Source organism: Morganella sp. BCCO 40_0007, from assembly GCF_032989665.1.
Lineage (GTDB): Bacteria > Pseudomonadota > Gammaproteobacteria > Enterobacterales > Enterobacteriaceae > Morganella > Morganella sibonii.
Window position 1 is genome coordinate 230,686 of record NZ_JAVBIN010000001.1, and the last position, 230,686, is coordinate 461,371.

Sequence of the window (230,686 nt, forward strand, 5' to 3'; positions counted from 1 at the left end):
GCGGTGTGCCGCAGTGTGTCACAGGCGATGGCGCTGTTACAGCAGGAAACTTTACCGTTGCAGGGCTCGGCGGAGCGTAATCACTGGCGTCTGACTCCGGCCGGGCAGTGGCGGATGAGCTGGCTGACACCGGATGTGGTGCCGGTACTGACCGAAAAAATGACGGAAAACTGGCAGCCGGCCGCCGTTGTAGGCATCACCGGATTTCTTGATTTTCAGGCGGAAATGGCCGCCGCTGCGCTTACCCGTCAGGGGTATCCGGCACAGGCGTATACCCTGCATTTACCGTGTCTGGATAAGTTACGCAATAACCCGAGTGAGTTCCGTTCCGTCAATATTGCCCGTGTTCTGGATTTACCGCAAAACCGGCAGGAACTGGCGGATGAACTGGCACAGTGCGGGCTCACGCAACAGATCCTGATTTTACCGGCCTGCTTCGGGGCGGAAAACAGTGACGGAGTGACTTTTTTACAGCAGCAGCTGAATAAAACAGTTTATCAGTTACCGACGCTGCCGCCGTCACTGCTGGGAATGCGTCTTCATCAGGCTCTGCTGGGCCGCTTCCGCCGGGCGGGCGGATTTGTCATGCCGGGGGACAGTGTCATTTCTGTCCGTCGTGACGGTCAGCGAATTACGCATCTGTTTACCCGCAATCACGGTGATATTCCGGTACAGGCAGAGCAGTTTGTGCTGGCCACCGGCAGCTTCTTCAGTAACGGACTGGCGAGCGATATTGACCATATCTATGAGCCGCTGCTCAATCTGCAACTGACAGAAACGCTGCCGCGCCGGGAGTGGACATCTGCGGATCTGTTTGCCCGTCAGCGTTATCTGGAAGCCGGGGTGGCAACAGATGCGCATCTGCATCCGGCGGATGCGCAGGGCGCCATCACCAATCTCCGTGCTGTCGGTGCGGTGCTGGGCGGGTATAACCCGTTACAGGAGGGTTGCGGTGCGGGTGTTTCCCTTGTCACCGCGATGTATGCGGCTGAACAGATTCTGGCGCAGATTGGCGCGGCGGTAACGGAGGAACAGGTATGAGTATGGGACAAACTCAGTTCGAGAATTGTATCAAATGCACTGTCTGCACAACGTATTGTCCGGTGGCAAAAGTGAATCCGGATTATCCGGGGCCGAAACAGGCGGGGCCGGACGGTGAACGGCTGCGCCTGAAAGACGCCATGCTGTATGATGACGCACTCACGCTCTGCACCAACTGTAAGCGCTGTGAAGTGGCGTGTCCGTCAGATGTCCGCATCGGGGATATTATTGCCCGTGCCAAACTGACGTATCACCCGTCACGGCCGAAGATCCGCGATGCGATCCTGAGCCATACTGATCTGATGGGATCACTTTCCTCGCCGTTTGCACCGGTGGTCAATACTATCACCGGTCTGAAACCGGTACGTAAACTGCTGGATACCGCCCTGAAAATTGATCACCGTCGTGAGCTGCCGAAATACTCTTTCGGCACATTCCGCCGCTGGTATAAAAAACAGCAGGAAAAACAGGCGGATTTCGGCGAACAGGTCGCGTATTTTCATGGTTGTTATGTGAATTATAACCATCCTCAGCTCGGCAAAGATGTGATTAAGGTGTTTAACAGCATGGGGATCGGGGTGCAGCTGCTGGAACGGGAAAAATGCTGCGGTGTGGCGCTGATCGCCAACGGTTTTGCAAAGCAGGCGAAAAAACAGGCCGCAGTGAATGTGGAGTCCCTCACCAAAGCCATTGTTGAACAGAAGATGCCGGTGATTGCGACATCCTCCACCTGTACCTTTACCCTGCGGGATGAATATCCGCATATTCTGGATGTGGATACCGCACCGCTGCGCGATAACATTGAGCTGGTGACGCGCTATCTTTACCGGCTGATGCAGGACGGGCGCAAACCGGCGCTGAAGCATACGCCGCTGAAAGTCGGTTATCACACGCCGTGTCATATGGAAAAAATGGGCTGGACGGCGTATTCCCTTGAACTTATCCGCGCCATTCCCGGAGTGGAGCTGATTGTGCTCGATTCACAGTGCTGCGGTATCGCCGGGACTTACGGATTTAAAAAGGAAAATTACGAAACATCACAGGCGATTGGTTCCCCGCTGTTCCGTCAGATAGAAGAAAGCGGGATTGATCTGGTGATCAGTGACTGCGAAACCTGCAAATGGCAGATTGAGATGTCGACCAGCAAAAAATGCGAGCATCCGATATCTCTGCTGGCACGGGCGCTTGCGTAAAATAAGGTATTACAGCAACCGGCTCCGGCCGGTTTTTTTATATACAGAATACAGGATACAAACCGCATTTTCTATTCAGTCTCCTCTTCTGCCCGGTGCTAGCATTGCGGCGGATTTTAAAGAATTATTAACATGTTGAGAGAAGAATGAATAATTTCGTATCACATTCAGTCACTAACTATATTATTGCTGTATCAATGGTATTCCTGCTTTCTGCCTGTTCAAGCCGTCTGCCGGATACGACCGAGCAATCCGATTTTCTGAGTGACTATCAGCGTCTGACAGAAACCGACACTGCTTCCGGTCAGATCATTAAATCCTGGATATCTGACGATTTCACCGCAGAAAGCCCGAAAACAAAGCTGATTTTCACACCGGTTGTTTTTAAACCGCTGCATGAAGATAACAAAATGGGCAAACAGTTTATGACGGTTCTGCTCAGTTACACCAATCAGCAGATTAAACGTGAACTGGCAAAACGGTATCAGCTGACGGAAACCTCGGCACCGGGTGTGCTGCGTTTTGAGGGCGTGGTGACCGCGGTTAAAGTGACCAATGAAGATTTCAAACCGTATGAAGTATTACCGGTGATGCTGATTGTTGCCGGAACACAACTGGCTATCGGTAACCGGGACGCGGATACTTCTGTCTATTTTGAATGGAAAATAACAGATTCAGTATCGAAAAAACCGTATTTTGAAGCGATCCGGAAAAATAAAGGTGAGCAGATGAGCAATAAAGACCAGGCAATCACACTGGAAGAACTGAAAGCTGCGGTTGATACCATCGCCGCCGAAGTGCTTCCGGCGGCATAATAAGCACCGGCGGGGGACTACAGACAGTAACGCCCGGTTATCCCGGGCGTTACAGAACGCATACTAAGCAGATTAATACAGCCAGTCACGACCCATACGGTCAGCAGCCATAATCGCGGCATAGACCTGGTCGGAATCAACTTCAAACGGCATGTTGTAGATGGTTTCGTTGTCCGCGCAGCTCAGTTCGGCAACCGCCATGACTTTCTCTTCCAGCTCGGTGCCGATGCTGTCCACACCCAGTTCTTCCAGGGTGATTGGCAGACCGACCTGAGCACAGAACTCCAGCACGGTTTCCAGCTCTTCTGCCGGGGCATTTTCCAGCACTAACTGTACGAGGGTACCGAACGCCACTTTTTCACCGTGGTACATGTGGTGGCACTCTTCCAGGGCGGTAAAGCCGTTGTGGATAGCATGTGCAGCCGCAAGTCCGGCACTTTCAAAGCCCAGCCCGCTGAGCAGGGTGTTGGCTTCAATGATATTTTCCACGGCTTTGGTACTGACCCCGGCTTCCACGGCCAGTTTGGCTTTGATGCCGTCACTGAGCAGTGTATCAAAGCAGAGGTTAGCCAGCGCCAGCGCCGCCAGTGTGGTGCTGCCGCCTGCCATGGTGGCTTTTCCGGCTGCGCTGCATGCACGCGCCTCAAAGTAAGTGGCCAGCGCATCACCCATACCGGCCACCAGCAGACGTGCCGGTGCGCGGGCGATGATATTGGTATCCATCACCACCACATTCGGGTTCTGCGGATAGAACAGGTAGCTGTCAAATGCGCCGAGTTCATTATAGATAACGGACAGTGCGCTGGTCGGCGCATCCGTTGATGCGATAGTCGGGGCAATGATCACCGGCAGTTTGGCAAAGTGCGCCACGGCTTTGGCGGTATCCAGTGTTTTTCCGCCGCCGACGCCCAGTACTGCCTGGCATTTATGGTTTTTCACCAGTTTGGTCAGACGGTCGATCTCTTCATGAGTACATTCGCCGCCGAAGGTTTCAAAGACACCGCTGACTTCGTATTCGCTCAGGCTGTCATTCACAATATCGCCCACCAGCTCGCGGACAAATTTATCAGCAATCACCAACGTTTTTTCCGCTAATGGTCTGATGTATTTACCCACATGGTAAAGCGCGTCCGGACCCTGAATGTATTTGGCCGGGGATTGGATCACTTTTAACATACTCAAACTCCTGAATGCATTCGCGTTATGGTGTCAGTGAGGGATAGTATTCCGTCTGAATCAGACTAACAGTTACAGTAACGGATATGTGAGAGCTGACGCACTGTACGGGCCGGGAACACGGGGGCAGATCGGGAAAATGTGATACAGACGACAGCGCAGAGGCAGGATAGCGCCTCTGCATGTCAGAAAAATGAACAATCAGTGATGTGCGGGCAGGGAGCCGTCAGCGCGTTGCGCAAAAAAAGAGCGCAGGATCAGATTGAGCAGCACACCGTAAGCCGGCAGGAAGAACAGCATGCAGATGATGACTTTGAAACTGTAATCCACCAGCGCAATTTCCACCCAGTTTGCCGCCATAAACGGATCGGTACTGCGCCAGAAAGCGATAAAGAAGAAGGCGAGGGTATCGATCAGATTACCGACAAACATAGCGGCAGCCGGTGCCACATACCAGCGGCGGTTCTGACGCAGACGGTTAAAGACACTCACATCCAGAATCTGCCCGAGGGCATATGCCATAAAACTGGCGGCTGCTATCCGCGCCACAAACAGGTTGAAATGCGAAAGTGCTTCAACACCGGCCCATGCCCCCTGAAAGAACAGGGCGGAAACCACATAGGAAATGGCCAGTGCCGGGATCATGACTGACGTGATAATCCGCCGTGCCAGTGGCGCGCCGTAAATACGGACGGTCAGATCGGTTGCCAGAAAAATAAACGGAAACGTGAATGCCCCCCAGGTGGTATGGAAGCCGAAAATCGTGATCGGCAACTGCACCAGGTAGTTACTGGAGGTAATGATCAGAATGTGAAAAAGTGATAACCAGACAAGCGCGGTGCGCCGCTGGCGGGCAGATAAATCAAACATATTGTACCTTTTTGGTGGTTGGGGTGAGGGAACCCAATAATCTCGGGCGCAATAATACGTCGTTTGCGCAACAAAAGCAAAGGACTCTCTCCGCGGTATACCGGGGAGAGTCTCCGGTTACCGCAGCGGATAATGCGGCACCGCTTCATCACCGGGTAAGGCGAACCTGAACGGCTCGGCTTCCCGGAAATACGGTGTCACACTGCCGCTGAACAGATGCTGCTGGTTATTCCCTAAGTTCAGCTTCCTGACCGTTCCTGTTTGCGCTGAAAAATCGATATTACTGAAATCCGCCCAAATCACCGCAGATGCCATCACGGCATCAAAGAAGTAGCGCTTGTTCCGGTGATCTGCCACTGTACGCCAGCGGGTGGAAGAGAGAGGATCAACCTCACCGCTGACAACCGCATTCCGGGTTTGTGCTGACCGGTAAGGCGCGGAGGTATAGCGGATCACACTGAGTACGGCGGCAAGCGCCTCATCGCGGGATAAATTTTCCGGAATACGGCTGTTATAAAATCTTGCGCTGACAAACCGATCTTCCGAACGGCGTGAGCCGGGCAGTACTTTCAGACCATCTGCGGCTTCCCAGTAGCGGCCGAGAGCAAGCTGGTCACTGAATACCGGGGAATTGGTCATCACATCGGTATCATCACCCTGATAAATCACCAGTTTCCCGTCAGTATACTCAATAACCGCGCTGTCACCGGTGGCATCAGAAACCGATAAATGCAGTAATACCTGCCGGTCTCTGCCCGGCTCTTTATCGGTAACAACAATAAATTCTTCTCTTCTTAACGCCTCAGCAGCCTCTTTCACGGTGGCAAAGTTATCGAGGATATACTGAGCCCAGATTGAAACCGGCATGATTTTTGTGTTCACGTGGTTCGGCGGGTAACGGGTTTCTTCCAGCCAGAGCAGATTGGCGGATAAACCTTTTTCATTCATTCCGTCGACTGTTGCCATGTCATAAGCGGTTGCGATCACACTGCCGTAACGGGATGTCCATGATATGCCCTGATTGCCGGGGACACTTTCTCTGTGCATGCCGCGCGGGAAGATCCACAGATTGGTACCTGCAGGTTTTGACCAGTCCATTGAGCGGGCTGTCATATGCAGATCATTTTTGCCGTGATAAACAAAACGGGTGCAGGCATCCGCCGTATGCGGAATGACCAGAACAGAGGCCAGCATTGCGGTCAGTAATAGAGATTTCAATGGTTTTTTCATCGGTTATTTCCTTTAGTGACGGGGCTTTGAGCCTGCCGGAGAGTCACCGCGGGATAAATATCAATTTTTAACAGGCGGAAGCAAAAACACAGAAACGGGCGTCAGATTTTTATTTCCGGTATAATTCGCAGATTCGTTACTTAACAGGACAATCATGATGTCTGATACTTTTTCCTGTGCCGATAAAACACTCGACACACTCGGACTGCGCTGCCCGGAGCCGGTGATGCTGGTGCGTAAAACCATCCGCGGGATGAATACCGGTGACATTTTGCTGGTGGTGGCGGATGACCCGGCAACCACACGCGACATCCCGGGATTCTGCCGTTTTATGGAGCATGAGCTGATGGCTCAGGATGCTGAAACCGCGCCGTACCGCTACCTGATCCGCAAAAAAGAGAGCGCGCTGTAATCCTTCCTTCAGGGACTGAACCATGCTTGACCGCTTTGATACCTTTCTGCTGGCACAGAAACACGCTTCTCTGACCGGCTGGCGCCGGTTTGTTCTTGAATTCTGGTTTTTCGGCCTGAAAGAGGCGCGGGCGTGTCTGTTTGCGGCGTTCTTCTTTCTTGCTCTTTTTCTGGTACCGGCCGCCGGTGTGGCCGGAATTCCCCGCTATGATTTTCTGCTGATCCTGGCGGTACTGTTTCAGGCTGTGATGGTGTGGAAAAAACTGGAAACCACGGATGAACTGAAAGCCATCTGTATTTTCCATGTGGTGGGGTTTGTCATGGAGTTGTTTAAAACCTCATCCGCTATCGGTTCATGGAGTTATCCTGATGAGGCGTATACCAAATTATGGAATGTACCGCTGTTCACCGGATTTATGTATGCGGCTGTCGGCAGCTATGTTATCCAGGCGTGGCGTTTTCTGAAGGTCAGGATCGAAAATTTCCCGCCGTACTGGCTGGCCACGCTGATTGCGCTGGCAATTTATGTCAATTTCTTTGCCCATCACTTTATCGGTGATTACCGCTGGTATCTCACCGCTTTTATTCTCGGCTTGTATGCGCGGACTATGGTGTATTTCACGCCATATGATAAAGAGCGCAAAATGCCGCTGTTGCTGAGTTTTGTGCTGATCGGCTTTTTTATCTGGCTGGCGGAAAATTTCGGTACTTTTTTCGGCGTCTGGCAGTACCCGAATCAGATTGGCGCATGGGCGACAGTACATGCCGGGAAATGGGCATCCTGGTCGCTGCTGGTCATTGTCACTTTCACGATTGTGGCCTATCTCAAACATATCAAAGCCACGATTCTGGTGGTGAGATAAAAAAAAGGGATGCCGCAGCATCCCTTTTCAGTCAGTAACCAGTTAGTAACCCATGGTTATTTTTTCATAACCCGCAGCAGGCGGACGGCGTTGGCGGTGACCAGCGCGGTTGCACCGGAGTCAGCCAGAACCGCAACCCACAGACCGGTCAGTCCCATCAGGGTGGTGACCAGGAATATCGCTTTCAGACCCAGTGAGATAATGATGTTCTCACGGATAACCTTACGGGTAGCCCGCGACAGCGTAATCACCTCGGCAATACCGGTCAGGCGGTTGTGAGTCAGTGCGGCATCGGCGGTTTCCAGCGCCACATCGGTCCCGCTGCCCATGGCAACCCCGATACTGGCGGCTTTCATTGCCGGGGCATCATTGATACCGTCACCGACCATCATGGTGTGGTGCTCATTATTCAGCGCCATCACCGCTTTGACTTTATCTTCCGGCATCAGCCCGGCGCGGAAATCCATACCGATGGTACCGGCGATAGCAGCGGCTGCACGCGGGTTATCCCCGGTCAGCATCACGGCGCTGACACCCATCGCTTTCAGTTGTCCGATAGCCTCCACCGCATCACTGCGCAGGGTATCCTGCATGGCGATAAGTCCGGTCAGCTGGTTACCTGCAACGACGGCAACGACCGTTTTTCCTTCATTTTCCAGCCGGGTGACATCTGCCGCAGCGGCATCCGTCAGCAGGCCGTCAGCCAGTTTACCCGGTGCACTGACCAGGATGGTCACACCGTTGAGCTCCCCGTCAACCCCTTTACCGGCGTGGGCTTTGCGGTTTTCCGCTTCGGTGATGGTCAGACCCTGAGCTTCGGTACGCTCCAGAATCGCTTTGGCTAACGGGTGATGTGACCCGCTTTCCACGGCGGAGGCATACGTCAGCACATCCGCATCGCTGTGATTATTCAGTGCCACAATATCAGTGACCTGAGGTTTACCTTCTGTCAGCGTACCGGTTTTATCCAGCGCGACAGTCGTTACCGTACCCAGCTGCTCCAGTGCGGCACCGCCTTTAATCAGCGCACCACGGCGGGTGGCGGCGGCCAGCGCGGAGGTAATCGCAGCCGGAGTGGAGATAACCAGGGCACACGGACAACCAATCAGCAGCAGTGTCAGACCACGGTAGATCCACGGATACCATTCCTGACCCATAAACAGCGGTGGTATGACAATCACCAGGGCGGAGAACAGCATAATCATCGGCGTATAGTAGCGGCTGAAGCGGTCGATAAAGCGCTCGATTGGTGCACGGCGCTCTTCGGCTTCCTCAATCAGTGTCAGAATACGGTCGATGGCGTTCTGACCCTGCTCGGAGATGACTTTCATCTGCACTGCGCGATCGACAGACAGTGAACCTGCCGCTACTTTTTCACCTGACGTCCGCTCAACCGGTACGGATTCCCCGGTCAGGGCACTTTCGTCAAAGCTGGCAAACTCACTGAGCAGCTCAGCATCTGTCGGCAGACGACCGCCCGGTGCGATTTCAATAATGTCGCCGGGACGCAGCTGTGCAACCGGGACAGACACTTTTTTCCCGTCTTTAATCACCACCGCATCTTCAGGCACCAGTGCCATCAGCGCACTGACTCCCCGCCGTGCGCGGCCTGCCGCATAGGATTCCAGCATTTCGCCCAGCAGGAACAGCAGGATCACCATGGCGGCTTCTTCGGTGGCACCGATAACAATCGCGCCGACTGCCGCGACCGTCATCAGCGTTTCAATCGCAAACGGTGTGCCGGAGCGGATAAGACGCAGCGAGCTTTTGGCGATCGGGTACAGACCGATCAGGGTTGATGCGATAAAGGCGTATTTGCCCAGTACCGGATTTACAAACTCCAGGGCATAGCTGAGAGCAATCAGTACAGCCAGGATCAGCATCGGTGACGCCTGTTTCAGCAGACTCTGCTCTTCTTTCTTCTTCGGCGCGGCAGTGCTGCCGTTCAGATCCCAGAGCGTAAACCCGGCCTGCTGTACGGCACTGGTCACGTCTGCGCGGACGTCCCCGGCGGCATCCACCACCAGTTTTTCCGTGGCAAACAACACTTTTGCCTGGGTAACTGCCGCAATTTTCAGAACGGCGGTTTCAATTTTGCGCGCACAGCTCGGGCAGTCCATTCCTTCCACCTGCCAGTTCCAGCGCTGGCTGCCGCTTAATTCAGGCAGAGCGGTATCATCCGCGGCGGCGCTGTCGTGTGAACAGCAACTGCCGTGTGCGTGTTCATGACCGGCGTGGTCATGGTCGTGTTCAGAATGCGCATGATCGTGCGGGGCATGACCATGCGCACGGGACTCATCGTCGTCGTGTTCCGGATGCTCATGCTCACTGTGATCGTGTGCGGTATGGTCGTGTGGCTGATGAGCCTGTGACTCACTTTTTCCGCCGGTGGTGCAGGCAGATTTGCTGCTGCAGCAATTGCTGTTATGAGTGTGCTCATGAAGTTCTTTGTTCGGGTGCATAAACACCTCCCTGTTCAACGGTGAGTTGATGTTAATTTTTCTCATTAACAGGAAGTGTACACATTGGAGCCTACTCCAGAGTCAACAACAGGGGCGCATAATTATTGGCAAATTGTGCGCTCCTGTTGCGGGGAGCAGAATTACATCAGCGTGATGGCACGGACAATCAGGAAATGTCCGAGGAAATAGAAGGTGGAGTAAATCGCTTTGGCCAGTTTAAACGTAAACAGGAAGCGGTTAATCATCCACAGGATCAGGTTCAGCACCAGACAGAATGCCCCGATCATCAGGGAGAAATTGTAATCGGTTCCCAGCCCGAAGAACTGTTCTCCGGCCAGCCAGGCCATGACCAGTGCACTGAGCAGCGCCGTCATCACCGGCACTTTGTGATCGCCGAGTTTGTACCAGAGCAGCGCGAGCACCGCAACGGCAATCACCGGTACCGCAATCATCAGCGGAATATAGAAGGTGAAGTTATTGAGCAGGGCGAAACTCAGGGCGTAGAGCAGATAAAACACGGCGCTGGTATACAGCGACAGGTCGATTTTATTATCAGCAACCAGACGGATGGTATCGGACACAATGGCCACTAACAGCCCGACACACACCAGATACCCGGAGATATCCAGCCCGTAATCCCCGCTCCACGCCCACAGCAGTAACAGCAGCAGGGTGACGGGACGGAAAACCCAGCGCTGCCAGTTTGGTCCCCGGTAGGCGGCGTCGATATAGAGCCAGCCGGAAAAAAGTACAGCAATAAATGGCCAATTCATAGGGTGTCCTTGAGGTATGTTGATGGCGATTAACACCTGAATATCTGATAATATCCCGTATTTACAGAACACGATCAACCAGATTGCAGGAAAACAACCTTACCCATGAATAAATTTGGTTTGTTAGGTTTTATTGTGGCCGCTCTGATCATTGTGCTGGCGACCCGGCGCTTCTTCGAACAGCGCAAACAAAATGAGGTAAATGATCACGCTGCGGTGGCGACATATCAGGTCACCGTGACAGAGAAAAAAGATTATCCGTACCCGAATATGCGCTCCCGTGAGCGGGATGTGGTCTTCCCGGAAACTTTCCGTTATGAAGTGCATTTCACGCCACTGTCGGGGAAAACTATCGTGGTGTACATCAAAGAGGATGAGTATAAGGAGATAGCCCTGCATTCACGCGGAACGCTGTCAATGCAGGGGACACGGTTTATCCGTTATGAACCGCTGCGCTGATCAGGATTTATCCTGATTATCATCCGCCGGTTTGTTTTTCAGTTCTGCCTGCTGGCGGCGCAGCAGGACGAGCAGCTCAAAGACGCCGAATAAAAAGACACGCACTTTACCGGCGGCGGTCAGTTTCCTGTCCTGCGGCTGACCGGCGTTAAACAGCGACATCAGCAGGCCGTGCATCACCACCATGAAAAAAGTGGCGATATGCATAAAGATATTCAGCGGTTTCGGGAACGGATGCACCAGGCTGAAAATCAGAAAACCCCAGACGGCCAGCATCAGTACCCGGCCAATATTAATCAGGAACATACGGACTCCTGTTCAGTCGTCTGCGTCTGACGCAGATAAAGACGATACGCAACCTGACCGGCCACCTTTTCCCGGTGGCACACCCAGTTACCCGGAACAACCAGTGTGTCTGATTCAGACTCGGCTTCAATGTAGATCATTGCATCCGGACTGAGCCAGTTGTTTGTCTCCAGTAAATCAACGGTTTCCTGAAGCAGACCTTTACGGAACGGCGGATCGAGAAACACGACATCAAACGGGGTTCCCGGTTGCGCCAGAAATTGCAGGGCGCTCTGGTTGACGACCGTGGCCTGTTCACATTTGAGCAGACGGGCATTGGCGCTGAGCTGAGCGGCAACGGTGCGGTTGAGCTCGGTAAATGTCACGGCGGCGGCATAGCGGGAAAGCGCCTCAAAACCGAGTGCACCGCTGCCCGCGAACGCATCAAGACAGCGCGCGCCGTTAATCACCGGCATCAGCCAGTTAAACAGCGTTTCGCGCACGCGATCAGTGGTCGGGCGCAGGCCGTCATGTGTCAGAACCGGCAGTTTTCGTCCGCGCCAGAGACCGGCGATAATGCGGATCTGCCCTTGTGGTGCGGTTTGAGCTTTTTTAACCATAACCTTCGCAACTTATTAATTCTGAAATTATTAATTCAAAAATATGAATAACAGACGGGAAAACAGCGCAATATTATACGCAGGTTTTGTAAAAATTCGTTTAAATTTAATATGAAATTACGGAAAGCCGATGCGCAACCATCCTGTGAAATGATAGACTGCGTCTGATTCGCAATTATTGATGATAAAGACGCCATATCTGCTCAGGATTTTCCGGACATACCGTGCCGGGAGGTGACGGGCGGCAGTATGCAAGGAGTATAGTGGCTGTGGCAAAAGAAAAGAAAAAAGGTTTTTTTTCCTGGCTGGGTTTTGGCCGTAAAGATGATGAACAGGCGCAGCAGGAACAGGCGGCTCAGGAAGAACAGGCGCGTTTAGCGGAAGAGCAGGCACAGGCGGCTGAAGAAGCCCGTCAGGCGGAAGAACAGGCCCGCCGTGATGAAGAAGCGGCTGAACAGATCCGTCTGGCAGAAGAGCAGGCCTGCCGTGATGCACAAGCGGCTGAAGAAGCCCGTCAGGCAGAAGAGCAGGCCCGCCGTGATGCACAAGCAGCGGAAGAAGCCCGTCAGGCAGAAGAACAGGCCCGCCGTGATGCCGAAGCGGCTGAACAGATCCGTCTGGCGGAAGAACAGGCTCGTCGTAATGCTGAAGCCGCAGAACAACAGCGCTTTGCACAGGAGCAGGCACGCCGTAACGCTGAAATTACAGAGCAGCAGCGTCTGGCGGAAGAAAAACGGCTGGCGGAAGCGCAGGCAGCAGATCAGCAGCGTGCGGAAGAAGAACAGCGCCGGCTGAAAGAACAGGCTGTCCGCGATGCGGAAGCCGTTAAACAGCAGCGCATTGCGGAAGAAAAACGTCTGGCGGAAGCGCAGGCGGCAGAGCAGCAGCGTGCGGAAGAAGAGCAGCGCCGGATAAAAGAGCAGGCACTGCGTGATGCGGAAACCGCAAAACAGCAGCGCATTGCGGAAGATAAACGTCAGGCCGAATTACAGGCAGCGGAGCAGCAGCGCGCGGAAGAAGAACAGCGCCGTGCGGAAGAGCAGGCACTGCGTGCTGCGGAAGAAGCTAAACAGCAGCGCATTGCGGAAGAAAAACGTCAGGCGGAAGCACTGGCGGCTGAACAGCACCGTGCAGCCGAAGAACGGCGCCGGGCTGAAGAGCAGGCACTGCGTGATGCGGAAGCCGCAAAACAGCAGCGTATCGCGGAAGATAAGCGCCGTGCGGAAGAAGAAGCCGCAGAACAGCAGCGTTTAGCGGAAGAACAGAAACAGCGTGAGGCTGAAGCGGCTGAACAGGCACGCCTGGCAGAAGAACAGCGCCTTGTGCAAGAGGAAGAAGCACGCCGTCTTGCGGAAGCGGAAGCAGAAGCGCAGGATGCTGAGCTGATTGAACATGAATCGCCTGCACCGGCGGATACGCAGGAAAGACCGGCAAAAGAAGGGTTCTTTGCCCGTCTGAAACGCAGTCTGGTGCGTACCCGTGAGAATATCGGTTCCGGTTTCTTCGGGATCTTCCGCGGCAAAAAGATCGATGATGATCTGTTTGAAGAACTGGAAGAACAACTGCTGGTGGCGGATGTCGGCGTGGAAACCACCCGCAAAATTATCACCAGTCTGACTCAGCATGCCAGCCGCCGTGATCTGAAAGACGCGGAAGCGTTATTTGTTAAGCTGCGCGAGGAAATGGGTGAGATCCTGGCGACAGTGGACAAACCGCTGGAGATTGAAGATAAAAAACCGTATGTGATCCTGATGGTCGGCGTCAACGGCGTCGGTAAAACCACCACTATCGGTAAAATGGCGCGTCAGTATCAGGCACAGGGTAAATCTGTCATGCTGGCTGCCGGGGATACCTTCCGTGCGGCGGCAGTGGAACAGCTTCAGGTCTGGGGTGATCGTAATAATATTCCGGTCGTGGCACAGCACACCGGTGCGGACCCGGCCTCGGTTATTTTTGATGCCATTCAGTCCGCAAAAGCCAAAGGGGTTGATGTGCTGATTGCTGACACCGCAGGGCGTCTGCAAAATAAAGCACACCTGATGGAAGAACTGAAGAAAATCGTGCGGGTAATGAAGAAACTTGATGAAGATGCCCCGCATGAGATTATGCTGACATTAGATGCCAGCACCGGACAGAATGCCGTCAGCCAGGCACGTCTCTTTAATGAAGCGGTCGGGCTGACCGGGCTGACTCTGACCAAACTTGACGGAACGGCGAAAGGCGGTGTGATCTTTGCCATTGCTGACCAGTTCGGTATTCCTATCCGGTATATCGGGGTGGGTGAAGGTATCGAAGATCTGCGTCCTTTCAAAGCCGGTGATTTTATTGAGGCACTTTTTGCCCGGGAGGATTAATCATCCATGATTCGCTTTGAACACGTCAGTAAAGCCTATTTAGGCGGCCGCCAGGCGCTCCAGGGGGTGGATTTTCATGTCCGCCCGGGGGAGATGGTATTCCTGACCGGCCATTCCGGCGCAGGGAAGAGTACCCTGCTGAAACTGATTTGTGGGATTGAGCGACCCAGTGACGGCACCATTTTATTTGACGGCCACAATATCAGCCGTCTGAAAAACCGTGAAGTGCCTTTCCTGCGCCGCCAAATCGGCATGATTTTTCAGGATCACCATCTGCTGCTGGATCGTACGGTATATGACAATGTGGCGATGCCGCTGATCATCGCCGGTGCCAGTCAGGAAGATATCCGGCGGCGCGTCAGTGCCGCACTGGATAAAGTCGGACTGCTGGATAAGGCCCGTAACTTCCCGGTACAGCTTTCCGGCGGTGAACAGCAGCGCGTGGGGATCGCCCGTGCGGTGGTCAACAAACCGATGGTACTGCTGGCGGATGAACCGACCGGTAACCTGGACAGCGAGCTGTCAGAGGGTATTTTACGGCTGTTTGAAGAGTTTAACCGGGTGGGTGTCACCGTTCTGATGGCGACGCACGATATCATGCTGATTGAACGGCGTAATTACCGCGTTCTGACGCTGAGTCAGGGACGTATGGCGGGAGGTCATCATGGCTAAACAACCGCGTAAACCGGCAAAAAAAATGCCGTCCAAAGCCAAAGCGCTGAAAGGCGGCTGGCGGGAACAGTGGCGGCACGCATGGGTTAACACGCTGGGCGATATGCTGCGCCAGCCGCTGTCAACACTGCTGACCGTCATGGTGATTGCCATTTCCCTGACACTGCCGAGTGTATTTTATATTGTCTGGAAAAACGTCAGTCATGCAGCGGAACAATGGTATCCGACCCCGCAGCTGACTGTTTATCTGGACAAAGGGCTGGATGAACAGGGCGGACAAAAACTGGCGGATGAGCTGAAAGCGCTCGACGGCGTGGAGAGTGTCAATTATCTCTCCCGCGACCAGGCGATAACAGAATTCCGGGCCTGGTCCGGCTTCAGCACCGCGCTGGATATGCTGGAAGAGAACCCGCTGCCGGCGGTGGCGATTGTCACACCGAAAGTGGATATGCAGAGCAGTGAAACACTCTCTACCCTGCGTGATCGTGTCACCGCCCTGTCCGGGATTGATGAGGTGCGCATGGATGACAGCTGGTTTGCGCGGCTGGCGGCACTGACCGGCCTGGTCGGGCAGATAGCTTCCCTGATCGGGATACTGATGGTTGTGGCGCTGTTCCTGGTGATCGGCAACAGTGTGCGGCTCAATATTTTCAGCCGCCGCGAAACCATCAATGTGATGAAACTGATCGGCGCGACAGACGGCTTTATTCTGCGTCCGTTCCTTAACGGCGGGATGCTGCTCGGGGCGTTTGGTGCAGTGCTGTCCCTGGTGCTGTCGTCATTACTTGTCTGGAAATTGGGCGATGTGGTGACTGATGTCTCCAAAATTTTTGGCACAACATTTACACTGACCGGTCTGGACTGGGATGAAGCACTGCTGATTGTACTGGTTTCAGGTATGATTGGCTGGATCGCCGCCTGGCTGGCAACTGTCCGCCATTTGCGCAATTTTATGCCGCAGTAACCCTGTCATTATCCGGCGGGGAAATGACCCGCCGGATATCCCGCATCACCGGTTTATACTCAACCAAATGACAACGCCGGCACTAAGTGATAGGCGTAACTCTGTCCTGTGTTGTACACTATTTACCATTACCGTCTGCCGACGTCATTTTTATTTGTACTGAGGACTGAATGACTAAAGATACGCAATTCCCTGTTTTAGTTCCGCAAGGGAGCATTGAGGCCTATATCCGGGCAGCTAACCAGTATCCGATGCTGACAGCCGAAGAAGAAAAAGAGCTGGCTGAGCGTCTGTATTACGACGGCGACCTTGAGGCCGCGAAAAAGCTGATCATGTCGCACCTGCGGTTTGTTATCCATGTTGCCCGCAGCTATTCAGGTTATGGCCTGCCTCAGGCGGATCTTATCCAGGAAGGCAATATCGGGCTGATGAAAGCCGTGCGCCGCTTTAACCCGGAAATGGGTGTGCGTCTGGTATCGTTTGCGGTTCACTGGATCAAAGCTGAAATTCACGAATATGTGCTGCGCAACTGGCGCATCGTCAAAATTGCCACCACCAAAGCACAGCGCAAACTGTTTTTTAACCTGCGCAAATCCAAAAAACGTCTGGGCTGGTTTAACCAGGACGAAGTGGAAATGGTGGCGAAAGAGCTGGGGGTAACCAGCAAAGATGTGCTGGAAATGGAATCCCGCATGGCGGCACAGGACATGGCATTTGATATGTCCGACGACGATGACGGCGACCATCCGGTTGTGGCCCCCGCGCTGTTCCTGGAAGATAAATCCTCTGATTTCGCCGATGAAATTGAGGAAGATAACTGGGACAGCCATGCCACGGATAAACTCACCCTGGCGATTGATTCACTGGACGAGCGCAGCCGCGATATTATCCGTGCCCGCTGGCTGGATGATGATAACAAAACAACGCTTCAGGAACTGGCGGATAAATACGGCGTTTCCGCAGAGCGCGTCCGTCAGCTGGAAAAGAATGCCATGAAAAAACTGCGTGAGGCGATTGAGGGCTGATAACAATGCTCCCGTTTCCGCCGCAATCTGCTATGGTAGCCATATTATTTTCTGATAATTACTGACGGAGATATTATGGCTTTTTCGCCTGAAGACAAAGCAGTGCTGCTGGCGGTCAAAGGTGTGGGCAGCAAAGTGATTGAACGCCTGGAACAAATGGGTTTTTCCGATCTGAATCAGCTTGCCGCCGCCGATGCGCAATCCCTGCTGAGTGCCGGTGCCGCACTTACCGGCTCCACCTGCTGGCGCAACAGTCCGCTGGCAAAAAAAGCCATTGAATCCGCGATTGCGGCCGCACAACAGGCACAGAATCAATCCTGATATGACACCGGTTCAGCTCGATCAGCGAACCGCCCGGCTGATTGTTCAGCGGGCGATGCAAATCCTCAGTTACTCCGTCAATGTGATGAACGCGCAGGGGGTGATTATTGCCTCCGGTGATCCGCAGCGGGTGAATCAGCGCCACGAAGGTGCGGTGCTGGCGCTGACGGAAAACCGTATCGTGGAAATTGATGAGGCGACGGCCGCCACGCTGAAAGGCGTGAAACCGGGAATAAACCTGCCGGTGATTTTCCGCGATACCATGGTCGGTGTGGTCGGGATTTCCGGTAAACCGGATGAGGTGCGCAACTACGCCGAGCTGGTGCGCATGGCGGCGGAACTGGTGCTGGAGCAGGCGGATTTGCTGGAAAAATCCCAGTGGGATCGCCGTTACCGTGATGAGCTGGTCAGCCAGCTGATAAGTCCGGAGCAGCAGCCGCAGTCCGTAAAATCCATCGCAGCCTATCTCGGGATCTCCCCCGATAAACCCCGCATTGCCCTGATCCTCGCATTGCCCGCGCCGGATCATGAACAGTTTCACCGTCTGGTGGAATATATTGATAATCTGAAAATGGATCTGCTGGTCAGTATCCGGGGGATCAATTCCCTGGTGGTACTGAAGCCGGTGGCCTGCGATGCGGATTTTCAGCCGCTCTCCCCGGTACAGAAGCAGTTGCAGGTACTGCGGCGTCAGCTGCCGGATTTGCTGATGTACGTCGGCGGTTTTTTTCACGGGCACAACGGCCTGCACCGCTCCTGGCAGAGCGCCTGTGCCGTGCAGCAACTGGGGCAGACACCGGCTTACAGTCGTCAGAAAACCATTTTTTACGATGAAGTCAAATTACCTGCATTATTACAGGGGTTTCAGGAGAGCTGGCAGGCGGCTGAACTGGCTTCTGCCTGGCAGAAACTGAAAGCTGAAGACACCCGCCGTGTGCTGTGCCATACCCTGAAGACGTATTTTGATCAGAATTGTGATCTGTCTCAAACCACAAAAATGCTGCATATTCACACAAATACCCTCCGTTACCGCCTTCAGCGTGTTGAATCGATTACTGGCTTAAATATCAACAGATTAGAAACGGTAATTCAGCTTTATTTCGGTATTCTGACGGATCTTTGATTTGTGGGTTTTCACAAAATACGCAATTTCAGTCCGTTCTTTTTTGTCGGAACCTCTCAAGCTTAACTCACCGGCAGCCGCCATAATGCATCCTGTTCTGTTCAAATAATCATAATTACAGCAGGAGTCTGCACATGGTGACGGTTTCAGCTTTGGGCGCAATGGTTGCGCTGGTCGTGGCGATAGGATTAATACTGAAAAAAGTACCGCCGGTATACGGGATGATGGCGGGGGCGCTGGCCGGAGGATTGGTCGGCGGGGCAGATCTGGTGCAGACGGTGACACTGATGGTCACCGGGGCTCAGGGGATCACTAACGCGGTGCTGCGTATTCTGGCAGCCGGTGTGCTGGCCGGGGTACTGATTGAATCCGGCGCGGCAAATACCATTGCGGAAACCATTGTCCGCAAAGTGGGTGAAAAACGGGCGCTGCTGGCGCTGGCTGTGGCGACCCTGTTACTGACGGCGGTCGGTGTGTTTATCGACGTGGCTGTTATCACCGTTTCACCGATTGCACTGGCGATTGCGCACCGCGCGGATCTGTCCAAAATGGCGATTCTGCTGGCAATGATCGGCGGCGGTAAAGCGGGTAACGTGATGTCACCGAACCCGAATACCATTGCGGCGGCAGATAACTTTAACGTACCGCTGACATCGCTGATGGCGGCGGGGATTATCCCGGGAATTTTCGGGCTGATCGTGGCGTACTTCCTGGCGAAACGCCTGGTTCACCGTGGCTCGAAAGTGACACAGGAAGAGCTGATTGCGGCGCATCATGACGGCAAATTGCCGGGATTCTGGGCGGCAATGAGTGCACCGCTGGTGGCTATTTTCCTGCTGTCACTGCGTCCGGTGGCCGGTATCAGCATTGATCCGCTGATTGCCCTGCCGGTGGGCGGTCTGGCCGGTGCGCTGATCATGGGACGCTTCCGTCAGTCCAATCATTTTATTACCTCCGGACTGAGCCGGATGGCACCGGTGGCGATTATGCTGCTGGGGACCGGGACACTGGCGGGAATTATCGCTAACTCGGGTCTGAAAGATGTATTAATTAACGGTCTGACTGCATCCGGGCTGCCATCCTATCTGCTGGCACCGATTTCCGGGGCTCTGATGTCCATGGCAACTGCATCCACCACAGCGGGTACGGCAGTGGCGTCTGCGGTATTCAGCTCAACACTGCTTGATCTGGGCGTGAGTGCGCTGGCAGGGGCGGCGATGATCCACGCCGGTGCGGTTGTGCTCGATCAGATGCCGCACGGCAGCTTCTTCCATGCAACCGGCGGCAGTGTCAATATGCAGGTTCATGAGCGTCTGAAATTACTGCCTTACGAAACGATGGTGGGTCTGGTGATTGCGATTGTATCCACTCTGATTTTTGGTGTATTCGGGTTTGGCGGGTAAAAGGAATTAAGTATGAAAATAGTGATTGCACCGGATTCATTCAAAGAAAGTCTGACCGCCCTTCAGGTTGCGGATGCCGCTGAAGCGGGTTTCAGAACTGTTTTTCCGGATGCGCAGTACATCAAACTGCCGATGGCAGACGGCGGTGAGGGGACGGTTGTCTCCATTATTGAAGCCACACAGGGAAAATTAAAAGAAACAGATGTCACAGCCCCGCTGGGGAATAAAGTGACCGGGTTTTACGGGCTGTCCGGCGACGGAAAAACAGCCATTATTGAAATGGCGGCGGCATCCGGATTACATCTGGTGCCGCCTGCACTGCGCGATCCGCGTGTAACCACGACGTTCGGTACCGGGGAGCTTATCCTCGCGGCGCTGGATGACGGTGCGGAAAAAATTATCCTCGGAATCGGCGGCAGCGCCACCAATGATGGTGGTGCCGGTATGATGCAGGCGCTGGGGGTGGTATTCCGTGACAAACAGGGAAATTCACTGCCGTTCGGCGGCAGTGCGCTGGCAAAACTGGCTTCCGTGGATTTAGCGGGGCTGGACCCGCGTCTGGCGAAAACGGAATTTGTGGTGGCCTGTGATGTGAATAATCCGCTGTGCGGACCGAAAGGCGCATCCGCCACTTTCGGACCACAGAAAGGCGCAACTCCGGCGATGGTCAGCGAACTGGATGAGGCTCTGCGTCACTACGGGGAGGTCATTGAATCCCTCACCGGAAAATCACTGAGTGGTATCGCCGGTGCCGGTGCGGCAGGCGGAATGGGGGTTCCGCTGATGGCGTGGCTTGATGCCCGGATGCAGCCCGGTATTGAGATGGTGATAGAAACACTGGATCTGCACAATGTGGTGAAAGATGCCGATCTGGTGATCACCGGGGAAGGGCGGATGGACAGCCAGACGATTCAGGGGAAAACCCCGGCAGGTGTGGCGAAAGCCGCAAAAGCCCGCGGAATTCCGGTGATCGCGCTGGTTGGCGGGATGAGCGACGACTACGCCGTTGTTCATGAACACGGTATTGATGCCGTATTCTCTGTGATCCCGCGGATCTGTACTCTGGATGAGGCTCTGGCACAGGCGGCGGTTAATATTGAAGTCACTGCCCGTAATATTGCTGCGGTACTGGCGATGAAAATCGCATAAAAAAAGAAAACGACTGAGAAAAATAACAGCCGGGGCTTTGCCCCGGTGATATTGCAGACAAAGCAGGATAAAACGTGGTTTTTCCTGCTTTGTGTTATCAGCCGAAAATCAATAAATTGATTTTCCTGGTTTATTTTTACAACCTCTGGCGGTCGTCGCCAATCCCTGCGGGGTTGTCAACGGCCTGACCGTCGCTTCGCTCCGGTTTTTTATCAGTAATATTCGTAACGGGATTCCAGCGTGATCCCGCTGCTCTGAATAGCAGAAGAACCTTCTAATTGGATCGCTTTGATCATCGTCTGTAATTCACAGTTTCCGTACTGATCCCATTTATAGCAGGTGTAGGAATAGGCACTTTTCCCCCAGAACGTCGGCAGCTTCTGAGTGACACCGGCGACCTGGTTATATTCGTTATAGGTATATTGCTGCGTCATTACGTTCGGCTGGTCGATATCGGTCAGCAGCCCGTTATTGTCATAATGATAAACCTTGATCCGCGTTTCACCGTTTTCAGTCTCTTTCTCTGAAACCAGCTGGTTATTCTGATAACGGTAGCGGGTTTCTGTCTGCCAGGATTGATTGTCCGGTGCGGTTTTATAGGATTCAGTCAGGCTGACGATCCGGTTTTCGTCATTCCGGGTGTATTGCTGATCAATCTGCGTACTCAGTATGCTGCCGCCCGGGATCACATTACTGATGATGACAGTGGCCTGATCCGGTTTTTCCGGGACGATTTGCGTGGTCTGGGTAATCGGCACCTGGCTTTCTTCCATCGCCATTTCCCGGTATTCATAATCATACCGGGTCAGCGCACCGCAGGCATTGAAGTGCAGTTTTTCTTTCACCCACAGGATAAGTCCCATCGAGCGGTAAGAGGTGATAGTGATTGATTTTACCGGCCCGTTATATTTTGTGCCGGTAATAATAAATGTATTTTGCTGGTTAATTTCCCGGGCTGCATCATTGCACCGGCCGGGCGTTGCAGCTGTGCCGGTCAGCGGAAACGCAAAAATGAGCAGAAACATGCCTGTTAGTTTATTCATGGCGCGGACCATTCCATCAGTCATAGTGAACAGAAAACCCGTATCCGGAGAAATCAATCAGTAAACTGAATCAGATAACAGGTTAATACTTCGCCGGTTGAATCTAATAATAAAGGGAGATAATTACTATCGGAATAGTGGGGAAAACTATTTTTCCGGTGATGAATTTCCGCATTAAGTAATACTTAACGAATCATTAACCAGTTTATAACACTGTTTTTTGCCGAAAAAACACCCGATCACAACCAGATATTATCCTGTTAATGATGCAATAATCTCCTTTTCTGATTTGCTTTCCAGAATAAAAATCCTGTTTAATGGTATGAAAATAAAGCATTAATTAATGTAATGCGACTCATTATACGGTAACTGCAAAAAAATACCGCGCAAGCTGACCGTCCGGTCACTGCAATGCTAACCGATGGGGATTTTCCGATGAAGACAAAAATGAAAATGGCAATGATCGCCGGGGCTGTATCCTGTGCATTAAGCGCAGCGGCTTACGCTGAAGATATTAAAGTTGCGGTGGTGGGGGCAATGTCCGGGCCGGTCGCACAATACGGTGATATGGAATTTACCGGTGCCCGTCAGGCGGTTGAGGATATCAACGCCAAAGGCGGCATTAACGGCAACAAACTGGTGATCACCGAATACGATGATGCCTGTGATCCGAAACAGGCGGTAGCGGTGGCCAACAAAGTCATCAATGACGGCATGCGCTATGTTATCGGCCATCTCTGCTCCTCCTCCACACAACCCGCGTCAGATATTTATGAAGACGAAGGGATTCTGATGATCACCCCGGCGGCAACCAATGCGGATTTAACCACGCGCGGTTACAGCCTGATTATGCGCACCACCGGCCTGGATTCTGACCAGGGGCCGACCGCGGCAAAATATATCCTCGAAAAAGTGAAACCGCAGCGCATTGCCGTGGTGCACGACAAACAGCAGTACGGTGAAGGTCTGGCGCGTTCAGTGAAAGACAATCTGAACAAGGCCGGGGTGAAAGAAGTGCTGTTTGAAGGGGTGACAGCGGGTGATAAAGATTTCTCCGCGCTGGTGGCGCGTCTGAAGAAAGAGAATGTGGATTTTGTCTATTTCGGCGGTTACTACCCGGAAATGGGACAGATTTTACGCCAGGCAAAACAGGCGGGGCTGAATATCCGCTTTATGGGGCCGGAAGGCGTGGGTAACTCCTCACTCTCCAATATTGCCGGTGACGCTTCCGAAGGCATGCTGGTGACGCTGCCGAAACGCTATGATCAGGTTCCTGCCAACAAACCGGTGGTGGATGCTCTGGCCGCGAAAAAACTGGATGCGACCGGGCCGTTCGTCTGGACAACCTATGCCGCATTACAGTCTCTGACCACCGCTATGCAGCGCAGCGGCAGCATGGAACCGGCTGATCTGGCCGCCGACCTGAAAGGCAAGCCGGTTGAAACCGTCATGGGCGAACTGAGCTGGACACCAAACGGGGATCTGAAAGGTTTCGAGTTCGGCGTATTTGAATGGCACAAAGACGGAACTTCATCACCGCTGAACTGATCCGCAGCGGTGACTGATGCGGGCAGTGTGTTTCAGGGGAGTGCGCTATGTCAGAACAATTATTATATTTTACGCAGCAATTGCTGAACGGATTAACGCTGGGAAGCACCTATGCCCTGATCGCCATCGGTTACACCATGGTGTACGGCATTATCGGCATGATTAACTTTGCCCACGGCGAAGTGTATATGATCGGCAGTTACGTTTCGTTTATTGTGATTGCCGGGCTGATGATGCTGGGGATTGATGTCGGCTGGCTGTTAATTACCGCTGCATTTATTACAGCGATAATTATTGCCAGTGCCTATGGCTGGAGTATCGAACGGGTCGCCTACCGGCCCGTCCGTCACTCAAAACGGCTGATTGCCCTGATTTCGGCGATCGGGATGTCCATTTTTCTGCAAAACTTTGTCAGTCTTTCCCAGGGCTCCCGCGATCTCGCACTGCCCGGGCTGATTAACGGCCGCTGGACCATCGGGGAGAGCGGCGGTTTTTCTGCCACAGTTTCCGCTATGCAGATCACCATCTGGGTGGTGACGGTGCTGGCGATGCTGGCGCTGACGCTCTTTATCCGGTATTCGCGGATGGGGCGTGCCTGCCGTGCCTGTGCGGAAGATCTGAAAATGGCCGGCTTACTCGGGATCAACACCGATCGCGTGATTGCACTGACTTTTGTGATCGGTGCGGCGATGGCGGCGGTGGCCGGGGTGCTGCTGGGGCAGTTCTACGGCGTGATCAACCCGTATATCGGCTTTATGGCCGGGATGAAAGCCTTTACCGCAGCGGTTCTCGGCGGGATCGGCAGTATTCCGGGGGCGATGATCGGCGGGGTGATCCTCGGCGTATCAGAAGCCATGACCTCTGCCTATTTCAGTACGGAATATAAAGATGTGGTGTCATTCGGCTTGCTTATTCTTGTGCTGCTGGTGATGCCGACCGGTATTCTCGGGCGTCCGGAGGTTGAAAAGGTATGACGAAATCTCACTGGATCAACGCCGTTATCGCCACGATAACCCTGTTTGTGCTGTCATCTGTGATGATGGGGCTGCAATTGTCCCTCGACGGCACCCGTCTGATTGTCCGCAATGCAGATACGGTCCGCTGGGAGTGGATCGGCACCGGTTGTGTGATTGTCTTTGTTTTTCAGCTGGTGCGGCCGTCACTGAAAAAGCTGACGGCGCGTCTGCCGAAAAGCAGCGCGTCACTGCCGGGTTTTGACGGCTCTACTAATACACAGAAAATTATTGCCGGGCTGATTATTGTCGCTGCCATTATCTGGCCGTTTATGGTGTCACGCGGCAGTGTGGATATCGCTACCTTAACCCTTATCTATGTGATGCTCGGCCTCGGGCTGAATGTGGTCGTCGGGCTGTCCGGCCTGCTGGTTCTGGGCTACGCCGGGTTTTATGCCATCGGGGCATACACCTACGGACTGATGAACCACTATTTCGGCTGGGGGTTCTGGCAGAGCCTGCCGCTGGCCGGGATTGTCGCGGCGCTGTCCGGTCTGCTGCTCGGCTTTCCGGTGCTGCGGCTGCGGGGGGATTATCTGGCGATTGTGACGCTCGGCTTCGGGGAAATTGTCCGTATTCTGCTGCTGAATAATACAGAATTTACCGGCGGGCCGAACGGTATCAGCCAGATCCCGAAACCGACGCTGTTCGGACTGGAATTCAGCCGGACCGCCAAAGAGGGTGGCTGGGATACCTTCCATAATTTCTTCGGTCTGGCGTATGACCCGGGTGATCGCATTATCTTCCTGTATCTGGTCGCGCTGCTGCTGGTACTGGTAACGCTGTTTATTATCAGCCGGTTACTGAGAATGCCTTTGGGCCGGGCCTGGGAAGCACTGCGTGAGGATGAAATCGCCTGCCGCTCGCTGGGACTCAGCCCTACGCGCATCAAACTGACGGCATTTACTATCAGTGCGGCGTTTGCCGGGGTGGCTGGCACGCTGTTTGCCGCCCGTCAGGGCTTTATCAGTCCGGAATCCTTTACCTTCACGGAGTCTGCATTTGTGCTGGCGGTGGTGGTACTGGGCGGTATGGGATCACAAACCTCGGTGATTCTGGCGGCGATCATTCTGGTGGTTTCCCGTGAAATGATGCGCGATCTGAATGCCTACAGCATGCTCCTCCTCGGGGCGCTGATGGTGCTGATGATGGTCTGGCGGCCGCAGGGATTACTGCCGGTATCGCGCCCGCATCTGAAAATCGGCACGGCGGATGCGGAAAAAACCGGAGGTGCACAATGACAGATACGTTATTGCAGGTCTCCGGCCTGACCATGCGTTTCGGCGGCTTGCTGGCGGTGAATAATGTGTCGCTGGAGCTGAACCGGGGCGAGATTGTCTCGCTGATCGGCCCCAATGGTGCGGGAAAAACCACGATCTTCAACTGCCTGACCGGTTTCTACAAACCGGCGGACGGGCAGATCCTGCTGCGCGGAAAACCGGTACAGGGATTATCCGGACAGGCGATCGCCCGTCTCGGTATGATCCGCACCTTCCAGCACGTCCGTTTATTCCGGGAAATGACCGTGATTGAAAACCTGCTGGTGGCGCAGCATCAGCATCATAAAAGCGGCCTTCTGGCCGGGCTGCTGACGCTGCCGTCTTTCCGGCGCGATCAGCGCGAAGCCACGGAACGTGCGGTGATGTGGCTGGACAGAATCGGGCTGACGGCGCTGGCGAACCGCCAGGCCGGTAACCTGGCGTATGGTCAGCAGCGGCGGCTGGAAATCGCCCGCTGTATGGTGACCCGGCCGGATATTCTGATGCTGGATGAACCGGCGGCCGGGCTGAATCCGAAAGAAACAGACGATCTGGATGCACTGATCGCGGAACTGCGGGCGGAACACGGTGTGTCTGTTCTGCTGATCGAACATGATATGAAACTGGTGATGGGGATTTCAGACCGGATTTATGTGGTGAATCAGGGAACGCCGCTGGCAAACGGTACGCCGGCAGCGATCCGCAACCATCCGGATGTGATCCGTGCGTATTTAGGGGAGGCATACTGATGCTGGAATTTAATCATGTCTCCGCGCAGTACGGCAAAATTCAGGCACTGCATGAAGTCAGCCTGTCGGTGCGCAAAGGGGAAATCGTCACCCTGATCGGCGCGAACGGCGCGGGAAAAACCACGCTGCTCAGCACACTGTGCGGGGAGCCGCGGGCGACCACCGGTGAAATACGCTATCTCGGGGAGAACATCACCGCACTGCCGACGGCGCAGATCATGCGCAAAGACATTGCACTGGTGCCGGAGGGACGGCGGGTATTCGGGCGGATGACGGTGGAAGAGAATCTGGCCATGGGCGGCTTTTTTGCGTCCAAAACGCAGTATCAGACGCGGATTGCACAGGTATATGAACTCTTTCCGCGGCTTCAGGAGCGGCGTAATCAGCGGGCGGGAACCATGTCCGGCGGCGAGCAGCAGATGCTGGCTATCGGCCGCGCTCTGATGAGCAATCCTCAGCTGTTATTACTGGATGAACCGTCTCTCGGGCTGGCACCGATTATCATCATGCAGATTTTCGACACTATCCGCGAACTGCGTGATGCCGGCATGACAATCTTCCTTGTCGAGCAGAATGCCAACCAGGCGCTGAAACTGGCAGACAGAGGTTATGTGCTTGAAAACGGACGTGTGGTGCTGGAAGATACCGGTCAGGCACTGCTGGCGAATGAAGCGGTCAGAAGTGCCTATCTGGGGGGCTGATTTCTGTTTGCTGACATAAGGTGTGTTTATGGCCGGGCATGATTTTGTAATAAAAGCGGATGATTTATCCTCTCCGCAAACAGGGGCGCTGATTGCCCTGCATTTACAGGGAATGGCGCAAAATACGCCGCAGGAGCATGTTTATGCCCTGGATCAAAGTGGTCTGCGGGCGGATAACATCCGTGTCTGGAGTGTGTGGGACGGTGACCGTATCGTGGCAGCCGGGGCGCTGAAACAGCTTTCTGACACGCAGGGCGAAATAAAATCGATGCGGGCCCATCCTGATTTTCGCGGCAAAGGCGCGGGTAAATTACTGCTGCTGCACATTATTGCACAGGCAAAACAGGATGGTATGACGCGTCTGAGCCTTGAAACCGGCTGCCATCCGGATTTTGAACCGGCGCTGACACTTTACCGCCGCTGCGGCTTTCAGCCCGGGGCGGCATTTGGTGATTATCATGCCGGTGAGCATAATCAGTTTTTTCATCTGAACTTATAATAAACGGGCGCGCCGCGCCTGAGATTGCAGACAAAGCAGGATAAAACGTGGTTTTTCCTGCTTTGTGTTATCAGCCGAAAATCAATAAATTGATTTTCCTGGTTTATTTTTACAACCTCTGCCGGTCGTCGCCAACCCCTGCGGGTTTGTCAACGGCCTGAGGCGCGCAGCGCCTGTATTTTTCCCTCCGCGGGTTGTTATAAACCCGCATTTTTATACTATTTTTATACCTTTCCCGCCGAATTTTGCGACATCTTTGCACCCGCTTTTCTAGACTCCGTAATGAATACCTCACACATGTAAGGACAAGTTATGAGTCTGGCTCTTATTGCAGGCATCGCCGGTACATTACTGCTGCTGGCATACCTTCTTTATGCCCTGATTAAGGCGGAGAAATTCTGATGGCCGCGAATGCTTTTTTACTTATCGCCGGTTTTCTGATCGTTTTGCTGATTGCGGCAAAACTGCTCAGTAACCTGCTGGTCTGCTTTATTGACGGCACACCGCTGCCGGTTTTACGCCGCGTGGAAGGTATACTGTGGCGCTTTGCGGGAATTGGCCGCGACGAGATGCGCTGGCAGGGATATCTGACCTCATTACTGCTGTTTAATGCGCTGGGGCTGATTTTTCTGACGGCGATCCTGATGTTACAGGCGGATTTACCGCTCAATCCGCGTCATTTTCCCGGAATGTCATGGGATCTGGCACTGAACACGGCAGTCAGTTTTGTCACCAATACCAACTGGCAGTCTTACAGCGGGGAATCCTCAGTCAGCTACTTCAGCCAGATGGCCGGACTGACGGTGCAGAATTTCCTGTCTGCGGCTACCGGCATTGCTGTGGCGTTTGCGCTGATCCGCGCTCTGTGCCGCCGCTCTGTGCAGACACTCGGAAACGCATGGGTTGACCTCACCCGTATCACGCTGTGGCTGCTGCTGCCGCTCTCGGTGATTATTGCGCTGTTCTTTATCTCGCAGGGGGTTATTCAGAACTTCCATGATTATCAAACTATTATCACGCCGGAAGGTGTGCAGCAGGTATTGCCGATGGGGCCGGTTGCGTCTCAGGAAGCCATTAAACTGCTTGGTACCAACGGCGGCGGCTTCTTCGGTGCCAACTCGGCGCATCCGTTTGAAAACCCGACCGCACTGACTAACTTTGTGCAGATGCTGGCGATTTTCCTGATCCCCGCATCGCTCTGTTTTGCGTTCGGACGCTGTGCCGGGAATCCGGGACAGGGACGGGCACTGCTGGCGGCGATGACGATTGTCTTTGTCGCTGCCGCAGCCGCTGTGATGTGGAGCGAAACTCACGGTAACCCGGCATTTGCGGGAATGGGAATCGACAGTACGTTCAATATGGAAGGGAAAGAGAGCCGCTTCGGTATTCTTGCCACCGGGCTGTTTGTGGCCGTGACCACCGCCGCATCCTGCGGTGCGGTAAACAGCATGCATGACTCCCTGACACCGCTGGGCGGCCTGGTGCCGCTGTGGCTGATGCAGATCGGTGAAGTGATCTTCGGCGGTGTGGGTGCCGGTTTCTACGGCATGATGCTGTTTGTTTTCCTTGCCGTTTTTATCGCCGGACTGATGATTGGCCGCACGCCGGAATACCTCAGCAAAAAAATTGAGGTGCGGGAGATGAAACTGACCGCACTGGCAATTCTGGTCACACCGGCACTGGTTCTGGGCGGCACCGCCCTGGCGATGATGACGGAAGCCGGACGCAGCGCCATGCTTAACCCGGGCGCACACGGCTTCAGTGAAGTGCTGTACGCACTCTCATCGGCGTCCAACAACAACGGCAGTGCCTTTGCCGGACTGAGCACCAACACCCCGTTCTGGAACCTGCTGCTGGCATTCTGCATGCTCGCGGGCCGTTTCGTGGTGATTGCGCTGGTGATGATGCTGGCGGGTTCACTGGTCAGCAAAACCATCCGGACCGCTGGTGCCGGGACATTACCGACAACCGGGCCGCTGTTTACCGGCCTGCTGATTGCGGCGGTATTGCTGATCGGCGCACTGACCTTTGTTCCTGCACTGGCACTGGGGCCGGTTGCGGAATTTCTTGATTTACTTAAGTGATTGACGGGAGAACATCATGAGTCGTCAGACACAGCGATTATTTGAACCTGCGCTTGTGCGCAGGGCCCTGCCGGATGCATTCAGCAAGCTTTCGCCGGTGGTGCAGTGGCAGAATCCGGTGATGTTTATTGTCTGGTGCGGCAGCCTGCTGACCACGCTGCTGGCCACCGGGATGTTAAGCGGATTTATCAGCGGTAACGGCGGGTTTACCCTCACCATCGCCCTGTGGTTGTGGTTTACCGTGCTGTTTGCCAACTTTGCCGAAGCACTGGCGGAGGGGCGCAGCAAAGCGCAGGCCGACAGCCTGAAAGGAATGAAAAAAACCAGCCGCGCACGTCGTCTGCATGCGGCACAGCGCGACAGCGGTTTCGATATGGTTTCTGCTGACACGCTGCGCAAAGGGGATGTGGTGCTGGCTGAAGCGGGGGATCTGATCCCGTGCGACGGTACGGTGCTGGAGGGTGGCGCTTCCGTGGATGAGAGCGCGATTACCGGGGAATCTGCTCCGGTGATCCGCGAATCCGGTGGTGATTTTGCCTCTGTGACAGGCGGTACCCGCATTCTGTCCGACTGGCTGATTATTGAGTGCAGTGCAAACCCGGGCGACAGTTTCCTCGATCGCATGATCAGCATGGTCGAGGGCGCAAAACGCAGCAAAACGCCGAACGAGATTGCCCTGACTATCCTGCTGGCTGCGCTGAGTATCGTATTCCTGCTGGCGGTGGCGACACTCTGGCCGTTTACCGCCTATACCGGTCATCCGGTTACTCTGACGGTCATGATTGCCCTGCTGGTTTGTCTGATCCCGACCACTATCAGCGGCCTGCTCTCCGCCATCGGTGTGGCAGGGATGAGCCGTATGCTGGCCGCTAATGTGATCGCCACCAGCGGGCGGGCGGTGGAAGCCGCCGGGGATGTGGACGTGCTGCTGCTGGACAAAACCGGCACCATTACCCTCGGTAACCGCCAGGCCTCAGCATTTCTGGCCGCACCCGGCACGGATGAAAGAACGCTGGCTGATGCGGCACAACTGTCATCCCTGGCGGATGAAACCCCGGAGGGGCGCAGTATCGTGGTGCTGGCAAAACAGCGTTTCAGCCTGCGGGCACGGGATCTGGAAAGCCTGAATGCAACCTTTATTCCGTTTACCGCACAGACCCGCATGAGCGGCATCAATGTGGACGGGCGCACTATCCGCAAGGGATCTGTCGATGCTATCCGCCGCTATATTGAGGCCAACCACGGCCATTTCCCGGCACAGGTCGACAAACTGGTGGAAGATGTCGCCCGCAGCGGCGGTACACCGCTGGTGGTGGCGGAAGAGCACCGGGTACTCGGGGTTATCGCGCTGAAAGATATTGTGAAAGGCGGCATCCGCGAACGCTTTGCACAACTGCGCCAGATGGGGATCAAAACCGTGATGATCACGGGGGATAACCGGCTGACCGCCGCAGCGATTGCCGCAGAGGCAGGTGTGGATGATTTCCTGGCGGAAGCGACACCGGAAGCCAAACTGGCGCTGATCCGTCAGTATCAGAAAGAGGGGCGTCTGGTGGCGATGACCGGTGACGGCACCAATGATGCACCTGCACTGGCACAGGCCGATGTTGCGGTTGCCATGAACTCGGGCACCCAGGCGGCGAAAGAGGCGGGAAATATGGTCGATCTGGACTCCAACCCGACCAAGCTGATTGAGGTGGTGCATATCGGTAAACAGATGCTGATGACACGCGGCTCGCTGACCACATTCAGTATCTCCAATGATATCGCCAAATATTTCGCGATTATCCCGGCGGCGTTTGCGGTGACCTATCCACAGCTGGATGCACTCAATATTATGCGCCTGCATTCACCGGATTCAGCCATGTTAAGTGCGGTGATCTTTAACGCCCTGATTATTGTCTTTCTGATCCCGCTGGCGCTGAAAGGCGTACCGTATCACGCCCTGAGTGCCGCGCAGATGTTACGCCGTAATCTGTGGATCTACGGACTGGGCGGCCTGGTTGTGCCGTTTATCGGTATTAAATTGATAGATATGTTACTGACCCTGACAGGGTTAGTATAAGGATAAACAATGAGTCAGATACGTCCCGCAATTATAATATTTCTGGTTCTGGCGCTGGTCACAGGGGTATTTTACCCTCTGCTGACCACCTCGCTCGGGGAGTGGTGGTTTGCCCGTCAGGCCAGCGGATCGCTGATTGAAGTGAATAATGAAGTGAAAGGATCGGCTCTTATCGGTCAGCAGTTCACACAGCCCGGCTATTTTCACGGACGCCCGTCAGAGACAGCAGAGCATCCGTATAACGTACTCAGTTCCGGCGGCAGCAACCTGAGTACCGGTAACCCGGAACTGTTACAGCGGGTGGCGCAGCGGGCGGAGACATTAAGAGCGGAAAATCCGGATGCGTCCCGTATGGTGCCGGTTGACCTGGTTACTGCCTCTGCCAGCGGGCTGGACCCGGATATCTCTCCGGAAGCTGCTTACTGGCAGGCACCGCGTGTCGCCAAAGCGCGTAATATGACACGGGCTGAGGTGGAACAACTGATCGGTCAGAATATCACCACGCCGGTGCCGGCTTTTACCGGTGTGCCGGTCGTGAATGTGCTGACACTGAACCTGGCGCTGGATGCATATACCGCAGACAAAACCAGCCTGAACTAACGGAAGGACAGCATTATGTATGATGAGCCACTGCGCCCCGATCCTGACCAGTTACTGGCACAGGTCACAGAGCGCCCGCGCGGAAAACTGAAGATTTTCTTCGGTGCCTGTGCGGGTGTCGGGAAAACCTATGCCATGCTGAAGGAGGCGCAGCGGCTGCATGAACAGGGCATTGATGTGCTGGCCGGGGTGGTGGAAACCCACGGCCGCAGTGAAACCGCCGCCCTGCTGGAGGGATTGCGCATCCTGCCGCTGAAAAAGCATAACTACCGGGGACGCCAGGTTATGGGGTTCGATCTGGATCGTGCGCTGGCGATACATCCGGCGGTGATCTTAATGGATGAACTGGCGCACACTAACATCCCCGGCGCCCGTCACCCGAAACGCTGGCAGGATGTGGAAGAACTGCTCAATGCCGGGATCGATGTGCTCACCACCATCAATGTGCAGCATCTGGAAAGCCTGAATGATATCGTCGGCGGTGTAACAGGGGTTCGTGTGCGCGAAACGGTGCCGGACCCGGTATTTGATGCCGCCGATGAAATTGTGCTGGTGGACTTAACTCCCGACGATCTGCTCGGCAGGCTGCGTGAGGGGAAAGTGTATCTGCCTGCCCAGGCAGAGCGGGCGATCGAACACTTTTTCCGCAAAGGTAATCTGCTGGCGCTGCGTGAACTGGCGCTGCGGCGGACGACGGATCGGGTCGATGAACAAATGCGCGCCTGGCGGGAGCGGAAAGGGCAGGAGAAAGTCTGGCACACCCGGGATGCCATTCTGGTCTGCCTGCGTCCTGACGGCGGCAATGAAAAACTGGTTCGCGCTGCGGCACGGCTGGCGGCAAGGCTCGGCAGTGACTGGCATGCGATTTTTGTTGAAACTCCCGCGCGCCATAAATTACCGTCACCACAGCGGCGTACCATCCTCACCACACTATCGCTGGCACAGCAGCTGGGTGCGACCACCGCAACACTGGCGGAGCCGGAAGAGAGCCGCGCGGTTATCCGTTATGCGCGGGAGAACAACCTCGGCAAAATTATGATTGCCCGCCATGAACGGACATCCTGGTGGCGGCGTGACAAATTACAGGAACAGCTCAGCCGCAGTGCTGCTGATCTGGACGTGGTGATGATCGCCCCGCAGGACAGACAGCCGGAGAGCCGGGAAAAATTCAGTGACAACCGTCCGTTTCTGGATAAACACAAAACGGATTTGCAGGGCTGTGCTGTCGCGGCACTGATTTGTGCGGCCACCACCCTGATGGCGCATCACTGGCTGATGGCTTTTGATAACGCTAACCTGGTGATGCTCTACATCCTGGGTGTGGTGGTGGTGGCGCGGTTTTACGGGCGCTGGCCCTCTGTGTTTGCCACGATTATTAACGTCATCAGCTTCGACCTCTTCCTTATCAACCCGAAAGGGACGCTGGCTGTCTCGGATATGCAGTATCTGCTCACCTTTGCTGTGATGATGACCGTCGGGCTGGTGATCGGCAGCCTGACCGCCGGTGTCCGCTATCAGGCGCGGGTGGCACGTTACCGCGAGCAGCGCACCTGGCATCTCTATGAAATGTCAAAAGCGCTGGCGGTGGCGCGGGAGTCTGACGATATTGCCTCAGTCAGCTGTCACTTTATCAGCCACAGTCTGCATGCCCGTTGTGAAATGCTGTTGCCGGATGAGCAGGGGAATCTGATCCCGGCCGGCGGCAGTACGGAGGATAACGGCCGCGATGATGCGATCATCCGCTGGAGTTACGACAAAGGCCAGCCCGCCGGGTTTGGCACCGGCACGCTGCCGGGCGTGCCGTATCAGATCCTGCCGGTCTGCACGACAGAAAAAGTCTACGGTGTGGTGATTGTGGAACCGTATAACCGTCGTCAGCTGCTGATCCCCGAACAGCAGCGGTTGCTGGAAACCCTGATCCTGCTGGCAGCCGGTGCGCTGGAACGCCGCACGCTGACAGAACGCGAGGCACAATCACGGCTGGTCAGTGAACGTGAACAGGTCCGTAACTCGCTGCTGGCGGCACTGTCTCATGATCTGCGCACTCCGCTGACGGTATTGTTTGGTCAGGCGGAGATCCTCACGCTGGATCTGACCAGTGAAGGCTCGCCGTATGCCGCACAGGCTAACGAGATCCGCCAGCACATCCTCAGTACTACGCGGCTGGTCAATAACCTGCTGGATATGGCGCGGATTCAGTCCGGCGGCTTTAATCTCAATAAAGAGTGGCTGCCGCTGGAAGAAGTGATCGGCAGCGCACTGCAAATGCTGAAACCGCGTTTTGACACGGATGCGGTACAGATTGACCTCAATGATCCGATGCAGCTTATCTGTGCGGATGGTCCTCTGTTTGAGCGGGTGTTGATCAATTTGCTGGAGAATGCGATAAAATACGCCGGTCCGCAGGCACAGATGGGTATCCGCTCACGGCTGTCGGACAATATGATTGATATTGAAGTGTGGGATAACGGCCCGGGTATCCCGTCCGGGCAGGAAGCGCAGATATTTGAGAAATTCTCGCGCGGACAGAAAGAATCCGCCATCCCGGGCATCGGCCTCGGGCTGGCTATCTGCCGGGCTATTGCGGAAGTGCACGGCGGCACTATTTTGGCCGGAAACCGCGACGGGGGTGGCGCAAGCTTCCATATCCGTCTACCCTGTGAAAATCCGCCTGTGATTGATGAAGATGACAACCCGTTGTGACCACTGTACTGATTATTGAAGATGAAAAAGGTATCCGCCGCCTTCTGCGCACTGCGCTGGAGGGGGATTCCCTGCGCGTGTTTGAGGCTGAAGACCTCGCCCGCGGCCTGGTGGAAGCAGCGACCCGCAAACCGGATCTGGTTATTCTCGATCTGGGATTACCGGACGGTGACGGTATCACCTTCGTGCAGGAATTTCGTCAGTGGAGTTCTGTACCGGTGCTGGTGCTTTCCGCCCGCGACAGTGAACACGATAAAATTGCCGCCCTGGATGCCGGGGCGGATGACTATATGACCAAACCCTTTGGTGTCGGTGAATTACAGGCGCGGTTGCGGGTACTGCTGCGCCGCTATCCCGGAAATGAGAAGAATGATCCGGTGTATGAGTTCGGCGATATCCGTGTGGATATTGCCGGGCGGCAGGTCAGTAAAGCCGGGGAGGAAGTGCATCTCACGCCGATAGAGTTCCGCCTGCTGACTATTCTGATCGGTCACAGCGGCAAAGTACTGACTCAGCGGCAGCTGCTTAATGAAGTATGGGGACCGAACGCCGTCGAACATGCCCATTATCTGCGTATTTATATGGGTCATTTACGCCAGAAACTTGAAACCGATCCGGCACGTCCGCAGCATTTCATTACTGAAACCGGTATTGGTTATCGCTTTGTGGTGTAAATAGTCGTCATCATTTCCAGGGAACACATAACGATTTTTCTTATGACCGATGGCGATGATGGTAATCGTGATATCTGCCTCTTTTCTGTTTTTCAAATCTGCTTATTCATATCATTATATGCGATAAATACCGCTATTAAATAACGTTGGTATTTAACCTGATACTCTTAAATATCAAATATTAATGCGTGATTGTTATTTGCTGGTCATAAATAGTGTTTTTTTAATTTAAAATTCCATGTGTTTAAAATGGTATTTTATTGTTTTTTAGTTTGGTGAGTTTAAAATGAAATGTTCATGGTGAGAGTAAAGTGTCATTCTTATAGTTGTGCAAGTTAATAATGTAAAATAAAATGAACAAACCCATCTTATGTGTTAATGTATATATACTTCTTGTGTTTTTCAATAAATATCTTTTTAAAATAAAAGGATAAGTAAACACGCATTCCATCAGATTATGTTAACCGGAATAATATCAATTGGTATTTAAATCAACGTCATGTTGGTTTTAATTACGCGCGCATTGAAACCTGACTGTCATTTTTTTGAAAATTAAATGATAACAATCGCACATCTTGTGTCATAGGATATTACATGAGTACCTTACATATGGATAAATACATAAATTCGTCCGGAATCCTTACTTCTGCCAGAAAGGGATTTAAATTAAAAGAACCTTCTCTTATTAAAATAGCCATAGTCACATTCTTCTCATCTCTGCCAATGCTGTCTTTTGCGGTAGCAAGTGATTTAACAATTGATGTCGATAAAGCCGAGTATAAGATTCGTGTATATGATAAGGAATTATATAAAACGTATTTTTCGGGTTCAGTTTGGCATTCTGATGGTGATAACCTGATATTTCCTGAGTTAATGGCTATCGGGTTTCAGGCAAAATTAGCCAGTTCTCCGACAGATTCCGCCAAAGACACTGTAGGTGGCTCAATGGTCATCGGTACCAAGGCAGAAGTCTATGGTTTTGGCAGTACAGGAATCGGATCAGGAACCTATGCCAAAGATGGCAGTACTGCATTGGGGGCAACGGCGATTGCTAATAACTTTAGTACCAGTATCGGACGATTTGCTGTTGCTGAAAATAACGGGGTTGCACTGGGAAAAAATGCCATCTCAACAACCGCAGCAAAGGGTGGGGTAGCGATTGGTAATGATAGTAAGGTCACTGCAGAGCGTGCTATTGCTTTAGGTGATGGTTCGCAAGCAACAACTGCAAATGAAGTGTCATTCGGTAATGAGTTATTAAAACGTAAGCTGACCAATATTTCTGCCGGCTCTTCTGATAATGATGCTGTCAATTTTAAACAGTTATCAGCCACTAATGAAATTGTCGCTAAAAATACAGGTGATATTGCCGGTCACACCACAGCAATCACCACCATCAACAATAGTCTGACAGAGGGTACACTGGGTCTGGTGCAACTGAGTGCAGACGGCAAGAAAATCGTGCTCAGTGATAAAGTCAAAGATGCCACCGAATTTGTCTTTGGCGGTAAAAAACTCAGCGGTATCAGCAATGCTGCACTGGCAGCGGATTCCACCGAGGCGGTGAACGGCAGTCAGCTGTTTGCCACTAATGAGCAGGTAAAGGCGAATACAGCCGATATCACCCAACATACTGCTGATATTGCGGGCAATAAGGCTGATATCACCCAACATACTGCTGATATCGCTAAAAATACTACGGATATTGTAGGCAATAAAACCGCCATCACTCAGAACACCACAGATATTACGAAAAATACGTCTGATATTGCAGGCAACACGGCAGCAATTAATCAGAACACCACGGATATCGCAGGTAATAAAACGGTTATTACTCAGAACACCGCCGATATTGCAGGCAATAAGGCTGATATCACCAAAAATACTGCGGATATTGCGGGCAATAAAACCGCCATCACTCAGAACACCACCGATATTACGAAAAATACGTCTGATATTGCAGGCAACACGGCAGCAATTAATCAGAACACCACGGATATCACAGGCAATAAAACAGCGATCACTCAAAACACCACAAATATTACGAAAAATACGTCTGATATTGCAGGTAATAAGGCCGATATCACCAAAAATACCACGGATATTGCGAAGAACACCGGTGATATCACCACCATCAATAATAATCTGGCGGCGGGCACTCTGGGTCTGGTGCAACTGAGTGCGGACGGCAAAAAAGTTGTGCTCAGTGATAAAGTCAAAGATGCGACAGTATTTGAATTCGGCGGTAAAAAACTCAGCGGTGTCAGTGATGGCGCACTGGCAGCGGATTCCACTGAGGCGGTGAACGGCAGTCAGCTGTTTGCCACCAATGAACAGGTAAAGGTGAATACAGACGGGATCACCCAACATACTGCTGATATCACCAAAAATACTACGGATATTGCGGGCAATAAAACCGCCATCACTCAGAACACCACAGATATTACCAAAAATACGTCTGATATTGCAGGCAACACGGCAGCAATTAATCAGAACACCACGGATATCACAGGCAATAAAACAGCGATCACTCAAAACACCACAAATATTACGAAAAATACGTCTGATATTGCAGGTAATAAGGCCGATATCACCAAAAATACCACGGATATTGCGAAGAACACCGGTGATATCACCACCATCAATAATAATCTGGCGGCGGGCACTCTGGGTCTGGTGCAACTGAGTGCGGACGGCAAGAAAATCGTGCTCAGTGATAAAGTCAAAGATGCGACAGTATTTGAATTCGGCGGTAAAAAACTCAGCGGTGTCAGCAATGCTGCGCTGGCAGCGGATTCCACCGAGGCGGTGAACGGCAGCCAGCTGTTTGCCACTAATGAGCAGGTAAAGGCGAATACAGACGGGATCAGCCAGCATACTGCCGATATTGCGGGCAATAAAGCCGATATCACCCAGCATACTGCCGATATTGCAGGCAATAAGGCCGATATCACAAAAAATACCACCGATATTGCGGGCAATAAGGCCGATATCACCAAAAATACTGCCGATATCGCAGGCAATAAAGCCGATATCACCAAAAATACCACGGATATTGCGAAGAATACCGGTGATATCACTACCATCAATAACAATCTGGCGGCGGGAACACTGGGTCTGGTGCAACTGAGTGCGGACGGTAAGAAAGTTGTGCTCAGTGACAAAGCTAAAGACGCGACAGTATTTGAGTTCGGCGGCAAAAAACTCAGCGGTGTCAGCAATGCCGCACTGGCAGCGGATTCCACCGAGGCGGTGAACGGCAGTCAGTTATTCGCCACCAATAAGCAGGTGACAGATAACACTAGCGCTATTGCCCAAAATACGACTGATATTACGAAGAACACCAATGAAATCACTGCCATCAGCAAAAACCTGGATTCAGGTTCACTGGGCCTGGTACAGCTGAATGCTGACGGCAAAAGAATTGTTCTCAGTGATAAAGCGGATGGCGCGCGTGTATTTGATTTCAATAACAGAACATTGAGTGGTGTTTCGGCGGGGCGGGTAGCAGCGGACTCATCAGAAGCTGTGAATGGCAGCCAGTTACATGCAACGAATCAGAATGTTGAAAAAAATACCCAGAGCATTAAATCGAATACGGATAAGTTAGCCGTTCATGAAAGCAGTATTACTCAGAATACAAATGATATTCAGGCAAATACAAATAAACTGGCTGAGCATGACGCAGCAATTACAAAAAACACGAATGATATTAAGGAAAATACTAACCGTCTGAATAATCACGACAAAGATATTGCACAGAATAAGCAGGATATCAAAACGAACACTGAAACGCTGAACAGGCATGATGTCATTATCAGCAAAAATACCAGTGATATTGAAAAAAACACCAGCACGATTGAAAAGCAGGGGGGAGATATTGCACGGCTTTCCTCTGAGATGGGAAATGCCGGTGTGGTAAAAATCAGTAATGATGGCAAACAGGTCGAATTAAGTGATAAAGCCAAAACAGCAACCTCATTTAATATCGGCAATAAGCGGGTATCAGGTGTTGCAGATGCGAAAAATGATAATGATGCGATCAATTACGCTCAGATGAAACGCAGTAATGAAACTACGCTGAAATCTGCAAATACCTATACAGACAAAAGAATTAGTCAGTTAGGTGAATACACGACCAACGGACTTAACCGGCTGAATGACAGAGTGGATGACCTGGATAACAAAGTGAACAAAGGTTTTGCGACCAATGCCGCTTTATCCGGACTCTTCCAGCCGTACGGGGTCGGAAAGATGAACCTGACTGCCGGTGTCGGTGGTTATAAGGATGAGTCTGCTGTCGCTGTCGGGGTGGGTTATCGCTTCAATGACAGTGTGGCTGTGAAAGGCGGGGTGGCGACATCCGCCGGTAACGGTTCATCCACGATGTATAACGCATCGGTTAACTTCGAATGGTAATTACCTGCAGATAAATAAAGAGGGGGATTATGTTTTCATAATCCCCCTCTTTTTTGTACCCCGTCACTGTTATAGAAAAACTGTTTTATTTTCCGGCAATTTTTATCGTTTACATCAAAAAATTGTTATTTTGTGCGCTTTATAGTGAGGCCAGGTGATACAGACCCACGAATTTTTAAGTACCTAAAAGGAGTTAGTTATGGATTTTGTTATCCAGCTTGTCGTGGTATTGATCTGTTTATTTTACGGGGCGCGGAAAGGGGGCATTGCCCTGGGGTTACTGGGCGGTATTGGCCTGGTACTGCTGGTTTTTGTTTTCCATCTGAAGCCGGGAAAACCGCCGGTGGATGTTATGCTGGTGATTATTGCGGTCGTGGCGGCATCAGCGACCCTGCAGGCATCCGGAGGACTGGATGTGATGCTGCAGATAGCAGAGCGTCTGCTGCGGCGTAACCCGAAATATGTCTCGATAGTGGCACCGTTTGTAACCTGTCTGCTGACTATCCTGTGCGGTACAGGGCATGTCGTCTATACCATCTTACCTATCATTTATGATGTTGCGATTAAAAATAATATCCGTCCTGAAAGGCCGATGGCGGCCAGTACAATAGGCTCCCAGATGGGGATAATTGCCAGCCCGGTGTCTGTTGCGGTGGTCTCCCTGGTCGCGATGCTGGGGGATGTGACTTTAAACGGTAAGCACCTGGGATTTGTTGACCTGCTGGCGATCACCATTCCGTCCACCCTGATCGGGATACTGTGTATCGGGATATTCAGCTGGTATCGCGGAAAAGATCTGGATAAGGATACGGAGTTTCAGTCGTTTATCTCAAAACCGGAAAACCGCGAATATGTCTACGGCGATACAGCCACGCTGCTTAATAAAAAATTACCCGCCAGTAACTGGCTGGCGATGTGGATTTTTCTGGCTTCGATTGCGGTTGTGGCATCTCTGGGAGCATTTCCGTGGCTGCGGCCGGTCTTTGACGGAAAACCGCTGTCGATGGTTTTGGTGATTCAGATCTTTATGCTGCTGGCCGGTGCGCTGATTATCATCTTTACGGATACCAAACCTGCATCTATTTCGAAAAATGAAGTGTTTCGCTCGGGTATGATTGCGATAGTGGCGGTTTATGGTATCGCGTGGATGGCGGAAACGATGTTCGGTGCTCACCTTGAGCAGATTGAGAGTGTGCTGGGATCACTGGTCAAAGAGTATCCGTGGGCTTATGCCGTGGTTCTGCTGCTGGTGTCCAAATTTGTCAACTCTCAGGCCGCCGCTCTGGCGGCAGTGGTTCCGCTGGCGCTGGCTATCGGGGTGAATCCGGCTTATATCGTGGCATCAGCACCGGCCTGTTACGGGTATTACATTCTGCCGACCTATCCGAGTGATCTGGCTGCGATCCAGTTTGACCGTTCAGGTACCACCAAAATCGGCCGTTTTGTGATTAACCACAGTTTTATTGCACCGGGACTGATTGGGGTCGGGGTTTCCTGCGTATTTGGCTGGGTTTTTTCCGCCATGTACGGTTTTCTCTGATATTACCGGACAGTACAGCGATAACGGGCAATTTTGCCCGTTATCTGCCGTATCCTGATGATGATCAGGAAGCAGGGCTGCCGGTCAGCTGAAAGACGCCGACCATTTCATTCAGTGTGCCGGCCTGCTCATTCAGAGAGGATGCCGCAGCAACAGATTGTTCCACCAGCGTGGCATTCTGCTGGGTGGCGGAATCAATCAGTCCGATAGCGCTGTTTATCTGAGTGATGCCGTCAGTCTGCTCATGGCTGGCATGGCCGATTTCATGCAGTAAATCATCCATCTGGCTGACATTGCTGATAATACCGCGCAGTGATTCAGCGGCTTCCTCCACCAGCTGTAACCCCTCGCGGGTCTGACCGGCAGAGTTTTCAATCAGTGTGCGGATCTCACTGGCAGAATCGGCACTGCGCTGTGCCAGCAGACGGACTTCACCGGCGACCACGGCAAAACCGCGCCCGTGCTCTCCGGCTCTGGCCGCTTCCACGGCGGCATTCAGTGCCAGAATGTTAGTCTGGAATGCGATTGAGTCAATCAGATTGATAATATCTGACATCCGGGTGGCTGTGGTGTTGATAGTGCGGATCTTATCAGTCACCTGCTCCATCATGTCACCATTATGTTTTACCACCCCGGCAGTATCTGCCGACAGCGTGGTTGCTTTGAGGGTGTTCGCCGCCGTATTTTTCACTGTCGCAGTGATCTGCTCCATTGAGGCGGCGGTTTCTTCCACTGATGCGGCCTGTTCTTCCGTACGGGCAGCCAGGTTCTGGTTACCGGCAACAATCTGTTCTGCGGTGGCAGACAGGCTTACCGCGCCGTTTTTCACCTCTGTCACGATATCCTGCAAATGCACCTGCATTTCGGCCAGCGCATTAAGCAGTACCCCGGTTTCATCATGATGCGTGATATTTATCTTCTGTGTCAGATCACCCTGTGCAATGGCGCGGGCAATGCTGACGGCTTTATCCAGCGGACGGGTAATACTGAGCACAATAATCCGTGCCAGTACGGCACTGACGATAGCACTGATGATGGTCAGGGTGATGAGCAGGAGGCGGTTGGTTTCAAAATTACTTTCCACCTGATGTCCCGCTTCTTTCATATGCTCATCCTGGATGGCGATCAGTTTCATCACATTGTCGCGGTAAGCGCGCTGAATACCGGAAGTGGTATTCACCATCTCATTGATTGCAGAGGCTTCATCACCATTTTGAGAAAACTGTACCATGCGGCGCTGTGAGGTGAGGTACTGCTGACGGACAGAACGGATCTCTTTCAGGATCGTCTGAGACGCATCATCTGTCAGCGTTTCATTAAATTCATCCAGAATGAGGGTGATTTTTTTGCTGGTTTCAGAGGCACCGGCGGCCATCTGACGAAGTTGCGGATTTTTGTCGTCCAGCAGAAGGAGCTGTTGAATACCGACAAAATCATGAAAATAATCAATCAGTAAGTTTGCTTTGACTGTAACGGGATAATCGTTGTCAAGGATATCGCGGATACCGTCATCAGCTTTGTTCAGACTGATAACAGACAGTGTGGCGCTGATAATCATCAGTAGAATAGAAAAGCTAAAAGCCATGAAGAGTTTCGTACTGATTTTAATGCTGCGCAGAAACATCATTCCTCCGGATACTCAGTAAATGACTGGTTATCGGAAATGATATGGAAAACTTTATCAATAAATGAAATTAATTTATTGGTATTGAATGATAACAGTATAAATAACAGTAGGTTATTATAATTTTTTCTGCCTTAGTATTCTTTAATCATGATTCTTACGGTGCTTAAGACCTTTATTTTGTGTGTTATTGATGTTTTGTGCTGATTTTTTGTTTGATGAAGACATAAAAAGTGAGTGAAAAACGTATGAGTTTCTCATTTTTTCTCTGTCATAAATCATAGGATATTTTGCTGAAAAATAAGAATTATTTTCTTTTTTATGTCACCACAGAGAATTAATGTACTCCCGCCACGGAAAATAACATGAATATTATGCTGCCTATTTACTGGTTGATTTTATAATCAGATTGTAATGTACTGTTCAGTACATTTTAAAAATCAACCAGAGAGGCCAGAATGGAAAATAATAAAAAAATTATTCGTGGCGGCACAATCATCACTATGGATGAGGCCACCGGCGATATTATCAACGGCGCGATACTGATCGAGGGCAACCGGATCAGCGCAATCAGCGCGGATATACAGGCATTTGATCATTATACCGATGCGCAGGTTATTGATGCACAAGGAGCTATTGTTACTCCCGGTATGATCGATGCTCACCGCCATAACTGGATGGCACTGTTCCGCGGTGTTTCTGCGGAAGAGTCGTTACCGGCATTTCTTATCAATACGTTCCATGCATTCGGCGCAATGATGACAGCAGATAACATGTATGCCGCTGTCCTGAACGGTAATATCAGTGCTCTGAATGCCGGTACAACCACCGTTTATGAGGTGAATGACTGTGTCAATTCACCGGAACATGCCGCCAATGCGGTTGCCGCTATGAAAGCCAGCGGTATCCGTGGCGTCTACGGTTACGGTATGCAGGTGTATGATTTTAAACCTGCCGGATTTGCGTCCATGGATGAACGGCGTGATTGTGCCCGCGAGATTTCAGAAACCCTGTTCCGCGATCAGGATCGTCTGTCTGCCGGTATGCTGATTTCCGATCCCGGTACGGTACCGTTTGCCGAATCGGCAAAACAAATCCGTCTGGCGGATAAACTCGGCCTGAAGCACGCCTCCCATACAGGTGCAGCCAAAACCTCTATTCTGCTGCGCGGCCTGTGTGAACTGGACGATCACGGATTATTACTGCCGGGACATATCCATGCTCACAGTAACGGACTGACCGGCGAAGACTGGAAATTGATCGCCAAAAGCGGCGGTCATGTGGCCAGCACGCCGTCCAGTGAGTTGCAGATGGGGATGGGTTTCCTGCCTTATCAGCCGTGTGCGGAGTTTGGTATTCCGTTTGCGCTGGGTACAGATTTCATCGGTGTGACAACGGATGACCTGTTCACTCAGATGAATATGGCACTGCAAATCGAGCGGGCACTGGCGAATGAGAAAGTACACCAGTGCGATACCATGCCGTTTGAAATTACCCCGACAATCCGTGAAGCCCTGCACTGGGCAACGCTTGGTGCGGCACAGGTACTGGGGCTGGAAAACGAGATTGGCTCCCTGGTTGCCGGGAAAAAAGCAGACATTATTATTATCCGCCACCGGGATGGCTTTGTGGCACCGGTGCATGCAGCAGGCAGCGTGGTACAGATGACGCATGCCGGTGATGTTGATACCGTGCTGGCCGATGGCGTGATCCGCAAACAAAACGGTGTCTTAACCGGATTTGATCTTCATGAGGTGACCCGCTTATCCCATAACGCCCTGGCTGAGCTGGAAACCCGTATCCGTGACCGGAAAATCCTGAATGCACAGGAAGTGGAAGCCTTCTTCCGTCTGGCTGAGCGGATGGCATCCTTCCATTTCGCACAGGCGTACAGTGATGAATTTTTTGTACAGGCAATGAAACAGTCCTGATACGCAGTACGCTGCGGCGGGCAGCGGTCTCTCTTAGTGATCCCGCCTTTTCGGGGATTCCGGTGTCATACGGAATCCCCTTTTTTATGCCTGTTACCAGTGAAGCGTCAGTGTGGTGGTTATCTGACGATCATTGCCCCAACTGCATGCCGCATCGGTAAAGCAGGCGGAAACATAATGCTTATTGAACAGATTATTGATATTCAGCGCGATTTCCGCATCTTCAAGTGCCGGAAGATTATTAAGACGGTAGCTCAGCATCATATCCGCCACGGTATAAGCCGGAACGGTAAAGCTGTTGGCGTCATCCCCTTGTGTTTTACCGTTATAGCGCACACCGCCGCCAATAGTCAGGCCGCTGAGCGGGGTACTGTCAAAGGTATAATCTGTCCATAATGAAGCGGTGTGCGCCGGTACCATCGCGGGGTGATGATTGGCATTCTCCTGTTGCTGACGGAAACGGGTATCGGTATAGGCGTATCCGGCAATCAGGTTCCAGTTGTAGGTCAGTGCCGCTTTGGTTTCCAGCTCAATCCCCCGCGAACGGATTTTCCCGCCCTGAACACTGAAAAACGGATTCAGAGGATCACGGTGCAGGTTATTGTCTTTGGTCAGCTCATACACGGCGAGTGTGGCAGACAGCGCAGAATTGTCCGGTAAGTATTTCAGTCCGGCCTCATATTGTTTTCCGCGTGACGGTGACAGCGGTTTTCCGCTGACAGTAGCCGCAGTGCTCGGCTCAAAGGATTCGCTGTAGCTGAAATACGGGGAGAAACCATAAGGCAGCTGATAGTTCACACCACTGCGCCAGGTGAATTCCCTGTCTGTCTGGTGATGCGTGCTGTCTGTGCCGCTGAGGTTATCGTGGCTGCGGGATTTACTGGTATTTTCGTCATAACGGCCACCGAGTGTGAATGTCCAGTCATCCAGGAAAAGCTGATCCTGGGCATAAATCCCGGTCTGATGATTTTTATTCACTGTGCCGCTGTTTGCCAGCGGTAATACGGTCAGATTGCCGTATTGCGGGGAACGCAGATCCAGCGGTGCGGCAATTCCCATTTCATTGGTCATCCGGTTGCGCAGCTGTGAGTAATCAACACCTGCCATCAGGGTATTATGCCAGCCGTGGCCGCCGGTATTGTGAATGACATGGGTGTCGGTCACCAGGCCGGACAGACGTTCGTCATTACGGATATGGCTGCGGGCAAGGGAAGAGGAGAGATTTTGCGGTGATACGCCGTAACAGGCCGCCGGATTACTGCTGCATAATCCGCTGCCGTAAATGGTGCGCCAGTTAGTGCTGATGTGCTGATAACGTAATCCCTGATGCAGCGACCAGTTATCATTGAATGTATGATCAAACTGCCAGCCGACCAGCCGCTGCTGCCGTTCGAAGCGGTTATAGCCCGGCTCACCTTCATTAAAACCAACGGGTAATTTCCCGGTGGTGCCGCCGTCAACCGTCCCCTCACGCGGCAGCCAGCCGTAATAGCCGTTGCGCGGGGCATTCATGGCCTGAGCGGTAAGCAGCAGGGATGTTGCTTCGTCCGGCTGCCAGAGATAAGAACCCTGCAAGGCATAATACCGTTCCCGCTCCCCCTGTTGCTGCTGATGCTGATCATGCAGTGTCCCGGTCAGGCGGTACGCCTGCGTTTCCTCATCATTCAGGGCATCGCTGAGATCAAACCCGGTCTGCCACAGATGGTGATTCCCTCCCTGTAAGCGGATTTCCCGCAGCGGGGTTATCTGCGGGCGTTTCGATGTCATGGTAACGACGCCGCCGGGATTGGATTGTCCGTAAAGTACTGACGCCGGGCCTTTCAGCACATCAATCCGCTGCATAAATTCCGGCAGCATCCGGCTCTCTGCATACATATCCCCCTGAACTTTCAGGCCATCAAGGTAAATATTCTGGCTGACATTATGGAAGCCGCGCATCATCACACTGTCGAAAACGGACGAATTGCCGGACGTACCGGTCACCACGCCGGGGGTATATCCCAGCGCCTGTTTCAGCGTGGCGGGATTACGGGCGGTGATTTCCTCCTCACTGATCACGGAAACCGAGGAGGGAACTTTGTTCAGCGGTGTGGCGGTTTTGGTGGCGCTGTCGCTGTGTGTGGCGCGGTATGTTCCGTTACTGTCCAGCGGGCTGACGGCAGGCGGCGCGGCGGTGACCACGATTTCATCTTCAGCGGCGTGGCAGACACCGGCAACCAGTAAAGCGGCAAGAGAGAGCTTAAACAGGGAAGTACGGTAATGTGCAGTCATAAATCAATATCTCATTGAATGATAATTATTACCGTCATGAATGACATGTGTGCGGATGACGGCAGTTATAAACAGGGATAAATAGTGATAAATAATGAAAAAGGCTGCCGGAGCAGCCATCAGAATGAGTTCAGGTGATTACATCGCATCATGGTGCGGATACGGTTTTTTCAGGAAGAAGGCGAAAACCAGTGATAACAGGCCGAGCAGAAGGATAAACCAGAACACAGCGTGGATACCGGAGGCCAGTGCAGCGGTTGCGGTCTGCTGCGTTAGTGCCGCATCACGGTAAAAAGACATCAGGGTAATGGCTGACGCTGTGCCGACCGCTCCCGCCACCTGATAAAAGGTATTCCAGACCGCTGAGCCGTCGGCATACAGCCGGGCGGGCAGGGCGCTCATTGCGGTGGTTTGTGCGGGCATAATCACACAGGTAACACCCAGGCAAAGGAGCATAAAGGCGGCGACAATCTGCCATACCGGTGCATTTTCACCGACAGAATACAGAAACAGCGCGGCACTCATCAGCATAAACAGGGAGCCGCAGACCACAAACGGACGCGAATCAAACCGGTTATACAGAAAGCCGATCAGCGGTGAGAACACCACATTGATAATATTGCCCGGCAACAGCAGAACCCCGGCCATTGCGGCACTCAGCATCAGCACATCTTTCAGGAAGACCGGCAGGATAATCGCAGCAGACAGCACACTCATCATGCTCAGGATCATCATGAGCAGACCAATAATAAAGAGCGGATTACGGAAAACATCCGGATGGATCATCGGCATGGACATGTGTGTCTGGCGTCGGGCGAAAAGACCCAGGCAGATCACTCCGGCCAGCAGGGAGCCCCAGACGGCGGGATCGCTCAGGCTGTGTTCAGCCAGGATCGCCAGCCCGTAGATGATACCGCTGAATCCGGCGGATGAGAGCAGGAGAGATGTAATATCAATCCGCGGCCGTGTGATTTCACCAATAGGCGCAATAGATTTCAGGGCGAGCAAAATAATTGCCGCGTAGGCCAGCGCACTGAGCCAGAAAATGGCATGCCAGCTGAACAGGGTGATAATAAAGCCGGAAATGGTCGGCCCCAGTGCGGGTGCCAGCGTGATCGCGATACCCACCATCCCCATCACCATCCCGCGCTGATAGACAGGGAAAATGAGTAATGCTGCACTCATCATCACGGGCAATATCACACCGGTACCGACAGCCTGGATAACCCGTCCGAGCAGTAACACCACAAAACCGGGTGACAGTGCGGCAATCAGGCAACCGGCGAGTGAAACGCACAGCGCCGTGAGGATCAGCACCCTGGTATTAAACCAGCGCACCAGAAACGCCGACACCGGCACAAATACCGCCAGTGTCAGCAGATAACCGGTCACCAGCCATTGCGCCTGACCGGCGGAGAGAGAGAATTGGCTCATCAGATTGGTGAGCGCCATATTTAATGCGGTTTCCCCGAACAGACCGGTAAATGTCCCGGCCATCAGTACGCTCAGCATCATTTTCGGGTGGCGTACCTGTATTGTTGCCTCTTTTGTCACAGTCTTATCCTATATTTCATCAACCAGGTTGACGATGTGGAAAGTAACGTACTTTGCGACAATGGTCAACTAAGTTGACGATCTGTTTTTGGTATACTGCACAAAAAGGAAAGAGGTGATCACGTGAAAATTGCATTGAACGACCTTGATTTTATTGACCTTATCAGTGAGCGGCACACACTGCTCCGCGAGCGGATTGATGCACTCTGGAATGTCCGGAGCGAAATTCACATGAGTAATTCAGAGTGGTACATTTTATCGAGGGTGTATGACCAGCCGGTATCCGTGGCTGATATTTCCGCCACGGTGACCATCTCCCGCCAGGCGATTCATAAATTCATCCGGCAGATGGAAGAGAAAGGGCTGATCACCATTTTTGATGTTCAGGGCAGCAAAAAACTCAAGGGTGTGAAAATGACGCCGCTCGGACAGCAATGCTACGACGCTTATGAAGCGATCAAAACCGGATTGTGTGATGAAGTTGCGGCCGCTGTCGGGCAGGAAAATCTTGCATTGATAGTCCGGTTATTTCAGCAGCCCTGGTTCGATGAAAAGCAGTAGATCATGAGAACAAACAGAATACTCTGCTTGTTGCAGTTTGATCGTTTAGTTATAACAAACATCTGGCTGCCGGCTGTTTTTGTATGCCGTGCGCGACCCGGAAATTGACTGAAAAGGAAGCAATAAATGTCCGGTTTTATCGTAAATTATGGTTGTGGTGAGGATAAACACCTAGGCGGAAATGTCCTGGAAGGTGATCCGCAGACCTATTCGCCGACAGTATGGGATTATCTGATCAAACGCTTTGCACTGCATTCGGTGCTGGATATTGGTTCTGGTATGGGTTATGCGGCAGATTATTTTCACCGTGCAGGTTTGCAGACGCTGGCAGTGGAAGGGCTGGAATCCAATGTTGAAAACTCACTGTACCCGTCTCTGAAGGTTGATTTGACCCGTTCTTCAGTTCAGTGTCGTGTGGATCTGGTTCATTGTCAGGAAGTCGTTGAACATATTGAAGAGATGTTTATTGATCATATCCTGAACTCGTTTGCCTGCGGGCGAATCCTGGTTATGACCCATGCGTTACCGGGACAGGGCGGATATCACCATGTGAATTTGCAGCCACCGGAATATTGGATTGAACATCTGAAAAGATACAATTTTGAATTTCTGTCAATCGACACCAACCGGATACGTCAAATGGCAGAACAGGACGGCGCCATTTATATGGCACAAAGCGGGATGGTGTTTGTGAACCGGAATCGTCTGCCGTTATAACCTGTGCCGGACCCGGTAACTATCCGTAACTAACGCCTTTGCTGCTACTCAGAAAAGGCATTTTTATTCAGGTATGGCTGGTGGCAGAGATACGGGTGAAGAGCCAGCGGAGCACCTCATCTGTCAGCAGCCCGTCATCTGCGGGCGCTGCACTCTCCCGGAAACGCTGCCATAAAATACCGTTTTGTGCAGGGATTTGCCGGTGCAGACGCTGCAATATTGTCAGCTTAAGGCTGATATCCTGCGGATCAGGAAAACGTGGCAGCGCCTTTCCGTACAGATATTGCAGGTCTGCCTGCAATTGCGGAATTTGTGACGGCGCAAAATTGAGTAATTGTCCGCTTTGCGTCAGTGACGGGGAATTGTCTGTCTGAACGGTCTGTAATGACCGGTATAATACCTGTTGCAGTGTGTCCATTTCATTTTCCTGATAATCCGGGTGGTTGTGGCGGAGATATTAGCGGACAGAAAAATCAATGCTTCGCTGTCCGGCGAAATATCCGCAGCTATCATGGAAGAGGAAATAAAACGGAACACTCCGGTTATTGCTTTTTAATGATGTCCGGCGGCGGAACCGGACACGATAAATCAATGCGTATCAGTGAGATATTTAATACCTTTCGCCAATGCTGTTTTTGTAAAAAATCCCGTTCTCAGTTTCGCGGCGTAATGACCGACGTTTTTAACCATTTCGCTGTAGTCCTGTTCAGTCAGATTATCCAGCAGTTCATCTATATCGTTAATATCATCAATAATTAATCCCAGATTATCGCTTTTTATCTGTTCTGCATGAGGTGAATGGCTATCCACAATGACCGGAATACCGGCCGCCAGATAAAGTGATAATTTCAGCGGGTTGTTATAATGACCATAGCGTTCCGCGCCATTGAAGAATCTTTTTTCGGCCACATTATTTTTATTCTGATAAGACATCAGACCAAACCCGCCATTCAGTATTCCGGGCAGCAGATTATTATCATATGAACCGATTGCATTCAGATTTTCTTTTGCTTTTTCTGTTTCTGTCAGCCCTTCCGGATCACCGATAAGTGTGATAATCGTTTTTCCGTCATAGGATGAGAAATCTGTTTTACGTAAATTACCGATAAAAGTCACTTCCCTGCGGTATTCTTTATCCGGATTTATTGTTCCTTCAATCTGATAATCCCACAGCCCCAGGCTGATAAGCGGTGTTGTCACTCCGCCGTCTTCTCTCAGCCGTGCAGACATTTTTTCATTCGGAGAAAAAATAAGATCACACTGGTTCATCAGCAAAAATTCTTCGTCGTGTGTAAAATCCCGGTCCCGGTCATCCCACAGCCAGATTAAAACATCCCAGAGAACCAGCGCAACTTTCACATCGGGCATCGCCAGCAATTCCGTAATAAATAAGTGCTCAAAATCGCGGTTTACCCAGGTGGGATATTGAATAATAACGATGTCTCCGGCAGAAACAGGAGCACACAACGTGTTTATTTTCTCCCGTGTGATAATGTCAGAAGTATTATCTGTATTATCAAACGTATAATAAAGCGGGGAAACACCGTCCTGTGACGCGAAAAAAGACATATCTCTGTTGGCTATCAGGCCGCTGTTTTGGTTGTAGCATACAGCAGGGCAATCTGCGGTAGTGATCCATACTGTCATATGACATCCTGTTTTTTTTATTCACCGGGGTTATATTCTGTTATACCCTGATAATATTAAACAGACAAACAGGGTACGGAATAAATGAGTAAGTATCTGATATCTCGTTTTAATCTGAAAAATAATCCAATTAATAACGTATTCATAAATAAGAAAATATTTCTTTGAATAAAAATGCCGCTATTATTTTTATGTTGTATCCGGATTGATAATAATATCAGAAATCTTTTAAATACAGTGTGTTGGTATTTTTGCGGTGTATTACAGATTAATCTGTATAAACCGATAATGAAATGAATGATAAAAACGGCGGGCTGACAGGGTGCTGATATTAACAAAAAAGCCCTTTCAGTTATCCTGAAAGAGCTTTTCGGTTCAATGCATTGTACGGTACTACTTAGTTCATGCCGTATTTTTTCAGTTTTTTACGCAGTGTACCGCGGTTGATACCCATCATCAGGGCAGCGCGGGTTTGGTTACCACGGGTGTATTGCATAACCATGTCCAACAGTGGCTGTTCAACTTCAGCCAGTACCAGCTCATACAGTTCATTAACATCCTGACCGTTTAATTGAGCAAAATAGTTCTTCAGTGCCTGCTTAACTGAATCACGTAACGGTTTCTGTGTTACCTGATCTTGTGAATTTACAGTAGCGACGGTTAGTACGTCAGAATTTACGCGTTGTTCGAACATAGTTCTGTCAGCTCTTTTCTTTATTTACGCAAAAAATTTTCAAAATATGCTTCCAACGCCTCCAGCTGTTCGCCGGCATCCTCAATGGCGTTGAATGAGCGCCGAAACTGAACATCAGGCGCATGTTCCTGCATGTACCAGGAAACATGCTTGCGGGCTATGCGGGCTCCCTTGCCTTGACCATAAAAGTCATGCAATTCCCGCACATGCTCGCACATTATGCGTTGTACCTCTGCACCGGGCAGCGGCGGCAACAGTTTACCTGTGTCCAGATAGTGCTGGATTTCCCGGAAGATCCAGGGTCTTCCCTGGGCAGCACGACCGATCATCAGCGCGTCTGCGCCGGTGTAGTCCAGTACTGCCCTGGCTTTAAGCGGGTCAGTAATGTCGCCATTGGCAATAACCGGGATGGCAACAGTCTGCTTAACTGTCCGGATGTTGTCGTATTCGGCTTCACCATTAAACAGACAGGCACGGGTCCTGCCATGAATTGTAAGAGCCTGAATACCGCAACGCTCGGCCAATTGGGCAATCGTGACACAGTTCCGTTCTTCCGGTGACCAGCCGGTGCGAATTTTCAGTGTGACGGGCACGTCCACTGCATTAACCACGGCTTTAAGAATCTCTTCCACCAGCGCCGGATAACGCAGCAGGGCGGAGCCTGCCAGCTTACGGTTCACTTTTTTGGCAGGACACCCCATATTAATATCGATGACCTGCGCACCACCGGCAACATTAATCTTTGCCGCGGCCGCCATTTCACCGGGATCATTACCGGCTATCTGCACAGAACGGATACCTGGCTCATCACTGTGTACCATGCGTAATCTCGATTTGTCCGTCTTCCAGACCTGCGGATTGGAAGAGAGCATCTCTGAGACGGCCATACCCGCACCCATTTCATAACACAACGACCGGAAAGGCCGATCGGTGATGCCTGCCATAGGGGCCGCGATAAGGCGGTTTTTCAACTGGTATTGTCCGATACGCATAGACGAAGAAGTGTGGCCATACTGTGACTGCAAGGGCGCGTATATTACGCATTTTTTCAAAGATATGAAAGGACAAACTTTGAGCAAATCGACCTTTCAGGCGAAATTTTTTTTATTGCTTTTTTCGGATTTTATTAATTAATGTTTTGTAACAATAAGTTAGCGTAAAATAGCATACTGTGCGGTTTTCTGATTTAATTTTCAGAATAAAATGCGTTTGCGTGAAACTGCTTAAAATATATTCACTGAATCACGCAAACGCACGATTTATATACCAAAAAGTAAGATTATCAGCCGCGTTTTGTTGCGGTGATCCGGCACCATTCTTCTTTTTCGGCAATCTCATCAATCTCAAAGACGTCACGGTAAGCGTCTGCCACACCTTCTGCCTGGGTTGCGAGCACACCGGATAATCCGAGTAATCCGCCTGCCTGCGGCAGTGCACCGATCACCGGTGCCAGTTCGCGCAGCGGACCGGCCAGAATATTTGCCACCACAACGTCCGCAGAGAGCGTCTGCGGCTTTTTATCAGAGAGATAAAGGGTCAGCCTGTCTGATACGCCGTTGCGCTCAGCGTTGTCCCTGCTGGCCTGAATAGCCTGCGGGTCAATATCGATACCGATAGCTTCTTTCGCGCCCAGTTTCAGGGCGGCGATTGCCAGGATACCGGAACCACAGCCGAAATCGATCACCGTTTTGCCGTTCAGATCGAGGCCGTCGAGCCATTCCAGGCACAGAGATGTCGTCGGGTGAGTACCGGTACCGAATGCAAGACCGGGATCGAGCATCACATTGACCGCATCCGGGTCGGGGATCTCACGCCAGCTCGGGCAGATCCACAGGCGCTGACCGAAACGCATCGGGTGGAAATTATCCATCCATTCGCGTTCCCAGTCTTTGTCTTCGATCTGTTCGATCTTATGGATAAAGTTTTCACCCAGTAGCGGATGCTGCTGTAATTGCGCAACAACCACCTTCATATCCGTTTCGGCGTCATACAGGCCGATAACGTCGGTATCACCCCACAGGCGGGTTTCCCCCGGCAGCGGTTCAAAAATCGGGGTGTCGTGGCTGTCCTGAAAGGTGACGGAAACGGCACCGGTTTCAGTCAGTTCATCACCGATAGCTTCAGCATCAGCACCGGTGGAATTTAAGCGTATTTGGATCCAGGGCATAGCATACTCTTTATAAAAAACGCGCTATAAAAAAGCCCCTGTATGACAGGGGCCTGAGAAAGAAAAGCGACAGAAAATCAGACCTCGTGCAGGCCGAGTTTCTTCTCCAGATAATGGATGTTGGTGCCGCCTTTGCAGAAGTTCTCATCATTCATAATCAGCTGGTGCAGCTCGATATTGGTTTTAATACCGTCGATAATCAGTTCCGCCAGCGCATTTTTCATACGGGCGATAGCAATTTCGCGGGTTTCACCATACGTGATGAGCTTACCGATCATGGAATCATAATACGGCGGAACAGTATAACCGGCGTAAATATGAGATTCCCAGCGGACACCGAAACCACCCGGAGAGTGGAAACGGGTAATTTTGCCCGGGCTCGGTAAGAAGGTGTGCGGATCTTCGGCGTTGATACGGCATTCGATCGCATGACCTTTTACTTTAATATCTTCCTGTTTTACAGAGAGCGGCAGGCCGGATGCGACACGCAGCTGCTCTTTGATCAGGTCAACACCGGTGATCATTTCAGTGACCGGGTGTTCGACCTGAATACGGGTGTTCATTTCGATGAAATAGAACTCGCCGTTTTCAAACAGGAATTCAAACGTACCGGCACCACGGTAGCCGATATCGATACAGGCTTTGGCACAACGCTCGCCGATGCTTTTGCGCAGCGCCGGGGTGATACCCGGTGCCGGGGCTTCTTCCACCACTTTCTGGTGACGGCGCTGCATGGAGCAGTCACGTTCTGCCAGATAAACAGCATGACCCTGGCCATCCGCCATCACCTGGATTTCAACGTGACGCGGGTTTTCAAGGAATTTCTCCATGTAAACCATGTCGTTGTTGAACGCCGCTTTGGCTTCAGCTTTGGTCATTGCAATCGCTTCTTCCAGATCTTCATCATTGCGGACGACACGCATACCGCGTCCGCCGCCGCCGCCGGAGGCTTTGATGATGACCGGGAAACCGATACGTTTGGCGATAGTGTGGTTCAGCGGCATATCGTCGCTGAGCGGGCCGTCAGAACCCGGTACACACGGAACGCCGGTTTCTTTCATCGCACGGATAGCAGAAACTTTATCGCCCATCAGGCGGATAGTGTCTGCTTTCGGGCCGATAAATGTGAAGCCGGAGCGTTCAACCTGCTCGGCAAAATCAGCGTTTTCAGATAAGAATCCGTATCCCGGATGGATTGCCTGTGCGCCGGAAATTTCAGCAGCAGAGATAATGGCAGGGATATTCAGATAACTTTTCGCAGAGGCTGCCGGACCGATACAGATGGTCTCGTCAGCCAGCAGAACGTGTTTTAAATCACGATCCGCGGAAGAGTGAACAGCAACCGCTTTGATTCCGAGCTCTTTACAGGCCCGCAGAATCCGCAGTGCAATTTCACCCCGGTTGGCAATAAGGATTTTTTCCAGCATGATTCGCCCCGTTATTCGATGACGACCAGTGGCTCGTCAAATTCGACAGCATCGCCGTCTTTTAACAGAATTGCTTTAACCACACCGGCTTTGTCAGCTTCGATCTGGTTCATCATTTTCATGGCTTCGACGATGCACAGGGTGTCACCGACATTGACCTGTTTACCGACTTCAATAAAGGCTTTTGCATCCGGGCTTGGTGAACGGTAGAACGTACCGACCATCGGAGAGCGGACAACATGACCGGCAATTTCTTTTTCCGGTACGGGATCAACCAGGCCTGCAGATGGCGCAACGGCGTTTGCTAACGCGGGTTGCTGTGCCTGCGGCATAAATTGCTGAGGTGCAGCGAAAGTCTGTACCGGTAAGGCGCGGCTGATGCGCACTGACTCTTCGCCTTCAGAAATTTCCAGCTCAGAAATACCGGACTCTTCGACCAGCTCGATCAGTTTTTTTATTTTACGAATATCCATGAGATGATTCCGTACTCTTAGTGTTGAGTTTATTTAGTGTTGAGTTGATTGTGACAGACGGTGAACCGCTGCCTGTAAAGCATAACGGTAGCCTTCCGCACCCAGCCCGCAGATAACGCCGGTGGCGATATCAGAGAGATAAGAGTGATGACGGAACGGCTCCCGTGCGTGTACATTCGACAGATGGATCTCGATAAACGGGATGCTGACGGCCAGCAGGGCATCACGCAGAGCCACACTGGTGTGAGTGAATGCGGCCGGGTTTATCAGAATAAAATCGGTGTTGCCCCGTGCAGCATGGATTCTGTCGATAAGTTCGTGCTCGGCGTTGGATTGCAGATGGCTCAGTGTTACACCGCACTGACCGGCATCGCGGGTCAGCGTTGTCACGATATCCGCGAGAGTGAGCGTCCCGTATTTGTCGGGTTCCCGCGTGCCCAGCAGGTTAAGGTTCGGGCCGTTCAGTAACAATATATGATAACTTTCGGTCATCCTGCTGCTATCTCCTGCAATCTAACGTAAACGCACAAGATAACGCGATGTTAATGCGTTGTCACCTTTTTCTCACTGCCGGCAATATTAATTTTTACAGAAGAAGGGCGACATTATAAACATTTCATCGCAGTTCGCAGCAAAATACTGGTCTGAACAGGACAGAACCGCGACAAGGCAGACCAGTTCATCATCTGTATTACCGGAATAATTTGCCGGATATTCCCCGCAAATGTTATCCGTTTGCTGATAGTAGTCTGCCGGCACGTCTTTTAACAGGTACGCCGGAATGCCGGGGTGTGTTTCTGCCGGTTTGCTCACATAACCGCTGCTCAGGGAGCGGATTTTACGTAAAGTACACAACAGATACCGGGCGGCAGTATGTATTTACCGGTTACTGCGGAGCGTTATAGTGCCTCTGTACCGCCTGATTGACAAGTCCCGTCACTATTCCGGCGATCAATACAGGCAGGACGCGGTATAGCGTATCTGTATCGGGTTAACAAATATTTATATCTGTGTTTATTTTGAGACTATTCTGAGTAAAGGATGCTGCTGATTCATCATAATCCGGTGAATAACCCGGTATTTTTACCGTCTTATCGGTGATTAAGCAGATTGTTTTAATGCGAGGATAGAGATAACGGGCGTCAGGCTGATTGTAAGATTGCGTATATTATATAGAATCCGGTTGAACTTGATGCATAGTTACAGGTCAACTATCCGGAAGTCTGCGGAGATTAATGAAAAAATACGGGCAACAGCCGGATTTTTTACATTAATTTTAATCTGCCTGTGCGTAATTCATCAATTATGTGAAAAAGTCTGCGTTTTTATGCAGCTTTATACTGCGCAGTATATAAAAATTATCTAGAATAGACCGCTCCCTGATGTGATGTGGACACGCTGTTGGCAAGGTGCAATCTGTGGCTTGTCGCAAAGAAACGTGGTTGGTAAAGTAGACGGGTTTTCCCGTCCCCGGCTTGCAGGATTATCCTTTTGTATGTTTAAAAAAATTCGTGGCATGTTTTCCAACGACTTGTCGATTGACCTGGGTACAGCCAATACCCTTATTTATGTCAAAGGACAAGGCATTGTTCTGGATGAACCGTCTGTCGTGGCTATCCGCCAGGATCGTCCGGGTTCAACCAAAAGTGTTGCTGCTGTTGGTCATGAGGCCAAACGTATGCTGGGTCGTACCCCCGGCAATATCGCAGCAATCCGTCCGATGAAAGACGGTGTTATCGCCGACTTTTTTGTGACCGAAAAAATGCTCCAGCATTTTATCAAACAGGTTCACAGTAACAGTTTTATGCGCCCGAGCCCGCGTGTTCTGGTGTGTGTGCCGGTGGGAGCAACCCAGGTTGAACGCCGTGCCATCCGTGAATCCGCGCTCAGCGCCGGTGCACGTGAAGTTTATCTGATCGAAGAGCCGGTTTCAGCGGCTATCGGCGCAGGTTTACCGGTATCAGAAGCGACCGGTTCCATGGTGGTGGATATCGGCGGCGGTACCACTGAAGTGGCCGTTATCTCCCTGAACGGCGTGGTTTATTCTTCCTCTGTCCGCATCGGTGGCGACCGTTTCGACGAAGCTATCATTAACTATGTGCGCCGTAACTATGGCTCACTGATTGGTGAAGCAACCGCAGAACGCATCAAACACGAGATCGGTTCGGCTTATCCGACAGACGAAGTGCTTGAGATTGAAGTCCGCGGCCGTAACCTGGCAGAAGGGGTTCCGCGCGGTTTCACCCTGAACTCCAACGAAATTCTGGAAGCCCTCCAGGAACCGCTGACCGGTATTGTCAGTGCAGTGATGCTGGCGCTGGAGCAGTGCCCGCCGGAGCTGGCATCTGATATCTCCGAACGCGGAATGGTACTGACCGGTGGCGGCGCACTGCTGCGTAACCTGGATCGCCTGCTGATGGAAGAAACCGGTATTCCGGTGATCGTTGCGGAAGATCCGCTGACGTGTGTCGCCCGCGGCGGCGGCAAAGCTCTTGAGATGATCGATATGCACGGCAGCGATCTTCTCAGTGAAGAATAAGCGGACTCCCGTCCGTTCAATACTGCAGGCCGGGGGAGTCCGCTCCCCCTGTCCGCCGGATTCACACTCTGTCTTCCCGGACGGAATTACTGTAGTGCCTGATATCGCATCTTATGAAGCCGATTTTTAGCCGGGGACCTTCCCTTCAGATTCGCATTATTATTGCGGTTATTTTTGCCATCGGACTGATTGTGGTTGATAACCGGATTGATGCTTTTACCAAGATCCGTAACTATCTGGATACGGCGGTCAGCCCGTTCTATTTTTTAGCCAACGGTCCGCGCCAGTTACTGGACGGTATTTCTGATAACTTCGCGACCCGTGAACAGCTGGAATTTGAAAACCGCGCTCTGCGGCAGGAACTGCTGGTAAAAAACAGTCAGAATCAGTTGCTTGAACAGTTTAAGCAGGAAAATGCCCGCCTGCGTGAACTGCTCGGTTCGCCGTTGCGTCAGGATGAGCACATGATGGTCACGCAGGTGATGTCGGGTGCCAACACCCCGTATCGTGACCAGGTCGTGATAGACAAAGGCAGCCGTGACGGTGTGTATGACGGCCAGCCGGTGATCAGCGATAAAGGCGTGGTGGGGCAGGTGATCGCTGTGTCCCAGTTAACCAGCCGCGTTTTGCTGATCTGCGATACCACTCACGCACTGCCGATCCAGGTGCTGCGTAACGATATTCGTGTCATTGCATCCGGTACCGGATGTACTGACGATTTACAGCTTGAACCTCTGCCGAATAATATTGATATCCGCGTGGGGGATGTGCTGGTCACATCCGGCCTCGGCGGCCGCTTCCCGGAAGGTTACCCTGTCGGGATTGTGTCTGCGGTGAAAGTCGATAGTCAGCGCGCTTATACCATTATCAGTGCCAAACCGACGGCAGATCTTCAGCGTCTGCGTTATCTGCTCTTATTGTGGGGCGGAGACAGTAACCCGCGTGATCCTTCCGGTCCGTCTGAAGTGTACCGGGCAGCGAATGAACGCATCATGCAGGTTATGCCTCAGGTGATCCCGTCCGTTCCGGCACCGGAAACCGATCCTGCCGCTGTTCCGTCTGTTGCCCCGGCACAGCCATCTGCCCCGGTGCTGCCGAAACCGGCACAGCCAAAACCTGCACAGCCAAAACCAGCAAACAATCCGGCAAGCAATCCGGCCGCCGCGCAGGGTGCGCAGGAACCGGCTGCTGAAACCGCACCGGCCCGGCCGCTGAGGATGAGGCCGCAGCAATGAATACCTACCGGGGACAAAACCGGATTATTGTCTGGCTCTCTTTTCTGATAGCTCTGGTACTGCAAATTATGCCCTGGCCGGAGCAGCTTCAGTTTTACCGGCCGTCATGGGCGATGCTGTTCCTGATCTACTGGGTGATGGCGCTGCCGCACCGGGTCAGTGTCGGTTCGGCTTTCTTCCTCGGCATGATCATTGATTTGATTGAAGGCTCCACGCTCGGCGTGCATGCCCTGAGCCTCTCTATTGTCACGTATCTGGTATCATTCCGGCATCAGCTGCTGCGCAATATGGCGCTGTGGCAGCAGTCGCTGGTTATCATTGTGTTGTCAGCGCTGATGCAGTTCTTTGTTTTCTGGTCAGAATTTTTATTGTCCGATATTGTGTTTCATCCGGAAGTCTTCTGGAACAGTCTGGTCAATGGTATCTTATGGCCATGGATTTTCTTATTACTGCGTAAGACCCGCCGCCATTTTTCTGTTCATTAGTCAGGGGACGGCGGCGTGATACGTTAACAAAACGTCAGGACGTCTGAATGCTGCCGATTTACCTTGCTTCAACCTCTCCCCGCCGCCGGGAACTTATCCGGCTGCTGAATGTTCAGTGTGAAACACTCTCCCCCTGTATCGATGAAATCCGCCGTGACGATGAGCCTGCCGCGGACTATGTGGTGCGTCTGGCGCGGGAGAAAGCACAGGCCGGGGTGGCGCTGGCAGCGGAAGAACGGCCGGTTATCGGCTCTGATACCATTGTGGTGCTCGGCGGGGATATCCTGGAAAAGCCCCGGGACGCGGCGCATGCTTTTGCTATGCTCAGCGCATTATCCGGTTCCACACACCAGGTGATGACAGCAGTCGCGGTTTCTGACCGTTTACGGACACTCAGTACACTGATTGTGACGGATGTGACATTCCGCCGGTTATCAGACGACGAAATAAACGAGTATATTCAGACAGGTGAGCCGATGGATAAAGCCGGTGCGTACGGCATCCAGGGCCTTGGCGGGCGTTATGTCCGCAAAATTAACGGTAGCTATCATGCTGTGGTGGGATTACCGTTAGTGGAGACAGAAGAATTAATCAAACGGTACACGGATACCCTGAGCGGGGTTGTACCGGCACACATTGATGGGAAAGAAATACCATGACAGCCGAGCTTTTGGTCAACGTGACTCCGTCTGAAACACGCGTGGCTTATATTACTGGCGGGATACTTCAGGAAATTCATATTGAGCGCGAGGCTAAACGCGGTATCGTCGGCAATATCTATAAAGGGCGTGTGAGCCGGGTACTGCCCGGTATGCAGGCGGCCTTTATCGATATTGGCCTGGATAAAGCAGCCTTTCTGCATGCCTCGGATATCATTCCGCATACGGAATGTATCTCCGGGGATGAAAAAGAGAAATTCCGCACCCGGGATATTTCGGAACTGGTGCATCAGGGGCAGGATATTATTGTGCAGGTGGTCAAAGATCCGCTGGGTACCAAAGGTGCGCGGCTGACCACGGATATCACACTGCCTTCCCGCTATCTGGTGTTTATGCCGGGCGCATCTCACGTAGGGGTTTCCCAGCGTATTGAGAGTGAAGAAGAGCGCGAACGCCTGAAAAATCTGGTGGCGGGCTATTGTGATGAGGATGGCGGTTTTATTATCCGCACGGCGGCAGAAGGCGTCGGGGAAGAAGAACTGACATCGGATGCCGCGTTTTTGCGCCGGTTGTGGACCAAGGTTATCCAGCGTAAAAAGCGTAATACCACCCGCACCAAAATCTACGGCGAACTGGCACTGGCACACCGCATTCTGCGGGATTTTGCCGGTGAGTCACTCGACCGCATCCGGATTGACTCCCGCCTGAGCTTTAAAGAGTTACAGGAATTTGTGGATGATTACATCCCGGAAATGACCGCCAAACTTGAACTGTACCAGGGCAGTCAGCCGATTTTTGATCTCTACGATACTGAAAATGAAATCCAGCGGGCGATGGAGCGCAAGGTCGAAATGAAATCAGGCGGCTATCTGATTATCGACCAGACCGAAGCGATGACCACCATCGACATCAACACCGGTGCGTTTGTCGGGCACCGTAATCTGGAAGAAACCATTTTCAATACCAATATCGAAGCGACTCAGGCTATCGCGCGACAGTTACGTCTGCGCAACCTCGGTGGTATCATCATCATTGATTTCATTGATATGACCGATGAAGATCACCGCCGCCGGGTGCTGAGCTCCCTGGAACTGGCGTTGGCGAAAGATCGCGTGAAGACCACGATTAACGGTTTTTCACAGCTCGGGCTGGTGGAGATGACCCGCAAACGCACGCGGGAGAGTCTGGAGCATGTGTTATGCGAGAAATGCCCGACCTGTCAGGGGCGCGGCAGTGTCCGTTCAGTGGAAACGGTCTGCTATGAGATCCTGCGCGAGATTGTCCGCGTGCACCGCCTGCTGGATGTTGATCGCTTCCTGGTCTATGCGTCACCGGCGGTGACCGAGGCATTACAGGGGGATGAATCTCATGCACTGGCAGAGGTGGAGATTTTTGTCGGCAAACAGGTTCAGGTTCGTGCCGAACCGCTCTACAGTCAGGAACATTTTGATGTCGTAATGATGTAATTCATTGGCGGTACACTGCCGTATATAAACGGATATACGGTTCCGCCAGCCTTGACAGCTGCAGGAGAAGGAGAGCCGGTGAGGCGACTGCCCGGGATTTTACTGACATGTGTGATTGTAATCGTGATTGCTGCGGCACTGGTGCTCGGCGGTTTGCGCTACCTGCTGCCTCAGATAAATGAGTACCGTCCTCAGATCGAACAAAAGCTCTCGCAGCTGACCGGTGCCACGGTCAGAATTGGTGAAATCAGCGGCCGCTGGCAGGGATTCGGTCCGGCGCTGACACTCCGCGACCTGAGTGTTACCGCCCCGGATGCGGATATCTCAGCCGAAAAAATCGACCTCTCCCTCGATATCTGGCGGACATTATTCCGTTTTCAGGTCAGTTTCCGTGATCTGACTTTCTGGCACATGAAGCTGGATTACAAACAGCCGCTGAGCAGCGACGGCAGCAGTATTGAAACAGATGATGCCCTGTCCGGGCTCTGGCTGGAGCGTTTTGATAATTTTGATCTGCGCGACAGCGAAATCCGTTTTCTCACACCGTCCGGCGATCCCGCCACCTTACTGGTTTCCCGTCTGTCATGGCTCAATCAGAGCAAACGTCACCGTGCCCAGGGGGAAATCAGTCTCTCCTCGGTGAATAACCCGCGCGGCTGGTTACAGGTGCGGCTGGATCTGCGCGATGTAAATGGCCTGCTGGATGAGGGAACGGTCTACCTCCAGGCTGATGAAATTGATATGACCCCGTGGTTCAGCCGCTGGCTGCGTGATAATACCGGACTGAATAAAGCCGGTTTCAGCCTGGACGGGTGGATGACGGTGGAAAAGGGTGCAATAACCCGCGGTCTGGTCAGACTGAACTCCGGTGAGGCGGACTGGCTGACCGGTAAAGAGAAACACACACTGGAAGTTCAGGATCTGATGGTACAGATGCGCCGTCAGGGGGAAGGATGGCTGTTTAATATTCCGGATCTGTTCAACCTGAAAACAGACGGTCAGCAGTGGCCGGAAGGCAGTCTGTCGCTGCTTTATATCCCGCCGTCGGCCAAATACGGCGGGAATACTCATCTGCGCGTCCGGGCAAATGATATTGAACTGGCGCGCCTGAGCAGTATTGTGCCGACCTTCTCTTTCCTCACCAATGATATTGTCAAAGCCTGGCAGCAGCGCGACCCGTCAGGTCTTATCCGTGATTTTGCCCTCGATATCACTCCGGCTGCGCCGGAAAACCTTGAGCTGGATGTTTCCTGGCAGGATGTCAGCTGGAAAGCGCTGGACGAATTACCGTCGGTATCCCGTTTCAGCGGTGTATTGCGGGGCGGACAGGCGCGCGGCATTCTGCGTTTTACCCTCGATGACAGTGTGCTGGACTACCGTCCGATGTTTACCGCACCGCTGGCGGTGGCAGAAAGCCGCGGACAAATTCAGTGGACGAATACAGACGGCAATCTGAATCTCTGGAGTGATAATTTAGATCTGCAATCCGGTGCGCTGCGGGCGAACGGCAATTTCCGCTATCAGCATGATAAAGACAGGCCGCCGTCACTCGGAATACTCGGCGGTGTGACGCTGACCGATGCCGGAGAAGCGTGGCGCTATTTTCCGGTTCCGCTGATGGGGGAGTTCCTGAGTGAATATCTCACACAGGCACTGATTGCCGGACAGGCAGAAAATGCCACGGTGATATTTCAGGGCAACCCGGCCGATTTCCCGTTCCGCAAAAACGAAGGACAATTTCAGATTTGGGTACCGCTGCGTGATGCCACCTTTAAATATGATCCGGAATGGCCTGCCCTGATGGGTATGAATGCCGATCTGAATTTCCATAATCAGGGGCTGTGGATCAGTGCGGAGCAGGCAAAACTGGGGGAAGCCACCGCCCGCAATCTGAAAGCGGATATCCCGGATTTTACGGTTGAGCGTCTGTATATTCAGTCTGACATTGAAGGCAACGGTGAATCACTCGGTAAGTATTTTGATCAGACGCCGATGAAAAGCTCTATCGGGAATACCCTGGAGCAGCTGAAAATCGGCGGTAAGGTTAACGGTGATCTTAAACTGGAAATCCCGCTTAATTTTGATGAGATGGTGCGGGCAACCGGTCACGTTAATCTGAAAAATAATGATATTGATGTGGTGCCGATCGGCAGCACACTCAAAAATGTCAGCGGACAGTTCCGGTTTGATAACGGTGACCTGGAAAGTGACCGTATCACAGCTTCCTGGTTCGGACAGCCGCTGAATATCCGCTTTACCACCAAAGAGAATCCGTCAGATTTTGCCGTGAATATCGATCTGGATGGTAACTGGCAGATGAAAGGTATCGACGGTGTACCGGCCGTGGTCAAACAGCATGTAACCGGTTCGTTCCCGTGGACGGGGGATGTGAAAATTACCCTGCCGCAAAAAGGAGAGATGAGTTACACCGTTGATCTGGACGGTCAGACCGGAAAACTGACCAGCAGCACTTTGCCGGCAGTCCGGCGCTGGGCTGCGGAAAGCGGCACACTGAATGTGCATGCTGCCGGGACAGAACACACCCTGAAAGCGGGCGGAACTCTCGGCAAATCGTTCAGTTTCCTGACGGACTGGCGTCTTGGCGATATTCTGACACTCAATGGCGCAACAATCCGCCCGGGCATAAAAGTGCCGGAAAAAATCACACCGGATGTTATCAGTATCGCACTGCCGCCGGTCAGCGGTGAAGAGTGGGTCGGCGCTCTGGCAGTGGCAGGGCAGAGCCATCAGCAGCCGGCCTCACTGAAACTGCCGGGGAATATTGATCTCTCCGTGCCGTATGCGGATTTTGCCGGACAGCGCTGGAATCAGGTAAAACTGCGTATTCATCCGCAGGAAAACGGCTGGTTGCTCAGTGCAGACGGACAGGAGCTGCGCGGTGATATCCGTATCCCGTCCTCCGGACCGTGGCAGGCAAGTATTGATTATCTCTACTATAATCCGGAGTCTATTCAGAATGCCCTGCCGGAATCGCAGCGTAATGAAACCACCAAAACCGATTACCGGGTCAGCAGCTGGCCTGCTGTCACGCTGCGCTGCGAAGCCTGCTGGGTGGGCGGCCTGAATATCGGTACGGTGAACGCAAAAGTCTGGCCGGAAAATAATACGCTGGTGCTGGATGCGGCAACGGTCAAAAACAGTGCCAGTGAACTGACACTCAGCGGCCGCTGGGATGCCGGCCGTTCCCCGCTGTCGCACTTTAAAGGTCAGTTTAAGGGGCCGGTCTTTGATAATATGGCCGCGTATTTCGGGGTACTGGTACCTATCACCGGCTCTCCGTTTACCGTGGATTTTGACCTGAACTGGCGGGACGTTCCCTGGTCGCCGGATGTGGCGACGCTGAACGGTATTATCAGCACTTCGCTCGGCAAAGGGGCGATTGAGCGGATGGGCGGCGGTAATGCCGGTAAACTGCTGCGGCTGGTCAGTTTTGATGCATTATTGCGCAAGTTGCAGCTCGATTTCACGGATACCTTCAGTAATGATTTCGTTTTTGACAGCATACGCGGTAAAGGCGTGATAAAAGATGGTATTTTAAAGACTACGGATACCCGCGTGGACGGATTAATGGCGGATATCAGCTTTAGCGGTTCAATTTATCTTGTGGAGCGTCGTATTGATATGTCGGTGGTTGTCACACCGGAACTCTCTGCGACGGTCGGGGTGGCGACAGCCTTTGTTGTGAACCCGATAGCCGGAGCGGCTGTCTTTGTGGCCAGTAAGGTGCTCGGCCCGCTCTGGAGTAAAATTTCGGTGATACGGTATCACCTGAGCGGTAGTTTAGAAGAGCCGAAGGTAGATGAAGTTTTGCGTCAGTTAAAGGAGACCCGGGAATGAAAAACGCAAATGTGGCACTATTGCAGCTGTGCAGCGGCACAAATATCAAACACAATTTGGCGCAAATCGAACAACAGATCAAACAACTGCCTGATAATATCAAACTGGTGATGACACCGGAAAATGCGCTGATTTTTGCATCAGGCAATACCTATCAGAAGTATGCGGAAGTGCAGGGCGAAGGCCCGCTGCAATCAGCGGTGGCTGATATGGCACGCCGTTACGGCGTGTGGATTCTGGTCGGCTCTATGCCGATGATCAGCCGCGAAGACCCGGCGCGCATCACCAGCAGCAGCCTGCTGTTTGATGATAAAGGGGAAATTAAAGCCCGTTATGACAAAATTCACATGTTTGACGTGAATATTGATGATGAGCAGGGTTCATACAATGAATCTAAAATCTTCCAGCGCGGCGAGCATATCACCGTGGTTGATACCCCGGTGGGTCGTCTCGGTATGACCATCTGTTATGATCTGCGTTTCCCGGGCCTGTTCCAGGCACTGCGTGAGCAGGGCGCGGAGATTATCTCTGTTCCGGCGGCCTTTACCCGGCTGACCGGCAAATCCCACTGGGAACCGCTGCTGCGCGCCCGTGCGATTGAAAACCAGTGCATTATCCTTGCCCCTGCACAGGTCGGCGTGCACGGCACCCGCCGCACATGGGGACACACTATGGCGGTTGACGGCTGGGGCAAAGTGATGAAGAAAAATACGGATGCGGTGGCCGCCATCGGCGTTGATATCCGTCCGGACAGCTTAACCTCAATGCGTGAGCAGATCCGCGTGGTGAAACATAACCGTTTCCGCCCGCAACTGACCTCACTGATTGAGAAAAACACTACAGGTAAAGAGTAATTATGAGTTTTTCAACTGTCAGCAATCATCTGCTGACCGCCCATGATCTTGATGAACAGGATCTCTTTTCTGTCCTCACACAGTTAGCGGATCGCCATATTGATTATGGCGATCTGTACTTCCAGAGCAGTTTTCATGAAGCCTGGGTGCTGGAAGATAAAATTATCAAAAACGGCTCTTACAATATCGATCAGGGTGTCGGTATCCGTGCGGTCAGCGGTGAGAAAACCGGTTTTGCTTACGCGGATCAGATAAGCCTGACCGCATTACAGCAGAGCGCATCTGCGGCGCGCAGTATTGTGCGTGAGCAGGGTAACGGACAGGTACAGAGCCTTCATCGTGTTAATAACACGGCGCTGTATGCCGCACTCGATCCGCTGCGTGCAATGCCGCGTGAGGAAAAAATTGCGCTGCTGCATCGTCTTGACCGTGTGGCACGGGCTGAAGATCCGCGTGTGCAGGAAGTAAATGCCAGCCTGACCGGTGTGTATGAAGAAGTCCTGGTTGCCGCCACTGACGGCACGCTGGCGACGGATATCCGCCCGCTGGTGCGTCTGTCTGTCAGTGTGCTGGTGGAAGAGGACGGCAAACGGGAACACGGCGGCAGCGGCGGCGGCGGTCGTTTCGGCTATGAATATTTCCTGGGTACAGAAGACGGTGAGATCCGCGCTGATCATTTCGCCCGTGAAGCGGTGCGCATGGCGCTGGTGAATCTCTCTGCCGTTGCGGCACCGGCCGGTTCAATGCCGGTTGTGCTGGGTGCGGGCTGGCCGGGCGTGTTGCTGCATGAAGCGGTCGGGCATGGCCTGGAAGGAGATTTCAACCGTCGTGGTGCATCTGTATTCAGCGGAAAAATCGGTCAGCAGGTCACATCATCACTCTGTACCATTGTTGATGACGGTACTATCGGCGATCGCCGCGGTTCACTGGCGATTGATGACGAAGGCGTGCCGGGGCAATATAACGTCCTGATCGAAAACGGTATTCTGAAAGGTTATATGCAGGATAAACTCAATGCCCGTCTGATGGGGGTTGACCCGACCGGTAACGGCCGCCGTGAATCCTATGCTCATCTGCCGATGCCGCGCATGACCAACACCTATATGCTGGCGGGGGAATCATCGCCGGAAGAGATTATCGCCAGTGTGAAAAACGGCCTGTATGCCCCGAATTTCGGCGGCGGTCAGGTGGATATCACCTCCGGTAAGTTTGTGTTCTCGACATCCGAGGCCTATCTCATTGAAAACGGTAAGATTACCAAACCGGTAAAAGGCGCGACACTGATTGGCTCCGGTATTGAAGCCATGCAGCAGGTGTCGATGGTCGGTAATGACCTGAAACTGGATAAAGGCGTCGGTGTGTGCGGTAAAGAAGGCCAGAGCGTGCCGGTGGGTGTCGGTCAGCCGACCCTGAAACTGGACAGCATTACAGTCGGCGGAACGGCCTGATGATGCAGAAATACGGCACACTGGTGATCGTTCTGATTGTGGCGGTCTCCGCCTGGCTGGCAGGGTTGCCGGGGAAGTTTATCGAAACCCGTCCGTCAGAGCCGGTGCCGCAGCAGACAGAACAGCCGCAGAGCATTGATGCGCTGACAGCACAGTCACGGGTGGTCAGCTACGTGCAGCAGCACCAGCGCCTGCCGGATTACTATGTGACGAAAAAAGCCGCCCGTAATGCGGGCTGGCAGCCGTCAAAAGGCAACCTCTGTGATGTGATGCCGGGTAAGGCTATCGGCGGTGATCGTTTCGGCAACCGGGAAAAAAGGCTGCCGGATGCACCGTCGCGTCAGTGGTTTGAAGCGGATATCAACTATAACTGCGGTCACCGCGGCAGTGATCGTCTGCTTTACTCCGGGGACGGACTGATTTATGTCACCACTGATCATTACCGTTCATTTCAGCAGGTAAATTAACCCATGACACCCGAAATCAGCATTGTGCATTTTGATTTCCGCACCATCCGGACAACGGACGATTTTTATCAGCAATTCAGTGATAAATTTCAGCTGACCTGCTTCGGCCGTAATACGGATGCGTTATGGGATATGCTGACAGGCGGGATTGATCTGCCGGTGATACTGGCGTTTGAACATATTACCGCACGGCAGCGGCGGCTGTTTTCAGCCATTATCAGTACCTGCCGGGATGCGGAGGAAGAGTGGCCGGGGGATATTCAGCTGGTGCTGGCCCCCTGACCATGACGGCGGATTAAGCGCTTTCTGCCAGTTCTTTCAGATACTGGAACAGCTGGCGGTAAGCTTTTGGTGGTTTATTGCCTTCGCGCTCTTTTTTCGCATTGCGGATAAGTGCGCGCAGCTGCTGACGATCAAGGTGCGGGAACAGTGCAACCGCTTCTTCCGCTACCGCGTCATCGCCGGTAACCAGGCGTTCGCGCAGATCTTCGAGTTTATGCAGCAGGACAACCTGCTGATTATGGCGGTTTTTCAGTTTGTCGAGTGCCGTGGTAATCGGCTCCGGGTCACGGGCCCGCAGCATTTTACCGATGAGCTGTAACTGACGGCGCAGGCCTTCACGCTTGATTTTTTGTGCAAGCAGGATGGCGTCGAGCAGCTGTTCATCCAGCGGAATACGTTCCAGCTGGGTCTTGCTCAGTGCAACCAGTTCAGCGCCGAGTTTTTTCAGGGCTTCCGCATCGCGTTTAATTTCGCTTTTGCTGACCCAGATTATCTCGTCATCCTCTTCCTCCTGAGGAAGTGCATCGGGTTCTTCAAACCAGTCTTCAGGCTGCTTTGCCATAATAGTATTTCCTGTGGCGAAACACAGAGCGGCGGGTGCCGGATGATCTCTGTGTTTGTGAGTGTTAACATTTGATTATTGCGTATTGTAACCGGGGAAAAGGCCGGATAACACCTATTCAGCTGTCTGATTAGCTGACGGCCCCTTAATTTATTGAATTGGAACCTGATTGATGAATATCACTTCTCAGATTATGGCGCAGCGTACGCGCCTGGAACAAGCGGTTTCGCAGGCACTGAGTATTGCACAGAAAGGGTGTGACAGCGCCGAAGTTGCTGTCAGCCGGACCACCGGGATGAGTGTGAGCACCCGGATGGGTGAGGTGGAGAACGTTGAGTTTAACAGTGACGGTGCGCTGGGGATCACGGTGTATCATAACCAGCGCAAAGGCAGCGCATCTTCCACTGATTTAAGCGACGAGGCGATTGCCCGTACCGTACAGGCCGCGATCGACATTGCGAAATATACATCTGAAGATCCGTGTTCCGGCCCGGCAGATCGCGATTTGCTGGCCTTTGAGGCACCGGATCTGCAACTGTTTTATCCGTCTGAAGTGAGCGCAGACCAGGCGATCGACTACGCCGCCAATGCGGAAAAAGCGGCACTGAGCGCCGATACGCGTATCACCAATACGGAAGGCGGCAGCTTTAACAGCCATTACGGCATCCGTGTCTTCGGTAACACACTCGGTATGCTGCAAAGCTACTGCAGCAGCCGTCACTCGATGTCCGCCTGTGTGATCGCGGAAGAAAACGGCGATATGGAGCGTGACTACGCGTATACCATCGCACGTAAGCTGGATGACCTGAAATCTGCACAGTGGGTGGGTGAAGAGTGTGCCCGCCGGACATTGTCCCGCCTCGCACCGCGAAAACTGGCGACACAGAAAGCGCCGGTAATTTTTGCGCCGGAAGTGGCAACCGGTTTGTTCGGGCATCTGGTCGGCGCGATCAGCGGCACGTCCGTATACCGCAAATCCACTTTCCTGCTCGACAGCCTCGGCAAACAGATCCTGCCGGACTGGCTGACTATCCGCGAACTGCCGCATGTGATCGGCGGCCTGGCCTCGACGCCGTTTGACAGTGAGGGCGTCCGCACAGAGGATCGCCTGATTATCGAAAACGGCGTCCTGAATAACTGGCTGATGACCACCTATGCCGCCCGCAAACTGGGCCTGAAAAGCACCGGTCACGCAGGCGGTATTCACAACTGGCACATTGCCGGTCAGGGACTGGGTTTTGACGACATGCTCAGAGAGATGGGCACCGGTCTGGTGGTTACAGAACTGATGGGACAGGGTGTCAGCGGTATTACCGGCGATTACTCACGCGGCGCTTCCGGTTTCTGGGTGGAAAACGGCGAGATTCAGTATCCGGTCAGTGAAATCACGATTGCCGGCAACCTGAAAGACATGTGGGCCAATATAATCGCCACCGGCGACGATATTGAAACCCGCAGCAATATTCAGTGCGGCTCTGTCTGGCTGCCGGAAATGAGTATTGCGGGGCAGTAATCGTTTTTCTGCATGAAAAACCCTGACTTTTATGCCGGGGTTTTTTTATGCCGGAAAGAAACACAGCACTACATCATCAGCATTATCAGGCCCTTTGTGAGCATAAATAACTGATTTTCGAAATTAAGCACCATCGGCAGCGGGGAGTCAGTTAACGGGGAAAAGGCAAGAATGTGCAGCAGACTGAATGTTGACATAGTGGCTCCGGAAAGAGAAAAGATAAGCCATCATGCAGAAAAAGAAGGGAAAATGGAAGCTGCGCCCGCAGATTACCTGAAACGGACGCAGAGCAGGCTTAAAGCGGATTAACGGTGTAATTCACCGGCAGCTTCAGGCTGATAGATAATTTCTGATACTTTTACGCGCGTTGCTTCACCGTTCGGCAGTTCCCATGAAATCTCATCGCCGACGGAAAGCCCGAGTAACGCAGCTCCCAGCGGTGCCATCACAGACAACTGCTCTGCGCTGTCTTTCAGTGACGCCGGGTACACCAGGGTACGGATACTCTCTTTCCCGCTTGATAAATCCTCAAAGCGGATGCGGCTGTTCATCGTGACGACCGTGGCAGGCATTTCTGCCGGCGGCAGGATTTCAGCGCGATCTAACTCGTCATTCAGGGCTTCGGCAACCGGACTGTCAGCATAAGCCGGCTGTTCCAGCAGCATATCCAGACGCTCTGCGTCCAGTTCATTAATAATTATATTGGGCTTTTTCATACCACACTCCAAATCATTTCCAATACAAAAGAACACCCCCACACCAGAAGGAGGGGGGTGCTCATTTTGATAATTAATCTGATAGTAGGCTGTTCTCCTCCGAAAGGAAAGAGATCAGGATCACGAACCGCCGGGCTGCGTGAACGAAACAGCGTATCAGTTTTCTTTAAGTAAAATATTTCGTTTAGTATAACTAATCTTCATCAAAACCTGAATCAAAAAGGGAAATAATTGCCTCAATGGCGGTATTTTCATCAGGCCCTGTTGCTTCTACTTCAATAAAACTGCCCTGTTCGGAATCCAGCATCAGCATCGCAAGCACACTGTCTGCCCGGGCTTCTTCATTCTGCTTATTACGAAATACCACTGTTGACCGGAAGGTCTGGATCAGTTCAAACAGTTTCATCGCCGGCCGGGCATGCAGCCCGAGCCGGTTTTTGATTTCTACCTGACAACGGATTGTCATGGGTTATTTCCGTTTTTCCAGCGTCCGGTGACGTGACTGCACGTTTTTACCGCGTGAACGGAAGTAATCCGCCAGCTGTTCCGCCACATAGACAGAACGGTGTTTCCCGCCGGTACAGCCGATAGCGACTGTCAGGTAGCTGCGGTTGTTGGTTTCCAGCATCGGCAGCCACAGTTCCAGATAACTGCGGGTCTGGTAAATAAAGTTATGCACTTCGGTATGACGATCAAGGAACGCGGCCACCGGCTTATCCAGACCGGTCATCGGACGCAGTTTCGGATCCCAGTGCGGGTTCGGCAGGAAACGGACATCAAAGACATAATCCGCATCAATAGGAATACCGTGTTTAAACCCGAAAGACTCGAATACCATGGTCAGTTCGCGTTCGCGTTTACCGAGCAGACGGGTTCTCAGCATTTCGGCCAGTTCGTGCACCGACATTTCAGAGGTATCGATGATCAGATCAGCGCGGGAACGCAGGGGTTCCAGCAGATCGCTCTCCTCGTCAATGGCGCTTTCCAGTGAGAGATTTTTGCTGGAAAGGGGGTGCAGACGGCGGGTATCACTGTAACGGCGGATCAGGGTGTTGCGATCCGCATCCAGGAACAGCAGTTGCGGCGAGAAACCGGCCGGTAATCTGCTCAGGGCGTCTTCAAAGACCTCCGGGGACTCCGGCATATTCCGGACGTCAATACTCACTGCGGCAGAGATATCGCGTGTTGCCAGCGTGGCAGCAAGCTCCGGCAGAAGAGTGACCGGCAGGTTATCAACGCAGTAGAAACCCATATCTTCCAGCGCCCGCAGGGCAACAGATTTACCCGAACCAGAGCGGCCGCTGACTATCATCAGCACCATGAGGGGACTCCCTATCGTTTCTCTTTCAATGGCAATACGCCATTATCCGTTGTCGTCAGCCGGTTATTATCATCATTCAGTGATGATACTGTACAGCTCTTCATCGCTTTGCGCCTGACGCAACCGGCGGCAGAGCGCTTTGTCAGCCAGTTTTTTGGCCACTAACGACAGTGTGTGTAAATGCGTCTGACACTGATCAGACGGAACAAATAACGCAAACAGAATATCCACATTCTGATTGTCGATCGCATCGAACGCGATAGGTTGTTCCAGATGTAAAAATACACCGCAGGCGGTTTGCGCCTCATTTTTGTCCAGTTTTCCGTGGGGGATGGCAATCCCGCCACCGATACCGGTTGTCCCGACTTTTTCCCGTGTAAGGAGTGCCTCAAACAACGTGTTTTCCGGCAGCGCCAGCGCGGTGGCAGCCAGTTCACTGATAATCTCCAGCGCGCGCTTCTTGCTGGTACAGTGAATATTATTGCGTGTACAGCTGATACTCAGTACATCGCTCAGGGACAAATTTGCTTCGTTATTCATTTCATTGTTCACTTAGGATCAGAATCCCGGCAACCACCATGGTAACCGGGATCAGAGCACTTCTTTTTCCTGAGAAAATTCAGACTGTTAATTCAGTCATGCACCCGGGTGCAGAAAATTACCGGTTTCTCAGTTTTTCTTTGTGTTTGGACAGCTGGCGGCCGAGTCTTTCTGCCATCTCATCAATTGCCGCGTACATATCCTCTTTTTCCGCTGAGGCGTGAAGATCCGCACCATTTACCTGAGCCGTTGCCTCCGCAATTTTACTGACTTTCTCAACCTTAAGGATCACCTGAACGCTGTTGATTTTATCGAAAAACTGCTCCAGTTTTTTACACCTGGCTGTCACAGTCTCACGTAAAGCATCTGTAATTTCAACGTTGTGGCCGGTAATTTGTAATTCCATAGTGTCTTCCTTCTCAATGTGTATCAAATCAGCTGTTTACGCTGATTTGAGGGCGGGATGGATAACGACTCGCGATATTTTGCGACAGTGCGTCTGGCCACCTGAATGCCCTGTTCGGCAAGCATGTCAGTCAGTTTACTGTCGCTGAGCGGTTTCGCCGGATTCTCGGCGGCAACCAGTTTTTTCACCAGTGCACGGATAGCGGTAGAGGACGCTTCGCCCCCGCTGTCGGTACTGACGTGGCTGGAGAAAAAGTACTTCAGTTCAAAGATCCCCCGCGGACTGTGCAGGAATTTCTGCGTCGTAACACGGGAAATCGTTGATTCATGCATCTCAACCCGCAGTGCGATATCAGCCAGCACCATGGGCTTCATATATTCTTCGCCCTGTTCAAAGAAGGCCTGCTGTTCTTCCACAATACAGGTCGCGACTCTGAGCAGCGTATCGTTCCGGCTTTCCAGACTTTTAATGAGCCACTTTGCTTCCTGCAAATTATTGCGGATAAACTGACTGTCGCTCTCACTGCGGGTCCGCGATCCCATCGCGGCATAGTGATTATTGACCCGCAGGCGGGGAATGCTGTCGGAATTAAGTTCCACTGTCCAGCGTTCGCCGTGTTTTCTCACGAGGACGTCAGGAATAACATACTCTGATTCTCCGGTGTTGACTACCAGGCCCGGACGCGGTTCCAGCGACTGAATCAGATCAATGGCGGATTTCAGCGCCTCTTCTTTCAGTTTGGTTACCCGTCCCAGCGTACGGAAATCCCGGTTCCCCAACAATGCCAGATGCTGATCGGCGATAGCAAGGGCTTCTTTCAGACTAGGGGTTTCCGGCGGCAGAATTTTCAGCTGCACCATCAGACATTCCCGCAGGTCACGGGCGCCCACACCCACCGGATCAAAACGCTGAATACGCTTGAGGACCGCTTCGACATCTTCGGTGGTGACTTCATCGTCACCGATACTGAGACGGATATCATCAATGGAAACGGTCAGATAGCCTGTTTCATCAATCGCATCAATGATTGAGAAGGCAATCGCGGCATCGGTTTCAGTAAAGGGGGTCAGGCGGGCCTGCCAGATCAGATAATCCTGCAAGGTTTCAGTGGTTTCGCCCTGATAGAGCGGCAGTTCATCGTCGCCGTAATCATTGCCGGTGCCGGATGGTGTACCGGCGGTGTAGATTTCTTCCCACTGTGCATCCAGCGGCAGATCATCCGGCATGGCAGTCTGTTCGAGAGCCTCGGCGCTGTCCATCTCTTTCTGTGTTTCAGATTCAGCAGGTGTGTCAATTTCCTGATGGTTATCATCAAGTTCCAGCAACGGGTTAGATTCCAGCGCTTCGCGGATCTCCTGCTGGAGTTCCAGCGTGGAAAGCTGCAACAAACGGATAGCCTGCTGAAGTTGTGGCGTCATCGCCAGTTGCTGGCTGAGTTTAAGCTGCAGACTCTGCTTCATTACGGACACGGGCTCCTTACGGCTTTACAGGCGGAAACCTTCGCCTAAATAAACACGTTTAACCTGCTCATTATTCAGAATCGATTCCGGGCTGCCGTGGGCGATCATATGACCTTGGCTGACAATGTAAGCCCGTTCACAGACATCCAGTGTTTCGCGGACGTTGTGGTCAGTGATCAGGACGCCGAGCCCGTAATCACGGAGGTGCTGAATAATCTTTTTAATATCAATAACGGAAATCGGGTCAACACCGGCAAACGGTTCATCCAGCAGGATGAATTTCGGGTTGGCGGCCAGTGCGCGGGCAATTTCCACACGGCGGCGTTCCCCGCCGGACAGTGACTGGCCCAGGTTATCGCGCAGATGACTGATATGGAACTCTTCCATCAGCTCTTCTGCCCTGTCCCGGCGTTCGTCATTGTTCAGATCTTTACGGATTTCAAGCACCGCCATCAGGTTCTGCCATACCGTCAGACGACGGAAAATGGAGGCTTCCTGCGGCAGATAGCCAATCCCCTTGCGGGCACGTTCGTGCAGTGGCAGCAGAGAAATATCTTCATCATCAATGCTGATCGCACCAGCATCACGGGGAACAATACCCACCACCATATAGAACGTCGTGGTTTTCCCGGCACCGTTCGGACCGAGCAGCCCGACGATTTCGCCGGAACTGACTTCAAGTGTCACATCTTCGACGACTTTGCGGCCTTTGTAGGCTTTGGCTAATTTGCTTGCAATTAATTTTGCCATAAATCGTTACTTACCTTTCTGGCCGGTTGCCGCCGGGCCTTTTTCCTGAATCTGTGACGGCAGCAGTACGGTAGTCACCTGTTTGCCTTTGTCACTGAATGCCTGCATCTGCTGTGTCGGCACCACATAGGTAATTTTGTCACCGGTGATATTGCTGTCCAGCTGTTCCAGATAGGCATTACCGGTCAGCGTGACCAGCTCATTGGCCATTTCATAACGCAGTTTGCTGCCGCGTCCTTTGATTGGCTTACCGTTATCCTGCATCTGGTAGAAGGTCACCGGATTACCGAATGCTTCGATCACCATTTTGCCGGAATCGCCGCCCGGACGGGTGACAACCACTTTATCAGCGCGGACATCAATCGTTCCCTGTTTTACCACAACATTATCCGTAAATGTGGTGATATTTTTTTCTAAATCAAGGGCTTGTTTTAATGATGTTACCGTCACCGGCTGCTGTGTATCTTCTTTTAACGCCAAAGCAGGGACACTGACGGCCAGAATGGCCGTTGCAATCAGAGTATTAAGGATGTTTGCTTTCATTTGGGATCTCATAGTAAGTCTGCACATCTTTGATCAGTTCCGCATTACGATTGCGAAAATTACCCCGCATCTGCAATCCGACGGAACGCAGTCCTGTTCCCAGAATGGTGACTTTATCGTCAGAACTCACATCCTGGGTTATCAGATTGACTTCGGCGTTATCCGTGGTGATCTGCCTGAGCTGCGTATCGGTGGTCAGGCTGTCAACCTGCACATCACCATATAAATATAACATTCTGTCATTGGTTAATTTGGCCCGCTTTGAACGAATCGTCCAGGTGGCGGTTTTATCAGGGTCGTAGGTGGTCAGCACCGGATTAGTAAACCATGTTACTTTTTCCTGAGCAAAGTTCTGCACATCATCCGCATTCAGCTTATACGTCAGCAGCCCTGTCGGCTCGTAGGCCAGGGTTGAGGACGTTTTAGTTTTATACGTCGGCGTACCGTCTTCCACGATCCTGCCGTCGGTGTCACCTGAACGGGAGACCGACAGGTTCCAGCCGAGCAGACCGAGGGCGATAAGCGCCAGGATAATGATCAGCCAAAGCTTAAATTTACTCATGAGATCCCTGATAAAGCCACTATAACCAATGAAATTCTTTTCAGACGGACAGGCCTTTTGCCTCATCCAGCTTATCTTGTGCCAGCAGAATCAGATCGCACAATTCGCGGACCGCCCCCCGGCCGCCTGCAATTTGTGTAACATAATCCGCTTTGGGTAACAATAACGGGTGGGCATCCGCTACTGCGGCGGATAAACCGACCTCTGCCATAACCGGCCAGTCAATCAGATCATCGCCGATATAGGCGACGTCGCCGGGGTGAACTGCCAGTTTATCTAATAGTTCGCGATACGCCAAAAGCTTATCGCTCTGTCCCTGGTAAAGATGTGTAATTCCGAGTGTATTGGCACGATCTTCCAGTAATTTCGCTTTACGACCGGTAATTATCGCCACCTCAATCCCCGAGGTCAGCAGGCAGCGGATTCCGTAGCCGTCACGGACATTGAATGCCTTCAGCTCTTCGCCGCTGTTGCCCTGATAAATCAGGCCGTCAGACATCACGCCGTCCACATCACAGATAAGAAGCCGTATTTTAGCGGCTTTTTCCATAACTGTTTGCGCTATCGGGCCATAGCAGGTGTCAATGGTGGTAATTTGTGTCATCGTCAGTCCTTATACCACCCCGGCCTGGAGCAGATCATGCATATGCAGTACGCCCAGCAGTTTATCACCTTCTGTGACTAATAAAGAGGTGATATGCCGTGACTGCATTAAATTCAGTGCCTCAACCGCCAGAGTATTGGCTTTGATACGAATTCCGCCCGGCGTCATCACATCGGCAATCTGACAGTTATTGAGATCAGTACCCGCATCGAAAATCCGGCGCAAATCACCGTCGGTGAAGATCCCCTGAATGATCATGTTGTCATCACAGATAACCGTCATTCCCAGTTTTTTACGGGTGATTTCAACCAGAGCCTCGCGCAGTGATGCTGTTTTCGGCACGCGCGGAATATCATCACCGGTATTCATCAGGTCAGAAACCAGTAACAGCAGTTTCCGGCCGAGTGCACCGCCCGGATGAGAGAGGGCAAAATCTTCTGCGGTAAAACCGCGGGCCTGTAATAACGCGATTGCCAGCGCATCACCCATCACCAGCGTGGCGGTGGTGCTGGTGGTCGGTGCAAGGCCGAGCGGACAGGCTTCCTGCGGGACTTTAATACACAGATGGATATCCGCCGCTTTCCCCATGGTACTGTCCGGGTTACCGGTCATGCAGATAAGCGGGATGTTCTGACGTTTGATAACAGGAATAAGTGCCTGGATTTCAGAGGATTCACCGGAGTTTGAAATCGCGATCACCACATCTTTCTTTGTGACCATTCCCAGGTCGCCGTGTGCGGCTTCACCCGGATGCACAAAGAAAGACGGGGTGCCGGTGCTGGCAAATGTTGCAGCCATTTTGTGACCGATATGACCGGATTTTCCCATCCCCATAATGATCACTTTGCCTTCACAGCGGAATATCAGCTCACAGGCTTTGTCGAAATCATCATTAATATACTGTTCGAGTGACGCCAGGCCTTCACGTTCAATCCGGAGGACTTGTTTACCTGTTAGTTGAAAATCAGTTCGGGACATCTGTTTGTTCTCACTTTCAGTGTATGTCTGTGTATTAATGGCTGACATTTATCAGCCGGTAAAAAGACTTATCAGCCAGGCGGTGAATGCACTGAGCAGAATTATGCCTTTCAGCCGGTTCAGCCGCTGGTTCCGGCCGGCCGCAAAGAAAATAAATAACACACCGGACGCGATCATGACGGCAAAATCGGTCATAAAACGGTCTGCTGCCATCGGGGAGGCGGCTAACAGCGCCGGGATACCCGCAACGACAGTGGTATTAAACAGTGTTGCGCCGATAAGATTACCCAGCGCGATATCTTTTTCACCTTTGATAGCTGCCGCAATCGTGGTGCAGAGCTCCGGCAGACTGGTGCCGACAGCCAGAATCGTCAGCCCGGTGATACGCCCGCTGATGTCCGCATAGCCGGTGAATGCAGAGGCATTATCAATCACAATCCGGACCGCCACCGGCATAATCAGTAATCCGGCGACCAGCCACAATAAAGCAACCGGCAAATTATTTTCCTGCGGCAGTTCATGATTTTGTTCAGTTGTGAAGCCGTCATACTGATCCCGCCGGGCCATTGCGGCAATTTTTACCACCAGCCAGAGACTGGCCAGTCCCGCGAATACCAGAAATCCGCCCTGGAGCCGGGTGATACCGCCGGACCAGATAAACAGTCCGAACAGTGCCATCATGGCCAGCATCAGCGGAAGCTCACGGCGCAGCACCGCAGACTGTACACTCAGCGGGCGGATAAGGGCGGCAAGCCCGGCGATCAGCAGTAAATTGGTAATATTGGAGCCGATAATGGTGCCGAGCGCCAGATCCGGCTGCCCTTCAAGCACCGCACCGGCCGAGGTCAGCAGTTCCGGCAGCGATGTGCCGGGGCCGGCCACCAGAATACCGGTAATAAACGGGGAGATGCCGAGCGCACGGGAAAAAACAGCCGCACCGTACACAATACGGTCAGACGCATAAACCAGCAGAATCAACCCGGTAAGTAAAAGGATGCTGGTGAGTAACATGGCTCTCCTCCGGGCTGCAAAAACAGTCAGAAATAATGAGGTACGGGAAGTTGAAGGTTATTGTACGGGCTGAGGCGCAAAAGTAAAACAGCTGTGTTAGCTTCATTAAGGCTGCGGGTAATATACTGGCGCATGTTCCCGGAATATCCTCAATTTTCTGCCGGTAGTACGTTTTATGCCCGGCGGAGGCGTTAATGTTATATGCTGATATACTGGTGTATCGCCGTATTTATGCCCTGTTACTCAGAGGGGATAAATAATTCAGACAGCAGCACCCGCATTTAAAGGCGAAAACCGCCGGATTTTTTTATATTATGATGGGTCAGTCCTGTATGTGTTGTAATAACACGAAAAACATAACGTTAAGGTTGTGAGGTCATGAACCGACAGACGGAAAATATTATTGAGATCCGGAACATGTGCTTCCGGCGCGGTTCGCGCATGCTGTTTAATGATATCAGCCTGGATGTGCCGCGCGGTAAAGTGACCGCGATTATGGGGCCGTCCGGGATCGGGAAAACCACGCTGTTACGCCTGATCGGCGGACAGCTGCGGCCGGACAGCGGTGAGATCTGGTTTGACGGTGACAATATCCCGGCACTCTCCCGCAGCAAACTGTATCAGTCCCGCCGTAAAATGAGCATGTTGTTTCAGTCCGGTGCGTTGTTTACCGATATGACCGTGTACGACAACGTCGCCTTTCCGCTGCGTGAACATACCCGGCTGCCGGAATCCCTGATCCGGACAACGGTGATGATGAAGCTGGAAGCGGTTGGTTTACGCGGTGCGGCAAACCTGATGCCGTCGGAACTCTCCGGCGGGATGGCCCGCCGTGCGGCACTGGCACGTGCAATTGCACTGGACCCGGATCTTATCCTGTTTGATGAACCGTTTGTCGGACAGGACCCGATCACCATGGGGGTGCTGGTAAAGCTGATTGATGAACTCAATCAGGCGCTGGGCGTGACCTGCATCGTGGTATCTCACGACGTGCCGGAAGTGCTCAGTATTGCGGATAAAGCCTATATCGTCGCGGAGCAGTCCGTGATTGCGCAGGGAACGGCAGAAGAGTTGCAGGAAAACACCGAACCGCGTGTGCGCCAGTTCCTGGATGGTATCGCTGACGGACCGGTTCCTTTCCGCTATCCGGCGGGTGACTACCAATCAGATTTATTAGGATAAACGAGACATGTTGACACAGGTACTTGCTGCTTTGGGACGCCGCGCGTTAGCGACATGCGCGTCTTTCGGGCGGTCAGGATATATGCTGTTCCGTGCGCTGTTCGGTAAACCGCAGTTTGCCCGGCAGTGGCCGCTGCTGCGCAAGCAGCTGTACAGCGTCGGTGTGCAGTCCCTGCTGATTATTTCAGTATCCGGGCTGTTTATCGGGATGGTTCTGGCTTTACAGGGATATCTGGTTCTGAAAACCTTCAGTGCGGAAGCCAGCCTCGGCATGATGGTGGCGTTGTCGCTGCTGCGTGAACTGGGGCCGGTGGTCACCGCTCTGCTGTTTGCCGGCCGTGCCGGTTCGGCACTGACGGCGGAAATCGGTCTGATGAAAGCGACCGAGCAGCTATCCAGTCTGGAAATGATGGCGGTCGATCCGCTGCGTCGCGTGGTTGCACCGCGCTTCTGGGCTGGTTTTATCAGTATGCCGTTGTTATCCATGATTTTTGTTGCCGTCGGCATTCTGGGCGGGGTCATGGTCGGGGTGGACTGGAAAGGGATCGATGAAGGCTTCTACTGGGCATCCATGCAGGGCAATGTGGACTGGCAGAAAGATGTCATGAACTGCATTTACAAGAGTGTGGTTTTCGCCTTCACCGTTACCTGGATTGCCCTGTACAACGGGTATGACGCTATTCCGACGTCTGAAGGGATTAGTCGGGCAACAACACGCACGGTCGTTCATTCATCGCTTGCCGTGTTAGGGTTAGATTTTGTGCTTACGGCACTGATGTTCGGGAATTAAACAATGCAAAGCAAGAAAAATGAAGTTTGGGTCGGGCTTTTCGTCTTAATTGCCATTGCGGCGATTATCTTCCTGGCACTGAAAGTAGCGGATATCCGCTCTGTCGGCAGCGAAAAAACCTACCGTGTGTCTGCCACCTTTGATGATATCGGCGGCCTCCAGGCCCGTTCACCGGTAAAAATCGGCGGGGTGGTGATAGGGCGTGTTAATGATATCCGTCTGGATAAAAGCTATAAACCGGAAGTAACGCTGGATATCTACAGCCAGTATGATCAGATCCCGGACACCAGTTCATTATCAATCCGCACATCCGGTCTGCTGGGTGAGCAGTATCTCGCGCTCAGTAAAGGGTTTGAGAATACAACTGACCCGGATCTGCCGATGACGGAAATGCTGAAAGACGGCAGCCGTATTCAGGACACCAAACCGGCAATGGTACTGGAAGATTTAATCGGTCAGTTCCTGTATAAGAGCGGTGACGGCGAAGGCGAAAAAACGCCGGCCGCGGCACCTGCTGCACAGAACTGATACGAAAAGTAATGTAAAAGCAGATGTTTTTGCCCGCAGGGGCGGACATCCTGCATAATACTGTTTACAGAATGACACCTTCACGGCGGAAAGTGCCGGTGATAAATCAGGAGTTGATTATGTTTAAGCGTTTACTGATAGCGGCGATGCTGGTGGTGATTGCCCCGTTTGCCGGAGCCGTTGACCAGACGAACCCGTATACACTGATGAATGATGCGGCGGCAAAAACCTTCAGCCGTCTGAAATCAGAACAGGCACAGATCCGGCAGAATCCGGACTATCTGCGTACCGTGGTTAAAGAAGAATTACTGCCGTATGTACAGATAAAATACGCCGGTGCGCTGGTATTAGGCTCTTACTACAAAGATGCCACCCCGGCGCAGCGTGATGCCTATTTCAAAGCCTTTGAAGCGTATCTGGCGCAGGCTTACGGCCAGGCTCTGGCCATGTACACTAACCAGACTTACCAGATTGATCCGGCTCAGCCGCTGGGTGATAAAAACATCGTGGCTATCCGCGTGACACTGACCGAACCGGCAGGGCGTCCGCCAATCCGTCTGGATTTTCAGTGGCGTAAAAATACCAAAACCGGTAACTGGCAGGCATATGACATGATTGCCGAAGGCGTGAGTATGATCACCACCAAACAAAATGAGTGGGCATCCATTCTGCGTCAGAAAGGTGTTGATGGTCTGACTGCTGAGCTGGAACGCAGCGCGAAAACCCCGATTACCCTGGATCAGAAATAATGACGGCTGCGCTGACGTGGGAAAAACAGGGTGAAACCCTCGCCCTGAAAGGGGAACTGGATCGCGATACACTGCTGTCGTTCTGGAATGCACGTCAGCAGCAGATGAACGCCGTACAGACGGTGGACGTCGCCGGGCTCAGTCATGTGGATTCCGCTGGGCTGGCCATGCTGGTTCGTCTGCGGGGTGAGCGTCCGGATGCACCGTTTGTGTTATCCGGAGTGAGCGCTAACTTGCAGATGCTGATGTCACTCTACGGTGTTGAGTTCGAATTCAGTCAGAACGCGTGAATTAAAAATAATGTAAATAACGGCAGGACAGATACTTATTTGCCGTTATTTTCCGTAAGGTAACTGCCTCCGGTTGTGTCACTCAGGTGACCGCACAGCCGGAGGCATTTTTAATGGTTTAAGAGCGGGGCATATTCGATTACGATAGTGCCTATAACACACAATCTGATAACCAATTTGAGAAATTATGGATACGAATGAAATCAAACAGGTGCTGATGGATAAGTTAGCACTTACTGACGCAATTGTGACCGGTGACGGCAGCCACTTTCAGGTAATCGCTGTCGGTGACCTTTTTGACGGTATGAGCCGTGTTAAACAGCAGCAGGCCGTGTATGCGCCACTGATGGAATATATTGCGGATAACCGTATCCACGCGTTGTCAATCAAAGCCTATACCCCGGCTCAGTGGGAACGGGATCGCAAACTGAGCGGGCTGTAACAGCGGCGGGTAACAATGCGGTGACAAGTCACGCGGCAGCAATTAATGATAATGAGAGTGTCTACAGATGGATAAATTTCGGGTAAAAGGTCCTTCCGTTCTTCAGGGCGAAGTGACTATCTCAGGGGCAAAAAATGCGGCATTGCCTATTCTGTTCGCGGCAATTCTGGCGGAAGAGCCGGTTGAATTACACAATGTGCCGGAACTGCGGGATATCGACACCTCTGTGAAGCTGTTAACGCGGCTGGGTGCCAAAATTGAGCGTAAAGGAACCACTCTGCGTGTGGATTCCTCGGAAATTAACGAATATTGTGCACCTTATGATCTGGTCAAAACCATGCGCGCCTCTATCTGGGCGCTGGGGCCGCTGGTGGCCCGTTTTGGTCACGGTCAGGTTTCCCTGCCGGGCGGCTGTGCTATCGGTGCCCGTCCGGTTGATTTGCATATCACCGGATTAGAGCAGTTAGGGGCAAAAATCACCCTGGATGAGGGGTATGTCAAAGCGGAAGTCGACGGTCGTCTGACCGGCAATACTATCGTGATGGACAAAGTCAGTGTGGGCGCCACGATCACGATTATGTGTGCGGCGGCACTGGCAAAAGGCAAAACGGTTATCGAAAACGCCGCCCGTGAACCGGAAATTGAAGATACCGCCGTATTCCTGAATGCGCTGGGTGCCAAAATTACCGGCGCAGGGACTGACCATGTGGTGATTGAAGGTGTTGAACGCCTCGGCGGCGGTTCTCACACCGTTGTACCGGATCGTATTGAAACCGGGACATTCCTGATCGCCGCGGCGGTTTCACGCGGTAAAATTCTGTGCCGCAATGCCAAGCCGGATACGCTGGATGCCGTGCTGGCCAAGCTGCGCGAAGCCGGAGCAGAAATTGAAACCGGAGATGACTGGATAAGCCTGGATATGAAAGGGCAGCGTGCGAAAGCCGTCACATTCCGTACCGCACCACATCCGGGTTTTCCGACAGATATGCAGGCGCAGTTCAGTCTGCTGAATCTGGTGGCGGAAGGCTCCGGGATGATCACGGAAACTATCTTTGAAAACCGCTTTATGCACATTCCGGAACTGATCCGTATGGGCGCACATGCGGAAATCGAGAGCAATTCTGTGCTGTGTCACGGCGTGGAAAAACTGTCCGGTGCTCAGGTAATGGCGACCGATCTGCGTGCATCCGCAAGCCTGGTACTGGCGGGTTGTATCGCGGAAGGGACAACGATTGTTGACCGTATTTATCATATCGATCGCGGTTATGAGCATATCGAAGAGAAACTGCGTGCTCTGGGTGCGGATATTGAGCGCATTCACTCAGCAGAGTAATTCACGGCGATAAGCGCGATAAACAGTATGCTGTAAACAGAAAGAGCGGATATCCGCTCTTTTTTTACACCTTATTTTTACACCTTATTCCTGCCCGCCGGGGGATGGCGTGAATTCTTCGATGGTCACATCGGCAGAAAGCATCTGGCCATTACGCAGCAGGGTGACCGGTACAACACTGCCCGGACTCAGCTCCGCGACCTGATCCATCATTTCCAGTGGTGATGTGCTTGGCTTGTTATTGACGCTGGTAATGATATCCCCGACCTGAATCCCGCCTTTATCCGCCGGACTGCCGCGTTCAACCTGAAAGACCCGCAGGCCGGTTATCTGATTAATATCGCTGTTGTTGGTCCGGATCGGTGGTAATTCTTTGGAGGTGATGCCGATATAACCCCGGATCACACGGCCGTCTTTTATCAGTTTATTCATAATCCGCAGGGCAAGCTCTGCGGGGATCGCCAGCCCGATGCTGTCACTCATCCGTGACGGATCATTGCTGTCGTAAGACATGGTATTGATACCGACCAGCTCGCCCTCAGTATTGACGAGGGCACCGCCGGAGTTACCGGCCATAATGGAGGCATCTGTCTGGAGGAAGTTCTGACGGCGGGTCGGACTCAGCCCGACACGGCCCATTGCGCTGATAATACCCTGATTGACGGTCTGCCCGACATTAAACGGGTTACCGATTGCCAGCACCACATCACCCACATGTGACTGCCGCTTCGGGTTGATCGGGATCACCGGCAGTTTGTCGGTGGTATTGATTTTCAGTACCGCCAGATCGGTCAGATCATCCGCACCAATCAGCATTCCCTCATACAGGCGGCCGTAATTACCGTATTGCAGCGCGATCAGGATCTGATCGGCGTTTTTAATCACATGCTGATTCGTCAGGATATAACCCTGATCATTCATGATCACACCGGAGCCGAGCGAGGTCATTTCGGGACCCTGCTGGGAGAGACTGCCCATATTGCTGCTGTAAACATTCACCACTGCAGGCGCGGCGCGGCGTACCGCCTTGTTATAACTGACCGGTTCATCATTATTGAACAGATGTGTAAACCATTGGGTCACAAATTGCGGACGAATAGACGGGACACTGACCAGAAGAAGGGCAGCCACGATAAGTCCCATAAAGACGGAGCGCAATAATTTAAACCACATAGTCCTTAACCGGTGTTGTGAGTACGGGAAGCAGATACTTCCGGCAGAATAGCATAATCCGGGTGAATTATATGTGTGTAATTGCGGTATTTTATGACGGGGTACAAATAAACAGGTGTGGTATCAGTCGTTTATTTATGACTTCCGGCCATGACGCGCCGGGCCGCCGGCAGCGTCATGTTATACAGGCGTTTAAACCGGCTTATCACCGATCACGGTTGCTCTGTGCATAATGCGGTGAAAATCACCATAATCAAAGCTGGCGAGATGCTGGGTACAGCGGTTATCCCAGACTGCCACATCGCCGTTTTGCCAGTGCCAGCGGACAAAATATTTCGGCTGCGTACTGTGTTTAAATAAAAATGACAGCAGCGCATCACTCTCTTCCGTACTTAATTCACTGATACGGCTGGTGAAACCCTCGGTCACAAACAACCCTTTCTTCCCGGTGACCGGATGAGTTCTGACTAACGGGTGACGTATCGGCGGGAAATCACGGCGGGCTTTTTCCAGCGCGTCTTTTGCTTCACCGGTCTGCGCAAAGCGGCTGTCCGGAAACGATCGGCTGATATCATGCTCTGCCGTCAGCCCGGATAAAAAATCCTGTAAAGGCGGTGATAAGTCATCATAAGCACGGGTCAGGCTGGCCCACAGAGTATCGCCGCCGAAAGGGGGAACCTGCACGGCAGATAACACACATCCCATGGCCGGTTTTTCGAGAAATGTCACGTCGGTGTGCCACAATTCGTTATCTTTCAGATCCAGAAGATGGCTGTCGAGCACAATCAGTTCCCGCACGTCTTTATGGGAAGGAAAAACCGGATGGATATGCAGCTCACCCAGCGCGGCGGCAAAGTCCCGCTGGGCTTCCGGCTCAATGTACTGCTGACGGAAAAACAGCACCTGATGTTCCAGTAACGCATCCTGTAATGCAGCCAGTGTGGCGGCATCCGGTGTTTTATTCAGGTTAATCCCTCCGATCTGTGCGCCGATAGCGGGTGTTAACTGTTGGATTTCCATATGCATGACCTCTCTGTCGGTTAAGATTCTTTGCCGTACCACGGCACTAATACCTGCTGTAAATGGCGTAATGCCAGTTCAATGGTGAGTGCCACCACGGCAATCACCGCGATACCGGTGATGACGATACCGGTGTTGAGAAACTGTGCCGCGGACTGCACCATAAACCCCAGCCCCTGTTGTGCCGCCACCAGTTCAGCCGCCACCAGAGTGGACCAGCCTACGCCGAGACCAATCCGGATGCCGGTCAGCATTTGCGGCAGCGCTGACGGCAGAATCACATATCTCAGTACCTGATACCGGTTCGCGCCAAGCGACTGCACTGCGCGGACCCGGTTTCCCGGCGCGGCCATAATGCCCTGCATCGTCGAAATCAGAACCGGGGCAAGAATTGCCAGCCAGATCAGGAGGATTTTGGTGGTTTCCCCGATCCCGAACCAGATAACAATCAGCGGCAGATAGGCGAGCGGGGGAACCGGCCGGTACAATTCAACCACCGGGTCCAGTATTCCGCGTATCCGTGCACTTAGTCCCATCAGCACACCCAGCGGTATCCCGGTGATAACAGCCAGAAACAGTGCTTTGAGCATACGGTCAAGACTGGCGGCCAGGTGCTGCCACAGGGTGGCATTCATATAGCCGGATTCAGACAGCGCCAGAAATTGCTGTCCTATCTGAGCCGGGGCGGGTAAATAGAGCGGATTCACCCACTGTAATGCGGTGATCAGCCACCAGCCGGCTATCAGTACGGATAAACTGACAATACTGAGAAATAAACGGCTGTAGCGGGTCTGCTTATTTATAGTGATCATTTGAGGTGACTCCGTATCTGATAATTAACCGTGCTGGTACGCCATTATTTTGTCTGACAGTAAATCGCGGTGATGAATAAATGCCGGGTCTGATTTAATCTGCCGGATTGGCCGGCCCTCTGACCACTGTTTATAAAACGGGGGTTCTTCTTCCGATATTATCCGTCCGGGAGACGGCGCCATTAATATCAGCTTCGTAGCCATTAACAGCGCTTCTTCAATGTCATGCGTGATAATAAAAAAAGCACTCTGCTGCTTTTGCCATAAGGTCAGAATTAAGGTTTGCATCTGCTCCCGGTTGGCGGCATCAAGTGCGCCGAAAGGTTCGTCCATCAGGATAAAATCAGATTTTACGGCCAGCGCGCGGGCAATACCGACCCGCTGACGCATGCCGCCGGACAGCGACCAGATATCATCGGTAATAGCATGAAGTAATCCGACTTTTTGCAGATTTTCTTCGACAATCCGGGTTTCTTCCTGCTTGCCGAGTTTTTTTATTTTCAGTCCCAGCGCGACATTTTCATAGACATTCAGCCAGGGCATCAGCGCGTCATTCTGAAATACCACGGCTCTGTCTGAATCAGGATGCAGAACAGGATTTCCGCCCCGGGTTATCTGCCCGCCGGAGGGCGTTAAAAAACCGGCGACAATATTCAGCAGTGATGTTTTTCCGCAGCCGGATGCACCGAGAATAACGGTAATGCCATTATCAGGGATCGTTAAATTAATACCGGATAACGTTATTTGCGGCTGGCCGTGATAATGCAGGCCGATATTTTCCAGCGCGATATCTGCCATTATTATTTCCCCGCTGCCGCGGTGACGGCTTTCGTATTAATATTTCCGGCATACGAATCCTTAACAGTATCAATACTGCCCTGCTGCTGTAAGAACAGAGCGGTATTACGGAGATCGTCCGCCAGGGTTGTTGTCAGAATCTGAACCTGCTCCGCCGATGCGGGATAATCATTGCCCGCCATCACACCGGCCACATCTTCCGGACGGGCACCGGTCAGGTGCGCAATTTTGCCCGTGATGTCAGGAAAGTCCGCGATATTATTTTTATTCTGCTGATACCACAAAACCTCACGGTCAGTCACCGCGGCAAATTGTGCGAGCACATCAGGATGCTGCGCGGCAAAGGTGCTGTCCGCAACCCACAGATCATATGTCGGTTTTCCCCATGACCGCACATCACGGCCGGAAACCCGGATTTGCCCGTTTGCTTTCAGCTGACTCAGCGCAGGCTCCCAGACATAGGCGGCGTCAATATCGCCTCTTTCCCATGCCGCGACAATTTCCGCAGGCCGCAGATTAACCAGCTGTACCGATTTTTCATCAATCTTCAGATGTTCCAGTGTCGCAAGCAGGCTGTAGTGGGCGGTGGATGTAAAAGGCACCGCAATTTTCTTACCGGCCAGGCCGCCGGACGGATTACGGTCATTGCGGACAATCAGGGCTTCGGCTGTATCCGGAATACCGGAAATATAGAAAACCTCCACCGGCAGTCCGCGGCTGGCTGCAACCGTAAAAGGTGCGGAACCCATATTGGCGATATCGGCTTCACCGGCGGCGAGCGCGGTCAGGACATCCGCACCGCTGTCAAATTTCTTCCAGATGATCGGCTTACCGGTGGCAGTCTCATAGGCATGATTTGCCTGTGCAATTTTGCCGGGATCGATAATTGCCTGATAGGCGATAACCACCGGTTTTTCTGTTGTTGTCTGTGGTGATGGTGTTTTCTGGCTGTAAATAAATCCGCTGATAATGACCAGCACTGCCAGCAGCAACACAATCACTTTTAATTTATTTTGTTTCTGAGGCTGATATAACGACATTGTTCTCTTCCGTTGTAAAGTCACGAATAGTTATCTATTTAGTGACAGGGAATATATTCCGGGAAAGAATTACTTTTTATATTTAAATGCTTTTTTGTTATACATGAATAATATTGGTGATAATAACGGGGTTTTAATAAAAAAGAAGCGTGTGAACCGGTGTTTTTTTACGTGTAATTCATTGTTTATCTGAGTTTAGATTCGGGGGATATACGGTTTGTGAATAATCATCATGATGTATCAGATTATTTTGTTATGAGTTATGGCTTTATTTTCTTATTCTCAATACACCGTAATACGATAACCTGGCAAATAACGGAATAATAATCACAATGAGCAATGCGGGAGTAACAGAACTATGGCAACACAGGAGTCGCCGGAGCCGGTATTTCCGGTTTCTGCGGAACAGCTTGCGGCTTTGCAGTCAGTAACAGCAGGTTTTACCTCTCAGCAACTGGCCTGGTTATCCGGTTATTTATGGGGACGGGGAAATACCGCTGCGCAGACTGCTATTTCCCCCGCAGTAAACACAACCGAACGCGATATTATTACGATTATTTCTGCCTCGCAAACCGGTAATGCACGACGTTTATGTGAAGAATTAAAAACACGGTTTCTCAGTGAGAAATTCTCTGTGAATTTAGTTAATGCCGGAGAATATAAATATAAACACCTTTCCCGGGAGAAGATTGTCATTATTGTGACATCCACTCAGGGTGATGGTGAACCGCCGGAAGAAGCGGTGGCATTTTATAAATATCTGCATTCGGCAAAACGGCCGGATCTCAGCGGAACGGCCTATGCGGTTTTTTCTCTGGGGGATTCGTCGTATGAAAAATTCTGTCAGGCGGGAATTGATTTTGATGCTCAGCTGACAAAGGCGGGCGCGACAGCACTTCTGCCAAGGGCGGATGCGGATGTTGATTATCAGTCTGCGGCAGCGGCGTGGACAGAATCACTGACGCAGGTACTGAAAACCAGAGGCATTGCCGCGGGAGCGCCGCCGCAAACCGTTGTTCAGACGGTCACGGCGGCAGAAAACCGCTACAGCAAAACGTCACCGCTGACGGCCTCTCTTTCTGTTAATCAGAAAATTACCGGCCGTAACTCCCTGAAAGATGTACGGCATATTGAAATTTCCATGGAGGATTCCGGTCTGCGTTATCAGCCGGGTGATTCTCTCGGCGTCTGGTTTGAAAATGATCCTGCGCTGGCTGATGAGATTATCGGCCTGCTGCATGCGGATACGGCAACGGAGATCACGGTATCCGGCAAAACATACACATTGCGTGAGGCGCTGATCCGGCATCTGGAGCTCACACAAAATAACGGGGTGACGGTCAGCAAATACGCGCAGTTATCTCAGCATGAAGCCTTATCCGCACTGATCAGCGATAAACAGGCGGCGCTGCATTACGCACAAACCACACCTGTCGCGGAAATGCTGCGTCAGGCACCTTCCCGGCCGGATACTCAGGCTTTCGCTGATATTCTCCGCCCGCTGACCCCGAGGCTGTATTCCGTCTCATCATCACAAGCGGAAGCGGAGGATGAAATCCATCTGACGGTCGGCGTGGTGCGTTATGACACGGATGGCCGGGCCCGGACCGGCGGAGCTTCCGGGTTTCTCGCCGACCACATAAAGGAGGGCGGGGATGTGCGGGTTTTCATTGAACACAATGATAACTTCCGGCTGCCCGCCGACCCGGATGTGCCTGTGATTATGATTGGTGCAGGGACCGGTATCGCGCCGTTCCGCGCCTTTATGCAGCAGCGGGAAAATGACGGTGCATCCGGTAAAAACTGGCTTTTTTACGGTAATCAGCATTTTACCGAAGATTTTCTGTATCAGACCGAATGGCAGCGTTATGCCCGCGAAGGTGTGCTGACCAATATCTCGCTGGCCTGGTCGCGGGATAAACCGGTGAAAGCCTATGTGCAGGACAAACTGCGGGAGCAGGGCGCGGAAGTGTGGCGCTGGATTGAGGACGGGGCACATATTTATGTTTGCGGGAATGCGGGTCTGATGGCCCGTGACACTGAAGATGCATTACTGGAGATCATCGGCCGGTACGGTAACCGGGATCATGAGTCGGCGGATGAGTTTTTAAGTGAGCTGCGCACAGCGCGCCGTTATCAGAGGGATGTCTATTAATGAGCAATCAATACAACGGGCCTTTAATTGTGGAAGGTAAGCTGAGCGACAGCGAAAGAATGAAGCGCGACAGCAACTATCTGCGCGGAACCATCAAAGAGGATCTGAGCAACGGCCTGACCGGCGGATTTGAGGGGGATAACTTCCTGCTGATCCGCTTTCACGGCATGTATCAGCAGGACGACCGCGATATCCGGTCAGAACGCTCAGAGCAGAAACTGGAACCGCGTCATGCCATGATGCTGCGCTGCCGCCTGCCGGGTGGTGTGATCACACCGGAGCAGTGGCTGAAAATAGATAAATTCGCCGCAGAGCAGACGCTGTACGGCAGTATCCGGATCACCAACCGGCAAACGTTTCAGTTTCACGGCATTCTGAAAGGGGATGTTAAACCGGCACATCAGATGCTGCATGAAGCGGGGCTGGATTCACTGGCGACCGCCAATGATGTGAACCGTAATGTACTCTGCACCTCGAATCCGGTTCAGTCCGGTCTTCACCGGGAAGCGTATGAGTGGGCGAAAAAAATTTCCGAGCACCTGCTGCCCCGTACCCGCGCGTATGCCGAAATCTGGCTGGATAAAGAAAAAGTGGCGGCAACCGATGAAGAGCCGATCTTAGGCGAAACCTATCTGCCGCGTAAGTTCAAAACCTCCGTGGTGATCCCGCCGCTGAATGATGTCGATTTGCATGCTAATGATATGAATTTTGTGGCGATTGAGGAAAACGGCAAACTGATTGGTTTTAATGTGCTGGTGGGCGGCGGTCTGGCGATGACTCACGGTGATACGGCGACGTTTCCCCGTCTCGCCAGTGAATTCGGTTTTATTGCGCTGAAAGATACGCTGGCGGTGGCAGAAGCGATAGTCACTACCCAGCGCGACTGGGGCAACCGGACCGAGCGCAAAAATGCCAAAACCAAATACACGCTGGAACGGGTGGGCGTTGACCGGTTCAGACAGGAAACCGAGCGGCGCGCCGGTGTCATTTTTTCTCCGGTCCGGCCTTATGAATTTACCCTGCGCGGTGATCAGATCGGCTGGTTAAAAGGGATTGATGATCACTGGCATCTGACGTTGTTTGTTGAAAACGGGCGTCTGATCGATTTACCGGGTAAGCCGTTAAAAACCGGGGTGGCGGAAATCGCCAAAATCCATCGCGGGGACTTCCGCTTAACCGCCAATCAGAACCTGATTATCGCCGGTATTCCGGAGGCGGAAAAATCCCGTATTGAATCCATTGCGCGGGCACACGGTCTTATCAGCGATAATGTCACGCCGCTGCGGGAAAATTCCATGGCCTGTGTGTCGTTCCCGACCTGTCCGCTGGCGATGGCGGAAGCAGAGCGCTTTCTGCCGGAATTTGTCACTGAGGTTGAGAAGATTATGTCTTCACACGGTGTGGGGAATGAAGAGATTGTCCTGCGGGTCACCGGCTGCCCGAACGGCTGCGGACGCGCAATGTTGTCGGAAGTGGGGTTAGTGGGCAAAGCGCCGGATCGCTATAACCTGCATCTCGGCGGCAACCGTACCGGCACCCGTATTCCGCGGATGTATCGCGAAAATATCAGTTCAGCGGTGATTTTATCGGTACTTGATGAGCTTATCGGCCGCTGGTCACAGGAGCGGACAGCGGGGGAGGACTTTGGTGATTATCTGATCCGCGCCGGTGTGGTGAAGCCGGTACTGAATTCTGCGGTGGATTTTTATGAGGCAGGTGCTGCCTGAAATAAAACACCGCGCCGTTTTACGCGGCGCGGTGTTTATATTTACGGCGGAAATGTATCAGCGGCCGGCATTATTCAGCAGCAGATAGATATTGTCATCGCCGCGTAAAATATTCAGCGCCAGTACGCTTGGCTTGCTGTCGATAATTTTGCGCAGTTCAACAATGGTCATTACGCGCTGGTTATTGACACCGATAATCAGGTCGCCCGGCTGAAGTCCTGACATGGCTGCCGGAGAATCTTTCTGTACCGCATCAATATTCACGCCTTTATTACCCTCTTTATTGCTGCCGTTGCTCAGGGTTGCGCCCTGCAGCAGGGTAGTCAGGTTTTCGGCTTTGGTGGTCTGGCCTTCGCTGTCATCCAGGATCACGCTGACTTCCAGCGGTTTACCCTTGCGCAGCAGACCGATTTTCACTTCTTTACCCGGTGCGGTGGTACCGATTTTGGCTCTCAGTTCAGCAAAGCTGCTGACGCGTTTACCGTCAACGGATACCAGAACGTCACCGGATTTAATCCCCGCTTTGGCGGCGGCGGATTTCGGAATCACTTCGCTGACAAATGCCCCGCGCTGGGCTTCCACACTCATCGCTTTGGCGATATCTGCGTTCATTTCTGTACCACGGATACCGAGAGAGCCGCGTTTGACTTCGCCGGTGGCAATCAGTTGCGAGGTCAGGTCTTTGGCCATATTACTCGGGATAGCAAAGCCGATCCCGATATTGCCGCCGCCCGGTGCCAGAATCGCGGTGTTGATACCGATCAGTTCACCGTTGAGGTTGACCAGTGCACCACCGGAGTTCCCCCGGTTGATGGAGGCATCGGTCTGGATAAAGTTTTCCAGCCCTTCCACATTCAGGCCGCTGCGGCCTAATGCTGATATAATTCCGGATGTTGCGGTCTGACCCAGACCAAACGGGTTACCGACAGCCACGGTGAAATCACCGACTCGCAGTTTATCGGAATCCGCCAGCGTGATAGCTGTCAGATTCGGGGCATTTTTTACCTGTAACAGCGCAATATCAGTTTGCGGATCGCGGCCGATTAAGGTCGCGTCATATTTGCGTCCGTCGTTGAGCTGGATCTGAATTTTGTCCGCATTCTGGATAACGTGGTTGTTGGTCAGAATATAGCCTTTCTGTGCATCAATAATCACACCGGAACCCTGTCCCTGGAACGGACGGACACTTTCCTGCTGTGACGGCATATTCGGGCCGAAGAAGAATTTGAACTCTTCCGGCACCTGCTGACGGGCAACCGCAGTACCGGAGACTTCCACGCTGACCACGGCCGGCAGCACTTTTTCCAGCATCGGTGCCAGGCTCGGCAGAGATTCACCGGTGGCCATTTTGGCCGGTAAAGCCGCATTTGATACCGCAGGCAGCGCCGCGAGGGATAACCCGAGGCTGATGGCAACAGCACTGAGCAGGTTTTTTTTCTTTTTATTCATCATTCGTTTTGTGTCTCATCAATTAATAAGCAGAACCCGCGGCAGGTCAGCCGCAGCATACGCAGATACTCATATGACGTTATATCGGTGCAAAAGTTCCGCATTCAACGGAAATAAAACAACCTTTACAAGGCTTTACGTGAATTTAAGATTAGTGCGGGGAATGGTTCGGAAGACCGTATTAAGCGGCTGAATTCAGGCAAAAAAAAACCGCGGGAAACCGCGGTTTTGTACAGATTAGTTTTCTTTTGTTTCGACGGGACGGAACAGGCCGGATGAGCCGTCTGAATAATCACGCGGCGGCATTTTTACCGGTGCCTGATCATTATCGGCCTCTGCTTCCGTCAGGCGGTAGCTGAACGGATTATCCTGTGCGGACAGTTCCGGCATCAGCTCTGAGGAACTTTTCGCCATGTGCTGATATAACTGGCGGTAATCTTTTGCCATATTATCCAGCAGTTCTGCACTGCGGGCAAAGTGACTGACCAGCTCTTTGCGGTACTCTTCCAGTTCGGCCTTGTTCTTTTCCAGGTCACGTTTCATTGCTTCCTGCTCTCTGAACTTAGAACTGCCCAGACGAACGGCCAGCGCACCAATGATTAAACCAACTGCTAATCCGATGAGTGCATATACCCAAATCATGGCTACTCCTTTATGTGCATCATGCGCGTTAGAATCTGTTGTCACTATAACCGGATTTGCCGTCCGGGGGGAATAGTGAAGGTAAGGCTTTCCGGCATTATCCCGGATTTCCGGGTATAATACCTGCCGCTATATCATAAAAATCTCAATAAAAACCTCTGTTAATATTAAGGGATTACTGTTTATGAGCACAACACCGCGTGAGTTGTATCAGCAGGCACTGAACGGCAGCGGATTTGCGCCGGACGAGGTGCAGCGGCGTACTGTTAACCGGCTGACTGAGATGCATCAGGCGCTCCTGATGCGCGTTCCCTGTCTTCCTGAGCCGGAAAAAGGGCTGCGCGGCACCCTGAGCCGCTGGCTGAAAAAAGCGCCTGAACCGGTGAGTTGTCCGCCGGTACAGGGCATTTATATGTGGGGCGGGGTCGGGCGCGGCAAAACCTGGCTGATGGATCTGTTTTATGACAGTCTTCCCGGACCACGTAAACTGCGGCTGCATTTCCACCGCTTTATGCTGCGGGTGCATGAGGAGCTGACGGCGCTTCAGGGACATGAAAATCCGCTGGAGAGTATCGCTGACGGCTTTGCACAGGAAACCGATGTGCTTTGTTTTGATGAGTTTTTTGTCTCCGATATCACCGACGCCATGATCCTCGGCACCCTGCTGGAAGCGCTGTTCCGCCGGGGTATCGCGCTGGTGGCGACCTCCAACATTCCGCCGGATGATCTGTACCGCAACGGGCTGCAGCGTGCCCGTTTCCTGCCGGCGATTGAGCAGATCAAAAAATATTGTGATGTGCTGAATGTGGATGCGGGGATCGATTACCGTCTGCGTACCCTGACACAGGCGCATCTGTGGCTGACGCCTGCGGATGCGGAAACGTCAGCGGCAATGGACAGCATGTTCTCCCGCCTGACCGGCGGGCAGAAAGCCGGACAGGCGGCACTGACCATCAATCATCGTCCGCTGGCGGTCGTCCGGGAAACGGACGGTGTGCTGGCGGTGACATTCCGGACACTGTGTGAGGATGCGCGCAGTCAGCTTGACTATATCGCGCTGTCAAAAATCTATCACACTGTACTTTTATATGATGTTCCGGTGCTGACCACGGAAAATGAGAATGCCGCACGGCGTTTTCTGGCGCTGGTTGATGAGTTTTATGAGCGGAAAGTAAAACTGGTTATTCAGGCGCAGAACGCGATGGATTCTCTCTATCAGGGACAATTATTGTCCTTTGAGTTCGCCAGATGTCTCTCCCGGCTGCAGGAAATGCAAAGTGAGGAGTACCTGAAACTGCCGCATCTGGTATAATGCGCGCCCCTGAAAAGGGTTTCGGGGAATTATTTTTAATTTGGGGTCGATTTTTTGCAGGGACTTCTCTATAATCTTGCGACCCCACGTTACAGCGGTTTTCTTTATTTCCCAAAGAAGACTGCAACTAGCGCCAGATGATTCTGCTCGAAGGGGTAGGTTTACTGGACAAGCGTCGTGTGAGCCTCAGTTTCTGAACATTGGTTCACCAACATGTAACTTATTTATTGGGTAAGCTTTAATGAAAACTTTTACAGCTAAACCAGAAAGCGTACAACGCGACTGGTTCGTTGTTGATGCAACCGGCAAAACTTTAGGCCGTCTTGCAACTGAATTAGCCCGCCGTCTGCGCGGTAAGCACAAAGCGGAATATACTCCTCACGTTGACACTGGTGATTACATCATTGTTCTGAACGCAGAAAAAGTTGCTGTAACCGGCAACAAGCGTACAGACAAAGTGTACTATCGCCATACTGGCTACGTTGGTGGTATTAAGCAAGCGACCTTCGAAGAGATGATCGCACGCCATCCTGAGCGCGTTATTGAAATCGCTGTGAAAGGCATGTTGCCGAAAGGCCCTCTGGGTCGTGCAATGTACCGTAAACTGAAAGTTTACGCAGGTAACGAGCACAATCACGCGGCACAGCAACCGCAAGTTCTGGACATTTAATCGGGATTATAGGCAATGGCTGAAAATCAATACTACGGCACTGGTCGCCGCAAAAGTTCATCCGCTCGTGTCTTTATTAAGCCGGGTAGTGGTAACATCGTCATCAACCAACGCAGCCTCGAAAACTATTTCGGCCGCGAAACAGCACGCATGGTAGTTCGCCAGCCGCTGGAACTGGTTGAAATGTTAGAAAAACTGGATCTGTACATCACTGTTAAAGGTGGTGGTATTTCTGGTCAGGCAGGCGCAATCCGTCACGGTATCACCCGTGCTCTGATGGCGTACGACGAATCTCTGCGTTCTGAGCTGCGTAAAGCAGGCTTCGTAACGCGTGATGCACGTGAAGTTGAACGTAAAAAAGTGGGTCTGCGCAAAGCACGTCGCCGTCCACAGTTCTCCAAACGTTAATCACTGGTTTCGTTGGAATACAAAAAACCCGCCACGGCGGGTTTTTTTATAACTGCATAACTGCCGTCAATTATCCCGTCATAACCTGTAATTTCGTATTTATTTTACGAATCTCTCCCGATTAAACTTCATTTTTAGTGTTTTTGAATGATTTTTTGTCCGGACTCACCCTAAGTTGAGCAAAATCTGGTAAACTGGCACAAACATTTTCTCGCCCCTGAACACACAGCCGCGCGCCCGGATTGGTTCGCTGTGGTTTTCTTTCCCGGATTCAGTGAGAGATTACAGGTAGGAATGGCGTATTGCGCTGTTCATTCCTTTATTTTGATAAACTTGGAGGTTTTCATGGCTGTCGCTGCCAACAAACGTTCGGTAATGACTCTGTTCTCCGGCCCGACCGATATTTTCAGCCATCAGGTACGGATTGTACTGGCGGAAAAAGGGGTAAGTTTTGAAATTGAGCATGTCGAAGCAGGCAACCTGCCACAAGACCTGATCGATCTGAACCCATACCAGACGGTACCGACACTCGTGGATCGCGAGCTGACCTTATATGATTCACGTATTATCATGGAATACCTTGATGAGCGTTTCCCGCATCCGCCACTGATGCCTGTTTATCCGGTGATGCGTGCGCAGAGCCGTGTGATGATGCACCGCATCGAGCAGGACTGGTACTCGCTGATGAATAAAATTGAAAAGGGTTCAGCCCAGGAAGCGAATCAGGCCCGCAAACAGTTAACTGAAGAGCTGGTTGCTGTATCGCCGGTATTCAAAGAATATGCGTATTTCATGAATGAAGAATTCAGCCTGGTGGACTGCTATCTGTCCCCGCTGTTATGGCGTCTGCCGGTACTGGGTATCGACCTGTCCGCACGTCCGTCTTCTGATACCAAACACCTGCAGTTCTATATGCAGCGTGTGTTTGAACGTGACTCTTTCCTGGCTTCACTGACAGAAGCTGAGCGTGAGATGCGTTTACAGTCACGGGGTTAATCACGGATGGATATTCAGGAATTAACACCACGCCGGCCTTATCTGTTACGGGCACACTATGAGTGGTTACTGGATAATGAACTGACACCTCATCTGGTGGTGGATGTGAATATCCCCGGTGTGAATGTACCGATGGAGTATGCTCAGGATGGTCAGATTGTCCTGAATATTGCGCCACGTGCTGTGGGTAATCTGGAAATGACCAACGAGTGGGTCGGCTTTAATGCCCGTTTCGGTGGTGTTCCGCGTCAGGTGGATGTACCGATGGCCGCAATCATTGCTGTCTACGCCCGTGAAAACGGGGCAGGCATGATGTTTGAGCCGGAAGCCGCGTATGAAGCCACGGAAGAAGACGAAATTCTGACACCGGCGGCGGATAACATCACCCTGATCCACGACGAACCGGAAAAACCGGCGGAAGAAGGCACTGACGGGGATGACCCGGAACCGCCGAAACCACCGCGGGGCCGTCCGAACCTGCGTGTCGTGAAGTAACAGACCGATAAATAAAAAGACCGCGAAAGCGGTCTTTTTGCATTTAAAGCAGGGAGTTCAGAGGATTGTCATATTCACACATGCAGATAATCCAGAATACTTTCTGCCGCCCTGCGGCCTTCGGCAATGGCCGTAACCACCAGATCCGAGCCGCGAACCACATCCCCCCCGGCAAAAATGCCGCTGACAGATGTTTCAAACGGATAAGTTGCCTGTGCCGGGGCGCTGATCCGGCCTTGCTGATCACGTGTGATACTGAGGGCATCCAGCCACGGCATGGCGTGCGGCCGGAAACCGAAAGCGATAATGACCGCATCAGCATCAATAACAAAAGCGGAATCATCATCCGTTTCAATCTGACGGCGCCCGCTGCTGTCCGCATCACCTAACCGTGTGGTGAATACCCGGACGCCACATGCAGTGCCGGATGTATCGGTTTCAATGGCGGATGGCTGACAGTTAAAACGGAAATTCACACCTTCCTCTTTCGCGTTTTTTACTTCACGGCGTGAGCCCGGCATGTTTTCCTCATCACGGCGGTACACACAGGTCACTTCCGAAGCGCCCTGGCGAACAGCGGTCCGCAGACAGTCCATTGCGGTATCCCCGCCGCCGAGCACTACAACGCGTTTATTCTTCAGGTCAATAAACGGGGCTGAACCATCATCGGGCAGTTCCATGACCTTGCGGGTATTACCGATCAGATACGGCAGGGCGCTGTATACGCCCGCAGCGTCTTCATTTTTCAGTCCGCCGCTCATCGGCTGATAAGTGCCCGCACCGATAAATATGGCGTCATATTGCTGCTGTAATTCACTGAGGGTGATATTTTTCCCGACCTCGGTATTCAGCTGAAATTCCACGCCCATTTCGGTGAACAGTTCGCGGCGGCGCTGCATAATGGATTTTTCCAGTTTGAACGACGGAATGCCGAACGTGAGAAGCCCGCCGATTTCCGGATGCTTATCAAACACCACCGGGGTTACGCCGTTACGGATCAGAACATCCGCACAGGCCAGACCGGCAGGACCGGCACCGATCACGGCTACTTTTTTTCCTGTCGGGCGGACAGCAGAGAGATCCGGTCTCCAGCCCATTTCAAAGGCTTTATCCGTGATGTAACGCTCAATATTGCCGATCGTGACGGCGCCGAACTCATCATGCAGCGTACAGGCGCCCTCACATAACCGGTCCTGCGGGCATACCCGGCCGCACACTTCCGGCAGGCTGTTGGTCTGGTGTGACAGCTCTGCGGCCTCAATAATCCGGCCTTCCTCCGCCAGCCGAAGCCAGTTGGGAATATAGTTATGTACCGGACATTTCCATTCACAGTACGGATTACCGCAGCCGAGACAGCGGGTGGCCTGCTCTTTCACCTGCGGAGGCGAAAAAGGCTCATAAATCTCAATAAATTCGGTTTTACGGAGTGCCAGCGGCAGCTTTTTCGGATCTGTACGTTGTAATTCAATAAACTGATAAACATTGCGGCTCATCTTGATTCCCCTTACTGTGCCCGGACCCGTAATTCACTGTCTGACCGGTTGTTTATCCCGGCAAGTGCATGAATATCCGCAGATTTAGGCTTGACGAGGATAAACCGCCCGGCCTGTTCTGTCCATTCTCTGAGAAGTGTGTCTGCTCTGGCGGAACCGGTCAGGCGGCGGTGATCTTCCAGCATGCCGCGCAGATGTTCCTGCAGAACCGGCAGCCCGCTGATATCACGGGTTTCCGCCATTTCCGGATTAACACGTCCGGCGGCGGTACCATCCTCATCATAGAGATAAGCAAATCCGCCGGTCATCCCGGCCGCGAAGTTAATCCCGGTTTTGCCGAGCACACAGACAATCCCGCCGGTCATATATTCACAGCCGTTATCACCGACACCTTCGACAACGGCCAGTGCACCTGAGTTACGGACAGCAAAGCGCTCTCCGGCGCGGCCTGCGGCATAGAATTTACCACCGGTGGCACCATACAGGCAGGTATTGCCCGCAATCGTGGTGTCGTGAGCAGCAAACGCAGAACCCGGGTGCGGATGCAGAACAATCTGCCCGCCCGCCATACCTTTACCAACATAGTCATTGGCATCTCCGGTCAGGGTCAGTTCAATCCCGGCGGCATTCCAGACGCCGAAGCTCTGCCCGGCGGTACCGGTGAAATGCAGTTTCAGCGGAGAAGCGGCGATCCCGCTGTTGCCGTACAGTTCCGCCACAAACCCTGACAGAGCGGCACCCACCGAACGGTCGGTATTGCGGATATCATAATAAAATGCGCGGGATTGCTGTGTCTGCACGCAGGTGCGGGTATCATCCAGAATGCGGCGGTTCAGTTCCCCCTTATCAAACGGCGGGTTGGTTTGAGAGCAGAACAGCGCAGCACCTTCATGCGGCACCGGTGATACCAGAAGATCGGACAAATCCAGTTTCTGCTGTCGTGCGGTAGTGCCTTCAATTCTGACCAGTAAATCCGTGCGGCCGATAAGATCGGTCAGTTTCCGCACCCCGAGCTGTGCCATCAGCTCACGCGTTTCCTGCGCAATAAAGCGAAAATAGTTCATTACCCGCTCCGGCAGGCCGTGATAGTGATCGCGGCGCAGCGTTTCATCCTGGGTTGCCACGCCGGTGGCACAGTTATTCAGGTGGCAGATACGCAGATATTTACAGCCGAGCGCGACCATCGGTCCGGTGCCGAAACCAAAGCTTTCCGCCCCGAGGATAGCGGCTTTAATGATATCCAGCCCGGTTTTCAGCCCGCCGTCTGTCTGCAAGCGGATTTTATGGCGCAGACCATTGCTGACCAGTGCCTGCTGGGCTTCCGCCAGCCCCAGCTCCCACGGAGTACCAGCATATTTGACCGAGGTAAGCGGACTGGCACCGGTGCCGCCGTCATACCCCGAAATAGTGATGAAATCAGCGTAGGCCTTGGCCACCCCGGTGGCAATCGTGCCGACGCCCGGTTCAGAAACCAGTTTGACGGAAATCAGTGCGTCCGGATTCACCTGTTTGAGATCGAAAATCAGCTGAGCCAGATCTTCGATAGAGTAAATATCATGGTGCGGCGGCGGGGAAATCAGGGTGACGCCGGGCACGGAATAGCGCAGTGAGGCGATATACGGCGTGACTTTATCACCCGGTAACTGACCGCCTTCGCCGGGTTTCGCGCCTTGTGCCACTTTGATCTGGATAACCCGCGCACTGCGCAGATAACCCGGCGTGACACCAAAACGCCCGGAGGCGACCTGTTTGATTTTGGAGTTTTTTTCTGTGCCGAAGCGTGCCGGATCTTCGCCGCCTTCGCCGGAATTAGAACTGCCGCCGAGCCGGTTCATGGCGATGGCCAGTGCTTCATGGGCTTCCGGGCTGAGCGCGCCGATCGACATGGCGGCGGTATCAAAGCGGGTAAACAGGGATTCAGCAGATTCTGTCTCATCAATACTGATGGCTTGTGTATCTGTGCGCAGGGCCAGCAAATCGCGCAGCATGGCGGCCGGGCGGCCGTTTACCAGCGCAGCATAGTGCTGATAATCCGCATAATTACCGCTGTGAACTGCTTTCTGCAATGTGGCGATCACATCCGGGTTATAGGCGTGATATTCACTGTTATGAATGTATTTCAGCAGACCGCCCGCATCGAGTGGTTTGCGCGGCAGCCAGGCGAGACGGGACAGGTTATGCAGATCCTGCTGGAAATCACTGAAATCCGCACCGCCGATCCGGTTCGGCACACCCCGGAAACAGAGTTCCGCCACTGCATCACTCAGGCCGACAGCTTCAAACAGCTTGGCGCAACGGTATGAGGAGACAGCAGAAATCCCCATTTTGGACATGATTTTATACAGTCCCTTGTTGATGCCGTTGCGATAGTTGAGTAACACCTGTGCCGGTGAATGGGTGAGGACGTTATCGCTGCACAGTTTCAGCAGGGATTCACAGGCGAGATAAGGATAGATGGCGGTAGCACCGAACCCGAGCAGCACGGCAAAATGGTGCGGATCACGGGCACCGGCGGTTTCAGCAATAATATTGGCGTCGCAGCGCAGGCTGCGGCTGACCAGCCGCTGCTGGACTGCACCCACCGCCATCGGCGCCGGGATCGGCAGGGTGTCCGGGGCAATCTGCCGGTCACTCAGTACCACCAGAACCGCGCCGCCGCGGACGGCAGCTTCCGCGTTATCGCACAGGGTGCGGATCGCCTGCTCCAGCGTGGTTTCCCGCGGATCAAAACAGAGTGACAGATGTTCCGCACGGTAATAATCCGGATCGCGGCTCAGCAGTTGTTCAAAATCCGTGTGCATCAGTACCGGGGAAGCCATACTCAGCCGGTGCGCCTGACCTTCCGCTTCGCAGAAGACATTCATTTCCCGGCCGATACTGGTGGCGAGTGACATGACATGGGCTTCACGCAGCGGATCGACAGGCGGATTGGTTACCTGGGCAAACTGCTGACGGAAATAATCATAAATCAGACGCGGGCGGGCGGAGAGTACCGCAAACGGGGTATCATCTCCCATCGACCCCACCGCTTCCTGGCCGTTTTCTCCCAGCACCCGCAATACCTGCTCCAGCTCTTCGAGGGTATAACCAAATTGTTTCTGATAAACAGCCAGCGTTGCATCATCCAGCGCACGCTGCGGCGGAGCTTCATTCATCAGATCCTGATACGGAGTGAGCCGCACAACATTTTTTTCCAGCCAGGCTTTATAGGGATGACGGGTTTTGAGATCGTTATCTGTCTCGCGGGTATGAAGAATGCGGCCTTCCTGTGTATCAATCACCAGCAGCTCACCCGGGCCGACACGGCCTTTTTCTGTGACCTCATCCGGCTGATAATCCCAGATACCGATTTCGGAGGCACAGGTGATCAGTTTATCCGTGGTGATCACATAGCGGGCGGGGCGCAGGCCGTTACGGTCAAGGTTACAGGCGGCATAGCGGCCGTCAGAGATAACAATCCCGGCCGGACCGTCCCACGGCTCCATATGCATAGAGTTAAAATCAAAAAAGGCGCGCAGATCGTCATCCATATCCGGATGATTCTGCCAGGCAGGCGGCACCAGCAGACGCATGGCACGCACCAGATCCATCCCGCCGTTGAGAAACAGTTCCAGCATATTATCCAGCGAACTGGAGTCAGAGCCGGTTTCATTAACAAACGGGGCGGCGGTGATAAGATCCGGGATCAGCGGCGTGCGGAATTTATAAGCGCGTGCACGTGCCCATTCGCGGTTACCGGTGATGGTATTGATTTCGCCGTTGTGGGCGAGATAGCGGAACGGCTGTGCCAGCGGCCAGCGCGGAACGGTATTGGTGGAAAAGCGCTGATGGAACAGACAGATGGCGGATTCCATTCTTAAATCGGCCAGATCCGGATAAAAGCGCGGCAGATCGGCGGCCATACACAGACCTTTATAAATCGTCACCAGGTTGGACAGGCTGCAGACATAAAAATCCGGGTCGCTGATGCGCTTTTCAATGCGGCGGCGTGCCATAAACAGACGGCGTTCCAGATCCCGTGCCCGCCACCCGGCCGGTGCATTGATAAAAACCTGTTCAATCTGCGGCATTCCGGCGAGGGCGATTTCGCCGAGGATTTCCGGTCTGACCGGCACTTTGCGCCATCCGGCGATAAACAGGGTTTCGTCAGCCAGCTCTTCTTCGATGATAGCGCGGCAGCTTTGTGCAATTGCCGGGTCCTGGCTGAGAAACAGCATGCCGACCGCATAATTGCGCGCAAGCCGCCATTCATTCTCTTCAGCAATCATCTGAAAGAAACGATCGGGTTTTTGTAATAATAAACCGCAGCCGTCGCCGGTTTTGCCGTCGGCGAGAATCGCACCGCGATGCTGCATCCGCGCCAGCCCGCTGATAGCGGTACGCACGACTTTATGGCTGGGTTGTCCTTCGAGGTGGGCAATCAGGCCGAAACCGCAGTTGTCCTTATCCTGTGACGGGTTATAAAGCATATATGGCCCCTTTTGCATGTCTCACATTACGCCGCATTCCTGCGGCAAAGCTGTTTCCGGGCCTCAGTCAGCCCTGCTGACGACAGATATCTCAGCAAAGGGTATTGTGATGTGTGTTTGTGCCGCGACCGGCGAGCGTATAATTATTATATCGGTGCTGACCACAGGTGATCCGGAACGTCATTTTTCAACTTACCGGGAAATACTGTGGCGGTCAAATATCAGGGATTGGCAGTGTGCGGACGGGTTTTTTGCGATAATTTAATGAAAAAAAACTATTTTCAGGATTTTAAACCGCTGTTTGCGCAGCGGGACAGCCAATTTTTTGTGTGATGCACATCACTGTTTTTTGCGGGTTATTACCGCGCAGTGCGGGCATTTTTATTTATAACCTGATTTTATCTGCTTTGTTTCTGCTAATTTGCAGATAAATGTCGTGTTTTAAATTTTATTCAGATAAAAAAACAGCAACGGGGTGTTATCCGGCCATATTATCCGGCGGAGGATACACATAGCTCCGGTTAATTTGATTTTTTAATTAATCCGCTATGATGAGTGCAGGAAACAATCATCGCCGGAAACGCGGTGATCCGCCAAATTTACGTTATGATACTAACCCTTATTCAGCGGGTGGAGCAGGTATGAAATTGCTACGCGGTTTAGCACAATATTATGTTGATTTACTGATGAAACTGGGACTGGTCCGGTTTTCGTTATTACTGGCATCGGGACTGGTGGTGCTGGCGATGGTGGTACAGATTGCTGTCACCATGCTGCTTCAGGGGGAAGTGCAGAGTATCGACCTGGTCCGTTCCGTTTTCTTCGGTCTGCTGATCACGCCGTGGGCGGTCTATTTTATGTCTGTTGTGGTTGAGCAGCTGGAAGAATCCCGCCAGCGTCTGTCCGGACTGGTCAGTAAACTGGAAGTGATGCGTAAACGGGACCTGGAGCTCAACGAACAGCTGAAAGAGAATATTACCCAGCTGAATCAGGAAATCAGTGAGCGCGAGAAAGTGGAGGATGAGCAGGTCATTCTGCTGGAAAAGCTGAAGAAAGAGATCAGCCGCCGCGAACAAACCCAGCTTGAATTTGAGCAGCAATCAGTCCTGCTGCGCTCCTTCCTCGACGCATCACCGGATCTGGTCTATTACCGCAATGAAAAAAATGAATTTTCCGGTTGTAATCGCGCGATGGAGCTGCTCACCGGCCGCAGTGAGAAACTGCTGCGCGGCCTGACCCCGCGTGATATTTATGAGCCGGAAATCGCCGATAAGGTAATGGAAACTGACGAAAAAGTATTCCGCCATAATGTCTCTCTCACCTATGAGCAGTGGCTGGTGTATCCGGACGGGCGCAAAGCCTGCTTTGAACTGCGTAAAGTGCCGTTTTATGACAGTGTCGGCAAACGTCACGGTCTGATGGGCTTCGGCAGGGATATCACCGAGCGTAAGCGCTATCAGGAGGCGATTGAAAACGCCAGCCGTGAGAAAACCACCTTTATCTCCACCATCAGCCATGAGCTGCGCACACCGCTGAACGGGATTGTCGGACTGAGCCGTATTCTGCTGGATACCGATCTCAATCCGGAACAGGAAAATTACCTGAAAACCATTCACGTCAGCGCCGTAACGCTCGGCAATATCTTTAACGACGTGATTGAGATGGACAAACTGGAGCGGCGCAATGTCCGCCTCGATACCCAGCCGGTTAATTTCACCGAATTTATCTCTGATCTGGAAAACCTGTCCGGCCTGCTGGTACAGCCGAAGGGGCTGCAATTTACCCTTGATCTGATCCAGCCGGTACCGTCGGTGATTATGACTGACGGCACCCGCCTGCGTCAGATTCTGTGGAATCTTATCGGCAACGGCGTGAAATTTACCCGTGAGGGCGGCATTACGGTGAAAGTGTGGCGTGAAGCCAACGATATGCTCTGCTTTGAGGTACGGGACTCCGGTATCGGAATTCCGAAAGATGAGCTGGAGAAAATCTTTGCCATGTATTACCAGGTGACGGACAGTGCGGGCGGGCGCCCGGCCACCGGCACCGGTATCGGTCTGGCGGTCTCCCGCCGTCTGGCGCAGGCGATGGGCGGTGATATCGTTGTCACCAGTGAGCCGGGCAAAGGCTCCTGCTTTACGCTGTCGGTCTGCGCGCCTGCGCAGGATGCACCGGAAGAGGAAGAGGATGACGGCCTGCTGCTGCCTGCCCTGAATATCCTGCTGGTGGAGGATATTGAGCTGAATGTGGTGGTGGCGCGTTCTGTTCTGGAAAAACTGGGTAATACGGTGGATGTCGCGATGAACGGCCGTGATGCGCTTGCGATGTTCTCGCCGGAAGAATATGACCTTGTGCTGCTGGATATCCAACTGCCGGATATGAGCGGGCTGGATATCGCCCGTGAACTGCATCAGCGCTACCAGCCGGATGATTTGCCGCCGCTGGTGGCACTGACCGCCAACGTGCTGAAGGATAAAAAAGAGTATCTGGACGCCGGTATGAACGATGTGCTGAGCAAACCGCTCGCTGTGGGCGCTCTGACGCAGATGATAGCGAAATTCTGGGGTGATGGCAGTGAGTCATTACCTGCGGAGGAAAACAGCACAGCGGCGTCTGAGGACGTGTATACGCAGTCACTGGATCTGGAGATGCTGAATCAGTATATCGAACTGGTGGGACCGAAACTGATTGAAGACAGCCTGGATGTGTTTGAAAAAATGATGCCGGGCTATCTGGCGATCCTGAATTCCAATATGGTGGCAAAAGATCGCAAAGGCATCGCGGAAGAAGGACACAAAATCAAAGGTGCGGCCGGGTCTGTCGGGCTTATCCATCTGCGGCAGGTTGCGCAGCAGATTCAGTCACCGGATTTACCGGCATGGGATGACAACGTGCAGGAATGGGTCGATGAACTGAATCACGATTGGGAAAGTCAGGTGGGGATTTTAAGAAACTGGCTGGCAAACCGCAGGTAAAAAATAACCCCAACCGAGGTTGGGGTGCGCGAATACTGCGCCAACACCAGGGAAACTGGTTCACCCGCGACAACTATTTATCGTTATTTAGGCGAGTGATGAAATAGGCTCTTACATCATACAGGCTTCAACATAGCAAAGATAAGTATTTTTGTTACAAGATTCATTAAAAACTGTGATGAAGATTGGTGTTTGCACCTCTAAAGGGTTAAGCATTAACCTACTACAAAAGGAGTCAGATATGAAATCTGTTGGTATCGTTTTAAGCGGATGCGGTGTTTTCGACGGCAGTGAAATCCATGAATCCGTTCTTTCGCTGCTCAGTTTAACCCAATCCGGTGCACAGGTGTATTTTTTTGCACCTGATGAACCTCAACGCACTGTTATCAATCACCTTTCCGGTGAGGAAAAATCAGAGAAACGCAATATGCTGGAAGAGTCGGCGCGGATTTCCCGCGGGCAAATCCGTCCGCTGTCAGAAGCAGATGCGTCACAGCTGGATGCGCTGATTGTTCCGGGCGGTTTTGGTGCGGCAAAAAATCTGTGTGATTTTGCAGAGAAAGGTGCTGCTTGTGAGATCAATAAGTATTTTTTATCATTATCACGTGAAATGTTGTCTCAGGGTAAACCAATGGGATTTATATGCATTGCACCGGTAATGATCCCGAAAATCGTTAATTCATCAGTTCAGCTTACGATTGGTAATGATTCTGATACGGCGGCAGCAATTGCGGAAATGGGCGGGGTGCATGTCAACTGCACAGTGGATAATATCGTCGTAGATGAAACGCATAAAATCGTGACGACCCCTGCTTATATGCTGGCTGAGAATATTGCACAGGCGCAGATCGGAATTGATAAACTGGTGAAGAAAGTACTTGAAATGGCCTGATAAAGAATGAGGGAAATGATGGGGAGGATATTGCGATTTCTGCGGAAAATAGTTGTTTTTGTTATGTTGTTATGGGTAACAATGATAATTTTGTTCGCATTCCTCCCTGTTCCTTATTCCATGGTAATGCTGGAAAGACAGCTTTCGGCATGGTCAACATTCAATTTTTCTTATGTCGCCCGCAGCACATGGGTCAGCGGAGACGATATTTCACCGCGGATGAAGCTGGCGGTGATTGCGTCCGAGGATCAGAATTTCCCTGTTCATCATGGTTTTGATTTCGGCGCTATCTCCGATGCGCTCTCAAAAAGCAGTAAAAAAGGCCGTACCGCACGCGGGGCATCCACACTGACCCAGCAGACGGTTAAGAATTTGTTCCTGTGGGACGGGCGCAGCTGGGTGCGTAAAGGGCTGGAAACGCTGCTGACGCCCGGTGTTGAGCTGGTCTGGTCAAAGTCACGTATTCTGACGGTCTATCTTAATATTGCGGAATTCGGGCCGGGCATTTTCGGCGCGGAAGCGGCGGCACAGCACTTTTTCGGTAAAAGTGCGAAAAATCTGACGGCTGCGGAAGCTGCATTACTGGCTGCTGTGCTGCCGAATCCTCACCGCCTGCATGCGGATAAACCCTCGGCGTATCTTCGTCAGCGCCAGCAATGGATACTGCATCAGATGCAGTTACTGGGGGGGACAGAGTTCCTGAAGAAAAATAACCTGGATGATAATTAATCCGAGTATAATGAATTTATCTTATTGATTTGTTTTTATAAAAATCATAAGTAATTATGATTATGAGTATCAACCGTGTTTTTCGCTATATTATTCTGATGATTTGTTATTTATTGATATATACTGAATTTTATCCGTCATCCGGGCGGATGTGCGGATACCGGGCAGCCCGAAAGGTCATAAAAAAACCTGACATTAAGTCAGGTTTCTTATCGGTTTCCGAAAGCGGGCGGAATTAATTCAGCCAGGTAAAGGCTGTGGTGACTTTTTTGGCACCATCCGTTTCACTGGCAACTTTTGCTGCTGCCGCCCCTTCCTGGCGGGTAACCACCCCTAACAGGAAAATCTCGCCGTTTTCAGTGATCACTTTGATATTGGCAGATTTTACCGCATCACTCGTCAGCAGTTTGGAACGGACTTTGGTGGTGATCCAGGCATCTTTCGATGCGGTACCCAAATCAATAGGCTCGCCCTGACGTACTTCGTTATACACCAGTTCAGTACCATCCACTTTAGCGGCAATCTCTTTTGCCCGCCGTGCCAGAGAGAGATCCGCTGACTGACCAATCAGCAGAACTTTTCCCTGATAAGCCACCGGAACAATCCGCTGCTGTTTGATATCTTTATCCTTATTGAGCTGGCCGCTGACACGTGCTTCGAGTGTACCGTCATCGACCTGTGTGCCGACAGAACGGGGGTCTGTGGCGGCTTTGGTTGCCACAGCCGCAGACCCGACAAGTGCTGCACCGATACATCCCTGTAACAGTAGTGCGCTGCAGATAAGTGCTGCCACTGGCACAATTCTCATAATATCTCCTTAGTCTTCCTGGTGGGGGAAAAGGGTATTGTCGATTAAATCACATAAACAATTCACCGTCAGCATATGTACTTCCTGTATGCGGACACTGTGCTGTGACGGTACGCGGATTTCCGCATCACGCGGACCCAGCAGACCGGCCAGCTCCCCGCCGTCGTAGCCGGTCAGGGCCACAATGGTCATATCGCGGGTTACCGCTGCCTCAACCGCTTTGATGATATTGCGGCTGTTGCCGTGGGTGGATATTGCCAGCAGCACATCACCGGTCTGGCCGATGGCGCGGACCTGTTTGGCATAAATTTCATCCTGCTGCCGGTTGGCGGCGATAGCGGTCATCACCACATTATCAGTATTCAGTGCCAGTGCCGGCAGGCTCGGGCGTTCGGTTTCAAACCGGTGGATCATACTGGTGGCGAAGCGCGAGGCTGTTGCCGCTGATCCTCCGTTCCCGCAGCAGAGGATTTTATTGCCGTTAAGTAACGACTGAACCATCATCAGAGCTGCCCGGGAAATGGCATCCGGCAGTGCTTCTGCGGCTGCAATCTGCGTCTGAATACTTTCAGTAAAACACTGTTTAATTCTGTCTAACACGTTAAGTCCTGCTATCAGCAACGGATGGCTGTATTAACAAAAATCGGTGTGACCAAAGGCATTTTTCAGCCAGTCGATATGGTCACCGGTTATTGCACAAATGTCAAAACGGCAGTCACAGGTCAGCATACTCAGTTGCTGCTGAGATAACCAGCAGGAAGCCGCATAAAGTAAGCGGCGCTGCTTGGCTCTGGTGACGCTTTCTGCTGCGCTGCCATAGTGTGCATTACGGCGGTAACGGACTTCGGTAAATACCCAGGTACCGTGATCCCGCATAATTAAATCGATTTCGCCCCGGCGGAAACGGACATTCTGTGCAACAAATGTCAGTCCCTGCTGTTCCAGCCAGCGCCGGGCAAACTGTTCATGACGGCGGCCTGTCAGCCATGTAAGCATAAATACATGTCCCTGTATGTTAATTATGCCAAAGGAAACAAAGGTGACATCCTGTCACCTTTAAAAATCAGACAAAGCTTAGTTCGCGGCACTCAGCGGGGTGAGATTACCCTGCTTAAAGACCAGCCACGGCAGATGGCGGTAAACGGTGCAGTTATCAGTGACAGTGATATCACCGCTGGCACCATTCATGCGCAGAGTATGCCGCTGCATATCGCCGAACTGATTCGCCAGACGCCATGCATCCATCCCCATCGCATAGAGGCGGACACGGGTATAGTCATTGCCGAATTTTCCGGCGGCCTGATTCAGTAACTGCGGATTTCCGCCCGCAATCAGCGGAATGTCCGTCAGTTTCAGTCCTTCCATCTCAAACTGAAAATCTTTGCCTGTGCCTGCCTTATTGCTGCGTGAGCTGGCATAAAACGCCGGGCGTCCGCGGGCACTGGTGGCAAATTCCAGCGTCGGTTTGATATAAATCAGCTGATCAGAGGTCGCGATAATATAGACGGAATCCACACCGCCGCTGACAGGCTGCGGCTGCGTTACAGAACCTTCCGGCTGTATCAGCGCGTCTTCAGGCTGCGATACCTGCGGAGAGGATGGCTGCACCGGTACGCCGGTCAGTGAAAGTGAGCTGCCGGGATTGCCGGAGAAAGTCTGGTGAAGCACCACACCACCGCCGTTTTTCTGCCACTCATCGGCAAAGCTTTGTGCGATCCGGCGGCCGAAGTTGTTGTCCGGTGTCAGTACCAGCGGCGCGGTTTTATTATCCTGGCGGATAAACTGCGCGGCGTTGCGGGCTTCATCTTCCGGTGAAAGCGAGAAGTAGCACACATTAGGGCGGGCAATTGGTGTGTCTAATTCATTGAGCGCCAGAATGTTCAGCGGTGTATTGGCAGCGGCCAGTGTCGCCACATCCCCTTTGAGCAGCGGTCCGACAATCAGATCCATACCGTCAGCCTGTGCCTGTGCCAGCAGTGTTGCCAGCGGCTTGCTGTCGGTATCGTAGACTTTCACATCGGTGACCGTGCGGGATTCAGCGCTGTACGGCCGTGCCTGCGGTGCTGTGACCGGGCTTGCGGCGGTCATGCCGTCAGTGCTGCTGTCATTTGACGGTGCGCCGTTGACTGTATCCGGGGTGGTGATGTCTTTATTTGGATCTGCCGGGCTTAGGGTGGTCTGTACCGGAACCGGGCCGGTATCGTCCTGCGGTGAGGCGGAAATATCAGCCGCCGGGTAACCGGAGCTGTATACCGCGCCGTTCTGTGCATCGGTAAAGCCCTGGCGGATAGCATCACCCATCAGTTTCGCCTGACCACTCAGCGGCAGGAACAGCGCCACACGGGCGTTTTTACCGGTCTGACCATAGGTACTGCTCAGGGTCTGGACAAGATCCTGCGGCAGGGATTTGGCCGCCGGGTTATCCGGATAGCGGATTTGCCAGTCGCCGAGGGCGGCGGAAAGTGCTTTCAGATCCTGCAGGTTGTTCTGATACAGAATCAGCAGGTCAATCCAGCCCTGTAATACGCTCTCATCAGCGTTAACCTGAATGTTATTGCGCTCTTCAGGGGTAAAACGTGTTAGCATCAGCCAGGTTTCATCAATATTCTGCTGATGTGCATCCGGATCAGAGAGCAGCGGCTCCTGAGCGATGTAAGCACGGATAGCGTCGGTGGACGGTTTTCCGGCGGCCGCATCAATCACCTTCTGATATTGCTGAACCAGTGTTTCCGGCTGGCCTTTGCCGGCTGTGCCCGCATGCTGATTATTGAGTGTACACCCTGAGATCATCAGTGCGGAAAAGAGTGCGGCACAAAGTAATTGTCTGCGGTAACGCGATAAAGTTAAGGAAAACATACTGTACCCGGTTATAGTTTTCTGAAAGCTCAATTCTAATGTGATCATCTGGACGAAACAATGAATCAACCTAATCAAGCTGTGGTTGCGGCAGCGACACTTTATGTTGTGCCGACACCGATCGGTAATCTGAATGACATCACAGCACGCGCTCTCGACGTGCTGACGAATGTCGATCTGATTGCAGCGGAAGATACCCGGCATACCGGCTTGTTACTTTCTCACTTCGGTATTAATAACCGGCTGTTTGCGCTGCATGATCATAATGAACAGTATAAAGCAGATCAATTAATTACCAAATTACAGTCCGGGGTCAGTATCGCATTAGTGTCCGATGCAGGTACACCTTTAATTAACGATCCCGGTTACCATCTGGTCCGGCGTGCCCGTGATGCGGGGATTACCGTGATCCCGCTGCCCGGTGCCTGTGCCGCCGTCACGGCACTCAGTGCGGCCGGTCTGCCGTCTGACCGTTTTTGTTACGAAGGGTTTCTGCCGGCCAAAAGCAAAAGCCGTCAGGATACACTGCGGGCGCTGGCCGATGAGCCGCGGACCCTGATTTTCTATGAATCCACGCACCGTGTTCTGGATACACTGGCTGATATGGTCACCGTCTGGGGTGAAGATCGCTATGTGGTTCTGGCGCGGGAACTGACCAAAACCTGGGAGTCGATTCAGGGGAAACCGGTCGGAGAACTGCTGGCCTGGGTTCTGGAAGACGAAAACCGCCGCAAAGGGGAGATGGTGCTGATTGCGGAGGGGGCAAAACCGGTTCAGGATGAGGAATTCAGCCCGGAAATTCTGCGTGCGCTGGCGATTGTGCAGAAAGAACTGCCGCCGAAAAAAGCGGCTGCGGTGGTGGCCGAGTTATACGGCGTGAAGAAAAACGCCCTTTACCGTTACACTCTGGACGGGAATTCCGCCGCGGAGTGATGCATTTCCCGCCATCCGGTTTCCCGGGGCGGAGTTATTCTGTACATCCGCGGGAAAGCTGCTTATAATCCGCAGCGGAGTCAGCCAGGCAATCGCTGCTTTATCGTTGTCCCTTCGGGAGACGGATAAAGGGGAGGAAAGTCCGGGCTCCGCAGGGCAGGGTGCCAGATAACGTCTGGGAGGCGCGAGCCTACGACCAGTGCAACAGAGAGCAAACCGCCGATGGCCCGCAAGGGCACAGGTAAGGGTGAAAGGGTGCGGTAAGAGCGCACCGCGCGGCTGGTAACAGTCCGTGGCACGGTAAACTCCACCCGGAGCAAGGCCAAATAGGGGTTCACATGGTGCGGCCCGCACTGAACCCGGGTAGGCTGCTTGAGCCAGTGCGTGAGTGCTGGCCCAGAGGAATGATTGTCCACGACAGAACCCGGCTTAACGGCTGACTCCTCACTATCACAACCCCGCGTCTGACGCGGGGTTGTTTCATTTCAGAGCGGTATATCAGGTCAGAATATCGATAAGCAGTGCCCGGCACGGTGTTTTCGCCTGAAAGGTGACTTCCCGGCTTTCCTGAATAAACGCGCCGTCCCCGCACTCAATTACCCCCTGTTTTTGCCCGTCATCCGCCGCCACGGAGCCGTGAACCGACTGATAAAAAGCCCGCTTGCCGTACAGCGGCAGTGTCAGGGATTCTCCGGCGGAGAGCATCAGATGAGAAATTCTCACGCCCTGCTGCAAATCAATACTGCCGTTTTCACCGTCCGGTGAGGCGATCAGCTGCGCCGGTTGTTGTGTCAGTACCAGTTTTTGTGAACTGCCGCGCAGGCTGCCGCGTGCGGCTTTCAGCCAGATCTGAATCCGGGTCAGCGGTGACTGCTCACAGGGATTGGTTTCCGTATAGCTGATATCTTTACGCGGCGAGAAAAACAGACATTCATCCTGTCTGCTCTCCAGATAAAGTCCGTCATTGTCATGAATATCGTGCTTCCCTCTGAGGATCAGGTTTACAATATCCACATCGGGATAGGATTTGGGCTGGAAACCGGCACCGGGAGCCAGCACTTCCTGATTCAGTGCTTTCAGCGGGCCGTACCCCAGAAATGCAGGGTCAAAATAATGCCCGAAAGAGAATGCGTATTTCGCCTGTAACCAGCCATAGTCGGCGGACCCGGCCTGTCCGGCGGTTCTGTGTATAATCATAATGGTCTGCCTGTTGTTAAACATAGTGAAATAATAAAGGGCTGGACGCTGAATTGTTAGCCAGTTAATCTGGTGGCGACATTCAAAATTTCTGACTGAGATAATGATGAGTAAAGACAAAGCGTTAACGCTGGAATCATTGCGCGTGATGGATGCCATCGACCGCCGCGGGAGCTTCGCGGCGGCGGCGGAAGAGCTGGGACGTGTACCGTCCGCCCTGAGCTATACCATGCAGAAACTGGAAGAAGAGCTGGATGTTGTTCTGTTTGACCGCTCTGGTCACCGGACAAAATTCACCAATGTCGGGCGGATGCTGCTGGAACGCGGCCGCCTGCTGCTGGAGGCAGCGGATAAACTGACCAGTGATGCGGAAGCTCTGGCAAGAGGCTGGGAGCCGCATCTGACGATTGTCTGTGAAGCGCTTATCCCGACGGCCTCTCTGTTCCCGCTGGTGGATAAACTGGCACAGAAATCCACCACTCAGCTGACACTGGCCACTGAAGTGCTTGCCGGTGCCTGGGAACGGCTGGAAACCGGACGTGCTGATATTGTGATTGCCCCGGATATGCACTTCCGTACCTCCTCTGAAATCAACTCCCGCCCGCTTTATTCCGTGGTGAACGTATACGTGGCAGCGCCTGATCACCCGATCCATAAAGAGCCTGAACCACTATCCGATACCACCCGTGTGAAATACCGCGGAATTGCCGTGGCGGATACCGCCCGTGAACGGCCGGTACTCACGGTATTACTGCTGGATAAACAGCAGCGCCTGACGGTCAGTTCCATTGATGATAAACGCCGTGCTCTGCTGGCCGGACTGGGAGTGGCGAGTATGCCGTACCCGCTGGTTGAAAAAGATATCCTGGAAGGCCGCCTGAAAGTGATCGGCTCTGAATACAGTCACGAAACCAATGTTATTATGGCGTGGCGCCGCGACAGCATGGGGGAAGCCAAAGCCTGGTGTCTGCGGGAAATTCCGAAATTATTCAGCGGAAAATAAAACGCTGATATCCCTGAGTTATTATCTGATACCCGCCCTGTTATCTGTGGCGGGTATTTTTTTGTGCCGGAGGCTTGTTGCGGTATTTGCCGTAAAATACGTATATTGATAATAGGAACAACAGCGATTGACGGAAACTATTCATCAGTTACCCTTTCGTGAATAACCGGTAGTCGAAAAAAATATTTTATCAGTGTATTTGCAGGAGGCAATGTGGATCTGAATCGGTTTATGTCGGGCGAGGATTTTGCATTTAATCATGATTTCTTTGAAAAAGTTATTTATATTAATTTGGCGTCCCGTCCGGATCGTAATGAAGATATTCTGGATGAACTGAAAAATATCGAAATTCCGCACGATAAAATTATCCGTTTTGATGCAATTGAAAAAAATCCCGGGTTTTTGGGATGTACACTTTCTCATGCTGCGGTCATGAAAATGATTATTGAAAATAATTGGGGACCTGTACTGGTTGTTGAGGATGATAATGGTTTTTATCATGATGATGAACATATCCGGCAGGCGAATCTCTTTTTATCGGCGCTTCAGACAAGAGAATGGGATGTTGCATTACTGGGCGGTAATTATTACAAGGCTTTTGAATATGAACCGGAAGTCTGCTTACTGGAAATGAAACATTCATACTGTACAAATGCATATATTGTGAACCGGGGTTATGCAGAAACACTGTATCAGACCTTTAATGACTCCGCAGATCGGATTACAGCGGGTGATAAACCGGATGAATCGCAAAGTCTTGATGTTATCTGGAACGAGTTGATGGAAAAAGATAACTGGTTTGGTTTGTATCCGTGTATTGCTTATCAGGCAAGAGGATTTTCCGATATTCGTGGCGGGTCAATGAACTATGAATTTTTATTTAATAAACCGCTGTCAAAACTGACATTTTTTACCCGTGACGGCAGGATGAAACCCAAAGTAACAGAACAGGAAACTGAAAAAGAAACATCCGCCGGAGCGGATGTTTAATAATATATTATTATATTGCTGTGTGGCTTTGCCTGAATGACATTACCATTTCTTTTTCAGTAAATAATCGATACTGAATTTACCCGGGCCGGTTACAGCCAGCAGCAGATAACCGCCTGCAATGGTAAAGTTTTTCATAAACATTAACTGGTTGGCACCTTCCGCAAAATTACTGTGGAACAGCAGGGCGGTCAGTACGGTAAAACCAAAGGTGAAAATTGCGGTTGTCCGGGTTAAGAAACCGAACAGGACAGCCAGACCGCCACCCAGTTCCAGCAGAATGGTCAACGGCAGTAATGCCCCCGGAACACCCATTGCCAGCATATATTGCTGAGTGCCTGCATAAGCATCCCCCAGTTTGCCGTATCCGGCCACAATAAATAAGACAGGCATCATGATACGTGCGACTAAAATAGCGTAGTTGTTCATTGTGAGATCCTTATTAGCTCAACAATACTGAGTAGTAAATATGAAGACCGCGTCACATATTCTTTTGTCTGAATGGCACGATATGCCAATCTGTTTCGTTGAGATAATAGTAAAGGCGAATGAGAAAGATTGTTAGCAAGAATTCTTCATAAACAACGTCAAAAATTTTGAATCCGGGTACCCGGCGGGATTAATGCTGCTTATTACGGGGAAAACTGTTCTGAAGTGTGCGGAAAACGCCCCACAGCCCAAGGGCACGCTGTCCCCAGCGTACGAGCTTTTTCGGGTGACGGACAGATAAAACAGAAATCAGGCTGACGCCGGCAACAACCAGCGGACGCAGCTGTGATAATGTCTGCCATGTGCGATCGAACGATTCGGTTTTTTTCAGCCACTGATCAGCGGCCTGTGATAAATCGCTGCGCTGGGCAGCGATGGTGTCAATCAGCGCCTGTTTGTTGCGGGCGCGCTCAGCACGGCGGTGTTTATTCATGATCCTGTTCCTGCTTTTTTCTTTCCAGCAGCTGCCTGTCGATAGCCAGCTGTTCGCGGGTCGCCCCGAGCAGAGATGAACGGCGGGCTTTACGGACGGCCCACAGCGCAAAAATCAGCGCTCCGCCGAGCAGAACAGAGGTCATGATAATCATCGCAGTCAGACGGTACACAGGATCAACCGCCCACATGACCAGAATCATCAGGCTCATCAGCCCGAACGCGGTCAGCAGAAGGGCCGTACCGGCCAGCAAAATCAATTGGATCAGAGTAGACTTCTCTTCTTCCAGCTCGGTGGCAACGAGCCTGAGCCGGGTTTCAGCCATACTGATCACAATGGCGGCGATACGTGTCAGTGTATCGAGGAGCCCTTTACCGGGCCCCTGCGGACGCTCCTGATCTGCCATAACTCAGCGGCGGGCCAGTAAAACGCCTAACACCACACCGACAGCCGCACCGATACCGATACCGGTCCACGGATTTTCCCGTACATAATTATCGGCTTTTCCGGCGATTTCTTTTGTCTGCTGCACAACCTGCTCTTTACCTTCCGCCAGGCGGGAACGGGAGTTTTCCAGCGCGGCCTGTGCTTTTTTCTTCAGCGAATCCACTTCTTCTTTGGATTTGCTTTCTGCTGTGTTCAGCACAGATTCCAGGGTGTCAGCTAATGATTTCAGTTCTGCACGTAAATCTTCATTTGTATGATGTGACATAGGAACTCCTCGTGGTGGTTATACCGTAACAAGTTAAAGTAACTGCTTTTTACCGGTGATTAAAGGTAAATTATAGTTTATTTTCCGGTATCTTTCTGCACATTACGGGTGCAGGTGACGGAATTCAGAGGAAATGACGCTGAAACGGCGGGCAGGAAGAGAAAGTGTCCCGGCCGGCTGCTGTAATTGCACCGGCCGGAAAAATAGTCTGATAAGTTATTGAGCGTGAGTATCGTCAGCCGGTTTTGTCCGCTTGCGTTTCCACACCACCCACAGGCTGGCGATCAGACCGCAGACCAGCAGAACGACCGGGATAAGCATCAGAATATTCATCAGATGATGCTCATATTTGCGGAAAATCGGGCTGATGCCGAGGCAGTAACCAAGAGAGGTTAAAATACCGACCCACAGGAAGCCGCTCAGCCAGTTGAAAAACTGAAAACGGCGGGAATTCAGACCGGCTATCCCTGCCAGCATCGGCAGCAGAGTGCGGACAAAGGCCAGAAAACGACCGACTAACAGTGCCGCAAGGCCGTGGCGGTGAAATAAACTGTGCGCCCGCTGATGATAATGTGGCGGCAGATGAGACAGCCAGCCCTTTACAACTTTGGTATTACTGAGCCAGCGCCCCTGAAGATATCCCACCCAGCAGCCGAGACTGGCACCGGCGGTGAGAACAATCAGGGTTGTCGGGAAATCCAGTGTATCTTTGGCAATCAGAACCCCGACAAGAATCAGGAGACTGTCACCGGGTAAAAACGCAGCAGGAAGCAGGCCGTTTTCCAGGAAGAGAATGGCAAACAGCATAATGTAAATCGCCCACAGCAGGGACGGGTTTGACAGGGTTTCATAGTCCTGGTGCCAGAGGGCAAAAAAGAGTTGCTGCATTGTTTCCATCAATTATTCCCGGATCTGAAGTAAGCTTATTTCATGTTATGGGGCATTTTTGCGGATATAGCCGGAACCCCTGATATATACATCGGTAAATCCGGCCACTTTAGCAAATTAGAGGTAGCGGAGACAGTGAATTTTTTCCGGTTCCCTGAAACAATATTAAGATTAAATTCAGTCTTTTGCAGATTATATTTTACGGAAAATCAATAAGTTCTGTAATGAAATGTCAATTGCCGGTCAAACCTGCTGTAAATGAACGACTTTTCTTAAATAATATGATGTTGAACATCTGTTTTATTTTCTGTCTGCGGCAGTTGCAGGCGTTCACTGACACGTTGTGCCACATCATCCAGTAACTGATAACGGCGGCGGTATTCGGCGCGTTTTTTACTGGCTATTTCATCAACAGGTTTACGCGGCAGAGTCAGCGGTAATATATATTCCTGCTGCGGATTGGCGGTGCCGCCGACAGATTCCCAGAACGCATTATAATCGGCCACCCATTGTGTCAGTTTTTTATGGCGGTAGCGGCGGCTGCGGTAAATATGCGTCTCGTTGCTGGAAGCAATAATCTGCTGACACTGAAACAGTGACGCGATAAGACACATTACTTCCGTCAGAATACGTTTGGGGAATACGCCGTGGCAGTTTTTGGTGGCCGCGCGGATAGCACCGTGAGCCTGCTCACTGACACCGCCCTGGAGTGCGCCGATAAACAGCGTCCGCTTTTCATCCAGATTCAGCAGGGTAAATGCACTGCGGGCCAGGATCTCACCGGCGTCATCCCGCATCTCCAGCGTCAGTTCACCCTCTTTGTTAAAAGCATCCTGCACATCCAGCCAGAGGTGGCAAAGACCCTCTTTTCCTTCCACCGGGCAGAGATAAAAACGCTCATTACTGTAGATTTGGCTGAATATTTCCGGCGGCAGAACGGCTTTGGTGATCCGGTAGTGGTCACAAATCGCTGCGGATTTGTTTTTCCGGTGAAAATTAATACTCAGATACGGACGCTGTAATTTGGTCGGCAGCAGCGGCTGCTTTTTCAGAATCGCGTCACAGCAGGCAGTATCTGTCAGGCCGGACAGGTATTTCACGGTGGACAGCGGCATAAACAGACTGCGTGCCGCGAATTTAAAGCGGTTACGGGCGGAATCCCAGTGCATACCGGGACAACATTCTTTGGTGAGTAGTTGTTTAAATAATTGGAGGCCGGACATAGTGGTGCCTTTGATGAATGAAATTATTACACATTGAAACAATCCACTCATTTTAACGGCAGAATAAAGATAAAAATTAAAGAAAGCTTATCACCTGACTGCGGGCTTAGCTGAATATAAGGATTTCAGGGCGAAAACCAGCAGTTACAAAATAACAACAACAGGATAAATAATAACCTGTTAATTATGTGAATGTAATATTAATATTTAAAATCAATATGTTATATGTGTATTTCATGCCATGGACTGAAAACCGTTCGTCAGCATTCATTAGTTATATTCAGGGTGTTTTTATTATCCGGCAGTATTTTATTTGGCAGGAGAAGTGAACGACTACGGAAAACGCAAAAAACAGCAAAATAACCGTGATTTTTCAGCAGACGAAAAATAACAGCAGAAGATGGTTAAGTAATAAAATTAAACAATAAGTCATTGGTCATTGTCTTGGTGTTGTTAATAAATTGTATTTTGCATTATTTTTTGGAATAAAAAACTGGGTATTTGCTTGTTGTGTAAATTTAAAATCTGGTTTTTATTTGTTTTGTAGTGTAAAAATTTGTGATCGTGGCGTCATTTTTCAAAAAAATTAAGTGATTCAAAAAGGATGGTTATTCTTATAATCAATTGATTTTATTTATTTTATTCTGTATTTGTTACTGTGATTTATAGTTAGGCAATCATTTAAATGGCAATGATTTTAGCGCAAAATAATGACATTACCTCAGTGTAATTTACTATTTTGGAGCTCATTGTGAATCAGTCAGAACTTATCACGCTCGCGTCCGCGAATGCGTTAAATAAAGATTTCGACGTTAAATACCAAAACGTCATCAGTGATTTCTTCAGCCGGGACCCCGGTAAATGGCCGATTTTTAATCACCCGCAAATTCAGGTGATTACTCAGTTTCGTCAGACTACCGAAGCCGATATGCAGCAGATAAACCGCTACCCGCAGGGTAAGGATCTTTTTGCTCAGCTGGCCGGTGAATCTCATGTGCGTCAGAACGTGATCCGTCCGGGGGAAGGGCAGGATGATTTACTGGTGTTTGCTTCCGCGCTGTGTAAAAACTGGGAAAACCCGCTGGCGGTGGAAAACGTTATCGCCATGCCGTCAGATCCGGCGGTTTATGGTTCGATGCTGGGATTACTGGGTAACCCGAATATGGTGTACTGCGAGTACTCCGGCGTGGCGGATAACATGGAAAAAACCGTTATCCGGAAAGTCGCCAATCTGATTGGTTATGATGCGGACAAAGCCTCAGGTCTGTTTACCCAGGGCGGGACAATGTGCAACCTGTACGGCTATCTGTTCGGGATACGAAAATCACTGAAGCAGTCAAAACACCTTGGTATGTCCGTTGATCAGGATTTCCGGATCATCAACTCGCAGGGCGGTCACTACTCCAACATGACTAACCTGTCTCTGTTAGGGGTGGATATTACCAATAAAACAATCCGTATCCGTGTTGCATCGGATAATACTATTGATCTTGCGGATCTGGAGCAGCAAATCCGCGCCTGCTATACCGTTCACTGTAAGATTCCGGTGATCCTGCTGACTGCAGGGACAACAGATACCTTTGGTGTGGATGAAATCAAACAGGTTTATGATCTGCGCAACCGTCTGTGTGAAGAATTTGAAATTACCGAAAAACCGCATATTCACGTGGATGCGGCGGTCGGCTGGCCGATTATTTTCTTTATTGATTATGATTTTGCCTCTAACCCGCTGGCGATTAACGATGCCACTCTGGCCGGTCTGCGCCATAATGTGGCTAAATTCAAACAGCTGAAATATGCGGATTCCATTACTATCGATTTCCACAAATGGGGTTATGTACCGTATACCTCCAGCCTTGTGATGGTACGTGACGGTGATGATTTCAAAGCACTGGAAAATGACCCTGAAAACTTCACCTATTTTGAGCATGCGCTGGAAGGGCAGACTCACCTGCAATCCACCATTGAATGCAGCCGCAGCGGTGTCGGTGTATTCGGTGCGTATGCAGGGTTACATTATCTGGGGATTGAAGGCTATCAGACCATCATTGCGCACTGTCTGCAAAATGCGAACTACATGCGTAACCAGCTGTTGTCCATGGGAAATGCCTGTGTGATGGCGCCGGAAAATCAGGGGCCGAGTGTCGGTTTCCGTCTCTATTCACCGAAACTGGTGAATGATCCGCAGGCCATGTTTGAGCATGAGCTGACCTGTGCCGGGGATAAAACAGCCTATGACATGATGGTGCGTAACAGCCGCTGGCACCGCGAATTATTCCTGAAACGCGGCAAAGCGGGTCTGTTTACCAACTGGGTGGACTCTATCGCCTGCTCGGCCTATGCAGAACATAACCGGTTTGCCTATATCCCCGGGGAAAAGGCGGTCTTTATGAACCCGGTTACGCAGCGTCACCACATCGATGCATTTGCAAAAATGCTTAAAACCATGAGTGCAGAATAAAAAAGGATGTTTTTTTCTTTTCTGTTTGTGGTATAAGAGAAAAAGAGCGTCACGGCAGTGTCTTGTACCGGCACTGTCTGTGAGGCAAAAATTAACGATTTTCAGAGAAGAGTAAACCGATGAACTGCATGATGAACCGTCAGCTAAGCCTAAACCTACTACTCAGTTAGGTGGCTTCGTTTATCTGTTTTTCTTCATAAGCCACCAGTAAGGTGGCTTTTTTGTGTGTATAAACCTGCTGGTGGAACTGTTTTATTTTCGGGAGAGTTCCTATGATGTCAGGTTTTACCGCAAGGATTAATATCAGCGTAATTTCACGATCGGTCTGTTGTTCTGCCGCCGCTTCTGTCTCTCAGATGACACAGCAGGAGGCCGTATGAGTCAGCAATGGACATCCCGCTTTGGTCATATCCTGGCAGCAGCCGGATCGGCTATCGGTATCGGTGCTATCTGGAAATTTTCGTATGTTGCCGCCAATAACGGCGGTGGTGCCTTCCTGGTCGTTTTCCTTTTATTCAGCTTTATTATCGGTCTCGCGGTATTACTGGCTGAAAATATCCTCGGCAGCAGCACCCGTTCCGAAGCCGTCAGTGCCTTCAAAAAAATGATGGGACGTCACTGGGCGTGGATCGGGGTGATCGGCGTGTTCAGTTCCTGGTGTATTTACAGTTTCTACAGCGTGGTCGGCGGCTGGACTATCGGTTATACGGTGATGGCCGCCGCCGGTGAGCTGAATATTACCGACAGCAGCCAGCTGACCGGTATTTTCACCCGCTTTATCAGTAACCCGTGGTGGCCGGTGATTGCTCATCTGGTGTTTGCCGGGATAACCTGTTTTGTGGTCCTGGCCGGGGTGCAGCGCGGGCTGGAAAAATCCGTGAAAGTGATGATGCCGTTACTGTTTATTATTATGATCGTGCTGATTATCGTCGGGATAAGTTTGCCGGGATCATCAGCGGGACTGAAAATGTTCCTGTATCCGGATTTCAGTAAACTGACCGGCAAAGGCGTGCTGGATGCACTGGGTCTGGCGTTCTTCTCCCTCTCTATCGGGCTGGGTATCCACATTACGTACAGTGCGTATTTAACCGATAATAAAAGTATTGCCAATTCCAGCATGTGGGTGGTGATCCTCTCCTGTATGGTGTGTGTACTGGCCGGTCTGATGATTTTCCCGGCATTATCGGCAGCGGGTCTGGAAGCGAATGCGGGTCCGGGTCTGACCTTTATGACCATGCCGGTGTACTTCGCCCATTTGCCGGGCGGCGCGGTGCTGGCAGTGACGTTCTTTGTGCTGTTGCTGATGGCGGCTCTGACATCCGCTATCTCCCTGCTGGAGCATATTGTGGCTTATGTTCAGATGCGTTTTCAGTGGACACGCCGCAGGGCGGGTCTGGTGGTGACCGCGTCAATTATGCTGATGGGTATTCCGGTATCCTTATCTTTCGGGCCGTTAAGTGATGTGACGTTCGGCGGAAAAACGATTTTTGATATCCTCGATTACCTGACATCCAATATCCTGATGCCGTTGTTCGGTATTGCGGTCTGCCTGATTTTCGGCTGGTCGCGCAAAGCGAACGCCCTGATCCCGGAAAACATTACCGGACTGAAGCGTCAGAGTTTATTGCTGGTCTGGCGTTATGTGGGACCTGTCTGTATCGGTGTGATTCTGGTACACGGGCTGATCAGTTAATAACAGATAAAAAAACCGGCCTGCATATGCAGGCCGGTTTGCTTTCCGTCTTATCAGAACCGGTAATTCACACCCAGGAAGCCGCTGTACGGTGTTTCCTGTTTACTGCCGTTGGCGTAGTTGAATTCGCCGTAGACAGCCCAGTTATTATTCAGTTTTGCATCAACACCAATACCGTACTTCCCGGTCGTGCCGGACATATCGTTGGTCCGTTTTCCCTGCTTGTTCAGCTCCACATCCCCGTTTTTCAGGAATTCATGATTCACTGCCACACGGAGATACGGTTTGACTTGCGTACCGTTTTCCAGCACGAAGTTTTTACCGAAAGTGGCACCCAGCTCACCGCTGAATGACCGGGCGGCATCGGCTTTAATGCTAATCTCATTACTGTAGCGGTAATCCGCACCCTGGCCGCGGAAGGCGGCGACCATGGCATACGGCTCAATAAAGTAATTCTCTTTTTCGAAGTACTTACCGGTTTCAACCGAGAAGCCGATACCGTTGGTGTTACTGTTGGCGGAGGTTTTGCCATCATTAAACTGCGCGTCATAATCACTGCGGAAATGGTTGGCTTTCACCACGCCATCCACATAGATCCCGGATTTGTGCTGCCAGGTGGTGTAAACCCCGAGGCTGTAGCTGTTGACCGTACCGTCGTTTTTATCCATCTTCAGCGAAGAATGAGAATATCCCGCGACAATCCCGCTCCAGAGATCGCCATTTTCCAGTTCTGTCATTTTATCGCCGCCGGCAACAATCCCGCTGATATCATGACGGTAAGCGACTTCATTGTTACTGATATTGTGACGTCCGCCGGTGACTTTTGACCAGACACCGAGATTCACCTGCGGGTTATTGCGCAGTTCACCGAGACGGGCGCGCAGTGTGCTCAGTTCACTCCGCCAGATCTGCGGCAGGGCGTTGGCAATCATCATTGCGGTTTTACTGGTTTCTGAAATATCCGGCTTCGGTTCAGGTTCTGGTTCAGGTTTTGGCTCAGGGTCTACCGGCGGAATTTCTTTGGTAGGTGACAGATACCATTCATCAGCTGAATCTTTATCCTGCACCAGATAATATTTATAGGCCCCGAGATCCACACCCTTATTGGTCATGGTAAAGGTATCGTTCTGACTGCCTGCGGCGTGGATCAGATGATAGCGATCCGGATCGGTGGTATTACTGACCAGCGCTTTACCGGAATCCATCACACGGACACCAAACTTACCGTCTGTTTTATCCGAGACACTGAGGAAATCCCCGCTGCCGTCCGCCAGGCTGGTATTCATCACAAACAGGCCGTTACCGGAGAGTTCTTTGATGCTGAGCTGACTGTTACGGCCGGTATTGCTGCTGCCGGGCTCACCGAAGACGGCGACACCGTTGTTCACCAGGTTATCGATAGTGACAACGGATTCAGCGGTATCACCGTTATGGCGGATATAGAGATAGGCGTTATCACCGGCCAGATTCACCTTCTGAGCATACGAGCCTTTGCCGAAGTTGCCGAGCCACGGATGCTGATCCCCGCCTTCCATCACCAGAGAGCCGTCTTCCACATCCAGGTTATAGAAGGAGTAAGCACCGTAATCGAGGATGGTTTGTCCGCCGTTGCGGATGGTGGTGCCTTCTGTGCCGCCGTAAGCCAGAACATGCTGGATACCGCCGTCAACCAGGGTGGTGGCCGCTTCCGCATATTTGCCGACAAGCTGAAGCCCGTCTTTATAAATCGTGGTATCAGAGGCTTTACCGTTCAGTCCGACATTCTGAATACCGCCTGCCATAACCTGTGTATTAACAGCTGTCGGATCATCACCCCATTTTGCATCAGGATTGCTGTTCTCAACCCACTGACCGTTTTCCCAGCCCCCGCTGTGGTTTGTCACCAGTTGCTGACCATACACCACGGTATCCTCAACCGTCCCGGAGCGTACCCGCTGTGTACCGCCTGCATAGATTGTGGTGTTTTTGGCGCCGGTACGGTCATTGACATAGACAGACTGATAGCCGCCGTCATAGATATAGTTATTCAGTGCCAGCCCGGAAACCGCGTGATAGCTTCCTGCACCGGTAATGTAGTTATTGGTGGCAGTGCCGCTGTCCTGTGTATAGGTACCGCCATTCTGAATAATGGTATTTTGGGTTTCTGCATCCGGATTACTGACAGGAATGTACAGCTCACCGCCATCGATCAGGCTATTTTCAGCATAAGCGTTATAGCCGACAGTCAGCTTACCGTCTTTATTTACACGGGTATTATAAGCGGATACCCGCTGTTTGGTGTCAGAGGCAGTGCGCAACTCCATCACACCGAAAGCATCCACGGTAGTGTTATAGGAAGTTGTACCGTTAGACATTTGCAGGTTAGCGACGTGTTTCGCATCAATGCCTTTCAGCGTAATACCGATAACACTGCTGTTATCAAAGGGAGTTTGTCTGAATGAATCGCCCAGATGGGTCGTTGAGTGCCCGATGGTTGTGCCGATCAGGTGGGTGTCATCCTTAAATATAACATTCGGCTTTTGAGCTGCAGAGTAATTGATATCTATTCCGGTCAGGTATTTATAACCTGCAACCGTGAATCCTTTTTCTGCACTGACATCCGCCAGTACATCAGCATCCGCATTGGTATAGTTACCGCTTTTTTTAATGTCATTAATACGCGTTGATTCATCGCTGAAGGTAAATTCAGGAATCGGCTCAGGTGTTACAGCATAACCGGCAGAGGCATACGATATCCCCATTGCGGAAAGTATCAGAAAGGAGAGTTTATTGAGTTTCATTTTTTTGCCCGTGGTGATTTTGTAATAAGACGTCAAAATTCGTGTTATTTATTTAATAAATAAAAGAAAAAAATTTATGCGGGGGCGGAAAGAGAATAACGTGATCCTAGGATTTTAGATAAGGTGAGTCAATGCAGGGGATTTCGGGAAATTTAAGAATGTCTGTGATGCTGCTTTTTTGCACAAAAAAGAGTAAGAAGGATGAAAATGAAATGATTGTTTCAGGTGATCGTCACTATTAAAACGAATAATAAACAGAATATAAATTGTCCGCCTACGTATAAATAGTTGACTATTTTACAGGGATAATCGTCTTATTATGAATTTTATGGTCTTATCCACTATTTTTACTCTTTTATATAGTGATAGTGGCTGATTCATTAGGTTTGATTTATTTCAGAAGAAAAATAAGAAATTTAATATTAATTGATTTAAATCAAAATAAATAATTCGCCATATTATGGTAATTGATTTTTATGTGAAAAATAGCCTTGGTATTTTATTAAAAACGGTATTTATTTGTGCTTAACCGATTAAATAATACCGGATGAGAATGTATTTCATTTTTGTTTTTAACAACAAGGTGGTGTGAGATTTATTATTTCTGTTGGCTCAGTTAATTCTGAAAACACCCGGGGTTGTATCTGATAAGCCAGTAAAATGCAGATGGTAAATGTTGTCTTTTTTTCTGTCCGCAGTGGAAAGTTCCGGTATTCTTATTGCAGGTTGCCGGTGAGTTATATTTTAAATTGATATAAATTAATAAAACCGATAAATAGATTAAATGTTAAAAATAGAAAAAATTCTCATTATCTGTAAAATAATATTTTTGTTATTATCCTTTTGTTTATTAATTATGTTCCGTGTCTCAGTAATTTAATAATAACCGTATTATGTTAATATTAAATTAACACAACGGAATTACAGAAAATGATCGACGATAATACGTTAATTACTTCTGATATGACTTCTGAGGGTATTGACCGGCGAAGCTTTCTGAAACTCTGCGCGGCCTTAGCGGCCACCATGGGTCTCAGTGCAAATGCATCTGCCGAAATCGCGGCGTCCGTCAGCCGTAAGGATTGTCCCCCCGTTATCTGGATATCTGCACAGGAGTGTACCGGTTGCACTGAGTCCCTGCTCCGGGCGACGCACCCGACCATCGAAAATCTCATCCTTGATATGATCTCACTGGAGTACCACGAGGTACTCTCGGCGGCATTCGGTCATCAGGCGGAAGCCAACAAGCACAATGCGATTGAGAAATACAAAGGCAAATATGTGCTGGTGGTGGACGGCTCCGTACCGCTGAAGGATGACGGTATTTACTGCATGATCGCCGGTGAGCCGATTGCGGATCATATCCGTCGTGCGGCGGAGGGTGCTGCCGCGATTATTGCTATCGGTTCCTGCGCTGCCTGGGGCGGAGTGGCTGCCGCCGGTGATAACCCGACCGGAGCGGCGTCGCTGGAAACGGTTCTGCCGGGTAAAACCGTGATTAATATTCCGGGCTGCCCGCCTAACCCGCATAACTTCCTGGCCACCGTGGCGCATATCATTACTTACGGCAAAGCGCCGGGACTGGATAACAAAAACCGGCCGCTGTTTGCGTACGGTCGTCTGATCCACGAACACTGTGAACGCCGCGCTCACTTTGACGCAGGACGTTTTGCCAAAGCGTTTGGTGATCACGGACACCGTGAGGGCTGGTGCCTCTATCATCTTGGCTGCAAAGGGCCGGAAACGTACGGTAACTGCTCCACATTGCAGTTCTGCGATGTCGGCGGTGTGTGGCCGGTGGCGATCGGGCATCCGTGTTACGGCTGTAATGAGGCCGGTGTCGGCTTTCATAAAGGCATTCATCAGCTTGCGGGCGTACAGAACCAGACACCGCGTGCTGAAAAACCGGATGTGGATCTGAAAGAGGGCGGTTCGGTATCGGGCGGCGCTATCGGTCTGCTTGGCGGTGTGGTTGGTCTGGTGGCCGGTGTCAGTGTGATGGCTGTCCGTGAGCTGGGGCGTCAGCAGAAGAAAAACCGGAACGGCGATCCGCGGGGAGAGTAACTGTGAACAGGCGTGACTTTATTAAAGCGGCGTCCGGCGGGGCGCTGCTGTTAGGCAATATATCTGTGAGCCGGGCGGCGGCGGAAAACCGTCCGCCGATCCCCGGTGCATCGGGCATGCTGTATGACTCCACTCTGTGTATCGGCTGTCAGGCGTGCGTGACCAAATGTCAGGATATCAATTTCCCCGGCCGTAATCCGGACGGAGCGCAGACGTGGTCCAACAATGACAAGCTGTCTCCGTACACCAATAACATTATCCAGGTGTGGACGAGCGGCAGCGGTGAACACAAAGATCAGGAAAAAGACGGCTACGCCTATATCAAAAAGCAATGCATGCATTGTGTTGATCCGAACTGTGTCTCTGTCTGCCCGGTCGGCGCGCTGAAAAAGCATCCGGTGACCGGTATTGTGCATTATGACAAAGATATCTGTACCGGCTGTCGTTACTGCATGGTGGGCTGCCCGTATGACGTGCCGAAATATGACTATAACAATCCGTTCGGCGCGATCAGCAAGTGTGAATTGTGTAACCAGAAAGGTGTTGAACTGCTCGATAAAGGCGGTCTGCCCGGCTGTGTGGAGGTCTGTCCGACCGGCGCTATCATTTTCGGCTCCCGTGAAGATTTGATGAGTGAGGCAAAAAAACGCCTCGGACTGACAGCCGGAGATGAATACGCCTATCCGCGCCAGACGCTGAAAACCGGCGATAACTACAACCATCCCGTACCGTCCTATTACCCGCATCTGTATGGTGAAAAAGAGGGCGGCGGAACGCAGGTGATGGTGCTGACCGGCGTGCCGTACCAAAATCTGCAACTGCCGGAACTGGCTGAACTCTCCACCGGAGCACGCTCCGAAAACATCCAGCACACCCTGTACAAAGGGATGATCCTGCCGCTGGCGGTACTGGCCGGGCTTACCGTACTGGTGCGCCGCAACAGTAAAAATGACACTCACGACGGAGGTGATGATCATGAATCATGATCCCAAACCCCTCGGCGGAAAATTATTCAGTAAGCCGATCATCATTTTCGGACCGCTTGTTATCCTCTGTGTGCTGCTTATCGTCAAACGTCTGATTTTCGGGCTGGGGTCTGTCTCTGATCTGAACGGCGGCTACCCCTGGGGGATCTGGATTGCCTTTGACCTGCTGATCGGCACCGGTTTTGCCTGCGGCGGCTGGGCGCTGGCGTGGGCGGTGTATGTATTTAACAAAGGGGAATACCACCCGCTGGTACGTCCGGCACTGCTGGCGAGCCTGCTGGGGTATTCACTGGGCGGATTATCTATCACCATCGACCTCGGCCGTTACTGGAATATGCCGAACTTCTTTATTCCGGGGATTTTTAACGTCAACTCTGTTCTGCTGGAAACAGCGGTCTGTATGACGATTTATATCGGCGTGATGGCGCTGGAACTGGCACCGGCATTCTGCGAGCGTATGGGCTGGAAAGTCTCCCTTAAACGGCTGAACAAAATCATGTTTTTTGTGATAGCGCTCGGTGCGCTGTTACCGGCGATGCATCAGTCCTCGATGGGATCACTAATGATTGCAGCCGGTCACAAGGTCTATCCGCTGTGGCAAAGCTATGAAATGCTGCCGCTGTTCTCCCTGCTCACCGCCTTTATTATGGGATTCTCCATTGTGGTCTTTGAGGGCTCGCTGGTGCAGAGCGGCCTGAAAGGCAACGGCCCGGATGAAAAACGCCTGTTCGGTAAGCTGGCACTGACTGTCAGTGTGCTGATGGCGCTGTTTCTTATCCTGCGCTTCGGGGAACTGATTTACCGCGGCAAGCTCGGGCTTGCTTTCGCCGGGGATTACTACGCCGTCCTGTTCTGGTGTGAGATCCTGCTGATGGTGTTTGCACTGGCGGTCTTCAGTATCCCTGCGTTCCGCCGCGATTCCCGTCTGCTCTACACCGGTGCGGTGAGTATGCTGCTCGGCTGTGCGGCCTGGCGTCTCGCCTATTCATTGCTGGCGTTTGATCCCGGCAATGGCTATCACTACTTTCCGTCAGCGGAAGAACTGTTAATTTCCATTGGTTTCGTGGCTGTTGAGATCTGCGCTTACCTTTTCCTGATCCGCCTGTTACCGATACTCCCCGCAGTAAAAAAACCAGCAGCTCCCCCTTATCATGAGGCAAGCAAGTCATGAGCCAGAGAATTACGATTGATCCGGTTACCCGTATCGAAGGACATTTACGCATCGACTGTGAAATTGATGATGGTGTGGTGACCAAAGCCTGGGCGTCAGGCACGATGTGGCGCGGAATGGAAAAAATTGTCAAAGGTAAGGACCCGCGCGATGCGTGGATGATCCTCCAGCGTATCTGCGGCGTCTGTACCACCACACATGCCCTGGCATCGGTACGCGCTGTGGAAAACGCCCTGAATCTGGATGTGCCGGTGAATGCGCAGTATATCCGTAATATCATTCTGGCGGCGCACACCACCCATGACCATATCGTCCATTTTTATCAGCTTTCCGCGCTGGACTGGGTGGATATTACCTCCGCACTGAACGCGGACCCTGCAAAAGCTTCTGCCATGCTGAACGGCGTGTCTGACTGGCCGCTGAACAGCACGCAGGAATTCATCAAAGTACAGGATAAAATCAAAGCCCTGGTGGAGAGCGGCCAGCTGGGGATTTTTGCCAACGGCTACTGGGGACATCCGGCGATGCAGTTGCCGCCGGAAGTGAACCTGATTGCGGTCGCGCACTATTTACAGGCACTGGAATGCCAGCGCGATGCTAACCGTATCGTGGCGCTGCTGGGCGGAAAAACGCCGCATATCCAGAACCTGGCGGTCGGCGGGGTCGCGAACCCGATTAACCTTGACGGCATTGGTGTGCTGAATCTGGAACGCCTGATGTATATCAAATCATTTATCGACAAGCTGAATGATTTTGTTGAACAGGTTTATAAGATTGATACTGCGGTGATTGCTGCGTTTTACCCGCAATGGTTTGAAACCGGGCAGGGCGCGGTGAACTACCTGAGCACCCCGGAATTCCCGACGGACGGCAAAAACGGCAGTTTCCTGTTCCCGGGCGGCTACATTGAGGATTCCGATTTAACGACGTTCCGCCCGATAGATTCTCAGACCGATCCTTTCCTGCTGGACGGTATTCAGGAAAGCTCGCCGCACTCCTGGTATCAGGATGAAGCGCCGCAGAAACCGTGGGAAGGCACAACCGAGCCGAAATACACCGGCTGGGATGCGGACGGCAAATACTCGTGGGTGAAATCGCCGACCCTGTACGGCAAAACTGTCGAAGTCGGTCCGCTGGCCAATATGTTCTGCAAACTGGCGGCGAAACACCCCGGTACAGAAGAAAAACTGAATGAAATTATTGCGGTTTATCAGACCCTGACCGGCAACACGCTGGAAGTAAAACAACTGCACTCCACACTCGGGCGGATTATCGGCCGTACGGTGCACTGCTGTGAATTACAGGCGGTATTACAGCATCAGTATGCCGCGCTGATCGCCAATATCGGCACCGGCGATCATATCACGTATGTGAAGCCGGAATTCCCGGCCTCCGGTGTGATAAAAGGCGTGGGTTTCCTTGAAGCACCGCGCGGTATGTTATCGCACTGGGTGGTTATCAAAGACGGTGTGATTGAAAACTATCAGGCAGTGGTGCCGTCCACCTGGAACTGCGGGCCGCGCAATCACGATAATGTGGCGGGGCCGTATGAGCAGTCGCTGGTCGGGCTGAAAATTGCCGATCCGGAAAAACCGCTGGAAGTGGTGCGCACTATCCATTCATTCGACCCGTGTATGGCATGTGCGGTTCATATTGTTGATATTGATGGCCGTGAAACGGTATCAGTGAAGGTGCTGTGATGCGGATACTGGTATTAGGTACCGGCAATATTCTGCTGACTGACGAAGCCATCGGCGTGCATATCGCACAAGCGCTGGCGGATCGCTATATCCTGCCGGACTATGTGGATGTGATGGACGGCGGCACGGCGGGGATGGAACTGCTCGGCAGCATGGCCGGGCGTGATCATCTGATTATCACCGATGCGATTGTGACAACGAAAAGTGCGCCGGGCACGATCCGGATTCTGCGGGATGAAGAGGTTCCGGCGCTGTTCACCAATAAAATCTCCCCGCATCAGCTGGGATTGTCTGATGTCCTGTCCGCACTGCGTTTTACCGGGGAATTTCCCGCTAAACTGACGCTGGTGGGCGTGGTTCCGGCATCACTGGAGCCGGGTATCGGCATGACCCCGCTGCTGGAAGCAGTGGTTGAACCGGCATTACAGCAGGTGCTGGCGATACTCCGCGAATCGGGGGTTAAGGCCGTGAAAAAGGAGGCCGCGCATGTCTGAGGAGATTCAGGGATTTATGCACAGCCCGGCAGAGCAGATCCGCGCAGCGTTTGAACGGATTGCCGCAGATACCATGCACGACCTTCCTTTCCTGCATCCGTCGGTGCCGGTGTATGTGACGGAACTGACGTTGTTTGAAGGGCAGTGGACGGGCTGTGTGATCACGCCGTGGATGTGCAGTGCGGTGATTTTTCCGGGGCCGGAACAGCTCTGGCCGCTGCGTAAAGTCAGTGAAAAAATCGGCCTGCGCCTGCCGTACGGCACCATGACATTCACTGTCGGTGAACTGGAGGGCGTATCTCAGTATCTGGCGTGCTCGCTGTTGTCGCCGCTGCCGCATACGCTCTCACCGCAGGAGGGACTACGGCTGGCGGATGACTGCGCGCGGATGCTGCTCTCGCTGCCGGTCACGGACCCGGATGTACCGGCGATGGCCGGGCGGAGAGCGCTGTTCACCGGTAAACGGGTGCCCCGGTATGCATGAGTTGTCCCTGTGTATGAGTGCGGCGGATATTATCCGCGAACAGGCCGCGCGGCACGGTATCACGCGGGTGACGGATGTCTGGCTGGAAGTCGGTGCTCTGGCGGATGTGGAAGAGAGCGCACTGCATTTCAGTTTTGATATCGCCTGCCGCGATACCGTGGCTCAGGGCTGCACACTGCATATTGATGTTATCCCGGCGCAGGCCTGGTGCTGGGATTGCAGCCGTGAGGCCGAAATCATGCAGCACGCCGGGTGCTGCCCGCACTGCGGCAGCGAACGGCTGCGTATCAGTGAGGGGGACTCTCTGCGGGTAAAAAGCCTGGAAGGAGAGTGAGTATCACTCTGCCGCAGTATTCAGCAGCCAGCGGGAAAACTGCTGCATGGCCGGGGTTTCCGTGCGGGACTGTAACCGGGTCAGCCAGTAGCCGCCGAGGGTGATCTCCGCAGTAAACGGCTGAATCAGCGCGCCCGACTGCAACAGGCGGCTGAACATGCTTACCGGCGCAATCGCGATCCCGACCCCCAGTTGCGCGGCTTCCGCCATCGCCAGTGAGGTATCAAACACCATCACCGGTTGTGACGGGGAGGGCGGAGTACCGCCCGCACAGGTCAGCCAGCGGCTCCATTCATCCCGGCGGAACGAGCGCAGCAGCGTAAAACGATGGACATCATCCTGCTGCTGTAACTGTTCTGCCACAGCCGGTGAGCACACCGGAGAGTGCGGTGCACTGAAAATCAGTTCCGCATCCGATTCATGCCACGCGCCGTTACCGAAACGGATAGTATAGTCATGCCCCTCGGCTGCCGGGTCCACATGGTTATTATGTGTGGAGATATGCAGATCAATATGCGGATGGCTGTCATAAAACCCGGCCAGACGCGGCAGCAGCCAGCCTGCGGCAAATGTCCCGACCACGCCCACGTTTACCCGTTCACGGAACTGCCCGTGAGAGAAACACTCCAGGGTATCCGCTATCCGGTCAAATGCCTCATTGAGCACCGGCAGTAATCCCTCGCCCTCATGAGTCAGCACCAGCCCGCGGGATACGCGGGTAAACAGTGCGCAACCCAGCTGCTCCTCCAGCACTTTAACCTGCTGGCTGACCGCGGCATGGGTGACGTTCAGCTCAATGGCCGCACGGGTAAAGCTGAGATGACGGGCGGCGGCCTCAAAGGCACGCAGCGGGTTAAGAGGGAGATAGCGTCTGACCATAATTCACCTGTAAGTTTTTCTTTAGGCTCTTGTTATAATTAACCGTTTGTTCTGCTCCGCGAATCTGACGATACTTGCCGCCGTTACCCACACACGGAAGGTTAATTCTGATGACAAAATCTTTATCTGCAACACTGGTTTCCGCCCTGCTGGCCTTTTCTGCCCCGGGGTTTTCTGCCGCTGATAATGTCGCGGCAGTCGTCGACAGCACCATTAAACCGCTGATGGCACAGCAGGATATCCCCGGGATGGCGGTTGCTGTCTCCGTAAAGGGAAAACCGTATTACTTCAACTATGGTTTTGCGGATGTGCAGGCAAAACAGCCGGTCACTGAAAATACACTATTTGAACTCGGATCTGTAAGTAAAACTTTCACAGGTGTGCTGGGTGCGGTTTCCGTGGCGAAAAAAGAGACGTCGCTGAATGACCCGGCAGTCAAATACCAGCCTGAACTGACACAGCCGCAGTGGAAAGGGATCACCTTACTGGATCTGGCCACCTATACCGCAGGCGGGCTGCCGTTACAGGTGCCGGAAGCGGTGAAAAGCAGTGAGGATCTGCTGCATTTCTATCAGCAGTGGCAGCCGTCATGGCAACCGGGAAAGATGCGTCTGTATGCGAACAGCAGTATCGGCCTGTTCGGCGCGCTGACCGCGACAGCGGCGGGAATGCCTTATGAGCAGTTACTGACCACACGTATTCTGGCGCCGCTGGGGTTATCACATACCTTTATTACTGTACCGGAAAGTGCGCAAAGTCAGTATGCATACGGTTATAAAAACAATCAGCCGGTACGGGTGACGGGGGGACCGCTCGATGCGGAATCTTACGGGGTAAAATCCGCCTCAAAAGATATGCTGCGCTGGGCAGAAATCAATATGTCGCCGTCACGGGCGGGCAATGCGGATCTGGAAATGGCGATGTATCTCGCACAGACCCGTTACTATAAAACGGCGGCAATCAACCAGGGACTGGGCTGGGAGATGTATGACTGGCCGCAGCAGAAAGATATGATCATTAACGGCGTGACCAATGAAGTGGCATTGCAGCCGCATCCGGTAACGGATAATCAGGTTCAGCGGTATAACCGCGCTTCCTGGGTACATAAAACAGGGGCAACAACCGGTTTCGGTGCTTATGTGGCCTTTATTCCGGAAAAACAGGTGGCGATTGTGATTCTGGCAAATAAAAACTACCCGAATACCGAAAGAGTCAAAGCCGCACAGGCTATTTTGAGTGCGCTGGAATAATTTTTCCGGTGCTGCGGCCTCAGCGGACACGCCGGGGCCGTACTTTAAGATTATTCCTTATGCAATAATTTGCTTTATGGGCTGTTTTATGGAGGATGAGAGTATCGGGCACTGACAGCTTCCGGCTGAACCGGATTTCACTGTGTGCTGCGTCAAACTGATGTCAGGTTCAACACACAGAGGAAAATGTTGTCATGGACGTTTTGCGTTTTATCCTCCGCTTACCTTTTATCGTGCTGCGTCTGGCGGCACGTGTTCTTGTTTCTCTCTTTACACTGCTGGGTTTTCTGCTGCGCCCGTTTACCGGACGTATCCGCTGGGCGGTGCCGGGCTGGGTGACATTTGCAGGGAATCAGCTTACCCGGCTGGAGCAGGAGGCAAACCGCTATCCGAAAACCATTTTTGCTTTATTGCTGCTGATCGCCGCAGCGGCGGCCGGCAGCTATTACACATGGCACTGGTATCAGAATAAGCCAAAGCCGGTGGATGTCGCACCGCTGGTGGTACAGGATATTTCCGCTTCGGTGACACGCCCTTCGGCGGTAAATTATAACCGTGATGATAATTCACCGCAGATTGTGACGGTGAGATTCTCCCGCTCTGCCGCGCCGGTAACGCTGATCGGCAAGCCGGTGACGACGGGGATTACCCTCACGCCGGCAATGGACGGAGAATGGCGCTGGCGCAATGATCGCACTCTGGTATTCACGGCGAAAAAAATCTTCCCGATGGGCAAAACCTACACCGTCGATATGGATACCAAAACCCTGCTGGCACCACAGGTGGCGTTAACAGAGAAACAAAAAACCTTTACCACACCTGAATTCTATTATCGCGGCGGTCAGGCGGAATTTTATCAGGATCCGCAGGATCCGATGAAAAAACACGCCATTATCGGCCTGACATTTAATGCGCCGGCAGATGTCAAAAATATGGAATCGCGCCTGTCCCTGACCCGTGACGGAAAGCCGGTGCCATACACCGTCAGTTATGATGATAAAAAACTCAAAGCCTGGATTCACTCCGGGCAGCTGGCTCTCAATGATACTGACAGTGAAGTGCTGCTGACCGTCAGAGCCGGTGTTGGTGCGGCGGTTCCGGCCAATACCACGGCGAAAGATGAAACTTTCCGGGTGATCGTACCAAACCGCTACAGCCTGGATGTCACCGGTATTGAAAGTCAGCTGGCGGAGTCAGAGGACGGAAAAGATCGCCGTGTTCTGATTGTGTCATTCTCTGACCCGGTGAATGAAAAACAGGCCGGAAAAGCGGTCCGTGCCCGGTTGCTGCCGGAAAAACACCCGGATTATCATTCTGAGGGGATTTACGACGACTGGAAATCAGATGATATCAGCGACAAAGTCCTGGCATTATCACAGCCGGTGTCACTGATCCCGGATGATAATGAGCAGGAAAACCAGGCGGCATTCAGCTTCAGTTATCAGGCACCGGCCAACCGCTGGCTTCTGGTTGAAATCACCGGCGGCATGAGTTCGGCAGGCGGCTATTACCTGAAAACATCACGTTATCTGCCGGTGCGTGTCCCGGATTACCCGAAAACACTGCGTTTTATGTCAGACGGGGCGCTGTTGTCGATGAAAGGTGAAAAACAGATCACCGTCGCGGCACGTAACTTCCCGGGCCTGCAACTGGATGTGAAGCGGGTGATCCCCGGTCAGTTACAGCATATCGTCTCTTTCAAAGATAAAAACTTTACCTCAACGGATTTTAACCGCCTGAGTGATGAATATTTCACGGAGCACTTTACTTATCAGACAGCGCTGTCTGCCGCCGCTCCCGGCGATATTCAGTACAAAGGTATCGATCTGAGCAAATACCTCTCTGCTGATCCGTCCGCAAAACGCGGTATATTCCTGCTGAGCCTGCGGGCGTGGGACCCAGCTAAACCGGCGGAAGCCCCGGAAGCGGAAAGCTATGACGAAGGGGATGAAGAGTACGAAGGGGATGTGGTTCTCGACTCGCGCTTTGTGGTGGTCACCGATATGGGGATTATCGCGAAATCTTCTCTCGACGGCTCGCGTGATGTCTTTGTGCAGTCCGTGTATACCGGCGAACCGGTGAGCGGAGCGAAAATCTCGGTGGTGGCCAAAAACGGCACCACACTGCTGAGCCGTGTCACCGGCAGTGACGGTCACGCTGCGTTTCCACCGCTGCATGATTTTCGTAATGAGCAGATGGCGGTAATGTTCCTGGCTGAAAAAGAGGGGGATGTCTCCTTCCTGCCGGTCAATGCCTGGTATGACCGCCAGCCGGACTTCTCGCGCTTTGATGTGTACGGTGATGAAACACCGGAAGATCCGCGCACCCTCAGCAGCTATCTCTTCTCAGATCGCGGTATTTACCGGCCGGGAGAAACCTTTCATGCCGGGCTTATCACCCGCACCTATGACTGGAAAACCCCGCTGACCGGCATCCCGCTGCGGGCGGAGATCCGCGACCCGCGCGACACGCTGATGCACTCACAGAAGATCACGCTGGATACCACCGGTTTCAGTGAACTGAGCTATACCACACCGGAAAACGCCCCGACCGGTGACTGGAATATCTATCTCTACCTGGAGGGCAAAGATGAAAATGATCTGAGCCTGCTCGGCACCACGACAGTCGTGGTGAAAGAGTTTGAACCGGACACCATGAAAGTGGCACTGAAACTGACACCGGATCGTCAGCACGGCTGGGTAAAACCGGATGAATTGCAGGCAGCGGTTGATGTGCAGAACCTGTTCGGCACTCCGGCACAGAACCGCCGTATCGCCACAAAAATGACCATGCGGCCGGTTTATCCGTCTTTCACGCAGTATCCGGATTACCGCTTTTATGAAGACAGCCGCAGTACGGATAACTTCGAAACGCAGCTTGAAGAGCGTACCAGCGATGAAAATGGTGCCGCACCGCTGGCATTAGGGCTGGAAAACTACGCGGAAGCGACCTATCAGTTGCAGTTGTTCACTGAAGCCTTTGAACCGGGCAGCGGCCGTTCGGTCACCGCAGCGGCGCGGGTGCTGGTTTCTCCGCATGATTCACTGGTGGGCGTCAAAGCGGATGGTGATACCGGTTACATCAGTAAGGATGCACTCCGGATGCTGAACCTGATTGCGGTGGACCCGTCACTGACCCGGATTGAGAAAACCAATCTGAAACAGGTGCTTCTGGAGCGGAAGTACATTTCGGTGCTGATGCGCCAGCCGTCAGGTATCTTTAAATATCAGTCAAAACTGAAAGAGACCCGGATTGATGAGCAGCCGCTGACTATCAGCAGTACCGGAACGGATCTCACGCTGAATACCTCGAAACCCGGTCATTTTATCTTACAGGTGGAAGACGCGGACGGTGTTGTGCTGAACAGAACAGACTATACCGTGGCAGGTAACGCAAATATTACCCGCTCGCTGGATCGCAATGCAGAATTGCAGCTGACGCTGGATAAAGAAGAATACAACCCGGGCGAAGAGATTGAAATCGCCGTCAGTGCGCCGTACACCGGCAGCGGTATTATCACCATTGAACGCGACAAAGTATATCAGTGGACGTGGTTCCGTGCGGATACCACCAACTCGGTGCAGAAAATCCGCGTACCGGCAGAACTGACCGGCAACGGCTATGTGAATGTGCAGTTTGTCCGTGATATCAACTCCGATGAAATCTTTATGAGCCCGCTGAGCTTCGGCGTGCAGCCGTTCCGTGTCAGCCATGAGGCGTTTAACGCGGGGATTTCACTGATATCACCGGATATCATGAAACCGGGTGAAAACCTGGCGGTTCATGTGAAAACCACCTCGCCGCAGAATGTGGTGGTCTTTGCTGTCGATGAGGGTATCTTGCAGGTGGCACGTTACCGCCTGAAAGATCCGCTCGACTATTTCTTCCGCAAGCGGGCGCTGGAAGTGAAAAGCACGCAGATCCTCGATCTGATCCTGCCGGAATTCAGCAAGATGATGGCGCTGACCGCCGCACCGGGCGGGGATGCCGGAGAGGGCATCGATCTGCATCTTAATCCGTTCAAACGCAAGCGGGATGAGCCGGTGGCGTACTGGTCGGGGATCACCGCCGTTGATGGTGATGCGGTCTTTAATTATCAGGTGCCGGATTACTTTAACGGTAAGATCCGTGTAATGGCGGTATCAGTTTCACCTGACCGCATCGGTCACACGCAGAGCAGCACAACCGTGCGGGATGACTTTGTACTGACACCGAATATTCCGGCTATGGTTTCGCCGGGGGATGAGTTTGATGTCTCACTCGGTATCGCCAATAACCTGACCGGACTGAACGGTGAAGCGATGCCGCTGGATGTCACTGTCAGCGCCGGTCCGGCACTGGAAATCACCGGCAGCAACCGTGAGCAGATTACGCTTGGTGAGAAGAAAGAGACGGTGTTGTCGTTCCGTCTGAAAGCCAATGCGCTGCCGGGTACGGCGGATATCACTTTCCGTGTCACCTCGGGGGATAAATCGGCGGTCCGCACGCAAAATCTGTCTGTCCGCCCGGCCTCAGCTTATCGTACCCGCTCGTCTCTCGGACGGATGGACGGTAAACAGCAGCGTGTAACTGCCCTGCGGCAGATGTTTGATAACTATGCCAAACGGGATGCCCGTGTCTCTTACTCACCGATGGTGATGAGTGACGCACTGTCGCAGTATCTGGATAACTATCCGTACAACTGCTCGGAACAGATCACCAGCCGCGCCGTTCCGCTGCTGTTCCGCCAGCGCCATCCGGAACTCAGCACATTGCAGTCACAGGCGGAGATCCGTCAGCAACTGCAACAAACTATGACCACACTGCTGACACGGCAGAACGGGCAGGGTGGCATCGGTGCATGGCAGGCCGGGCCGGAAACCGACCCGTTTGTCACGCTGTATGTGGTGCAGTTCCTGCTGGAAGCACAGGAGGCTGGTTATCCGGTACAGGAATCACTGCTCGCATCTGCCAATATTTACCTGAAAAAACTGGCGGTAAACCCGATGCTGAATACGCAGGATGATCTGCGTATGCGTGCCTTTGCTGTCTACCTGCTGACCCGTCAGGGAGAAGTCACCACCGGGCTGCTGGCTGAAGTACAGACACGGATGCAGAGCAGTTATCTGGATTCCTGGCAGGATGACCCGGGAGCGTTATATCTCGCGGCATCCTACAAAATGCTGAAGATGGATAAACAGGCGGATATGATGCTGGCGCCAACATGGAAAGCCCTGAACTCGGCTTACAACAAAGCATGGTGGACACGGAGCTATCTCGATCCGCTGGTGCAGGACAGCACACGGCTCTACCTGATTGTCCGTCATTTCCCGGAAAAAGTGTCTGCTATCCCGCCGCAGCTGTTGGAAAATATGGTGCTGCGTTTTAAAGAGGAACGTTACACCACCTATTCAGCGGCGATGAGCATTCTGGCGATGGAACATTACAGCCGCTATATGCAGCAAAGCGGGGCGGATGCCGGTGAGCTTTCTGTCAGTGCTCTGAAAGGCACAGAGCCGCCGGAAGTGATTTCGGTGATGAAAGATGCCACTGCCACCGGAAAATTCAGTGACGGTGTCAGTGAAATCCGCTTTGATAATCCGTCGGATAACCCGGCCTGGTATGTGGTGACAGAATCCGGTTTTGACCGCACACCGCCGGAAGCCGCGGTGGCGAAAGGGCTGGAAATCAGCCGCGATTACCTGAATGAAAAAGGTGAGGTGATAAACAGTGCTGCACAGGGCGAAAAAGTCTATGTCCGCCTGCATATCCGCGCCAATGCAAAACAGGGACTGAATAATATTGTGGTGGCGGATTTGCTGCCGGGCGGGTTTGAGGTGGTGCGTCAGGACCCGGAAGCGACGGACAGCCTGCAACTGTCACAACTTCCGTTCAGTACCGGCCGCCGCTGGGCGCCGGACTTCAGTGATGCCCGCGAGGACAGAGTGCTGATCTACGGCAGTGCTGCTGCGGATAGTCAGGAGTTTATCTATCAGATAAAACCGGTGAATACAGGACGCTTTATCATTCCGCCGGCTTTTGGCGAAGCTATGTACGACCGGGAGATTCAGGCGCAGTCTGCTGCAGCCGGGGTATTTACGGTTCTGCCGCCGGCCGGTGATAAACCCTGAATGCACAGGCGGTACAGGTCAGAATGAGCGGTATCCGGCGTGTTATACAGAACCTGGCGGCAGTGGTTATCCTGCTGGCACTGTTTCTTATCGGATTCCGCCTCTGGCCGCATCCGCCGCTCTCGGAGGGACTGCCGTTGTCGGTCGCTTATTATGACCGCAACGGCACACTGCTGCGCCTGACACTGGCAAATGACGACCGTTACCGGTTGTGGACGCCGCTGGAAGAGATGTCACCGCTGCTGACACAAGGCACGCTGCGTTATGAGGATCGCTGGTTTTATCTGCATCCGGGGTTTAATCCGTACAGTCTCACGCGCGGTTTTTTTGTCAGCTATATCAGCGGGGAGCGGCTTCAGGGCGGTTCGACCATCACCATGCAACTGGCGCGGATGCGCTGGCATCTCAACACCCGCACCCTGCGGGGGAAAACAGAACAGATCCTGCGGGCGGTACAGCTGGAACTGAGCTACTCCAAACACGATATCCTGGAAGCCTATCTCAACTATGCCCCCTATGGCCGGAATATTGAAAGTGCCGGGGCGGCCTCGCTTATCTATTTTAATAAAAAACCGGCGGATTTAACGCTGCCGGAAGCACTCACGCTGGCGGTACTGCCGCAATCGCCGGGATATCGTGTGACACCCGGAGCGGCGGATATCAGCCAGCCGCTGATGCAGGCGCGTAACCGGCTCTGGCAGCGCTGGCGGGAAGAACATCCTGATGATGAGAACATGGCCGCGCTGTTTGAACTGCCGCTGATGCTGCGCCAGCCGGAGCAGATGCCTTACATCGCTCCGCATCTGATTGAACAGATCGCGCGGCAGAACCGGTTCAGTGCTGAAAAATCACAGACAGTGGTCACCACACTGGATCTTAATCTTCAGCGTATTGCCGAAAAACAGGTCGCTGCATTTATTGCCCGCTGTCAGCAGGCAGGATTACATAATGCGGCAGTGCTCCTCGTCGATACCCGTGATATGGGTGTGCGGGCGCTGGTGGGATCGGCGGATTATTACAACACCGGTATTCACGGACAGGTGAACGGCACCAACGCCAAACGCTCTCCCGGCTCGGCGCTGAAACCCTTTATTTACGCGCTCGGGCTGGAACAGGGCGTGCTGCATCCGCTGACCATTCTTAAAGATGTCCCGTCCTCGTTCGGCAGCTATGCGCCGGAGAACTTCGATCTGCGTTTTATGGGGCCGCTGCCGGCGACACAGGCACTGAATTACAGCCGTAATATTCCGGCTGTGGATATCGCGGCAAAACTCAGCAAACCGAATCTCTATCAGTTTCTCCGTCTGGCCGGGCTTTCCGGGATGGCGGGGGAAAAACACTACGGGCTGTCGCTGGTTCTGGGCGGCGGTGAAGTGACGGCGCAGGAGCTGGCAAAACTCTATGCGATCCTCGCAAACCGGGGCGTTTTACGTCCGCTGCGGATGACCGAATCCGAACAGCCCGCCGCACCGGTCCGCCTGCTGAGTGATGAAGCTGCGTTTATCACCCTGGATATGCTGGGGCAGCACCGTCGTCCCGGCAACACCCTCGCACAAAAACCGATGACACTGCCGGTGTACTGGAAAACCGGCACGTCCTGGGGATTTCGTGATGCGTGGAGCAGCGGCATTACCGGGCCGTATGTGCTGGTGGTCTGGCTCGGCAATTTTGACGGTACGGGGAACAGTGCGCTGATTGGTGCGGAAGCTGCCGCACCGCTGTTTTTTAATATTATCGATAATATTATGGCGGAGTACCCGGCGCTGCGGGAGCCGGACTTTCCGCTGCCGGAAAATCTCCGTCAGGTGGAAGTTTGTCTGGCCAGCGGTAACCTGCCGACGCAGTGGTGCCAGCGGCGGGGCAAAACCTGGTTTATCCCCGGTAAATCCCCGATTGCGGTTGATACCATTTACCGGCCGGTGGCGACGGATAAAATCACCGGTGAGGTAGTCTGTCCGCCTTATGATCCCGCGCAGGTCAACATTGATATCTATGAATACTGGCCGTCTGATCTGGCCCGGGTATTTGCCATGGCCGGGCTGCCGAAGAAAACTCCGCCGTCTGCCGCGCACTGCAAGGGCGGCAACAGCCTGATCGGCGGCACACCACCGCGCATTACCGCACCGCTGCGCAACACCACCTACACCCTGCGGCGGACGGAAAACCAGTCCTCCTCCCTGTTTTTCACCGCCACTGCCGATAATGACAGCAGTGTGATTTACTGGTTTGCCGGTGATGTTTATCTTGGCAACAGTACCAGCCGCCGTCAGCTGGAATGGAAACCGGAAGCCGCAGGGCGTTACCGCATCCGCGCAGTGGATGACCACGGCCGAGCAGATTCACGGATGATTCAGGTGGATATTCTGGGGGTGAGGGAGAAGTGATATATTAAAATTCAGTTTTACTTTATTTAATAAAAGAGTAATGAGAAATATTTTATTTTTTAATTTTATTATTTTTACTTTAATTATATATACTCTCTATATATTTATTTTAGTTATTTGTCTTTATTTTACATTTTAATTTTATATGTGCGAATGTTATTTCAATCTCATTTTTGATTGTTTTTGCATCTTGGTGTTGACAATCAAGATAAATTTAAAATACTAGGCTGTTGTTAATATCATGAAGTCATGACTTTAATTCACTGATGTATTATTACGGTTTAAATAGCCACTTAACGAGGTGTTTTATGGAAAATGAAGTCATTTTTACCGATCTTGAAGAGCGCGTTTCATCAATTAGCGAGGAGATCGCTATGTATACAGAAGAACAACTCATTGAGTTAGAGTAATAAAAAAATAAAAGCCACCTGTAATGGTGGCTTTTATTATTACACCAGGAAGGAATAATATGGTTATGATAAAGCCTCTGATTAAGCGTTCCCATCATGTTATTTTATCAGATGATGGTGATATTTGTATTGGTGAATTACCCGGAAATGCCAAGATAATAAAGAAACCTCCGGAATGGGTTAAGGTTGTATTATCAAAACTTGATGGGTTGCATACTATACCGAGAATTCTTAAATCAGTATCCCTGAAAGGGTATGATATTAATGATAGCGATATTATATGGTTAATTAATAAACTTAAAAATCATGGACTTATTGATGATAATGCCTGCTATTCCGATATGTTAACATCTGAAGAAATAGAATTATATGATCGTCAGTTACTCCAGTTTTCTGTTGTGGATAAAAATAATTATAATGCAATTAAATACCAGGAAAAATTAAAAAAAAGTCGTGTATTGATATTGGGAATGGGAGGCTGGGGAACCTGGTGTTCTCTTCAGTTAGCTGTATCCGGTGTCGGGATACTGAGAATTGTTGACGGAGATGATGTTGAGTTATCCAATTTAAACCGCCAGATATTATATACACCGGATGATATCGGCAGAAAAAAGACAGATGCAGCATCAGATTCATTAAAGCAGCATAATAAATACGTGATAGTTGAGAAGTATCCTGTTTTTGCCACAACTGATGAAAATCAGCTTTCAGAATTATTAGATGGCGTTAGTCTTGTCTTATTGGCCTGGGCTAGTCTTGGCTATTACAGAAAAAATACAGTGGAAGAAAGTATTCACCGTTTAGCCCACATAAATAACATTCCGGTCGTTGAGCTTGGTGGTGATCCATTTGATATTTCTGTCGGGCCTGTTTATCTGAATAATGGTAATGGCGTTAATTATTCTGAAGTAAAAAAACAAGCCGGTCGACATTTTTATGGTAACAATGCTGATATAAAAAAATTTCGTAAAGCACGTATGAAGCAGCAATTTCTTAATGGTAACAGAGTGGTAAATGCCTGGCAAAGTGCGCCATCATTAGCAGCAATGTCAGGACTGATTACCGACCAGGTTGTAAAAATTCTTACGGGTTATGATGCTCCGGCCCTGGAAGGTAAAAAATGGCATTTGAACCTTCGTGATTTTAGTGTCAGAGAGGAAAATATATATAATGAAATCTGATAAATTATTTACAATATTTCAGAAGCAAGGTTATGTATCATTTGATATAGCAAGTTTTTTCCCTGAACTTACGATGTGTTCTAAAGAATTTTATGAGATTGATGAAGAATACTGGTCATGGATTATTAAAAACAAGAATGGTGAGCATGATTTTTATTTAAAAAAACATCCAAAGAATTTAATAGAAAATGAAAAAGTATCAGCGTTATCAGATTATGAGTCAGGGCGGTTTTCCTTCTCGTTCAGAAGAATAGTCTATGATGATATTGGGAAATCGGTGGATTGTTTTAATAAAGTTAAATCTATTGTTAATAGTATGCGTTTTTTTAAGTTTTTGGAACATGTCACAGGAAGAGAATTAAAGAAAAATACAGTGATTTATCTTAATAGATTTGATTGTGGTGATTTTTTAACGGTACACAGTGACCCGGGGCAAAGTGTCGGATTGGTAATTAATTTTACACTAAACTGGAATATGACTCATGGTGGTCTTACGATGATATTAGATCAGGCAGGTAAAAAAATCATTGATACTTTGATACCGAATAATATGACAGCTTTAATATTTGATACAGGTAAAAAAAATATTCCACATTTTGTTTCAATGGTAACAGCAAAAACACAGAATAAACGTATTGCCTTAGTTGCCCGCTATGACTGAAAAAAAGGTACTGCTGTGTATGGCATTAGTCATTGCCCTGATATGGGGAAGTAATTTCCCTGTATCTAAAGCCGCAATTGAACAAATAGGTGCGTGGCCATTCAGGTTTTATTGTAATGCTATTTCTGTTGTTATCTTACTAGTTGTTGTTTTATTCTTATTCCGGAAGGAAATAGCGTTCAAAGATATTCTGCTATGTATCCCTCTGGGGATATTTAATCTATTTTTGGTTCCGTTACTGAACAATATTTCTCTGTTTTATACTGATGCGGTAAAATCATCAGTGCTGATTTATACCATGCCGATTTTTACGTCATTAATTTATATGGCTATCAACAGAAGTATAAATATAAAATATGTGATGACAGCGATTTTGGGCATGATAGGTGTACTGATTTTTATTTCCGCGGATAAAATCGGAACAGGTGAGTTAATTATATTAATCAGTGCATTTTGCTGGGCAACAGGAACGTGTTTATCAGAAAAAATACCGGTTAAATCAAATTTATTGCTCAGAGTTTTCTATCAGAACTGTGTTTCACTGCTGCTGATCGTACTGACGATGCAATTTATGTCTGATGATATCCGGTTACCATTATCTGTGTTCAGTCAGCCTCATGTGTTATTACCGGTCTTGTATACAGGAATAACCGGTGGTGTCTTTGTTTATATTTTATGGTTTTATATGATTGAGAAGGGCGGAGCAGAACTGACATCCTGTGCCATTTTGCTGTCACCGGTTATCAGCGTTTTTATTTCTTATTTTTTTCTGGGTGAATCTGTCACGCTGAGTATGCTGGCTGGTATGTTGTTTATTATTTCCGGCCTTTTTATTGCGTTCCGGAAGGAAAAATCATCCGGCAGGTAATACAATCGCCCTCCCGGAACAGGTCACATTCCGGGAGGGCGCTGATAATAAAACCGCTTATTTATTTTTTATCGCTGATACGTGAGAAATCCCATTCTTTTAACGCTTTCGTGGCATCTTTATTACCGTATTTTTCTGAGAGAATCAGGTTGTCACGCGCTTTGCGCAGATCATCATCACTGCCGGTGCCGGCCAGTTTGTGATAATAAATCCAGGCAACTTTGTATTTCGCCAGTTCATGATGACTGCCCTGTTCGAGGGAGGTCATCTCATAATAACGGGCTGCCTGCGGGTAATCTTTTTCCAGCCCGGCCTGACCGAAATAGAGCATATCACCGGCGAGATGAGCGGTATTACTGTCCCCCAGTTTTGCACCCGCATCAAAATAGGCGAGGGCTTTTTTGCCGTCCACCGGAATACCGCGCTCATTTGGTCTGCGGTGGAGATTACCCAGTACGTTATACGCTCTGGCGTAGCCGTTTTTACCGGCCAGTTCATAGTAATAGAGCATTTTTTCTGTATCTTCCGGAACGCGTTCACCACGGGCATAATTGACGCCCAGTGAGAATGCGGCCAGCGCATCGCCACTTTCCGCTTTCTGCCGGTTTGCTTCCATTTCCTGTTCATAGCGGCCGTATTGTTCATACTCCTGCTTTTTCTTAATCCGCTGCAATACCGCTTCACGTTCTGCATCCGTCAGTGTCCCGGTCAGTTTGTCACCCTCATGGGTGCTGGTACCGGCAAGCGAGCCGTAGTAATAAACTTCTGCGGCATCTTTTTTTCTGATATAAGCGTTATACATTCCTTTCAGGGCGTGAGTGTCGTTATATTCCAGCGAACGGGTATACCACGCGATGGCTTTATCGGGGTCCGGTGCTTTGTTACAAAAGCCTTCAAGCCACGCATCACCCATGTCTTTGGTCCCGGCTTCCGGCAGCATCACTGTGTGGTTGTTTGTATTTTCCGGGAGTGCCGATTTTTGCAGCCATTCGTTCAGATACTGTTCCGCTTTAGCGGGGTCCGCATCGTCACGACGGCAGTATTCTGACGATATATAATATCCGGCGAGTATTTCTGTAGCGGAAAAATCACCGCTGTCATGTGCTTTTTGCAGATAAGACAGGGCCTTATCCATGTCATTATTTTGCCGGTAATAATAGAACAGTGCTCTCTGCGCATCAGCCCGTTTCTCTGCTGCCGGTTCCGCTAACGCGAGATATTTTTTGTTATCCGCGTGATACCGGTAGTGACCTTCGTTATCACGGAGCGTGCCGTTATACAGATCAGCCAGTGTGGCAAAGGCGATACCGGAAACGGCAGTGTCGCTGTTGTCCAGCCCGTTTTCCAGCCGGGTGATAATGCCGGACCACTCTGGTGAATCAGGTATCAGGCTGCTCTCTCTGAGCTGCATGACAGCCAGCTGTATATCTGAACAACTGTCACCTTTTTCAGCTCCGCGGCGTAATACAGCCATTTTATCGCCGGGGGTGTCCGTTATATCGGCCAGAACACAGAATGCGGGCAGGTGGCCGCTCTCCGCGCTTTTTGCAAACCAGTAGCGGGCAGTATCATAATTACCGCGATTTTTATAGTGCATACCGGTGGCAAGCATGGCCTGACTGTCCCCGGCCTGTGCCGGTTTTATCGTTTCTTCGTAGAATGCGATATCATCAGATACATCACGCCGCCCTTTGTAGGCCCGCATCGGAATAATGGCTTTATCCCAGTCTGGTTCGATAATCCAGCGCTGTGTATTTTTATCGAATTCACCTTTGGCATACGTATCTGCCAGCAGGATAGTGGCACGTTCATGGCCGGTATCTGACGCTTTTTGCAGATATAAAATTGCTTTTTGCGGATCTGCCCGGGTACCGTTGCCGTACAAATAGGCATAACCGGTTTCATAGGCCGCATTCGGGCTTTCATCCGTCAGTTTCACGTTCATTTCAAACTTATCCATCGCCTTCAGCTCATTTTCAGCGTAATCACCGGCTTTGGTAAAGTATTCACGGGCTTTCTGACGATCCGGACTGACCAGTCTGCTGCCTTCCAGGTACTGTGTACCCAGGTTGCGCAGATAGCTGTTATTACCGGTTCCCGGGAGTTTGTCATACAGCGACAGAAGTCGTTTTTTATCTTCCGGACTGAGCGGGTCAGCGTTTTTGTAGTCATCAATCAGTGTGGTAATTGCGTTGCCATTACCACCATCGGCTGCGATTTTCAGATAATAGCGCCATTTTTCACGGTCCTGTACCAGGCCGTAATCGCCGCTCTTCCATGCGTAAGCTAATTCGTAAGCGGCGTCAGCATCCCCTTTCTGTACAAGGGCGTTCAGATCAATAAGCGTTTTTTTGCTTTTTTCCGCTTTTTTCAGGCGTGATTCTGTAAAACGGTAATCGCGATCGGGGATCTTTTTATACCAGGCAATGGAGGTATCCATATTGGCTTTTTCGCCATATTTACCTTCGTAATAGATCTCACCCAGTTCATACATACAGGCCTGGCTTCCGGTGTCAGCACATTGCTTCAGGCGCGGTACTATATCGCGCTCCGTCAGTCCGGTGATCCGCAAAAAGGCCTGATTCCGGTTGCTCTGCGTTCCGGAACCCGCTGCGCTCTGTAAGCGGTTCACGATGTATTCACCGGCGTGCTGATTACCCGCTTCCGCCGCTTTCTGCATCAGTTCAATATCCGGGCGCAGCATATCATCAGTGAAATCCGGTTTTTTCTCTGTTTCTTCCATTTTCAGCAGCGCGTAGTAATAGGTAACATCCGGGTCGTGACCAATCAGCGGCTCAATCTGTTTTTGCGCCTCAGCATTATTATCATGCAATGCGAACTGCACCCAATACTGTCTGGCAAGGACGTTTTCTTTTCCGGTCGTGAGTAAAACCTGCATCACATCATTCCACTCTTCCGGCGAAAGCTGAGTACGGGGATCGCTGTTTTTCAGCATATCCATCATCAGCTTCAGTGCCAGCTGATTATCGCCGCTGTTAAGGGAAATAAGTGTTTTGGCCAGATGAACATCGGAACTCAGGGTATATTCGCGGGCCTTTTTATACAGTGCCATTGCCTGTTCACGATTTTTTACCGGATCTTCCCGCAGCAGATAACCGGCGTAAAAATGTGCCTGACGGTAGTTTTCATTCTCTTCAATGTCTTTTTTCAGGAATGCGATAATCTCTTTTTCATCAATTTCACCGCCGGTATCAAAAGAAAAATAGAGAGCGGTTAACCGGCGGTAAACCTGATCCTGATAAGCGGTATTTTTCAGCAGAGATTTATAGATCCCGACAGCCTTTTTCATATCCTGCTCAACACCAAATCCCATGGCGTATTTATAAGCCAGTTCATCCCGGTAATCTGCCAGCGGTGATAACTCCGCCGCTTTTTTATTTAACTCAAAGGCACGAACCGGATCATAAATATTCCCGTCCTTGTCACTGTAACGCTGTGAAGCCAGCATCAGCACGTCGGCATCATTCGGATATTTTTCCAGTAATACCGCTAAATAAGTGGATACTATCGCGTTAGTTTCATTATCCGAAAATTGGTAACTATTTGTAATATTGCGGATTATGTTGATTAATGCATCCCGGTGACCGGCATCCGCTGCCCGTTTCAGGTATTCATCCGAGAGATCCCGGTCATAATTGAATGCATCGTCATAACGGATATTGCGGTGGATTTGATAAAGCAGATAAAGCGCATCAGGATATCCGGCTTCAGCAGAAGCTTTCAGATAATCCGGCTCTGTTTTGGTATCAAGATACCAGGTGTAAAGGGCTTTCGGATCTTTTTTATCAATCAGCGGCAGCAAATAGGAGAGGGCTTTTTCTTTATTTTTGATGACTCCTATACCCTGCATATAGACATCATAGAGAGCGTAACGGGCATGAATATTGCCGTTTTCTGCCATTTTTTCCAGTTTTGCCAGACGGGCAGTTATTTTATCCGGCGTTTCCGAGCCGTAGAGTGATAACGCTTTTGGCATAAAATCCTCTTCACTGAGCGAGCTTATTTGTGAAAAGGCCATATAGCGGTATTTTTTTGCCTGTCCGGGGTCAGCTTCTATTCCGTAACCGCCGGTCTCATATATCCGGGAAAGCAGCATAGCCGGGAAGATAAATTGCTCACTGAGTAACGGCGTCAGGATACTGACAGCTTTTTTATAATCTTTATCATATTCGTAAGCGATATAACCCAGGGCAAATTTTGCAAAAAACGATCCCTGGTCTGCGGCAGCCGTCATATATTTCCGTGCCTGTTCTGCATCTGACGGCGTATTTTCATATTTATCGAGCATATAAATACTGCCCAGTAATTCCTGAGCCTCACGCACACCGGCCTGTGCCGCCGCTTTCAGTGACGTAATACCATGCGGATCCTGTCCGGTATAAGGCGCCATACCGTGATAGCGGTAATAACCGAGGTTATACAGGGCATTTTTATTACCGGCTTTTGCGGCACGTTCCAGCCACTGATAACCCAGCAACGCATTTGCCGGAACACCATTGCCGTTGAGATACATCACGGACAGCGCATAGGCCGCCTGCGGATCTTTTTCTGCTTCTGCAGAAAAATAGCGGAATGCCCCGTCAGTATCCCCGGACAAATACAGCTCATAGCCCTTATCTGCCGGAGTGCTGCCGGATGTTACTGAATAGGTCAGCCAGGCCCCGCCGGACAGTGCAACAGAAATAAGCAGAGCAATCCTTAGTTTACGTTGCTTTGTCATATCATCCCTTATACGGATTAATCTTAAATAAGAACATAAAAAATAAAAATTTGACTTAGTGTAACGGATTAAAAACGTAATTCAATGTGATCAGACAGGCAAAAAAACAAATAAAAACATTATGTTATTTTAGGCGGATATGCGGAGTAATCTTTTTTCTGACGCGGAAAAATCGGTATCTGAATAACAAGCGGGAGATAATACAGAGAAGTGAAGTTTGGGCAGGAAATTAACCTGCGAAAGCAGATTTAATATTTTACAGTCGCTTCCGGGAGATATTCAGAATAGTAATGTTCCTGAAATCTATAAATATCATTAGTAAGGTTTACAGAGATATTTACACTTACGGATGGTAAGCTATTTTTGTCCACAGAAACCTCCGTATGCCCGGCTATTCAATCATTTTTGTTCAGGTGGCCAAATTAACGTTGTAACTCAGTTTGGAGTAACGCTTTATAATAAATCTATAATTCTTTCTCCAAGTATTTTAGCCTCAGCTTCCGATTTTATATTTGTGAAGCACAATAACAAACCAGATCTATGTTCTGAAAAAATTGACCAGCGAGACAATGCATCAGCAAAAATCCCTTGATTTACTAATTTATCTGACAGCAGCCTATCCACTTGATTTCCTTCGGTGTTTATTAATAAATGCATTCCCCCGGGTTGGGGGGCGATAGATAATTTATGATTGAAGGCTTCGGTTAATCCAGCCACAGTCATTGTACGACGCTCTGCGTAAAGTCGTCTCATACGCTGAATGTGGCGGGCAAAATGCCCCTCATGCATAAAAGTACTCATTATTGACTGTGTTACATGAGGTATACCATTACCTAAAACACGGTTAACCTCTTCAAAACGGCTCAATTGGGTTTCCGGGACGACAAGGTAGGCGAGCCGGATACCCGGAAACATCACTTTACTGAATGTTCCCATATAGATGACTCTATTATGGAGATCAAGACTTTTTAAGGCAGATAACGGTCGGCTGACATATCGGTATTCTCCGTCATAGTCGTCCTCAATAATCCAGCGTTGGTTACGGGTTGCCCATTCTAATAATTCCTGGCGCCGGCTCAAGGACAGGGTCACACTAAGCGGGCTTTGGTGGGCTGGTGTCACTATTGCCGCCGATGCTTCCGGAGCTTGTGTAATGCCCTGAGTGACATTAATACCATCTGAATCAACCGGGATTGGGGTATAACTTAATCCTGAATGGACTAATATCTCCCGTGTTAACGGGTAACAAGGATCTTCAATCCAGATATTGCTATTTGGCTGAAGTAACGTTTGAATAACTAAGTTTAAACTTTCCCGGTAACCTGAAGTGATAAATATCTGTGATGGTTCACAGCGTACCCCCCTTGCTACCTGTAAATAGGCTGCAATAGCACTGCGTAATTCAGGTAACCCGTTATTTGCGGGGTATGATAAATCAGCTACATCCATACTACGCAGATGCTTTGCTCCCAGCCTTGCCCACAATTTTCGCGGAAAAGCATCTAATGCAGGCAATCCCATTTGAAATGGCATAATTTCAGGCGATGCTTGTAAGTTAGTTTGCTTTCTGCCGGTTATCGATGGTGATGTATTGCCTGCTGCCCAAACATGTAAGTTTGGTGTCACGATAGTACCAGCCTGGCCTTTGGGTTGTATGTAGCCCTCAGCTGCCAGTAATGAATAGGCCATTTCAATCGTGCCACGAGCGACCCCTAACTCACTCGCTAAAGCACGCACCGATGGGATTCGTGAACCGGGGACAAGTGTTCCTTTAATAATAGCGGCACGAAATGTTTCATATATTTTCCGATAAATAGGCTCATTACCTGAACCGGGTGGTAATGCAATATCTTCGGTTTTTTTAAACATGGCCTGGTTCTAAAGTCATTTTATGTACCTTTAAGTGTAGCAAGATTTTGTCATAATAATCTATATCAAATAAGGAGCATTGAAAGGATATAAGATGTGTTGTGATGACATTCGCCATGCTGAAACGACAGAAGAGTTACGGGCCTGCTTTACTGTTATGCAGCAATTAAGACCTCACTTACCCGATGAGAATGATTTCATTAAAAAAGTGACACGTATGCGGGCAGAAAACTACGCATTATTAGTGCTGTGGCAGGAAGGAATACCTGTTGCGTTGGCGGGTTATCGTAGTCAGGAAAATTTAATATATGGTCGCTTTCTTTATGTGGATGACCTCATTGTTACCGAAAGCTGCCGAAGTGCGGGTTATGGTGCGCTATTACTTCAAAAAGTAGAAAAAATAGCGGGTGAAAAAGGGTGTGATAGATTAGTTTTAGATACCGGGTTAGATCTTGCATTAGCACAACGCTTCTATTTTCGCCAGGGTATGCTAACCGGAGCAATAGGTTTTAGTAAAATACTAAAGGTACAGGAAGAATGAAAATTTTACGTTTGATATGCAGCCCTAATGGTAAAAACTCAGAGAGCTTTCAGTTATCGCAATTCCTGATTAATGAATTTATTAAGTCACAAATGCCAAATGAAGTAAAAGTTGTTGAAATTAATACCAACTCATTACCATATATTGATAGCCCATACGCCCTCGCTTTGGGAAATACTGTTGATCCTCAAGGCTATGATAATGGTTCACTCGTTGAATCAGAGCAGTTAATACAATCTTTAGCAGAGGCGGATTGTTTAGTGATAGCGACACCGATGCATAACTGCTCCATACCTTCATCATTGAAAACATGGATTGACCACGTAGTCCGTATTCGTCATACATTCACAGCAACGGCCGCTGGTAAAACAGGAACATTAACAGATAAACCTGTTTTCATCTTAGTGTCTTCAGGTGCAGTTTTTTCAGGAGCGGAAGCTCGTCAGCCAGATTTTCTGACACCTTATCTAAAAATGATACTTGCTACTATAGGATTGCATAATGTGACATTTTTTTCCATTCAGGGAACCAGCAATGTTAAGATGATTTTTGAAAGAAATAAGTTACGCGTACAAGATGAAATATCTGCCTATTTTTCTGGTGAGTTGCCCGGGACGTTAAATCAGTGATTATTAAACCAGTATATTTAAATGCATCCAAATATATTCAGAGCAGGTATTTCTCCGATTTATTGCTTAAAATTAATTAAATATTAATTTGTTGTCAGTTGCTTTACTTAAAACAACCGAAGTTATCTTACTGTGGACAGTAAACATTATTCCATGATTACGACGGATGCAAACTGTAGTGGTTTAATAAATTTGACCAAATGAAATCACTGATAGCGGGTGGATTTTTGCCGCTCTATCGGTTTGATCACCGCAGAGAGAATCCGGATAAACCGCCATTAATACCAGATTCATGAGCACCGGCACAATCCCTGGCGGAGTCACTGAATAAAAAATAATGTTTAAGTCGTTTAAATAAAAACGACCCGGAAAGAGGATGTTACCTGGCTGAGCTCGCGGAGATAAAAGCAGTGAAACATTATATACTGTTAAAGTTATTAGCAGCACAAAATGATATTAATATTTTAGATTTACTGCTGATAGTTAAAGATTCTGATATTAACAGTATAATCGAATAAAATCTTTACAAAATTTATTCTTGAATAATATAATGAAATTAAATGTTTGCAATTTTCATTTTTGAAAAATAAAGGAAAATTATCATGACAAGATCATCATTACCTAAAAACAATACCAAGGCATATAACTTATTAATCGAATCAAGTAATAGCGCTGATGAGTTTGCTTTATCATCAGGCCTTGAAGAGGGATTTATACATTTAATCAAACTGAGGATTTCTCAAATTAACGGATGCGCTTTTTGCATTCGTTTACATACCCGGGATGCTGAAAAATGTGGTGTCAGTTCAGACAAAATAGCACTGGTGGCTGCATGGAACGAAAATGACTATTTTACTGATGAAGAAAAATCAGCATTAGCACTAGCCGAATCGGTTAATTTTATTCATAAAGGACATATTCCAAATGACGTTTATAATAATGCAGCCGAACATTGGAACGATGCCCAAATAGCGGCCATTGAATGGCTATCTGCTATTATGGGAACGTTTAATCGTATAGCGATTGCCAGCCGTTATACAGTTAAGCCATAAAATCAGTTAGTCGCACGTTATTTCTGTAGAAAAATAAGTAATAAGTGGCTTTAGTGCCTTAAAGCCATTTTTTAAAAAATTAAAAACAGAGCAGTTGGCCCGAAAGATAAAGAATTTTACAGTAATTTTTAATACACATAATGTTTATGTATTTTATCGTTATTATAAGATGATTTCATTGTTATAGTGACTGGTAATATTATAAGGGGTATTTATATTAACTGGTGTTGTTATTAGTTTTTATCCCTATGGTTGCTAATCAGGAAAGTCTCAGGAATTTGAATGCTAACAAAATAGGACGTTTGGAGATAAATAAAATAAAAACTACCTCGATAAATAATAATTTTATTGATTTTAGGATGCTGGCTTAAGTATTCATTAAATCTTGCAATGCGGAATATTTGCAGTTCCCCGGGTGAAAACTGTCTGAAAATATGTCTCAGTACATATATCAGGAAAGAATGCTCCATCATATATTTTTATTTGGTTTTCAATAGAACATCATCCGGCTGTTTCTGATAGTAAATGCCACATATTTACTTATCAGGTTTATGCAATTTCTGAGACTTATTATTGTTTAAGATGTACCACAATGACCCCATCAATATTTGGATTAATAAACTAAACAGAAGGTAAATATGAGTAAAAAGAAAGCAACAACGCAATCATGGGGTGATCTACTGAAAGGGCGTAACAGTTTAAAATCTATTGCGCTGGCGGGAGGCGTAGCACTTCATGCGATCAATATCTATGTGGTCACAACAATATTACCGACGGTTATTTCTGAGATTGGAGGTCTTGAATTTTATGCATGGAATACAACATTATTCGTCATCGCCTCTATTGTCGGGTCTGCTTTAGCAACAAAATTAATCGAGGGTACTAATCCACGGGCTGCTTATTTAATTGCCTTAGCAATTTTTTCTCTTGGTTCAATTATGTGTGCCATGGCGACATCAATGCCATTCTTATTACTGGGGCGTTCTGTTCAGGGATTTGGTGGCGGGATTTTGTTTGCACTGAGTTATGCTTTAATCCGTATTGTATTTAAGGAAAACCTTTGGTCAAGAGCTATGGCTTTGGTTTCTGCGATGTGGGGAATAGCGACACTTATTGGTCCTGCTGTGGGCGGCGTTTTTGCTCAAATGGGGAATTGGCGCTTAGCATTTTGGGTATTACTCCCTGTAGCACTGATACTAACAATTATCGTTATCAGCCAGTTTAAATTTGCCAAAGAAGAACGTAAATCTACACAAAAAATTCCGTTATTATGCATTGGATTTCTTGTTTTATCAGTATTGTCTATCTCTGCAGGTAGCTTATCTCAGAGATTAGAACTCAATATATCAGGTATTGTAGTTGGCCTGTTGTTTGCGGTATTAATTGCAAGAATTGATAACAAAGCAAAAAGCAAATTATTACCAACAGGAGCTTATTCACTTTCAACACAGTTGGGTGTGTTATATGGCTTAATGTGCTTATTTTTGGTTGCGTTAACAACCGAAATCTATGTACCTTATTTCTTACAAATTATAAATAATTTTTCACCATTAACTGCCGGCTACATGGCTGCTATGATGGCGGGCGGTTGGACTATAGCAGCTATCTTTAGTGCCGGATGTAACGAACATGCAATTTATAAACTGATTAGATTCAGTCCATTGGTTATATTGATAGCATTACTTTTATTAGCGGTATTAACTCCTCAGGCAACCTGGAGTGAATCAACCTCTGGTATTATCGTTTATTGTGTTGCACTGGCTGCGGTCGGTTTTGGTATTGGCTTAGCATGGCCACATATTTTAACCCGTGTTTTTTGTGCAGCAAATAAAGGAGAAGAAACGTTAGCATCATCATCGATCACTACGATCCAACTATATGCAACTGCATTTGCTTCTGCGTTAGCCGGAATTGTTGTGAACTCAGGAGGTTTTACATCTCCGGGGGGCATTGAAGGTGCCCGCTCAGCTTCATTATTTCTGTTTGGTATATTTGCAATTGCACCTGTATCAGCATTGTTTTTGGCAAAAAAGATCAAATAACAGTCATTTGCCAGCTTAATGGATGAGATTTTTTGCAACATTTATATGCGGTACTAAATATCGGCGTTGAAAAATTAAAAATGTCTCAGATGAGTTCAATCTCACTCTGAGACAATTCATACCTGGCCCCTTGGCGGGTTTTTATTGGCATGATAAAAATATCTGCTGTGACACTTTTGCGACACTCTGCACCAGATGTAAAAAAGCCACCCGTTAAAGAGTGGCTTAATACACTGATAAATCAGTAAAAATTTGGTGGCCCCTACTGGACTTGAACCAGTGACCAAGCGATTATGAGTCGCGTGCTCTAACCAACTGAGCTAAGGGGCCGAAGTGGGTAAGATTATACTGCCTGTTTTTGGCGGGGTCTAGCATTTCTTGTCTATCTGACTGTTTTATGAGCGGAATATTGCCTGCGGAAAATGATTGGTGAACAGTAATTGCGTAAATCAATGGCTGGTTGTCCGCCGGTGATGGCGCATAAAAAAAGGCGCCGTTAAACGGCGCCTGATAATGCTCTGATCCTGAAGCGGATTATTCGTCCAGGAAGCTGCGTAACACTTCAGAACGGCTCGGGTGGCGCAGTTTGCGCAGTGCCTTCGCTTCGATCTGACGGATACGTTCGCGGGTAACGTCAAACTGTTTGCCCACTTCTTCCAGCGTGTGGTCGGTATTCATATCAATACCGAAACGCATACGCAGCACTTTCGCTTCACGCGGGGTCAGCCCGGCCAGTACTTCATGAGTCGCGGAACGCAGGCTCTCTGAAGTCGCTGAATCCAGCGGCAGCTCGAGGGTGGTATCCTCGATGAAATCCCCTAAGTGCGAATCTTCATCATCACCAATCGGTGTTTCCATTGAGATTGGCTCTTTGGCGATTTTCAGCACTTTGCGGATCTTATCTTCCGGCATCAGCATCCGCTCTGCCAGCTCTTCCGGTGACGGCTCACGGCCCATCTCCTGAAGCATCTGACGGGAGATACGGTTGAGTTTGTTGATAGTCTCAATCATATGCACCGGGATACGGATAGTACGCGCCTGGTCCGCGATAGAGCGGGTAATGGCCTGACGGATCCACCAGGTGGCATAGGTTGAGAACTTATAACCACGACGGTATTCAAATTTATCAACCGCTTTCATCAGACCGATGTTACCTTCCTGAATCAGATCCAGGAACTGCAGGCCACGGTTGGTGTATTTTTTCGCGATAGAGATAACCAGACGTAAGTTCGCCTCAACCATCTCTTTTTTCGCACGGCGGGCTTTTGCTTCACCGATAGACATGCGGCGGTTAATATCTTTGACCTGTTCAATGGTCAGGCCGGTTTCTTCTTCAATCTGGCGCAAACGTTGCAGGCTGCGTTCAATTTCTTCCGCCATATCCTGCAGTTTTTCAGACCACGGTTTGTTCATCGCGACAGCAGCAGTAAACCAGGAATCACTGGTTTCATTGCCGGTGAACAGGGTGATGAAGTTTTTCTTCGGCATTTTGCTCTGCTCAACGCAGAGTTTCATGATATAGCGTTCCTGCTGACGGACACGATCCATCATTTCACGCATGTTGTTGACCAGGTGGTCAAACTGCTTCGGAACTAAACGGAACTCTTTGAAAACTTCAGAGAGCTGCTGAATTTCCGCATTGGTGCTCGGGTGGTCGCGGCCGTGAATTTTAATCTGCTGACGCGCTTTTTCATGCTGCACACGCAGCGCTTCGAATTTCTGACGAGCCAGTTCAGGATCGATGCTGTTATCGTCATCGCTGTCACTGTCATCCTCTTCTTCTTCGTCTTCGTCGTCGTCATCTTTATTTAATTCTTCAGCCGGCAGCTCAGAACCGATGTTGGTTGCGGTTGGTGCCAGATCTTCTTCCGCGTTCGGGTCAACGAAGCCGGTAATCAGGTCAGAAAGACGGACTTCGCCCGCTTCAACGCGGTCGTACTGATCGAGTAAATACGTGATTGCCTCAGGATATTCAGCAACGGAACACTGAACCTGATTGATGCCATCTTCGATGCGCTTGGCAATGTCAATTTCGCCTTCGCGGGTCAACAGTTCTACCGTCCCCATCTCACGCATATACATGCGAACAGGGTCAGTGGTCCGGCCAATTTCCGATTCTACACTTGAGAGGACTTGTGCTGCAGCTTCGGCTGCATCATCATCGGTGTCTGTTGAATTCTCTGCCAGCATCAGATCATCAGCATCAGGTGCTTCTTCCATTACCTGAATGCCCATGTCATTGATCATCTGGATAATATCTTCGATCTGATCAGAATCGACGATATCTTCAGGCAGATGGTCATTGACTTCAGCATAGGTCAGATAGCCTTGCTCCTTACCACGGGTGACAAGAAGTTTCAGCTGTGACTGCGGGTTTTGCTCCATAAGACGGTATCCACACTTCTGAGTATTTAGGTTTGTGTTGGTCGGCAAAACAACTTAGCCAGCAACAATAACAATCAAGGATTTCTTTTCTTCGGCCATGAACCTTGGTGACATGGCATGCAGGGCTGTTCCTGCTGTCTGCGGCACTTAAGCCGTTATATTCATCATAGTTTAATAATAATACTTATTGCCGGACCCGCACGAGAAGACTCACTTCATTGCGCTCTTCAGGGGTCAGACCTTCTGTCCGCTCTTTGGCGATCAGGAAGTTAAATCTCTCATTGAGAGCAGATACCACCAGATGATTTAAGGCATCTTTGAAGGTTTTTTCTGCGATCTCATCTATCTCTATATCGTTCCATCCGGCCAGTTTTTCAAGCTGTGGCGCTAATTTATTATCACGGTAGTGTTCCAGTAACTGACCGGTGGTCAGCCCCGGGTGTGATAAACAGGTATCAATCAGCTCCCTGAATAATGCAAAACCGGCAATACGGCTGGTATCAATGGATTCCAGCGGCGGCACTAATTGTGCAAACTGCGGATTCTGTACCAGCAGCGCTATCAGTATCCGCATGGTGGTCGGTTTCAGTTTCGGTGCCTGATAACCGGGGCTGCTTTCACTCTGGCGGATGGCCTGTTTGAGCTGCGCGATATCCGGTAACCCGAGTAAATTACCCAGTTCCTGCAATAAAAACGCCTGCTGTGCTTCACCCGGCACGCGGCTTATCAGCGGCATTGCCAGGGCATTCAGTTTGCTGCGCCCCTCCGGGGTGCTCATATCCACCTGACGCAGCAGGGTATCGAACAGAAACTGAGACAGACTGTGTGCCTCATTCTGCCGCTGCTCAAAGGCTTCACGGCCTTCGCGGCGCACCAGTGAATCCGGGTCATCGCCGTCCGGTAAAAACATAAAACGAAGCTGCCGCCCGTCATTGAGATGGGGAAGGGCAGTTTCGAGTGCCCGCCAGGCGGCTTCGCGTCCGGCGCGGTCTCCGTCATAACAACAAATTATGGTATCAGATGTCCGATAGAGCAACTGTATGTGCTCTGCCGTTGTCGATGTCCCGAGCGAGGCCACCGCATAATCAATACCGAACTGTGCCAGGGCAACCACATCCATATAGCCCTCGACCACAAGGATGCGGGACAATTCGCGGTTTTCCTGCTGTGCTTCATACAGTCCGAATAACTGACGGCCCTTATGAAAAATATCGGTTTCCGGTGAGTTCAGGTATTTCGGCATCGCATCATCAAGGACACGTCCGCCGAAAGCAATTACCCGTCCGCGCCGGTCACGGATAGGAAACATCACGCGTTCACGGAAGCGGTCATAGCAGCGGCCGTTATCATTGACCACTAACATGCCGGCATCCAGTAACTGCTGACGATCATCCTCGCTGCGGGCAAAGCGTTTGAGGACGTTGTCCCATCCTGCGGGGGCATAGCCGATAGCAAACCGGCTGATAATGTCCTGACTCAGACCCCTGCGGTTCAGGTATTCACGGGCATGCACGGCGTTATCCGCCTGTAATGCATGGCGGTAAAAGCTGTCCAGTTTTTCCATCAGCTGATACAGATTCTGGCGCTGATGTTTTTCTATCTGGCTGCTGCCGCTTCCGGTTTCATAAGGAACATCCAGCCCGTGCATTGCTGCTAATTCTTCGATCGCCTCGACAAACTCGAGCCGGTCATAATTAATTAAAAAATCAATAGCATTGCCGTGGGCACCACAGCCGAAGCAGTGGTAAAACTGTTTATCGCTGCTGACTGTAAAAGAGGGAGTTTTTTCGTTGTGGAAAGGACAACACGCCTGGTGATTTTTACCGTGTTTTTTCAGCGGCACCCTGACATCGATAAGATCGATGATATCGGTTCTCGCTAATAAGTCGTTGATAAATGTGCGTGGAATGCGCCCGGCCATAACCCCTTTTTCGCCTGTCTGATAACGATAATAAGCCGCGCTTCCTTCCGGAAACACGGCCATTAACTGCAACTACTGCGGTCTGACTAAGTTGCGGCGCGGCCGCAGCGATTAGTACAGACGAGTACGACGTGCGTTTTCGCGAGCCAGTTTCTTAGCATGACGCTTAACAGCAGATGCTTTAGCGCGTTTACGTACAGTCGTTGGTTTTTCATAAAACTCACGACGACGTACTTCTGCTAATACGCCTGCTTTTTCGCAGGAACGTTTGAAACGACGCAGTGCAACGTCAAATGGCTCGTTTTCACGTACTTTAATTACCGGCATGTGCCTCTCACCTCAATAAATAGGTCTGTACTGGCGTTATGCCAGTTGTCTTTAAAATGGTGCGGAATTTTACTTCAATGTGACCCACGTTGTAAAGTGCTGTGGATAATCAGACAGAGAAATACCCCGGATTTGGCCCGGTGTTACCGCCGGGACCGGATCCGCACACCCGACAGGGGTTTTACAGAGGGTGGAGATTATAGCGGATACGCGGCGATTTGTCAGCAAGATAAATCCGCCGCGCAGGGGGAAAGTGTGTGGATAACTGTGTGCATCCTGTGAATAAGCGGTTTCCGGTGAATAAAAAGACGGCAAAAAAGTCCCGTATTTCACCTTAATACCTGTCAGCTCGCCATTATGGTGATACACTGATCTCTTTGCGGAGACGGATGTGCTTCCTGCTGTCCGCCGCCAGTCCCGTCAGTTTTTGTTCCAGCGAGTTAAGTCCCATGCGAGTGTTAGGCATTGAAACGTCCTGCGATGAAACCGGAATCGCAATTTATGATGATGAGGCCGGTTTGCTGGCTAATCAGTTATACAGTCAGATCAAAGTCCACGCGGATTACGGCGGTGTGGTGCCGGAACTGGCATCCCGTGACCATATCCGGAAAACGGTGCCGCTGATTCAGGCTGCACTGAAAGAAGCCGGTCTGACGGCACAGGATATTGATGCGGTGGCCTATACGGCAGGACCGGGGCTGGTCGGGGCGCTGATGGTCGGGGCAACAGTCGGTCGTGCACTGGCATTTTCATGGGGGGTCCCGGCGGTACCGGTTCACCATATGGAAGGCCATCTGCTGGCACCGATGCTGGAAGAACATCAGCCGGAGTTTCCGTTTGTCGCGCTGCTGGTATCCGGCGGCCACACGCAGTTAATCAGCGTAACCGGTATCGGTGAATACACGCTGCTGGGTGAGTCTATCGATGATGCCGCCGGGGAAGCCTTTGATAAAACAGCTAAATTACTGGGGCTGGATTATCCGGGCGGGCCTGCACTGTCACGTATGGCATCTCAGGGTACGCCGGGGCGTTTTACGTTCCCGCGTCCGATGACGGATCGCCCGGGGCTGGATTTCAGCTTCTCCGGGCTGAAAACCTTTGCTGCCAATACCATTCGCCAGAATGATGATTCAGACCAGACCAAAGCGGATATTGCCCGTGCTTTTGAAGACGCGGTGGTGGATACGCTGGTGATCAAATGCAAACGCGCGCTGGAGCAGACCGGTTTCAAACGGCTGGTAATGGCAGGCGGAGTGAGTGCAAACCGCACATTGCGCGAACGCATGGCGCAGACACTGCAAAAACTTGGCGGAGAAGCGTTCTATGCCCGTCCTGAGCTGTGCACGGATAACGGCGCGATGATTGCGCTGGCCGGAATGATCCGCTTTAAAGGCGGGATGCGCAGTGAATTAGGCGTGACTGTCCGCCCGCGCTGGCCGCTGGCTGAGTTACCCCCGCTGGATAAATAATCTCCGGACACAAAAAAAGGCGCTGATGCGCCTTTTTTAATCCTCTTTTTCCTGCTCTTTCGCTTCCTGGATTATCTCTTTATCCGTTTTGGCCCGCTTTTTCTTCAGCTTCTGCCAGATACGGCTTTCCTGTCCGCGCCACAGCCGCTGAATGTTGTCATGATGGCGGATAAGCACCAGGCAGGAGAGCATGGCGACCGGGAAGGTAAACTCCGGTTTGAACCACCAGACATAAAACGGTGCCACCAGGGCGCTGACAATCGCGCCTAATGATGAGTAACCGCTCAGCAGCACGGTCAGCAGCCAGGTTCCGGCGACCAGCCCGGTCAGATCCCAGCCGATGGCGGCAATCGACCCGAATGCGGTTGCCACGCCTTTTCCGCCTTTAAAGTGGAAAAATACCGGATAAATATGGCCTAAACAGGCTGCAATGGCGATAATACCGAGGTAAAAATACGGTATTTGCAGGAGGTAAGCGAGCCAGACCGGCAGCATACCCTTGAGAACGTCGCAGATAAGGACACCGGCAGCCGCCAGTTTGCCGCCGATCCGCAGCACATTGGTGGCACCCGGGTTTCCGGAGCCGTGATGACGCGGATCCGGCAGTCCCGCAAGACGGCAGATCAGGATCGCACTGGAAACAGATCCCAGCAGATAAGCGAAGATGATCATACCAAGCGCGATTCCACTCATGCCTTCCCTCCTGACAGACGGTAAATTATAGTTATCAGCCTCCATGGATAATACGCATATTTCATGGGAAGTGATATCCGATGAGCATAAAAAAACGGGGTAATTGCGGATGGATGTTGTTTTTATTAAGAAACTTGTTGTTTTCACAACGATTGGTGCTTACGACTGGGAAAAGGGTATTACGCAGAAATTAGTGCTCGATATCGAAATGCACTGGGATAACAAACGCGCATCAGAGAGTGATGATGTGGAACATTGTCTCGATTATGCCGGGGTCAGCACGGCTGTTCTGGATTATGTGCAGACAAGACAGTTCGCACTGGTTGAACGTGTGGCGGAAGAAGTGGCGTCATTATTGCTGACACAATTCGGAACCCCGTGGGTGCGTATTCGCGTGGCCAAACCGGGAGCGGTGGCGCAGGCGGAAGAAGTGGGTGTCATGATTGAACGAAGTGCGGGCTGATGTTGTCATAATGCCGTCAGCGGAACTGTCATAAAAGCGGCAGGGGTGTCATAAAGTTGTCACACTTGCGTCATATGCTGTTCGTATCCTGCATTCCCGCCTCCGGGAGTGCCTTATTTTATCTGCCATACAGGGCGTTATATGGGCGATATCACAAGTTTACTGCATGCTTTGATTCTCGGGGTTGTTGAAGGATTAACTGAATTTTTACCGGTGTCATCAACCGGTCATATGATTATTGTTGCCGAGCTTCTCGGGTTTACGGGCGATAAAGCAAAAACATTTGAAGTGGTTATCCAGCTTGGTTCCATCCTCGCTGTGGTATTCCTGTTCTGGCGGCGGATGTTTGCGCTTATCGGTATTCATTTCGGCAATGTTCCCCATGAAGGGCAGACTCAGGGAAAACTGACGTTACTCCATATTATTATTGCTATGCTGCCGGCGGTGGTACTCGGGTTATTACTGCGTGATCAGATAAAATCACTGTTTAATCCGGTGAATGTGATGTACGCGCTGGTTGCGGGCGGTATCCTGCTGATTGTGGCGGAAGTCTTTAAACCGAAGAAAGCGCAGGCTACCGGGCTTGATGACATCAGTTACCGTCAGGCATTTGCCATCGGCTGTTTCCAGTGTCTGGCACTGTGGCCGGGATTTTCCCGCTCGGGTGCCACTATCTCCGGTGGTATGCTGATGGGGATCAACCGTTACACCGCATCAGAATTTTCCTTTATTCTGGCGGTACCGATGATGATGGGCGCGACAGCACTGGATCTGTACAAGAGCTGGCATTTCCTGGGCAGCTCAGATATCCCGATGTTTGCGGTCGGTTTCCTGTCGGCGTTTATTGTGGCGCTGATTGCCATGAAAACGTTCCTGTCACTGATTAAACGTATCTCCTTTATTCCGTTTGCTATCTACCGCTTTATTGTGGCCGCAGCTGTTTACGTCGTATTTGTTCACTGAGTTTCGCGTAAACACGTCACTATTTGCGCAGGGAAAATCCATCTGACCTGCGCAAAGTCAAAGCAGGCACTCCGCCGATTTGCTACAAATATAATTAATAACGGACATATAAAAGCCGGTAATGGTTTACCGGCTTTTATGTGTAATATTTTATTTATGTTGACTGCCCGACACCATGTGATCAGATGCTTTGCACCTGTCACGAGTCTGACCACAATGCCGCGCCGGAGCCAATAAATCGAGCAGGAGTCAGGATTATGTGCAGCACATGCGGTTGCAGCGAAGGAAACGTGCAGATTGAAGGTCACAACCACGACCACCATGATCACCAACACCATGATCACCAACATCATGATCACCAACATCATGATCACCACCATCACGAGCATGATAACTCTTCCCGCCCCGTCATTATTCATCACCACCACTACCATCATAACGGCGATGTAAACCACTACTATTATGACGGCCGTGAAGCCGGTGAAGAGCATGCTCACGGACACGGTCATGAGCACAGCCACGGACATGAACACACCCATGACCACGGCCATGATCACAGCCATTCTCATGAGCACGAACATGCTCACGACCATCATCATTCACATGATCATGATCATGAGCATTCGCATGACCACGGTCATGACCATGCGTCAGCCTTTGCACCGGTGGTGGATAAAGACAATATGCATTACGGGATGGGGGAAGCAGGTACTCACGCGCCGGGCCTGACCCAGAAACGCATGGTGCAGATTGAAATGGGGGTACTGGATAAAAACAACCAAATCGCTGTTCATAACCGTGAACATTTACAGGAGCAGGGCATTCTGGCGCTGAACCTGGTATCCAGTCCCGGCTCCGGCAAAACCACATTACTGACCCGCACACTCAATTACCTGAAAGATAAAGTACCTTGTGCCGTGATTGAGGGCGATCAGCAAACCACCAATGATGCTGAGCGAATTCGCGCAACCGGTGTACCGGCGATTCAGGTTAATACCGGCAAAGGATGCCACCTGGATGCACAAATGGTGCATGACGCCATGCATCACCTCGGACTGAAAGATAACAGCCTGTTATTTATTGAGAATGTCGGTAACCTGGTCTGCCCTGCCGGTTTTGACCTGGGAGAACAGCATAAAGTGGCGATCCTGTCCGTAACAGAAGGCGAAGATAAGCCGCTGAAATATCCGCATATGTTTGCTGCCGCAGACCTGATGCTGATTAACAAAATCGACCTGCTGCCGTATGTGAACGTCAATATTGAAGCCTGTGTGGATGCGGCACGCCGTGTGAATCCGGATATTGATGTGATTGTACTGTCTGCCTCTACCGGTGAAGGAATGAATGAGTGGGTTGCCTGGTTGCAGGATCGCCTGAGTGATGTAAACCAGCAGCGCAGTGCAGCGGAATAAGGGATTTCTATGCGTTTTGTTGATGAGTTCCGTGATCCGGCGCTGGCAGAAAAACTGCTGGCGCAAATCAGGGAAGAGATGGCTTCATGGCCGCACCCGCTGAAACAGCCTTTGCAGATTATGGAAGTGTGCGGCGGCCATACGCACGCCATTTTTAAATTCGGGCTGGATAAACTGCTGCCCGATTCCGTGGAATTTGTGCACGGGCCGGGATGCCCGGTCTGTGTGCTGCCGATGGGGCGTATTGACGCCTGTCTGGAAATCGCAGCCCGTCCGGAGGTGATTTTCTGCACGTTCGGTGATGCCATGCGCGTTCCCGGTCGCGGCGGTTCGCTGCTGGATGCCCGCCGTCACGGCAGTGACATCCGTATCGTCTACTCCCCGCTGGATGCGCTGACTATTGCCCGCGATAATCCGGATAAAGAGGTCGTCTTCTTTGCTCTGGGTTTTGAAACCACCATGCCGGGCACTGCGGCCACGTTACAGCTGGCGAAAAAAAGCGGACTGACAAATTTCACCGTTTTTTGTCAGCACATCACCATTATCCCGACGCTGCGCACACTGCTGGAACAGAAAGATGTGTTTATCGACGGCTTTATCGCGCCGGGACACGTCAGTATGGTGATAGGCTGCACACCGTATCAGCCGCTGTGTGATGAATTTGCCAAACCGTTTGTGGTGACCGGGTTTGAACCGCTGGACTTGCTGACCGCTATTCTGATGGTTGTCCGCCAGCTGAAAAAACAGGCGCAGGATAAACTGGCGCCGATGGCGGTGGAAAATCAGTACAGCCGCATTGTTCCGGAGCAGGGAAACCAACTGGCACAGAAAGCACTGGCAGAGGTCTTTGAGCTGAAAGCCAGCAGTGAATGGCGCGGACTGGGCAATATCGCAGATTCCGGCATACAGCTGACACCGGCTTATCATGAATTTGATGCGGAGCGCCGCTTCCGGCCGCAGCCGCAATCTGTTGCGGATAACCCGCTGGCACGTTGCGGGGATGTGTTAACCGGCCGCTGTAAACCGGCTGATTGTCCGTTGTTCGGCACAGCATGCACACCGGAAACCGCACTTGGTGCACTGATGGTTTCCTCTGAGGGAGCATGTGCGGCTTATTATCAGTACCGGCGCGGAGAATAAAATGAAACCTATTACTGAAATCACCCTGGCACAGGGCAACGGCGGACAGGGGATGCAGCAATTGATCGACTCCCTGTTTTTACAGGCATTTTCCAACCCGTATCTGAATGAAAAAGAAGATCAGGCACGAATACCGCTGGCGGAATTACAGGCCGCCGGTGATCGTCTGGCGTTCAGCACTGACAGCTATGTGATCGACCCCATTATTTTCCCCGGCGGTAATATCGGCAAGCTGGCGGTATGCGGTACTGCCAACGATCTGTCTGTCGGCGGTGCGATCCCGCGCTATCTTTCCTGCGGATTTATCCTTGAGGAAGGTCTGTCGTTTGAGATCCTCTCTCAGCTGGTTAACAGCATGGCAGAAACCGCAAAAGCGAATGGCATTCAGATTGTGACCGGTGATACCAAAGTGGTTCCGCGCGGTGCGGCAGACAAAGTGTTTATCAATACGGCCGGTATCGGGGTGATCCCGCATCAGCTGAACTGGGCAGCGGCACAATGCCGTCCGGGGGATAAAGTTATTGTCAGCGGTACACTGGGCGACCACGGTGCTGCAATTCTCAATCTGCGTGAAAACCTCGGACTGGATGCGGATCTGCGCAGCGACTGCGCGGTGCTGGAACCGATGCTCGCACCGCTGCGGGCAATTGACGGTGTCCGGGCTGTCCGCGATGCTACCCGTGGCGGTGTCACCGCTATTCTGCATGAGTTTGCGGATGCTTCGCAGTGCGGCATGAATATCGAAGAACAGAAACTGCCGCTGAAAACCGCAGTACGCGGTGTGTGCGAACTGCTGGGACTGGAAGCACTCAATTTTGCCAATGAAGGTAAAGTGGTGATTGTTGTTGCTCCGGAAGCCGAAAACGCCGTACTGGCAGCGCTTCATAACAGTCCGCTGGGTCAGGATGCCTGTACCATCGGGCAGGTAACAGAAGCAAAACAGGTGAAAGTACAGGGGATTTTCGGCGCGACCAGGTTGCTGGATCTTCCGTACAACGAGCCGCTGCCCCGCATCTGCTGAATCTGCGAATCTGTGTCATCCTCCGGCCTGTGGCGGTGTTGGCTTCGTTCGGCTACCCCGGTCACATACTGGTGTATGCTCCCGGGGATATCCTCACTTCGCCGCCTTGCCACAAACCGGATGATTCAGCAGATTTCGCGGACAAGGATGTGTCAGCGTCTTTCCGGTTTGCCGGTTATTCCCTGATCCTCCGGTGGTCAGGGACATATCAGTATTTTTAAAATATTAATAAGCTAATTATCTCAACAGGAGTATGATTCTCCGGTGGATCACATATACAGATCCTACTGGTACACACGTACTCCGACATCGATTCCCGACGCTGTCGGGATTTTTTTGGTAAAAAAATGAACTGGTCTACATTTAAATCAACGTATCTTGTCAGGTTCTGGCAGCCGTTGCCCGCAGTGATCGCCGCCGGCATCTTATCCGCATACTACTTCGGATTAACAGGCACATTCTGGGCGGTCACCGGAGAGTTTACGCGCTGGGGCGGACACATTCTGCAACTGTTCGGCGCTCAACCGGAAAACTGGGGGTATTTTAAGGTGATCGGTTTACAGGGCTCGCCCCTGGATCGTATCGACGGCATGATGATTATCGGCATGTTTGCCGGTTGTATCGCCGCAGCCTTATGGGCTAACAATGTCAAAATCCGCCTCCCGCAACATAAAATCCGTATCTGGCAGGCCGTTATCGGCGGTATTATTGCCGGTTTCGGGGCGCGTCTCGCGATGGGGTGTAACCTGGCGGCGTTCTTTACCGGTATCCCGCAATTCTCCCTGCATGCCTGGTTCTTTGCACTGGCAACCGCCGCAGGCTCTTACTTCGGCGCGAAATTCACACTGCTGCCGATGTTCCGCATTCCGGTCAAACTGCAAAAAGTCAGCAAAGCCTCACCGCTGACACAGGATTTGCAGCGTGCGAAACGCCGTTTTCGTCTCGGTATGCTGATTTTCCTGCTGTGCCTCACCTGGTCTCTGTTCACCCTGTTTAAATCCCCGAAACTGGGGATGGCGATGCTGTTTGGTATCGGGTTTGGTCTGCTGATTGAACGGGCGCAAATCTGTTTTACCTCCGCATTCCGTGACGTCTGGATAACCGGACGTACCCAGATGGCCAAAGCCATTATCCTCGGTATGGCAGTCAGTGCTATCGGCATCTACAGCTATGTGCAACTGGGCGTACAGCCGAAAATCTTCTGGGCAGGCCCTAATGCCGTGATCGGCGGGTTGCTGTTCGGTTTTGGTATTGTGCTGGCGGGCGGATGTGAAACCGGCTGGATGTACCGCGCTGTGGAAGGTCAGGTGCACTTCTGGTGGGTCGGACTGGGGAATATTATCGGTGCGACCATTCTGGCGTACTACTGGGATTCCGTGGCACCGTGGCTGGCGACTGACTACGATAAAGTCAATCTGCTGGATACCTTCGGCCCGGCCGGTGGTCTGCTGGTCACTTACGGATTACTCGCTTTCGCCTTTATCCTGTTACTGATGTGGGAGAAACGTTTCTTCCGCCGGAAAAACCAGGCTGACGCTGTCGCCTCTGCTGCACACTAAGGAGCACACCATGAATACCGATAATACTGTAATTGTACCGGATTACCGGCTGGATATGGTCGGTGAGCCGTGCCCGTATCCGGCAGTGGCGACCCTTGAAGCCATGCCGTCACTGAAAACCGGGGAGATCCTCGAAGTGGTGAGTGACTGCCCGCAATCCATCAATAATATCCCGCAGGATGCCAAAAACCACGGCTACACCGTGTTATCCATCCAGCAGGACGGGCCGACAATCCGCTATCTGATACAGAAATAATGCGGTTTACGGGCACCGGTTATCTGCCGGTGCCTGTCAGCACTTCAGTAATGCCACTGCGGCACGGATACGCGGCTCTACCGGATAGTCCGGCGCCGGAGGTGCCAGTTTCAGGGCAATCTGACGCAGCGGCTCCGCCATGACCATCGATAACAGCAAATCACTGATTTGTGCTGCATCCGGCTGAGATAAAAAGTCCTGATGCCGGGCCAGCCATTCCGCCAGCAGCGCGCGTCCGCGCTCGATTCCGCCTGCCTGATAACGGGTCAGTAATAACTCCCGGCCGGGGAATTCACTGCTCAGCAGGCAAAATAAACCTGCCGCCTCAGCACTGAGCACCTTATGGCTCATGGTGGTCAGATTCTTTTCAAGCAGCTGATAAAAATCATTTTTATTTTCTGCATCCTGCATAAACAGCGGTACAAAAGAATCCGTCCAGCCGCGCACTATCTGCTCTGCCAAATCTTCCCGGTTTTCAGCAAACCGGTACAGCGTCTTTTTGGAGACACCGGCCCGCTTTGCCACGGCATCCATTGTCATCGCGGCATACCCCTGTGATAACAACAGGCAGAGCGATGCCTCACGGATTTTTGCAATCAGTTCTTCTTCCGGGACAACCGGACGTCCCCGTCCCCGTGGCTCTGCGGCCGGTTCATGATTAGCCATACGTGCGATCCTCAATTGACAAATACCCGTGACGGGACAATATTAATTAGGAAACGAAATTCGTTTCTTAATTATGGAGTATACGTTATGTCAGCAAAAAAACAAAACTTACCGTGGGCACTGAATGATATTAATCAGTTATTATCCCCTGAGCCACTGAGAATGGAAATGGGTCTGGAACGCAGCGAAGAGGGGCTGCTGACAGTCTCTGTCAGAACCGATCTGCATGGCTGCAAAGGGCGGATGCTGGAGTGGTGGTTCACGTTTTTTGAAACCACGCAGCATATCCGCTGGTGGCATCCGCATGACCATGTGGCACACCACGGCTGGGATTCCGTCTGGAAAAAAGGGGAGAGTTATATCGGGGCGACAATCCGTGCCGTTGAGTCTCTCGGGCCGATCCCGCCGGTTGGTGCGACACTGAAATTTAATGATGCACAGGATTTCTTTGATGCGGATAAACTGGCGTCTGCACGGCAGACTCATCAGATTTCCGGTGCGGTTTGTGCTCATATCGGGTTCGGGGATGATGTGAAAACCGATACCCCGGGTTACCCGATCGACGGAAAAATGCTGCATATCACGTATGATACTGAGTTCGGATGTGTATTACGCAGCCGGTTTTTACTCGGTGCGTCGCTGGCCGATCCGCTGACGGAATTGCCGGATGAGATTGGTTTCGGACTGATGAAGCATTGCTATAACGAGTTTACTTATCTGTCCCGTTTTCTGCCGTCGCTCTATTACGGCGAGCACGGTAACGATGAAAAAGCCCCGCTGCCGTGGGCATAAACAGCGGGTATCAGCGGGAGCCTGTTACCGGGCTTCCCGCAGATGTTGTTTTCAGTGTTCCGCCTCACCACCGAGGGCAGCGATGGTACTGCTGATCAGCGCACTCAGTTCGCCGGTCATCAGGATAAAATCGGCATCAAAGCGCTGGGCAAAATCCTCGCGGTCGATATCTTCATTTTTATCTTTTAAATCATCACTGTATTTCAGACGCTTAAAGGAGCCGTCATCAGATATCAGGAACTGAATACGTTCTTCCCAGTCCAGAGCCAGTTTGGTGACGCACTTTCCGGCTTCAATACAGGTGGCGATTTCATCCGATACCAAATCCTGTTTTTTACAGCGGATGACACCGCCTTCTTCAAGAATCGCTTTCAGTTCGGCTTCATCCATCAGGGCAAAACCGGCCGGTAAATCACCGGAGCGAACCCATTCGGTCAGTGTCAGTTCAATCGGGTCTTTGGTGGTCAGCGGGATCACCGGCAGTGAGCCGAGTGTTTTACGCAGCAGGGCGAGATTATCTTCCGCCCGTTTGGCGCTGGCCGCATCGACGATAATCAGGCCGTTTTCCGCATCAATCCAGATGGCGGTCTGACTGAAACGGCTGAAAGCACGCGGCAGCAGCGCGTGAACCACTTCATCTTTCAGGGAATCTTTTTCGGTTTTCTTCAGTTTGCGGTGCTGCTCATGTTCCAGTTTTTCAATTTTTGCCTGTAATTCCTGCTTAATCACCGGCGATGGCAGCATTTTTTCTTCTTTTTTGGCACAGATAAGGATCTGTTTACCGGCAGCGTGGGTCAGTGCATCGCCCCGGGAGCCCATTGGCGAAACCCAGCCGGTTTTCATCATATCCTGACTGCCGCACGGCGTGAATGCCATGTGTTCCAGCTGTTTTTCCAGCTCATCGGCAGACAGCGGAAACGGCGAGCTAAGGCGGTAAACGAGTATATTTTTAAACCACATCGGACAGTCCTGTTTTATGATGCGCGGTCATTGCGCGGTGAGAATTGCATCCCGCTATGATAACGGATCTTGCTGCGTTGCTCTAATGCCTTCGCGCGGAAACTTGATTGTCAGGCCGGCGGGCTGCATTATCAGAAGTATGAAAGCAGAGCGTAAATCCACAGCAGAAGGGGACAGTATGCGGATCGGTATTGATTTGGGCGGCACCAAAATTGAAGTGATTGCACTCAGTAATGAGGGACAGGAATTATTCCGTAAACGGACGGATACGCCGCGTTTTGATTATCAGCAGACATTACAGGCGATTGCCGGTCTGGTGCACGATGCCGAAGCCGCCACCGGAGAGACCGGTACAGTGGGCGTGGGAATACCGGGAACGCTGTCACCGGTTACCGGACGGGTAAAAAATGCCAACTCTGTCTGGCTGAACGGTCAGCCGTTTGATGCGGATCTCAGTGCATTACTGCAACGGGAAGTCCGGGTGGCGAATGATGCAAACTGCCTCGCGGTTTCAGAAGCAGTTGATGGAGCGGGAGCCGGATTTCCGGTGGTATTTGCGGTGATTATCGGCACCGGCTGTGGTGCGGGAATTGCCCTGAACGGACAGGTTCACAGCGGTGGTAACGGTGTGGCCGGGGAGTGGGGACATAACCCGCTGCCGTGGCAGGATGAAGCCGACCGGCTGTTTAAAGGGATGGCGGATTGCTATTGCGGTAAGCAGGGCTGTACCGAATTGTTTATCTCCGGAACCGGTTTTATGGCTGATTATACGGCGCTGACCGGTGAAGTCTGTAAAGGTGCGGAAATCATCCGTCGTTTGTCGCAGGGAGATTTACCTGCTGAACAGGTGATGGTGAATTATGAGCAGCGGCTGGCAAAAGCGCTCGGCCAGGTGGTGAACATGCTGGATCCGGATGTGATTGTGCTGGGTGGCGGGATGAGCAATGTCGATCGCCTGTATCAGACCGTTCCGTCACTGATACGATCCCGTGTGTTCGGCGGTGAGTGTGACACACCGATCCGCAAAGCGGTTCACGGTGATTCCAGTGGTGTCCGCGGCGCGGCCTGGCTGTGGCCGAAAGCCTGATAAAAAAAAGCCCGCACAAGGCGGGCAAGGCATATTTTAACACGATAACAGAAGGTAATAACGGCACTTTATGACAGGTAAAGTGCCTGATGCGTCCGGGAACAGCAGCGGTTAATATGCTGCTGAGTCCGGAAGATTAGTTAAAGATTCTGAAACGGCTTTCATCATCGATAAAGGCTTTTTCACCGGCTTCCTGCTCAATGGAGCCGAACACTAACTGTGCGCGCAGTTTCCAGTCAGCCGGGATATCCCAGGCTTTGCTGACCTGCTCATCAATCACCGGATTGTAGTGTTGCAGGGATGCACCGATATTTTCTTCAGACAGTGCTGTCCAGACAGCAAACTGTGCGATACCACTGGCCTGTTCAGACCAGACCGGGAAGTTATCCGCATACAGTGCGAATTGTTCCTGTAATCCTTTGACAACAGACTGGTCTTCAAAGAATAAGACAGTACCGGCACCGGACAGGAATGCATTATCAATTTTGCTTTCAGTAGCGGCGAATGCGTCTGCCGGTACAATGGCGCGGAGTGCGTCTTTGACGATGTTCCACAGTTTTTTGTGGTTCTCACCAAACAGTACCACGACACGTGATGATTGTGAGTTAAATGCAGTCGGACTGTGTTTCACGGCTTCTTTGATGAGAGCAGCGATACGATCCTGAGAAACAGGCAGATTATTACCAAGGCTATAAATTGTTCTGCGTTTTTTAATTAACTCGATAAATGAATTAGACATGTTACTCTCCGTTAAATTTTTTGTCGGAAAAACCGGTTTCCGCGCTCTCTTCAGTTCATGAAGAACAGCATATAAGCAATGAATCAAAAAACATACCGAAAATATTTAACCTTATGTTTCAAAAAATTCGGCCAATATAAAAAATATCAATAAATTTCATTGAATTAACAGGGTGTTGCTCACGGCGTGAAAATATCACGCTGATGTAACACGATATTCCGGTGACAATTTACTGATCCCGAGTCCGTTCATTTTTCTGACAGAGATCTGCACCGCAATCCGTTCTTTCATCGCTTCAATGTGGCTGATAACCCCAATCATTTTCCCGGTTGCGTTCAGGTTGTCGAGTGCATCCAGTGCGATATCCAGTGTTTCCTGGTCCAGTGTACCGAAGCCTTCATCCAGGAACAGCGATTCAATCTGTGTTTTATGGCTGACGAGATCAGACAAAGCCAGTGCGAGCGCCAGGCTGACCAGGAATGTTTCCCCGCCGGAGAGGGTTTTGGTGTCACGCTGAGTATCTGCCTGCCAGGTATCGGTGATTTGCAGCTCCAGGCTGTCCGCTGTTTTGCGCTGCAATACATAGCGGCCGTGCAGTTTTTCCAGCCGCCGGTTTGCCAGATGGATCAGATAATCCAGAGTCAGCCCCTGCGCAAAGCGGCTGAATTTGGCACCATCGGCAGAGCCTATCAGCAGATTGAGACGGCTGCGGTCAGTCACGTCCTGCTGATGGCGGATAATTTGTTCCAGCAGATCGCGCTGTTGTATCCGCAGATTATCATCTGCGGTCAGGCGTCCGCGCAGTTCCCCCTGACGGCTGCTCAATTCCCGCAGTTGTTGTGCCGCAGCAGTATGTAATTCTGTCAGTTGCAGGCGGGGCAGTTCACGGAACGGTTCCGGTTGTGCGGACAAGTGCTGTTCCAGTGCGGCTTTGGTATCCCCGAGGCTGGTGGCGGCTTTCAGTTGTGCCTGATTAAGTTCCGTTTCCAGGGTTTGCAGCTGCTGATGTTCCTCTTCACTGAGGAGAGCAGTGAGGAAATCCGCTTCACCGGCAAACGGGCTTTCTGCCAGTTGCTGCTGAAAAACCTGCTGATTCCGGCTGTGTTGTTCCTGCACATCCAGTATTTGCTGTTGCAGCCGTTTTTCTTCTCCCCGCAGCCCGGCAAGGTGTTGTTGCAGGCTGTCGCGCTGCTGTGTCAGGGCTTTCAGTGTGCTTTCAGTTTCCTGCTGCTGATGAAGCAGTTTCTGTAATTCGGCACTGATATTTTTATCACCGAACAGCGCCTGACGCTGTGCCGTAACGGTTTTATGCTGTTCCTGAAGTGTGGTGAGAGCGGCGGACTGTTCTGCCAGTTGTGCCGTCAGTTTTGCCTGCTGTACTTCCAGATTTTGCTGTTGTGCGCCCAGCTCTGTGAGTTGTTGTGCACTTTGCTGTATTTGCAGCTCATTGGCGGCGAACTGATCACTTTCCAGCTGACATTGTGCCAGCCACGCATTTGTTTCCTCCGGAGAGGGAATAGCGTAGCCAAAAGCGGTTACAGAGTGTACCAGAGACGTTTCCAGCGCTTGTTCCTGCTGCTGAAGTTCAGCCAGACGAGCTGCCCGCTCTGTCTGTTGCTGTGTCAGGAACTGCTGTTCCTGATTGTTGCGCTGTAGTGTCTGTAACAGTCGCTCACATTCTGTCTCTTCAGTCTGTAACCGGTTTTTCAGGGTGAGTAATTGTGTTTCCAGAGCACGGCGGCTTTCCAGCGCCTGCTGTTGCTGCTGATACAGCCCGTCATAGTGCTGAATGATGTCATTCAGTGATTCAGGGGAATCCGTCAGGGATATGAAGTCGCCCCCGAGGCAGATTTTCTGCCACTGTGCGGTATGTGCCGCGAGAGCATTACCGGTTTCCTGTAATTCTGCACTCAGTTTTTCGTGCTGTGTGCGGGTAAACGTCAGCCGGGATTGTTTCTCCGTCAGGTGTTTTTCCGCTTCCCTGATGGTTTGTGTCAGTGCCTCCAGGCGTTGTGCGGTTTCATCCGGCGTCACCTGCTGATAATCCGTGACAGCCGGGTGAGCCGTACTGCCGCACAGCGGGCAGGGCTCTCCGGCCTGTAAACGCTGACGCTCCGCATCCAGCCGGATAATGGTTTGTTCCAGCTGATAACGGGCGGTCAGATCCCGCAGGTGTGTGTGCTGGTCAGCCAGAAGCGGTTCCTGCTGCGCGCACCAGTCTGTCAGTGTCTTTATTTCATCCTGAGATATCTGCTGCTGTTGCAGAAGATTTTTCCGGTTGCGGGTCAGCAGGGTGATTTCCGGTGCAATAGCCGCCAGTTTTTGCAGTAATCCGCGTTTTTCATCGGTTTGCTGCAGTTGTGCGGCTAATTGCTGATCTGATTCAGTCTGCCGTGCATGCTGCAATGTGGTTTGTAAGGTATCCAGTTCTGTTTTCAGCGGCAGAACAGATTGGTTACGGGCGGTCAGCTGGTTTGCAATTCCGGTATGTGCGGCTGCCAGCGACTGCTGCTGAATTTCTCCGGCCTGCTGCTGTTCTGTCAGAACTGATATCTGAGAACGGTATTCCCGGCGGGTGTTCAGTTCATGCTGCCAGCGGATAATGGCGGACGGAAGATCCGCTTTCTGACTATTGTCCTGCCGGTACTGTGTGCTGCGGGTATGAATATCACGGGTTTGTGTCAGCCGTTGCTGAAGTTCTGTTGTGCGGCTCTGTAACGCCTGCTGCTCCTGTAACTGCCCCTGATACTGCTGTTTCAGCGTATCAGACTGATTATTCAGCAGTTGCAATTGGTTATCCAGTGGCCTGATTTCGTTCTCTGCCAGCGTTTCCAGTTGCTGATACTGCTGTTTCAGTCCGGCGAGCAGCTGTTGTTGTTCTTCATACCGGCCGGTCAGCGGCTGCAGCGAGCGAACTGTACTTTCTGTTGTTTGTGTCAGCTCCTGCATACGGGCCGTTAACTGTGTATTTAACGTGGCGCTGTTCTGTACTGCCTCTTTTGCCGGACGCAGTTTCTCTGCCGGTTTGGCGCGGGCAAGCCGGTCAAGCTGTGTTTGTGCATCCTGTATCTGCTGTATAACTGAAGCATACTGCTGCTGCCGCTGTTCCGTTTCTGTCTCCAGCGTGTCGCGGCGCAGCCACCATTGCAGTGCTGTCTGTAATTGTGTCTGGCGGATAAGCTGAGTCTGTTCATCAGCCTGAAGGGTGGTCAGTTCAGACTGACATGCAAGGCGTTCATCATTCGTCATCAGCCGGATTGCACCGGTCTGTGCTTCCAGCAGGGAAAGTGCCTGCTGTGCAGCTTTGTAGTCTTCATAAACCTGACGGGAGATCAGACGGTAAATTTCCGTGCCGGTCAGCTCTTCCAGCAGATCCGCCCGTTCATTATCATCCGCATTCAGGAAGGCGGCGAAATTTCCCTGAGATAACAGGACAGAACGGGTGAAACGGGCGAAATCCAGGCCGGTGATATCAATGATATTCTCCCTGACCTGTGTCAGTTTGTCAGAGAGGATCTTACCGGTTGCACATTCCGCCAGTTCAGCTTTCGGCGGCTGAAGATTACCGTCTGCTTTATCCCTTGCGCGGCGCTGACTCCAGAAAGCACGGTATGCTTTTCCTTTTACGGAGAATTCCACTTCAGCCAGGCACTCAGCGGTATGACGGGTCATCACATCATTCTGCGAAGCTGATGTTTTTACGCGCGGGGTTTCATGGTAGAGCGCGAGACAGATAGCATCCAGCAGGGTGGTTTTTCCGGCTCCGGTCGGACCGGTGATGGCAAACAGCCCGTTACCGGCAAACGGCTCCGCTGTAAAATCGATCTTCCATTCGCCCTGAAGTGAATTGATATTTTTAAACCGCAATGTCAGGATTTTCATTCACTTTTTCCTTTCCGGCTGCCGGTGCGGGAGTTGTTCTTTTTGCTGATATCGGTACTGTCCGTACTGCTGTCACTTTCTGCCTGATCGCGAACCTGCTCACAGACCTGCCGGAAAAGGGTAGTGAGGCGCGGGATATCACTCTCTTCAGTATCACTGAGTGCCAGACGGCGGGCAAAAACATCATCCGGTGTCAGCTCATTCAGGGTTTCGCGCAGGGCGTCGCTGTTGTCTGCGGTGACGGGTCTGCGCTCCCGGCGCAGCAGAAGCACTTCTGCGGCCAGCGGCTCTGTCAGTGCCTGAATGCGTTTCTGAATATCCGGCAGGTAATCACGCCCGGCGATTTCGATATCCAGCCAGACCGGTTGTGTGTGTTCATCGCGTGGCGGGAACTGTTCCAGCGCCCGGCTGATAGCATCAAAATCACCTTTCAGACAGACCATCGGCTGAAAACAGGGAACCGGCACCGCATCAATCGCCGTAATACTGTTGTTACCGAGGGTCAGCAGGAAGACACTTTTCTCCTGTCCGGATTCATCAAAACTGAGCGGAACGGGGGAGCCGCTGTAACGGATGGTGCCACTGTCGCCGATGGATTGCGGGCGGTGAATATGTCCGAGGGCAATATAATCAGCAGGAGGAAAAGCGCCGGCCGGGAAGGCATCCAGTGTGCCGATATAAATATCGCGGACAGATTCCGATGTTTTGGCACCGACAGTGGTCAGGTGGCCTGTCATAATGACGGGGATCTCCGCACCCAGCGCTGTCCGTTTTGCAACCGCTTTGTCATAAAGGATCTGATAGTGTGTCTGTATGGCCGTCAGCAGTGCCTGTTGTTTTTCAGCTTCGGATTGTCCGGCCTGACTTTCCAGAATATCCCGCGGCCGCAGAAACGGTACTGCGCAGATAATCGCGCCGGGCTGGTTTTGTTTATTATTCAGTACAATCAGATCCCGGCCCGGTTCCGGTCTGGCGATGACATCCACATTCAGGCAGGCCATCAGTTCGCGTGACTCATTCAGTGTGGCAACGGCATCATGATTCCCGGCAAGTACAATCAGATGACAGCCGGTCTGCTGCAGTTGTGCAACAAAACGGTTATACAGTTCACGGGCGTAACTCGGCGGTGAGGCGGTATCAAAGACATCACCGGCGATAATCAGGGCATCCGCCTGCTGTTCTTTTATCAGGTTTATCAGCCAGTCTGAAAACTGCAAATGTTCCTGTAACCGGTTTTTAGTGTAAAAATACTGTCCGAGATGCCAGTCTGATGTGTGAATGATTTTCATATATATAGTTATTCCTGCCGGGAAAACTGACCGCACATTCTGTCCGCAATATGGTGTTCGCGTATGGTGTTCGTGTACGGTGCCCGCGCATTCGTGTTAGGCGGTTTACTGAAAACAGAGTATAACGGAAATCAGCCGGTAAGAATAAATATTGGATGAATATCCAGTGTTTTACGATCTGACACGCATTTTGTGTGTAGTATGTCAGTTTAATGACATTATCTTTGCGGTGCAGCCTGAGGTATCGGCTGATATTCATAAATCTGTCACAAAAGTGACGCATAATCGCGGCACTGTCTGATGAAATGAATTAACGGTAAACAGGGAACGCCATGGCAAGACGAATTTTAGTCGTTGAAGATGAAGCACCTATCCGTGAAATGGTCTGTTTTGTTCTGGAGCAGAATGGCTATCAGCCTATTGAGGCAGATGATTATGATGCGGCCATCGCCCGGCTGGTGGAGCCTTTCCCTGATCTTGTCCTGCTGGACTGGATGATTCCGGGCGGCTCCGGCATTCAGGTTATCAAACATATGAAACGGGACAGCCAGCTGCGGGAAATCCCGGTGATGATGCTGACGGCACGCGGTGAAGAGGAAGACCGTGTAAAAGGTCTGGAAACCGGCGCGGATGATTATCTGACCAAACCGTTCTCACCGAAAGAGTTAGTGGCCCGTGTTAAAGCGATTCTGCGGCGCATCTCCCCGATGGCGGCAGACGATCTTATCGCGATGAACGGCCTGACTCTCGACCCCGCCTCCCACCGCGTGACCAGTAATGAGAACCCGCTGGAAATGGGGCCGACAGAGTTTAAACTGCTGCATTTTTTTATGACTCATCCGGAGCGGGTTTACAGCCGTGAACAACTGCTTAACTATGTCTGGGGCGAAAACGTCTATGTTGAGGATCGCACGGTGGATGTGCATATCCGCCGCCTGCGTAAAGCACTGGAAGCGGACGGACATGATAAAATGATACAGACAGTCCGGGGAACGGGTTACCGCTTCTCTGTCCGTTACTGATGATAATGATAAACCGCAAGAGGATCGCGCGTGCTTGAGCGTCTTTCGTGGAAAAAAATTGTACTGGAATTACTGATTTTCTGCCTTCCGGCACTCTTTTTATCACTTTTTTTCGGCCATACCGGCTGGTTTCTTGCCGGTGCACTGTTTGCCGCTGCCATCTGGCACAGCTATAACTTACTGAAACTGTCCGGCTGGCTGTGGCTGGATCGCAGTATGCTGCCGCCGCCCGGCCGCAGCAGCTGGGAACCGATTTTTTATGGCATCTACCAGCTTCAGCAGCGTAACCGCAAGCGCCGCCGTGAACTCGCCACACTGATCAAACGCTTTCGCAGCGGAGCTGAATCCCTGCCTGACGCGGTGGTGATGATGACGGAAGACGGCAATATTTTCTGGTGTAACAAACATGCCCAGAACCTGCTGGGGTTCCGCTGGCCGGATGATAACGGACAGCACATCTTTAACCTTCTGCGTTATCCGGACTTCAGCCGCTATCTGACTCAGGGGGATTATACCCTGCCGCTGACACTGGAACTGAATAACAGCAGCATGATGGAATTGCGCATCATGCCGTATTCGGAAGGACAACTGCTGATGGTTGCCCGTGATGTGACGGAAAAACGTCGTCTCGAAAACTCACGGCGTGATTTTTTCGCCAATGTCAGTCATGAACTGCGCACCCCGCTGACTGTTTTGCAGGGTTACCTGGAAATGCTTGCTGATCAGGATTTTGATAATCCGATGAATAAAAAAGCAATTCTGACCATGCAGGAACAGACTCGTCGTATGGATGGTATGGTCAGGCAGCTTTTGCAACTGTCAAAAATTGAAGTGGCGGTCAAAAGCGGGCTGGATCAGGTGGTAGATGTGCCGGGGATGCTGATCATGCTTCAGCAGGAAGCCGTAACCCTCAGCCGGGGTAAACAGGAGATCCGCTTTACGGTGGATGACAAACTGAAAATTTTCGGTGATGAGGAAGAGCTGCGCAGTGCGATGTCGAATCTGGTGTATAACGCAGTGAATCACACGCCGGAAAACACACGGATTGAGGTCAGCTGGGCACTGAGTAACGGCAATGCCGTGTTTAGTGTCAAAGATAACGGTCCGGGTATCCCGGCCGAACATTTGTCCCGTCTGACCGAGCGTTTTTATCGTGTGGATAAATCCCGCTCCCGGCAGACCGGCGGCTCCGGTCTGGGGCTGGCGATAGTGAAACATGCTTTGCAGCATCACCATACCCATCTGGATATTACCAGCAAACCGGGGCAGGGAACGGAGTTCAGTTTTACCATTCCGGCCCGGCTTATCGCTAAATCTTCTCATTAAAGCGGCATTTGCCGCTTTCTTCTTTTAAGCTGCTGCTAATTTCATCAGATTTAAAATGTCTGATTAAAATATAAACAAATCATATAGTGTTTATTGAAGCTTACATAACAGCAATCTCTGCTTTGGAAATAGACTACGGTATATAGTTCTGGTTTTTGCTTTGACTATTGCCTTTCTGCGCTATAAAAGTTTTACTTGTAGTCAGTTATTGGCAAATATCACTGTTTTTTAAATATAATCACTATAGTTATTAACTTATGATGAATAACGTAGTGCTAACAGATTGTTAAAACAGCAGGAGATGCCGCCGGTGACAGATCAGGGAGTTGGATTTTTATTTCCGATATTTTTATTGAATATTTAACGTTAAATTAACAGTAGCAGACAAAAATAATATGGCGCATCGTTTAACTTCACGAGATATTTTAGCCTTAGGTTTTATGACCTTTGCGCTGTTTGTCGGGGCAGGAAATATCATATTTCCGCCGATGGTTGGTCTTCAGGCCGGGGAAATGGTCTGGACGGCAGCTGCCGGTTTCCTGATCACCGGTGTCGGTTTACCGGTTCTGACAGTAATCGCTCTGGCAAAAGTCGGCGGCGGTATTGAGGCGCTCAGTACACCGGTCGGTAAATATGCCGGGCTGTTGCTGGCCGTTGTGGCGTATCTGTCCGTCGGGCCGCTGTTTGCCACACCGCGTACAGCCACCGTTTCCTATAAAATCGGGATCGCGCCGCTGGTGGGCGGGGAATCTGATATTTCCCTGCTGATTTACAGTGTGATCTACTTTGCCTGTGTGATCGGTATTTCCCTGTATCCGGGTAAATTGCTGGACAGCGTCGGGCATGTACTGGCACCGGTTAAAATGCTGGCTCTGGCTATCCTCGGGGTGGCTGCGGTAATGTGGCCGGCAGGTGATGCCATTATGGCAACGCCAGATTATAAAGAGATGGCGTTCTCCAACGGGTTTATTAATGGTTATCTGACCATGGATACCCTTGGTGCGATGGTCTTCGGGATTGTCATTGTTAATGCCGCCCGTTCGCGCGGGGTGGAAAACTCTTCGCTGCTGACCCGCTATACCATGTGGGCCGGGCTGATTGCCGGTGTGCTGCTGACGCTGGTCTATCTGGCTCTGTTCAAATTAGGGGAAAACAGCGGATCGATTATCCCGAATCCTGCCGATGGTGCGGAAATTCTGCATGAATACGTGCAGTATACCTTCGGTAACTACGGCAGCTTCTTCCTTGCAGTGCTGATTTTTGTTGCCTGCATGGTGACCGCTATCGGCCTGACCTGTGCCTGTGCGGAATTCTTCAGCCGTTATCTGCCGATCTCTTACCGTAAACTGGTGTGGATCCTCGGTGCATTCTCCATGGTGATTTCAAACCTGGGGCTGAGTAAGCTGATCGCATTCTCCGTTCCGGTACTGGTATCGATTTATCCGCCGTGTATTGTGCTGATTCTGCTGAGTTTCACGCTGCGCTTCTGGAAAAAACCGGGACGGGTCATTGCGCCGGCGATGCTGGTCAGCCTGATTATCGGAACGATGGGGGCGCTGAAAGCCACTAAAATGTTCGGCTCTTATATGCCGTCATGGATTGAGTCACTGCCGTTCTTTAAATATGACCTGGCATGGCTTGCGCCGTCACTGGCAGTGCTGGTGGTTTCCATTGTGGTTGATCGCCTTATGGGCGCTGAGCCGGAAGTAAATCACAAACACGCCTGATAGCCCTGATTATAAAAATACCCCGCATTGCGGGGTATTTTTTTGCCCGTGATTCAGGCATAAAAAAACCAGCCCTCAGGCTGGTTTTACGACGCTTTTAACTACCGGAACTTACAGTTTGCCGGAGTTCTTTTTCAGGAAGTCAGCAACGCCTTTCGGAGATGCATTCATACCTTCCTGACCTTTTTCCCACTGAGCAGGACACACATCACCGTGCTCTTCGTGGAATTGCAGTGCGTCAACCATACGCAGCATTTCGTCTACGTTACGGCCCAGCGGCAGGTCGTTGACGACCTGGTGACGAACAACACCGTTTTTGTCCACCAGGAAAGAACCGCGCAGAGCAACACCGGCTTCCGGAAACTCAACGCCGTAAGCTCGCATGATGTCATGTTTGATATCCGCAATCATCGGATACTGAACCTGACCGATACCGCCATCTTCGATAGCAGTATTACGCCATGCGTTATGAACAAACTCAGAGTCCATAGACACACCAATCACTTCCACACCGCGTTTTTTGAATTCTTCATAGCGGTGATCGAATGCGATCAGCTCAGAAGGGCAGACGAAAGTGAAGTCCATCGGCCAGAAGAAGATAACAGCCGGACGGCCGTTCAGGTGTTTTTTCAGATTGAAGTTATCAACAATTTCACCGTTACCCATAACGGCTGCAGCTGTAAAATCGGGGGCTTGACGGGTTACCAGAACCATAATTTACTCCTGTAAGATTATATAGAGTATGGCAATAAACAACAGACAGAATAAAGAATCCGGGGACGGTATTAAAGTTCATAATACCGATTAATATAATAGGTTTTACCTATCAATAGTTCATTATTCTATCTGCTACCCGAATAAGATAGAGTTATTTGAGTAAAGTTCAAGTGCTAATTGTGTGAATGAACGTAAAAACCGTTACTGAGCTGTAAACGGCTTTGTCACGGTATCCATCATCTGAGGGTAGAAGCGGAAGAAAATCTCCTCAAGAGACTGATAATTATCTGTAAAATCCTGATTTGTCTCCCTGAGAGCGGCGAGTTTCGGACGCCGTTTTGCCATCCCTGCCAGCACCTGTCCGATATAGGGGACTTCCTGATAACGGATTAACCAGCGCTGCGGCCACATAAATTCATTCAGCTCCTGAAACTTAACCGGCGTAAAAGCCAGTTGCGGCTCAATCACTGTACGGACGTGTTGTGTGAAATCCGTCAGGGAGACTGCCGGTTCAAATGCTGACCAGTGCATAGAGAGGAAATGATCCCAGACCACATCCAGCGTGATCGGCGCATAGCGGCGGTATTCCGGGCGGAATAACTGACGGGCTTCCCGTACCAGCGGGTGTGAATCGGTCAGGGTATCAATACGCCGGTGCAGCCTGATCCCCGCGGCGACCGGTGCGCTGTACTGGTCTTCCGGCGCGCCGCGGACAAAATCTGCCATCAGATTGCCGAGAAAACTGCTGTTTGCCAGTGAGGCAAGGTGGAGATGTGCGAGAAAATTCATAATACCGCAGCCTTTTATTCCGCCGTCAGACGGGTTATTTCTTGCGCCCTGCTTACCGGGGCACTAGACTATTGCGCCTGTTTTTCTTTTTGAGATGAAACCGAGAATCTCATGCGTGTTGCCGATTTTACTTTTGAACTGCCGGACGAACTTATCGCCCGCTATCCGCAGGCGGAACGGAGCAAGTGTCGTCTGTTATCACTCGATGGTGTCAGTGGTGAACTGAACCACGGTATCTTCACCGATGTGCTGGATAAACTCAATCCCGGTGATCTGCTGGTATTTAATGATACCCGCGTGATCCCCGCCAGAATGTTCGGCCGCAAAGCCTCCGGCGGAAAGATTGAAGTGCTGGTGGAACGGATGCTGGATGAGCATCGCGTACTGGCGCATGTCCGCGCATCCAAAGCACCGAAAGAGGGTGCGGAACTCCTGCTGGGCGAAGATGAGAGCGTAAATGCCACGATGGTGGCGCGTCACGGGGCTCTGTTTGAAATCCGTTTTGATGATGAGCGCGATGTGCTGACCATTCTCAATCAGATTGGTCATATGCCGCTGCCGCCTTATATCGACCGTCCGGATGAAGAGTCGGATCGCGAGTTATACCAGACCGTGTATAATGACCGGCCGGGTGCGGTCGCCGCGCCGACAGCCGGACTGCACTTTGACGAGCCGCTGCTGGCGGCACTGCGTGAAAAAGGTGTGGAAATGGCCTTTGTCACCCTGCATGTCGGGGCAGGGACATTCCAGCCGGTGCGCGTGGATAATATTGAAGATCACATCATGCACTCCGAATATGCGGAAGTGCCGCAAAACGTGGTTGATGCTGTACTGGCGTGTAAAGCACGCGGTAATAAAGTGATTGCGGTCGGCACAACGTCGGTGCGCTCTCTTGAAAGCGCGGCGAAAGCGGCACAGGATGCACTGATTGCACCATTCTTTGATGATACCCAAATCTTTATTTATCCGGGATATGAGTATCAGGTGGTGGATGCACTGATCACCAACTTCCATCTGCCGGAATCCACGCTGATTATGCTGGTTTCCGCATTTGCCGGTTATCAGCACACCATGCAGGCTTATGAGGCAGCGGTACGCGAGCATTACCGTTTCTTCAGCTACGGGGATGCGATGTTTATTACCCGCAATCCGCAGGCGAAATTTGAAAAAGTTGGTCACGACGACTGATATACTACAAATTACTGATCCGGCAGATTTCAGCGACTGCTGACTGACTGCCGCTAATTCAACATCATCAGACTGTTTTTCTGATGCCGGAGGTTTTGTGAAATATGAACTGCAAACGACAGACGGCCGTGCGCGCCGTGGTCGCTTAATTTTTGATCGTGGCGTTGTTGAAACCCCCGCATTTATGCCGGTGGGGACTTATGGCACAGTGAAAGGGATGACACCGGAAGAAGTGAAAGAGACCGGTGCGCAAATCTTATTAGGCAACACGTTCCATCTGTGGCTGCGTCCCGGTCAGGAAATTATGAAACTGCACGGTGATCTGCATGATTTTATGCAGTGGAAAGGGCCGATTCTGACTGACTCCGGCGGCTTCCAGGTCTTCAGCCTGGGTGCAATGCGTAAAATCAAAGAAGAGGGTGTGCATTTCCGTAACCCGATCAACGGTGAAAAAATCTTCTTAAGTCCTGAAAAATCGATGGAAATCCAGTATGATCTCGGGTCTGATATCGTGATGATTTTTGACGAGTGCACACCGTATCCGGCGGATTGGGACTATGCGAAGAAATCCATGGAAATGTCTCTGCGCTGGGCAAAACGCAGCCGTGACCGTTTCGATGAACTGGGTAATCCGAACGCACTGTTCGGTATCATCCAGGGCAGTGTTTACGAAGATTTACGCGATGTGTCAGTGAAAGGGCTGGTGGAAATCGGATTTGATGGGTACGCTGTGGGCGGTCTGGCTGTCGGTGAGCCGAAAGAAGACATGCACCGCATTCTCGAGCATGTCTGTCCGCAGATCCCGGAAGATAAACCGCGCTATTTAATGGGCGTGGGTAAACCGGAAGATCTGGTGGAAGGTGTGCGCCGCGGTATTGATATGTTCGACTGCGTGATGCCGACCCGTAATGCCCGTAACGGACATCTGTTTGTGACGGACGGCGTGGTAAAAATCCGTAATGCGAAGTATAAATCAGACACATCGCCGCTGGATGCGGAATGTGACTGCTATACCTGCCGTAATTATACGCGTGCTTATCTGCATCATTTGGATCGCTGTAATGAAATCCTTGGCGCGCGCTTAAATACCATTCATAATCTGCGCTACTATCAGCGTCTGATGGCAGGTATCCGGCAGGCCATTGAAGAAGGCCGTCTGGAAGCATTTGCCGCTGAATTTTATCAGCGGATCGGGAAACCCGTTCCGCCGTTAAGTGAGTGATTTCCCCGAAACGGGATCACCCGGTGGTGTATAACATAGGCGATGCACCACCGGCAGGTTTATCTGCCTGATAATTATGTGAATAACAAGAGGATAGTTTGATGAGTTTTTTCATTTCTGACGCAGTAGCATCGACAGGTGCGGCAGCTTCTCAGGGCAGCCCGATGTCTCTGATTATCATGCTGGTCGTATTCGTGCTGATTTTCTACTTCATGATCCTGCGCCCGCAACAGAAACGTGCAAAATCACACAAGCAATTAATGGACTCTATCGCGAAAGGCGATGAAGTGTTAACTACCGGTGGTCTGATCGGTCGTGTGGCTAAAGTGTCTGACACCGGCTACATCGTTCTGGAACTGAACGAAACAACTGAAGTAACCATCAAACGTGATTTCGTCGCAGCAGTTTTACCGAAAGGTACACTGAAGGCGCTGTAATCTTCCTGTAGTATGATTTTCCCGAAGGGACTGCCGTGTTAAACCGTTATCCTTTGTGGAAGTATCTGATGCTGATCGCTGCGATCCTCATCGGTTTGCTTTATGCGCTTCCAAACCTGTACGGAGAGGATCCGGCTGTTCAAATCACTGGCGCGCGGGGAACCGCCGCCAATGAACAGACCCTGGATCAGGTCCGGAGCATTTTAGAAAAAGATCAGATCGCGAGTAAGTCGGTCGCACTGGAAAATGGTGTGATACTTGCCCGTTTCTCAAATCCTGATATCCAGTTACGTGCCCGTGAAGAGCTGGTGAAAGGCTTAGGTGAGCAATATGTTGTTGCCCTGAACCTTGCCCCGGCAACACCGAAATGGCTGACTGCCGTCGGTGGCGAGCCGATGAAACTGGGTCTTGACCTGCGTGGCGGTGTGCACTTCCTGATGGAAGTGGATATGGAAACCGCGCTGGGTAAACTGCAGGAGCAGAACCTGGATGGTATCCGTTCTCTGCTGCGTGAAAACAGTATTCCGTTCGCTTCTGTCCGCAAATCAGCGGATTACGGCGTGGAAGTCCGCTTCCGTGATGATGCTTCACGTTCCGAAGCCAGCTCTCTGTTATCAAAACGCCTGCGTGATTTAGTTTTCAAAGATGGTTCAGGCAGTACCCTGACCGCCGTGATGAGCGATCAGCGCTTAAGTGAAGCGCGCAGTTACGCCGTCATGCAGAACATTACTATCCTGCGTAACCGTGTTAACCAGCTGGGTGTTGCTGAGCCGCTGGTACAGCGCCAGGGTGCGGACCGCATCGTGGTGGAATTACCGGGTATCCAGGATACCGCACGGGCGAAAGAAATCCTCGGCGCAACCGCGACGCTGGAATTCCGCCTGGTCAACAGCACTGTTGACCCTGCCGCTATCGATGCAGGCCGTATCCCGGGCGACACCGAAGTGAAATACACCCGTGACGGACGTAAAGTCGCGCTGTACAAGCGCGTGATTCTGACCGGTGATCATATTACTGACTCCACATCACAGAGTGATGAATACGGTCAGCCGCAGGTCAGTATCTCGCTGGACAGCACCGGTGGTAACACCATGTCCGATTTCACCAAGGATAACCTGTATAAGCCGATGGCGACCCTGTTTGTCGAATATAAAGACAGCGGGCGTAAAGATGCCGCAGGCCGCTCAATCCTTGAGAAAAACGAAGAAGTTATCAACATTGCCAATATTCAGTCCCGTTTAGGATCGAACTTCCGTATCACCGGGATTGATAATGCCAATGAAGCACGTCAGTTATCACTGCTGCTGCGTGCCGGTGCCCTGATTGCACCAATCCAGATTGTGGAAGAGCGGACCATCGGGCCGACTCTGGGTCTGCAGAATATCGAGCAGGGCCTGGAAGCGTGTCTGTGGGGGCTGATGGCCTCAATTCTCTTCATGGTGATCTACTACCGTAAGTTCGGTCTGATCGCGAGCAGCGCGTTACTGGCGAACCTTATCCTGATTGTCGGGGTGATGTCGCTGTTACCGGGTGCAACGCTGACCATGCCGGGGATTGCGGGGATCGTGCTGACCCTTGCGGTTGCGGTCGATGCGAACGTTTTGATAAACGAACGTATCAAAGAGGAGCTGCGTAACGGCCGATCTGTCCAGCAGGCGATCCATGAAGGGTATAAAGGCGCCTTCTCAAGTATTATCGACGCAAACTTAACCACACTGATTACCGCTGTTATTCTTTACGCGGTCGGTACCGGTTCGATTAAAGGATTTGCGATTACGACAGCCATTGGTGTGGCAACCTCCATGTTTACAGCGATTATCGGTACACGCGCCATCGTGAACCTGCTGTATGGCGGTAAACGTATTAATAAGCTGTCTATTTAAGGAGCACGTTGTGGCACAGGATTATACTGTTGAACAATTAAACCACGGCCGCAGAGTCTATGACTTTATGCGCTGGGACAACGTGGCATTTACCATTTCGGCGCTGCTGCTGATTGCCTCTGTGGCAATCATCGGCGTGAAAGGGTTTAACTGGGGTCTGGACTTCACCGGCGGTACCGTCATTGAAGTTAACTTCAGCCAGCCGGCTGACCTGGATAAAATCCGTGATACCGTCGCGCAGGCAGGATTTAAAGATCCGCTGATCCAGAACTTCGGCAGCAGCCGTGACATCATGGTGCGTCTGCCGCCGGCAGAAGGTGCTGCCGGTCAGGAACTGGGTAAAACTGTTATCAATGTGATCAACAAAAACATTGATGAAAGTGCGGTGGTTAAGCGTATCGAGTTCGTCGGCCCGAGTGTGGGGGCGGAACTGGCTCAGACCGGGGCGATGGCGCTGATTGCGGCATTAATCTGTATTCTGATTTACGTGGCGATGCGGTTTGAATGGCGTCTGGCGTTAGGTGCGGTAATCGCGCTGGCGCATGACGTTATCATCACCCTTGGTGTACTGTCGTTATTCCATATTGAGATTGACCTGACCATTGTGGCATCTCTGATGTCGGTTATCGGTTACTCACTGAACGACAGTATCGTGGTATCTGACCGTATCCGTGAGAACTTCCGCAAAATCCGCCGTGGTACGTCGTATGAGATCATGAACGTTTCCCTGACTCAGACGTTAAGCCGTACCATTATGACATCGGCAACCACCCTGTTAGTGGTTCTGATGCTCTATATCTTCGGCGGTGCGATGCTGCAGGGCTTCTCACTGGTCATGCTGATCGGTGTGTCTATCGGTACTATTTCCTCAATCTACGTGGCGTCTGCGCTGGCCCTGAAACTGGGTATGAAGCGTGAGCACCTGATTGTGCAGAAAGTGGAAAAAGAAGGTGCGGATCAGGAATCTATCCTGCCGTAATTTCTGCCGTGAAAAACAGAAAACACCCTGTATGTGCAAGCATGCAGGGTGTTTTTTATGTGTAAACAGGGTAAACTACCGCGACAGTTCATTGACCCGCAGGATAATTTATGCATTGCCCGTTTTGCTCTGCCGTTGATACCAAAGTCATCGACTCACGCCTGGTGGGTGATGGCTCCCAGGTCCGCCGCCGCCGCCAGTGTCTGGAATGTCACGAACGCTTTACCACGTTTGAGGTTGCCGAACTGGTTATGCCGCGTGTGATCAAAAGTGATGACAGCCGTGAACCGTTTGACGAAGAAAAACTGCGCCGCGGTATGCAAAAGGCGCTGGAGAAACGTCCGGTCAGTTCTGACAATATCGAAACCTCCCTCAGCCATATCAAATCACAGTTACGGGCTACCGGTGAACGGGAAGTCTCTGCTAAGTTTGTCGGCGAACTGGTGATGAGCGAGCTGAAAAAGCTGGATAAAGTGGCGTATATCCGTTTTGCGTCGGTTTACCGCAGTTTTGAGGATATCCGTGAATTCGGCGAGGAAATTGCCCGCCTGCAGGACTGAACATGATGCATTCTGATGAATTCTATATGGCCCGCGCCCTTGAACTGGCGGCGCTGGGTCGTTTTACTACGGCACCGAACCCGAATGTCGGCTGTGTGATTGTCCGCGACGGCGAAATCGTCGGCGAAGGTTATCATCAGCGCGCCGGTGAACCGCATGCGGAAGTGCACGCGCTGCGTATGGCCGGTGAGAAAGCCCGCGGTGCCACCGCGTATGTCACACTGGAACCGTGCAGTCATCACGGCCGTACGCCGCCGTGTGCCGGGGCACTGGTGAATGCCGGGGTCAGCCGGGTGGTGGCCGCCATGCAGGACCCGAATCCGCAGGTGGCCGGACGCGGATTGTTTAAACTGCGCGAAGCCGGAATTGACGTCAGTCACGGTGTTCTGATGCAGGAAGCGGAAGCGCTGAATAAAGGCTTCTTTAAGCGGATGCGCACCGGTTTCCCGTATATCCAGCTGAAAATGGCGGCGTCTGTTGACGGTAAAACCGCTCTGGCCAACGGCGAAAGTCAGTGGATCACCTCAAAAGCTGCACGGCAGGATGTCCAGCAGTTCCGGGCTCAGGCCGGAGCCATTTTATCCACCAGTGCCACGGTGCTGGCGGATGATCCGGGTCTGACTGTCCGTCATGCGGATTTCCCGGCATCGTTGCAGCAGAGTTATCCGGAAGCGGCTATCCGCCAGCCGGTGCGGATTATCACGGACAGCCGTCAGCGGGTCACCGCACAGCATCGTGTCACACAGTTACCCGGCAGTTGCTGGCTGGCACGAACCGCCTCTCAGCCCGATAACTGGCAGGGCGATGTTGAGGAAATTATTCTTCCGGAGAACGGCAGTGGTGTGGATCTGGTTCTGCTGATGATGCAGCTCGGCAAGCGCAATATTAACCATATCTGGACAGAGTGCGGTTCACATATGGCAGGTGCGCTGCTGAAAGCCGGGCTGGCCGATGAGATTGTGCTCTATCTGGCGCCGAAAATTCTGGGCAGTGATGCGCAGGATCTCTTTACACTGCCGCCGCTTGCCCATTTGCGGGATGCGCCGCAGTTCCGGATTGACGATTGCACGATGGTCGGGCCGGATCTCCGCCTGCGTCTGATCCCGGTTTATTAATCGCTGAATTTACGCCGGAATTTAAATTTTATTCCGGAGTTTGAAAAACACAGGCGCGGTGACGGAAAGAATGTGATAAAATCCGCGCCCCGCAGTATGAAACTCGTAAGAAGGAAAGGCTATGAACGTCATTAAAGGTGTTGTCAGTGCGCCGGGTGCGCGTATCGCCATCGCAATTGCCCGCTTTAACAACTTCATCAACGACAGCCTGTTAGACGGTGCGGTTGATGCACTTGAGCGTATCGGTCAGGTTTCCTCTGAGAACATTACAACGGTCTGGGTGCCGGGTGCTTATGAACTGCCTCTGGCAGTGAAAACACTGGCCGACACCGGAAAATATGACGCTATCATTGCGCTGGGTACTGTTATCCGCGGCGGCACTGCACATTTTGAATATGTGTCAGGTGAATGCAGCTCCGGGTTATCAGCCGTTGCGATGAACAGCTCGATTCCGGTGACTTTCGGGGTGCTGACCACCGAAAATATTGAACAGGCCATTGAACGTGCGGGAACCAAAGCCGGTAACAAAGGGGCGGAAGCCGCAATGACCGCGCTGGAAATGATCAATGTGATTAAAGCCATCAAAGGCTGAATTTAGATTTTAGTAAGGGGATATGTGTGAAACCTGCAGCTCGTCGTCGTGCTCGTGAATGTGCCGTTCAGGCGCTTTATTCGTGGCAGTTATCCGGCAATAACATTGCGGATGTTGAATCAGAATTTCTGTCAGAGCAGGATGTCAAAGATGTTGATGTCGCCTATTTTCGTGAGCTGCTCTTCGGCGCGGCAACGAATGCAGTGCGCCTTGATGCACTGATGGCGCCGTACCTCTCCCGCCAGCTGGAGGAGTTAGGTCAGGTGGAAAAAGCGGTTCTGCGTCTGGCGATGTATGAATTAAGCTACCGTGAGGATATCCCTTACAAAGTGGTGATCAACGAAGCGATTGAACTGGCGAAAGTGTTCGGCGCGGAAGAAAGCCACAAATTTGTCAATGGCGTGCTCGATAAAGCCGCGCCAAATGCCCGCAGAAAGTAATCATCTGATACTTTATGCACGGACATACATGACATGATATAAAAGAGGCCGGTAAAACCGGCCTTTTGTCTTTATCTGAACGCGGAATTTCTGATTATGGCTTGTGGTGAATTCGATCTCATCCGGCGTTTTTTTGACCGGCAGCATTATTACCGCCGGGACGTTGAACTGGGTATCGGGGATGATTGTGCCCTGATGACCGTGGCGGAAAAACAGCAGGTTGCTGTCAGTACGGATACTCTGGTGTCCGGCATTCATTTTCTGCCTTCGGTGTCTGCCCGTGATCTGGCCTGGAAATCCCTGGCGGTGAATTTAAGTGATCTGGCCGCTATCGGTGCCGATCCGGCCTGGGTTTCACTGGCGCTGACGCTGCCCTCCATTGATGAAGAGTGGCTGGGGGAATTCAGTGACAGCTTCTTCGAACAACTCAATTATTACGGTATGCAGTTAATCGGCGGGGATACCACCCGCGGTCCGATGAGCCTGACGCTGACCGTTCATGGTCTGGTACCGGCCGGGCGGGCGATGAAACGCGCCGGTGCCCGTAACGGCGACTGGATCTATGTCACCGGCACGCTGGGTGACAGTGCCGCCGGACTGGCAATTTTGCTGGATGAATTGCAGCCTGAAGACCCGGCACATAAAGACTATCTGCTGAAACGCCATCTGCGGCCACAACCGCGTATCCTGCAGGGACAGGCGCTGCGTGACCTCGCCTCCTCAGCAATTGATATCTCTGACGGGCTGATTTCTGATCTTGGCCATATCCTGAAAGCCAGCCGTTGCGGTGCCAGGATTGAACTGGATAATTTACCCATGTCAGAAGCACTGAAAGCCTGTTCATCACCGGAGCAGGCGCTTGCCCGCGCACTGGCGGGTGGTGAGGATTATGAACTGTGCTTTACGGTTCCGGAAATCAACCGTGGTGCGCTGGAAATGGCACTGGCACATACCGGTGCACCTTTCTGCTGTATCGGGCAGATGAAGCCGGAGAGTGACGGTATCCGCTATTTCAGTAAAGGTGAGGAAGTGAAACCGGCGCTGAGCGGGTTTGATCACTTTGCGGTGACAGTTGCGGCAGAGTAGGCCGTAAACGCGTTATCAGTGACATAAAAAAACCCTGCTGATGTGATGCAGGGTTTTTTGTGTCCGGAGAAAGGTAATCAGGCTTTTGTCAGATACGCTTCGATGGACTTCTGAATATGGTCTGCATCCAGCCCCATATCACTGCGGATCTCTTCCTGGTCACCCTGCGGCACATAGCTGTCCGGCAGGCCGATATTGAGCACCGGCACCGGCTTGCGCTGTGCCATCAGGAATTCGTTCACACCACTGCCCGCACCGCCCATAACGGCGTTTTCTTCGACTGTTACCAGGGTGTCATGACGGGCTGCCATATCCAGGATCAGGGCTTCATCCAGCGGTTTGACAAAACGCATATCAACCACGGTGGCGTTCAGGTTCTCTGCGGCTTTCAGCACTTCTTCCAGCAGCGTACCGAAGACCAGAATCGCGGTTTTTTCTCCTTCACGGCGGACGATACCTTTACCGATCTCAATCTGAGCCAGCGGCTGGAGTGTGGCACCGCAACCGCCGCCGCGCGGATAACGTACCGCAACCGGGCCTTTGCCGTAGTGATAACCGGTATGCAGCATCTGGCGGCACTCGTTTTCATCACTCGGGGTCATGATCACCATGTTCGGCAGGATGCGCAGGAAGGAGAGATCAAACGCCCCCTGGTGTGTCGGGCCGTCATTGCCGACAATCCCGGCGCGGTCAATAGCAAACAGCACCGGCAGTTTCTGAATGGCAACGTCATGGATCACCTGATCGTAGGCGCGCTGGAGGAAGCTGGAGTAAATTGCGACAACCGGTTTGTAACCGCCGATAGCCAGCCCTGCGGCAAAGGTGACAGAGTGCTGTTCGGCAATCGCCACATCAAAATACTGATCAGGGAAGGATTTGGAGAAACGCACCATACCGGAACCTTCACGCATGGCAGGGGTGATCGCCATCAGTTTCGGATCGTGTTCTGCTTCCTCGCACAGCCAGTCACCGAAGATTTTTGAGAAGGTCGGTTTGGATGATTTGCTTTTCGGCAGTGTGCCGGTTGACGGATCAAACTGCGGTACGGCGTGCCAGCTGATCGGATCTTTTTCAGCCGGTTCATAACCGCGTCCTTTTTTCGTCATAATATGCAGGAACTGAGGACCTTTCAGATCACGCATATTTTTCAGCGTCTGGATCAGGGATAACACATCGTGTCCGTCGACCGGCCCGATATAATTAAAGCCCAGCTCTTCAAAGAACGTACTCGGTACCACCATGCCTTTGATATGCTCTTCGGTTTTCTTCAGCAGATCTTTGATAGGCGGCAGGCCGGAGAAGACTTTTTTTCCGCCCTCGCGCAGCGTGGTGTAGAGCTTGCCGGAAAGCAGTTGTGCCAGATGGTTATTGAGGGCGCCGACGTTTTCGGAGATGGACATCTCGTTGTCATTGAGGATCACCAGCATGTCGGATTTGATATCCCCGCCGTGGTTCATCGCCTCAAAAGCCATCCCGGCGGTGATCGCACCGTCACCGATCACACAGACAGTTTTACGGTTACGTCCTTCACGGGCAGCGGCAACCGCCATCCCGACACCGGCACTGATAGAGGTGGAGGAGTGACCGACACTCAGGACATCATATTCACTCTCTTCGCGCCACGGGAAGGCATGCAGCCCGTTTTTATGACGGATGGTGTCAATACGGTCACGGCGTCCGGTCAGGATCTTGTGCGGATAAGCCTGGTGGCCGACATCCCAGATCAGGTTATCAAACGGCGTCTGATAGACATAATGGAGTGCGACAGTCAGTTCAATCGTCCCCAGACCGGAGGCAAAATGCCCGCTGGAACGGCTGACGCTGTTTAACAGATATTGCCTCAGTTCATCGCAGAGTTTCGGTAAACTCTCTTTCGGTAACAGACGCAGATCATCAGGCGTCTCAACGAGTGCCAAAGTCGGATATTTAGCGATATCAATACTCATGTAATGCTCACTAATTCTTATTAAAGTTTCTGAAAATACCGGAACGTGCCGGACGGATTAGCTGTTACGTTCAATCACAAAATTAGCAAGTTCACGCAGGGTTGCTGTGTTGTAATGATGTTCTTCAAGCTGTGAAAGCGCAGCCAGTGACTCCTGATAAAGTGCCTGTGCTTTATCCTGAGCGGCTTTCAGCCCGAGCAGCGACGGATACGTGCTCTTCCCGTGAGCGGCGTCACTGCCCTGGCTTTTTCCGATCACATCCGTATGACCGATAACATCCAGAATGTCATCCTGTACCTGAAACGCCAGGCCGATAGCCTGTGCGTATGTGTCGAGAGCCGGTAACATGCGGCAGCCTGCTTCACCGGCACTCATCGCGCCCATGCGGACGGAAGCACGGATTAAAGCACCGGTCTTATGGTTATGTATTTGTTCCAGCGCATGAATACCGATGTTTTTTCCTTCGGCTTCCAGATCAAGTGCCTGGCCGCCGCACATTCCGCCAAGACCGGCGGCATCCGCCAGTTCGGCGATCATCGCCAGACGGTCTTCGGGGCGCACATCCGGCATCGGCCGGGCCGCGAGGATAGCGAATGCCTGGGTTTGCAGGGCATCGCCTGCCAGAATAGCATTCGCTTCACCGAATGCGACGTGGCAGGTGGGTTTGCCGCGGCGCAGTGTGTCGTCATCCATGGCCGGTAAATCGTCATGGATCAGGGAATAGGCATGGATACACTCAATAGCCGCCGCCGGGGCATCCAGATTGTCAGCGGTAACACCAAACATCTCACCGGTGGCGTACACCAGGAACGGGCGCAGGCGTTTGCCGCCCAGCAAAGCACCGTAATGCATGGCTTTGCCCATGTCGGTGGCGGCAAACGGCAGAGTGGTCAGGATCTCATCAAGAACGTGATCAACACGCTCTCTGGCCTGTGTCAGTTGGTTGCGGAATGTTTCGGGAGTTTGTTCAGACATGGTCATTCTCGTTCACACAGGGAACCGCCGATCCGGGCGGTCAGTCGTTTTCAGGTGTAAAATCGCTCAGCGGGGCGTTTTCATCATCATTCAGCAGGATCTGTACCCGCTGTTCGGCTGCCATCAGGGTTTTCTGACTGGTGCGGGTCAGTGCGATACCGCGCTCAAACTCGGCCAGGGCTTCTTCCAGCGGCAGATTACCCGCTTCCAGACGGGTGACGATCCCCTCAAGGGCATCGAGTGATGCTTCAAAGCTCAGTGCATCGGTTTTCGTTGCGGATGTTTTTTTGGTCATAGTCTGTTTTTCACTGATGTTGCATTTATGTCGCAAATAATTCCTAGTTTACACTTTTCAGTGAAAATTGTGCCCCTCATTTACGATTTTTACGGGGCAGATCGAGATATGGTGATATACTGCCGCCTTTCAATTTCATCAACGGGGATTGCCGCTGCCCGACACCGGCTGCTCCGTCCTTTGCAAATCAAGCCGATAGCCAGTAAACCGTTATGAAGTTTATCATTAAATTATTTCCTGAAATTACCATCAAAAGCCAGAGTGTCCGCCTGCGCTTTATTAAAATTCTGACCAGCAATATCCGTAATGTACTTAAAGATCTGGCCGAAGACGTGGCGGTTGTCCGTCACTGGGACTATCTTGAAGTCCGCGTGAAGAAAGAAGAACTTGGTGAAGGTGTGGCTGACCGCCTGACCCGCATTCCCGGTATCCACCATATTTTACAGGTGGAAGAGCGCGCATTTACTGATCTGCACAATATCTATGAGCAGACATTTGAGATGTATGCCGCGTCACTGGAAAACAAAACCTTTTGTGTCCGCGCCAAACGCCGCGGCAAGCATCCGTTCAGCTCCATCGAGCTGGAGCGCTATGTCGGCGGCGGCCTGAACCAGCATATTCCGTCTGCGAAGGTAAAACTGACGCATCCGGATGTGACGGTGAACCTGGAAGTGGAAGATGACAAACTGATCCTCGTGGTGCGTCGTCTGGAAGGGATCGGTGGTTTCCCGATCGGGACTCAGGAAGATGTGTTATCTCTGATCTCTGGCGGTTTCGATTCCGGTGTCTCCAGTTATATGCTGATGCGCCGTGGTTGCCGTGTTCATTACTGCTTCTTCAATTTAGGCGGTGCGGCACATGAAATCGGTGTGAAACAGGTGGCGCATTACCTGTGGAACCGCTTCGGCAGTTCGCACAAAGTCCGTTTTGTCGCCGTGAATTTTGAGCCGGTTGTGGCGGAAATTCTGGAAAAAGTGGATGACGGCCAGATGGGCGTGGTGCTCAAGCGGATGATGGTCCGTGCGGCATCCCGTGTGGCGGAACGTTACGGCGTGCAGGCGATTGTGACCGGCGAAGCGCTGGGACAGGTATCCAGCCAGACGCTGACCAACCTGCGTATGATCGACAACGCCACTGATACGCTGGTACTGCGTCCGCTGATCTCACATGACAAAGAAACCATTATCAATCTTGCCCGTCAGATCGGAACTGAAGATTTTGCCCGTACCATGCCGGAATTCTGTGGTGTGATCTCAAAAAATCCGACCGTAAAAGCCGTCAAAGAGAAAATCGAAGCCGAGGAAGAAAAATTCGACTTCGCCATTCTGGATGATGTGGTGCTCAACGCGCAGAACATGGATATCCGTGTGATCGCGCAGCAGAGTGAGCAGCAGGTAACAGAAGTGGAGATGGTGTCTGAGCTGTCTGCCTCTGACGTGGTACTGGATATCCGCTCGCCGGATGAACAGGAATCACACCCGCTGAAGATTGAGGGAACCGAAGTGCGCACACTGCCGTTCTACAAACTCAGCACGCAGTTCGGCGATTTACCGGCAGATACCACCTATTTGCTTTATTGCGATCGCGGGGTGATGAGCCGTCTTCAGGCACTTTACCTGGCAGAGCAGGGCTATACCAATGTGAAGGTGTATCGTCCCTGAGCCGTGACATAGTCATTGTCTCTGAACCCCGTCTCTGCTGAGGCGGGGTTTTTTATTATTTTTCAGAGTCTGAGGGGTATCGTTGTATCAGCACGGGCACTATGCTGTCCGGCAGCAACATCCATTACTGACGGGGTTTCAGAATGAAAAACAGTACGGTCCCGGTACCGGCAAGCCGTTTTGTCTATTTTATTGTTATTGTGGTGGCGCTCCTTCAGGGGCTTACACTGAATGCAACATCCGATTATCTGATCCGCAGTTCATGGCAGTTGCCGGGATCACTGGTCTGGCTGCCGATGCTGCTGGCGATGTTTGTGCCGACGGTATTCAGTTATCTGATCAGCCGGTTTTCCTCTGCGGCTCTCTGGACAGGGCTGGTTCTGACGGCAGCTCTCTGTGTCTGGATGAATTACTGGTATCTGAGTGAGGCAACGGCGGGCCACACCCGTGAGCTTTCTTCGCTTATTCCTCTGCTGGTATTGCTGTTCTGGCTGATTCTGCCGTGGTTTCAGCTGTGGCAGTCATCCGGCTCACGGAATCCGGATTATGCGCTGCTGACGGAACAGTATGTCAGAAACACCGTGCTGGGTGCGCTGGCAGGGCTTATCGGTCTGCTGGTGATGGGCATGCTGCATCTGGCGGTCTATCTGTTCCGGATTGTGAACCTAGAGTTTCTCAGCGGGTGGCTGGATGATTCTCTGTATTACTGGATGAGCTTTTGTCTCGGGTTTAACGTCAGTCTGGTATTTGTCCGGTCGGTCTTTTCTTTCAGCACCGGAAAAATTGCCGGCTATGTGGCGCGGGTGTTGTTGCCGCTGCTGACGGTTATCGGTGTGATTGCCGCCGGCGGATTGCTGTTATCCGTGGTGACCGGCGTCCGTGTCAGCGGGCTGGGCTCATTCACCATGATTTGGTTTGTCGCGCTGAACATCATTCTGCTGAATCTGGTTTACGGCAATGAGTGCGTCCCGCGCTTCCGCTCCTGGCTCAGCGCGCTGGTGCTGGCCGGTGTGCTGCTGCTGAACGTTTTTTCGCTGTCGTCGGTTTACGGCATTCTGGTGCGTGTTAATCAATACAGCTGGAGTATGGATCGGTTATACGGATTCAGTATCGCGCTGTTTTTGGCGGTGGTCGTGCTGGCGTACAGCGTGGCACTGTTATGGAAACGCAGCGGATGGGCGGTGCTGCTCGGGCCGGTCAACAAGGCCGGATTACTGGTGCTGATGGCGGTTATCCTGGTGATCAGCAGTCCGCTGGCAGATTTTAAACAGATCACGGCAAACAGTATTCTGGCCGGTATTGAAAAGGGCAGAATCAAAGTCACCTCTGATATCCGCTATACCCTGGAAGGTCTGGGGAAACGGGGAGAGGCGGCACTCACCGTGCTGAATGACAACCCGGAATACCGTAAAGCACTGACCTACTCCTCTTATGATCAGGACAACCGCCGGACACTGCAGGAGGTGCTGCTCACAGTACCGGGCAGCCCAGAATTACCGGAATCCTGGTGGGAGGGAAAACCGGATGTTACCCGCAGCTGGTTCTGCACGGAAACCTCCGCGAACGGGGAGTGTCTCGGATTTATGGCGGATGCGGACGGAGACGGACAGGATGAGGCGGTGGTCTGTATTACCGGTTACTCCGATACATCGCTGTATTGTCAGATCTGGCAGCAGACCACTGAAGTTGCTGAGGGAGAGCCGGATAAGCTGGTCTGGACAGAGAGCGATTATCAGGATATTCAGTATGCCTCTGAAGCCGATCAGAAGGCGGCATGGGCGGCACTGAAGGCAGGACATTACTCGCTGAAACCCAAAAAATGGATGATGGTGACACCGGAACCGCCGGTACAGTAAAAACCTGTTTTACAGCAATCTCAAACGCCCGGTATCATAAACAGCCGGGCGTTTTTTTATTTGTTGTCCGCCAGTGTGCGGTAAGGGGTATCCTGATAATCCCAGATCCCCGGCGGCAGCACTAATTCAGCCGCCACTTTCGCGGCAGTTTCCTGCCCGCACAGGCGTTCAGTCAGGCGCAGAGCAAAATCGATAGCGGTAGCCGGACCCTGACTGGTCAGTAAATTAACGCGCTCATCAAAATACACCCGCTGATTCACCCACTGTTTTGCCGGTATTTTATCTTCCAGCGCCGGATAACCGGTCATATTGCCAAGCGGGAACAGATTGTGGCTCACCAGAATAACGGATGGTGCCGCACAGATAGCGGCAACAATGTGTCCGTCACAATGCATCCGGCGGATTTTTTCGATCACCAGCGGGCTGTCACGCAGATTTTCCGCACCTTTCAGGCCGCCCGGCAGCACAATGGCGTCAAACGGGGTATCCGCCACCCGTACCAGCGGCACGTCGGCCATAATACGGATCCCGCGCGAACCGGTGATCAGACAGCCGCCGTCATCATTGGCACTGGCGAGTGTGACAGTGATACCGGCACGCACCAGGAGATCGGCGGTGGTGACGGTTTCGGTTTCTTCGCAGCCGTCAGCGAGACAAATGAGAACTGAAGGGGGCATTTTGTTCCTCTTTTTGTTTGACGAGGCTGTAAACGTGAATATGTTCCGGCAGCAAAATCCCGTGATAGCGGGCTCGTTGCAGCAGATAGCCGGTAATGTAATCAATCTCGGTATAACGGCCGTAAAGAATATCCCGGCGCATAGACGAGCTGTGATCGGCGGTTTTTTCAATCACATGAAGAATGTATTCATAGATATCATCACCGTCTGTATGAATACCTTCACGCAGCATCACTTCCGCAACTTCATCACACAGTACCCGGATTTGCGGCAGGTGTGACATCAGCTCCCCGTTTTTGCAGTCGTAGATAACGGTCAGCGGGGAGATAACACAGTTCACGGCCAGTTTTTGCCAGCAGGCGGCATCGATTTCATCATGCCAGGCCACATCCGGCAGGGCATCGTGCAGAATATCGGCCAGATGACCGTAATGGCGGGCACGTTCATTCACCGGGCCTATGTGTGTCAGTCCGCGGCGGCTGTGGTGCAGCAGGCCGTCTTCTTCAAATGCAGCGTGGGAAGTGATGCCGGTCAGCAGCGGGTTCGGACAGCGGGATAACTCACGCGCCACGCCCATACCATTGTGCAGCAGCAGTACCGGACAGGATTCCGGGATTTTCGGCAGCAATTGATTAACGGCTTCGGAGGTTTGCCAGGCTTTCAGGCAAACCAGCAGTAATTCGGTTTGCGCAAGGAATTCCGGATCATTTGTGGTAAATTGCCCGTAAAACGGCTCTCCGTTCAGAGAATCAATATTTACATTCAGGTAAGGCTCGGGAATACGCATCCATCCCTGCACCTCATGACTGCCTGACAGTGCAGCGAGCCAGAGTTTCCCGATTGCGCCGCAACCCAGTACTGTTATTTTCATAAGGACTCCGGACAGCGAAAAAGATGTGAGCAATATCACTGAATAGTACCACTTTTTGTCCGTTTGCACCTTAGTAAATATAGCGGGAAATATAGTGCTTTTGTTGGTCTGATAAACCCGGTATCATGCCGGTCAGTTGAATATAGGGAGGTCTTCCGATGCCATCATTTGATATTGTTTCTGAAGTTGAATTACATGAAGTGCGCAATGCCGTGGAAAACGCACAGCGTGAAGTGACCAGTCGCTGGGATTTCCGCAACATTACCGCCACGATTGAGCTCAATGAAAAAAATAACAGTGTTAAGATGACCAGTGAATCTGATTTCCAGGTCAATCAGCTGGTTGATATTATGCGGGAAAAACTGGCGAAACGCGGGATTGACGGCGCGTCTCTGACCGTTCCGGATGAGATTGTTCACAGCGGCAAGCTGTACAGTGTTGAGGCAACGCTGTTACAGGGGATCGACAGTGCGCTGGCGAAAAAAATCGTCAAGCTGATCAAAGACAGCAAACTGAAAGTACAGACACAGATTCAGGGAGAAGAGGTTCGTGTGACCGGTAAATCCCGTGATGATTTACAGTCTGTTATGGCACTGGTTCGCAACGGGAAGCTGGGGCAACCTTTCCAGTTTAAAAACTTCCGCGACTGAGTGTTATCCGGCAACCCGCATCAGCATGGTTGCCGGTTTCTGTCAGCCCTGTAAAACGGCTTCGAGTTGTTTGCGGTTTGACAGTTTGGTATCTGTTTTCACATACACCGCCCGTTCCTGTGCAATAATCACCACATCACATACACCCGGCTTTTCGCGTAATTTCGCAGCAATATCCGGATGATTCACGTCATTTTCCGGCAATTCCAGACGCAGACTGCTGACATACGGCGGCTGACGCAGTGTCAGGCTGACAGCCAGCCAGATAAGTGTCAGTACCAGACCACCACCAAAAACGGCCAGTGCGCCATTCATGCTGTAGAGCAGGCCGCCGAGACTGCCGCCCAGCGCCACGCCGATAAACTGGCTGGTGGAGTAGATCCCCATGGCCGTTCCTTTGTAGCCGGCCGGAGCTTCTTTGCTGATCAGTGACGGCAGAATCGCTTCCATCACATTGAACGCAATAAAGAAGATCTGCAATCCGCCGTACAGCAGCCAGAGGTTTTTACCTGCCAGCAGAAACATGATTTCTGCCAGCGCCATCATGACCACGCAACTGACAAAAACCTGCTTCATTTTGCGGTATTTTTCCGCATAAATAATAAACGGCAGCACAGACACGAAGGCTATCAGCATCGTGTACAGATACGCTTTCCAGTGGGACTCCCGCGCCAGCCCGGCATCACTCATCACCAGAGGAAGGGCGACAAAGGTCGCCATCAGCAGAGTGTGCAGGGCGAGGATACCGAAATTCAGCCGCGCGAGCTGTTTATCCATCAGAACCTGTTTAATCGCGCCTTTTACCACGGCGGTTTCCCGGTTCTGGCGGTGCTCTTTATTATCCGGCACGACATACAGCGTGACGAGGATGCCGAGAAACGCGAGCAGGGCAATGCCCCAGAACAGGCCGGACAGGCCGATGATATCCGCCAGTACCGGTCCGAGTACCAGAGCGACTGCAAAGGTGATCCCGATGCTGATCCCGATAAAGGCCATCGCTTTGGTGCGGTTCTGTTCACGGGTGGTATCGGACAGTAATGCCATGACAGCGGCAGAGATCGCGCCTGCACCCTGGAGCGCCCGTCCGGCGATCACGCCGTAAATAGAGTGGCTGAGCGCGGCAACAATACTGCCCGCCATAAAGATAATCAGCCCGCCGATAATCAGCGGTTTACGGCCGATTTTGTCAGAAAGCAGGCCGAAGGGGATCTGAAAGATGGCCTGTGTCAGGCCGTAGACGCCGATGGCAAAACCTATCAGGGTGCTGGTGGCGTCTTTAAAATCGAGTCCGAATGTGGTGATAACAGGTAATACCATGAACATGCCGAGCATGCGCAGAGAAAATACCGAGCCTAAGCCCCAGGTCGCGCGACGCTCAACCAGAGTCATTTTATTATCGTTCATGGGATAACCTCAAAAAAACAGACACCACATTCTAATGAGATTTGTGGTTTTTACTAAACACAAAATGGCAGGGAAGCCCTGCCATTTTGTTATTACAGAAAGTGTGTGTTAACGGCTGTAGGCCAGCAGAACATCGCCGGAGACGCTTGGGTCAACAGACATCATCACACTGAGTGATGTGATAGCGACAATGGAGAACACGAACAACTTACGTGCCCAGAGGCGATCGTTCGTTGTTTTATAGCCCGATAATGCCATGCCGAGCCACCAGACACTGACTGCCGCTGCGACAATCAGGTACTTATATCCCGCATACCCGCTGATGGCGAGCATCAGTGTGGCAAACATAAAGGCGATGATGTACAGGATAATGTGGTTTTTCGCCACAGAAATACCTTTAATCACCGGCAGTACAGGGATATTGGCCGCCTGGTAATCTTTGAAACGGAAGATGGCAATCGCGTAGGAGTGCGGCATCTGCCATAAACTGAAGATTAACAGCAGGATCAGTGCGCCGGTATCAAACTGGCCGGTCACTGCGCAGTAGCCGATAACCGGCGGAGCGGCACCGGACAGGCTGCCGACCAGTGTGCCGTAAACCGATTTGCGTTTCATGTACAGGCTGTAAACCCCGACATAAACCACAAAGCCGACAACAGCAATCAGCATTGCCACCACATTGGCTGCCACTAACAGCAGCACCATGCCGGCAATACCCAGCACAGAGGCATAAACCAGACTGATTTTCGGGTCAATAAGCCCTCTTACCAGAGGGCGGTTTTTCGTGCGTTCCATGACGGAGTCGATGTCGCGGTCGATGTAATTGTTAAAAACACAACCGGAGGCCACGACCAGCGAGACACCGAGCAATGTCGCAATGAACAGGGGGTAATCAATGTCACCTTTGGAGGCGAGCAGGAATCCCCCGACCACAGAAATTAAATTTCCGAAAATAATTCCCGGTTTGGTCACTTGCAGGTATTGCTTCATCATATCGGCAACTCTTAATCAACCATCATATTGATGTTCAGGTTGTACATAATCCACAGTGAACCCACGACCACGATACCGATAATGAGGAGCGTGAACAGGAACGCAATCAGGTTCCAGCGCTCTTCAGACGCGGTATTCATGTGCAGGAAGCACACCAGGTGAACAAGAATCTGAACAACAGCGGTAATCACAACAGTCGCCAGCAGTACAGATGTTGAGGCAGTTCCCTCAATCACCATATAAAACGGGATGACTGTCAGAATGACCGACAATATAAAGCCGATCAGATAGGTTTTCACACTACCGTGGCTTGCCCCGGTACCGGCTGTATTTGAATGACTCATTACAGTGCCCCCAACAGATAAACAACGGTGAACACACAAATCCAGACCACGTCCAGGAAGTGCCAGAACAGGCTTAAGCAGTTCAGACGGGTTTTATTCACCTCGGTCAGGCCGCGACGGCTGGTCTGGATGATCATGATAATGATCCAGATAAGACCGGCAGTGACGTGAAGACCGTGTGTTGCCACCAGGGTGAAGAAACCGGACAGGAAGCCGCTGCGATCCGGGCCGTAACCTTCGCTGATTAATTCATGGAATTCGTAAATTTCCATCGCCACGAAGCCGAGGCCGAACAGGAATGTCACAAATAACCACAGATTAACCTGACCCACCTGATTGCGGTTCATTGCCAGCATGGCAAAGCCGTAGGTGATACTGCTGAATAACAGCAGGAAGGTTTCCACCAGTACAAACTGTAAGTTAAAGATTTCTTTGCCTGACGGTCCGCCGGCGGTGCCGTCTTTCAGCACCACATAAATGGCGAACAGACTCGCAAACAGAATCAGGTCACTCATCAGGTAGACCCAGAATCCGAAGACCTTGGTCGCACCTGCATCGTGATGCCCATGATTATCATGGGCGTTATTATGTTGAGTCAGGGTATTAGTTGACATTATCCACACCTGCCTTGCTCAGTTGTTCGTAGTGGGCGTTTTCGATTTTTTCGACTTCAGCCACAGGAACATAGTAATCCACATCTTCGTCGAAGCTTTTCACAATCCAGGTGACGATCATGCCGGCGAAACCGACAATCGCGAGCCACCAGATATGCCAGATCATGGCGAAACCAAAGATCAGGCTGAAACCGGCGATAATCACACCTGCTGCCGTGTTTTTCGGCATATGAATTTCTTCATATTTTGCAGGGCGTTTATGGGCGGTGCCTTTTTCTTTCATATCCCACCACTCATCACGGGACTGAACATCCGGCACTTCAGCGAAGTTATAGAACGGCGGAGGTGAAGAGGTTGCCCACTCCAGTGTGCGGCCGCCCCACGGGTCACCGGTGACGTCACGGTTCTGGTTGCGGTCACGGATACTGACATAGAACTGAATGACCTGGCACAGAATACCGACACCGATGATGGCCACACCGACGGCTGCGATTAACAGCATAGTGTGGAAAGTCGGGTCAATGTTCTGGCTGATACGGCGGGTCATTCCCATGAAGCCCAGCACGTAAACCGGCATAAAGGCAACAAAGAAACCGATGAACCAGCACCAGAATGCACGGACACCCCATTTTTCGTTCAGGGTGAAACCGAACGCTTTCGGGAACCAGTAAGCGGTACCGGCGAAGCATCCGAAGACCACACCACCGATAATGACGTTATGGAAGTGTGCAATCAGGAACAGACTGTTATGCAGGACAAAGTTTGCACCCGGTACTGCCAGCAGAACCCCGGTCATACCACCGACGGAGAAGGTGATAATAAAGCCGACTGTCCAGAGCATCGGGGTTTTGAACTCGATACGGCCCTGATACATGGTAAACAGCCAGTTGAATATCTTCACCCCGGTCGGAATGGAGATGATCATCGTGGCGATACCGAAGAAGGCGTTGACGTTCGCACCGGAGCCCATGGTAAAGAAGTGGTGCAGCCAGACGATAAAGGACAGAACCGTAATCGCGATGGTTGCCCATACCAGTGAGGTATAGCCGAACAGGCGTTTTTTCGAGAATGTCGCAGTGACTTCAGAGAAGACCCCGAAGACCGGCAGAACCAGGATATAGACTTCCGGGTGACCCCATGCCCACACCAGGTTGATGTACATCATCATGTTGCCGCCCATATCATTGGTGAAGAAATGGGTGCCCATGTAACGATCAAGGGTCAGACCGGTTAAGGTCACGGTCAGAATCGGGAACGCGGCGATAATCAGGATGTTGGTACAGAATGCCGCCCAGGTAAAGACCGGCATTTTCATCATCGACATACCCGGTGCGCGCATACGCAGTACGGTGGCGAAGAAGTTAACCCCGGTCAGTAAGGTACCGATACCGGATATCTGAAGACTCCACAGCCAGTAATCGACCCCGACGCCCGGGTTATATTCCAGTCCCGACAGCGGCGGATAGGCCAGCCAGCCGGTCTGTGCAAATTCCCCGATACCCAGAGAGAGGTTCACCAGGATCACACCGACCATAAAGAACCAGAAGCTCAGGGAGTTCAGGAACGGGAAGGCAACGTCACGTGCGCCGATCTGTAACGGCACGACCAGGTTCATCAGGCCGACAACAAACGGTGTCGCCACGAAGAAGATCATAATAACGCCGTGGGCGGTAAAGATCTGGTCGTAGTGTTCAGGCGGCAGGAATCCGGCTTCACCGGCAGACGAAAGGGCCTGCTGGGCGCGCATCATAATGGCGTCAGCAAAACCACGGATCAGCATCACCATTGAAACGATGATGTACATAATACCGATTTTTTTATGGTCAACAGTTGTTAACCATTCAGTCCATAACCACGTCCATTTGCGGAAGTAGGTGATAAGACCGACAAGTGCAGCACCGCCCAGAATGATACCCAGTACCGTAATAACAACGATAGGCTCATGCAGGGGGATGGCATCCAGTGTTAATTTTCCGAACATGCTTTACCCCTCATTCCCGGCATGAGCTGCAGGCGTATGGCTGCTGTGTTCATCTGCGCTCATGTTCATCATTGAATGGCTTTCGCCTTCCTGTGTCTTTCCGGCACCGTGGCCGCTGTGACCAAATTTGTTAATGGTATCCACAAACAGGTTTGGTTTGACAGTTGAGAAATAGACAACCGGGTTATTCACACTCGGTTTTGCCAGCGCGTCAAACGCTTCGGTGGTGTTCAGGGTGTCCGGTGAGGCTTTCACCTTCGCAACCCACTCATCAAAGGCTTCGCGTGTCGGTGTGGCTGTGGCGGTAAATTTCATGTCAGAGAAACCGTGACCGCTGTAACTGGCAGAAATGCCTTTGTACACGCCCGGCTCTTCAGCAATCAGATGCAGTTTGGTCTGCATACCTGCCATTGCATAAATCTGTCCGCCTAACTGCGGGATGAAAAATGAATTCATCACAGAATCAGAGGTGATTTTGAAATTGACAGGAACACCGACAGGGAATACGATCTCATTGACAGTGGCAATACCTTGATCCGGATAGATAAATAACCATTTCCAGTCCATTGAGATAACCTGGATGGTGACAGGCTCCTGGTCACTGACCAGCGGCTTGTACGGGTCCAGCTCATGGGTGGTTTTCCATGTAATGGTACCCAGGATCAGAATGATAATAATCGGAACAGTCCAGACGACCAGCTCAATTTTATTGGAATGCGCCCAGTCAGGACGGTAAGTTGCTTTCTGGCTTTCCCGGTAACGCAGGGCAAAAACGATTGCCATGATAATGACCGGAATAACCACAATGAGCATCAGACCAATGGCGGTTAAAATCAGTGTTTTTTGCTCAGCACCGATAGTGCCTTTCGGGTTCATCAGTGCCATATCGCATCCGCCCAGCAAAAGTGCAGATGCGAGCAGCGAGATTACCCCAATACTCTTTTTGTAGTTCATAAGTCTCATCCAACGACCCCAAAAACAAAGGTACTTAAGTACTCTTGTCGTTTCATCAGTCCGCACATATTACGGCAAGGTAAGATCAGTGTAAATATATGTAATAAGATTGGTTGGTTTGTTGCCTCTTTATGTTAAAAGGATCACAAGTAATCCGATTTTTATTAAATCGTGAAATAAAAATCACAAATTTAACAATCACGAGACAAATTTATATTTAAGCTTAGATTAAGGAAGGAAATACCGAAAGGATGAAACGCTGATTATTACACTTTATGTGATGTAATGGTGAAAATTTTTTGTTCAGAAACAGTTTCTTGGTAAAAATACGGAGGGTTTTTGCCCTCCGCAGTGAAAAAATGTGATCTAGAAGTTATATTTTATGCTGTAAACCACAGCCTGCTGGTAGAAATCTTCACCCAGTTTGTTATCCGCATAGCGGTACTGAATGCCGGTTGTTACTGACGGAACCGGTGTCCACCATAAGGCCAGCGCACCGTTGACACCGTCACGCCCGCCGTTGCCGTAGCGTTCGTTACGGTTCAGCTCAATTTCGTTCCAGTTGGTGATACTGAATTTTTCATCCCACAGGTTAAAGTCATAACCGGCAACCCAGCCGAGGACATAACCGTTGTTACCGCTGTAAAATGTTTGATCAACATAGTGCAGCGCTGCAAATGGTTTGAACCATAAGCCGTGGAAATCGGTGTTATAACCGATACCGTACAGGGTGTTCACTTCATGGAAGTTACCACCGTTGCCCGGCAGGGAATAGGTGCCATAGACATGGCCGTAGGCGTTAAATCCGGTATCACCCAGGTAGATACGTGCGGTGGATTTGAAGGTGTAACGCTGGTTATCTCCGGCATCGGAATCGTTTTTACTGTTGAATGCATTCTCGAGGTCGAAGAAACCGTAGAGCTCACCCCAGGTAAAACCGGCACCGCCCTCAAGCTCCAGATACGCAAAGTCATCTTTATGCGAGCTGTTACCGCTCTTGTGGGTGGTATGCGGAGTCCAGTCCAGATAGTTCATGCTGACGTTAGCAAATCCCCACTGATATTCAGCCTGCGCAGAAAACGCGGCGGTTGCAGCGATCAGGGCTGCAATAGTCGTTTTTTTCATAATTTTTTAGCTGTTTATTTGGCCATTAAAGAGTATAGAAGTCAGAAGTAACAGCGCGAATATAGGCCGGGGGCACAAAAAGGAAAATGGGGGATGTGATGTATTTGTGGTTTTGAATGTAATTTTAAGAAATAAATTACAAAAATTGTGATGTGTATCGAAAATCAGGAATAAAAAAAGCCGGTTAAAACCGGCTTTATAAACTTTTGATTGAATTTTTTCTGATATTCGTAACAGCCGATCAGGCCAGTTTATCGCGGCGGAGTGCACAATAATCGAGCAGTCCGCCGAGGAACAACCCGGCAATACCGATATTCAGGCCGTAAATAAACAGGTCACCTTTCAGCGTATCCGGAATAAAGCCCGGGGTCAGTTCAAACACACCGGTCAGCAGGAGGATCAGGCTGGCGGTGAACAGCACGGCGGTGATCCCCAGCAGTGACAGGGCTGCCCGGTAGCCGTTACGGAAATGCCGCCGGGGCAGAAACTGCTCCGTTTTCTGAGTGTAATGCAATGTCTTGCGGCACAACATCAGCAGCAGCAATCCCGGAACTGCAGCAAATACAGTGAACAGATAGAACCAGCTCCAGTTGTAGGTTTCCACCATCCAGCCGGCAAAAGGCCCGGTATAGACACGGCCGACCGCTGACAGTGCGGAGAGAAGGGCAAACTGCGTGGCGGAGAATGAGCGGTTACAGAGCGTCATCAGCAGGGCGACAAAAGCCGCTGTCCCCATCCCGCCGCAGATATTTTCGATAAACACCACTCCGCCCATCATATAGATATTTTGTGGTGTGACGGACAGCACCCAGTAGCCGAGGTTGGAGAATCCCTGCAAAATCCCGAAAAACATCAGGGATTTAAACAGGCTCCAGCGCTGCATCAGATAACCGCCGTACAGGGCGCCGACAATCGTCGCGGCCAGCCCCAGGGTTTTGTTGATAAGCCCGACTTCATCCGGACCGAACCCGGCGCCCCGGATCAGAAACGGCGTGCTGAGTGTCAGGGCAAACGCATCACCCATTTTGTAAAGTACAATCAGCAGTAACAGCAGCCAGGTATTATTGCGGGAGAAAAACTCGGCCAGCGGTTCCCGTACCGCTTCACGCAGTGTGCGCGGCGGCGGGGCATCGGTTTCCGGTTCTTTCGCTATCAGCGTGGCGAACACACCGATCAGCATCAGTCCCGCCATCAGCAGATACATATTCTGCCAGCCGGTATAGCGGTGGGCGATAAACAGTGCCAGCCCGCCGGAAAGCAGCATCGCAAGCCGGTAACCTAAGGTTGATATTGCCGCCCCGGTACCGCGATCTTTCGCGGACAACAGGTCGGTTTTATAAGCATCAAAAATGATGTCCTGTGATGCGGAGCAGAAGGCAACTATCGCGGCTGCCGCAGCCAGCCACCAGAGGTGTTCCGTCGGTTTCAGCATCCCCATACCGGCAATACTGACAACCAGCAGGAGTTGTGTGGCGATCATCCAGCCGCGGCGGCGTCCGAGAAACGGCAGCTGATAGCGATCCATAAACGGCGCCCACAGGAACTTAAACACATAGGCCTGGCTGACAAGGGTGAAAAACCCGATGGTTCTGATATCCACGTTTTCGACGGTGATCCAGGCCTGGAGTGTGCCGCTGGTCAGCGCCAGCGGCAGTCCGGATGCGAAACCGAGCAGTAAAAGAATACGGGCATTACGCTGGCTGTATGTCGCCCAAATACTCCGGAGCATGATAATCCTCACACACCGCAGGCTGCGGTGCATTCACAGTGACTGAAAACAGCAGGCCGCCCGGCGTTATCCGGCTGCGGGCGGCACGGCAGATTAGTAGCGGGTATTTTGCTTAATGAACTGGCTGATTTGTGTATCCTGAGCCATGTCCGCGACGATATCGCTGAGTGCGCGGTTAAAGGCGTCAGTGATTTTTTCGTTACTGGCGCTGAACGGCCCCTGCACATTATAACTGGTGCGGAATGTCCGGCTCTTTGTGCTGTTATTCTGCGCGGTGGCCAGAACGGTAATATCGATATTGACGGTGATATTATGGCGGACACTGCCTTCCTGGACATCAGCCTTAAAGGTATTGATGGCGATCTGCACATTGGCGTTTGCCGGTGACCCAATCATAAAACCGCGTGCGGTCATCTGTTTTTCCAGGGTTTCCTGCATCAGGAAACGCAGATCACGGGACGGACGCAGCTGTGCCAGCTGGCCGTTACGGCTGAATTCAGCCAGTGTCTGCGAAGAGCGCTTGTCGACACCGGTAATCGAAATAGTGGCGGCACCAAGAGTCGGGTCCGCAGACGGTAATTTCATCACCGGTTCAATCGACAGGGTGTTGGACGGCGCCTGACACCCGGCCAGTAAAAGCATTGCGAACAGCGGGAGGAGGTATTTTTTCAACATAATATGAATCCGTTACAGGTTGTTGAAGTCAGTCACAGCACCGGATTAACGCCGGGGTGTGAGTGTTCGGCTTAACGTATGATGATAATCGGCTTTATCCGTGAATGGTATGGATTTTGATAAAAAACTCACTACACTGGGCTTTCTCTGAAAGCCAGTATTGACCGGAAGGATAGTTATGTCGGCATCATTTCCTGCTGTGATGCAGCAGCGTATTGAAGAAAAACTGAATCATGCACTTGCCCCTCATTATATTGACGTGGTGAATGAGAGTGGTCAGCACAATGTTCCGGCAGGATCGGAAACCCATTTTAAGGTGGTGGTGGTCAGTGAGATTTTTGCGGGGATGCGCCCTGTTGCACGCCACCGTCATATGTACACCCTGCTGGCGGATGAACTGGCGGGCGGGGTTCACGCGCTGGCGCTGCATACTTATACCCCGGATGAGTGGAATCACAGTCAGGGTCAGGTGAATCCGTCCCCGCGCTGCCACGGTGGCGGAAAGTAAGCAGCTTGTTGGGTGAAAAAGCAGCGTACAGCACAAAATTTAACAGAAAAAGAGTGAATTTCAGACTCTTTTGTCTGCACTTCTCGACGCGGCCTGTCAGCATCGCTATAATGTCGCGTCTGAAATTCCGTATGGTTTCGGGACGCTTCTGAATATAAGGGAACTCGGTTTTTAAATGCGACCGCCCCGGTTCATTATCGTTTCACACAGGCATCGGGCCGGTGTGAGATCTGGAGTTGACCGAGCAATAGACTTTTTTGAGGTAATAAGATGCAAGTTTCTGTTGAAACGACTGAAGGCCTTGGGCGTCGTGTATTAATCACCGTTCCTGCAGCCGACATTGACAAAGAAGTAAATAAACAATTAGCTGAAATCGCCAAAAAAGCACGTATCGACGGTTTCCGTAAAGGTAAAGTGCCGCATAACATCATCAAACAGCGTTACGGCGATGTGGCGGTTCAGGATGCACTGAGCGACCTGATGTCACGTAACTTTGTCAGCGCGATCATCGAAAACAAAATCAATCCTGTCGGTGCACCGGACTATAAAGTCGATGAGCCGTACAAAGAAGGTCAGGATTTCACTTACACTGTTGAGTTTGAAGTCTTCCCTGAAGTTGAGCTGAAAGGTCTGGAAACAATCGAAGTTGAAAAACCGGTTGTTACCGTTAAAGACGAAGATATCGACGGTATGGTTGAAACTCTGCGTAAACAGCAGGCTGAGTGGAAAGTTATTGAAGGCGCGGCAAAAGCTGACGATCGCATTACTATCGACTTCACCGGTTCTGTTGACGGCGAAGAGTTCGAAGGCGGCAAATCATCTGATTTCGTCCTGGTCATGGGCCAGAACCGCATGATCCCGGGCTTCGAAGACGGTGTTGTGGGTCACAAAGCCGGTGAAGAATTCGAAATCGACGTCACTTTCCCTGAAGATTACCACGCTGAAAACCTGAAAGGGAAAGCAGCGAAATTCGCTATCACCCTGAAAAAAGTGGAAGAGCGCGAACTGCCGGAAATGACTGAAGAATTCATCAAACGTTTCGGTATCGGCGACGGTTCCCTGGAAGGTCTGAAAGCGGAAATCCGCAAAAATATGGAACGCGAACTGAAAAATGCAGTACGCAACCGTATCAAATCCCAGGTTATCGATGGTCTGCTGAAAGCAAACGAAATCGATGTACCGAAAGCAGCTGTTGACAGCGAAATCGAAGAACTGCGCCGTCAGGCGGCACAGCGTTTCGGCGGCTCTGAAAAACAGGCGATGGAACTGCCTCGCGAACTGTTTGAAGGTCAGGCTAAACGCCGTGTCATGGTTGGTCTGCTGTTAGGTGAAGTGATTTCTTCTAACGAACTGAAAGCTGAAGATGATCGCGTTAATGCACTGATCGAAGAAATGGCATCAGCGTACGAAGATCCGGCTGAAGTTGTGGAATACTACAACAAAAACAAACAGATGATGGACGGTATCCGTAATCTGGCACTGGAAGAGCAGGCTGTTGAGACTGTTCTGGCGAAAGCAAAAGTGACAGATAAAGAAACCGGCTTCACTGACCTGATGAACCAGGTTCAGGCAGCAGGTTAATCCTCTCTCTTTGTGAACGGCCGAAGGCTGTTTATCTGATTAAAACCGCAGGCAATGTATATTGCCTGCGGTTTTTTTGTCATTTCTGACAATATTCCTTGAAAACTGCGGTGGTTATCCCCCATATTTGCCATACAGGGTCTCTGCCGGACAGCGTGTGCATGATCGAATCGCGTATAGCGCATGGTCATCTCACCGGATCTCAAGTAAAATAACCGGTATCCGCCAGGCACCAATAAAATTCAATCAGGAGATGGACATGTCATATCACGACAATCAGGATACTTTCGCACCCAACATGGCGCTGGTGCCGATGGTTATCGAGCAGACTTCACGTGGTGAACGCTCCTACGATATCTATTCCCGTTTATTAAAAGACCGTATTATCTTTTTAACCGGTCAGGTTGAAGATCATATGGCAAACCTGATCGTGGCACAGTTACTCTTCCTGGAAGCTGAGAACCCGGAAAAAGACATCAGTCTTTATATCAACTCACCGGGCGGCGTGATCACCGCAGGGATGTCTATTTATGACACCATGCAGTTTATCAAACCGCAGGTCAGTACCATCTGCGTAGGCCAGGCCTGCTCAATGGGCGCTTTCTTACTGACGGCAGGTGCGCCGGGCAAACGCTACTGTCTGCCTAACTCCCGCGTGATGATTCACCAGCCGCTGGGCGGCTATCAGGGACAAGCTACTGATATTGAAATTCATGCTCAGGAAATTCTGAAAGTGAAAGCGCGCATGAATGATTTATTAGCTCACCATACCGGTAAATCCGTTGAGGAAATTCAGCGCGATACCGAGCGTGACCGCTTCCTGTCCGCGACAGAAGCACAGGAATACGGTCTGGTTGACCATATTTACACACACCGGTAAGTAACACCGGTACTGCCCGTATTCTGCCGGGTGGCAGGGTACAAGCGGTGCTGTGATATTTTTTTGCAGCTCACGGGTTGTGAGCTGTACTGATTAAGTGAGGTTTACTGATGACAGACAAACGCAAAGACGGTTCAGGAAAGCTGCTGTACTGCTCTTTCTGCGGAAAAAGTCAGCATGAGGTTAAAAAACTGATTGCCGGCCCGTCAGTGTATATCTGTGATGAATGCGTTGATTTATGCAACGATATTATCCGTGAAGAAATTAAAGATCTGATCCCGGCCCGGGGCAGTGAACGCAGTGAACTGCCGACTCCTCATGAAATTCGTCAGCACCTCGATGATTATGTCATTGGTCAGGAACTGGCTAAAAAAGTGCTGGCAGTCGCGGTATACAACCACTACAAACGTCTGCGCAACGGCGATAAAACCGCTGACGGCGTGGAACTGGGTAAAAGTAATATTCTGCTGATCGGCCCGACCGGCAGCGGTAAAACCCTGCTGGCTGAAACACTGGCCCGCTACCTGGATGTGCCGTTCACAATGGCGGATGCGACCACACTGACTGAAGCCGGTTATGTGGGCGAGGACGTGGAAAACATCATTCAGAAGCTTTTACAGAAATGCGACTATGATGTGGAGAAAGCACAGCGCGGTATCGTCTATATTGATGAAATCGATAAAATCTCCCGCAAATCAGATAACCCGTCGATTACCCGTGATGTGTCCGGTGAAGGCGTTCAGCAGGCGCTGCTGAAACTGGTTGAAGGCACGATTGCTGCTGTTCCGCCGCAGGGCGGGCGCAAACATCCGCAGCAGGAATTTTTACAGGTTGATACCTCGAAAATTCTGTTTATCTGCGGCGGGGCATTTGCCGGTCTGGATAAAGTGGTCGGCCAGCGTCTGAACACCCGTTCCGGTATCGGTTTCGGTGCGGAAGTACGCGGCGATAAAGACAAAGCAACAGAAGGTGAATTACTGGCTCAGGTTGAACCGGAAGATCTGATCAAGTTTGGTCTGATCCCGGAATTTATCGGTCGTCTGCCGGTGGTGGCAACGCTCGGTGAGCTGAGTGAAGATGCGCTGATTCAGATCCTTCAGGAGCCGAAAAACGCATTAACCAAACAGTATCAGGCACTGTTCAGCATTGAAGATGTTGAACTGGAGTTCCGCCGTGAAGCACTGATTGCCATCGCGAAAAAAGCGATGAACCGTAAAACCGGCGCCCGTGGTCTGCGTTCCATCGTTGAGGCGGCATTGCTCAACACGATGTATGATTTACCATCGATGGAAAATGTTGAAAAAGTGGTTATTGATGAGAACGTGATAACCAATCAGACCGAACCGATGCTGATTTACCGTAAACCGGAAGCTCAGGTTTCCGGCGAGTAACGGAAAGTTAGCGCAGTTGTTATCAATATTAACCAAATGAGGGAATTTTCCCTCATTTTGCTTTTCTTACTAAATAAAGTGTTGAATGTGAGAAATGCATCCCCATATATTGATCATTCTATGGAGTGGAACCCGTGATAACGCGTTTCACGACGTTCCCAACAAGGCGTAAGCTAAACGAAGAGAGTGCTCTATGAATCCTGAGCGTGCTGAACGCATTGAAATCCCGGTACTGCCTTTGCGCGATGTGGTGGTCTACCCCCACATGGTTATTCCTTTATTTGTCGGGCGCGAAAAATCTATCCATTGCCTGGAAACAGCGATGGATATGGATAAAAAAGTGCTGCTGGTTGCACAAAAAGAAGCGTCAACGGATGAACCGGGCGTCAATGATTTATTTTCCGTCGGGACAGTCGCGTCTGTATTACAGATGCTGAAACTGCCGGACGGCACCGTAAAAGTGCTGGTCGAAGGCCTGCAACGTGCGCATATCAAAACATTAAGTGACAACGGTGATTTCTTCTCTGCCCAGGCAGAGCTGATGGAATCCCCTGTTGTGGACGAGCGTGAGCAGGAAGTACTGCTGCGCACGGCGATCAACCAGTTTGAAGGCTATATCAAACTGAATAAAAAGATCCCGCCGGAAGTCCTGACCTCCCTGCACAGTATCGAAGATGTCGCCAAACTGGCTGACACTATCGCTTCCCATATGACACTGAAATTACAGGACAAACAGTCTGTACTGGAAATGGCAGATGTGGTTGAGCGTCTCGAATATCTGATGGCGATGATGGAATCGGAAATCGACCTGTTACAGGTTGAGAAACGCATCCGTAACCGCGTCAAAAAGCAGATGGAAAAAAGCCAGCGCGAGTACTATCTCAATGAGCAGATGAAAGCTATCCAGAAAGAACTGGGTGAGATGGACGACGCGCCGGATGAAGCGGAAGCGCTGAAACGTAAAATCGAAGAAGCGCAGATGCCGAAAGAGGCGAAAGAAAAAGCCGAAGCGGAATTACAGAAACTGAAAATGATGTCCCCGATGTCTGCGGAAGCCACTGTTGTCCGCAGCTATATCGACTGGATGGTTCAGGTTCCGTGGGTTAAGCGCAGCAAGGTGAAAAAAGACCTGATTAAGGCGCAGGAAATCCTCGACAGTGACCATTACGGCCTGGAGCGGGTGAAAGAGCGTATCCTTGAATATCTGGCGGTTCAGAGCCGTGTCAGTAAAATCAAGGGGCCGATCCTGTGTCTCGTCGGACCGCCGGGGGTGGGTAAAACCTCTCTGGGGCAGTCCATTGCCCGTGCAACCGGCCGTAAATATGTCCGTATGGCGCTGGGCGGCGTGCGTGATGAAGCGGAAATCCGTGGTCACCGCCGTACTTACATCGGTTCTATGCCGGGTAAACTGATCCAGAAAATGGCAAAAGTCGGTGTGAAAAACCCGCTGTTCCTGCTGGATGAAATTGACAAAATGTCATCGGATATGCGCGGTGATCCGGCCTCCGCACTGCTTGAGGTGCTGGACCCGGAACAGAATATCGCGTTTAACGATCACTACCTGGAAGTGGATTACGATCTGTCCGACGTGATGTTTGTCGCGACATCCAACTCCATGAATATTCCGGCACCACTGCTGGATCGTATGGAAGTGATCCGTCTGTCCGGTTATACGGAAGATGAAAAACTCAACATCGCCAAACGTCACCTGCTGCCGAAGCAGATTGAACGTAACGCGCTGAAGAAAACCGAGCTGCACATTGATGACAGTGCGATCCTCGGCATCATCCGTTATTACACACGTGAAGCCGGTGTGCGCGGACTGGAGCGTGAAATCTCCAAACTGTGCCGTAAAGCGGTGAAACAACTGCTGATGGATAAGACACTGAAACACATCGAAATTAATCAGGATAACCTGAAAGATTACCTTGGTGTGCAGAAAGTGGATTACGGCCGTGCAGACACTGAAAACCGCGTGGGTCAGGTAACTGGTCTGGCGTGGACAGAAGTCGGCGGTGACCTGCTGACCATCGAAACCGCAGCGGTTCCGGGCAAAGGAAAACTCTCCTACACCGGTTCACTGGGTGAAGTGATGCAGGAATCCATCCAGGCAGCGTTAACCGTGGTACGTGCCCGTGCGGATAAATTAGGGATCAACAATGATTTCTATGAAAAACGCGACATTCACGTCCACGTTCCGGAAGGCGCAACACCGAAAGACGGCCCGAGTGCCGGTACCGCGATGTGTACCGCACTGGTTTCCGCACTGACCGGCAACCCGGTACGTGCTGATGTGGCGATGACCGGGGAAATTACCCTGCGTGGTCTGGTTCTGCCTATCGGTGGTCTGAAAGAAAAACTGCTGGCAGCACACCGCGGCGGTATTAAGACTGTTCTGATTCCTGATGAAAACCGCCGCGATCTGGAAGAAATTCCGGATAACGTAAAAGCGGATCTGGATATTCATCCGGTTAAAACAATAGATGAAGTTCTTTCACTTGCCTTAGTGAATCCTGCTTTCGGCATGGAAGTGGTAAGTAAAAAAGCGTAGGAAATAGTGACCTGCGTCAAGAAGTTCAGATAAATAAAGGGCTGACAGGTACTTTCGGACTTGTCAGCCTTTTTTTGTCCCGCTAATTTAGCGAACATTCTTACGAAATATGCGAAGTCTGCAATCTTGCCAAGAGCGAAAAGGCTTGATATAACGGCTGTGGCTGTCAGGAACATACTTCGTAAATCCGGGCCGAAAATTCTGAAAGGGGATGATAATAGTGAATAAGTCACAATTGGTCGATAAAATTGCTGCAGACGCGAATATTTCTAAAGCTGCGGCTGGTCGCGCGTTAGATGCAATTATTGGTTCAGTAACTGATTCTCTGAAAGGCGGGGATGATGTGGCTCTGGTTGGTTTCGGTACTTTCACTGTTCGTGAGCGCGCAGCACGTACAGGCCGTAACCCGCAGACCGGCAAAGAGATCAAAATCGCCGCAGCGAAAGTCCCGGCTTTCCGTGCAGGTAAAGGTCTTAAAGACGCAGTAAACGGCTGAGTTTTTCCTCAGGCACCGGGATATTTATCTGTCCCGGGCACAAAAACCGTATAAAGCTAAACAGGAAGCGCATCAGAATGATGCGCTTTTTTTTGTTTTAGGGCATAATTTCCCCTGACCTGATTTTTCTTTTACCAAAGCGGAGTTTGGATTTCTTATGATGGAAAACCTGCGCACAGCGGCGAACAACCCTGTGATTAAAATTGTCTTCGCCATCATTATCCTGTCATTTATTCTGACAGGTGTCGGTGGTTACCTCGTCAGCGGTTCTAACTATGCTGCCAAAGTGAACGATACTGAAATATCGGTCCAGCAGTTAGAGCGCGCCTTCCAGGAAGAGCGTAACCGCCAGCAGGCTCAGCTGGGTGACCTGTTCTCGCAGTTAGTCAGTACCGAACAGGGTGTTAAACAGATCCGTTCTCAGGCGCTGAACCAGATGATCGACACCATTTTGCTGGAACAGTATGCACAGAAATTAGGTATCACTGTCAGCGATGAGCAGATCATTAACGCGATTCGTCAGGAACCTGATTTTATGGTTAACGGTCAGTTCAGCCAGGATGCTTACGGCACGTTCCTGTCCCGTAACGGTATCACGGGTGACGCCTATGCAGCCTATCTGCGCAAGCAGATGATTCAGGCTCAGCTGGTTCAGCCGTTTGTACGTGATTCGTTTGTGCTGGATTCTGAAGTGACCAATGCAGCGGCGGTTTTACTCCAGTCGCGCACTATCCGTACCGCAACACTGGATCTGGCTTCCGCACAGGAAAAACAGACCGCAACCGATGAAGAGCTGCAGGCTTATTACGCGAAGAATAAAAACAATTTCATCGCACCACAGGCGTTAAAAATCAGTTTTGTTGAGCTGGATGCCGCAAATATCCAGGACAACACCAGCGTTACGGAAGAACAGATTCAGGACTACTACGACAAAAATATCCCGCGCTTCACCGTGCCGGCAAAAGGCGAGTACAGCCAGATCATGCTGGCGACGGAAGATGATGCCAAAGCCGTACTGAATGAACTGAAAAACGGGGCCGATTTCAAAACTCTGGCGAAAGAAAAATCCACCGATAAACTGACTGCCCGTAACGGCGGTGTGACCGGCTGGATGGAAGATGCCGCGCTTATCCCTGAAATCAAAGATGCCGGGCTGAAAGCTGCCGGTCAGGTTTCAGAAATCCTGAAAGTGGATAACGGCTACGCAATTTTCCGTCTCGATGTGTATGAGCCGGAAACCGTTAAACCACTGGCGGATGTGAAAGACGAAGTGACCCGTCTGGCCAAAGGCGAAGCGGCGAGCAAAGCGTTCTTTGATCTCCAGCAGAAAGCCAGTGAAGCCGCAGCGAATGATAACGAATCCCTGATGGGTGTTGAGCAGGCGACAAACGTTAAAGCCGTACAGACCGACTGGTTTGCGCTGAATAACCTGCCGGACGCGATCAATTATCCGGAAGTGTTAAAAGCCTTAACGGAAAACGGACTGTTTGATGAGAAAGGGCCGTCCGGTGCTAACTCCGATATCATTACTGTCTCAGGTGATCGTGCATTTGTTGTCCGTGTTGATGAGTACCGCCCGGAAGCAACAGAGCCGTTTGAGAAAGTAAAATCTGATATCAGCGCGCTGGTCAAACGCGGTAAAGCCGAAGCCGCGCTGAACGCGGAAGCGGATAAACTGCTGGCGGCACTGAAAGAAGGTAAAGGTGACGCGGCGTTAACAGAAGCCGGTGTGAAATTCGGTGCAGAACAGACCGTTCAGCGTCTGAATCCGTCAGATCCGGTAATTAATGCTGCCTTTACCCAGCCGCATCCGGCGGACGGTAAACCGACCTACAGCCGCACCATTGACGGCAAGGGCAATATTGTTCTGATTCAGCTCGATAAAGTTACTGCCGGTACCGCAACCGATCAGGAAAAAACTGAGCTGCGCACAGTATTACGCCAGCAGATGGCATCCACTGAACTGGAATCATTACTGCTGAACCTGCGTGCCAACGCAGATATTGATGTGAGAAATATGGACTAAAATTTTTCGATCTGTACCGAAAAATAAAATGTCGTGTTACATCTCCCGAAAGGCTGCGTTCGCAGCCTTTCGCATTTCTGTTCTGAAAATCCCCCGGCAGAAAAAATTTTTGCGACACTCCGCTTTGTGCTAAACACAAAAGGAGAAATAGCATGAAAACAAAATGGACATCTGCATTATTATTAACATCAGCGCTGTTAACCGGCGGTTTTTTCAGTACCTCCTCTCTGGCTCAGGTGGCACAACCGGCAGAAAGTACGCAGGTTCAGCCGTCTGCTGCACAGGACACAAACCGTATCAGTATTAACACCGCGACAGCGGAAGAACTGGCACGGGAACTGAGTGGTATCGGGCCGAAAAAAGCACAGCGGATTGTGGAGTACCGCACGGAAAACGGACCATTTACTTCTGCGGAACAACTGAAAGATGTATATGGTATTGGTGAGCGCCTTTTTACGATGAACAGCGATAAGATAGCGTTGTAATATCAGCAGAAGCTGATTTCCCTTCCCCGGGCTGACGGGGAAGGGAATACCGGAAACAGAGTAAAGGGAGAAATATTATGAGCACCACAATTAAAGTGATTGGCTACCATATTGATGCCTTCGGACATGTGAATAATGCGCGTTACCTGGAGTTTCTGGAGGCTGCCCGCTGGGACTGGCTGGAAAGCTATGATGCATACCGCTGGTTTAAACAGATGGATATTGCTGTGGTGGTGGTGAATATCAATATTAACTACCGGTTACCGGTCTATGTGGGAGAGCGGCTGGTCATCGACAGTTATTTACAGCATGCCGGGCAGAAAAGCGGTGTTCTCAAACAGATTATTACCCGTCAGGAAGATAAGCAGGTTGTGGCGGATGCGGAAGTGACTTTTGTCTTTATTAATATGAAAACCGGTAAAGCGATCCCGATTGAAGGGGAAATCCGCGATAAATTTGAATTGCTGACAGGGCCAAAAGAGAGCTGATGATCCGAAGGACAGAAAAACGCCCGGCCGGTCACCGGGCGTAACAGGTGATTATTGCAGGCCGGTGATTTTTTTCATGGCGGCCATCACGGTACTGCGGTCAGCAAGATAGTTATCCAGCCCGTTGCGGCGCAGATGACAGGCGGCACATTCCCCGCAACCATCCCCCTGAATACCGTTATAGCAGGTGAGTGTCTCTGTGCGGACGGTGTCCAGTTGTCCGTAATAATCGGCCAGAGCCCAGGTCTGTGCTTTATCCAGCCACATCAGCGGGGTTTCAAAGCGGATATCGCGGGCCAGACCGGCGTTAACCGCTTTATTGAGAGCTTTGACAAATTCATCACGGCAATCCGGGTAACCGGAAAAATCGGTTTCACATACACCGGTGATAATGGCTTCTGCATCGACCTGATACGCATAAATCGCTGTCAGGGTCAGAAACAGAATATTCCGTCCGGGAACAAAGGTATTCGGAATATCACTCTGTTCACTTTCGCAGAACCCCGGAACCGGAATGTTATCGCGGGTCAGGCTGCTGACCGCCAGTTCATTCAGCAGGGAAACATCCAGCACCTTATGCGCTGCCGCACCCAGTTTCAGGCTGAGTTTACGGGCAACATCTATTTCCTGACTATGGCGCTGTCCGTAATCAAACGTCACACAATGCACTTCATCATAGTTACGGAGCGCCTGAATCAGGCAGGTTGTGGAGTCCTGCCCGCCACTGAATACGACCACAGCACGTTTCATCGGTAAACCTCATTATAAAAAGATGAGGTTTATGGTAACGGCTGCATCACCATTTGGGTAGTGTTGCCTGCGCGTCAGTCAGATCACCGATATTTTCCGCTACCCATTCCGGATTGTAATAAGTGTCAGGATAACGTTCGCCGCTGTCACAGATCAGCGTGACAATGGAGCCGGTCTGTTTCTGTTCATGCATCTGTTTCGCCAGTTGCAGCGCACCCCAGACATTGGTGCCGGTGGAAGCACCGGTGCGGCGTCCGAGCAGTTTTTCCAGCCAGTACAGGGTGGCGATACTGCACTTATCACTGACTTTAAGCACATCATCAATCACACCGGGAATAAAGGACGGCTCTGCGCGTG

At 51.4% G+C, this 230,686-nt stretch carries 201 protein-coding genes, 1 tRNA gene and 1 other RNA gene (2 of these 203 running past the window's edge); 118 read left to right on the forward strand and 85 right to left on the reverse strand.

What is annotated here, in order from left to right; translation table 11 throughout:
* The 3 genes from glpB to R5268_RS00950 all read left to right on the forward strand — a co-directional run.
* Positions 1 to 1,041, forward strand: partial view of a glycerol-3-phosphate dehydrogenase subunit GlpB gene (gene glpB, locus R5268_RS00940; protein ID WP_317418512.1) — the 3' portion only. The gene continues 246 nt to the left of window position 1, outside the view; 1,041 of the gene's 1,287 nt are visible here — the last part of the coding sequence; its start codon lies off the left edge, out of view; its stop codon occupies positions 1,039 to 1,041.
* Entirely contained in the window at positions 1,038 to 2,234 is a 1,197-nt protein-coding gene (glpC, locus tag R5268_RS00945) for an anaerobic glycerol-3-phosphate dehydrogenase subunit GlpC (protein WP_317418511.1), read from the forward strand. Before glpB ends, glpC begins: the two co-directional genes overlap by 4 nt.
* Before the next feature lie 146 nt (positions 2,235 to 2,380).
* Positions 2,381 to 3,049, forward strand: coding sequence for a DUF3313 domain-containing protein (locus R5268_RS00950; RefSeq protein WP_317418510.1), 669 nt, complete (start codon positions 2,381 to 2,383; stop codon positions 3,047 to 3,049).
* 72 nt (positions 3,050 to 3,121) lie between these two features.
* Here the strand turns inward: R5268_RS00950 and R5268_RS00955 are convergent, their stop codons facing one another.
* The 3 genes from R5268_RS00955 to R5268_RS00965 form a co-directional block, all read right to left on the reverse strand.
* Positions 3,122 to 4,225: a glycerol dehydrogenase gene (locus R5268_RS00955; protein WP_107680453.1), complete on the reverse strand. Its 1,104-nt coding sequence runs from the start codon at positions 4,223 to 4,225 to the stop codon at positions 3,122 to 3,124.
* A gap of 201 nt (positions 4,226 to 4,426) precedes the next feature.
* Positions 4,427 to 5,095: a 7-cyano-7-deazaguanine/7-aminomethyl-7-deazaguanine transporter gene (locus tag R5268_RS00960; protein ID WP_166708573.1), complete on the reverse strand. Its 669-nt coding sequence runs from the start codon at positions 5,093 to 5,095 to the stop codon at positions 4,427 to 4,429.
* Between the two features lie 117 nt (positions 5,096 to 5,212).
* Positions 5,213 to 6,325: a linear amide C-N hydrolase gene (locus R5268_RS00965; protein WP_317418509.1), complete on the reverse strand. Its 1,113-nt coding sequence runs from the start codon at positions 6,323 to 6,325 to the stop codon at positions 5,213 to 5,215.
* Between the two features lie 157 nt (positions 6,326 to 6,482).
* Here R5268_RS00965 and tusA point away from each other — a divergent pair, with 157 nt between their 5' ends.
* Positions 6,483 to 6,737: a sulfurtransferase TusA gene (tusA, locus tag R5268_RS00970; protein WP_317418600.1), complete on the forward strand. Its 255-nt coding sequence runs from the start codon at positions 6,483 to 6,485 to the stop codon at positions 6,735 to 6,737.
* 22 nt (positions 6,738 to 6,759) lie between these two features.
* A complete protein-coding gene (locus R5268_RS00975) occupies positions 6,760 to 7,599 on the forward strand; it encodes a DUF817 domain-containing protein (protein ID WP_046893059.1) in 840 nt (279 codons plus the stop codon).
* A 56-nt stretch (positions 7,600 to 7,655) separates the two neighbouring features.
* Here the strand turns inward: R5268_RS00975 and R5268_RS00980 are convergent, their stop codons facing one another.
* Both R5268_RS00980 and R5268_RS00985 read right to left on the reverse strand, forming a co-directional pair.
* Positions 7,656 to 10,061, reverse strand: a complete 2,406-nt coding sequence (locus tag R5268_RS00980) for a zinc/cadmium/mercury/lead-transporting ATPase (protein WP_317418508.1) — start codon at positions 10,059 to 10,061, stop codon at positions 7,656 to 7,658.
* 140 nt (positions 10,062 to 10,201) lie between these two features.
* Complete coding sequence (locus tag R5268_RS00985) at positions 10,202 to 10,834, reverse strand: lysoplasmalogenase (protein WP_046893057.1); 633 nt, start codon at positions 10,832 to 10,834, stop codon at positions 10,202 to 10,204.
* A 105-nt stretch (positions 10,835 to 10,939) separates the two neighbouring features.
* Between R5268_RS00985 and R5268_RS00990 the strand changes: the two genes are divergently transcribed.
* Positions 10,940 to 11,293, forward strand: a complete 354-nt coding sequence (locus tag R5268_RS00990) for a DUF2500 domain-containing protein (RefSeq protein ID WP_166708569.1) — start codon at positions 10,940 to 10,942, stop codon at positions 11,291 to 11,293.
* On the opposite strand, the gene R5268_RS00995 is transcribed toward R5268_RS00990, so the two are convergent.
* Positions 11,294 to 11,599 carry a DUF1145 family protein gene (locus R5268_RS00995; RefSeq protein WP_046893055.1) on the reverse strand — a complete coding sequence of 102 codons (306 nt, stop codon included), beginning with the start codon at positions 11,597 to 11,599 and terminating at the stop codon, positions 11,294 to 11,296.
* Positions 11,590 to 12,198 (reverse strand): 16S rRNA (guanine(966)-N(2))-methyltransferase, encoded by a 609-nt coding sequence (gene rsmD, locus R5268_RS01000; RefSeq protein ID WP_218454608.1) that lies wholly within the window; start codon positions 12,196 to 12,198, stop codon positions 11,590 to 11,592. Before rsmD ends, R5268_RS00995 begins: the two co-directional genes overlap by 10 nt.
* A 269-nt stretch (positions 12,199 to 12,467) precedes the next feature.
* On the opposite strand from rsmD, the gene ftsY reads away from it, so the two are divergent.
* The 8 genes from ftsY (at position 12,468) to R5268_RS01040 (ending at position 21,209) form a co-directional block, all read left to right on the forward strand.
* Positions 12,468 to 14,552 (forward strand): signal recognition particle-docking protein FtsY, encoded by a 2,085-nt coding sequence (gene ftsY, locus R5268_RS01005; RefSeq protein ID WP_317418599.1) that lies wholly within the window; start codon positions 12,468 to 12,470, stop codon positions 14,550 to 14,552.
* A gap of 6 nt (positions 14,553 to 14,558) precedes the next feature.
* Positions 14,559 to 15,224, forward strand: coding sequence for a cell division ATP-binding protein FtsE (ftsE, locus tag R5268_RS01010; protein ID WP_046893053.1), 666 nt, complete (start codon positions 14,559 to 14,561; stop codon positions 15,222 to 15,224).
* Complete coding sequence (ftsX, locus tag R5268_RS01015) at positions 15,217 to 16,188, forward strand: permease-like cell division protein FtsX (protein ID WP_182105363.1); 972 nt, start codon at positions 15,217 to 15,219, stop codon at positions 16,186 to 16,188. Before ftsE ends, ftsX begins: the two co-directional genes overlap by 8 nt.
* A gap of 170 nt (positions 16,189 to 16,358) precedes the next feature.
* Complete coding sequence (gene rpoH, locus R5268_RS01020; protein ID WP_046893051.1) at positions 16,359 to 17,213, forward strand: RNA polymerase sigma factor RpoH; 855 nt, start codon at positions 16,359 to 16,361, stop codon at positions 17,211 to 17,213.
* A gap of 75 nt (positions 17,214 to 17,288) precedes the next feature.
* Entirely contained in the window at positions 17,289 to 17,534 is a 246-nt protein-coding gene (locus R5268_RS01025; protein ID WP_218454606.1) for a helix-hairpin-helix domain-containing protein, read from the forward strand.
* 1 nt (position 17,535) lies between these two features.
* Positions 17,536 to 18,657: a sugar diacid recognition domain-containing protein gene (locus R5268_RS01030; protein ID WP_107678652.1), complete on the forward strand. Its 1,122-nt coding sequence runs from the start codon at positions 17,536 to 17,538 to the stop codon at positions 18,655 to 18,657.
* Between the two features lie 134 nt (positions 18,658 to 18,791).
* The gene (locus R5268_RS01035) at positions 18,792 to 20,060 is read left to right on the forward strand and encodes a GntP family permease (protein ID WP_046893048.1); all 1,269 of its coding nucleotides are present in this window, start codon (positions 18,792 to 18,794) and stop codon (positions 20,058 to 20,060) included.
* Between the two features lie 12 nt (positions 20,061 to 20,072).
* Positions 20,073 to 21,209, forward strand: coding sequence for a glycerate kinase (locus tag R5268_RS01040; protein WP_218454605.1), 1,137 nt, complete (start codon positions 20,073 to 20,075; stop codon positions 21,207 to 21,209).
* 212 nt (positions 21,210 to 21,421) lie between these two features.
* Here R5268_RS01040 and R5268_RS01045 read toward each other — a convergent pair whose 3' ends face one another.
* Positions 21,422 to 22,252: a hypothetical protein gene (locus tag R5268_RS01045; RefSeq protein WP_317418507.1), complete on the reverse strand. Its 831-nt coding sequence runs from the start codon at positions 22,250 to 22,252 to the stop codon at positions 21,422 to 21,424.
* A 435-nt stretch (positions 22,253 to 22,687) separates the two neighbouring features.
* On the opposite strand from R5268_RS01045, the gene R5268_RS01050 reads away from it, so the two are divergent.
* The 14 genes from R5268_RS01050 (at position 22,688) to R5268_RS01115 (ending at position 42,106) form a co-directional block, all read left to right on the forward strand.
* Entirely contained in the window at positions 22,688 to 23,800 is a 1,113-nt protein-coding gene (locus R5268_RS01050) for a branched-chain amino acid ABC transporter substrate-binding protein (protein ID WP_052926739.1), read from the forward strand.
* 47 nt (positions 23,801 to 23,847) lie between these two features.
* Positions 23,848 to 24,774 (forward strand): high-affinity branched-chain amino acid ABC transporter permease LivH, encoded by a 927-nt coding sequence (gene livH / locus R5268_RS01055; RefSeq protein ID WP_052926638.1) that lies wholly within the window; start codon positions 23,848 to 23,850, stop codon positions 24,772 to 24,774.
* Positions 24,771 to 26,054, forward strand: coding sequence for a high-affinity branched-chain amino acid ABC transporter permease LivM (locus tag R5268_RS01060; protein ID WP_317418506.1), 1,284 nt, complete (start codon positions 24,771 to 24,773; stop codon positions 26,052 to 26,054). The genes livH and R5268_RS01060 overlap by 4 nt, the downstream gene beginning before the upstream one ends.
* Positions 26,051 to 26,821 (forward strand): high-affinity branched-chain amino acid ABC transporter ATP-binding protein LivG, encoded by a 771-nt coding sequence (gene livG, locus R5268_RS01065; protein WP_052926636.1) that lies wholly within the window; start codon positions 26,051 to 26,053, stop codon positions 26,819 to 26,821. Before R5268_RS01060 ends, livG begins: the two co-directional genes overlap by 4 nt.
* Positions 26,821 to 27,522, forward strand: a complete 702-nt coding sequence (gene livF / locus R5268_RS01070; RefSeq protein WP_107678597.1) for a high-affinity branched-chain amino acid ABC transporter ATP-binding protein LivF — start codon at positions 26,821 to 26,823, stop codon at positions 27,520 to 27,522. Before livG ends, livF begins: the two co-directional genes overlap by 1 nt.
* 28 nt (positions 27,523 to 27,550) lie before the next feature.
* Positions 27,551 to 28,021: a GNAT family N-acetyltransferase gene (locus R5268_RS01075; RefSeq protein ID WP_317418505.1), complete on the forward strand. Its 471-nt coding sequence runs from the start codon at positions 27,551 to 27,553 to the stop codon at positions 28,019 to 28,021.
* A 312-nt stretch (positions 28,022 to 28,333) separates the two neighbouring features.
* Positions 28,334 to 28,423: a potassium-transporting ATPase subunit F gene (locus R5268_RS01080; RefSeq protein WP_071997682.1), complete on the forward strand. Its 90-nt coding sequence runs from the start codon at positions 28,334 to 28,336 to the stop codon at positions 28,421 to 28,423.
* Positions 28,423 to 30,105, forward strand: a complete 1,683-nt coding sequence (gene kdpA, locus R5268_RS01085) for a potassium-transporting ATPase subunit KdpA (RefSeq protein WP_317418504.1) — start codon at positions 28,423 to 28,425, stop codon at positions 30,103 to 30,105. The genes R5268_RS01080 and kdpA overlap by 1 nt, the downstream gene beginning before the upstream one ends.
* A 16-nt stretch (positions 30,106 to 30,121) precedes the next feature.
* Complete coding sequence (gene kdpB / locus R5268_RS01090; protein ID WP_317418503.1) at positions 30,122 to 32,170, forward strand: potassium-transporting ATPase subunit KdpB; 2,049 nt, start codon at positions 30,122 to 30,124, stop codon at positions 32,168 to 32,170.
* A 9-nt stretch (positions 32,171 to 32,179) separates the two neighbouring features.
* The gene (gene kdpC / locus R5268_RS01095) at positions 32,180 to 32,770 is read left to right on the forward strand and encodes a potassium-transporting ATPase subunit KdpC (protein ID WP_317418502.1); all 591 of its coding nucleotides are present in this window, start codon (positions 32,180 to 32,182) and stop codon (positions 32,768 to 32,770) included.
* A gap of 15 nt (positions 32,771 to 32,785) precedes the next feature.
* A complete protein-coding gene (gene kdpD, locus R5268_RS01100) occupies positions 32,786 to 35,473 on the forward strand; it encodes a two-component system sensor histidine kinase KdpD (RefSeq protein WP_317418501.1) in 2,688 nt (895 codons plus the stop codon).
* On the forward strand, positions 35,470 to 36,147 hold the full coding sequence (gene kdpE / locus R5268_RS01105) for a two-component system response regulator KdpE (RefSeq protein ID WP_107678591.1): 678 nt from the start codon (positions 35,470 to 35,472) through the stop codon (positions 36,145 to 36,147). The genes kdpD and kdpE overlap by 4 nt, the downstream gene beginning before the upstream one ends.
* 873 nt (positions 36,148 to 37,020) lie before the next feature.
* Positions 37,021 to 40,566, forward strand: coding sequence for a YadA-like family protein (locus R5268_RS01110; RefSeq protein WP_317418500.1), 3,546 nt, complete (start codon positions 37,021 to 37,023; stop codon positions 40,564 to 40,566).
* 199 nt (positions 40,567 to 40,765) lie between these two features.
* Positions 40,766 to 42,106, forward strand: a complete 1,341-nt coding sequence (locus tag R5268_RS01115; protein WP_052926632.1) for an anaerobic C4-dicarboxylate transporter — start codon at positions 40,766 to 40,768, stop codon at positions 42,104 to 42,106.
* 64 nt (positions 42,107 to 42,170) lie between these two features.
* Here the strand turns inward: R5268_RS01115 and R5268_RS01120 are convergent, their stop codons facing one another.
* Complete coding sequence (locus R5268_RS01120) at positions 42,171 to 43,730, reverse strand: methyl-accepting chemotaxis protein (RefSeq protein ID WP_107678588.1); 1,560 nt, start codon at positions 43,728 to 43,730, stop codon at positions 42,171 to 42,173.
* A gap of 458 nt (positions 43,731 to 44,188) precedes the next feature.
* On the opposite strand from R5268_RS01120, the gene R5268_RS01125 reads away from it, so the two are divergent.
* On the forward strand, positions 44,189 to 45,661 hold the full coding sequence (locus R5268_RS01125) for an amidohydrolase family protein (protein ID WP_317418499.1): 1,473 nt from the start codon (positions 44,189 to 44,191) through the stop codon (positions 45,659 to 45,661).
* Positions 45,662 to 45,754: 93 nt separating this feature from the next.
* Here R5268_RS01125 and R5268_RS01130 read toward each other — a convergent pair whose 3' ends face one another.
* Positions 45,755 to 47,932, reverse strand: coding sequence for a TonB-dependent siderophore receptor (locus R5268_RS01130; protein WP_317418498.1), 2,178 nt, complete (start codon positions 47,930 to 47,932; stop codon positions 45,755 to 45,757).
* A 138-nt stretch (positions 47,933 to 48,070) separates the two neighbouring features.
* A complete protein-coding gene (locus R5268_RS01135; protein WP_317418497.1) occupies positions 48,071 to 49,486 on the reverse strand; it encodes a DHA2 family efflux MFS transporter permease subunit in 1,416 nt (471 codons plus the stop codon).
* A 123-nt stretch (positions 49,487 to 49,609) separates the two neighbouring features.
* Here R5268_RS01135 and R5268_RS01140 point away from each other — a divergent pair, with 123 nt between their 5' ends.
* Both R5268_RS01140 and R5268_RS01145 read left to right on the forward strand, forming a co-directional pair.
* The gene (locus tag R5268_RS01140) at positions 49,610 to 50,047 is read left to right on the forward strand and encodes a MarR family winged helix-turn-helix transcriptional regulator (RefSeq protein WP_107678584.1); all 438 of its coding nucleotides are present in this window, start codon (positions 49,610 to 49,612) and stop codon (positions 50,045 to 50,047) included.
* A gap of 126 nt (positions 50,048 to 50,173) precedes the next feature.
* Positions 50,174 to 50,764 (forward strand): class I SAM-dependent methyltransferase, encoded by a 591-nt coding sequence (locus tag R5268_RS01145; protein WP_218454592.1) that lies wholly within the window; start codon positions 50,174 to 50,176, stop codon positions 50,762 to 50,764.
* Between the two features lie 67 nt (positions 50,765 to 50,831).
* On the opposite strand, the gene R5268_RS01150 is transcribed toward R5268_RS01145, so the two are convergent.
* The 8 genes from R5268_RS01150 to aroQ all read right to left on the reverse strand — a co-directional run bounded on the left by R5268_RS01150 (position 50,832) and on the right by aroQ (position 57,664).
* Positions 50,832 to 51,182: a hypothetical protein gene (locus R5268_RS01150; RefSeq protein ID WP_317418496.1), complete on the reverse strand. Its 351-nt coding sequence runs from the start codon at positions 51,180 to 51,182 to the stop codon at positions 50,832 to 50,834.
* Between the two features lie 170 nt (positions 51,183 to 51,352).
* The gene (locus tag R5268_RS01155; protein WP_317418495.1) at positions 51,353 to 52,411 is read right to left on the reverse strand and encodes a hypothetical protein; all 1,059 of its coding nucleotides are present in this window, start codon (positions 52,409 to 52,411) and stop codon (positions 51,353 to 51,355) included.
* 397 nt (positions 52,412 to 52,808) lie between these two features.
* Entirely contained in the window at positions 52,809 to 53,105 is a 297-nt protein-coding gene (fis, locus tag R5268_RS01160; RefSeq protein WP_004240545.1) for a DNA-binding transcriptional regulator Fis, read from the reverse strand.
* A gap of 20 nt (positions 53,106 to 53,125) precedes the next feature.
* Positions 53,126 to 54,097 (reverse strand): tRNA dihydrouridine synthase DusB, encoded by a 972-nt coding sequence (dusB, locus tag R5268_RS01165; protein ID WP_046893026.1) that lies wholly within the window; start codon positions 54,095 to 54,097, stop codon positions 53,126 to 53,128.
* A 290-nt stretch (positions 54,098 to 54,387) separates the two neighbouring features.
* Positions 54,388 to 55,272, reverse strand: coding sequence for a 50S ribosomal protein L11 methyltransferase (gene prmA, locus R5268_RS01170; RefSeq protein WP_218426681.1), 885 nt, complete (start codon positions 55,270 to 55,272; stop codon positions 54,388 to 54,390).
* Between the two features lie 77 nt (positions 55,273 to 55,349).
* Complete coding sequence (accC, locus tag R5268_RS01175; RefSeq protein WP_107678579.1) at positions 55,350 to 56,699, reverse strand: acetyl-CoA carboxylase biotin carboxylase subunit; 1,350 nt, start codon at positions 56,697 to 56,699, stop codon at positions 55,350 to 55,352.
* Positions 56,700 to 56,710: 11 nt separating this feature from the next.
* Positions 56,711 to 57,172, reverse strand: a complete 462-nt coding sequence (accB, locus tag R5268_RS01180; RefSeq protein ID WP_107678578.1) for an acetyl-CoA carboxylase biotin carboxyl carrier protein — start codon at positions 57,170 to 57,172, stop codon at positions 56,711 to 56,713.
* Positions 57,173 to 57,205: 33 nt separating this feature from the next.
* The gene (gene aroQ / locus R5268_RS01185) at positions 57,206 to 57,664 is read right to left on the reverse strand and encodes a type II 3-dehydroquinate dehydratase (protein ID WP_054424141.1); all 459 of its coding nucleotides are present in this window, start codon (positions 57,662 to 57,664) and stop codon (positions 57,206 to 57,208) included.
* Positions 57,665 to 58,667: 1,003 nt separating this feature from the next.
* On the opposite strand from aroQ, the gene mreB reads away from it, so the two are divergent.
* The 10 genes from mreB (at position 58,668) to R5268_RS01235 (ending at position 70,465) form a co-directional block, all read left to right on the forward strand.
* Entirely contained in the window at positions 58,668 to 59,711 is a 1,044-nt protein-coding gene (gene mreB / locus R5268_RS01190) for a rod shape-determining protein MreB (RefSeq protein ID WP_004236290.1), read from the forward strand.
* A 113-nt stretch (positions 59,712 to 59,824) separates the two neighbouring features.
* Positions 59,825 to 60,946: a rod shape-determining protein MreC gene (gene mreC, locus R5268_RS01195; protein WP_218454588.1), complete on the forward strand. Its 1,122-nt coding sequence runs from the start codon at positions 59,825 to 59,827 to the stop codon at positions 60,944 to 60,946.
* The gene (mreD, locus tag R5268_RS01200) at positions 60,943 to 61,431 is read left to right on the forward strand and encodes a rod shape-determining protein MreD (RefSeq protein ID WP_046893019.1); all 489 of its coding nucleotides are present in this window, start codon (positions 60,943 to 60,945) and stop codon (positions 61,429 to 61,431) included. The genes mreC and mreD overlap by 4 nt, the downstream gene beginning before the upstream one ends.
* Positions 61,432 to 61,478: 47 nt before the next feature.
* The gene (locus R5268_RS01205) at positions 61,479 to 62,090 is read left to right on the forward strand and encodes a Maf family protein (RefSeq protein WP_107678575.1); all 612 of its coding nucleotides are present in this window, start codon (positions 61,479 to 61,481) and stop codon (positions 62,088 to 62,090) included.
* On the forward strand, positions 62,087 to 63,556 hold the full coding sequence (rng, locus tag R5268_RS01210; protein WP_046893017.1) for a ribonuclease G: 1,470 nt from the start codon (positions 62,087 to 62,089) through the stop codon (positions 63,554 to 63,556). The genes R5268_RS01205 and rng overlap by 4 nt, the downstream gene beginning before the upstream one ends.
* Before the next feature lie 78 nt (positions 63,557 to 63,634).
* The gene (gene yhdP, locus R5268_RS01215) at positions 63,635 to 67,414 is read left to right on the forward strand and encodes an AsmA2 domain-containing protein YhdP (RefSeq protein WP_317418493.1); all 3,780 of its coding nucleotides are present in this window, start codon (positions 63,635 to 63,637) and stop codon (positions 67,412 to 67,414) included.
* A complete protein-coding gene (nit1, locus tag R5268_RS01220) occupies positions 67,411 to 68,268 on the forward strand; it encodes a deaminated glutathione amidase (protein WP_004236296.1) in 858 nt (285 codons plus the stop codon). The genes yhdP and nit1 overlap by 4 nt, the downstream gene beginning before the upstream one ends.
* Positions 68,269 to 68,270: 2 nt before the next feature.
* Positions 68,271 to 69,716 carry a metalloprotease TldD gene (tldD, locus tag R5268_RS01225; protein WP_054424131.1) on the forward strand — a complete coding sequence of 482 codons (1,446 nt, stop codon included), beginning with the start codon at positions 68,271 to 68,273 and terminating at the stop codon, positions 69,714 to 69,716.
* Entirely contained in the window at positions 69,716 to 70,183 is a 468-nt protein-coding gene (locus R5268_RS01230) for a ribonuclease domain-containing protein (protein ID WP_046893013.1), read from the forward strand. Before tldD ends, R5268_RS01230 begins: the two co-directional genes overlap by 1 nt.
* Before the next feature lie 3 nt (positions 70,184 to 70,186).
* On the forward strand, positions 70,187 to 70,465 hold the full coding sequence (locus R5268_RS01235) for a barstar family protein (RefSeq protein WP_112549873.1): 279 nt from the start codon (positions 70,187 to 70,189) through the stop codon (positions 70,463 to 70,465).
* A 13-nt stretch (positions 70,466 to 70,478) separates the two neighbouring features.
* Here the strand turns inward: R5268_RS01235 and yjgA are convergent, their stop codons facing one another.
* Positions 70,479 to 71,027 carry a ribosome biogenesis factor YjgA gene (yjgA, locus tag R5268_RS01240; RefSeq protein ID WP_317418492.1) on the reverse strand — a complete coding sequence of 183 codons (549 nt, stop codon included), beginning with the start codon at positions 71,025 to 71,027 and terminating at the stop codon, positions 70,479 to 70,481.
* A gap of 172 nt (positions 71,028 to 71,199) precedes the next feature.
* On the opposite strand from yjgA, the gene pmbA reads away from it, so the two are divergent.
* On the forward strand, positions 71,200 to 72,540 hold the full coding sequence (gene pmbA / locus R5268_RS01245) for a metalloprotease PmbA (RefSeq protein WP_218454585.1): 1,341 nt from the start codon (positions 71,200 to 71,202) through the stop codon (positions 72,538 to 72,540).
* Positions 72,541 to 72,608: 68 nt separating this feature from the next.
* Here pmbA and R5268_RS01250 read toward each other — a convergent pair whose 3' ends face one another.
* The 13 genes from R5268_RS01250 to R5268_RS01310 form a co-directional block, all read right to left on the reverse strand.
* On the reverse strand, positions 72,609 to 72,737 hold the full coding sequence (locus R5268_RS01250; RefSeq protein WP_256680342.1) for a hypothetical protein: 129 nt from the start codon (positions 72,735 to 72,737) through the stop codon (positions 72,609 to 72,611).
* Between the two features lie 108 nt (positions 72,738 to 72,845).
* Positions 72,846 to 73,256, reverse strand: a complete 411-nt coding sequence (rnk, locus tag R5268_RS01255; protein ID WP_054424666.1) for a nucleoside diphosphate kinase regulator — start codon at positions 73,254 to 73,256, stop codon at positions 72,846 to 72,848.
* Between the two features lie 193 nt (positions 73,257 to 73,449).
* Positions 73,450 to 73,722 carry a PTS phosphocarrier protein NPr gene (gene npr / locus R5268_RS01260; protein ID WP_046893008.1) on the reverse strand — a complete coding sequence of 91 codons (273 nt, stop codon included), beginning with the start codon at positions 73,720 to 73,722 and terminating at the stop codon, positions 73,450 to 73,452.
* A gap of 3 nt (positions 73,723 to 73,725) precedes the next feature.
* The gene (gene rapZ / locus R5268_RS01265; RefSeq protein WP_107678570.1) at positions 73,726 to 74,577 is read right to left on the reverse strand and encodes an RNase adapter RapZ; all 852 of its coding nucleotides are present in this window, start codon (positions 74,575 to 74,577) and stop codon (positions 73,726 to 73,728) included.
* Positions 74,578 to 74,649: 72 nt separating this feature from the next.
* Positions 74,650 to 75,117 (reverse strand): PTS IIA-like nitrogen regulatory protein PtsN, encoded by a 468-nt coding sequence (gene ptsN / locus R5268_RS01270; RefSeq protein ID WP_046893006.1) that lies wholly within the window; start codon positions 75,115 to 75,117, stop codon positions 74,650 to 74,652.
* 118 nt (positions 75,118 to 75,235) lie between these two features.
* Positions 75,236 to 75,523, reverse strand: coding sequence for a ribosome hibernation promoting factor (gene hpf, locus R5268_RS01275; RefSeq protein WP_052926623.1), 288 nt, complete (start codon positions 75,521 to 75,523; stop codon positions 75,236 to 75,238).
* 23 nt (positions 75,524 to 75,546) lie between these two features.
* Positions 75,547 to 76,983 (reverse strand): RNA polymerase factor sigma-54, encoded by a 1,437-nt coding sequence (gene rpoN, locus R5268_RS01280; protein ID WP_107678568.1) that lies wholly within the window; start codon positions 76,981 to 76,983, stop codon positions 75,547 to 75,549.
* A 24-nt stretch (positions 76,984 to 77,007) separates the two neighbouring features.
* Positions 77,008 to 77,733, reverse strand: coding sequence for an LPS export ABC transporter ATP-binding protein (gene lptB, locus R5268_RS01285; RefSeq protein ID WP_024474509.1), 726 nt, complete (start codon positions 77,731 to 77,733; stop codon positions 77,008 to 77,010).
* A gap of 6 nt (positions 77,734 to 77,739) precedes the next feature.
* Positions 77,740 to 78,276, reverse strand: coding sequence for a lipopolysaccharide ABC transporter substrate-binding protein LptA (gene lptA / locus R5268_RS01290; protein ID WP_107678566.1), 537 nt, complete (start codon positions 78,274 to 78,276; stop codon positions 77,740 to 77,742).
* The gene (lptC, locus tag R5268_RS01295) at positions 78,257 to 78,838 is read right to left on the reverse strand and encodes an LPS export ABC transporter periplasmic protein LptC (RefSeq protein ID WP_107678565.1); all 582 of its coding nucleotides are present in this window, start codon (positions 78,836 to 78,838) and stop codon (positions 78,257 to 78,259) included. The genes lptA and lptC overlap by 20 nt, the downstream gene beginning before the upstream one ends.
* Before the next feature lie 40 nt (positions 78,839 to 78,878).
* The gene (gene kdsC / locus R5268_RS01300; RefSeq protein ID WP_107678564.1) at positions 78,879 to 79,442 is read right to left on the reverse strand and encodes a 3-deoxy-manno-octulosonate-8-phosphatase KdsC; all 564 of its coding nucleotides are present in this window, start codon (positions 79,440 to 79,442) and stop codon (positions 78,879 to 78,881) included.
* Positions 79,443 to 79,451: 9 nt separating this feature from the next.
* Positions 79,452 to 80,420, reverse strand: coding sequence for an arabinose-5-phosphate isomerase KdsD (gene kdsD, locus R5268_RS01305; protein ID WP_107678663.1), 969 nt, complete (start codon positions 80,418 to 80,420; stop codon positions 79,452 to 79,454).
* A 51-nt stretch (positions 80,421 to 80,471) separates the two neighbouring features.
* Positions 80,472 to 81,431, reverse strand: a complete 960-nt coding sequence (locus tag R5268_RS01310; protein WP_317418491.1) for a calcium/sodium antiporter — start codon at positions 81,429 to 81,431, stop codon at positions 80,472 to 80,474.
* 378 nt (positions 81,432 to 81,809) lie between these two features.
* On the opposite strand from R5268_RS01310, the gene mlaF reads away from it, so the two are divergent.
* From mlaF to murA, 7 genes are all read left to right on the forward strand, one after another.
* Positions 81,810 to 82,613, forward strand: coding sequence for a phospholipid ABC transporter ATP-binding protein MlaF (gene mlaF / locus R5268_RS01315; protein ID WP_046893000.1), 804 nt, complete (start codon positions 81,810 to 81,812; stop codon positions 82,611 to 82,613).
* A gap of 7 nt (positions 82,614 to 82,620) precedes the next feature.
* Positions 82,621 to 83,403, forward strand: coding sequence for a lipid asymmetry maintenance ABC transporter permease subunit MlaE (mlaE, locus tag R5268_RS01320; protein ID WP_107678562.1), 783 nt, complete (start codon positions 82,621 to 82,623; stop codon positions 83,401 to 83,403).
* Between the two features lie 3 nt (positions 83,404 to 83,406).
* Complete coding sequence (mlaD, locus tag R5268_RS01325; RefSeq protein ID WP_166708543.1) at positions 83,407 to 83,931, forward strand: outer membrane lipid asymmetry maintenance protein MlaD; 525 nt, start codon at positions 83,407 to 83,409, stop codon at positions 83,929 to 83,931.
* A 119-nt stretch (positions 83,932 to 84,050) separates the two neighbouring features.
* Positions 84,051 to 84,680, forward strand: a complete 630-nt coding sequence (gene mlaC, locus R5268_RS01330; protein WP_046893113.1) for a phospholipid-binding protein MlaC — start codon at positions 84,051 to 84,053, stop codon at positions 84,678 to 84,680.
* Positions 84,680 to 84,970, forward strand: coding sequence for a lipid asymmetry maintenance protein MlaB (gene mlaB, locus R5268_RS01335; RefSeq protein ID WP_107678560.1), 291 nt, complete (start codon positions 84,680 to 84,682; stop codon positions 84,968 to 84,970). Before mlaC ends, mlaB begins: the two co-directional genes overlap by 1 nt.
* Before the next feature lie 187 nt (positions 84,971 to 85,157).
* The gene (gene ibaG / locus R5268_RS01340; RefSeq protein ID WP_004236327.1) at positions 85,158 to 85,412 is read left to right on the forward strand and encodes a BolA family iron metabolism protein IbaG; all 255 of its coding nucleotides are present in this window, start codon (positions 85,158 to 85,160) and stop codon (positions 85,410 to 85,412) included.
* 67 nt (positions 85,413 to 85,479) lie between these two features.
* Positions 85,480 to 86,745, forward strand: coding sequence for a UDP-N-acetylglucosamine 1-carboxyvinyltransferase (gene murA / locus R5268_RS01345; RefSeq protein ID WP_046892996.1), 1,266 nt, complete (start codon positions 85,480 to 85,482; stop codon positions 86,743 to 86,745).
* Between the two features lie 84 nt (positions 86,746 to 86,829).
* Here murA and degS read toward each other — a convergent pair whose 3' ends face one another.
* The 5 genes from degS to R5268_RS01370 form a co-directional block, all read right to left on the reverse strand.
* Positions 86,830 to 87,918 (reverse strand): outer membrane-stress sensor serine endopeptidase DegS, encoded by a 1,089-nt coding sequence (gene degS, locus R5268_RS01350; protein WP_107678559.1) that lies wholly within the window; start codon positions 87,916 to 87,918, stop codon positions 86,830 to 86,832.
* 192 nt (positions 87,919 to 88,110) lie between these two features.
* Positions 88,111 to 88,938 (reverse strand): taurine dioxygenase, encoded by an 828-nt coding sequence (gene tauD, locus R5268_RS01355; protein ID WP_317418490.1) that lies wholly within the window; start codon positions 88,936 to 88,938, stop codon positions 88,111 to 88,113.
* 20 nt (positions 88,939 to 88,958) lie between these two features.
* Positions 88,959 to 89,750, reverse strand: a complete 792-nt coding sequence (tauC, locus tag R5268_RS01360) for a taurine ABC transporter permease TauC (RefSeq protein WP_112549871.1) — start codon at positions 89,748 to 89,750, stop codon at positions 88,959 to 88,961.
* Positions 89,751 to 89,774: 24 nt separating this feature from the next.
* Positions 89,775 to 90,548, reverse strand: coding sequence for a taurine ABC transporter ATP-binding protein (locus tag R5268_RS01365; protein WP_107678557.1), 774 nt, complete (start codon positions 90,546 to 90,548; stop codon positions 89,775 to 89,777).
* Positions 90,549 to 90,550: 2 nt separating this feature from the next.
* Positions 90,551 to 91,588 (reverse strand): ABC transporter substrate-binding protein, encoded by a 1,038-nt coding sequence (locus tag R5268_RS01370; protein ID WP_317418489.1) that lies wholly within the window; start codon positions 91,586 to 91,588, stop codon positions 90,551 to 90,553.
* 358 nt (positions 91,589 to 91,946) lie between these two features.
* On the opposite strand from R5268_RS01370, the gene cysJ reads away from it, so the two are divergent.
* Positions 91,947 to 93,743, forward strand: coding sequence for an NADPH-dependent assimilatory sulfite reductase flavoprotein subunit (gene cysJ / locus R5268_RS01375; RefSeq protein WP_317418488.1), 1,797 nt, complete (start codon positions 91,947 to 91,949; stop codon positions 93,741 to 93,743).
* A complete protein-coding gene (gene cysI, locus R5268_RS01380) occupies positions 93,743 to 95,470 on the forward strand; it encodes an assimilatory sulfite reductase (NADPH) hemoprotein subunit (RefSeq protein ID WP_317418487.1) in 1,728 nt (575 codons plus the stop codon). Before cysJ ends, cysI begins: the two co-directional genes overlap by 1 nt.
* Positions 95,471 to 95,527: 57 nt before the next feature.
* Here cysI and degQ read toward each other — a convergent pair whose 3' ends face one another.
* Positions 95,528 to 96,922 (reverse strand): serine endoprotease DegQ, encoded by a 1,395-nt coding sequence (degQ, locus tag R5268_RS01385; RefSeq protein ID WP_080947975.1) that lies wholly within the window; start codon positions 96,920 to 96,922, stop codon positions 95,528 to 95,530.
* Positions 96,923 to 97,156: 234 nt separating this feature from the next.
* Positions 97,157 to 97,561, reverse strand: coding sequence for a Z-ring associated protein ZapG (gene zapG / locus R5268_RS01390; protein WP_046892988.1), 405 nt, complete (start codon positions 97,559 to 97,561; stop codon positions 97,157 to 97,159).
* 184 nt (positions 97,562 to 97,745) lie between these two features.
* On the opposite strand from zapG, the gene zapE reads away from it, so the two are divergent.
* The 5 genes from zapE (at position 97,746) to sspB (ending at position 101,442) form a co-directional block, all read left to right on the forward strand.
* Positions 97,746 to 98,873 carry a cell division protein ZapE gene (zapE, locus tag R5268_RS01395; RefSeq protein WP_317418486.1) on the forward strand — a complete coding sequence of 376 codons (1,128 nt, stop codon included), beginning with the start codon at positions 97,746 to 97,748 and terminating at the stop codon, positions 98,871 to 98,873.
* Positions 98,874 to 99,114: 241 nt separating this feature from the next.
* Positions 99,115 to 99,543: a 50S ribosomal protein L13 gene (gene rplM / locus R5268_RS01400; RefSeq protein ID WP_004236344.1), complete on the forward strand. Its 429-nt coding sequence runs from the start codon at positions 99,115 to 99,117 to the stop codon at positions 99,541 to 99,543.
* A 15-nt stretch (positions 99,544 to 99,558) separates the two neighbouring features.
* Entirely contained in the window at positions 99,559 to 99,951 is a 393-nt protein-coding gene (gene rpsI, locus R5268_RS01405) for a 30S ribosomal protein S9 (RefSeq protein WP_015422974.1), read from the forward strand.
* A 345-nt stretch (positions 99,952 to 100,296) separates the two neighbouring features.
* Positions 100,297 to 100,947 (forward strand): stringent starvation protein SspA, encoded by a 651-nt coding sequence (sspA, locus tag R5268_RS01410; protein WP_004236347.1) that lies wholly within the window; start codon positions 100,297 to 100,299, stop codon positions 100,945 to 100,947.
* Positions 100,948 to 100,953: 6 nt separating this feature from the next.
* Positions 100,954 to 101,442, forward strand: a complete 489-nt coding sequence (gene sspB, locus R5268_RS01415) for a ClpXP protease specificity-enhancing factor (RefSeq protein WP_046892986.1) — start codon at positions 100,954 to 100,956, stop codon at positions 101,440 to 101,442.
* A gap of 74 nt (positions 101,443 to 101,516) precedes the next feature.
* On the opposite strand, the gene R5268_RS01420 is transcribed toward sspB, so the two are convergent.
* Both R5268_RS01420 and gltB read right to left on the reverse strand, forming a co-directional pair.
* Entirely contained in the window at positions 101,517 to 102,935 is a 1,419-nt protein-coding gene (locus tag R5268_RS01420; RefSeq protein ID WP_317418485.1) for an FAD-dependent oxidoreductase, read from the reverse strand.
* 11 nt (positions 102,936 to 102,946) lie between these two features.
* The gene (gltB, locus tag R5268_RS01425) at positions 102,947 to 107,404 is read right to left on the reverse strand and encodes a glutamate synthase large subunit (protein ID WP_317418484.1); all 4,458 of its coding nucleotides are present in this window, start codon (positions 107,402 to 107,404) and stop codon (positions 102,947 to 102,949) included.
* A gap of 641 nt (positions 107,405 to 108,045) precedes the next feature.
* On the opposite strand from gltB, the gene arcB reads away from it, so the two are divergent.
* The 3 genes from arcB to mtgA all read left to right on the forward strand — a co-directional run bounded on the left by arcB (position 108,046) and on the right by mtgA (position 112,000).
* Positions 108,046 to 110,379 carry an aerobic respiration two-component sensor histidine kinase ArcB gene (gene arcB / locus R5268_RS01430; RefSeq protein ID WP_046893111.1) on the forward strand — a complete coding sequence of 778 codons (2,334 nt, stop codon included), beginning with the start codon at positions 108,046 to 108,048 and terminating at the stop codon, positions 110,377 to 110,379.
* A gap of 241 nt (positions 110,380 to 110,620) precedes the next feature.
* On the forward strand, positions 110,621 to 111,271 hold the full coding sequence (elbB, locus tag R5268_RS01435) for an isoprenoid biosynthesis glyoxalase ElbB (protein WP_046892983.1): 651 nt from the start codon (positions 110,621 to 110,623) through the stop codon (positions 111,269 to 111,271).
* 6 nt (positions 111,272 to 111,277) lie between these two features.
* Positions 111,278 to 112,000, forward strand: coding sequence for a monofunctional biosynthetic peptidoglycan transglycosylase (mtgA, locus tag R5268_RS01440; RefSeq protein WP_181257560.1), 723 nt, complete (start codon positions 111,278 to 111,280; stop codon positions 111,998 to 112,000).
* A 235-nt stretch (positions 112,001 to 112,235) separates the two neighbouring features.
* On the opposite strand, the gene dolP is transcribed toward mtgA, so the two are convergent.
* The 4 genes from dolP to R5268_RS01460 form a co-directional block, all read right to left on the reverse strand.
* Positions 112,236 to 112,808, reverse strand: coding sequence for a division/outer membrane stress-associated lipid-binding lipoprotein (gene dolP / locus R5268_RS01445; protein WP_046892981.1), 573 nt, complete (start codon positions 112,806 to 112,808; stop codon positions 112,236 to 112,238).
* A 9-nt stretch (positions 112,809 to 112,817) separates the two neighbouring features.
* The gene (gene diaA / locus R5268_RS01450; RefSeq protein ID WP_025151814.1) at positions 112,818 to 113,408 is read right to left on the reverse strand and encodes a DnaA initiator-associating protein DiaA; all 591 of its coding nucleotides are present in this window, start codon (positions 113,406 to 113,408) and stop codon (positions 112,818 to 112,820) included.
* Positions 113,409 to 113,441: 33 nt separating this feature from the next.
* On the reverse strand, positions 113,442 to 113,804 hold the full coding sequence (locus R5268_RS01455; protein WP_052926610.1) for a YraN family protein: 363 nt from the start codon (positions 113,802 to 113,804) through the stop codon (positions 113,442 to 113,444).
* Between the two features lie 78 nt (positions 113,805 to 113,882).
* On the reverse strand, positions 113,883 to 115,664 hold the full coding sequence (locus R5268_RS01460) for a penicillin-binding protein activator (RefSeq protein ID WP_317418482.1): 1,782 nt from the start codon (positions 115,662 to 115,664) through the stop codon (positions 113,883 to 113,885).
* Between the two features lie 60 nt (positions 115,665 to 115,724).
* Here R5268_RS01460 and rsmI point away from each other — a divergent pair, with 60 nt between their 5' ends.
* Together rsmI and rnpB are read left to right on the forward strand one after the other, a co-directional pair.
* Positions 115,725 to 116,597 (forward strand): 16S rRNA (cytidine(1402)-2'-O)-methyltransferase, encoded by an 873-nt coding sequence (gene rsmI, locus R5268_RS01465; RefSeq protein WP_046892977.1) that lies wholly within the window; start codon positions 115,725 to 115,727, stop codon positions 116,595 to 116,597.
* A gap of 76 nt (positions 116,598 to 116,673) precedes the next feature.
* An RNA gene (gene rnpB, locus R5268_RS01470) (RNase P RNA component class A) lies at positions 116,674 to 117,045 on the forward strand.
* A gap of 50 nt (positions 117,046 to 117,095) precedes the next feature.
* On the opposite strand, the gene R5268_RS01475 is transcribed toward rnpB, so the two are convergent.
* A complete protein-coding gene (locus R5268_RS01475) occupies positions 117,096 to 117,794 on the reverse strand; it encodes a pirin family protein (protein WP_317418481.1) in 699 nt (232 codons plus the stop codon).
* Positions 117,795 to 117,900: 106 nt separating this feature from the next.
* Between R5268_RS01475 and R5268_RS01480 the strand changes: the two genes are divergently transcribed.
* Complete coding sequence (locus tag R5268_RS01480; RefSeq protein WP_046892975.1) at positions 117,901 to 118,797, forward strand: LysR family transcriptional regulator; 897 nt, start codon at positions 117,901 to 117,903, stop codon at positions 118,795 to 118,797.
* A gap of 213 nt (positions 118,798 to 119,010) precedes the next feature.
* Entirely contained in the window at positions 119,011 to 119,787 is a 777-nt protein-coding gene (locus tag R5268_RS01485) for a glycosyltransferase family 25 protein (RefSeq protein ID WP_218454573.1), read from the forward strand.
* Positions 119,788 to 119,829: 42 nt separating this feature from the next.
* On the opposite strand, the gene R5268_RS01490 is transcribed toward R5268_RS01485, so the two are convergent.
* The 6 genes from R5268_RS01490 to R5268_RS01515 form a co-directional block, all read right to left on the reverse strand.
* Complete coding sequence (locus tag R5268_RS01490) at positions 119,830 to 120,216, reverse strand: DoxX family protein (RefSeq protein WP_046892974.1); 387 nt, start codon at positions 120,214 to 120,216, stop codon at positions 119,830 to 119,832.
* 190 nt (positions 120,217 to 120,406) lie between these two features.
* Positions 120,407 to 120,709: a YqjK-like family protein gene (locus tag R5268_RS01495; RefSeq protein ID WP_046892973.1), complete on the reverse strand. Its 303-nt coding sequence runs from the start codon at positions 120,707 to 120,709 to the stop codon at positions 120,407 to 120,409.
* Positions 120,702 to 121,115, reverse strand: coding sequence for a phage holin family protein (locus R5268_RS01500; RefSeq protein ID WP_107678543.1), 414 nt, complete (start codon positions 121,113 to 121,115; stop codon positions 120,702 to 120,704). The genes R5268_RS01495 and R5268_RS01500 overlap by 8 nt, the downstream gene beginning before the upstream one ends.
* A 3-nt stretch (positions 121,116 to 121,118) precedes the next feature.
* Positions 121,119 to 121,421 carry a YqjD family protein gene (locus R5268_RS01505; RefSeq protein WP_046892971.1) on the reverse strand — a complete coding sequence of 101 codons (303 nt, stop codon included), beginning with the start codon at positions 121,419 to 121,421 and terminating at the stop codon, positions 121,119 to 121,121.
* A gap of 216 nt (positions 121,422 to 121,637) precedes the next feature.
* The gene (locus R5268_RS01510) at positions 121,638 to 122,318 is read right to left on the reverse strand and encodes a DedA family protein (RefSeq protein ID WP_046892970.1); all 681 of its coding nucleotides are present in this window, start codon (positions 122,316 to 122,318) and stop codon (positions 121,638 to 121,640) included.
* Between the two features lie 263 nt (positions 122,319 to 122,581).
* Positions 122,582 to 123,532, reverse strand: a complete 951-nt coding sequence (locus R5268_RS01515; protein ID WP_182105287.1) for a VirK/YbjX family protein — start codon at positions 123,530 to 123,532, stop codon at positions 122,582 to 122,584.
* Positions 123,533 to 124,283: 751 nt separating this feature from the next.
* Between R5268_RS01515 and R5268_RS01520 the strand changes: the two genes are divergently transcribed.
* Complete coding sequence (locus R5268_RS01520) at positions 124,284 to 125,993, forward strand: pyridoxal phosphate-dependent decarboxylase family protein (RefSeq protein ID WP_317418480.1); 1,710 nt, start codon at positions 124,284 to 124,286, stop codon at positions 125,991 to 125,993.
* Between the two features lie 376 nt (positions 125,994 to 126,369).
* Complete coding sequence (locus R5268_RS01525; RefSeq protein WP_046892968.1) at positions 126,370 to 127,686, forward strand: sodium-dependent transporter; 1,317 nt, start codon at positions 126,370 to 126,372, stop codon at positions 127,684 to 127,686.
* 53 nt (positions 127,687 to 127,739) lie between these two features.
* On the opposite strand, the gene R5268_RS01530 is transcribed toward R5268_RS01525, so the two are convergent.
* Positions 127,740 to 130,466 carry an autotransporter outer membrane beta-barrel domain-containing protein gene (locus tag R5268_RS01530; protein WP_317418479.1) on the reverse strand — a complete coding sequence of 909 codons (2,727 nt, stop codon included), beginning with the start codon at positions 130,464 to 130,466 and terminating at the stop codon, positions 127,740 to 127,742.
* A 930-nt stretch (positions 130,467 to 131,396) separates the two neighbouring features.
* Between R5268_RS01530 and hybO the strand changes: the two genes are divergently transcribed.
* The 7 genes from hybO to hypA are packed head-to-tail and all read left to right on the forward strand — an operon-like array spanning position 131,397 to position 137,699.
* The gene (gene hybO / locus R5268_RS01535) at positions 131,397 to 132,530 is read left to right on the forward strand and encodes a hydrogenase 2 small subunit (protein ID WP_182105284.1); all 1,134 of its coding nucleotides are present in this window, start codon (positions 131,397 to 131,399) and stop codon (positions 132,528 to 132,530) included.
* Between the two features lie 2 nt (positions 132,531 to 132,532).
* Positions 132,533 to 133,516, forward strand: a complete 984-nt coding sequence (hybA, locus tag R5268_RS01540) for a hydrogenase 2 operon protein HybA (RefSeq protein WP_317418478.1) — start codon at positions 132,533 to 132,535, stop codon at positions 133,514 to 133,516.
* A complete protein-coding gene (gene hybB / locus R5268_RS01545; protein ID WP_218454569.1) occupies positions 133,506 to 134,687 on the forward strand; it encodes a Ni/Fe-hydrogenase cytochrome b subunit in 1,182 nt (393 codons plus the stop codon). Before hybA ends, hybB begins: the two co-directional genes overlap by 11 nt.
* Entirely contained in the window at positions 134,684 to 136,387 is a 1,704-nt protein-coding gene (gene hybC, locus R5268_RS01550; RefSeq protein WP_317418477.1) for a hydrogenase 2 large subunit, read from the forward strand. The genes hybB and hybC overlap by 4 nt, the downstream gene beginning before the upstream one ends.
* The gene (locus R5268_RS01555) at positions 136,387 to 136,881 is read left to right on the forward strand and encodes a HyaD/HybD family hydrogenase maturation endopeptidase (RefSeq protein ID WP_317418475.1); all 495 of its coding nucleotides are present in this window, start codon (positions 136,387 to 136,389) and stop codon (positions 136,879 to 136,881) included. Before hybC ends, R5268_RS01555 begins: the two co-directional genes overlap by 1 nt.
* Positions 136,874 to 137,365, forward strand: coding sequence for a hydrogenase-2 assembly chaperone (hybE, locus tag R5268_RS01560; protein WP_317418474.1), 492 nt, complete (start codon positions 136,874 to 136,876; stop codon positions 137,363 to 137,365). The genes R5268_RS01555 and hybE overlap by 8 nt, the downstream gene beginning before the upstream one ends.
* Complete coding sequence (gene hypA / locus R5268_RS01565) at positions 137,358 to 137,699, forward strand: hydrogenase maturation nickel metallochaperone HypA (protein WP_046892961.1); 342 nt, start codon at positions 137,358 to 137,360, stop codon at positions 137,697 to 137,699. Before hybE ends, hypA begins: the two co-directional genes overlap by 8 nt.
* A 3-nt stretch (positions 137,700 to 137,702) precedes the next feature.
* Here hypA and ampR read toward each other — a convergent pair whose 3' ends face one another.
* Positions 137,703 to 138,578 (reverse strand): LysR family transcriptional regulator AmpR, encoded by an 876-nt coding sequence (gene ampR / locus R5268_RS01570; RefSeq protein WP_317418473.1) that lies wholly within the window; start codon positions 138,576 to 138,578, stop codon positions 137,703 to 137,705.
* 110 nt (positions 138,579 to 138,688) lie between these two features.
* Here ampR and blaDHA point away from each other — a divergent pair, with 110 nt between their 5' ends.
* The 7 genes from blaDHA to R5268_RS01605 all read left to right on the forward strand — a co-directional run bounded on the left by blaDHA (position 138,689) and on the right by R5268_RS01605 (position 151,442).
* Positions 138,689 to 139,828 carry a DHA family class C beta-lactamase gene (gene blaDHA / locus R5268_RS01575; protein ID WP_317418472.1) on the forward strand — a complete coding sequence of 380 codons (1,140 nt, stop codon included), beginning with the start codon at positions 138,689 to 138,691 and terminating at the stop codon, positions 139,826 to 139,828.
* A 194-nt stretch (positions 139,829 to 140,022) separates the two neighbouring features.
* Positions 140,023 to 145,938, forward strand: a complete 5,916-nt coding sequence (locus R5268_RS01580; RefSeq protein ID WP_317418471.1) for an alpha-2-macroglobulin — start codon at positions 140,023 to 140,025, stop codon at positions 145,936 to 145,938.
* A gap of 23 nt (positions 145,939 to 145,961) precedes the next feature.
* Complete coding sequence (gene pbpC, locus R5268_RS01585; protein ID WP_317418470.1) at positions 145,962 to 148,322, forward strand: penicillin-binding protein 1C; 2,361 nt, start codon at positions 145,962 to 145,964, stop codon at positions 148,320 to 148,322.
* Positions 148,323 to 148,630: 308 nt separating this feature from the next.
* On the forward strand, positions 148,631 to 148,732 hold the full coding sequence (locus R5268_RS01590) for a pantocin A family RiPP (RefSeq protein ID WP_317418469.1): 102 nt from the start codon (positions 148,631 to 148,633) through the stop codon (positions 148,730 to 148,732).
* Positions 148,733 to 148,797: 65 nt separating this feature from the next.
* On the forward strand, positions 148,798 to 149,913 hold the full coding sequence (locus tag R5268_RS01595) for a HesA/MoeB/ThiF family protein (RefSeq protein WP_247719110.1): 1,116 nt from the start codon (positions 148,798 to 148,800) through the stop codon (positions 149,911 to 149,913).
* On the forward strand, positions 149,903 to 150,574 hold the full coding sequence (locus R5268_RS01600) for a 2OG-Fe(II) oxygenase family protein (RefSeq protein ID WP_218454559.1): 672 nt from the start codon (positions 149,903 to 149,905) through the stop codon (positions 150,572 to 150,574). Before R5268_RS01595 ends, R5268_RS01600 begins: the two co-directional genes overlap by 11 nt.
* Positions 150,575 to 150,593: 19 nt before the next feature.
* Entirely contained in the window at positions 150,594 to 151,442 is an 849-nt protein-coding gene (locus tag R5268_RS01605; RefSeq protein ID WP_317418468.1) for a DMT family transporter, read from the forward strand.
* 61 nt (positions 151,443 to 151,503) lie between these two features.
* Here the strand turns inward: R5268_RS01605 and R5268_RS01610 are convergent, their stop codons facing one another.
* Entirely contained in the window at positions 151,504 to 156,183 is a 4,680-nt protein-coding gene (locus tag R5268_RS01610) for a sel1 repeat family protein (protein ID WP_317418466.1), read from the reverse strand.
* 453 nt (positions 156,184 to 156,636) lie between these two features.
* Complete coding sequence (locus R5268_RS01615; RefSeq protein ID WP_218454556.1) at positions 156,637 to 158,052, reverse strand: PLP-dependent aminotransferase family protein; 1,416 nt, start codon at positions 158,050 to 158,052, stop codon at positions 156,637 to 156,639.
* Between the two features lie 94 nt (positions 158,053 to 158,146).
* Between R5268_RS01615 and R5268_RS01620 the strand changes: the two genes are divergently transcribed.
* The 4 genes from R5268_RS01620 to R5268_RS01635 all read left to right on the forward strand — a co-directional run bounded on the left by R5268_RS01620 (position 158,147) and on the right by R5268_RS01635 (position 162,316).
* Positions 158,147 to 158,593 (forward strand): GNAT family N-acetyltransferase, encoded by a 447-nt coding sequence (locus R5268_RS01620; protein WP_317418465.1) that lies wholly within the window; start codon positions 158,147 to 158,149, stop codon positions 158,591 to 158,593.
* Positions 158,590 to 159,222, forward strand: a complete 633-nt coding sequence (locus tag R5268_RS01625) for an FMN-dependent NADH-azoreductase (RefSeq protein WP_317418464.1) — start codon at positions 158,590 to 158,592, stop codon at positions 159,220 to 159,222. Before R5268_RS01620 ends, R5268_RS01625 begins: the two co-directional genes overlap by 4 nt.
* A 602-nt stretch (positions 159,223 to 159,824) precedes the next feature.
* Positions 159,825 to 160,274 (forward strand): carboxymuconolactone decarboxylase family protein, encoded by a 450-nt coding sequence (locus R5268_RS01630; RefSeq protein ID WP_182105269.1) that lies wholly within the window; start codon positions 159,825 to 159,827, stop codon positions 160,272 to 160,274.
* A gap of 638 nt (positions 160,275 to 160,912) precedes the next feature.
* Positions 160,913 to 162,316: an MFS transporter gene (locus tag R5268_RS01635; protein WP_218454553.1), complete on the forward strand. Its 1,404-nt coding sequence runs from the start codon at positions 160,913 to 160,915 to the stop codon at positions 162,314 to 162,316.
* A gap of 253 nt (positions 162,317 to 162,569) precedes the next feature.
* Here R5268_RS01635 and R5268_RS01640 read toward each other — a convergent pair.
* The 4 genes from R5268_RS01640 to rpsU form a co-directional block, all read right to left on the reverse strand.
* Positions 162,570 to 162,646 (reverse strand) — tRNA-Ile (locus R5268_RS01640).
* Positions 162,647 to 162,850: 204 nt separating this feature from the next.
* Positions 162,851 to 164,749 carry an RNA polymerase sigma factor RpoD gene (gene rpoD / locus R5268_RS01645; RefSeq protein WP_282097962.1) on the reverse strand — a complete coding sequence of 633 codons (1,899 nt, stop codon included), beginning with the start codon at positions 164,747 to 164,749 and terminating at the stop codon, positions 162,851 to 162,853.
* Between the two features lie 136 nt (positions 164,750 to 164,885).
* Positions 164,886 to 166,622 (reverse strand): DNA primase, encoded by a 1,737-nt coding sequence (gene dnaG, locus R5268_RS01650; RefSeq protein WP_046893223.1) that lies wholly within the window; start codon positions 166,620 to 166,622, stop codon positions 164,886 to 164,888.
* A 111-nt stretch (positions 166,623 to 166,733) separates the two neighbouring features.
* On the reverse strand, positions 166,734 to 166,949 hold the full coding sequence (gene rpsU / locus R5268_RS01655) for a 30S ribosomal protein S21 (RefSeq protein WP_004240446.1): 216 nt from the start codon (positions 166,947 to 166,949) through the stop codon (positions 166,734 to 166,736).
* 449 nt (positions 166,950 to 167,398) lie between these two features.
* Between rpsU and tsaD the strand changes: the two genes are divergently transcribed.
* Complete coding sequence (gene tsaD, locus R5268_RS01660; RefSeq protein ID WP_107678660.1) at positions 167,399 to 168,418, forward strand: tRNA (adenosine(37)-N6)-threonylcarbamoyltransferase complex transferase subunit TsaD; 1,020 nt, start codon at positions 167,399 to 167,401, stop codon at positions 168,416 to 168,418.
* A gap of 36 nt (positions 168,419 to 168,454) precedes the next feature.
* Here the strand turns inward: tsaD and plsY are convergent, their stop codons facing one another.
* A complete protein-coding gene (gene plsY, locus R5268_RS01665; RefSeq protein WP_054426239.1) occupies positions 168,455 to 169,111 on the reverse strand; it encodes a glycerol-3-phosphate 1-O-acyltransferase PlsY in 657 nt (218 codons plus the stop codon).
* Positions 169,112 to 169,220: 109 nt separating this feature from the next.
* On the opposite strand from plsY, the gene folB reads away from it, so the two are divergent.
* The 7 genes from folB (at position 169,221) to yedF (ending at position 175,925) form a co-directional block, all read left to right on the forward strand.
* Positions 169,221 to 169,574, forward strand: coding sequence for a bifunctional dihydroneopterin aldolase/7,8-dihydroneopterin epimerase (gene folB / locus R5268_RS01670; RefSeq protein ID WP_046893126.1), 354 nt, complete (start codon positions 169,221 to 169,223; stop codon positions 169,572 to 169,574).
* 141 nt (positions 169,575 to 169,715) lie between these two features.
* Positions 169,716 to 170,537 carry an undecaprenyl-diphosphate phosphatase gene (bacA, locus tag R5268_RS01675; RefSeq protein WP_046893127.1) on the forward strand — a complete coding sequence of 274 codons (822 nt, stop codon included), beginning with the start codon at positions 169,716 to 169,718 and terminating at the stop codon, positions 170,535 to 170,537.
* 257 nt (positions 170,538 to 170,794) lie between these two features.
* The gene (hypB, locus tag R5268_RS01680; RefSeq protein ID WP_317418463.1) at positions 170,795 to 171,949 is read left to right on the forward strand and encodes a hydrogenase nickel incorporation protein HypB; all 1,155 of its coding nucleotides are present in this window, start codon (positions 170,795 to 170,797) and stop codon (positions 171,947 to 171,949) included.
* A 9-nt stretch (positions 171,950 to 171,958) separates the two neighbouring features.
* Positions 171,959 to 173,089 (forward strand): hydrogenase formation protein HypD, encoded by a 1,131-nt coding sequence (hypD, locus tag R5268_RS01685; protein ID WP_107678525.1) that lies wholly within the window; start codon positions 171,959 to 171,961, stop codon positions 173,087 to 173,089.
* A gap of 1 nt (position 173,090) precedes the next feature.
* A complete protein-coding gene (hypE, locus tag R5268_RS01690) occupies positions 173,091 to 174,110 on the forward strand; it encodes a hydrogenase expression/formation protein HypE (protein WP_317418462.1) in 1,020 nt (339 codons plus the stop codon).
* 347 nt (positions 174,111 to 174,457) lie between these two features.
* On the forward strand, positions 174,458 to 175,669 hold the full coding sequence (gene yedE, locus R5268_RS01695) for a selenium metabolism membrane protein YedE/FdhT (protein WP_054423703.1): 1,212 nt from the start codon (positions 174,458 to 174,460) through the stop codon (positions 175,667 to 175,669).
* A gap of 10 nt (positions 175,670 to 175,679) precedes the next feature.
* Complete coding sequence (gene yedF / locus R5268_RS01700) at positions 175,680 to 175,925, forward strand: sulfurtransferase-like selenium metabolism protein YedF (RefSeq protein WP_046893132.1); 246 nt, start codon at positions 175,680 to 175,682, stop codon at positions 175,923 to 175,925.
* 36 nt (positions 175,926 to 175,961) lie between these two features.
* Here yedF and R5268_RS01705 read toward each other — a convergent pair whose 3' ends face one another.
* Positions 175,962 to 176,591, reverse strand: coding sequence for a helix-turn-helix domain-containing protein (locus R5268_RS01705; RefSeq protein WP_317418461.1), 630 nt, complete (start codon positions 176,589 to 176,591; stop codon positions 175,962 to 175,964).
* 87 nt (positions 176,592 to 176,678) lie between these two features.
* Between R5268_RS01705 and R5268_RS01710 the strand changes: the two genes are divergently transcribed.
* A complete protein-coding gene (locus tag R5268_RS01710; RefSeq protein ID WP_317418460.1) occupies positions 176,679 to 177,383 on the forward strand; it encodes a DAPG hydrolase family protein in 705 nt (234 codons plus the stop codon).
* Positions 177,384 to 177,434: 51 nt separating this feature from the next.
* On the opposite strand, the gene rdgC is transcribed toward R5268_RS01710, so the two are convergent.
* Entirely contained in the window at positions 177,435 to 178,343 is a 909-nt protein-coding gene (rdgC, locus tag R5268_RS01715; protein ID WP_107678521.1) for a recombination-associated protein RdgC, read from the reverse strand.
* A gap of 178 nt (positions 178,344 to 178,521) precedes the next feature.
* Here rdgC and mak point away from each other — a divergent pair, with 178 nt between their 5' ends.
* The gene (gene mak, locus R5268_RS01720) at positions 178,522 to 179,430 is read left to right on the forward strand and encodes a fructokinase (protein WP_046893225.1); all 909 of its coding nucleotides are present in this window, start codon (positions 178,522 to 178,524) and stop codon (positions 179,428 to 179,430) included.
* 136 nt (positions 179,431 to 179,566) lie between these two features.
* Here the strand turns inward: mak and R5268_RS01725 are convergent, their stop codons facing one another.
* The 3 genes from R5268_RS01725 to sbcD form a co-directional block, all read right to left on the reverse strand.
* On the reverse strand, positions 179,567 to 180,169 hold the full coding sequence (locus tag R5268_RS01725; RefSeq protein ID WP_046893136.1) for a nitroreductase family protein: 603 nt from the start codon (positions 180,167 to 180,169) through the stop codon (positions 179,567 to 179,569).
* A gap of 195 nt (positions 180,170 to 180,364) precedes the next feature.
* On the reverse strand, positions 180,365 to 184,051 hold the full coding sequence (locus R5268_RS01730) for an AAA family ATPase (RefSeq protein WP_317418459.1): 3,687 nt from the start codon (positions 184,049 to 184,051) through the stop codon (positions 180,365 to 180,367).
* On the reverse strand, positions 184,048 to 185,340 hold the full coding sequence (sbcD, locus tag R5268_RS01735) for an exonuclease subunit SbcD (protein ID WP_218454547.1): 1,293 nt from the start codon (positions 185,338 to 185,340) through the stop codon (positions 184,048 to 184,050). Before sbcD ends, R5268_RS01730 begins: the two co-directional genes overlap by 4 nt.
* Positions 185,341 to 185,672: 332 nt before the next feature.
* On the opposite strand from sbcD, the gene phoB reads away from it, so the two are divergent.
* From phoB to brnQ, 3 genes are all read left to right on the forward strand, one after another.
* Positions 185,673 to 186,362, forward strand: coding sequence for a phosphate regulon transcriptional regulator PhoB (gene phoB / locus R5268_RS01740; RefSeq protein ID WP_004236414.1), 690 nt, complete (start codon positions 185,673 to 185,675; stop codon positions 186,360 to 186,362).
* Between the two features lie 30 nt (positions 186,363 to 186,392).
* The gene (phoR, locus tag R5268_RS01745; RefSeq protein WP_166708487.1) at positions 186,393 to 187,688 is read left to right on the forward strand and encodes a phosphate regulon sensor histidine kinase PhoR; all 1,296 of its coding nucleotides are present in this window, start codon (positions 186,393 to 186,395) and stop codon (positions 187,686 to 187,688) included.
* 395 nt (positions 187,689 to 188,083) lie between these two features.
* On the forward strand, positions 188,084 to 189,415 hold the full coding sequence (brnQ, locus tag R5268_RS01750; protein ID WP_317418458.1) for a branched-chain amino acid transport system II carrier protein: 1,332 nt from the start codon (positions 188,084 to 188,086) through the stop codon (positions 189,413 to 189,415).
* 111 nt (positions 189,416 to 189,526) lie between these two features.
* Here brnQ and R5268_RS01755 read toward each other — a convergent pair whose 3' ends face one another.
* Positions 189,527 to 190,129 (reverse strand): peroxiredoxin C, encoded by a 603-nt coding sequence (locus tag R5268_RS01755; RefSeq protein ID WP_046893141.1) that lies wholly within the window; start codon positions 190,127 to 190,129, stop codon positions 189,527 to 189,529.
* Positions 190,130 to 190,333: 204 nt separating this feature from the next.
* Complete coding sequence (locus R5268_RS01760) at positions 190,334 to 190,921, reverse strand: ACP phosphodiesterase (RefSeq protein WP_317418457.1); 588 nt, start codon at positions 190,919 to 190,921, stop codon at positions 190,334 to 190,336.
* A 111-nt stretch (positions 190,922 to 191,032) separates the two neighbouring features.
* Between R5268_RS01760 and queA the strand changes: the two genes are divergently transcribed.
* The 10 genes from queA to thiL all read left to right on the forward strand — a co-directional run bounded on the left by queA (position 191,033) and on the right by thiL (position 200,423).
* The gene (queA, locus tag R5268_RS01765; RefSeq protein WP_107678515.1) at positions 191,033 to 192,109 is read left to right on the forward strand and encodes a tRNA preQ1(34) S-adenosylmethionine ribosyltransferase-isomerase QueA; all 1,077 of its coding nucleotides are present in this window, start codon (positions 191,033 to 191,035) and stop codon (positions 192,107 to 192,109) included.
* 97 nt (positions 192,110 to 192,206) lie between these two features.
* Positions 192,207 to 193,331 carry a tRNA guanosine(34) transglycosylase Tgt gene (gene tgt / locus R5268_RS01770; protein WP_004240418.1) on the forward strand — a complete coding sequence of 375 codons (1,125 nt, stop codon included), beginning with the start codon at positions 192,207 to 192,209 and terminating at the stop codon, positions 193,329 to 193,331.
* 101 nt (positions 193,332 to 193,432) lie between these two features.
* Positions 193,433 to 193,768, forward strand: a complete 336-nt coding sequence (gene yajC / locus R5268_RS01775) for a preprotein translocase subunit YajC (protein ID WP_046893144.1) — start codon at positions 193,433 to 193,435, stop codon at positions 193,766 to 193,768.
* 35 nt (positions 193,769 to 193,803) lie between these two features.
* Entirely contained in the window at positions 193,804 to 195,651 is a 1,848-nt protein-coding gene (gene secD / locus R5268_RS01780) for a protein translocase subunit SecD (protein WP_166708483.1), read from the forward strand.
* 10 nt (positions 195,652 to 195,661) lie between these two features.
* A complete protein-coding gene (gene secF, locus R5268_RS01785) occupies positions 195,662 to 196,630 on the forward strand; it encodes a protein translocase subunit SecF (protein ID WP_046893145.1) in 969 nt (322 codons plus the stop codon).
* A 110-nt stretch (positions 196,631 to 196,740) separates the two neighbouring features.
* Positions 196,741 to 197,190 carry a transcriptional regulator NrdR gene (gene nrdR / locus R5268_RS01790; protein WP_046893146.1) on the forward strand — a complete coding sequence of 150 codons (450 nt, stop codon included), beginning with the start codon at positions 196,741 to 196,743 and terminating at the stop codon, positions 197,188 to 197,190.
* A 5-nt stretch (positions 197,191 to 197,195) separates the two neighbouring features.
* Positions 197,196 to 198,305 (forward strand): bifunctional diaminohydroxyphosphoribosylaminopyrimidine deaminase/5-amino-6-(5-phosphoribosylamino)uracil reductase RibD, encoded by a 1,110-nt coding sequence (gene ribD / locus R5268_RS01795; protein WP_218428473.1) that lies wholly within the window; start codon positions 197,196 to 197,198, stop codon positions 198,303 to 198,305.
* A 121-nt stretch (positions 198,306 to 198,426) separates the two neighbouring features.
* Positions 198,427 to 198,897, forward strand: coding sequence for a 6,7-dimethyl-8-ribityllumazine synthase (gene ribE, locus R5268_RS01800; protein ID WP_004236430.1), 471 nt, complete (start codon positions 198,427 to 198,429; stop codon positions 198,895 to 198,897).
* Between the two features lie 26 nt (positions 198,898 to 198,923).
* Positions 198,924 to 199,337 carry a transcription antitermination factor NusB gene (gene nusB, locus R5268_RS01805; RefSeq protein ID WP_046893147.1) on the forward strand — a complete coding sequence of 138 codons (414 nt, stop codon included), beginning with the start codon at positions 198,924 to 198,926 and terminating at the stop codon, positions 199,335 to 199,337.
* Positions 199,338 to 199,433: 96 nt separating this feature from the next.
* On the forward strand, positions 199,434 to 200,423 hold the full coding sequence (gene thiL / locus R5268_RS01810; protein ID WP_218454545.1) for a thiamine-phosphate kinase: 990 nt from the start codon (positions 199,434 to 199,436) through the stop codon (positions 200,421 to 200,423).
* Positions 200,424 to 200,500: 77 nt separating this feature from the next.
* Here thiL and dxs read toward each other — a convergent pair whose 3' ends face one another.
* Genes dxs through xseB form a run of 3 tightly spaced genes read right to left on the reverse strand, consistent with a single transcriptional unit; the run spans position 200,501 to position 203,639 of the window.
* Entirely contained in the window at positions 200,501 to 202,369 is a 1,869-nt protein-coding gene (dxs, locus tag R5268_RS01815; protein WP_218454544.1) for a 1-deoxy-D-xylulose-5-phosphate synthase, read from the reverse strand.
* A gap of 57 nt (positions 202,370 to 202,426) precedes the next feature.
* The gene (ispA, locus tag R5268_RS01820; RefSeq protein WP_317418455.1) at positions 202,427 to 203,344 is read right to left on the reverse strand and encodes a (2E,6E)-farnesyl diphosphate synthase; all 918 of its coding nucleotides are present in this window, start codon (positions 203,342 to 203,344) and stop codon (positions 202,427 to 202,429) included.
* 40 nt (positions 203,345 to 203,384) lie between these two features.
* Positions 203,385 to 203,639 (reverse strand): exodeoxyribonuclease VII small subunit, encoded by a 255-nt coding sequence (gene xseB, locus R5268_RS01825; protein WP_004236437.1) that lies wholly within the window; start codon positions 203,637 to 203,639, stop codon positions 203,385 to 203,387.
* 212 nt (positions 203,640 to 203,851) lie between these two features.
* On the opposite strand from xseB, the gene thiI reads away from it, so the two are divergent.
* Both thiI and R5268_RS01835 read left to right on the forward strand, forming a co-directional pair.
* Positions 203,852 to 205,300: a tRNA uracil 4-sulfurtransferase ThiI gene (gene thiI, locus R5268_RS01830; protein WP_218454543.1), complete on the forward strand. Its 1,449-nt coding sequence runs from the start codon at positions 203,852 to 203,854 to the stop codon at positions 205,298 to 205,300.
* A gap of 143 nt (positions 205,301 to 205,443) precedes the next feature.
* Positions 205,444 to 207,156, forward strand: a complete 1,713-nt coding sequence (locus R5268_RS01835; protein WP_317418454.1) for a DUF4153 domain-containing protein — start codon at positions 205,444 to 205,446, stop codon at positions 207,154 to 207,156.
* A gap of 56 nt (positions 207,157 to 207,212) precedes the next feature.
* On the opposite strand, the gene yajL is transcribed toward R5268_RS01835, so the two are convergent.
* Together yajL and panE are read right to left on the reverse strand one after the other, a co-directional pair.
* Positions 207,213 to 207,833 carry a protein deglycase YajL gene (yajL, locus tag R5268_RS01840; protein WP_314045522.1) on the reverse strand — a complete coding sequence of 207 codons (621 nt, stop codon included), beginning with the start codon at positions 207,831 to 207,833 and terminating at the stop codon, positions 207,213 to 207,215.
* Positions 207,802 to 208,704, reverse strand: coding sequence for a 2-dehydropantoate 2-reductase (gene panE, locus R5268_RS01845; RefSeq protein ID WP_107678506.1), 903 nt, complete (start codon positions 208,702 to 208,704; stop codon positions 207,802 to 207,804). Before panE ends, yajL begins: the two co-directional genes overlap by 32 nt.
* 158 nt (positions 208,705 to 208,862) lie before the next feature.
* On the opposite strand from panE, the gene R5268_RS01850 reads away from it, so the two are divergent.
* On the forward strand, positions 208,863 to 209,354 hold the full coding sequence (locus R5268_RS01850; RefSeq protein ID WP_046893155.1) for a YajQ family cyclic di-GMP-binding protein: 492 nt from the start codon (positions 208,863 to 208,865) through the stop codon (positions 209,352 to 209,354).
* Positions 209,355 to 209,396: 42 nt separating this feature from the next.
* Here the strand turns inward: R5268_RS01850 and R5268_RS01855 are convergent, their stop codons facing one another.
* The 9 genes from R5268_RS01855 to R5268_RS01895 form a co-directional block, all read right to left on the reverse strand.
* On the reverse strand, positions 209,397 to 210,758 hold the full coding sequence (locus R5268_RS01855) for an MFS transporter (RefSeq protein WP_317418453.1): 1,362 nt from the start codon (positions 210,756 to 210,758) through the stop codon (positions 209,397 to 209,399).
* 108 nt (positions 210,759 to 210,866) lie between these two features.
* The gene (gene cyoE, locus R5268_RS01860; protein ID WP_046893157.1) at positions 210,867 to 211,751 is read right to left on the reverse strand and encodes a heme o synthase; all 885 of its coding nucleotides are present in this window, start codon (positions 211,749 to 211,751) and stop codon (positions 210,867 to 210,869) included.
* 11 nt (positions 211,752 to 211,762) lie between these two features.
* Entirely contained in the window at positions 211,763 to 212,095 is a 333-nt protein-coding gene (locus tag R5268_RS01865; protein WP_004236445.1) for a cytochrome o ubiquinol oxidase subunit IV, read from the reverse strand.
* The gene (locus R5268_RS01870) at positions 212,095 to 212,709 is read right to left on the reverse strand and encodes a cytochrome o ubiquinol oxidase subunit III (RefSeq protein ID WP_107678502.1); all 615 of its coding nucleotides are present in this window, start codon (positions 212,707 to 212,709) and stop codon (positions 212,095 to 212,097) included. The genes R5268_RS01865 and R5268_RS01870 overlap by 1 nt, the downstream gene beginning before the upstream one ends.
* Positions 212,699 to 214,690 (reverse strand): cytochrome o ubiquinol oxidase subunit I, encoded by a 1,992-nt coding sequence (cyoB, locus tag R5268_RS01875; protein WP_046893159.1) that lies wholly within the window; start codon positions 214,688 to 214,690, stop codon positions 212,699 to 212,701. The genes R5268_RS01870 and cyoB overlap by 11 nt, the downstream gene beginning before the upstream one ends.
* Before the next feature lie 3 nt (positions 214,691 to 214,693).
* A complete protein-coding gene (cyoA, locus tag R5268_RS01880) occupies positions 214,694 to 215,653 on the reverse strand; it encodes a cytochrome o ubiquinol oxidase subunit II (protein WP_317418452.1) in 960 nt (319 codons plus the stop codon).
* Positions 215,654 to 216,010: 357 nt separating this feature from the next.
* On the reverse strand, positions 216,011 to 216,769 hold the full coding sequence (locus R5268_RS01885; protein WP_107678501.1) for an outer membrane protein OmpK: 759 nt from the start codon (positions 216,767 to 216,769) through the stop codon (positions 216,011 to 216,013).
* A 241-nt stretch (positions 216,770 to 217,010) separates the two neighbouring features.
* Positions 217,011 to 218,498, reverse strand: coding sequence for a muropeptide MFS transporter AmpG (gene ampG, locus R5268_RS01890; RefSeq protein WP_317418451.1), 1,488 nt, complete (start codon positions 218,496 to 218,498; stop codon positions 217,011 to 217,013).
* A 93-nt stretch (positions 218,499 to 218,591) separates the two neighbouring features.
* Positions 218,592 to 219,173, reverse strand: a complete 582-nt coding sequence (locus R5268_RS01895) for a YajG family lipoprotein (RefSeq protein ID WP_107678499.1) — start codon at positions 219,171 to 219,173, stop codon at positions 218,592 to 218,594.
* A 178-nt stretch (positions 219,174 to 219,351) separates the two neighbouring features.
* Between R5268_RS01895 and bolA the strand changes: the two genes are divergently transcribed.
* From bolA to R5268_RS01940, 9 genes are all read left to right on the forward strand, one after another.
* On the forward strand, positions 219,352 to 219,681 hold the full coding sequence (bolA, locus tag R5268_RS01900) for a transcriptional regulator BolA (protein WP_220457042.1): 330 nt from the start codon (positions 219,352 to 219,354) through the stop codon (positions 219,679 to 219,681).
* Between the two features lie 270 nt (positions 219,682 to 219,951).
* Entirely contained in the window at positions 219,952 to 221,262 is a 1,311-nt protein-coding gene (tig, locus tag R5268_RS01905) for a trigger factor (protein WP_046893165.1), read from the forward strand.
* Between the two features lie 259 nt (positions 221,263 to 221,521).
* Positions 221,522 to 222,142, forward strand: coding sequence for an ATP-dependent Clp endopeptidase proteolytic subunit ClpP (gene clpP / locus R5268_RS01910; protein WP_046893166.1), 621 nt, complete (start codon positions 221,522 to 221,524; stop codon positions 222,140 to 222,142).
* A gap of 110 nt (positions 222,143 to 222,252) precedes the next feature.
* On the forward strand, positions 222,253 to 223,533 hold the full coding sequence (gene clpX, locus R5268_RS01915) for an ATP-dependent protease ATP-binding subunit ClpX (protein ID WP_317418450.1): 1,281 nt from the start codon (positions 222,253 to 222,255) through the stop codon (positions 223,531 to 223,533).
* A 193-nt stretch (positions 223,534 to 223,726) separates the two neighbouring features.
* Positions 223,727 to 226,084, forward strand: coding sequence for an endopeptidase La (gene lon / locus R5268_RS01920; protein ID WP_046893167.1), 2,358 nt, complete (start codon positions 223,727 to 223,729; stop codon positions 226,082 to 226,084).
* A 220-nt stretch (positions 226,085 to 226,304) separates the two neighbouring features.
* Positions 226,305 to 226,580, forward strand: a complete 276-nt coding sequence (gene hupB, locus R5268_RS01925) for a nucleoid-associated protein HU-beta (protein WP_004240390.1) — start codon at positions 226,305 to 226,307, stop codon at positions 226,578 to 226,580.
* Between the two features lie 157 nt (positions 226,581 to 226,737).
* Entirely contained in the window at positions 226,738 to 228,606 is a 1,869-nt protein-coding gene (gene ppiD, locus R5268_RS01930; RefSeq protein WP_317418449.1) for a peptidylprolyl isomerase, read from the forward strand.
* A 152-nt stretch (positions 228,607 to 228,758) separates the two neighbouring features.
* A complete protein-coding gene (locus R5268_RS01935) occupies positions 228,759 to 229,091 on the forward strand; it encodes a ComEA family DNA-binding protein (protein ID WP_166708470.1) in 333 nt (110 codons plus the stop codon).
* A 77-nt stretch (positions 229,092 to 229,168) separates the two neighbouring features.
* Positions 229,169 to 229,579: an acyl-CoA thioesterase gene (locus R5268_RS01940; protein WP_166708469.1), complete on the forward strand. Its 411-nt coding sequence runs from the start codon at positions 229,169 to 229,171 to the stop codon at positions 229,577 to 229,579.
* Between the two features lie 51 nt (positions 229,580 to 229,630).
* On the opposite strand, the gene queC is transcribed toward R5268_RS01940, so the two are convergent.
* The gene (gene queC, locus R5268_RS01945; protein WP_317418448.1) at positions 229,631 to 230,329 is read right to left on the reverse strand and encodes a 7-cyano-7-deazaguanine synthase QueC; all 699 of its coding nucleotides are present in this window, start codon (positions 230,327 to 230,329) and stop codon (positions 229,631 to 229,633) included.
* A 46-nt stretch (positions 230,330 to 230,375) separates the two neighbouring features.
* Positions 230,376 to 230,686, reverse strand: the final stretch of a protein-coding gene (locus R5268_RS01950) for a PLP-dependent cysteine synthase family protein (RefSeq protein WP_046893172.1). It continues 730 nt past the right edge of the window; 311 of the gene's 1,041 nt are visible here — the last part of the coding sequence; the start codon falls outside the window, past its right edge; its stop codon occupies positions 230,376 to 230,378.

Excerpts from the sequence above, each read along its gene's own strand:
- lptB (WP_024474509.1), bottom strand. The coding sequence starts at position 77,733 with ATGGCAAAATTAATTGCAAGCAAATTAGCCAAAGCCTACAAAGGCCGC.
- rapZ (WP_107678570.1), bottom strand. The coding sequence starts at position 74,577 with ATGGTGCTGATGATAGTCAGCGGCCGCTCTGGTTCGGGTAAATCTGTT.
- kdpB (WP_317418503.1), top strand. The coding sequence starts at position 30,122 with ATGAGTCGTCAGACACAGCGATTATTTGAACCTGCGCTTGTGCGCAGG.
- kdsC (WP_107678564.1), bottom strand. The coding sequence starts at position 79,442 with ATGACACAAATTACCACCATTGACACCTGCTATGGCCCGATAGCGCAA.
- pbpC (WP_317418470.1), top strand. The coding sequence starts at position 145,962 with ATGAGCGGTATCCGGCGTGTTATACAGAACCTGGCGGCAGTGGTTATC.
- thiI (WP_218454543.1), top strand. The coding sequence starts at position 203,852 with ATGAAGTTTATCATTAAATTATTTCCTGAAATTACCATCAAAAGCCAG.
- R5268_RS01495 (WP_046892973.1), bottom strand. The coding sequence starts at position 120,709 with ATGAATAAACACCGCCGTGCTGAGCGCGCCCGCAACAAACAGGCGCTG.
- ampG (WP_317418451.1), bottom strand. The coding sequence starts at position 218,498 with ATGCTCCGGAGTATTTGGGCGACATACAGCCAGCGTAATGCCCGTATT.
- R5268_RS01605 (WP_317418468.1), top strand. The coding sequence starts at position 150,594 with ATGGCATTAGTCATTGCCCTGATATGGGGAAGTAATTTCCCTGTATCT.
- hybC (WP_317418477.1), top strand. The coding sequence starts at position 134,684 with ATGAGCCAGAGAATTACGATTGATCCGGTTACCCGTATCGAAGGACAT.
- R5268_RS01510 (WP_046892970.1), bottom strand. The coding sequence starts at position 122,318 with ATGGAAACAATGCAGCAACTCTTTTTTGCCCTCTGGCACCAGGACTAT.
- prmA (WP_218426681.1), bottom strand. The coding sequence starts at position 55,272 with ATGCCCTGGATCCAAATACGCTTAAATTCCACCGGTGCTGATGCTGAA.
- R5268_RS00980 (WP_317418508.1), bottom strand. The coding sequence starts at position 10,061 with ATGCACCCGAACAAAGAACTTCATGAGCACACTCATAACAGCAATTGC.
- R5268_RS01730 (WP_317418459.1), bottom strand. The coding sequence starts at position 184,051 with ATGAAAATCCTGACATTGCGGTTTAAAAATATCAATTCACTTCAGGGC.
- R5268_RS00960 (WP_166708573.1), bottom strand. The coding sequence starts at position 5,095 with ATGTTTGATTTATCTGCCCGCCAGCGGCGCACCGCGCTTGTCTGGTTA.
- lon (WP_046893167.1), top strand. The coding sequence starts at position 223,727 with ATGAATCCTGAGCGTGCTGAACGCATTGAAATCCCGGTACTGCCTTTG.
- thiL (WP_218454545.1), top strand. The coding sequence starts at position 199,434 with ATGGCTTGTGGTGAATTCGATCTCATCCGGCGTTTTTTTGACCGGCAG.
- R5268_RS01530 (WP_317418479.1), bottom strand. The coding sequence starts at position 130,466 with ATGAAACTCAATAAACTCTCCTTTCTGATACTTTCCGCAATGGGGATA.
- cysJ (WP_317418488.1), top strand. The coding sequence starts at position 91,947 with ATGGCAACACAGGAGTCGCCGGAGCCGGTATTTCCGGTTTCTGCGGAA.
- brnQ (WP_317418458.1), top strand. The coding sequence starts at position 188,084 with ATGGCGCATCGTTTAACTTCACGAGATATTTTAGCCTTAGGTTTTATG.
- R5268_RS01310 (WP_317418491.1), bottom strand. The coding sequence starts at position 81,431 with ATGTTACTCACCAGCATCCTTTTACTTACCGGGTTGATTCTGCTGGTT.
- clpX (WP_317418450.1), top strand. The coding sequence starts at position 222,253 with ATGACAGACAAACGCAAAGACGGTTCAGGAAAGCTGCTGTACTGCTCT.
- dolP (WP_046892981.1), bottom strand. The coding sequence starts at position 112,808 with ATGAGAATTGTGCCAGTGGCAGCACTTATCTGCAGCGCACTACTGTTA.
- aroQ (WP_054424141.1), bottom strand. The coding sequence starts at position 57,664 with ATGACCGAAAGTTATCATATATTGTTACTGAACGGCCCGAACCTTAAC.
- hypD (WP_107678525.1), top strand. The coding sequence starts at position 171,959 with ATGCGTTTTGTTGATGAGTTCCGTGATCCGGCGCTGGCAGAAAAACTG.
- hybE (WP_317418474.1), top strand. The coding sequence starts at position 136,874 with ATGTCTGAGGAGATTCAGGGATTTATGCACAGCCCGGCAGAGCAGATC.
- R5268_RS01235 (WP_112549873.1), top strand. The coding sequence starts at position 70,187 with ATGACACCCGAAATCAGCATTGTGCATTTTGATTTCCGCACCATCCGG.
- rng (WP_046893017.1), top strand. The coding sequence starts at position 62,087 with ATGACAGCCGAGCTTTTGGTCAACGTGACTCCGTCTGAAACACGCGTG.
- R5268_RS01590 (WP_317418469.1), top strand. The coding sequence starts at position 148,631 with ATGGAAAATGAAGTCATTTTTACCGATCTTGAAGAGCGCGTTTCATCA.
- cyoE (WP_046893157.1), bottom strand. The coding sequence starts at position 211,751 with ATGATGAAGCAATACCTGCAAGTGACCAAACCGGGAATTATTTTCGGA.
- queC (WP_317418448.1), bottom strand. The coding sequence starts at position 230,329 with ATGAAACGTGCTGTGGTCGTATTCAGTGGCGGGCAGGACTCCACAACC.
- R5268_RS01030 (WP_107678652.1), top strand. The coding sequence starts at position 17,536 with ATGACACCGGTTCAGCTCGATCAGCGAACCGCCCGGCTGATTGTTCAG.
- hpf (WP_052926623.1), bottom strand. The coding sequence starts at position 75,523 with ATGGAATTACAAATTACCGGCCACAACGTTGAAATTACAGATGCTTTA.
- R5268_RS01895 (WP_107678499.1), bottom strand. The coding sequence starts at position 219,173 with ATGTTGAAAAAATACCTCCTCCCGCTGTTCGCAATGCTTTTACTGGCC.
- accC (WP_107678579.1), bottom strand. The coding sequence starts at position 56,699 with ATGCTGGAAAAAATCCTTATTGCCAACCGGGGTGAAATTGCACTGCGG.
- queA (WP_107678515.1), top strand. The coding sequence starts at position 191,033 with ATGCGTGTTGCCGATTTTACTTTTGAACTGCCGGACGAACTTATCGCC.
- R5268_RS01455 (WP_052926610.1), bottom strand. The coding sequence starts at position 113,804 with ATGCTTACATGGCTGACAGGCCGCCGTCATGAACAGTTTGCCCGGCGC.
- R5268_RS00990 (WP_166708569.1), top strand. The coding sequence starts at position 10,940 with ATGAATAAATTTGGTTTGTTAGGTTTTATTGTGGCCGCTCTGATCATT.
- R5268_RS01500 (WP_107678543.1), bottom strand. The coding sequence starts at position 121,115 with ATGGCAGATCAGGAGCGTCCGCAGGGGCCCGGTAAAGGGCTCCTCGAT.
- R5268_RS01515 (WP_182105287.1), bottom strand. The coding sequence starts at position 123,532 with ATGTCCGGCCTCCAATTATTTAAACAACTACTCACCAAAGAATGTTGT.
- glpC (WP_317418511.1), top strand. The coding sequence starts at position 1,038 with ATGAGTATGGGACAAACTCAGTTCGAGAATTGTATCAAATGCACTGTC.
- R5268_RS01850 (WP_046893155.1), top strand. The coding sequence starts at position 208,863 with ATGCCATCATTTGATATTGTTTCTGAAGTTGAATTACATGAAGTGCGC.
- R5268_RS01580 (WP_317418471.1), top strand. The coding sequence starts at position 140,023 with ATGGACGTTTTGCGTTTTATCCTCCGCTTACCTTTTATCGTGCTGCGT.
- R5268_RS01610 (WP_317418466.1), bottom strand. The coding sequence starts at position 156,183 with ATGACAAAGCAACGTAAACTAAGGATTGCTCTGCTTATTTCTGTTGCA.
- lptA (WP_107678566.1), bottom strand. The coding sequence starts at position 78,276 with ATGAAAGCAAACATCCTTAATACTCTGATTGCAACGGCCATTCTGGCC.
- hypA (WP_046892961.1), top strand. The coding sequence starts at position 137,358 with ATGCATGAGTTGTCCCTGTGTATGAGTGCGGCGGATATTATCCGCGAA.
- rdgC (WP_107678521.1), bottom strand. The coding sequence starts at position 178,343 with ATGTGGTTTAAAAATATACTCGTTTACCGCCTTAGCTCGCCGTTTCCG.
- rsmD (WP_218454608.1), bottom strand. The coding sequence starts at position 12,198 with ATGGTTAAAAAAGCTCAAACCGCACCACAAGGGCAGATCCGCATTATC.
- kdpA (WP_317418504.1), top strand. The coding sequence starts at position 28,423 with ATGGCCGCGAATGCTTTTTTACTTATCGCCGGTTTTCTGATCGTTTTG.
- R5268_RS01635 (WP_218454553.1), top strand. The coding sequence starts at position 160,913 with ATGAGTAAAAAGAAAGCAACAACGCAATCATGGGGTGATCTACTGAAA.
- rpoN (WP_107678568.1), bottom strand. The coding sequence starts at position 76,983 with ATGAAGCAGAGTCTGCAGCTTAAACTCAGCCAGCAACTGGCGATGACG.
- npr (WP_046893008.1), bottom strand. The coding sequence starts at position 73,722 with ATGACAATCCGTTGTCAGGTAGAAATCAAAAACCGGCTCGGGCTGCAT.
- kdpD (WP_317418501.1), top strand. The coding sequence starts at position 32,786 with ATGTATGATGAGCCACTGCGCCCCGATCCTGACCAGTTACTGGCACAG.
- R5268_RS01050 (WP_052926739.1), top strand. The coding sequence starts at position 22,688 with ATGAAGACAAAAATGAAAATGGCAATGATCGCCGGGGCTGTATCCTGT.
- livF (WP_107678597.1), top strand. The coding sequence starts at position 26,821 with ATGCTGGAATTTAATCATGTCTCCGCGCAGTACGGCAAAATTCAGGCA.
- pmbA (WP_218454585.1), top strand. The coding sequence starts at position 71,200 with ATGAATATCACTTCTCAGATTATGGCGCAGCGTACGCGCCTGGAACAA.
- panE (WP_107678506.1), bottom strand. The coding sequence starts at position 208,704 with ATGAAAATAACAGTACTGGGTTGCGGCGCAATCGGGAAACTCTGGCTC.
- R5268_RS01725 (WP_046893136.1), bottom strand. The coding sequence starts at position 180,169 with ATGTCTAATTCATTTATCGAGTTAATTAAAAAACGCAGAACAATTTAT.
- R5268_RS01025 (WP_218454606.1), top strand. The coding sequence starts at position 17,289 with ATGGCTTTTTCGCCTGAAGACAAAGCAGTGCTGCTGGCGGTCAAAGGT.
- mlaE (WP_107678562.1), top strand. The coding sequence starts at position 82,621 with ATGTTGACACAGGTACTTGCTGCTTTGGGACGCCGCGCGTTAGCGACA.
- nit1 (WP_004236296.1), top strand. The coding sequence starts at position 67,411 with ATGAAAAACGCAAATGTGGCACTATTGCAGCTGTGCAGCGGCACAAAT.
- rplM (WP_004236344.1), top strand. The coding sequence starts at position 99,115 with ATGAAAACTTTTACAGCTAAACCAGAAAGCGTACAACGCGACTGGTTC.
- R5268_RS00975 (WP_046893059.1), top strand. The coding sequence starts at position 6,760 with ATGCTTGACCGCTTTGATACCTTTCTGCTGGCACAGAAACACGCTTCT.
- R5268_RS01130 (WP_317418498.1), bottom strand. The coding sequence starts at position 47,932 with ATGACTGCACATTACCGTACTTCCCTGTTTAAGCTCTCTCTTGCCGCT.
- ampR (WP_317418473.1), bottom strand. The coding sequence starts at position 138,578 with ATGGTCAGACGCTATCTCCCTCTTAACCCGCTGCGTGCCTTTGAGGCC.
- yajL (WP_314045522.1), bottom strand. The coding sequence starts at position 207,833 with ATGCCCCCTTCAGTTCTCATTTGTCTCGCTGACGGCTGCGAAGAAACC.
- yedE (WP_054423703.1), top strand. The coding sequence starts at position 174,458 with ATGAACTGGTCTACATTTAAATCAACGTATCTTGTCAGGTTCTGGCAG.
- R5268_RS01705 (WP_317418461.1), bottom strand. The coding sequence starts at position 176,591 with ATGGCTAATCATGAACCGGCCGCAGAGCCACGGGGACGGGGACGTCCG.
- ribE (WP_004236430.1), top strand. The coding sequence starts at position 198,427 with ATGAACGTCATTAAAGGTGTTGTCAGTGCGCCGGGTGCGCGTATCGCC.
- ibaG (WP_004236327.1), top strand. The coding sequence starts at position 85,158 with ATGGATACGAATGAAATCAAACAGGTGCTGATGGATAAGTTAGCACTT.
- R5268_RS01125 (WP_317418499.1), top strand. The coding sequence starts at position 44,189 with ATGGAAAATAATAAAAAAATTATTCGTGGCGGCACAATCATCACTATG.
- R5268_RS01865 (WP_004236445.1), bottom strand. The coding sequence starts at position 212,095 with ATGAGTCATTCAAATACAGCCGGTACCGGGGCAAGCCACGGTAGTGTG.
- mak (WP_046893225.1), top strand. The coding sequence starts at position 178,522 with ATGCGGATCGGTATTGATTTGGGCGGCACCAAAATTGAAGTGATTGCA.
- ftsE (WP_046893053.1), top strand. The coding sequence starts at position 14,559 with ATGATTCGCTTTGAACACGTCAGTAAAGCCTATTTAGGCGGCCGCCAG.
- clpP (WP_046893166.1), top strand. The coding sequence starts at position 221,522 with ATGTCATATCACGACAATCAGGATACTTTCGCACCCAACATGGCGCTG.
- blaDHA (WP_317418472.1), top strand. The coding sequence starts at position 138,689 with ATGACAAAATCTTTATCTGCAACACTGGTTTCCGCCCTGCTGGCCTTT.
- R5268_RS00955 (WP_107680453.1), bottom strand. The coding sequence starts at position 4,225 with ATGTTAAAAGTGATCCAATCCCCGGCCAAATACATTCAGGGTCCGGAC.
- tsaD (WP_107678660.1), top strand. The coding sequence starts at position 167,399 with ATGCGAGTGTTAGGCATTGAAACGTCCTGCGATGAAACCGGAATCGCA.
- R5268_RS01490 (WP_046892974.1), bottom strand. The coding sequence starts at position 120,216 with ATGAACAACTACGCTATTTTAGTCGCACGTATCATGATGCCTGTCTTA.
- rsmI (WP_046892977.1), top strand. The coding sequence starts at position 115,725 with ATGAATCAACCTAATCAAGCTGTGGTTGCGGCAGCGACACTTTATGTT.
- mreB (WP_004236290.1), top strand. The coding sequence starts at position 58,668 with ATGTTTAAAAAAATTCGTGGCATGTTTTCCAACGACTTGTCGATTGAC.
- R5268_RS01935 (WP_166708470.1), top strand. The coding sequence starts at position 228,759 with ATGAAAACAAAATGGACATCTGCATTATTATTAACATCAGCGCTGTTA.
- hybB (WP_218454569.1), top strand. The coding sequence starts at position 133,506 with ATGAATCATGATCCCAAACCCCTCGGCGGAAAATTATTCAGTAAGCCG.
- hypE (WP_317418462.1), top strand. The coding sequence starts at position 173,091 with ATGAAACCTATTACTGAAATCACCCTGGCACAGGGCAACGGCGGACAG.
- murA (WP_046892996.1), top strand. The coding sequence starts at position 85,480 with ATGGATAAATTTCGGGTAAAAGGTCCTTCCGTTCTTCAGGGCGAAGTG.
- degS (WP_107678559.1), bottom strand. The coding sequence starts at position 87,918 with ATGTGGTTTAAATTATTGCGCTCCGTCTTTATGGGACTTATCGTGGCT.
- mlaF (WP_046893000.1), top strand. The coding sequence starts at position 81,810 with ATGAACCGACAGACGGAAAATATTATTGAGATCCGGAACATGTGCTTC.
- R5268_RS01630 (WP_182105269.1), top strand. The coding sequence starts at position 159,825 with ATGACAAGATCATCATTACCTAAAAACAATACCAAGGCATATAACTTA.
- ftsX (WP_182105363.1), top strand. The coding sequence starts at position 15,217 with ATGGCTAAACAACCGCGTAAACCGGCAAAAAAAATGCCGTCCAAAGCC.
- bolA (WP_220457042.1), top strand. The coding sequence starts at position 219,352 with ATGTCGGCATCATTTCCTGCTGTGATGCAGCAGCGTATTGAAGAAAAA.
- R5268_RS01035 (WP_046893048.1), top strand. The coding sequence starts at position 18,792 with ATGGTGACGGTTTCAGCTTTGGGCGCAATGGTTGCGCTGGTCGTGGCG.
- R5268_RS01110 (WP_317418500.1), top strand. The coding sequence starts at position 37,021 with ATGGCTATCGGGTTTCAGGCAAAATTAGCCAGTTCTCCGACAGATTCC.
- dnaG (WP_046893223.1), bottom strand. The coding sequence starts at position 166,622 with ATGGCCGGGCGCATTCCACGCACATTTATCAACGACTTATTAGCGAGA.
- elbB (WP_046892983.1), top strand. The coding sequence starts at position 110,621 with ATGAAATCTGTTGGTATCGTTTTAAGCGGATGCGGTGTTTTCGACGGC.
- rnk (WP_054424666.1), bottom strand. The coding sequence starts at position 73,256 with ATGAAAAAGCCCAATATAATTATTAATGAACTGGACGCAGAGCGTCTG.
- mlaB (WP_107678560.1), top strand. The coding sequence starts at position 84,680 with ATGACGGCTGCGCTGACGTGGGAAAAACAGGGTGAAACCCTCGCCCTG.
- lptC (WP_107678565.1), bottom strand. The coding sequence starts at position 78,838 with ATGAGTAAATTTAAGCTTTGGCTGATCATTATCCTGGCGCTTATCGCC.
- R5268_RS01150 (WP_317418496.1), bottom strand. The coding sequence starts at position 51,182 with ATGGACACACTGCAACAGGTATTATACCGGTCATTACAGACCGTTCAG.
- R5268_RS01145 (WP_218454592.1), top strand. The coding sequence starts at position 50,174 with ATGTCCGGTTTTATCGTAAATTATGGTTGTGGTGAGGATAAACACCTA.
- folB (WP_046893126.1), top strand. The coding sequence starts at position 169,221 with ATGGATGTTGTTTTTATTAAGAAACTTGTTGTTTTCACAACGATTGGT.
- R5268_RS01205 (WP_107678575.1), top strand. The coding sequence starts at position 61,479 with ATGCTGCCGATTTACCTTGCTTCAACCTCTCCCCGCCGCCGGGAACTT.
- nrdR (WP_046893146.1), top strand. The coding sequence starts at position 196,741 with ATGCATTGCCCGTTTTGCTCTGCCGTTGATACCAAAGTCATCGACTCA.
- sbcD (WP_218454547.1), bottom strand. The coding sequence starts at position 185,340 with ATGAAAATCATTCACACATCAGACTGGCATCTCGGACAGTATTTTTAC.
- degQ (WP_080947975.1), bottom strand. The coding sequence starts at position 96,922 with ATGATGAATAAAAAGAAAAAAAACCTGCTCAGTGCTGTTGCCATCAGC.
- mlaC (WP_046893113.1), top strand. The coding sequence starts at position 84,051 with ATGTTTAAGCGTTTACTGATAGCGGCGATGCTGGTGGTGATTGCCCCG.
- R5268_RS01710 (WP_317418460.1), top strand. The coding sequence starts at position 176,679 with ATGTCAGCAAAAAAACAAAACTTACCGTGGGCACTGAATGATATTAAT.
- R5268_RS01835 (WP_317418454.1), top strand. The coding sequence starts at position 205,444 with ATGAAAAACAGTACGGTCCCGGTACCGGCAAGCCGTTTTGTCTATTTT.
- yjgA (WP_317418492.1), bottom strand. The coding sequence starts at position 71,027 with ATGGCAAAGCAGCCTGAAGACTGGTTTGAAGAACCCGATGCACTTCCT.
- tauC (WP_112549871.1), bottom strand. The coding sequence starts at position 89,750 with ATGATCACTATAAATAAGCAGACCCGCTACAGCCGTTTATTTCTCAGT.
- R5268_RS01250 (WP_256680342.1), bottom strand. The coding sequence starts at position 72,737 with ATGTCAACATTCAGTCTGCTGCACATTCTTGCCTTTTCCCCGTTAACT.
- R5268_RS01370 (WP_317418489.1), bottom strand. The coding sequence starts at position 91,588 with ATGTCGTTATATCAGCCTCAGAAACAAAATAAATTAAAAGTGATTGTG.
- R5268_RS01155 (WP_317418495.1), bottom strand. The coding sequence starts at position 52,411 with ATGACAGTATGGATCACTACCGCAGATTGCCCTGCTGTATGCTACAAC.
- R5268_RS01475 (WP_317418481.1), bottom strand. The coding sequence starts at position 117,794 with ATGATTATACACAGAACCGCCGGACAGGCCGGGTCCGCCGACTATGGC.
- R5268_RS01525 (WP_046892968.1), top strand. The coding sequence starts at position 126,370 with ATGAGTCAGCAATGGACATCCCGCTTTGGTCATATCCTGGCAGCAGCC.
- gltB (WP_317418484.1), bottom strand. The coding sequence starts at position 107,404 with ATGCTTTATAACCCGTCACAGGATAAGGACAACTGCGGTTTCGGCCTG.
- arcB (WP_046893111.1), top strand. The coding sequence starts at position 108,046 with ATGAAATTGCTACGCGGTTTAGCACAATATTATGTTGATTTACTGATG.
- dxs (WP_218454544.1), bottom strand. The coding sequence starts at position 202,369 with ATGAGTATTGATATCGCTAAATATCCGACTTTGGCACTCGTTGAGACG.
- R5268_RS00965 (WP_317418509.1), bottom strand. The coding sequence starts at position 6,325 with ATGAAAAAACCATTGAAATCTCTATTACTGACCGCAATGCTGGCCTCT.
- R5268_RS01060 (WP_317418506.1), top strand. The coding sequence starts at position 24,771 with ATGACGAAATCTCACTGGATCAACGCCGTTATCGCCACGATAACCCTG.
- R5268_RS01460 (WP_317418482.1), bottom strand. The coding sequence starts at position 115,664 with ATGTTTTCCTTAACTTTATCGCGTTACCGCAGACAATTACTTTGTGCC.
- R5268_RS01625 (WP_317418464.1), top strand. The coding sequence starts at position 158,590 with ATGAAAATTTTACGTTTGATATGCAGCCCTAATGGTAAAAACTCAGAG.
- dusB (WP_046893026.1), bottom strand. The coding sequence starts at position 54,097 with ATGCGTATCGGACAATACCAGTTGAAAAACCGCCTTATCGCGGCCCCT.
- R5268_RS01365 (WP_107678557.1), bottom strand. The coding sequence starts at position 90,548 with ATGGCAGATATCGCGCTGGAAAATATCGGCCTGCATTATCACGGCCAG.
- R5268_RS01080 (WP_071997682.1), top strand. The coding sequence starts at position 28,334 with ATGAGTCTGGCTCTTATTGCAGGCATCGCCGGTACATTACTGCTGCTG.
- tauD (WP_317418490.1), bottom strand. The coding sequence starts at position 88,938 with ATGGAAATCCAACAGTTAACACCCGCTATCGGCGCACAGATCGGAGGG.
- zapE (WP_317418486.1), top strand. The coding sequence starts at position 97,746 with ATGAGCACAACACCGCGTGAGTTGTATCAGCAGGCACTGAACGGCAGC.
- ptsN (WP_046893006.1), bottom strand. The coding sequence starts at position 75,117 with ATGAATAACGAAGCAAATTTGTCCCTGAGCGATGTACTGAGTATCAGC.
- R5268_RS01755 (WP_046893141.1), bottom strand. The coding sequence starts at position 190,129 with ATGGTTCTGGTAACCCGTCAAGCCCCCGATTTTACAGCTGCAGCCGTT.
- R5268_RS01505 (WP_046892971.1), bottom strand. The coding sequence starts at position 121,421 with ATGTCACATCATACAAATGAAGATTTACGTGCAGAACTGAAATCATTA.
- R5268_RS01120 (WP_107678588.1), bottom strand. The coding sequence starts at position 43,730 with ATGTTTCTGCGCAGCATTAAAATCAGTACGAAACTCTTCATGGCTTTT.
- mtgA (WP_181257560.1), top strand. The coding sequence starts at position 111,278 with ATGAGGGAAATGATGGGGAGGATATTGCGATTTCTGCGGAAAATAGTT.
- livG (WP_052926636.1), top strand. The coding sequence starts at position 26,051 with ATGACAGATACGTTATTGCAGGTCTCCGGCCTGACCATGCGTTTCGGC.
- R5268_RS01045 (WP_317418507.1), bottom strand. The coding sequence starts at position 22,252 with ATGAATAAACTAACAGGCATGTTTCTGCTCATTTTTGCGTTTCCGCTG.
- mreC (WP_218454588.1), top strand. The coding sequence starts at position 59,825 with ATGAAGCCGATTTTTAGCCGGGGACCTTCCCTTCAGATTCGCATTATT.
- accB (WP_107678578.1), bottom strand. The coding sequence starts at position 57,172 with ATGGATATTCGTAAAATAAAAAAACTGATCGAGCTGGTCGAAGAGTCC.
- R5268_RS01230 (WP_046893013.1), top strand. The coding sequence starts at position 69,716 with ATGATGCAGAAATACGGCACACTGGTGATCGTTCTGATTGTGGCGGTC.
- hybO (WP_182105284.1), top strand. The coding sequence starts at position 131,397 with ATGATCGACGATAATACGTTAATTACTTCTGATATGACTTCTGAGGGT.
- tig (WP_046893165.1), top strand. The coding sequence starts at position 219,952 with ATGCAAGTTTCTGTTGAAACGACTGAAGGCCTTGGGCGTCGTGTATTA.
- ispA (WP_317418455.1), bottom strand. The coding sequence starts at position 203,344 with ATGTCTGAACAAACTCCCGAAACATTCCGCAACCAACTGACACAGGCC.
- R5268_RS01480 (WP_046892975.1), top strand. The coding sequence starts at position 117,901 with ATGAGTAAAGACAAAGCGTTAACGCTGGAATCATTGCGCGTGATGGAT.
- R5268_RS01760 (WP_317418457.1), bottom strand. The coding sequence starts at position 190,921 with ATGAATTTTCTCGCACATCTCCACCTTGCCTCACTGGCAAACAGCAGT.
- R5268_RS01115 (WP_052926632.1), top strand. The coding sequence starts at position 40,766 with ATGGATTTTGTTATCCAGCTTGTCGTGGTATTGATCTGTTTATTTTAC.
- R5268_RS00995 (WP_046893055.1), bottom strand. The coding sequence starts at position 11,599 with ATGTTCCTGATTAATATTGGCCGGGTACTGATGCTGGCCGTCTGGGGT.
- fis (WP_004240545.1), bottom strand. The coding sequence starts at position 53,105 with ATGTTCGAACAACGCGTAAATTCTGACGTACTAACCGTCGCTACTGTA.
- yajC (WP_046893144.1), top strand. The coding sequence starts at position 193,433 with ATGAGTTTTTTCATTTCTGACGCAGTAGCATCGACAGGTGCGGCAGCT.
- ribD (WP_218428473.1), top strand. The coding sequence starts at position 197,196 with ATGCATTCTGATGAATTCTATATGGCCCGCGCCCTTGAACTGGCGGCG.
- bacA (WP_046893127.1), top strand. The coding sequence starts at position 169,716 with ATGGGCGATATCACAAGTTTACTGCATGCTTTGATTCTCGGGGTTGTT.
- R5268_RS01420 (WP_317418485.1), bottom strand. The coding sequence starts at position 102,935 with ATGAGCCGCAATGTTTATCAGTTTATTGAATTACAACGTACAGATCCG.
- rpsU (WP_004240446.1), bottom strand. The coding sequence starts at position 166,949 with ATGCCGGTAATTAAAGTACGTGAAAACGAGCCATTTGACGTTGCACTG.
- xseB (WP_004236437.1), bottom strand. The coding sequence starts at position 203,639 with ATGACCAAAAAAACATCCGCAACGAAAACCGATGCACTGAGCTTTGAA.
- R5268_RS01555 (WP_317418475.1), top strand. The coding sequence starts at position 136,387 with ATGCGGATACTGGTATTAGGTACCGGCAATATTCTGCTGACTGACGAA.
- R5268_RS01595 (WP_247719110.1), top strand. The coding sequence starts at position 148,798 with ATGATAAAGCCTCTGATTAAGCGTTCCCATCATGTTATTTTATCAGAT.
- ppiD (WP_317418449.1), top strand. The coding sequence starts at position 226,738 with ATGATGGAAAACCTGCGCACAGCGGCGAACAACCCTGTGATTAAAATT.
- cysI (WP_317418487.1), top strand. The coding sequence starts at position 93,743 with ATGAGCAATCAATACAACGGGCCTTTAATTGTGGAAGGTAAGCTGAGC.
- kdsD (WP_107678663.1), bottom strand. The coding sequence starts at position 80,420 with ATGTCCCGAACTGATTTTCAACTAACAGGTAAACAAGTCCTCCGGATT.
- sspB (WP_046892986.1), top strand. The coding sequence starts at position 100,954 with ATGGATATTCAGGAATTAACACCACGCCGGCCTTATCTGTTACGGGCA.
- R5268_RS01855 (WP_317418453.1), bottom strand. The coding sequence starts at position 210,758 with ATGAACGATAATAAAATGACTCTGGTTGAGCGTCGCGCGACCTGGGGC.
- R5268_RS00985 (WP_046893057.1), bottom strand. The coding sequence starts at position 10,834 with ATGAATTGGCCATTTATTGCTGTACTTTTTTCCGGCTGGCTCTATATC.
- sspA (WP_004236347.1), top strand. The coding sequence starts at position 100,297 with ATGGCTGTCGCTGCCAACAAACGTTCGGTAATGACTCTGTTCTCCGGC.
- R5268_RS00950 (WP_317418510.1), top strand. The coding sequence starts at position 2,381 with ATGAATAATTTCGTATCACATTCAGTCACTAACTATATTATTGCTGTA.
- yedF (WP_046893132.1), top strand. The coding sequence starts at position 175,680 with ATGAATACCGATAATACTGTAATTGTACCGGATTACCGGCTGGATATG.
- R5268_RS01075 (WP_317418505.1), top strand. The coding sequence starts at position 27,551 with ATGGCCGGGCATGATTTTGTAATAAAAGCGGATGATTTATCCTCTCCG.
- tusA (WP_317418600.1), top strand. The coding sequence starts at position 6,483 with ATGTCTGATACTTTTTCCTGTGCCGATAAAACACTCGACACACTCGGA.
- kdpC (WP_317418502.1), top strand. The coding sequence starts at position 32,180 with ATGAGTCAGATACGTCCCGCAATTATAATATTTCTGGTTCTGGCGCTG.
- mreD (WP_046893019.1), top strand. The coding sequence starts at position 60,943 with ATGAATACCTACCGGGGACAAAACCGGATTATTGTCTGGCTCTCTTTT.
- phoB (WP_004236414.1), top strand. The coding sequence starts at position 185,673 with ATGGCAAGACGAATTTTAGTCGTTGAAGATGAAGCACCTATCCGTGAA.
- R5268_RS01940 (WP_166708469.1), top strand. The coding sequence starts at position 229,169 with ATGAGCACCACAATTAAAGTGATTGGCTACCATATTGATGCCTTCGGA.
- cyoB (WP_046893159.1), bottom strand. The coding sequence starts at position 214,690 with ATGTTCGGAAAATTAACACTGGATGCCATCCCCCTGCATGAGCCTATC.
- tldD (WP_054424131.1), top strand. The coding sequence starts at position 68,271 with ATGAGTTTTTCAACTGTCAGCAATCATCTGCTGACCGCCCATGATCTT.
- R5268_RS01885 (WP_107678501.1), bottom strand. The coding sequence starts at position 216,769 with ATGAAAAAAACGACTATTGCAGCCCTGATCGCTGCAACCGCCGCGTTT.
- zapG (WP_046892988.1), bottom strand. The coding sequence starts at position 97,561 with ATGATTTGGGTATATGCACTCATCGGATTAGCAGTTGGTTTAATCATT.
- R5268_RS01620 (WP_317418465.1), top strand. The coding sequence starts at position 158,147 with ATGTGTTGTGATGACATTCGCCATGCTGAAACGACAGAAGAGTTACGG.
- cyoA (WP_317418452.1), bottom strand. The coding sequence starts at position 215,653 with ATGAGACTTATGAACTACAAAAAGAGTATTGGGGTAATCTCGCTGCTC.
- mlaD (WP_166708543.1), top strand. The coding sequence starts at position 83,407 with ATGCAAAGCAAGAAAAATGAAGTTTGGGTCGGGCTTTTCGTCTTAATT.
- rpsI (WP_015422974.1), top strand. The coding sequence starts at position 99,559 with ATGGCTGAAAATCAATACTACGGCACTGGTCGCCGCAAAAGTTCATCC.
- livH (WP_052926638.1), top strand. The coding sequence starts at position 23,848 with ATGTCAGAACAATTATTATATTTTACGCAGCAATTGCTGAACGGATTA.
- R5268_RS01600 (WP_218454559.1), top strand. The coding sequence starts at position 149,903 with ATGAAATCTGATAAATTATTTACAATATTTCAGAAGCAAGGTTATGTA.
- hypB (WP_317418463.1), top strand. The coding sequence starts at position 170,795 with ATGTGCAGCACATGCGGTTGCAGCGAAGGAAACGTGCAGATTGAAGGT.
- plsY (WP_054426239.1), bottom strand. The coding sequence starts at position 169,111 with ATGAGTGGAATCGCGCTTGGTATGATCATCTTCGCTTATCTGCTGGGA.
- R5268_RS01870 (WP_107678502.1), bottom strand. The coding sequence starts at position 212,709 with ATGTCAACTAATACCCTGACTCAACATAATAACGCCCATGATAATCAT.
- R5268_RS01615 (WP_218454556.1), bottom strand. The coding sequence starts at position 158,052 with ATGTTTAAAAAAACCGAAGATATTGCATTACCACCCGGTTCAGGTAAT.
- R5268_RS01040 (WP_218454605.1), top strand. The coding sequence starts at position 20,073 with ATGAAAATAGTGATTGCACCGGATTCATTCAAAGAAAGTCTGACCGCC.
- rpoH (WP_046893051.1), top strand. The coding sequence starts at position 16,359 with ATGACTAAAGATACGCAATTCCCTGTTTTAGTTCCGCAAGGGAGCATT.